This is a genomic window from Pseudomonas triclosanedens, from assembly GCF_026686735.1.
Lineage (GTDB): Bacteria > Pseudomonadota > Gammaproteobacteria > Pseudomonadales > Pseudomonadaceae > Pseudomonas > Pseudomonas triclosanedens.
The window spans coordinates 3,702,980-3,929,324 of record NZ_CP113432.1 but is presented as its reverse complement, the minus strand read 5'-3'; the positions used below and the strand labels follow the sequence as shown (position 1 = coordinate 3,929,324).

The following is a 226,345-nucleotide window of genomic DNA, read 5'->3' as shown; positions in this document are numbered from 1 at the left end:
CGCATTCGGAGAGGCCGTAGCCTTCGAACACCGGCAGCCCGGCTTTGGCGGCGCGTTGCAGGAGCGAAGGAGCGACCCGTGCGCCACCCACGGCGACGTATTTCAACGGTCCGGGCCGCATCGCGCCGCGCTCGATGGCCGTCACCAGGCCGAGCAGCAACTGCGGTACCAGGATCAGGCTCTGCGCGCCGCTCAGGACGATGCTGCCGAGCAGGCGCTGCCAGTCCACGCTGCTCGACCCGTTCAACCCCAGTTGCGCGGACGGCAACAGGGTCAGGGTGGCGCCGGCGAACAGCGCCGCGTACATCCCCAGGTTCTCCAGCAGCACGGCCAGCGGCAGGATCGCCAGGTACTGGTCCGGGCCGCTCGGCCGGCTTGCCGCTTCCAGTTCACGGGCGACGCGGAGCAGGGCAGGGGCGTCCAGGCAGACGCCCCGTGGCGTGCCGGTGCTGCCGGAGGTGTAGGTGATCTTCGCGGTTGCCGGCGGCAGCTCCGGGTCCACTACCGACGGGCGATACCAGAAGGTTTCGCCGCGGCTGAAACCGTTGCCGCGCAACTCGTCATCCATTGCCGGCTCGGCGATGGCCAGGGTCGCCTGGCTCTGCATCAGGCAGTGGGTGCGCTGCGCCGGGCTGAAGAACGGCGGCAGGATGATGCAGGGACGTTCGCTAAATAGCGCGGCCAGATCCCAGATCAGCGCTTGCGGCCCGTTGTCCAGCGCCAGGGCGAAGGCGCCGGAGGGCTGTTCGGCCAGCAGCGCGGCACGCGTCTCCACGGCTTGCAGCAGTTGCGCGTAGTTCAGCCGTTGCGTCGTCCCGCGCAGCGCCAGGCGCTCGCCGTGGCTGCGCGCATGGTGGCGCAGCAGGTGCAGGAAGTCCTCCACTTCAGGCCGCATGATCGCGCCTCGCGTGGTAGAGCAGCACCGGGAAGCCCAGGCGTTCATAGGTACCGCTGAGTTCCAGGCGCTCGTGGCCGTAACGGATGCTGCCGGCGAACACCTGCGGGTGCTGGTCGTAGTAGCTGCCCCAGTCGGCCTTCTCGCCGTTGAGCCGCGCCGGGTCCGCCGGGCCGAGCACCGTCGGCTCCAGTCCCAGGCGGTGGAAACTGTTGATCAGCGTCGCCGCGCCGGTGAAGGCCACCCAGCGCAGCCCACGCGCGGCCAGCAGCCAGGTCGTCGCCGCGATGATCAGGCGGGCGCTGCCGGCGCTCCTGGCCGCAAGGTTGCCAACTTCCACCAGTTCCTGGCGCGCCACCGGGTAGCCGGCGACGCGCGCCACGGGGCTTTCCAGCGGTTCGTCGAGATAGCGTTCGAGGAACAGCGGCTCATGGGCTGCCAGACGGATACCGGCGGCCGCCACCAGCGTGCCGTGGCGGTCGCGCAGGCTGAGCAGCTCGGGCAGGAACTGATGTACGTCGGCGTGGTGGACTCGTTCGAAGCGCTCGTGCACGAAGGCTTCGATCTCCCGCCGTTGCGGATCGCCGTGGCCGACCAGGCGCAGGCTGGCCAGGTGGGTGTCGCGCGGGCCGATGTGGAACGGAAACAGTGACTCCCATTCGGACTGGGTCATACCTTCTCCCCCAACCAGGAATTCATTCGTCGGGGGAGTATTGGCGGCGAGTCTGAACGCAGTCTGAAGATGCTCAGGCCATGTCGCTGTGCGCGAACTCCTGGCCGAGGAAGTCCAGCAGCGCCCGTACCGATGGCAGCAGCCCGCGCCGCGAGGGGAACACCGCCTGGACCATGCCGGTGCGCGGCGCCCAGTCCGGCAGCAGGTTGATCAGGCTGCCGTCGTTCAGATCGCCGCTCACCACCACCGCCGGCATGTGCACCGCGCCGACGCCGGCGAGGGCCGCCTGGCGCAGCGCCACCAGGTCGTCGGTGATCATTCGCGGGCGATGCCGCACTTGCGCGTTGACGCCGTTGGGCCCGTCCAGGTGCCAATGGTACTCGCGTTGCACCGAGCCCCAGTGCAGCGTGGGCAGCGCCGCCACATCGGCGGGGATCGGCCGCGCCGGCAGCCGCTCGCGCAGGGACGGGGCGCCGACGATGCGCTGGCGGCTCTCGCCCAGCACCTTCATTACCAGGTCGCTGCTTTCCAGCGGAGGGAAGCGTACGCGCAGGGCGATATCAATGCCTTCCTGGATCAGGTCCACCTGGCGGTTGGTGCTCTCCACCTGCAAGGCCACCAGCGGGTGGGCAATCATGAAGCGCGCCAGCATCGGCCCGACCCAGAAGTTCAGCAGCGCGGTCGGGCAACTCAGGCGCACCACGCCCTGCGGTTCGGAACGGTGCCGTTCGATCACCTCGGCGGCGCTTTCGGCTTCCACCAGCATCGCCAGGCAATGGCGGTAGTACTCCTGGCCGATCTCGGTCACCGAGAAGTGCCGGGTGGAACGCTGGATCAGGCGCACGCCAAGACGTTCCTCCAGGGTCGCGACGCGCCGGCTTAGCTTCGACTTCGGCTGGTCCAGCGCGCGGCCGGCAGGGGCGAAGCCGCCGTGCTCGACCACCTGGGCGAAGTAATAGAGATCGTTGAGGTCTTCCATCCTGGCGTTCTCCAAATGGAACTCTGAGGTGAATTATTGCCGTCTACCGGGAACATTGTTGCAGTTTTATCGTGTCTCCATGCACTAAGGAGGCACCCCATGAAACAGATTCTCGGTATCTACAGCGCACCCCGGCCGCATTGGGTCGGCGACGGCTTCCCGGTCCGCACGCTGTTCTCCTACGACAATCTCGGCGAGCACCTCAGCCCGTTCCTGCTGCTGGACCACGCCGGCCCGCACGACTTCACTCCCAGCGCCAGCCCACGGGGTGTCGGCCAGCACCCGCACCGCGGTTTCGAGACGGTCACCATCGTCTACCAGGGCGAGCTGGAACACCGCGACTCCAGCGGCGGCGGCGGGCGCATCGGCCCCGGCGACGTGCAGTGGATGACCGCCGGCGACGGCATCCTCCACGAGGAATTCCACTCGCCGCAGTTCAGCCGCCAGGGCGGCACGCTGCACATGGCGCAGCTCTGGGTGAACCTGCCGGCGCGCGACAAGCGCACCGCGCCGGCCTACCAGACGCTGCTCGCCGCCGACATTCCGCAGGTCGAGCTGCCCGACGGCGCCGGCACCCTGCGGGTGATCGCCGGCAGCTACGACGGTCGCGACGGCCCGGCCCATACCTTCAGCCCGCTGGATGTCTGGGACCTGCGCCTGAAGCCGCAGCGTCCGCTGGACCTGCGCGTGGCACCGGGGCGCAACACGGCGCTGGTGGTGCTGCGTGGCAGCGTGCGGCTGGACAGCGGGGAAAGCCTGCGCGAAGGGCAACTGGCGCTGTTCGACCGCCGTGGCGACAGCCTGCTGCTGGAAGCCGACAGCGATGCGCTGCTCCTGCTGCTCGCCGGCGAAGCGCTGAACGAGCCGATTGTCGGCTACGGCCCCTTCGTGATGAACAGCGACAGCGAGATCCAGCAGGCCATCGACGACTTCCGCGAAGGTCGCTTCGGCCAACTCAGCCGATGAGTGTCACACCCCGGACTTGGCAGTCGCCTAGTCTGGTACATCACCCGCGCCGGATGGCGCGGGTCAATCCGGGCTCCATACCTGCCCACCCCAGGAGACATAGACATGAGCAACTTCTCCCAGATTGCCAACTTCAACGGCCAGCGTCCGGTGATCGATCCCGATGACACCGCCATGCTGCTGATCGACCACCAGAGCGGTCTGTTCCAGACGGTCAAGGACATGCCCATGACCGAGCTGCGCAACAACGCCATCGCCCTGGCGAAGATCGCCAGCCTGGCGAAGATCCCGGTCATCACCACCGCGTCGGTGCCGCAAGGCCCCAACGGTCCGCTGATCCCGGAAATCCATGAGGCCGCGCCGCACGCTCAGTACGTGGCGCGCAAGGGCGAAATCAACGCCTGGGACAACCCGGAATTCGTCGCCGCCGTGGAGAAGACCGGCAAGAAAACCCTGGTCATCGCCGGCACCATCACCAGCGTCTGCATGGCGTTCCCAGCCATCTCCGCAGTCAACGCCGGCTACAAGGTATTCGCCGTGATCGACGCCTCCGGCACCTACTCCAAGGCTGCCCAGGAAATCACCCTGGCGCGTGTCGTCCAGGCTGGCGTAGTGCCGATGGATACCGCCGCCGTGGCCTCGGAAATCCAGCGCACCTGGAACCGTCCGGACGCAGCTCAGTGGGCCGAAGCCTATAGTCTGATCTTCCCCCACTACCGTCTGCTGATCGAAAGCTACACCAAGGCCCAGCAGGTGGTGACCGAGCACGAAACACTCGACTCGCAACGCTGAGTCACCCCGCGCCCGGCGTACGCGCCGGGCTTTCAATCTGCAAATGAGGAAACGTCATGAGCAAGCCCTACGTCCGTCTCGACAAGTCCCAGGCCGCCGTACTGCTGGTCGATCACCAGGCTGGTCTGCTCTCGCTGGTTCGCGACATCGATCCGGACAAGTTCAAGAACAATGTCCTGGCACTGGCCGACCTGGCCAAGTACTTCAAGCTGCCGACCATCCTCACCACCAGTTTTGAGAGCGGCCCCAATGGTCCGCTGGTTCCCGAACTCAAAGACCTGTTCCCCGATGCCCCGTACATCGCGCGGCCGGGCAACATCAACGCCTGGGACAACGAGGATTTCGTCAAGGCAGTCAGGGCCACCGGCAAGAAACAACTGATCATCGCCGGCGTGGTGACCGAAGTGTGCGTGGCATTCCCGGCGCTGTCGGCACTGGAGGAGGGCTTCGACGTCTTCGTGGTGGCCGATGCTTCGGGCACCTTCAACGAAGTCACCCGCGACGCGGCGTGGCGCCGCATGGAAGCCGCCGGCGCGCAGATGATGACCTGGTTCGGCGTGGCCTGTGAGCTGCACCGCGACTGGCGCAACGACATCGAGGGCCTGGCAGCGCTGTTCTCCAGCCACATCCCCGATTACCGCAACCTCATCACCAGCTACAGCACACTCACCGCCGGCAAGTAAGGCGGTCCGTCCACGCGCTGCGCGTGCAGGCGCGGCGCCTGGCACCGGTGGCCCGGCCGGCTGTGCAGAGCCGGTCGGGCGCACCGGACCCAGTCTCCCGGCGGTTCAGCCCGCCACCACCCGGTTGCGTCCTGATTGCTTGGCCCGGTAGAGGCACTCGTCGGCGGCCTTCAGGATGGCTTCCGGCTCGCCCACTCCGCTGGCCGCACCGATGGATATGGTCAGGTGCCCGACCCGCGGCACCTCGGCCGCCTCCACGGCACCGCGGATGCGCTCGGCGATGCCCCTTGCGGTCTCCAGGGGGGTATCGGGCAGCAGCAGTACGAACTCCTCGCCACCCGAACGGCAGGCCAGGTCCTCGCCCCGCGAGTACTGCCGCAGAATCGCCGCCACCCGTTTGAGCGCCTCGTCCCCCGCGTCGTGTCCGTAGGTGTCGTTGACGCGCTTGAAATAGTCGATGTCCAGCGCCAGCACCGAGTAGTGCAGGTTCGCCCGCGTGAGCACTTCCAGCGCCGAATCCATCGCCCGGCGGTTGGCCAGCCCGGTCAGCGGATCGCTTTGCGCCTCGTGGCTCAGGCGGCCGAGCTTCTGCTGCAGCAATTGCACCCCGGTGAGCAACGCCTGGCGAATGGCGGCGGCTTCGGCGTACCAGGTCTTCACCTCGCGCAGTTTCGCGGTGGTCTCCGGGGCCGAGAGCTTGTCCGCGCCCTTGGCCAGTTGTTGCAAGGGATGGCTGATCAGCGCAGCGCCGGCCCAGATCAGCACCAGGCCGACGAGGCTCGCCGGAATGATGCCGATGAGCATCGAGGTCATCAGCTCGCGCAGTGTCACCAGCGTGAGCTCCCGAGGCTGCTGCGCCACCACCGCCCAGTTGGCATCGGCGACCGGCGCGTAGCCGGCGAGCATCGGAATGCCCCGGTAGTTGACGATCTCCTGCGCGCCGCTTTCGCCGCGCAGCGCGGCGTCCACCGTGGCGCTGCGGCCCAGCAGTTCGCCGAGCCGGGATTGGTTGGGGTGATACAGCAGGCGCCGGTTGGCGTCTGCGACGAAGGCGAAGGTACCGTCGCGATGGAAGTGGCTGCTGATGATGGTGTGCAGCATGCTCTGCTTGACGATATAGACCGAGCCGCCGACCACCCCGAGGAATTCCCCCGAGGGGCTGACGATGGGTTGCGAGATGAACACCACCAGATTGCCCGCCACCGATTCGTAAGCCTGGCTGACCAGCGGGCGACGTTCCTTCAGCGCCTGCAGGATGCCCTCCGAGCGCAGCGTAGTGCCGACGATCTGCAGCGCGTCGGGGTATGCCTGCAGCACCTTGCCGGTGGCATCGACGATGGCAATGGAGTTGAAGTACGCATCCTGTGCCTGCAGGCGCACGGCTTCGGCGCGGATCACCTGCGGGTCGTTCATGTGCCGGGACAGGATCGCCGTGCTGTAGCTGAGGTGGCGGTGCGCCGAATTGAGGAACTCGCCGATGCTGGACGCGACCTTCGCCGCGTAGGCGCTGTTGGCTTCGCGCGCGGAGTGGATCAGAGCGTCGCGCTGTACCTGATAGGCGACGAACAGGCTGTTGCAGAGGGTGGCCAGGGTGGTCAGCAGGACGAAGACCAGCAGCATGCCACGCAGGGTGACGACGCGTTCCCTGATCATGCGCGCCGCCGAAGGGAAGGTGAGGGGGCTGCCGCCTCGTTGGCGGAAGCGGGATACGTGGGCTTCACAGGTTGGGCCATGAAATGCTCGGGTCCGATCTGGTCAGGTGGGCTCGTCACGCGCGGCCGCCTCAGGCATGGCGCTTTGCAGAGCATAGGCAAGTGTCGGCGGATGGCCATTCGGCGCTGATGTCTGGCGAGCGTATTGCCACTCGCGGCACACGGCGGAGGCGGGGTGGCTGGCCGGGAAGCGGGAGGAAAATCGCTGCAAGAGTATTCAGCCGCGCCATCGCGCAGCCTTTCGTCGCCTTTCGGGCGCTGGCGGCATCGAACGCCGCACCGGACGGCGAAGCAGCGCTTCACTGATGAAGGAGACACGGCGTGTCTTTCTTCCACTGGGCCTGCCGGGCAGGCGAGGAGGGCAGCATGAGCGACGAGCAGGCGTCACACGAGACGAGGGGCGTAACGGTGGAACTGCTGGCGACGGTCGACCTCGGCCCCGAGATCGACGGCATGGCAGGCCGCCACCTGCGGATGCGCAAGGTGACCATCGCTCCCGGCGGCGTGTTCGGGCCGGTCCACGATCACAAGGACAGGCCCGGTACCGTGTTCATCCTGCAAGGCACCATCACCGACCATCGCAACGGCATCGCCACCGACTACGGCCCCGGCGTGGGCTGGCCGGAGGACCGCAACACCACGCACTGGCTGGAAAACCGGGGAGCGATCACGGCAATCGAGATTTCCGTCGATATCGTCCGGCAGATTTGAAGCCCGCCCCCTGCCCCTGGGGCGGGGGCGCTCTGTAACTAGCGCCAGCGCGGAACAGCGGCTAAAACTTGTGTGGCTCTTTCATATGTCCATGATGATCTGAATGGAAGCACCACGGTAAATGCTGGATAGCGTAGTTGCCGTGGCGTTCTGATAAATGGAGAAGTAATGGAAACTGCATATCTGATATTTGATGGGACCGGGCAAAATGCGGCCAGTGGAAATGAACACACGGTAAGGTTGGCAAGGGAACTCGAAGCTGCTGGATTACCGGTCGAGACCATAGCCGGGCCGGGAACATCGGACACCGTGATCAGGAAGGCAAAAAAAACGGACTTCGATCTGGCGCGGGGTGAGCTATATCCCCCCGCTCACGAGATTCCCTTTCACTTCGATATTATCAGGGACACTCTTGCCGGAAATTTTTTCGGGGATGGTGTTTATGAGAATGTCGATGAGGGAGTTGAAAAGTTCAAGGATCTCCAGAAGCTGGGCGTTACCGAAGTTGTCATGGTCGGGTTCAGTCGAGGGGCGGTAACGGCGGTTCTTGTGGCAAGAAAACTGGCAGAACTCGGTGTGGTCGTTCCAGGGGACAATATCCGTATAAAAATGTTTCTGCTGGACCCGGTGCCAGGGCCGAAGCTGGTGGCGGGTAATACGCTGGAAATCCCGAAGATCGTCAGTTACTGCTACAACCAGCGGTCGGTCCATGAGTCCAGACCTTTCTTCGATGCACTGAACCTGACGGTGGAGGACGAGTTCGCCACGACCCTTGATCCGGACTATTCGATTGGCGTGCACGGGGATGTAGGAGGCAGTACGCAGAGCCCGGTTTCCACATTCAACTACCTGGATTTGAAAAGGCGGCTTGGCTTGCCGGTTTCCACTTCCGATTACCATGAGTCCATTCTGGATGCGTTCGATGCCAGCTCTTCGGTCACGAATCCGGGGGTCTTAAAGGAATTATCCAGTGGGCAGGGTTTTTCGAGACGGCCGTTTGGCGAGTTGCATAGCGGGCTGTCATTTCCATCGGATTCTGCGCTTAAAAGTATCTGTGTTGCCAGCGAGGCGATTCGCATTGCGTTGGCCAATAAGCAACTTTTCGATTCCAGGTTCGATGACAAGCTTTATAAGCAGTTCAGTGATACCGTCCATAAACATGCTGTCAACGATAGTGCGAATTATACGACGCGCCAGAAACCGGTCGTCAGAGGACGCCAGGGAATGGTTTTCTCTCCGAAAGTGCATAATCCGATAAAAATTCCCAGAGGAGGTCGGCCGGGAATGCTCACGACCTTGCTTATCGGCGGAGTGATCGGTGCTATTGCCTATATGACAACGCCGTCGAAGCCAGGGCAGGGATGAAAGCCTCCATCCAGGACAATGATTGCTGACTCGCCCTCCGCTAATGTCCAGAGAAATCCATGCAGCCAGTCGGTACGCGGTTGCGACGGTGAACAGGCGGCCCAATGAGCACTCGTACGCTCCGCGGTCGCAATGGCTTCAGGAGCACCAATGCAATGGGATGTCCTCACGTATGCAGCGGCGCCACGCTGCAATGCAGTTTCGGCATGGCGCCGTCGATGCTCAACGTTCTGCCGGTCAACAGGACGCTGACCTCGGGCATGCCGGCCGCCAACCTGCAGGATCACATCCCACTGGTGAACATACTTCCCTTCGGTATGTGCAGCAGCCCGGCGAACCCTGCGGTGGCAGCGGCCACCGCCGCTGCGCTCGGGGTGCTGACACCGATGCCCTGCATACCGGCCACCGCTGCGCCCTGGGTTCCCGGTGGCCCGCCCAGCGTGCTGCTCGGCGGCATGCCCGCCCTGAATGCCAACGGTGTGCTCATGTGCAGTTGGGGCGGGGTGATCAAGGTGCTGGTACCGGGCCAGGTGCAGGAACTGATTCCCTGATGCCGATCGGTCACGGCAGGATCACGTTTTTTCCGGGGGGAAGCCCTTGGGCAGGTTTTTGGGAAAGTCATAGCATTTCAACTTCTCGTACTGGAAGTTGATAGCCGGCCTCTGCTTGAGCAACAGGTCGCTGGCCTCGCTGAGTTTCGCGGCGGAAGCGAATCTGTAGTACTTGAACCAGCCGCTCGGATCTCGATAGGACGGAGTTTCCGTGTCCTCTTTCGCGATGGCTATGCCACTTGCGAGGAATATCCTTTCCGCCTCCTGATGGAACTTCTGGGCATCTGGCTGCTTGCTGTTGTACACCCCGAGGATACATTCCATCCCTCCATCAGTGAGTACCGCTTCCTTGGGGATGGTGGACTTGATCAGGACTTCCCGGGTGCGGACGGCATCCAGTGCGGCCAGCAGTTGTTCTCCGGAAAGCGTCTGGTCGGGGCTCGCTCGTGTTTTTCTGACCTGGATGAGGTCCTGCGAGCTGACGCTGAAATAGAACATGGCGTCGGGTGTGTGGATGTCGAATATCTGGCTTGCGTCGACCTTGGCCAGGTCGATGATCACCTGGCCGAACAGGCTGCGGAATTGCGTGCCGCGGGTAGAGAACACCGGGCGGCGAGTGACGGAGGTGGAAATGAATCTTTTCGACCATCCTCGCGTATGGCTGAGGATCATGTTGCCGAAGCTGAGGTCGGTTTTATTGTTTTTGTATTCGCTGGTCTGCCCAAGGGCGATCTTTTTGTCTTTGATGGTCTTGAGCTCGTAGTCCCTGGGAGTGTTCGACTGCTCGACCGCCTGCAGGTCTTTCTTCTTGGCGATGTTTCGCACATCGCTCTGGTTCAGGCCGCGAGTGGCGAATCGCCTGACGAAGCGCTGGTTCTTGCCAATCTCGTAGCGGATGTAGTGGCAGGTCGGGTCGTTATGCCGGATCCAGACTTCATTCTTGATGTTCGCAGGCTGTGGGTCGAGTTTGGCGAAGCGCTGGTCCTGGAAGAGGATGCGACCTATCTCGGCCTCTCCCATCCGGATGGTGAGGAGGTTCTTGGCGCCGTTTTCCTCATACTTCAGTTGGGTGTTCAGCTTGGTGCGATAGATTTCACCCTTCTGCAGGGCTTCGGCGAATGAACTACTCGACTCGGACTTCTTGTACTCGCCGGCGGACCTTGTCAGCGCGACTTTCATATCGGTCTTTATCTGGTCAATAGTCGAGAATCCCGAGCTCAGGTATCCCCGCTCGTAAGCGTGGAGACGTGCATAAACGTCCGGCGATTGCGACTGCTTGATGAAGTTCTGCACCAGCTCCGAACTACGATCGCGTCGCGCCTGTTTCGTGGTGACGAAGAACGCCTCCAGGGCATCGGCCAGGTGTGCATTGAACGGGTCTTCGATCTGCGCAGGCTTCTGAAACAGATACTTGATTCTCATACGCTCACCTGGATTCCCTTCAGTTCAACTGTCACTCAAACATCGCCAGGCGCGGCGCGTTCGCTCAGCCACCAGCGCAACCACGACATCGGCTTGCCGTTCTCATCCAGCGGGCGCCCGTTCTCGGCGTAGGCGCGGGGTTGCTCCAGGGGCGTGCCCCTGACGTAGCGGGCTTCCTGCGCCAACTGGCCGTTGCCGTGGAAGCGGCGCAGCGGGCCGTCCTGCACGCCGTCGCGGTAGAAGCTCTGCTCGGCCAGGCTGCCGTCGGGGAAGTAGTTGCTGACTTCACCGTGCATGCGCCCGTCGCGGTAGTTGACCTTGCGCTGCAAGCCGCCTTCGGCGGAGTGAAAGCTCGCTTCGCCGTGCAACTGCCCGCGCACGTAGGGCAGCCGCGCGCTGACTTTGCCGTTGGGGTGGTAGAGGACGCTGGTTCCGTGCAGTTCGCCGCCCTGGTAGCCCAGGCTGGCCTGGGGGGTGCCGCGCTCGGCGATGCGCAACGGGCCTTCCAGGGCACCGTCGTGCAGGCGGCCCTGCAGGGTGCTGTCGCCGCGGGTGAGGTCGAGGGTTCCGCTCTTGGCCATGTCGCTGTCCTCAGTTGATCTTCACCAGGCCGCCCTTGAGGGTCAGCATGCCGCCGCCATCCACCGTCTGCGTGGCGCTGGCCTTGTTGGTGAGGCTGACGCCGGCATCGTTGGTCAGGTTGGTGCCGGCCTTGTTGGTGAGCGAGGTGCCCGCCTGGTTGGTCAGCGTGGTGCCGGCCTTGCAGGTGACGGACGTACCGGCCTGGGCGGCGAGGTCGGCGTCGGTCTTCAGGCTCAGGCTGCCACCGCTCTGCAGCGTGAGCGTACCGCTGACCTTGATGGTGAGGTTGCCGTCCACGACCAGTTCGAAGTTGCCGCTGACCTTGTGGCTGTAGTTGCCGCCGGTGCTGTGGGTCTGGTCGGCACCGACCTTCACCGTGCGGCTGTCCTTCACGTCCAGGCTGTCGCTGCCGGTCTGGATGGTCACGCTGCGCTTGCCCTTTTCCAGGGTGACGGTCTCGTCGCCGTCCTTCACCGTGCGGGTGCGGGCGTTCTGCACCGTGAGCGTCTCGTCGTGGCCGATGGTGGCGGTGCTGTCGTTGAGCACGTTGACCTTCATGTCCTTCTGCGCCTGCAGGAAGACTTCCTCGGCATCCTTCTTGTCTTCGAAGCGCAGCTCGTTGAAGCCGCCGCCACCCTTGGACGAGTTGGTCTTGATGCCCGATTGCGTCTGGTTGGCCGGCAGTGCGTAGGGCAGGGCGTTGTCGCCGTTGTAGACGCAGCCGGTGACCAGCGGGCGGTCCGGGTCGCCGTCGATGAAGGTGACGATCACCTCCTGGCCGATGCGCGGGATGAACTGCATGCCGAAGCCCTTGCCACTCCAGGGCAGCACCACGCGCACCCAGCATGACGAGGTTTCATCGTTCTTGCCCTGGAGGTCCCAGGGGAACTGGATCTTGATGCGCCCGTACTGGTCGGTCCAGATTTCCTCGCCGGCCTTGCCCACGACCTTGGCCGTCTGCGTGTGCATGGACGGCTTGGGAGTGGTGCGCGGAGGGCGGTAGGCGGTGGCCTTGGGGATCGCCTCGAAACGGTTGCGGTACTGCTCGTGATCGGCCTCGTGGGTCACCCGGGTCAGCACCCAGTCGATGTTCAGCGAGGCGTCGTCGTGGCCGGTCAGGGTGAACCAGTGCCCCGGCACCAGCCAACGGCAATCGCTTTCGCCGACCAGGCGTTTCTCCTGGCTGCGCAGACCATCCACGCGTTGCTTGGTCAGCGCATCGCCACGGGCCTTGGCGGTGTAGCCGCCGGGATGCTCGTACTGCGCGCGCGGCCCGGTTTGCGCCTGGGCCCGGGAGTAGAGCGAGGTGGAGGGCGTGGTGAACTGGTAGTCGGTGGCGCTGTAGGTCCCGGCCACTGCCTGCAGGCAGTACTGCGCCGAGCGAATGCCATGCAGCTCGCGCACGCCCAGCGCCTGCCCCAGGTAGGGCACCTGGGGCCCGTTGGGAATCGGAGGAAACGCGTCGTTGCTGTCGGCCAGCACCAGAGTGTGCTTGCCCTCTTCGTGGGTGAAGAACCAGAAGATGCCGTCCTCTTCCAGCAGGCGCGAGACGAAGGCGAAATCGGTCTCGCCGTACTGCACGCAATACTCGCGCGGTGTGTAGCTGCCGCTGAGCGACAGCTTGAAGTCGGTGAAGCCGTGGCCCTTGAAGATACTGGTAACGATGTCGCTGGTGGCGAGGTTCTGGAACACCCGGTTGTTGCTGGCGAGCGTCAGCCACCAGATCCAGGGGCGCAGCACCAGCCGGAAGCGTTCGGCGCTGGCGTCGGCGGGGAGCTGGTAGATCTCGGCGGCCTGGGCATCGATTGCGCGGGACTGGGCGTCGTGGTGCAGGACCGCCGTGACGTGGCTGGCGATGGCGTCGGTCAGCACCGGCGTGGCGTCGTCATTGAGTCCGTCGAGGCTGTAGGCGCCCAGCGCATTCAGCGCCTCTTCGCCGGCCAGCGACGCGGGGTAGAGCGTCGACAGCGAGCTGGCGGTGAGTGACAGGCTGGTGTTGCTGTCGGTGGATCGGGGCATCGAACGGCCTCAATGGTTGCGGCGGTGCGGTAGCTGCGGCGGGCATGCGCCTGCTGCCGTGATTGCCTGGGGTCAGAACTTCTTGGTCGCGTGGGTAAGCGACATGATATTCGGCTCGTTGGCGAGTGCCTTGCCGCCGATCTCGACGATGAACTTGTCGACTTCCTTGTTGATCTGGTTCCGGTGTTGCACCCAGTAGTTCTTCGCGTTGGTGATGTTGTCGAAGGCTGCGTCTCCGGGTGCGAAGCCCCGTTGCGTCAGGGCGTTGAGCAACTCGGTGTAGTGGTTCTGCCCGGCCTGGGTGGTCTGCTGGAGTTCGAGCTGGAGGTTCCTGAACTTCTTCAGCGCCCGCTGCTGGTCGTACTGGATCGTGTGGGGGCCGGAGAGATTGTTCACCCGCTTCTGCCAGGTGCCGACCTGGATGTCGATGCTGCTGCTGTACTCGCTCATGCGCCGGCTCTTGCCACTGAGGTTGCCGCCCTTTTCCCGTTGCGCCAGTGCCTGCGCGTCGTCGGGCGACAGTTGCCGGGCGATCTGGTAGTTGTCGCCGCTGCTGACACCGCCCGATTGCAACTGGCCGTACAGGTCGGTGGAAACCGTGTTGTTGTTGACCGTGAGCCAGTGGCTGTCGAGCATGCTCTTGTTATTGCGCAGATTGGTGCTGGACCAGCCGGGAAAGAGATTCATCGGCTCATGGGCGAAGATGCTTTCCAGGTCGTATTTCCTGGTGGGATCCCAATGGGGCGCGACCCGCGCCTTGCCCAGATGTTTCTTCTTGGCAAACACCAGCGGATGGAGCGAGTCATAGGCCGCGCCGCAGAGCAGCACCAGGAGGGTAGCCAGGTAGATACGGGCGAAATCCCCTTCGTCTTCGGCGCTTGCCTTGTCGAACACGTTGGTGATGTCGGTCTCGCGTATCTTGTGGCGCTTCTGCAACGCGCTCGCGAGTCCTCCCTGGGTTTCGTCGGCGTCCTTCAGCGAGAGCGCCGTGCATTCGTTGAGGAACAGGTTCAGGGCGTGCTTGTTCATTGTTCGTACCCCTCGATGCTCGTGTGAAATGAACGGCTGCGCCGCCGGCTCAATCCAGCGCCCACTCCGCCAGTTTTCCGGTCACTTCCGCCATCAGCACATTCTCGATATCCCGCGCCCCCGCCGAACTGCATTTGGCGAGCACCGCCTTGACGATGGCCGGGTCGAAATCGAACTGCTTGCCCGTCGCCACCTTGTAGCGTTCGCGGAGTTTTTCCAGCTTGGTGATGACGATGCCTTCCAGCGTCGCTTCTTCCAGCGGCCGATAGGGCACGACGGTCATGCGCGCCAGGAAGGCTGCGCGGAAGGCCTGTTGCAGCACCTTGCGCAGGCGTTCGTCGAAGGCCGGCGTGGCGATCTGCTCGCCTGGTGTGTCCAGCAGCAGCTCGGCGCCGACGTTGCTGGTGGCGAGGATCACGGTGTTCTTGAAGTCCACAACCAGGCCGGTGCCGTCCTCCATCACGCCCTTGTCGAAGACGTTGTAGAAGGCTTCCAGTACGTCGGGATGAGCTTTTTCGATCTCGTCCAGCAGCACCACCGAGTAGGGCCGGCGGCGTACGGCTTCGGTGAGCACGCCGCCGCTGCCGTAGCCGACGTAGCCGGGCGGGGCGCCCTTGAGCTGGCTGACGGTGTGGGCCTCCTGGTATTCGGAGAGGTTGATGCTGATGAGGTTGCGCTCGCCGCCGTAGAGGGCGTCGGCCAGGGCGTAGGCGGTTTCGGTCTTGCCCACGCCGGTCGGGCCCAGCAGCAGGAAGACGCCGACCGGCTTGGCTGGGTCGGTGAGCCCGGCGCGGTACGCCTGGATGCGCTGGGCGATGGTGCCCAGCGCGACTTCCTGGCCCATTACCCGCAGGCCCATGCGCTGCGCCAGGGTGCGGATGGCATGGGCTTCGTCGGCGAGCATTTTGCCCACCGGGATGCCGGTCCAACCAGCGATCACGGCAGCCACGGTCTTCGAGTCGACCTGCACCGGTACTAGCGGATCGTCCTCGCGGATGGCTTCAAGGCCGGTTTCCAGGCGGGTGAGTTCGGCGGCCAGATGGTCGATGCGGCCGTCCAGTTCCTTGTCGGGCTTGGCCGCGTCGGCGCTCTCGCTCAGGGTCAGCAGCTCGCGGCGCACTTGCAGCAGTTCGCGCACCGCTTCGCGCTCCTCGCCCCAGCGTTTTTCCAGGGCGCGAATGGCGATGACATTGCTGGCCGACTCCTGCTCCAGCACGGTGATGCGAACGCTGTGTTCGAGCCCCGTGGCCTGCTCGCGGCGCAGGCGCTGCAACTCTTCCTCCACCGCCAGCTCGCGGTGCCGCAGGTTCTCCAGGGCCGGCGGCACATCGTGCTGGGCCAGGGCAACGCGGGCGCAGGCGGTATCCAGCACGCTGATCGCCTTGTCCGGCAACTGGCGGCCGGAGATGTAGCGATGGGAAAGTTTCACCGCATCCTGGATGGCCACGTCCAGCACCTGCACGCCGTGGTGCTGTTCCAGCTTGGCGGCCACGCCACGGAGCATTTTCACGGCGGTGGCTTCGTCGGGTTCTTCCACCTGCACCAGTTGGAAACGCCGCGCCAGCGCCGGGTCCTTCTCGAAGTACTTCTTGTATTCGAGCCAGGTGGTGGCCGCGAGGGTGCGCAGTTCGCCCCGGGCCAGCGCCGGCTTGAGCAGGTTGGCGGCGTCGCTGCCGCCTTCCGCGCCACCCGCGCCGATCAGCGTGTGGGCCTCGTCGATGAACAGGATTATCGGGCGCTCGCTGCTGCGCACGGCATCGATCACGCCCTTCAGGCGCTGCTCGAATTCCCCCTTTACCCCGGCGCCGGCCTGCAACAGGCCGAGGTCGAGCACGCGCAGGTCGACGTTCTGCAGCGGCGGGGGCACTTCGCCAGCGGCGATGCGCAGGGCCAGGCCCTCGACCACGGCGGTCTTGCCGACGCCGGGAGCGCCAACCAGGATCGGGTTGTTCTGCCGTCGGCGCAGGAGGATGTCGATGCACTGGCGGATCTCACCGTCGCGCCCGACTATCGGGTCGATGCGTCCGGCGTGGGCCTCGGCGGTGAGGTCCTGAGTGTACTGGTCGAGCACGCCGCCCTGGGCCGCGGCCTTGTCGCTGCTTGCCACTGCGGCTGCGCGCGCGCCGGGAGGCTGTTCCCGCGAGCCTTCGGTCCATTCCAGCAGGTTCGCCCGCAAGGTGTCCTGGGGGATGCGCAGCAGCGAAGAGGCGCTGTTGAGCAACAGGGCGCGGCGCTCTTCACGGTCGAGCAAGGCGAGCAGCAATAGCCCGGAACGGATCGCCGGCAGGCCCAGCACGCTGGCTTGCAGCACTGCATCTTCGAGCAGGCCGATGGTGTGCGCGGAGAGCGCCGGGGTGCGGGTGCTGCCGATGCGGAACAGCTCCAGCGCGGTATTGATCTCGCCGACCACCTGGTCGCGCTCCAGACCGAAACGCGGCAGTAGCCGGGCCAGGTCGCCGCCGTCGATGTCCAGCAGCTCCAGCAGCAGGTGTTCGACCTCCACGTAATGATGGGTTCGTTGCAGGCATCGCTGTGCGGCGCGTTCGAGGGCGCGGCGCGATTCAGGGTTGAGGCGGCCGATCAGGCTGGCGAGGTCCATCAGGTCATCTCCGCGTGGCGCAGGCTCAGGTCGATGTGCTGGAGTGCGTCGCTGTCACGGCGCAGGCCGGTGTTCCAGTTCAGGCGCGGGGCATTGCCGCCGCCCAGCGCCAGGGGGCCGCTGGCGCGTACCAGCAGGCGCAGGTGGCAGTCGAGGTCGGGGCCGAAGTAGAGGGCGCAGAGGCTGGCCAGTTGCGGGTGGGCTTCGCCGTCGGGCAGGAAGCGCCGCGCCGCCTGTTCGTCCAGCGGGCCGAGTTGCAGGCGGAAGCCGGCGTGCTCGTCCCACACGCGGGTGCCGGCGATGGCATCGCGGCCCAGCCCCAGGTTGGCGCCGCCGCGCTTGAGCACGCTGCGGCTGGCCGTCGGTATGGTGCGCCAGGCTCCGGCATAGGCTTCGCACTGGACGGCGACGGCGAACTGCTGGCGGACCAGGGCGGCGAACCCGGCGAGGGAGCGGCGCCCCCCGGCGAAGCGGGCGCCACGGGCGAGAATGGCTCCGTCGGGTAGCGCGCCGCGCTCTTGCAGGCCCTTGGGCAGCAGGCCGACCAGTGCGCGTAGCGGGCGCTGCATGGGGGCCGCTGCCGGTGCCTGGAAACCGAGTGCCAGGCGGTGCTTGCGCAGTACCCGGTAGAGCAGGCTGAGCAGGCGGTGCTGGAACAGGTCGAGGAATTCGCCGGGGGCGTGGTCCTTCAACCGCGCCCGCTGTTGCAGCCACTCCTGGTAGGCATAGGGCAGCGCGCCGTCGGCACCGCCGAGGCCGAAGATTGGCGAGGTCAGTTGCGGGCGGCCATCCACCTCTTCCAGCGCGCTGATCTGGCTTGGCTCGAACACCGGCGTCAGCGGCCCGCGCAGCCGCAACGCCTCGGCGGCCGGCAGGCTGCCCTGGCCGAGGGGCGTGGCGCGGGGCTGTTCGCGTTCGAGCAGGAGCAGAGCCTGCAACCATTCGAAGGTCTGCGGCTCGTCGCGCAAGCGCTGGCTCAGAGGGCGAGAGGCTGGCCGGCCTGGGGTTGCCATCGGCGTATCTCCTGGTCGGATTGCACCAGCACCGTACGCACGAAGCGATTGGGGTTGGCGTAGAGCGAGAAGAACTGCGCGAGCACGGCGCTGAAGAGCACCGCACTGGCGCCGACGAACGCCTGCCGATCGAGGTGCAGGCGAACTTCCAGGCCGTTGCGCCAGCCGCGCCAGGCGTCTTCGCCGACACGGTCGACCACCCGCGCGCAATTCAGCGCCTGCAAGCCCTCCACCTGGCGATAGGCGCCGTTGTCGGCGGTGAAGTTGTGCAGGCCGAGGATTTCCTTCAGCGCTTCCAGGGCTTGCGGGCCCTCCACCAGGGACAGGTGGTTGAGGGTCAGTTGTGACACCAGTTGCCAACGCGACGGCCCGTCCAGGCGCGGCTGCAACTGTCGGCTCGGTGCCCGCAGAAGGCTGGCGCGGGCTACCGGTCCGGGGCGTTCGAAGCCCAGCGTGGTACCCGCCGGCAGGCGCTCGGCGAGGCCGCGATTGGTGCACAGCAGTTCGGCGGTCAGGCTGTATTCGGGGGCGTCCTGCAAGGGCTGCATGCGGGTGTCCACCAGGCTCAGCAGCAGGTCGCTGCCGATCCGGTTGGGCGTCATGCCCTCCACCCGCCGCGCGTGCCAGTACAGGCCCTGCTCGCCGGGCAGGTGCTGCCCGCCGTGGTAGGCCGGCACTTCGGCCACTCCGCGTGGCGAGCTGGCGCGCAGCGAGCGCAGGCTGTGGATCTCCACGCTGTTCTCGCGGTGGGCGTCGGCCACCAGGCGGTACTCGCTCTGGGTGCCGTCCGGCCGCAGCGGTTCTGATGTGCGCGGGAACAGGTTGACCGCCGGCACGCAGCCGAGCGCCAGGTCGCTGGCCTGCAACGGCAGGCGGCCGGGGGCGGCGCGGTCGAAGACGATGTAGAGATAGAGCTGTTCGCCGCTGGCACGCAGGTCGTTCAGGGGGACGTCGACGAAAGCGAACTTGTCGGGGAAGGCGAAGTATTCGGCGAGCAGGCGCAGGCCGGGATGAACCAGGTCGTCCTCCGGGAGCAGCGCCTGTTCGGGGCCGAAGCCGACCAGCCGGGGCAGGCTGCGCAGGCGTTGCGGGGTGGCGCCTTCGGGACCTGCCAGCAGCGCGCTGGAGTGGGCGCCGATCAGGTCGAGAAGACTGGCGTTGGTCACCGCGCCGGCGCACAGGTGCAGGCGCAGGCTGTCGATCTCCAGCGCCTCCCAACCATCCGCATCGAGGCAGCGCAGGTCCAGGCGCAGGGCCGCGCGGGCGGCGGGCTCGCCGGTCAGCGCCTGGGCTTCCTCGGCGCTGAGCAGCACCGCCTCGGCAATGCGCAATGGCCACAGGGTGACTTCGTCGGTGGTGCGCCAGTGCAGGGTCTGGCCATGCAGTTCCTCGGGCAGGTCGATGCGCTCCTGGCCCTGCACGCTGACGAACAGCGGCGTGCCGCGCGGCAGGCGATAGCCGGCGCCGAGATTGCCCTTGGTCGGATCCGGTTCGAACTGCACGATGGTGCAGGATGGCAGCGGGCGCAGGGCCAGGGGGTAGAGCTGCTCCAGCAGGGCGTCGCTGAACTGCGCGTAGTCGTCGTCCAGGCGCCGCTGCAAGCGGGCGGCGAGCAGGGCGAAGCCTTCGAGCAGACGCTCGACGTGCGGGTCGGCGCATTCGCCGGCGCCCAGTTCCAGGCGTCGCGCCACCTTCGGGTAGCGTGCGGCGAAGCCGGCTCCGGCATGGCGCAGCCAGGTCAGTTCGCGCTGGTAGTAGTCCAGCAGTTCTGCATCAATCGAGTCGCTCATGGCGTACTTCCAGGGTTCCGCCGGTGGGGGTCAGTTCGAGCAGGAGCGGGGTGCGTTGCGGGTCCTGGCGCAGGCTGCCGAGCAGGCGTACGCGCAGGCGCTGGGGTTGCTCCGGGTCGGCGTCGACGACGACTTCGGCAAGGTTCAGGCGGGGCTCGAAGCGCTGTACTGCGCGGCGGATCTCCCGCGCCAGCAGGCGCCGGTCGGCGTCCCGCCGGGCTTGCAGGGTGGTCCAGTCGAGGATGCCGTATTCGAGGATGCCAATGCCGCCCAGCACTGGCCCGCGGCTGTTGAGCAGGCGCGACAGTTCCCGTGACACCGAGGCGGCGAGCGCTTCGAGGTCGAACGTGTCGGCGGCCTCGCCACCTTCGGCGAGGCGTTCGAACAGCGGTGGCAGGCCCTGCCAGGACATCGCGCGGCCTCGGGTCAACTGGCCAGTTTGTTGGCGGCCATGTCCCAGGTGGAGGCGGCGGTGCCTTCCTTGGTGCCGTCGTCCTTCTGGGCGGTGAGTTCCCACTTGATCTTGGTGAAGTTCAGCGACAGCGTTTCCACCGGCTTGCCGCCAGTGCCGCCGCTGACGCTGACGTTGGACAGCACCACGTTGCTCAGGGTATAGACGATGAAGGGCATTATCTTGCCGTCACCTTCGGCGGCGTTGCGGCCGACGGTGATGGTGGCCGTGGCGAGCGGCTTGCCCGAGCAGCAGTATTCGTTGAGCGTCGGGGTGGAGGTGTCGACGAATTTCGTCAGGGTGAATTCGCCGACATGGGGCTTGCCGGAGGTGCGCTCGGAGTTGCTGACGTCGTTGGTCACCTGCATGGCCACGTTGTGGCTGTAGGACATGACTTCGATCTTGTTTTCGTAGCCGGTCAGCAGGCAGTCGCCTTTGATGTCGTCGCCGAGGTCGAGAATGATCGCATCCATAGTGTGGAGCTCCACTGCTTATTGGGTGTCATTGGGGAAAGCAAAGGGGCCGGCGCCAGGGCCGGCCCGGTGACTCAGGCGGCAACCGGCGGCGGCAGGTTGGCCACGAGGCGGATCGATGCGGTGAGCTCTTCGAGCTGGAAGTGCGGCCGCAGGAATACCGTGGCGCGATAGACGCCGGGTTTGCCGGCGACCTCGGTGACGTCGACCCGCGCCTCGCGCAGCGGGTACTGCGCCTTGATTTCCTGGGGCGCGTTGTCGTTGATCAGCACGTAGTCGGCGATCCAGTTGTTCAGGTAGCTCTGCACGTTATCGCGGGTCATGAAGCTGCCCACCTTGTCGCGCATGATCACCTTCAGGTAGTGGGCGAAGCGCGACGCGGCCAGCACGTACGGCAGCATCGCCGAGAGGCGCGCGTTGGAGTTGGCTTCGTTGGTGTTGTAGAGGCGCGGCTTGTTGGTGGTCTGGCCGCCGAAGAACACCGCGAGGTCGGTGTTTTTCTTGTGGCACAGAGCGATGAAGCCCAGGTCGTTGAGTTCCTTCTCGCGGCGGTCGGTGATGGCCACCTCGGTGGGGCATTTCAGCGACAGGTCGCCGGCGTGGGTGCGGAAGGTGTGCGCCGGCAGGCCCTCTACCGCACCGCCGCCCTCGGCGCCGCGGATCGCCGCGCACCAGCCGTACTTGGCGAAGGCCTCGGTGATGCGTTGCGCCAGTACCCAGGCGGCGTTGCCCCAGAGGTACTTGGAGTGGTCGGTGCCATCGACCTTCTCGATGAAGTTCATGCCTTCCACCGGCTGGGTGTCGGGCCCGTAGGGCAGGCGCAGGAGGAAGCGCGGCAGTGCCAGGGAGACGTAGCGCGAGTCTTCGCTTTCGCGGAATGAACGCCACTTGATCAGCTCCAGGCTCTCGAACACCTTGCCGAGGTCACGCGGGATCGCCAGTTCGGTGAAGCTGCCCATGTCGAACAGGCGCGGGCTTGCCGCGGCGATGAAGGGCGCATGGGCCGCCGCGGCGACGTTGGAGAGCTTCTCCAGCAGAGCGATGTCCTGCGGGTGGCGGCCGAACTGGTAGTCGCCCACCAGCAGGCTGAACGGGTGCCCGCCGAAGGTGCCGTATTCCTCTTCGTAGATCTTCTTGAACAGAGTGCTCTGGTCGAACTCGACGGCCTTCTCCAGGTCGTTCTGCAGCTCCTGCTGGCCGACGTTGAGCAGCCGCAGCTTCAGACGCGCGCCGGTCTCGGTGTTCTGCACCAACTGGTGCAGGCCGCGCCAGGAGGACTCCAGCTTCTGCATGTCGGGGTGGTGGAGGATTTCGTTGAGCTGCGCGCTGATCAACTCGTCGATGCGGCTGATGCGGTCGTTGATCATCGCCACGGTGTCCTTGCTGACGGCCATGCCTTCGTCGAGGACCTGGGTGGCGAACTCCGCGAGCATGTCACGGGCGTATTCCTGCTGGCTGTCGTCATGGGCCATGCGGCCTTCGGCGATGATGCGGTCCAGCAGGTCGAGGGACTGGGTGCTGCCTTCGGCGCCTTGCGCCGTCGCTGAGCTGGTGGTGGCCATTGCTGTGCTCTCCCTGGCGAGGTCAGGCTTGCGGTTCGGTGGGCGCTTCGCCGTCGGCGGCGTCGTTCGTTTCGTCAGTGGCGGCGCCGGCTTCGGCGGTCACCGGGTGGGTCGAGCGGATTTCCTGCAAGCCCTCGGTGTTGCTCACCACGTCCTGCAGCAACTGGTCCAGCTCGTCGTTGCCGTCGAGCTTGGTGAGCAGGTCGCGCAGGCGCTGGCGCGCCTCGAACAGCCTGCGTAGCGGCACCACCTGGTTGACGATGCTCACCGGGTCGAAGTCGTCGATGTGGCGGAAGTTCAGCTCGACGTTCAGCCGGCTGCCATCGTTGGCAAGGGTGTTGTCCACCTGCAGGGCCACGCGCGGAGCGGTGGAGGCGAGGACTGCGTTGAAATTGTCACGATCGATCTCAGTGAAGCGGCGCTCGCCGAGTTTCGGCAGCGGCGTGGCCGGCTTGCCGGAGAGGTCGGCCAGGATACCGACCACTAGGGGCAGTTCCTTCTTCTCGATGGCGCTGCCGATTTCGACGTCGTAGGTGATCTGGACACGGGGAGGGCGAACCCGGTCGAGCTTGTGCTGTGTGCTCTCTGCCATGCTGGCGAACTCCGCTGCAAATGAGTCGGGCACGCCGCAGCGGTGGGCTGTCGTCGCGCTCCATTGCTGGACCACGCACGACAGGAGGAGGGGGGTGAATCGAGCCTGTCCTTGGCGATCCCACTGATGCTCGTCCACGGACGAACTACCCAAGCACGCTAGATCAGGTTTATAAAAACGCAAATGCAGAACTTTTTTCTGACAGTCATTTCACAGGGATGTTTCATGAAGTCGACGAAAGCCTACCTTTGTGGTGTGCTCCTTGCTGTTCTCACCGGTTGCTCGTGGTTCGGCCCCAAGGTCGATGTCAATCGCCTCACCCTCGACGTGGCGGGCAAGGCCAACGGTGACTCGCCGATTGCCGTGGACTTCGTCGCGGTGCGCGATGCCGATCTGCTCAAGCTGCTCTCGTCGATGACCGCCAAACAGTGGTTCAGCGACCGTGAGCAGTACCGCCGCGACTACCAGAACCAGATCAGCGTATGGAGCCTGGAACTGGTGCCCGGACAGTTCATGGAGGCGAAGGATTTCCCGCTCGCGGGCAAGCCGGCTTCTGGACTTTTGGTCTTTGCTGGCTATAACACTCCCGGCGCGCATCGTATGCGTCTGGAGCAGCAGCCGGATATCTGGCTGCGCTTCGACAGCCGGGAGATGCGCCTGCTCAGCGCCAACGGGCACTGAGCCACCGCCGGCAGGCGGACCCGTGACAATCTAGGACGTCGAAGGGGGAGTAGTGTGAAAGTTCTGCCTGACGCGGTGTGCTGGCACGAAGGGATGCAACTGCTTCCCCAGCATTTTCAACTGCAAGGACTACGCGGAGAGGTTCTTGCCGCTCGCCTGGTCCATGCGGCCAACCCCTGGTTCTGGGGGCTGGAGCATCTGGAGCTGGACCCCTCGGCGCTGAGCAACGGCGTGGTCCGGCTGCTCGCCCTTTCGGCGGTTCTGCCCGATGGCCTGCCGGTCAGTCTCGGCGCTGGCGAAACCCTGGCTTTCGATGCCCAGGCGGCCATCGCCGAATCCGCCGACGCCAGCGTCACCCTCTACCTCGCCGTCAGCCCACTGGCCCGCGCCGGGCAGGTGCTGCCGTTGCGCGGCCGCCTGCAATCGACTGACGGCCCCGCGGTGCCGGACCTCGCCAGCGGCGAAAACCCGGAGCCCATCGTGGTCTGGCGCCCCGCCCCGCGCCTGGTGACCGAGGCGCAGCGCGCCGACTCGGTCTGCCTGCCACTGTTGCGTATCGGCAAGGACGCCGGCGGTTTCGTCTGCCTGCCCTACGTGGCGCCGACGCCACGGATCGCCCCGGCCTCGCCACTGGGGCAGGCGGTGGTCGCGCTGTGTGCTCGGGCGCGGGAGAAGTGCGTATTCCTCTCCGGGCGGTTGCGCCAGGCGCAGCAGGCGGAGAACGCCGAAGACAGCCAGGAGATTCGCCGCCAGTTAGCCGCGCTCTGGGCGCGTCTGCCGGAGCTGGAGGCGGCCCTCTACAGCGGCGCGGCCAGCCCCGCGCAATTGCACGGCCTGCTGTGCGGCATGGCTGGAAGCTGGAGCGCGCTGGACCCGCTGGGTGGTGTGCCGGCGTTTCCGCCGTTCGATTTCAACGACCTGCTGCGGACTTTCAACCCGGTGATCGAGTGGCTGGAAATCACCCTCGGGCGAGTCCGCGCCGGTTACCGCAGCCTTGCCTTCGAGCGGCAGGGCAATGACTTTTCCCTGGTACTGCCGGACCTGCGCTCGCCGAGCCAGCGCCTGGTCATCGGCCTGCGCATGCCACCCGGTTGCGGCGAGGGCCAGGCGCACGAGTGGCTGTCCGGCTGCATCGTGGCATCCCAGGGCAGTCTGGCGACGCTCGGCCGGCAACGCATGTCCGGCCTGGAGCAACAGCCCATGAGCCGTGCGGAGCAGATCGCCTATAGCGTCGGCGAGGACACGCATCTGTTCGTGGTGCAGGCCGAGGGCGACTGGTTCGATCCGACCCAGCGCCTGTGCCTGCGGGCGCCGTTGCAGGCCGGTGTGAGCGGGCCCTGGCAAGTGGTGCTGTTCATCGGGGATGGCGCCAGCGGCGTCTGAGGCAGGGAGGCGAGATGCCCGAAGGGAGTCAGGCGATCTACCCCGCGGCGTTCGGAGAGGCGCCATTGAGCCGCGCCTTCCAGGCCGCCTGGGTGGAGTGGCGGCAACGCTGGGAAGTGCTGAAGGCGCCGGATGGCGACGAGGCGACGGCCAGCGAACGGGTTGCCGACGAGGCCCAGGCGGTGGTGCGCCGGCTCTGGCGCAGCGCCTTCGCCCAGGTTGGCGATTCGGCTGGCGAGCAGGTCAAGGCGATGGTCTATGCCTTCGTCGCGCTGCTCGATGAAAGCCTGCTGTTCGAACCGTGGATCGGCCAGGGCACCTGGCAGGAACGGCCCCTGGAAGCGCGCCTGTACGCGACCCGCAACGCCGGGGAGCGCCTGCCGCAAGCGATCCATCGCCTGCTCGAAACGCGCTCGCCCGGCACCCGCGACCTCGCCAACGTTTACCTGCAATGCCTGCTGCTGGGCTTCCACGGGCGCCTGCGCGGCCCCAAGGGCGAAGCCCTGCACGAGAAGTGGCGGCAGGCGCTGTTCGCCCATGCCTGGCAGCGCGACGCCGACACCCAGGCCCTGTTGCAGACCCTGGCGCGACCGGCGAGCACCGCCGCACTGCGCATGCCGCTGCGACGTGCCTTGCCCGATGGCTTGCGCCTGGTCCTGGCCGTGACGGCCGGCGTGCTGCTGCTGATCGTGATCGGCCAGTGGCTGTGGAGCGACATCCAGGGTGAGCTGGACCCGGTGCTGGAACAGGCGAACGCCAGCCTGATGATGGAGGTGCGCGCGTGAGCGGCTGGATGGTGCTCGCGCTGATCCTGCTGCTGGCAGCACTCGCCGCGTTGGCGTTCTACCTCTGGCTGCGCAGCAAGGGCGGCGAGGCGGTGCGCGCGTTCTACCTGACCGTCCGGCAGATGGAGCAGGATCAGGACGTCGCCGATCGCTACGAAGTGCCCTGGTTCCTGCTGCTCGGCGACCCGTTGCTGGGCGAGCGTTTCGGTGCCGAATGGGGGCTGACCCCGGTGAACCGGGCGGCCTGGTTCGGCCGCTGGTGGGCTGACCAGGACGGTGCTGTGCTGGCGGTGCCGCAGTCGATCTTCCTGCCGGAAGAGGGCGCGGCGGCCTCACCGCGTGCCTGGCGTCGGCTGTTGGCGTTGCTGGTGCGGCTGCGCCCGCGGCGTCCGCTGGACGGCATCATCTGGGTGCTGCCGGCGGAGCGCCTGCTCGACCCGGCGAGCCTGGCCCAGGAAAACCTGCAACTGCGGCGCCGCTTCAACGACCTGCTGCAACGCCTGGGGCTCAGCCTGCCGGTGTATGTGGTGGTCACCGGCCTGGAGGAGCTGGATGGTTTCGCCGAGCTGCGCGCGGGGTTGCCGGAAGACGCCCGCGAGCGCCCGCTGGGCTGGTCGTCCGCCTTGCAGATCGACGCCGCCTGGCAGGACGAAAACCTGGAGCGCGGCTTCGAACAGGTATTGCAGGCGTTGCAGGCGGCGATCCTCGAAGCCGGCGTGCTCAGCGGCCAACTGAGCGATGCGCTGTACCGTTTTCCCCACGCCCTGGGTGAGCTGCGCGAAGGGCTGCGGCAACGCCTGGGGCCGGTGTTCCAGGGCAACGCGCTGGGTGAGGCGCCGAAGCTGCGCGGGGTGTATTTCAGCGGCGCCTGCCGCTTCGCCGACGACGATCCCTGGACGGTTTCCAGCCGCGAAGAGGCGCCCGCCGAGCTGGTCTTCGCCAAGGGCCTGTGGCAGTCGCGCCTGCTCGCGGAGCGCGGGCTCGCCCAGGCGGTGTCGCGCATCCTGCGTCTGCGTCAGCGTTCGCAGCGGGTGATCGCCATTGCAGCCGGCGTGGTCGGCGTGATCTGGCTGGCGACGATGCTGTGGGTCTGGCATGTGGATTCGCGGGATGCCCGCTTGCTCGGCCAGCGCATCCAGGCGATGCAGCGCGAGCAGGGCAGCGGGGGCGCAGGGGGCGAGGCGGGCACCGATGCCGCGCGCCGGCGCCTGCAGGGCTACTGGGCGCTGCTGCAGGGCTCGATGCGCTGGCACTACACCTCGCTGGTGTATCCCAGCTCCTGGCTGTCCGGTTTCGATGGCCGGATGGACGCGCTACTGGTGGACCTGGCGCGCCGCGAGGTTATGGTTCCGCTGCGGCAGTTGCAGAGTGCGGAACTGGCTCGCCTGCGTGGCATCCGCAGTACCGAGCGCCGCGCCAATGTGCAGAGCGACAGCCCCGAGCAGTGGCCCAATTTCGTCGCCGCGCGGGAGCTTGCCAGCGGCGCGCTGGCGTTCGAACAGCGCAACCGCTGGTACACCGAACTGCGCGCCGGCACGACCAAGAACGCGCTGGAAAGCCTCGCGCGTCTGGGCAACGACGCCTACGGGCTGAGCCTGGACCCGGCCAGCCTGCGCGATGCCGGCTACCTACAAGCGGTGCTCGGGGATGGCATCGGCGCCGCGCCGCCAGCGGTGGACCCCGGCCCGAAGGATGGACCGCTCGCGCGCAACTTCCGCGAACTGATGAGCTTGTGGCTGGACCAGTTCTTCCTCTCCGACAACTTCGTCCGCCCCGCGGGCTTCCTGCGCCTGCGCCTGAACGAGCTGAAGGCGCGCCAGGGCAACAGCGCCGAAGAGCTGGAAGAAGTCGACGCGCTCATCGACTCCCTGCGCAACATGGTCGAGCTGACCAACGCTGCCTGGAGCCACGGCAATGCCCAGGAGATAGTCCCCGGCTACCGCGCGATGCTCGACGATGTACGCCAGACCTATCTGCTCGGGCCGGGGGTGGAAGCCTCGGTGGTCAGTCAGGCGAGCAAGTTGCAGCGCGCCTTCCACGACCAGTGGATCGCCGCCGCTGGTTCCCGCGACAACCTGCTGCAACTGCAACCGGGCGGCACCCTCTCGCTGCAGGATCACGTGGTTGCGCTGGGCACCTCGATCCATTCGTTGCTGCGCCAGGACTTCGCCGGCAACGCGCTGCGCCAGCAGGCGCAAGGCAGCGATCCGAGCCGCCTGGGCAATCTCGACGCCCACGCGCTCAATGCCGCGCTGGCTTACTACGAGAGCTATCGCAAGTACCGCGAGCAGGAGCAGGCGCGGATACCCGCCGAGTACCGCGATGCGCTGGCCGACAGCGCTGCCGCAGCCGCCACGAGCGCCATGTGGGCCAGCCTCACCGAGTCCCTGGCACCGAACGCGGCGACTGTCACCACCACTTTCGACGTACCGCTGGAACCGGCGGCGCAGTTGCGCGAGGCGTTCGAAAGCTTGCAACGCAAGGATCTCGCCAGCGCCCTGGATGCCCACCTGACCCGTAGCGCCCTGGCCGATGTCGACTCGGCGCTGGTCTCGATCAACGCACTGCCACTGTTCCGCGTGCGCGCCGACGTTTCCGGCTGGGACGGCTCGCGCAACTTCGGCCTGCAACTCTATCGCTCCACCGACACCCAGGACCTCAAGCGCAACCTGGCCCAGCAGTTCAACACCATGCTCGCCCTGAGCGAAACCCATACCTCCGCGCTGGCCTGGCTCCGGGGGCGCAACAACCTGGGCTTCGCCGACCAGGAGAAGGTGCGACGCTTCGCCGACCTGAGCGACGAGCTGGCCAAGTACAAGGCGCAGAACCCCATCAGCTCGCCGTTGCTGCTGGACCAGTTGCTCAGCCGCGACTTCGTGGAGATGGACGCGGCGTCCTGCGGCGGCATCCTGAAAACTTCGGCGCTGGTGACCGGACAGGGCGATCTCGCGCGCTTCACACGGGGGCTGCACGACCAGGCGCAGCAACGCTGCCTGGAGTTGCAGCAGAAGGATGCGGCGGTGGCCTGGGCGGCGATTGCCGATTACTTCAACCAGTACCTCGCCAACCGCTTCCCGTTCTCCTACAGCTTGCAGGCCGAGGATGCCGACCCGGCGCGGGTGCAGCACTTCGTCGAAGTGCTCGACCAGAACCTGGCGCGTGCCCAGGAGGGCCTGAAGCTCAGCCAGTCCGCCGACCGTGCTGCCGCCAAGGACTTCCTCGACCGCCTGCAACTGGCCAGGGCCTGGCTCGGCCCGCTATTCCAGCGCGACAAGGGTGGCGCGCAGGGTGTGGACCTGGACGTGCGCTGGCGTACCGACCGTGACGCCGAGCGTGGCGCCGACCAGGTCATCGCCTGGAGCCTGTACGCCGCCGACCGCCAGTTGAGCTTCCCCGGCGGTGACGGCCAGCGCCTGCACTGGAGTGTCGGCGAGCCAGTGAAGCTGATGCTGCGCTGGGCCAAGGACAGCCCGCAGAGGCCGGACATCGACCCGCAGCAGGCGAGCATGGCGGTGGCCGATCTCGAAGTCGGCTGGGAGTACAACGGCCCGTGGGCGCTGCCGCGAATGCTGCGCTCCCACATCATCCTGCAGCGCCAGCCGAGCACCGACTACACCGATTTCCCGCTGGCGTTGCAGGTACCGGTACGCGCCCCCAACGGTCGCGAGCCGGACGCTCGGATGTTCATTCGCGTATCGCTGATGACCCCGGATGCCAAGCAGCCGCTTTCGATCCAGCCGCTCCCCGTGCGTGCGCCGCGCACGCCTTTCAGCGGGGTTGGCATCGCCACCTTTGCCGGTGCCCAGGAGTTGCCATGATCACTGACGACGCATTGCGCGCGCTGCTCAGCCCGTTCCCCGGGCAAGACATTTGCGGCGAGTCGCTGCGCCACGATCCGGTGCTGGACCGCCTGCGCGAGCTGCGCCGGGAGGATGACCAGACGCTGCCCACCGGCGTCTGGCAGGCCGAGCCCAAGCGCGCCGACTGGCACGCCGTGGCAGCGCTGGCGGAAGAGCTGCTGGTTACCCGCAGCAAGGACCTGATGGTTGCCGCCTACCTGGGCGAGGCGTGGATCATGCTGCGCGGGATCGCCGGGCTGGCAGATGCCCTGGGCCTGCTAGCCGACCTGTGCGAAGCCTTCCCGGAATGCCTGCATCCCCAGGCGCCGGACGGCGACCTGGCCTGGCGCGCGGCGCCGCTGGTGTGGCTCGCGCGTCGCTACGAGGAACTGGTGAACACGCGGATTCCCCTGTGCCCGAACTGGCCGGAGATGAGTCTGCACGCCTGGCAGGAACTCAAGCGTAACCAGGTGCTGGCCAGCGACAGCAAGGCCGACAAGGCTTCCGCCGAAGCGGCGCGGCTGCAACAGAAGAAACTGGACGAGGCCATCCGCAGCGGCTCAGTGGGCGGCTGGGGCGTCGCGCTGGCGCTGCTGGCGACGGCCAGCGGGCACCTGGATCGCCTCGATGCCTGGAGCGATCAACAACTGATGGATGAGGCGCCCAGCCTGCAAGGGCTGGCGTCGTGCATCCGATCCTTGGCCAATGTCATTCAGGGGTGCAGGAACATGGCGCCGCAAGAGCAGGAAGCGGCGGAGATCGTGCCCGCCGCCAGCGTTTCCGAAGACCTCGCCGCGCCAGCGTTGGCGCCGATACCCGAGCGGGCCGGGGCCGTGCCGGACGGCCTGCCGCGTGATCGTGAGGACGCCTACCGGCAACTCGCCGCCATCGCCGACTACCTGGCGCGCACCGAGCCGCACAGCCCGGTGCCCTACATCGTCCGCCGCGCGGTGGAGTGGGGGCGGATGCCGCTCAGTGCGCTGCTCGACGAACTGGTCAACGCCGATGCCGAGGCGCGCCGGGTCTGGGTGATGCTTGGCGTTTTGCGCTGAATTACCGCGCCGCGCCCTGCCGTTGCGCCGAGGCGACCTATGCTCAAGCTCTGGGTCGTCGGACGGGAGGGGAAGCGGCACATGGCTACGATACTGCTCGTGGACGTTACGCCAATCGTGCGGCATGCACTGCGCGGCATACTGGAGGAACTGCGGCACGAGGTGGTGAGCGAGGCGGAGGACGTGCCCGGCGCGCTGATGCAGCTTCGCTCCGTCGTGCCGGACCTGGTGATCCTGGACCTGGCCCTGCCCGGTGTCGGCGGCATGGACCTGCTGCGCCGCATCAAGAACCGCAACGAGCGGCAACGGGTGCTGGTTTTCACCCGCCAGGGCGTGGAGCAGTTCGCCCCGTTGTGCTTCCAGGCCGGCGCCGACGGCTTCGTCAGCAAGGACGAAGAAGTCGGCGCGCTGCGCAAGGCCATTTCCGACGTGCTGGCCGGGCGCGCCTATTTCACCCGTGAGCAGATGCAGCCTGGCACCGGCAACGAGCTGGCGCGCCTGAGTACCCGCGAGCTGGCGGTGCTGCAGTTGCTGGCCGAGGGCAACTCCAACCTGCACATCGCCGACCAGTTGCTGATCAGCTTCAAGACCGTGAGCACCTACAAGAGGCGCCTGCTGGAGAAGCTGCATGCCGGTTCCACCGTCGAACTGGCGGAAGTCGCCCGGCGCAATGGGCTGATACCCGGCGAGGCGGTGCCCGAGGCTCCCACCGGGGACATGGGCCTGCTGCACAAGCTGATCGATGCCTCACCCAACCCCATGTATGTGCGCGACGAAGAGGGCCGGCTGCTGTTCTGCAACCAGAAATTCCTCGATTACTACCGTATCAGCGCCGAAGAAGCCCTGGGGTCGGGCATTGCCGACACCCGCTGGTTTCCGCCAGACGTGCGCGAGCGTTTGCCGGAGGCGATCCGCAGGCGCGTCTCGGAGGGCGTGCCGACGGCCAACACCATGCACGTTGAGATATTCGGCGAGCGGCGTGTCATCTACTTCTGGATAGTGCCCTACCGTGACGATAGCGGGCACTTCGTCGGGTTGCTGGGCGGCTTGCAGGATGTCACCGAAAACGAGGTGCAACTGACGCACTTGCGTGACCGCCTGCTGGTCGCCGAGTCCCAGGTCGGGCGCCTGCTGGAGCTGTGCGAGGCTTCGCTGCAGGAAATCGGGCAACTGCTGGGGGGGCTCGGCCTGCATCCCTCGACTCCGGGGCTGGCGACCCTGAGCGAGCGCCTGCAACGGCTCCAGCGTATCTGCGACCTGCAGGCCGGGCCGCTGCCAATGCGCCCGGAGCCGTGCGAATTGCCGGAGTTCCTGCGGCGCCAACTGGCCACCCGGCCGGCGGTGCAGCTTTCGGTGCAGCGCCTGGATGCGAGCCGTGCCTGGCTCGACCTGAAGGTGTTCCGCGAATGGCTGGCCAGCGCGCTGGCGCTGTTCGTGCCCGACACCTCGCTGCACGTGCGCCTTACGACCCAGACGCGCGGGCGCGGCTACCTGCTGGTGCGTCTGCAACTGGATGGCGAGGCCGCGTACGGCAGCGTCATCAACCTCACGCTCTGCCAGCGCATGGCAGAGCAACTGGAAGCCGTGTTCCGCCATTCCGGCGCGGATGAGCAACTGGCGCTCGAACTGGATATGGAGCTGCCGTTGTGCCCGGAGCCCTGAGCGACTGCTGAACAACTCCTACAAAGCTCCCTGAAGGACTCCGAATTCTTTCCCTGCGAGACGTTCCTAGCATTGCGGCAACTCGAATTCTTTCCAGGAGTTGCCACCATGTCCCATCTAATGAAGCTCTCGCGCCGGCCTCGTTCCCTGGCCCTCGCCATTACCTTGCTGACCGCCTGCGGCGCTGCCCTGGCCGAACCCGCCGCGCAACCTCCCAGGGGGTTCCAGCCGCTGGTCATGCTCGCTCACCAGCAATTGCTCGAAGGCGACCTCGCCTCGGCCCAGGCCCTGTTGCGTGAAGCCGGCGCGCAAGGGCAGGGCGGTACCCGCGCACTTGCCGAACAGGCATTCATCGAGGATGCCGGCGGCCGCCACGTCCGTGCCCGGCAGTTCTACGACGCCCTCAAGGGCAGCGACCAGGCCGCGGTGATCGCCCTGCCGTCGGCGGTCAATCTGGCCGCGCTGGGTCGCTTCGACCAGGCAGGCAAAGCCTTCGCCGAGCTGCAGAAAACTTCGCCCAACCCCCGCCTGCAAGCCTATGCCGGCTTCTGGAACATGTGGCTGACCGCCCGCCAGGCCAGCGACGCCGGCCTGAAGCCGGCCACCGCCAAGGCTCGGGTCGAAAAGCTCGCCCGCGGCATCAAGCCGGCCACCGAACAGCAACGCGCGATGCTCGCCCTGTACCAGGGCAAGTCCGACATCTCCACGGTGTTCGCCGAGATCGATGCCCTGCAGGCGCCCGACGCGGTCAAGCGTGACCTGCGCACCGAAGCCGGGCTGTTCGCCGGTGCCTACCTCGACTACGTCCGCCAGGACCACCAGGGCGCCCTGCGCGCCTACGAGCGCGCGCTCCAGCAGTCCCGCCCGAGTGCGATGGAGCGCCCGCAACTGATCCAGTCCAGCCGCGCCCTGCAGCTGTCTTCCCGTTGATTTTCCCTTGCTGACTCCAGGGGTTGATCCCCTGGAAGGAGCCCCGTATGAACAGGATTTACCGTCTGGTGTGGAGTACCGCGCGTAACGCGTGGGTCGCCGCTTCCGAATTCGCCACCGCCCACCGCAAGACCGGCCGCAGCGCCCTGGTCGGAGCCGTGGCCACCTCGATGCTGTGCGTGCCGGTCATGCCGGCCTTCGCAGCAACGCCCTACAAGGACGGTTCCAATTTCGAGAAAGGCATCTCCGGCAACCCCGGCCTCTACGTCAATGACGCCAGTAACGACTCGGGCTGTATCTTCGTCCATGATACCGGGGATACCGGCAGCACTGGCTGGAAGTACGACAGCAACAACACCAACTGCCTGACCAACGACAAGGCCAGCCAGACCTCCCGCGTACTTTTCTACGGCTCCGGCAGCCGTACTGACGGCACCGACTCGCTGACCCTGGGCAACGAGTTGTACGTCAACGGTGGGCGTATCGGCCTGAACAACAAGTTCGGCCCCAACCCCACCAACTCGATGGCCATCGGCAACATCGGCACCGACGCCAGTGGCAACCCCACCGGCACCCGCGCCACTGCCCAGAACTCCATCGCCATCGGTAACGACGCCGTAGCCAGCCAGCAGAACGCGATGGCCCTGGGCACCGGTGCCCAGGCCAGCGCCGTGGGTGGCGTGGCGCTGGGCTCAGGTTCGGTCGCCAACACCACTGCCGGCCAGGCCGGCTATGTACCCGGTGGCGTGACCCAGGCCCAGGCCGATGCTATCCGCGCTACCCAGAGCACGCTGGGGGCCATTGCCGTGGGCGATGCCGCCAGCGGCAACTATCGGCAGATCACCGGTCTGGCGGCGGGTAGTCTGGACAGCGATGCGGTGAACGTCGCCCAGCTCAAGGGTGTCACCGGCCAACTGGCCCAGGACGCCTTGCTCTGGGATGCGACCGAGGGCGCGTTCAGCGCCAGGCACGGCGGCACCGGCCCGCACAAGATCACCAACGTGGCCGACGGCGACGTCAACGCCACCTCCACCGACGCGATCAACGGTTCGCAGCTCAACACGACCAACCAGAACGTCACCAACGTCGATAACCGCGTCACCAATGTCTTCGGCGACGACAGCGATACCAACATCCAGGAAAACGGCCGTGGCATCCGCTACGTGCGGACCAACGACAACGGCCTGCCGGTGGACGACGCCTACGCCAAGGGGCAAGGCTCCACGGCGGTCGGCTACAAGGCCGAGGCCACCGGCGACAGCGCCCTGGCCCTGGGCCGCAACGCCAGCGCCAGCGCGGACAACAGCGTTGCCCTCGGCGCGGGCAGCAGCACCAGCGCCGACCTCAGCCATCCCGCCTACGCTCCCACTGCCGCAGCGGTCGCCGGTGTGGCCAGTGGCGAGGTTTCGGTCGGTAGCGCCGGTGCCGAGCGCCGTATCACCAACGTCGCCGCCGGCGCCGACCAGACCGATGCGGTCAACGTCTCGCAGCTCAAGGGCGTTGCCGACCGTACCGACCAACTGGCCCAGGACGCACTGCTGTGGGATGCGACCGCCGACGGTGGCAAAGGCGCGTTCAACGCCAACCACGGTGGCCGTGGCCCGAACAAGATCGTCAACGTCGCCCCCGGCGAAATCAGCGCCGACTCCACCGATGCGGTCAACGGCTCGCAGTTGTACGAGGTGACCACCCAGATCAACAACATCACCCTGGGCAACATCAAGTACTTCCACGCCAACTCGCAGAAACCCGACTCCGTCGCCAGCGGCACCGACTCCATCGCCGTCGGCCCGGCCGCCCAGGCGTCCGGCGCGTCTTCCTTGGCTATGGGTGACGGGGCCAACGCCAGCGCCGCCAACGCCAGCGCCATCGGCAGCAACGCCAGCGCCAGCGGCGAAGCGGCAACGGCGGTGGGCAATGGCGCCAGCGCCAGCGGCAGCTCCGCGGTAGCGATGGGCGACGGCGCTTCCGCCAGCGGCGAACGCAGCTCGGCCATCGGTGCAGGCTCCAGCGCCACCTCCGACAACAGCGTCGCCCTCGGTGCCGACTCGGTGGCCGACCGCGACAACAGCGTCTCGGTGGGCAGCGCCGGCAACGAACGGCAGATCACCAACGTCAAGGCCGGCGAAGCCGACACCGACGCGGTGAACGTCTCGCAACTGCGCGAGCAGGGCGACACCATCAACACCAACATCACCAACGTCGACAACCGCATCAAGCAGGCGTCCACCGACATCACCCACCTGCAGAACGGCACCGACGGCATGTTCCAGGTGAACAACACCAGCAACCTGCCCAAGCCTCGGCCCACCGGTATCGACGCGGTGGCTGGCGGCGCCGGTGCGGTGGCCTCCGGCGACAACAGCGCGGCCATCGGTACCCGTGCCCATGCCAGCGGCCACAACGCCACGGCGCTGGGCAACGGCGCCAACGCCCAGGGAGCCAACTCGGTGGCGCTCGGCGCCAACTCGGTGGCCGACCGGGCGAACAGCGTCTCGGTGGGCAGCGCCGGCAACGAGCGGCAGATCACCAACGTCGCCGCCGGCACCCAGCCGACCGACGCGGTGAACGTCAGCCAGTTGCAGCAGAGCATCGGCGATATCTCCAACCAGTACTACGACTACGCCGACTCCCGCTACAACGCGCTGCGCCACGACCTGAAGAAGCAGGACGACATCCTCAGCGCCGGCATCGCCGGGGCGATGGCGATGGCAACGCTGCCGCAGCCCTACTCGCCGGGGGCCAGCATGGCCACCGTCGGCCTGGGCAACTACCGCGGCCAGGGCGCGCTGGCGATAGGCGTGTCGAAAATCTCCGACAACGGCAAGTGGATCACCAAGCTGCAGGGTACGACCAGCAGCCAGGGTGACACCGGCGTCGCCGTCGGTGTCGGTTACCAGTGGTGAGTCATTCCATCCGGGCCCGGCTGCGGCCGGGCCGGCCCCAGGAGGCCAACATGAACATTCGCAAGTTCCAAACCACCCGCTTCTTCGCCCTGGGTTGCATCAGCCTGATGCTGGCCGCCTGCGGCAGCTACAGCACGGTGGACGGGCAAGGCCACAGTGCCGAGCCCAAGTTTCCGTCGATCAGCGACTCCTACCGCCCGCAGGGCAGCTACGTGAACCTGGAGAACCTCGCCAAGGTCCGTCCCGGCATGGACAAGGCGCAGCTCTACGAAATGCTCGGCACCCCGCACTTCCACGAAGGCATGTTCGGCGTGCACGAGTGGGACTACATCCTGCGCTTCCGCCGCGACGGCCAGGACGACCTGGTCTGCCAGTACAAGGTGCTGTTCGACAAGGACATGCAGGCCCAGAGCTTCCTGTTCTCGCCGGCGGACTGCCTTGAACAGGCCAAGCCTGCCGCCCCGGCGCCGCAGCCGGCACAGGCCACGCGGGTGACGCTCTCCGGCGACGCTACCTTCGCCTTCGACAGTGATCGCCTGAGCGCCGAAGGCCGCGCCAGCCTGGCTCGCCTGGCCACGCAACTGATGCAGCAACAGCCGGCGCACATCGCCATCACCGGGCACACCGACCGCCTCGGTTCGGCGGCCTACAACCTCGACCTCTCGCGTCGCCGTGCCGAAGCGGTGCGCGACTACCTGGCCGAGGCCGGCGTGCCCAAGGGGCTGATGCAGGTGCGTGGCGTTGGTGCCGCCGAACCGGTGGCCGACTGTCCGGACGTACCCCGCGCGCAACTGATCAAATGCCTGGCGGCTGACCGCCGGGTAGTCATCGAATCCAGCGCCGATGTGGCGCAGACCCAACAGTGAGGAACTGGCCATGAACACCCACAGCAAATGGCTGACCGCAATGCTCCTGCCCGTAGCCCTGATCGCCGGTTGCAAGGGCGCCGAACAGCCGCCGGTGGCCAAGGCCCCGGCCGTGAAGCAGGAAACCCTCGGCAACATCGAATACCCGGCGCTGCCGGTGATCCGCAACGCACTGTTCAGCATGTCGCCGCTGGTGGACGGCAAGCGCAACCCCGCCGTGATGAAACAGCTCTGCGGCCTGGCCCGCGGTGAACTGAACCAGGCCAGCGTCGACCGCTTCGTTGCCGCCAGTGGCGAAACCACCGACAGCCTCAAGAAGAAGGGCGGCGTCACGGCGCTGCTGGTCAACGGCAACGTGGCCGCCCAGCAGATCGCCTGCGCGTCGTACCTGGCCACCGCGCCGCTGGTGCAGGTCGATGGCAACGAGTTCATCGCGCCGAAACTGGGTGCCGATGGCAAGCCGCAGGTCGACCAGGCGCGCCTGAGTGAAGTCATGGCGGTGCGCATCGCCCTGGCCCGCACCGACGCGGAGTACTTCTCGCTGATCGCGCAGAAGCTGGAGCAGACCCCCGGGCTGACCGACGCCCAGTACCAGGCCCGCACCCGCGAACTGTTCGCCGAACTGGCGCCGGCCTACCTCAAGCGCGTGAAGGAAATGATGCCGCCGGCCGGCACCCGTTTCGACCTCAAGCGCATGGATGAGCAGCGCTTCGCCTTCACCACCTCCAACGGCGGCGAATACGAGTACAGCTCCGACGGCATGACCCTGCGTCAGGACAACATCACCTGGTACGGCGACGGCCAGTTGATGGGCCAGCGGCACACGCTGAAGATCGCCTACTACCCGGACGTAGTGACCCAGAACATGAAGTGACGGGTACCGGCCCGAACGGCAGGAAGGAGAGGGCAAGGCGCAGGCCTTGCCCTCTTTTTTCGGCTGCATGAAACCGCCAGCACATCATCGCGGCGCCGGCATCGCTGCGGCTCACTCGTCGAACTGGCCGCTGCGCAACGTGTTGGCCAGGGCCTCGAAGCCTTCCAGCAGCAACAGGTCGTCATGGGAGGCATTGCTGACGCTGACCCGGACGAACTGCGGCACTGCCGCCCGGCCCACGGCAAAGGCTTCGGCGGTGGCGATCAGGTAGTTCTTGAGCTTCAACTCGGCCTCCACGTCCGAGGCGCGCCAGGGTTCGGGCACCTCGATCCAGAAGTGCGGGCACTGCGGATGGGTGCGGTAGCTCAGGCCCTCCAGTTGCCCCTGCACCAGTTGCTTGCGCCGACCGATCTCGGCGATCTGCTGGCGCAGCAGATTCTCCGCGATGCCGCCCTCGATCCAGTTGCTGGCCAGCTCCATCGCCAGCGGCGTGGCCATCCAGCAGGACGCGCGCAGCGCCGCCGCGATGCGGCTGATCAGCGTTGTCGGCGCGTGCAGGTAACCCACCCGCAGGCCGGCCGCCACCGCCTTGCTCAGGCTGCTGATCAGCACACTGCGCTCCGGCGCGTAAAGGCTCAACGGCGGCGGGCGGTCCTCCACCAGCACCGCATGGGCCTCGTCCTCGATGATCAGCAGATTGTGCTCGCGGCAGATGGCGACAATGGCTTCCCGCCGCTGCGCGGACAGCACGCCGGTGGTGGGGTTCTGCAGCGTCGGCGTGCAGTAGATGGCGCTGACCCGGTTGTACCGGCACAGCTCGTCGAGCGACTCCGGCACCAGCCCCTCATCGTCCATCGCCGCGCCGAGCAGCTTGATGCCGAGCATGCGCGCGGCGGTGATCAGGCCGGGGTAGGTGAGCTGCTCGGTCACTATCGTGTCGCCGGCGCGCAGCAGCGCCATCAGCGTGCAGAGCAGGCCGTGCTGGCCGCCGTTGACGCACAGCACCTGCTCCGCCTGCGGCTGGAAATCGCCGTGGGCGAGCCAGTCCGCGCCTGCCTGGCGATAGCGCGGCAGGCCGGCGTCCGGGGTGTACAGGGACAGCTCGGCGAGCACGCGGGGGGCATGGGCCAGGTCCAGCAGGCTCTGGGCCAGCAGGCGGGTTTCCAGACCGGGGATGTGCATGTTGCGGCTCATGTCGTACTGCTCGGGCCGCTCCTCGACGAAGTTGCTGAAGCCCGCGTCGCGCTTGCGCTCCAGTTCGCGCTGGCGAACGAAGGTGCCGTCGCCGACCCGCGCCACCACCAGGCCCATGCGCTCCAGCTCGGCGTAGGCGCGGCTCACCGTGCCGATGGTCACGCCGAGCCGGTCCGCGAGGATGCGCCGCGGCGGCAGTTTCATACCGGCTTCGATGCTGCCTTCGAGGATGCGGGTCTGCATGGCGCCGGCGAGCCGCTTGTACTTGGCGCCCTGGCCTGAACCCAGCGCTTCCTTGAGTATTGGTACCGTGTCAATAATTGGTTTGACAGCCATTTTTCGTCCAAATAGCCTGATTAGAAGGAGTCAATATAAGGTTATATCCCAATATTTGGGGTTCAATTTGGCTGTCTAAAAGGATTGTCATCATGCCAATATCGGCTGTAATTGAAAACACCAGCAAACCGAGGAAGCAGTGGCTGGCAGCGCTCGTCACCTCGCTGCTGTTCCTGACGGTGTGCCTGAGCTGGGGCACCACCTGGCTGGGGATCAAGATCGCCGTCGAAACGGTTCCGCCGCTGACCGCCGCCGGTCTGCGCTTCCTGATCGCCTTCCCGCTGTTTCTGAGCTTCGCCGTGATCCGTGGCGACTCCATCTTCTTCCCCCGTAGCCATCTTGGCTTCTTCGTGTTCGTCACGCTGTGCTACTTCAGCCTGCCTTACTACCTGCTCAACTACGGCGAGACGCACGTATCGTCGGGCCTCACCGCCTTGCTGTTCAGCTGCATGCCGGTGTTCATCCTGATCTTCTCCTCGCTGTTCCTGCGCGAACGCATCTACCTGTCCCAGGTGGTCGGCATCGCCATCGGTTTCGGCAGCCTGTTCATGATCCTGCGCAGCCAGGGCCTGAGCCTCGCCCATGACGAATTCTCCGGGGTACTGGCGATCCTCTGCGCGGCGGTGATGCACGCGCTGTGCTACGTGGTGACGAAGCTCAAGGGCGCCGACATCAGCGTCATCACCTACAACACGCTGCCGATGGGCGTTGCCGGGTTGATGCTGTTCCTCGTCAGCCTTGGCGTGGAGCAGCCGGACTTCGCCGCCATCAGCTCGCGCTCCTGGCTGGCGCTGACCTACCTCGGACTGTGCGCATCGGTAGGAGGTTTCATCGTCTACTTCTTCCTGCTCAAGCGCATGAGCCCGGTGATCCTGTCCTTCGTCTTCATCATCTTCCCGGTGTTCGCCGTGATCATCGGCTCCTGGTACGAGGGCCAGCCGATTTCCCGGGACCTGGCGCTGTACTCCGCAGTGCTGCTCGGCGGTTTCGCCATCACCAAGATGCCGATGGAACGATTCCTGGCGAAGAAGGGCTGACGCATGACCGGACACGACCTCATCGACCGCAAGGCGCTCCTGGCCATCTACCGCCACGCCGCCATCACCTATCCCGAAGAGTGCTGCGGATTCGTCTTCGCCGATGCCGGGGTGCATTTCGGCGAGAACATCCAGAACCAGCTCAACCAGCGCTCCCCCGACATCTACAAACGCAGCGCCGCCAACGGCTACACCTTCGCCGTGGCCGACACCCAGATGCTCAACCGCAGCCTGAGCGGCAACAACCCCGTGCGGGTCATCTACCACTCGCACCCGGACGTGGGCGCCTACTTCAGCCGCGAGGACGAGGAGAAGGCGCTGTTCATGGGGCAGCCGATCTTCCCCGTGGCCTACCTGGTGGTGGATGTCGGCGCCGGCGAGGTGCGGGGCGCCAAGCTGTTCGAGTGGAGCGGTGAACGATTCGAATGCAGCCGGGAGTTCCCCGGTACCCCTTGATGGACCACATGGAAAAGGAGTTTGACTATGAACATGGTGATTTTCCCGGAAGTGCTGACCCGCGTGGCCAAGCTGCCGGCCACCCGGCTGGCCGGCACGGGGGAGACGGTGCGCGAATTGGTGGAGGACGTGTGTAGCCGTCATCCCGGGCTGCGCGAGCACCTGTTCTACGCCAACCAGCAGTTCAAGGAACACTTCCTGCTCACCGCCGGCGACGAGCTGGTGGACGCCGAGACCCGGCTGCCTCAGGGGGCCGAGCTGGACATCCTGCTCGCCACCTCCGGCGGGCTGGACTGCGACGAACTGAGCAACGACGAAGTGCGCCGCTACGTTCGCCACATCACCCTGCCCAACGTCGGCCGCCAGGGGCAGATGCGCCTGAAGTCGACGCGGGTGCTGGTGATCGGTACCGGTGGCCTGGGTTCGCCGGTGTGCCTGTACCTGGCGGCGGCTGGCGTCGGTGTCATCGGCCTGGTGGACTTCGACCGGGTGGAGAGCAGCAACCTGCAACGCCAGGTAGTGCACGGCACCAGCACCATCGGCGAAGCCAAGGTGGAATCGGCGCGCCGCCGCCTGCTGGACCTCAACCCCGATATCCGCGTCGTCGCCCACGATTGCGCGCTGATGCCCGACAACGCCCTGCAACTGGTAGGCGAGTACGACCTGGTGGTCGACGGCACCGACAACTTCGCCACCCGCTACCTGCTCAACGACGCCTGCGTGCTGCTCGAACGCCCCCTGGTGTACGGCGCACTGCACCGCTTCGACGGGCAGATGAGCGTATTCAACTACCAGAATGGCCCGTGCTACCGCTGCCTGTACCCCAAGAGCCCGCCAGCCGAACTGTCGCCCAACTGCAATGCCGGCGGGGTGATCGGCGTGCTGCCCGGCGTGGTCGGGCTGATCCAGGCTACCGAGGCGGTCAAGCTGATCCTTGGTATCGGCGAGCCCCTGGTTGGCCGCCTGATGCGCTTCGACGCACTGGCGATGAAATTCTCCGAAGTGCGCTTCAAGCGCCGTCCCGATTGCCCGGCCTGCTCGCCGGCGCGGCGCGACCGCACCCTGCAGGTGGAGGCGCCGGTGGCCTGCGCCGCCACAGCCGCTCCCGAGGAGGCCACCCCGGCGGAAATGCTCATCAGCCCGCTGCAACTGCAACTCGCCCTGGCCCGTGGCGAAGACCTGCAACTGCTGGACGTGCGCGAGCCCAACGAACTGGAAGTCTGCCGCCTGCCCGGTGCCATCAACGTGCCGCTGGGCGAACTGGCCGAGCGCCTGCACGAGCTGGACCGCGAGCGCCCGCTGTGCCTGATCTGCTACGGCGGCCCGCGTGCCGAGCGAGCGGCCCGGCAACTGCTGGGCGCGGGCTTCGAACGCATGCAGGTGCTGCAGGGCGGAATGAAAGCCTGGGCGCGCGATATCGATCGCGACATGCCTCTGTACTGAGGTCACGCAGATGATCCACGAATCCTTGCTGCAGGCCATTGGCGAAACCCCGGTCGTGCGCCTGGCGGCCTTCAGCGCCGAAACCGGGCTGGAGGTCTACGCCAAGCTGGAGTCCCTGAACCCCGGCGGCAGCCACAAGGCGCGCATCGCCCTGGCAATGGTCCGTGACGCCGAAGCCCGGGGCATCCTGCTGCCGGGCAGCGGCCAGACCATCATCGAGCCGAGCGGCGGCAACACCGGCATCGGACTGGCCATCGCCGGCAACATCCTCGGTTATCGGGTGGTGCTGGTGATCCCCGACAACTACAGCCCGGAGAAACAGAAACTGCTGCGCCTGTACGGCGCGGAAGTGGTGCTGTCCGACAGCCGACGCGGCAACAACTCGCACGGCGAGCTGGCTATGGAGCTACAGCTGGAGAACCCCGGCTACGTGATGCTCAACCAGCAGCGCAATCCGGCCAACCCGCAGATACACCGGCGCACCACCGCCCAGGAAATCCTCCGCGACTTCGCCCAGATGCCGCTCGACAGCCTGGTGGCGGGTATCGGCACCGGCGGCCACATCACCGGCCTGGGCGAAGTGCTCAAGGACCGCTGGCCGGCGCTGCGGGTATTCGGCGTGGAGCCGGAGAGCTGCGACCTGTTCGCCGACCGGCATGCCGCGCACGAGATACAGGGCCTGTCCATCGGCCTGGTGCCGGCCATCCTCAACCTCGGCGTGCTCGACGGCATGCTCAAGGTCGCCAAGCACGACTGCCTGGAGCGGGTGCGGCGCACCATGCGCAGCGATGGGGTCAGCCTGGGCCTGTCCTCGGCGGCCAACCTGGTGGCCATCGCCCAGTTGGCCGGCGACCTGCCGCGCGGCTCGCGCGTACTGACACTGATCTACGACGGTGTAGACAGCTACCTGCCTCACTTCGACTGAACACTGTGGAGAACGAAAGGATGAGCGGATATCTCGACAGGGCAGCACTCTACGACGGGATGCTCGAGCACATGGCGCATGCGCTCAAGCCAGTGGACATGGGGCGGCTGATGCCGCATCTGGGCGGCATCATGGATGGTGCCTTGCCGCAGGTGGCCGAAGACCTGCAAGCCTATGCCGAGCGCGATCCGGCCTCCTGCGGGCGTACCGAGCTGATCCTCGGTACCTACGCCTCGTTCAAGGCCGTGCTGTTCCACCGCCTGGCGCACCGGGTGTGGCAGCAGGACGGCCTGGAGAACCGCCAGCTCATCGCCCAGCGCCTGGCCAATGCCGGCAAGCTGCAATCGGGCGTGGAGATACACCCGGCCACGCGCATCGGCAGGCGCTTCGTGCTGGATCACGGCTTCGGCACGGTGATCGGCGAAACCTGCGAAATCGGCGATGACTGCTACCTGCTCAGCGGCGTCACCCTCGGCGCCTCCGGCATCGCCGACAACCCCGGCGGCAAGCGCCATCCCAGGCTGGGTAACGGCGTGGAAGTAGGGGCGGGTGCGCGCATCCTCGGCGCGGTGAATATCGGTGACAACGTATTCATCGCCCCCGCCTGCGTCGTCACCCGCGACGTTCCGGCCAACACCCGGGTGAGCATCGTCAACCAGTTGCAGATGCAGCGCGCCGCGCAGGGCTCGAACCGCGGCTACCTCGGCGCCTTCGCCCTGGGTGACCGCCTGCACCTGGTGGGCGAGCTGCCGGACGTGGGCGAAATCAGCGTGCTCGACGCCGAGCACCGGCGCCTCGCCAGCCTGAGCCTGGAGTGCACGGTGCACGAGCGGCATCACCGCCAGTACCACCTGCGCACCCTCGACGCCTGCGCGCAACCGCCGCTGTATCCCGTGCACCTGCGGGTCGGCGGCCCGGCGCACCACGTGACCCTGCTGGACCCGCCCGGCCTCAGCAGCCTGGTCAGTTCCATCGTCACCACGCCCCACTTGCTCCGCATGGAGGACTGACTCATGCAGCCACTGGACCTGCATACCCATACCCTGTTCGACGACGAACCCTACCAGCACACCTTCACCACGCGCGTGCGGGCGGTCAGCGAGCAGGGCGTCGCCCTGGAGCAGACCCTGTTCTATCCCACCGGCGGCGGCCAGCCCGGCGACCAGGGCACGCTGTTCCTGGCCGATGGCGCCTCGACGGCGGTGCTCGCCACCGAGCGCGACCCACTGCTGCGTTCGCTCATCTGGCATCAGTTGGAGAACCCTGCGGCCTTCAAGGTCGGCCAGCAAGTGCAGGGTTGCCTGGACTGGGACCGGCGCTACCGGCACATGCGCATGCACACCTGCCTGCACCTGCTGTGCAGCATCATCGATGCGCCCGTGACCGGTTGCAGCATCGGCGCCGAGAAGGGCCGGCTGGACTTCGACCTGCCCGAGTCGACGCTGGACAAGGAGCAGATCACGCACAGCCTCAACGAGCTGATCGCCGCCGCGCTGGACGTGCGCACGCACATGCTGCCGGTGAGCGAGTACCAGAACCAGCCGGAGCTGAACCGCACGCGCATCGCGCCGCCGACGACTCAGGATGCGGTCCGTGTGATCGACATACCGGGCATCGACATCCAGCCCTGCGGCGGCACCCACGTGCGCAACACCCGGGAGGTCGGTGCGGTGGTGTGCGACAAGATCGAGAAGAAAAGCCGGCACAACCGCCGGGTGACCGTGCGCTTCGCCTGACCGGCGCCCGTTGCGCGTCCTCACCAGCGGCGGCACCGCTGGCGGGGCCATCCGGGGGCCGTCGTGCATGGAGCAGAAGGGCGCCGCGTTGGCTGGGGGGCTGGCGCGGCGCCCGGCCCCCGGGGTGGTTTCCGTGCCGTCCGGCGCGGATCAGAGCACCGAGAAGCTGTAACTGGCGATCAGCCGCACCTCGTCCACGTCGCGCGCCGATTGCTCGTAGTTGGTGCGGTAGGTGGCGTTGCGCAGGCGCAGGCTCAGGTCCTTGAAGGCGCCGGCCTGGACCACGTACTTGAACTCCACGTCGCGCTCCCATTCCTTGCCTTCGTCGCCATTGGCCAGGCGAATGTGGTCGCCATTGACGTAGCGGGTCATGAAGCTCAGGCCGGGAATGCCGGCGTAGCGCAGGTCATAGTCGTAGCGCAGTTGCCAGGAACGTTCCTCGGCGTTGGCGAAATCGTTCACCTGCACATAGTTGGCCAGGTACGGATTGCTGCCGTCGAGGTAGGGCATCGAGGTGTCGCCGCTCATGCGCTGCCAGCCGGCGCTGACCACGTGGCCGCGCTGGGCATAGGCCAGCAGCAGGCTCAGGGCACGGTTGTCGATGTTGCCGGCGCGGGCGTTGCCGTCGTCGTCGCTGTCGAACCAGCGCAGGTCGGCGCTCGCCGTGCCCTCGCCGATGGCCTGCTTGCCGACCACACCGGCGAAGCGCTGGCGGTAGACGTTCTCCAGCCCGCCCTGGGCGTATTGCAGCAGCCACTGGTCGTTGACCTTGTAGTCGAGCTGGTACGACTCGAAGTGCCCGCCAGTGGTGTCGCAGGTATAACGCTTGTTCTTGCAGTTCAGGCGGAGGTCCTGGGCGTCGCTGGAGTCGCGCGCGGTGTAGCGCGACAGGTGCGTCGCGGTGAACTTCAGGTCGCGGAGTTCCTCGCTGCTCAGCAGCGCGCCGTGGAACATGTTGGGCAGCAGGCGGCCATCGTTGTACTTGAGCAGCGGCATGTCCGGCAGCATGGCGCCGTACTTCAGTTGCGTGCGTGAGACGCGCAGCTTGCCGGTGACGCCGGCCTTGGCGTACTGGCCGGCGGAGCCGCGCGGGTCGTGGCCGGAGGAGGGCAGCAGGCCGCTGTTGCTGTCGGCCGGGCTGGAGTCGAGCTTCACCCCCAGCATGGCCAGCGCATCCACGCCGAAACCGACGGTGCCCTCGGTATAGCCGGACTGCACGTTGAGGATGAAGCCCTGCGCAGTTTCCTCGCGCTTGGACGCGCCCTGCGGATTGGAAGAACTGCCGTCGCGGAAGTCGCGGTTGAAGTAAAGGGTGCGCGCTTCCAGGCGCGCGCTGCTGTCCTCCAGGAAGTCGGCGCTGGCCGGCGGCGCGATACCACCGAGCAGAGCGAGGGCGCCCAGGCCGCAGAGAGGGCGGGGCGAGCGGGAGGAAAGGCGGGACGACATGGTGGGGCTCCGGACAGCGGTGGTAAAAAAAGCGCGGGAAGGTGTCACAGATGGCCGGCCAGGTCTTTGCGACCATCGTATAGCGTGACGGCCGCCGGGCCGCTCTGGCCCGGTACTTGCGGCGCCCGCTAGCGCGCGTCGCCGTTGCGCGGCTTGTAGAAGATGAAGGCGGAGGTTTCCGCTGTGCGGATGTATTGCTTCGCCCAGCCGGGCGAGGCGTGGCGGTCGTGGAAGTACATTGCGCCGCGAGGCATAGGCAGGGGAAGGTGAGGCGCATATGCGGCCCCTCGTGCAACGCGATCCAACCTGCCGCCGGCAGCGGCGGCAACGCCCTTGTGACCGCCTGCAGGCGAGCGGTGGCGTCTGCTGGAACAGACCGGGCAGTGCCGCGTTGATTCACTCTTTCTGTTGGGCGGGCTTGGCTACGCCCCGGCGAAGCGCCGCAGGAAATCGTCCACCGCCGCCAGCACCGTGGCCTGTTGCTGGCGGTGCGGAACGTGGCCGCAGTCGGGCAGCAGCTTGAGCACCGTTGGCACGTCCGGCACCGCGGTCAGGCGCTCCGGGTGCGTGGTGGAGCCGTACTCGTCCTGCTCGCCGTGCAGGCTCAGCAGCGGGCAGCGCACCAGTGCCAGCTCCGCATCCAGGTTCCAGTCGCTGAAGTCGTCCGACAGCCAGGTATCGACCCACGCCCGCAGCACCCAGAACGCCTTGTCGCCGTGGTACTTCTGCAAGCGCTCCAACTGGCCTGCGCCGGCGAACTCCTGCTCGGCCGCGCGGATGCCATCGCGCGTGCGGTGCTCGACGAAAGCCTGGGCCGCCTCGGTGACCAGCGCCGCGCATGCCTGCGGGTGTTGCGCCGCGCAGGCCACCGCCATCGCGCCGCCAACGCTATGGCCGAACACCACGCAGCGCTCGAAGCCGAAGTGCCGTTGCAGCAGCGGGAAGTTCGTCTGCGCCTCGTCGCCGATGAAGTCCAGCCGCAGGGTGCCGGGGTAGCGTGCGGAGCGGCCAAAGCCCAGGCGGTCGTAGGCGATTACCTGGCGGCCGGTGGTGCGCGCCAGATGTTCGGGAAAATCGCGCCACAGCGCCACGCACCCCAGGGAGTCGTGCAGCAGCAGGATGGGTGCGCCGCTGGCGCCGGCGGGTGCCCAGTCCTGGGCGAAGAGCTGGCCTCGGGCGCTGTCGATCCAGCTTTCGCGGCTGACGGATGGCATACGGGAACTCCTCAAGCGGTGGGCCGGCAGGCGGGCGACGCGAACAGCGCGGCGTCGTTGCCGCCATTGTCGGCGATGTGCGCAGGGGAGTGGGCGATCTTTTGCGTGAGTGCGGCGGTATCGGCCAGCGGGAAAGTGATGCTGCCGGTGTCCTCGCGCAGGGGCAGGCGGCAGGTGGCGGCTTCGAAGCTGCTGCTGGCAACCCGGTTGCCGGTGCGGGAAATCGCTGCCGAGGAGAACGTCAGCTCCATCGTGAAGCTGTTCAAGGCGCGAACCGACGCAACGCCAGCATGCTGGCGGGCCGGTTCGTGAGGTGGGGGCGGGGTTATCGGGCTTGCGACAGCGGGGGCTCAGTTGTACTGGAGGACGAAGGTGGCATCCGCCCGTACGCTGCCGGCTCCCACCGGGCTTGCGGTGGCTATGAGGTTGGCCGAGAACTCAAGGGTCGCATCGCCGTTTGCGTCAACCGTGACTACAGGGCTGTAGTCGCCGAGAGCAAGCGGAGCTGCGTTCTTGTCTTTCAACTCGATGCCCACATTGCTGGCGGTACTGGCGCTGTCAAGTGCGAGCAGGCTGGGCTGGCCGGCGACGCTCTGGCCGCTGAAACGAATGGCTACCATGCTGGCTGCCGGGCAGCTTTGCAGTGAGATGTTGAAACTCCTGGCGGTCGTGGTGCTGCCAGCGCTTGGCAAATCCGACGGTTTCCAGCTTCCCAGGTCGACGGTCTTGTTGTTGTCTCCGGTCGCTACTGTACAACCTCCCGAGACTACCGTGCCTTTGAGCTCGATATTGTCGGAGCCCACTTGGAGGGCTTGGGAAGCTGTCGAACACAGCGCCAGCAGCAGGGTTGTGGTAGCTACGTATCTCATTTCCCGGCCCTACTGATAATCGACGCGGAGATAACCGCTTGCCATGAATGGCCCATCGGCCGGGCGTTGCCCTGTCACACTCACCGGCCAGGCAATGATGCGCACGAGAGCGCTGGCGGCGTCGTCCAACTGGAAGGGGATGAAGCTCGCAATGTTGTTCGGCATCAGCGGTACGCTGGAACTGTCCGCCACTTTGAAGCCCACGTCGGGGTTGTCCGAGACCATCATGTCGGCATTCGATCGTTTGGCCTCCAGGCGCAGCGTCAGAAGCGCCTGGGCATCGATATTGGTGCACTTGATGGCGATGTTATGGCTCTGGGGCGAGACCGGGTCTGGCTTGCCACCCGGGCCCGCAGCAGCGAATGCCGCGGCGCTGATGTTGCCAAAGTCGAACTTGACGGTTTGCCCGACATCGAGCTCGCAGGTTTGCGGCACTCTGATGTTTCCCGACACATTGATCGTGTACACCACAGTGGTTAGCGGGTCAGTGTTTTTCGTGGTGACGTAGACATCGAACAGCTTCATTCTGGGAATGGGCACAAAGTCGGTGAAGCGCTTGGTCACCCTTAGCCGGAGGGTCATGTCTGCGTCGTTTACAAATAACGGATAGGTCGTACCAATGGCGAGGGATTCGCCCATATGTACGTAATCTATCGGGGGGTAGTAAGTACCTGCGGCGGTGTCGGTGAGCCTAACCGCGCCCTGGAGGTAATCGTTCAGTTGCAGATACTGCCAGGGGCCATCGTTGAACACCACGCTCTGGGTGGTTCTGTAGCTGCGATAAGTGGTTGTCTCTACACCGACAATTGCACCTAGGCAGAGCGCGGAGGCGCCTTGACTACCAGGGTGCAGTGTGAGGTCAATTGTTTGGCCCACCTGGTTGTTGCTCGCTTGAAAGACGTTGCTCAGGTCGAAATTGAAGGCTACGGGGTCGGGGCCGGGGTTGGGCTTGCATATGGTGGCGTGGCTGCTCTGGGAAAATACCCCGAGTACCAGTGCGGAGAGCGCCAGCAGTGTTTTCAGCTTGGTCATTTGACTATCACTCGCAGGTTGCCGCCGCGATGGTCACGGCCTCTTTCAGGCTGTCATCGGGCAGGGAGTATTTGGCGACACACTGTTCGGAGTCTCCGTCCCCCCAGCGGATCTGCAGTTCTCCTTGCAGGGGCAGGCCGGCGAGGTAGACCTGGCCTTCGTCGCCGACGATGCCGCTGACGCCGCTGCCGGCTTCCTGCACGGAGGAGCCGAACGGCAGTGCCTTGTTGCCCCGCGTCAGGGTGACGATGGCCCGCACGCCCACATGGGCGTCGAAGCTGGCACGCACCAGCGCGCCCTGGGTGGGGACCACGTTGCTGACGTTGTTGATGATGTCGGTGTGGTCGTCCATGGAGTTGGTATCCAGCGCCACGCGGTTGGCGCGGAACGCGGTGGCGTAGGGCAGCACGGTGTAGCCCCGCCAGTCGGTCTTCACGCCGGTCTGGTTTTCCACCTGTACGTTGGAGGCGCCCGGCGCCTTGACCAGCACGTTGGTATCGCCCAGCGGCTGGCCGAAGGTCACGCCATTCTCGTGTACCACTGCGCCGCCGGCGGCCTGCCAGCTGTAGCGGCTTTGCTGCTCGTCGTAGCTGTACGCCAGGCCGAGATTGCCGTAGGCGCCTCGCCAGTCGAGGTTGGCGCTGCCGGAGTGGCCGCCGTAGTCGCTGTTGCCCTGGCTGATGCCGTAGTTCAGGTTGCGCGTTTCCAGCAGCGTGCCGGCCACGCCGGCCTGCACGGCGTTGTTGCCGTTGGAGTTGCGTACGGTACTGAGCGTTGCGTAGGCGTTGTCGAGCAGGCCGCTACGGCTGGAGCTACTGGAGCCGCCAAAGGCGCTGAACGGAATGGACACGTTGAAGGTGATTGCGCGGTCGGCTTCGTTGTAGCCCACCGACTGGCTCCACGACCAGGCGAGGGAATAGCTGATACCACGCCAGTGGTTGGTATAGCCGAACTGGTACCAGACGTCCGACTGGCTCTCGCCCCAGTAAGTTTGCTCGCTGCCGGAGGCATAGAGCGCGCCGTAGTCGTTCAGGGTTTGTGAAATGCTGCCCTGGAAACGCCCCTTCTTGTTGTGGTTCAGGTCGTGGTAGCTCACCAGTTCCGACGGGTCCGATTCGGAGTAGTCGTATCGGGACATGGACTTCCAGGCGGTGTCGCTCAGGGTATAGAAGCCCTCGGTGGAATAGCGGTAGCCCAGTAGCTGGAAGGTGGTGCCGTAGTCGTTGAGCGTCTTGGCGTAGAGGAAGCGCAGCGACTGGCCCGTCTTGTCGGTGGAGTCCGGCAGGTGGCTCCAGGCGCTGGTCAGGTCCAGGGAAATGGCGCCCCAGTCGCCCAGGTTCTTGCCGGCGCCAAAGCTCAGGGCCTTGTAGTCGGTGGACATCTGCGTGCCGCCGTACAGGGTGTAGCCGCCCTGCATGCCGGCGATCAGCGTGCCCTGCACGAAGGTGGGCGCTTGCTGGCCGCTGCTGCCGCTGCGGAAATTGCCGACGGTGAGGTCGTATTTCAGGCGGCCTTCGCGCTGGAGCAAAGGCACGCTGGAGTAGGGGATGGAGTACTTGGTCTTGCTGCCGTCGGTTTCTTCCACCGTGACTTCGAGGTCGCCGCTGGAGGAGGTGGCGTACATGTCCTCGATGTTGAATTCGCCCGGTGTCACGTAGGTCTGGTAGATCACGTAGCCGTTCTGGGCAACGGTGACCTTGGCGTTGCTGCGGGCGATGCCGCGCACGGTGGGTGCGTAGCCGCGCATGCTGTCGGGGTACATCTGGTCGTTGGACCACAGCCGCGCGCCACGGAAACCGATGCTGTCGAACACGTCGCTATTGGTGTTGCCGTCGCCCACCACCAGTTCCGATTTGAGCGGGATGACCGAGCGCTGTGCATAGGTGCTGATGTTCTGCCAGCCCCCTGAGCTTTTGCCGTCATACTCGTTCCGGCTCAGGGAGCCGTTGCTGCGCAGGCGCCACGGGCCGAGGTTGAGGCCGCTTTGCAGGTTTAGGTATTGGCTGCTGTCCCTGTCGCCCTGGCTGCCGCTGAGGTTGTAGTTGAACAGTGCGGCGGAAATGCCTTCGTCCCATTGCTCCGGTGGGATGTAGCCGCGCGCGGTGCCGAGCATGGAGGCCTGGGGCAGGCTGATGTCCAGGCGCAGCTTGGAGAAGTCCAGTTCCGCCGAGGCGCCGAGTATTTCCTGCTCCAGGGGGATGCACTGCCCGTCCTTGTATTTGGCGAGTTCGGGGAACGCCTTGAAGTTGAGGCCCAGCAGTTTCAGCAGGGCGCTGTCCAGGCAGGGCACCAGCCCGCCGGATTTGGCCGGAGGGGCGCTGGCGCTGGAGGGATCGGCCTCGTCGAAGCGAATGTCACGGGTGGTGGCCAGTTCGCCGTTGCGCCAGATGTCGACCTGATAGACGCCCGCGGGCTGCCTGTTGCCCTGGGCGTAGCGAGCAAGGTCGGCGACGCTGCCTGCGTCATCGGAAAGGAATGCCGGGTTGAAGTAACTCTCTGCATGCCCACTCGTGCAGTAGATGACCGCGAATATCGACAGGGCGAGAGACGTCGGGCGCAGCGGGGCGCAGGGCATTCTCGAGTGGCTATTCATGACCTTCGATTCCAGTTGGGCTGGTCGCGGTTAGCGCAGGTTCTGGGTTTGGGCGGGGGTCAGCGAGCCGTAGTCATTCACGGTCTGGAAGGTCAGGCTGCCCTGTGCGTCCGCGGCTACCGAGGCTTTGCTCATCGGAGCGACCATCGTGCTGTCAAGGGCTTTGTCGCCAAGCTTCATCTTGACCAGGGTGATGTAGTACGGCGTGGGGTTTTCGATGGTCAGCATCTTGCCGGCCAGGGAAAACTTGAGCTGCGAAGGCGCTTCTTCCGGCTGCATCGAGAGGGTCTTGGGGCGAACGAACAGCTTGATGCGCGAGAGGATCGCGAGTTGCAGAACGTTCTTGCCCTGGATTTTGTCCTTGTCTACCGAGGGAATGGCTTTTACGTTGACCCAGAACAGGGATTCCCGGTCGGTAGGGAGTGGCGCGCCGATATACATCAGGCGCAAGTTGTTTTCGCTCTTGGGTTCGCTGACGAACAGGGGCGGAGTTACAATGAAGTTCTTTTCCTTTTCATCCGTGGCGCCGTTGCTGATCCATGAATTGACCAGGTAGCGTTCCTTGTCGCCGCTGTTGGCGATATTCAGCGAGACTTGTTTATTGCCCGCGGGGTAAATGACTCGCGTAGCTCCCAGGGATACTCCGCCTGCAATACATGCCAGGGGAGAAATGGCCAGCGCGGCGGCCAGCAGGGCGGCGCAGAAAGATGATTTGGATTTCATTGTCATTTACCACTATGAAAGTGTAAGACCAGGAGGTGCCTGAACGTTGGCGATGGGGTGCCCATGCCGGATACGTGACCAGCGGGATGTTGCGAGGCTAAAACCGGTGTTGAACTGTTCCCTGATTCCCGGCCCGGGCCGCCTCATGACGAGGCGACCCGGTTAATGCACTTACGGGTACTGCACCACGAAGGTGGCGTCGGCATCAGCACGACCAGCGGTAGCCGAAGCTGCGGTTGCAACGTAGGCAGCGCTGAAGTGCAGGGTGTTGAAGCCGTCGATCAGGGTTTGAGGAGTGGAGAAGGCGGTACCGTCCGGAGTCAGGACTTTGCTGTCGGTGTCGAGGATCTCGATGCCTACGCCAGTGGCGGTGGTACCGTTGGTGACGGCGGAATTAACGGCCAGCAGCGTGTCGTTGGCTGCGTCCTGTTGGCCGGTGAAGGCTACGGCAGCGGAGGACGAAACGGTGGTGTCGCAGTCTTTCAGCTGGATGGTGAACGGAACGCTGGCGGAGCGGGCACCTACAGCATTGAAGGTGGCGGTGCGGTACTGGCCGAGGTCAACGGTCTGGTCCTGGGAGTTTACGTCCACGACGCAGGCAGCGTTGATCAGCTGGCCGGTGAAGTGAACAGTGCCGCCATCTACGGTGGTAGCGGCTTGAGCAGTCATAGCGCCAGCCATCAGGGAGGCTACTGCGGCAGCCAGGAGTGCTTTTTTCATCATGATCATGGTCTCTCTGAGTAACGGAACAGTGTTGGTGTTGATGCCAGTCAACCGCTTTGAAAATTAGGGGGAGCGGTTGTTGGCATATGTTTCCGTTGCTTAAGTACTTGCCCGGTTTGCAATCTTGTTTCTTGCTTTTTTGGGGTGATGTACGTCGCAACGCAGTTAAATGATAGGCGGCCAAAAATTCGATTGCTATCCGGAAAATGCGGCTTGTGGGGTATTCTGGCTGGCGTCTGGGAATATTCTTACGGTCGCCTAGGTATATTGGCTGTAACTTTTTTTCGTAGATCAATTCCCAATTTTTTTGCAGTAAGGCGCTTCTCTTTTTGCTGTACGAAACGTCTATTTATCTAATATTTTCGCTGTAGGATTTAGCTATTTATTATGTAGGCGGAGCAGGGGTGTGCATTGCTTGGCGGAAGTTGTGCGAAGTGGCGCTGATATCCCGGCATATGGGATTTCTCCTAGCCGGCGGCGGGGCCAGCCCTCGCAGGGGGCGGCAGGCGCGGCATGGGTGCCCTGGGGGTTGCCGTTGCGCGGGGCGGGCCGCGCAGGGGCCGGCGTCAGTCGAGGCGGGAGAGGATGTCGTAGGCGAGCTTGACCCGCGCTTCGTTGGGGTAGTTGCGGTTGGCGAGCAGCACGATGCCGCGCTGCTGGCTGGGCACGAAGGCGACGTAGGCGCCGAAGCCGGCGGTGGCGCCGGTCTTGTTCAGCCAGACGTTCTGCTGCGGCGGCAGCGGCGGGACGATGGCGGTAACCGCCTGGCTCTGCTGGATCATCCGGCCGCCGTTGTATTCCTGCAGGTCTTGCAGACGCGGCGGGTAGGCGTATTGCTCCCAGATGAGGTCCTGGGTCATCGGGCCGACCTTGTAGTAGCCGGTGCGGGTGGCATCGAGCGCTGCCTGCAGCTTGGCGCCGAGCCTGACCTGGCCGAGCTGCGCCTGGACGAAGCGCAGCAGGTCGCGGCTACTGGTCTTCACGCCGTAGGCTTCGTCGGCCACGACGCCGGGGTTCACCCGCACGGGGGCGTCGTCCTTGTCGTAGCCCTGGGCGTAGTAGCCCTGGCGGGTGACCGGCACGTCGATATGGGTGTTGCTCAGGCCCATCGGTGCGAACACGTTGCGCTGCATGGCGGTCTTGAACGGTATGCCGAGCGCCCGCGCGGTGGCGATGCCGAGCAGGCCGACGCTGGGGTTGGCGTAGCTGCGCTGGCTGCCGGCGGGGTATTGCGGCTGCCAGGCCTTGTAGTAGCCGGTGAGCTGCGCGGGGGTTTCCAGGGTGTCGGGAAGCTGCAGCGGGAAGCCGCCGGCGGTGTGGGTGGCGAGGTTGATCAGGGTGACTTTGTCCAGCGCGCTGCCGCGCAGTTCCGGCATGTAGCGGGCGGGACTCTCGCTCAGGGAGAGTTTGCCCGCTGCCTGGGCGAAGGCGGCGAGGGTGGCGGTGAAGGTCTTGCTGACCGAACCGATCTCGAACAGCGTGTCGCTGGTGACCGGCAGCCTGGTGGCCTTCGAGGCTACGCCGAAATTGTAGAAGCGCTGCTCGCCGTGGTCGGTGACACCAATCGCCAGGCCGGCGATGCCGTGCTCGCGCATCACTGCTTCGGCAGCCTTGCGCACGCGGGCGTCGAAGTCGGGCCCGGCGGCGTTGGCCTGGGGAATGCCGGCGAAGGTGAGCGAAAGGCTTATGGCGAGCAGGCCGGTCAGGCGCATGGGGTGCTTCCTGTTGCTGGGGACGACGGGGCTGACCCTAGCACCGCAATGTGTATCGCTCCAGCACGGCGCGGTGCGCTGGCCATTGCCTGTTGGGCGGTGCCGCGACATGATGCGCTGAGGGACGGTGGCGCCCGACTCAGCCAAGGATGACAGCATGACTTCGAACGACCAGGCTCCAGCGCCGAATCGCGCTCTGGACAGCGACCAGGCTCGCCGCTTCATCGACGCACTGCAGGGGCTTTCCGACCAGCATGGCCTGGGCATGGATCGCGCGGGCCTCGACACCGCCGGGGAGGCGTGCTGCTCCGCTGCGTTCTACGTCGGCGCGCTGTTCCCGCAGTGCAGCATCAACCACACCATTGAGCAGGGCGAGGCACCGGGCAGTCTCTATCCGAACATGCTGAACGCCTACGCATCGCTGACTGCCGGCGAGTTCGTGCCCAGTGCCATCGAGGCGGACACCGAGGATGACTGGGAGAGCCTGACCCTGGCCTTTCGCGTCAACGGCAAGGCGCGCCGCTTCAGCTTCGACGGGGCCGAGGGTTCCGACTATTTCACATCGCGGTTCGTGATGGCCCTGAATGATTTCGCCAAGCGCCAGGGGTTGGCCGGGCGCTGGGTGGATTTCCACGATGGCAACGACGGCTGCACCAGCGTTTACATTCCCGCCGAGGCGCAGGCCGCACTGGAGGCGTTGCGGCGCGAGTGCTTCGCCGAGGAGGATGCCGACGAGCCGGTGAAGGTCAGGCGCCGCCCGCCGGCCAGGCGCCCGGAGCAGGTGGTTGCCGATGTGGCGCCGGTGAAGGCGCCGCTGGCGCAGCGCAAGGCCGATTGGCAGGGTGTGCTGCAGCGGCTGAAGGGTGACGCCGATTTCGACAAGACACAGTTCAAGCTGCTGGAGCGTTACTACGTGAGCGGCGAGGAGCCTGACTGGGCACCGGGGGAGCGCGGCGAGGATCCGATTCCGCTGGTGTACCGCCTCTGGCTGCACCCGGACCAGAGCGAGGCCTCATGGCAGGCGATAGCAGGGCGCGTGTTGTCCTATGGCTTCGCCCGGCCGATCGAGCAGAGCATGTGGCAGTCGGCCCAGGCCTTGTTCCGGGCGGATGGTGGCTGGAATGGCAGGGACCGGCCGCTGGGCAAGTTCGCCGGTGCGGAGGAGCGGTTGTATCGATTCCTGCATGGCCTGACGACGCCGGAGGGCGGCTTTCCGTTCCGGGAGGCGGCGTTGCGGATGTCGGAGCGTGGGCTGGCCCGTTACTGCGATGACCTCAAGTATTGGCTGGAAGCTCCAGCGCAACGGGGGCCGAGCGTGAACCTGCACCGGCTGGCGGAGTGGGTCGATTATCTGGAGAGCGCGGGCTTCAAGGCATCGATGGATGCGGTTGCCCGGCCGGTGCATATCCAGGTATTCCTCAAGCGCATAGGCCGGCATCCGCTGCCCGCGCCGGGAACTGAGCCCGACGAATGCCAGCGCTATTGCGCCAGCGTGCGGGAGGCGCTGGAGGGCCGTGACCTGCACCCGACCTTCGCCAAGTGGTGGACGATGGCCCAGGCCGGCTAGGGCGACCACCAGCGCTACGCCACCGCGTCGCCCGGTGGTAGCATGCGCGCCCCATGCTATTTGCCGACCTCGATCAACGCCTGTCCGACCTGGGCGCGCTGCCCATGCACCGCGCCCGGATGCTGCGCGCCTGGCTCCAGGGCCGGGCGCTGGACGCGGGCACCCGGCGCATGGCCAGTGAGGACTTTCTGCCGCTTGCGGTGCGCAATGGCGTGGCCGAACTGGCCGCCGAGCTGGAGGCGCTGGCCGAGGTGCATTCCCGTCACCCCGGCGCGGATGGTTCGGAGCGCCTGCTGGTGCGCCTGGGCGATGGCCAGATGGTGGAGAGTGTGCTGCTGCCGCGCGGGGGCGTTTGCGTTTCCAGCCAGGTTGGTTGCGCGGTGGGATGTCGCTTCTGCATGACCGGCAAGAGCGGCCTGCTGCGTCAGTTGAGCACTCTGGAGATTGTCGCGCAGACGGTGCTGGCGCGCCGGCTGCGGCCAGTGAAGCGGGTGGTGTTCATGGGCATGGGCGAGCCGGCGCATAACCTCGACAATGTGCTCGAAGCCATCGAACGCCTCGGCACCGAGGGCGGTATCGGCCACAAGAATCTGGTGTTCTCCACGGTTGGCGACCCGCGCGTGTTCGAGCGCCTGCCTCTGCAGGCGGTCAGGCCGGCGCTGGCGCTGTCGCTGCACACCACCAATGTCGAGTTGCGTGAGCAACTGCTGCCGCGCGCACCGAAGATCACCCCGGATGAGCTGGTGGAACTGGGCGAAACCTATGCCCGGCAGGTGGGCTATCCGATCCAGTACCAGTGGACGCTGCTCAAGGGCGTGAACGATGGCCAGGACGAGCTGGATGGCATCCTGCGGCTGCTCAAGGGCAAGTTCGGTGTGCTTAACCTGATTCCGTTCAACAGCCTGGAAGGCGACCAGTACCAGCGCCCGGATGGCGAGCGCATCGCGGAGATCGTCCGCTATCTGCACAGCCGGGGCGTGCTGACCAAGGTGCGCAACAGCGCCGGGCAGGATGTCGATGGCGGTTGCGGCCAGTTGCGTGCCCGTGCCACCGGGTTGATCGCCAGCAGCCGCCGCTCGCGCGACTGACTTCGTTCGCGGTGCGCTTCAATCTGCCGTCGAGCCGCGCAGGCGCCTGGCCATTGCGCCCGGCGTCATGCCCAGACGCCGCTGGAACAGTTCGATGAATGCCGAAGTGGAGTCGTAGCCCAGTTCGCCGGCGACACGGGTAACGGAGTCACCTTGCTCCAGGCGCGGCAGGGCGGCGAGCAGGCGCGCCTGTTCGCGCCATTCGCGGAACGACAGGCCGGTTTCCTCACGGAACAGTCGGGCGAGAGTGCGCCGTGACGCACCCACGCGGTCGGCCCAGTCGTCGATGCCGAGCCGCTGGCCGGGCTGGCGCTGCAGCTCGTCGGTGATGCGTCGCAGCCGCGGGTCGCGTGGCAGCGGCAGGGACAACCCGGATTCCGGCGCGCGCAGCAGTTCGTCCAGCAGCACGTACAGGAGGCGGTCTTCCGGGCCGTGGTCTGGGTAGTCGCGGGGGAATTCGGCGGCGCGTCGGATCAGCCCGTCGAGTAGCGGCGAGATGGCCAGTACGCGGCACTCGCCGAGCTGCGTGGCGATGCCAGGCTCCAGGTAGAGGCTGCGGAATGTCACGCCGGTCCTGGCGTGTGCGCTATGCGCCACGCCAACGGGCAGCCATACCGCACAGCGCGGCGGTATCACGCAGGCGCGCTGTTCGGTGCAGGCCTCCAGCACGCCGGCGGCGGCGTACATCAGTTGGCCCCAGGGGTGGGCATGGGCCGAGACATGGTGCCCGGCGGGCATTTCGAAGGCACGCAGCCAGAACGGCCGGGGCAGGGCGGTGAAGCCGGGTAGCGTGAGTTCATCCTGTCCCGTTGGCGGCATATCTCGTCCCTTTCCCTGAAGTCGGCCACGAAGGGGCGATGGTAGCGTCTTCCGCGTTCGACATCAGCCATGCACGGGAGAGCCCATGAGTAGCCATCGACACGACCGCCGCCTTTCCATTCAGGACATCCGCCAGCGCCGCGAGATCGGCAGCCTGGTGGTGCTGACCGCCTATTCGACGCCGATGGCGCGGCTGCTCGACGAGCATGTCGATGTGCTGCTGGTGGGCGATTCGCTGGGCATGGTGCTGTACGGCATGCCGCATACCCTGGCGGTGAGTCTGGACATGATGATCGCCCACGGCGCCGCCGTGGTACGCGGCTCGCGCCATGCCTGCGTGGTGGTGGACCTGCCGTTCGCCAGCTACCAGGCCTCGCCGCAGCAGGCCTTTCTCGCTGCCGCGCGGGTGCTGGCGGAAAGTGGGGCACAGGCAGTCAAGGTGGAGGGTGGCGCGGAGATGGCCGAGACCATTGCCTTCCTCGTGCAGCGCGGCATTCCGGTGATGGGCCATGTGGGGCTGATGCCGCAGAAGGTCAACGCGATGGGTGGGTTCCGGGTGCAGGGCAAGGAGCAGACGGGGCAGGCTGAGGTGCTGCGCGATGCGCGCGCGGTGGCCGAGGCGGGTGCGTTCAGCCTGGTGCTGGAGGGCACGCTGGAGGCGGTGTCGCGTCTGGTGTGCGAGGCTCTGGAGATTCCGGTAATCGGCATTGGTGCCTCGCCAGCCTGCGCCGGCCAGGTGCTGGTGACCGAGGATATGCTGGGTCTGGGCGGCGAGCATATGCCGCGCTTTGCCGAGCGCTACGTGCGGGTGGACGAGATGATCGCAGACGCTGCGGCGCGCTTCGCCAGCGATGTGCGCGAGCGACGTTTCCCGCAGCCCCGGCACTGCTTCGGAATGCCTGAAGCCTGAGCGCCGGCTGGCATCCGGACGTCGGCCCCAGGCAAGTTCCCCGCTGCGCGTGGGCCTATGGTGAGGGGCCTTTCGTTGCATCGACCTGGAGCCGAGATGTCCGATTTCATTACCGTTCTGCGTGAGACCTGCCCGACCCCGGTGCTGGACGCCACAAGGTGGAAGCGCGTCGGTGGCGATCCGCATACCGTGAACCTGAATGCCTATGTGTCGGCTGACGGCAGCAAGATCATGGGGACGTGGATCTGCACGCCCGGCAAGTTCGAGGTGAACTACGAGAAGTGGGAGTACTGCCACTTCCTCGACGGCTACTGCGTGATCACGCCCGAAGGCGAGCAGCCGATCCACCTGCGGGCTGGCGATGTGTTCGTCATCGAACCGGGCATGAAGGGCACCTGGGAGGTGGTGGAAACAGTGCGCAAGTACTTCGTTTTCGCCTGAAGCCCGGGCATGAAAAAGGGAGCCGGCTGGCTCCCTTTTTCATGGTGCACCGTTTACTGGGGCTCTTCGCTGATCGACCAGCTTGCCGCCGACACGTAGGGCGCAAGCGCGAGTTCGCCGACCAGGGCTTCGAGCAGGCTGTCCTTGCTGCTGGGGGCGAGCACCAGGGCGCTCACTTCCACTTCGCCGCCGGTCTTGCGCGCGTGGCTTTCCAGGCGTTGCAGGGCCAGGCCATTGGCGCTCAGGCGGTGCAGCAGGGTGGAGCGCACCAGCGCCTCCTGGTGCGACTCGGTGACTGCCTCGACCATGTAGTAGCGCTCGCTGCTCGGTTCGATGGGCGCGTGGCGCTGGATCCAGCGCGTCACCGAGGGCAGTGTGAGGTTGCAGAGCACGATCAGCAGGGTGGCGACCAGCGCCGCCAGGAGGAACCCGCTGCCGGCGACGACGCCCACCGCGCCGGTGCACCAGATTGTCGCGGCGGTGCTCAGACCGCGCACGCTGAGACCGTCGCGCATGATCACTCCGGCGCCCAGGAAGCCGATGCCGGTGACCACCTGGGCGGCCATGCGCACTACCTGGTCGTGGGCGTCGAGCAGGAACGGCAGGGTAGCGAAGGTGGCCGCGCCGAGGGCCACCAGCCCGTGGGTGGCGACGCCGGTGAAGCGTTGCCGCCATTGGCGCTCCATGCCGATGATGGCGCCGAAACAGAGCGCGGCGAACAGGTCGAGGACGATGTCGAAGTACATGCGGTTTTGCTCCGCGCCGGCCTTGCGCCGGCGCCAGTAGAAAGGGTGTTGCGCCCCCGGTGATGATGAAAGCCTGGTTAGTCTACCGGGCTATCGGATCAAGCGGGGTGCCTTGGCAGGTCCGTGGGATGGGTGGGCTGGAGCGATACCCATGGTCACACGCCGCCCGATGGGTATCGCTTCGCTCCACACCATCCTACGAAGGCTCATCGTGGGAGCGTCCATTGTGGTCGGTGAATACCCGGTGCGAGCTCCGCAGGTGCCGGTTTTGATGGCGGATCACGGACGACATCCGCTCCTGCGCAAACACCACCTGCCAGACTTGAAGCCAGCCGTAGGATGGGTGGAGCGGAGCGATACCCATCAACACGATCACGCGCCGCCCGATGGGTATCGCTTCACTCCACACCATCCTACGAAGGCCCATCGTGGAGGAGGTCCTCTCTTACGAAATCACCACCTGCCGGAGTGGCGGTCAGCGTTGCGCCACTGCGTCTGCGCTCCAGCCGCCGCCCAGGGCGCGGAACAGGTCGACCAGGGCGATCTGCCGCTGGGTGCTGGTTTCGATGTAGGCGGACTCGTTGACGAAGCTGCTGCGCTGCGCGTCGAGGTAGCGCAGGTGGCTGTCCACGCCTCCTTCGTAGCGGGCCTTGGCCAGTTTCAGGGTTTCGCCGCTGGTGTTGGCCAGTGCCCGGCGGGCGGTTTCCTCGCGGCGCAGGGTGTCGGTGGCGGCCAGGGCGTCGGCCACTTCGCGGAAGGCGGTCTGGATGGTGCCTTCGTAATCGGCCACGGCGGAGTCCTTGCGGACTTCGGCGAGGTCCAGCCCGGCGCGGTTGCGGCCAGCGTCGAAGATGGGCAGCGACAGGGTGGGCACGAAGCTCCACGAGCGCGAGCCGCCGTCGAACAGCCCGGACATTTCCGCGCTGGAGGTGCCGTAGCTGCCGGTCAGGCTGATGCGCGGGAAGAACGCCGCGCGCGCCGCGCCGATGTCGGCGTTGCGCGACTTGAGGCGGTGCTCGGCGGCGAGGATGTCGGGGCGCCGCTCGATCAGTTCCGATGGCGTGCCCGGTGCGATGTCCTGGATCAGCATCGGCTTGTCCTGCGGCATCTGCGGAATGCGGCTGGCGGCGTCCGGGGTGCCGAGCAGCAGCACCAGGGCGTTGAATGCCTGCTGCTTCTGCCGCGCATTGGCTTCCAGTTCGGCGCGGGACTGTTCCACCAGCCCCAGTGCTTCCTGGTAGTCGAGTGCGGTGGCGGCACCGGCTGCGCGGCGCTGGCCGATCAGCGCGAGGGAGTCCTCGCGGCTGGCCAGCGTCTGCTCGGTCAGCAGCAGGCGGCGGCCCGCGCCGTCGTAGCTCAGGTAGGTCTGGGCGACTTCGGCGATCAGGGCGATGCGCGCGCTGCGTGCTGCTTCCTCGGTGGCCAGGTATTGCTCCAGCGCGGCGTCGGTCAGGCTCTTGACCCGGCCGAACAGGTCAAGCTCGTACTCGGGCAGCGACAGGCCGACCTGGTAGCTGCTGCTGACGGCGGAGTTGCCGCGGCTGGACAGGTCCGCCGGCAGCCGCTGGCGATTGCCGCTGGCGGTGGCGCCCAGGCCCGGTACGCGGTCGGCGCGCTGGATGCGGTACTGCGCGCGGGCCTGCTCGATGTCCAGCAGGGTCTGGCGCAGCGAGCGGTTGTCGTTCAGGGCGATGTTCACCAGGTCGCGCAGTTCGCTGTCGACGATGAAGGTCTGCCAGTCGAGGTTGCTGGCGGCCCGGCCCGCTTGCGCGGCAGGGCTGTTCCAGCTCGCGGCGACTGGCGCTGCGGGACGTTCATAGGTTGGCGCCAGGGAGCAGCCGCCCAGGGCCACGGCGAGCAGGAGCGCCGATGCGGTGAAGGCTGGTTTGCGCATGGCGGTCACTTGGTTGCCTCGATGGGTTGGTGGGTGGTTTTCGGTTTGCGCCGCAGCAGCGACAGCAGCCAGACGAAGCAGATAGGCACGAAGATCACCCCCAGCAGCGTGGCGCTGAGCATGCCGCCGATGACGCCGGTGCCGAGGGCACGCTGGCTTGCCGCGCCCGCGCCGGTGGCCAGTGTCAGCGGCACCACGCCGAGGATGAAGGCCATCGAGGTCATGATGATCGGACGGAAGCGCAGGCGGGCGGCCTCGATGGCGGCTTCGCGCAGGCTGTGGCCCTGTTCCCAGAGCTCCTTGGCGAATTCGACGATGAGGATGGCGTTCTTCGCCGCAAGGCCGATGATGGTGATCAGGCCGACCTTGAAGTACACGTCATTGGGCATGCCGGCCACGGTGACGGCCAGCACTGCGCCGAGGGCGCCGATGGGCACGATCAGCATCACCGAGAGCGGGATGGCCCAGCTTTCGTAGAGTGCCACCAGCAGCAGGAACACCACGAGGATGGCAAGGGCGAAGAGTTGCGAGGCCTGGCCGCTGGCGACCTTTTCCTGGTAGGAGAGGCCGGTCCACTCGTAGCTGATGCCGGCGGGCAGTTCGGCGATCAGGCGCTGCATCTCGGTCATCGCCTCGCCGGTACTGACGCCCGGAGCGGCGTCGCCGGAAATGCGGATCGACGGGTAGCCGTTGTAGCGCACCAGTTGCACGGGGCCTTCTTCCCAGCGGGTGCTGACGAAGGCGGAGAGCGGCACCAGTTCGCCGCTGGCGTTGGGCACGTAGAGCTTGAGGACGGCTTCGGGGGTCATCCGTTCGCCCTGTTCGGCCTGTACCACCACGCGCTGCTGGCGGCCGGCGTTGGCGAAGTCGTTGATCACCGAGGAGCCGAAGGCGGTGGACAGCGCGCTGCTGATCGACTCGAAGCTGACGCCCAGGGTACGGGCCTTGTCGCGGTCGATTTCGACGCGAAGCTGCGGCGACTCGGCGAGACCTTCCATCATCGCGTAGAGGATTTTCGGGTTGCCGTTGGCCTGGCCGAGCAGTTGGTCGCGGGCCGCCAGCAGGGCCTCGCGGCCGAGTCCGGCGCGGTCCTGCAGGCGCAGGGAGAAGCCGCCGGAGTTGCCCAGGCCGTCGATCGGTGGCGGGGTGACGGCCATGATCGCGCCGTCGCTGACGCCGGCGAAGCGTTCGTTGGTGAGCGCGGCTTCCACGTCGGCGGCCTGCCCGGCGCTGCGTACGGACCAGTCCTTCAGGGTCGGGAAGGACAGCGCGGCGTTCTCGCCCATGCCGGAGAAGCTGAAGCCCATCACCAGGAATACCGATTCGACCGCCTCGCGGGATTGCAGGTAGCGCTCCAGCTCCTGCCCGGTGACGTCGGTGCGCGCGCGGGTGGCGCCCGGCGGCAACTGGATGTCGACGATCATGTAGCCCTGGTCTTCCACTGGCACGAAGGATTCCGGCAGGCGCAGGTAGCTGTAGCCGAGCAGGGCAATGATGCCGGCGTAGATCAGCATGTAGCGCCCGGCGCGCTTGACCAGTGCGCCGTTGAGCAGGCTGTAGCGCCGGGTCAGGCGTGCGAAGCCGCGGTTGAAGGCGCCGAAGAAGCCACGCTTCTCATGGTGCCCCTGCGGGATCGGCTTGAGCAGGGTGGCGCACAGTGCGGGTGTGAAGGTCAGCGCGAGGAAGCCGGAGAACAGGATGGATACTGCCAGCGACAGGGAGAACTGCTGGTAGATCACGCCTACGGAGCCGGCCATGAATGCCAGCGGCAGGAACACCGCCGAGAGCACCAGGGTGATGCCGACGATGGCGCCGGAGACCTGGCCCATCGCCTTGGCCGTGGCAGCGGCGGGGGAGAGCCCTTCCTCGGCCATGATCCGCTCGACGTTCTCGACCACGACGATGGCGTCGTCCACCAGGATGCCGATGGCCAGCACCATGCCGAACATGGTCATCATGTTCACCGAGAAGCCCAGCAGGTACATCATGGTCAGCGTGCCGAGCAGGCACACCGGCACGACGATGGCGGGGATCAGGGTGTAGCGGACGTTCTGCAGGAACAGGAACATCACCAGGAACACCAGCACCATCGCTTCGATCAGGGTATGGATGACCTTTTCGATGGCGACGTCGACGAACCGCGAGGTGTCGTAGGGGACGGAGTACTCGACGTCGTCGGGGAAGTTCACCGACAGCTCGGCCAGGCGCGCCTTGACCGCTTCGGCGGTCTGGATGGCGTTGGCGCCGGGCGAGAGCTGGATGGCGCCGGCGACCGCCGGCTTGCCGTTCAGGCGCGAGGAGAAATTGTAGCTTTCGCTGCCCACTTCCAGGCGCGCGACATCGGCCAGCTTCACGGTGGAGCCGTCAGGGTTGGCGCGCAGGACGATGTGGCCGAACTGCTCCGGGTCGTCCAGGGTGCCCTTTACCGCCAGGGTCGCGGTCAGTTCCTGGGCGGTGCTGCCCGGCGAACTGCCGAAGGCGCCGGCGGGCACCTGTACGTTCTGGCCGCGGATGGCATTGCTCACGTCATCGATGGACAGGCCGTAGCCGACCAGCTTCTGCGGGTCGATCCAGACACGCATGGCCGCTTCGGAGGAGAAGAACTGCAGCTTGCCGACGCCCTGCACGCGGCGCAGCTCGTTGTTGATGTTGCGCGCGGCATAGTCGCCCAGGGCGGTGGTATCGCTGCGCTGGGCGCCTTCCTTGTAGTTGAGGGCGTAGATCAGCAGGAAGCCGGCGCTGGTCTGCTCGACTTCCAGGCCCTGGGTCAGCACTGGCTGCGGCATGCGCGCTTCGGCTTTCTTCAGGCGGTTCTGCACGTCGACCTGGGCCAGCTCGGGGTTGGTGCCGGGCTGGAAGGTGACCACCACTTCGGCCATGCCGTTGGAGTTGCTGGTGGATTCGAAGTAGAGCAGGCCCTTGGCGCCGTTGAGCTCCTCTTCGATGACGCTGGTGACCGAGTCCACCAGCACCTTCGCCGAGGCGCCGGGGTAGGTGGCGGTAACGGTGATCTGCGGCGGCGCCACGTTGGGATACTGCGCCACCGGCAGCAGCGGAATGACCAGCAGGCCGGCCAGCGAGATGAACAGCGCCACCACCCACGCGAAGTTGGGGCGCTCGATGAAGAACTTGGACATGTGAGATTCCTCGCGACGCGCCGTGCCTTACTGGCGCGCCGCCTGTTGCTCCTGCGTCTGGCGTGGCTCGACCTTGGCTCCCGGCTGCAGGCCGGTAAGACCGCCGACGATGACCCGGTCGCCGCTCGTCAGGCCCTGGCTGATCTGCCAGCGCGAACCCTGCATGGCGCCGGTCTGGACCTGGCGGGTTTCGACGCGATTGTCGGCACCGATCACCAGTACGCGGGCGCTGCCGTCGGTGGCGCGCTGCACCGCGCGCTGCGGCACCAGGATGGCCTTGGCGTCGCTGCCCTGGGGCGCGGTGACGCGCACGTACATGCCCGGCAGCAGCACGCCGTCGGCGTTGGCGAACTTGCCGCGCAGCGAGACCTGGCCGGTGCCACGGTCTACCGAGATGTCGGTGAACAGCAGCTCGCCCTGGCGCTCGTAGTGGGTGCCGTCGACACGGATGCTCAGCGTCTGGCTCTCGCCGCTGGAAAGATCGCCGCCCTTGAGCGCCTCACGCAGGCGCAGGGCATCGGCCACCGGCTGGGTGAAGTCGGCGTAGATCGGATCGAGTTGCTGGATGCGCGCCATCAGCGTGGCTTCGCCCTGGCCGACCAGCGCGCCTTCGGTGACCAGCGCGCGGCCTATGCGCCCGGAGATCGGTGCCCTGACCGAGGCATAGCCCAGGTTGAGCCGTGCGGTTTCCACGTCGGCCTGCGCCGAGCGTACCGCCGCCTGGGCGCTGCGCATGTCGGCGGTGGCGGTGTCGAAGTCCTGCTGGCTGACCGCTTCGATCTTCACCAGCGGCTCGTAGCGCTTGACCCGTGCCTGCGCCTCGTAGAGCGACGCCTGGGCGCGCGCCAGTTCGCCCTCGGCGCGGGAAACGGCGGCCTTGAGCGGGGCGGGGTCGATCTGGAAGAGCAGGTCGCCGGCCTTCACATCGGCGCCTTCCTCGAAGCGCTTCTGCAGCACGATCCCGGCTACTCGCGCCCGCACTTCGGCCACGCGCATCGGCTCGATGCGTCCCGGCAACTCCGAGGTCAGCACCAGAGGCTCGGTGACTACGGCAACCACGTCCACCGGGCGTGCGATTTCGGCCGCTGCATCCTGTTCGCCCGAAGGCCCGCAACCGGCCAGCGTGATTGCCGCTACTACCGCACCGATCGTCCCTACTGCACGCAACCTGCCCATGATTCACCCGGGTTCTGTCTAACTGGAAAGGTGCGCATGATCCTTTTAAATTCAAAATGAGTCAATAAAGTCTCATTTGCTTCTTGGTTGTATAAAATGTGTCATATCCTTTCAAAAGGAAGGTCTTTTTCTGCACAATGAGACAACCCGACACTCCTTCCGAGGCTACGAATGACACTCTCCGCCCACGATGAACGTCTTCTCAAGGCGCTGGCCATCGCCATCGTCGACCGCCCCAGGGCGACGCTGAAGGAGTTGGCGGAAGCGGCGGGAGTGAGCAAGGCCACGCTGCACCGTTTCTGCGGCACCCGCGACGGCCTGGTGCAGATGCTGGATAACTACGGCCACGCGGTGATCCGGCAGATACTCGAAGCCTCCGAGCTGCAGCAGGCGCAGCCGCTGGATGCGCTGCGGCGGTTGATCGCCGAGCATCTCAAGCACCGCGACATGCTGACCTTCCTGCTCTTCCAGTGCAGGCCGCGACCGAGCGCTGGAGCTACTACACCGAAGCGGTGGATGCCTTCTTCCTGCGTGGCCAGCAGAACGGCGTTTTCCGCATCGACATCACGGCCGCGGTGTTCACCGAGCTCTTCCTTTCGATGCTCTATGGCATGGTTGACGCCGAGCGCTACGGGCGGGCGGCCAGCTCCAGTTCCGCCACCGTGCTGGAGCAGCTTTTCCTGCAGGGCGCGCTGACGCAGACGCCTGCCGGCTGAGTGCCGCAGGGCCGGCGTGGCTGGCCGGGCAGGGCGCATTTCCGTACCATGCGCGGCCTCCCCGCATTGCCCTGTCCGAGTAGAAAAATGAAAGCTGTCCGCCTGCGTGCCGATGTCCTGGCGGGACTCACCACGTCCTTCGCCCTGGTGCCCGAGTGCATCGCCTTCGCCCTGGTCGCCCATCTCAACCCGCTGATGGGGCTGTACGGCGCCTTCATCCTCTGCACCCTCACCGCGCTGTTCGGCGGCCGGCCCGGCATGGTTTCCGGCGCGGCCGGCTCGATGGCCGTGGTGATCGTCGCCCTGGTGGTGCAACACGGTGTGCAGTATCTGCTGGCCACGGTGCTGCTGGGCGGGCTGATCATGGCTGCCTTCGGCCTGCTGCGGCTGGGCAAGCTGGTGCGCATGGTGCCGCACCCGGTGATGCTGGGCTTCGTCAACGGCCTGGCGATCGTCATCGCGCTGGCCCAACTGGAACACTTCAAGGATGGCGGCCACTGGCTCGGCGGGATGCCGCTGTATGTGATGCTGGGGCTGGTGGCGCTGACAATGGCCATCGTCTACCTACTGCCGCGCCTGACCCGGGCAGTGCCTCCGGCACTGGTGGCGATCCTCGGTGTGGGCCTGCTGGTCTATCTGCTCGGCCTGCCGACCCGCACGCTCGGCGACATGGCGCACATCGCCGGCGGCCTGCCGCAGTTCGCCCTGCCGGACATCCCGTGGAGCCTGGAAACCCTGGGCATCATCGCGCCCTACGCGTTCCTGATGGCGATGGTCGGCCTGCTGGAAACCCTGCTGACGCTGAACCTTACCGACGAAATCACCGAGAGCCGTGGCTACCCGGACCGCGAGTGCGTGGCCCTGGGCGGAGCCAACATCGTCTCCGGCCTGTTCGGCGGCATGGGCGGCTGCGCGATGATCGGGCAGACGGTGATCAACCTCAGCTCCGGTGGCCGCGGCCGTTTATCCGGCGTGGTCGCGGGGGGGATGATCCTGCTCTTCGTGCTGTTCCTCTCGCCGCTGATCGAGCGCATTCCGCTGGCGGCGCTGGTAGGGGTGATGTTCGTGGTGTCGCAGCAGACCTTCGCCTGGGCGTCGCTGCGGGTGCTGAACAAGGTGCCGGTGAACGATGTGCTGGTGATCGTCGCGGTGACTGCCATCACGGTCGCCACCGACCTGGCCACGGCTGTGTTCTGCGGCATCGTCATCGCTGCCCTGGACTTCGCCTGGAAACACGCCCGCGAGCTTTACGCCGATATCCACCTGGAGGACGACGGCAGCAAGCTGTATCGCGTGCACGGTACGCTGTTCTTCGCTTCCACCACGCCGTTCCTCAATCAGTTCGACCCGGCGAACGATCCGCCACAGGTCACTCTGGATTGCGCGCACCTGAGTTTCGTCGACTATTCCGCCATTGCCGCGCTGAAAACCCTGCGCGAGCGCTATGCCAGGGCTGGCAAGCATCTGCGGGTTGTGCATCTGTCCGAGCGGTGCCGCCAGTTGCTCAAGCGCGCGGGTATCCAGCACGGCTGAGGCGCGGCGGGGGCGTCGATTGCGGGAGGAGCGGCGGGGGAGTGGCTGGCTCCACCCGTCTTGCGGCGTTCGCGCGGGTGGAGTCGGCTTCGGTATGGCGGGGATCAGCGCTGGCGTTGTGAGTTGGCGTCGCTGCGGTTGTAGGCCAGTTCCAGCCATACGTCTTCCAGCGAGTCGGCGTCGCGCTTGAGTTGGCGAACGGCGCAGCGCAGGCGGCGGCTGAGGTCGAGGTTCTCGATCAGCGGGGTGATTTCCTGCAGCAGTTCGATGACGATGTCGTTGTTGAACGAGGCGGAGCGCACGGTGCGCAGCGTGCGGGTGTCGGTGATGAACATTGCGGACTCCTGTGGACGGGCCTCCTGGGAGGTCCGCCCGATAGGTGATGGTTCAGAACAGCTTGAGGAAGTTCAGGTAGAAGCGCGGGGCCTTGCCGTTGTCGTTGTCCAGTTCTTCGGCAGACACCGAGCGGGTCAGCGGGAAGGCCACTTCAGGCGAGACGTAGGTGTCCTTGTAGACATTCACGTGGGCGCCGAAGCCTGCGGATGAGAGGCTCTCGCTGCTGACCCAGGTGGGGTCCTGGCTCCAGACTTTGCCGAAATCCCAGTAGGTGTAGTACTGGGTCGGCAGGGCATAGTCCCTGAAGGTGTGGATGCGGTTGTACTGCAGCTCGGTTTTCATGGCGAAGCCTTTGTCACCGGTAATTTCCGACGGGTCGTAGCCGCGGCCGTACTCGCTGCCGCCGACGCCGAACTGCTCGGGTGACAGCAGGCGCTGGCCGAAGGAGGTCTGCGCGGTACCGGCAATGTACAGGTTCATGCCGTCGATGATGTTGGAGAGATCCTGCAGGCGCTGGGCTTCGACCTGGAGCTTGGTGAAGTCGGTCTCGCCGCCTTCGCGGGACGGGTTCAGCCGGCTTTCGCTACTGGAACCCATGATCGCCAGCCCCTTGCTCAGCTCGGCCTTGACCAGGTTCTTGCCGCCGAAGGAGTCGAACCAGTCGTAGCTGGCCCCCAGGCGGATGGCGCGGATGCGGTCTTCGCTGGATGGCGGCAGGCTCTTGTCGTGCAGGTACTCGGAGGTGCCGTTGTAGTAGGTGAATGCGGCGGAGGTCTTCAGGGTTTCGTCGCGCTGGCGGATCCACGGGCGGGTAATGCGCACCGCGAAGGTATCGCCATAGCTGTTGGCATTGAGGAAGGAGTAGGTGTCGGCGTGGCCGTCGTTGTGCTGGGCGAGGAAGCTGACCACGTCGCCCTTGCTGCCCACCGGCAGTTCGTACTGGCCTTCGAAGAAGGTCATCTTGTCGCCTTCCACCGACTGGCCGGCGCGGACGCCCAGGTGGTCGCCGTGGCCGGTCAGGTCGTTCACGCCAACCCCGCCGTATACCTGCCACGGGCCGAAGTAGCGGCTGTCGCGGTTGTCGAAGCCGAAGAAGCCTTCGTATTTGCGTACCTGGTTCTCGACGATCATGTCGGTGCCCTGTTCCACCGGCGAGGCGGCGAGGGTGGCGCGGCTCTGCTGGCCGGATACGTCGTTCATCAGCAGCAGGTTGCGCTCGATGGTGGTGCTGCGCGGCGGCACTTCCTTGCGGATGTTGTCGGCGTAGCGCTCCACGGCTTTGTTGCTGTCACCCTGCATCTTCACTTCGTTGACCCGGCCTTCGAACACCTGGATCAGCAGTTCGCCGTTGTTCAGGCGCTGTTCCGGCAGGTAGGCGCGGGCCAGCAGGAAGCCGGCCTTGCGGTAGCGCTGGGTGATCTGCATGACCACTGCGTTGACTTCGCCCAGGGTGACGCGGCGGCCTTCGAGTTGCGAGGTGAGCGCCGAGAAGGCTTGCGGCGAGTAGAGGGTGGTGCCACGGATGATCACCTTGTCCACCTGGAAGCGGGTGGTGTCGTTCGGGTCCGCGATCAGCTCCGCCGGGACGCCTTCGGTATCAGGCAATACCACGCTGTCGGGTAGTTGCAGGGTCGAGGGCATCTGCGTCGGGCTCTCCCGCGTGCCGTCGGGGCGAGGGACTTCGACGCGGCCCGGGTCGAGCTGGGCCTTGGGCCCGGCGAACGCCGGACCCTGGACCAGGAGGAACGCGGAGCACACGGCTGCCGCCAGTATGTGCAGTTTCGAAGGAAAGGCTCTCATGGCTATTTCCCTCCTTTGGAAGTGGGCTTGAGATCGTGGGGAATGACGCTCCGGTTCCCTTCCGGAACAACGAAGTAGCCGTTCTTGATCAGGCTGTTGGCGTAGGTCAGGACGTCGTTGATGTCCGGCGTGGTGCTGGTCTTGCCTTCGTAGGAGCGCGGTTTGCACACCAGTTGGACGGCGTAGCTGCGCACTACGGCGGGGGAGACCGAGTAGTTGGCGGAGGCTGCCGACGGTGATTCCAGTGCGGTGCAGCGAGTGTTGCCGGGAGACTGCGCGGTCATGGGCAGCGTCAGCGGTACGTCCGGGGCCACGGGGGCGAGCGGGCCGGTGATGGTCAGGGTGCCGTCGCGGAAGGTGACGGTGTAGTTGCCGCCGGCGCTGAACGCCTGGCCCTGGGTGATGCTGTAGGTACCCTCTTCTTCGCCGGGCGCGCGTACCAGCGAGCCCTTGGCGACGGCCGCGGTATCGCCGTTCTTCAGGCCGCTGGCGCTCCAGGTGAGGCGCGGGTCCTTCTTGCCTTGTGCCTTGCTCTTGTTGTCGGCGCTGATTTCCAGCGGTGCCGGTGTGACGTCGAGCTGGCCGTTCTTGAACACCAGGGTGTAGTTGCCGCTGAGCAGCCGCAGGTCGCCCTGGTTGATGGCGTAGCCTCCGGCCCTGACGTTCTCGCCAGCCTCGCGCGACAGGCTGCCGCCGTTCAGGACGCCCGCCGCGCTATCGCCGTTCTTCAACCCGTGGTAGCTGTAGGTCAGCTCCGGATCGGCGTCGCCGTACACCTTGGTCTTGTGGTCGGCGGTCACCACCAGTTCAGCGGGGGTGATCGCCATCTTGCCGGCGTTGAAGGTCAGGATGTAGTTCTGGCCCATCTCGCCGTTCAGCCCCAGGTCGCCCTGGCCGATCCGGTAGTTGCCGACGTTTTCGCCGGGAGCGCGTTCGAGGCTGCCGCCATTGAGGACCGACTCGGGAGTTTCACCGTTCTTCAGGCCGCTGAGGCGGTAGGTCAGTTTCGGGTCGACCTCGCCGTAGATCTTGGTGTGGTCGTTGGCATCCAGCGTCAGGGTGGCCGGTGTGATGGTGAAGGTGCCGTCCTCGAACTGCAGCAGGTAGTTCTGCGAGTTCAGCCCCAGGCTGCCCTGGCCGATGGCGTAGCCGCCGGGTTTGACGTTCTCGCCGGCTTCACGGGTGAGTGAGCCACCGTTGAGCACGCTCGCTTCGGTGTCGTTGCCCTTGAGGCCGGAGACGCGGTAGGTGAGCTCAGGGTCGATCTCGCCGTATACCTTGCTCTTGTCTTCCGCGCTCACCACCAGGGTGGCGGGGGTGATGGTGAAGGTGCCTGCCTGGTAGGTGAGGATGTAGTTCGCACCCTTGCCGCTGTTCAAACCCAGGTCGCCCTGGTAGATGGCATAGCCACCCTGCCTCACGTCTTCGCCGGCTTCACGGGTAAGGGAGCCGCCGTTGATGACGTCGGCGATGCTGTCGCCGTTCTTCAGCCCGCTGATGTCGAAGGTCAGTTTCGGGTCGACGTCGCCATAGACCTTGCCGGTGTCGTCGGGGATCAGGGTGAGGCTGGCGGGGGTGATGCTGAGCTGGCCTTTGACGAAGGTCAGGACGTAGTTGCGGCCCTGGTCGTTGGTCAGGCCGAGACCGCCCTGGAGGATGTCGTACAGGCCGACGTTCTCGCCGGGGTCGCGGGTCAGGGCGCCGTTATTGAGCACCTTGTCCTGGGTGTCGTCGTTCTTCAGGCCGTCGACCTTGTAGGTGAATTTCGGGTCCGCATCGCCGTAGGTCTTTTCCTGGGGATCGGCGGTGACCGTGAGCTGGGCAGGGTTCACCGTGAGGGTCCCCGACTGCAGGGAGACCTGGTAGCGCCGGTTGACGAAGTCATTGGCTTCGAGCTTGCCGTCGACCCGGTAGTCGCCGACGTTCGACCTGGTGTCGGCCTCGGTGCTGGGGGTGACCTTGGCGGCGAAGCGGTCCTGGTTGAGCTGGCGGTCGACGAAGTCGTCCACGCCTTTCACTGCCTGGCTGTTTTCCGAACCGCCAGCGGTCAGCCTGCCTTCGGTGTGCATTTCCGGGTTTTCGGCGCCGTAATCACGCTCGGCGTCGGCGATCTTGCCGTTAAGCTGCGCGGTCTGCGATTTCAGGGTGACGCCGCCGCTCTGGCTGGTGTCCTTGCCGCTGAGGAAACTGATCACGCCGCTTTCGTAGTGGTTGCCGTTGTGCGAGAGGCCTTCGAGGTCGGCATCGACGGCGGTGGTGGACGAACCCAGGTCGACCACCAGTTGGTCGGACGCACCGGTGCTGCCGTTGCGGTTGATCGCATCGGGGTTCACGTTACCGCTCCGGTCGCCGGTGCCGCCCTGAACGCCGAAACCTTTGGACGAGGTAGTGACCTGCCCCTGGTTGGTGCTGAAGCTGAAGCCGGCCGGAAGTTCGTTGGTGGGTGTGCCGTTGCGGGTGACGCTGATCTGCCCGGCGGCGTTGGTGCTGATGACCCAGACTTCGTTGGTGCTGGGGTTGGTGAAGGTCAGCGACTTCACCCAGTAGTCCGAGTCGGAGTTGTCGTCGGGGAAGGGGGCGCCGGTCTTGTGGTTGACGTACTCCAGGCTTTCGAAGACCAGGTACTGGAATTCGGTCTTCTCGTCGATGGTGAGGTGGTGGGTGAGGGTGCCGTTACGTTCCCAGACCCATTGCTCGCCGACCTTGGAGAGGTTCTCCGATTTCACCCCGTCCATGCTCTGGGTCAGGCCGTCCTGGGTGATCTTCACCTGCCCGGTATTCACACCGTCGGCGGAGGTCTGGTTGTAGATGAACTTGCCGTTGCTGGCCTTGCCGGCCAGGGTGCCGGCGAAGTTCAGCGGGCTGTCCAGCAGTACGCTGGAGCCTTCCACCGCGACGTTCTCGCCGATCAGCGCGGTGCCGCTCTGCTGGATCACCGAGGCGCTGTTGGAGGTCTTGATCCAGATGGTGCCGGTGCCCACGTCGATGATGGCGCGGCCCAGGTAGCCCTGGTCGCCGGCCTGGGTGCCGGTGGTGTTGTTGAGCATCACGTCGCCGGTGGCGACGATGTACAGGTGGCCGTCCTTGAGCAGGATCGGTGCATTGATGTAGACCGAGCCGCTGTCGTTGCGCTTGGCGTCGGCGAAGGGGTCGCCGGTGTCGTTGTAGGCACTCACCGGGGCCGCCGTGCCGTTGGCCATCAGCTTGAGGGTATGGAAGCCGGCATCCTGGGCGACGATGGCCGAGTCGACGTTGATGCGTTTGCTGGCGTTGATCTCCACGTCGCCGCTCTTCAGGCTGTCGGCGATTACGCTGGCCGAAACGGTGCCGGCGCCGGAGCCGTCGGCGGTTACGGTCACGGTTTCCGGGTCGAGCAGCCATTTGCCCGATTGCTGGCCACCTCCGGCGTTGACCTGGGCTTCGGGAGCCACGGTCAGTTGCTTGCCGGAGGTTTCGATCACGCCACCTTTCTGCCCGCCCTGGGCGCTGGCGCTGCCGGCGAAGTGGGTGGAACCGTCGCTCCAGACCACCACCTGGCCGCCATCGGTCTTGCCGTCGGCCTTGAGCTGCGCGCCCTGGGCGACGTTGGTGGATTTGGCCGCCTGTTCCGGCCCCTGGCCCTGGAAGCTGCCGCCGACCAGCACCTGGCCGCCGGCACCCTGGGTGCCGCTGGCGTCGATCCTGGCGCTGCCGGCGACATTCACCTCATCGCCAAGGACTTTCACGCTGCCGCCGCTGGTACCGGTGGCGCTGAGCGAGCCGGTGACGTTGGTTTTCGCCGAGTTGCCGAGGACGATGCTGCCGCCCTGTTCGCTGACCGAGTCTGCTACGACGTTGCCGCCGACGTTGATCACCGAATCCAGGTGTTTGGCCGCGCGATCCGCACTCATCGCCACCACGCCGTTGCCGACGTCGATCTCGCCGGTGTGATGCACGCCGCCGGTGACGTCGGCGTTGACACTGTCCTGTTCGCCCGGTGTGCCGCCGACTGCGATGTTCAGCAGGCCGTCACCGTGGAAGTCCAGGGTCGCCTGCGGGCCGGTGGCCAGTTGCACCATGCCCTTGCGGGCCTGGATGACGCCGGCGTTGTTCACCTGGGCGCCGAGCAGGGCGACCATGCCGTTGTCATGCACAGTGATGCGGCCCAGGTTGGTGACGTTGCCGGTGAGCTGGATGTCCAGCTTGCCGGTCTCGGCGAACTGGCGCGCCTGCTCCTCGGTGAGGAAGCCGGCGCTGGCGACCAGGGCGCTGGAACTGATGTGCGCCTTCGGACCGATCCACACGCCGTTGGGGTTGACCAGGATGAGTTGGCCGTTGGAGGTAACCGCGCCGTAGATTTTCGACGGGTCGCCGCCGATCACGCGGTTGAGAGTGACGGATTTGCCGTCGGGCTGGTTGAAGGTGATACGGTTGTCCGGCCCGACGTTGAAGCGCTGCCAGTTGATCGCGGTTCGAGCGGTGTTGGTGTTCACCGTCATGTCCGAGCCGCTCTGGCTGATGCTGCCGCTACCGGAGATGACGTTGCCGCCCTGGGGCAGGGCGTCGGCGGCCAGGGCGCCCAGCGAGAGCCCGGCGCTGGCCAGCGCGATGGCGACGCACAATAGATGCAGGCGGCCGGGGGTGACCGCCGCGCGCCTGCCGTTGGGTTGTTCCGAGAGGGGTGATTTCATGATGCTTCTCCGTAGCGGGTGGGCTATGGGGAAAGCATCGGATCAGCGGTTGGGGGCTCCCATCATGGGCGCCTGAAAGCCATGTAGTGCTCGCACTAGTGCGAGGAACTACTGCGCACCAGCTTGAGCTGGATCAATCCGGCGCAGTCGGGGTCGTTCTCGTCGCCGAGCCGGAGTTCGCCACCTAGCAGCTCGCAAATCATTCTCGCGATCTGCAGGCCGGGACGCTGTTCCAGGTCGGCCAGGTGGGCCGGAAGGTCCTGGCCCGGCTCCGCCAGCAGCGCCAGGCGCCAGGACATTTCGCCGTGGTGCAGGGCCTCGGCACTGGCGATGATCTGCCGCAGGCTCAGCCCGGAACGGGCGACGGCGAACATCAGGGCCCTGATCAGGTGCAGGTAGCGGGTAGTATCGATCCAGCCGTACTGGGGATGGGCTGCCGGCTGGAAGGCGAGGCCGGGGTGTATTTCAACGAGGATCGATTCGGTCAGCCGGTTCAATTCGAGCGGCTGCGGGATCCTGGGCTCATTGCCGCCTTCCAGAAGCAGCAGGTCGAGAAGGATTTCGAACTTTTCCTCGATGCGCGCGAGATTGCCGGCCATGTCTTCCAGGGGCCGATCGCCCGGATGGGTATCGCGGGCAATCTTCAGCGACCGCTGGGCGGCGCGGGTTTCCTCCAGCATGTCGGCGAAGCTGTAGTGCAGATAACGGGTGCGGGAGGCGCGCATGCCGTCGAGGTATGCCTTGGCTTCCTGCAGGCGTTCGACGTCGCGCTCGTGCTCGGTGATATCGACGAACGAGCAGACCACGCCGATGGACTCGCCGTCGTCCTCGCGCAGCGGTACGCCGATCAGGCGGATGATGCGATGCTCGCCGTGCAGGGTGCCGCTCACCACCATCGTGAAGAGTTTGTCGCCTGCCGCGCCGTCGAGGAACTCACGGCGCAGCCTGGCCGAATCCTCGGCGGCCACCACGCCCAGATCGAAGACGCGCGAGCCCAGCATCTGCGCCTCGCTCTTGCCGTAGGCGTCCAGGTAGTGCCGGTTGCAGGCCAGCAATTCGCCCTGGCGACTCCAGAGGCTGATCGGGCTGGGCAGGATTTCCAGCAGGCGCGCCAGGTCCTGGGCCTTGCTCGATGGCAGGGGCTGCTGCAATGCCAGGTTCTCGACCACGCTGTTGTTCATCAGGCCGCGAACCTTGGCCGCTTCCACCAGGTCGACCAGCGAGTCGGTCTGGGTCTTTTCCAGCAGGCGTGCCTTGTAGGTGCTCACGGTACGGTCGCTGATCGCCAGCTCCTCGGCTATATCCTTGATCCGGTAACCCTGGGACAGATAGCGCAGGACGGTCAGTTCGCGCGGGGTGATGTGTTCGCCGGAGCCGGGTGCCTCGGTTCCGGCATGCGTGGTTCGCGCGGAGAAGACCCGGCGTCCGCCGAGTACCAGGCGCACGGCATCGTCCAGTTCCTCGGGGTGTTCGTCCTTGTGCACGAAGCCACGGGCGCCGGCCTCCAGGCACAGGCCCTGGTAGTGCGCCGCGGGAAGGTGGGTGAAGACCAGCGCCTTCTGCTGCGGCGCGTCGTGGTGCAGGCGCCGCAGCAGTTCCATGCCGCCCAGGCGTGGCAGGTCCAGTTCGAGGATCAGCAGGTCGGGATGCTGGTGCCGCACGAGCTCCAGGGCCTGGCGCCCGTCACCGGCTTCGCCGATCACCTCGTGCCCGGCATCCGCCAGGCGCTGGCGCAGGGCTGCGAGCATGAAGGGTTGTGGGTCGGCGATGACGATGCGGCTCATCCTGGAAGCTTCCTGCGTGTGGGTAGAGTTGGAAGTAGGTTAGCGCAGACCGCGGCGAACCAGTCGGTTCAGGTCAATGCCACCAGCGCCTGTGCACCGAGGTAGAGGCCGAGGCCGAACACGGCGTGGGTCAGCAGGCTGTGCAGGCGGGCCCTGGCGGGAGCGGCGGTCTTCGCCGCGGCGATGCCCAGGCCGAATGCCGGCTGCATCAGCAGGAACGGCATCGCCACGGTGACGAGCCCGAACAGCAGGGCCGGCGCCAGTGTCGGCCGGTTCAGCCAGCTTTCGCCGGCCAGCATGACGAAGGCCAGCGCGAAGACGATGCCGGTTAGGTAGTGCACCAGCCAGCCCAGGGCACGTTCGCCAGTGACCGCGGCGGCCTTGCCGATGGCCGCATGGCGGAAGCGGCCACGGGGCATGTGGCCGACCCAGCGGCCAACCATCGCGTAGTCCAGGGAGGGCATGCCGAGCAGGCGTCGGCGCAGCATGGCCCAGCCATCCATCAGCAGCGTGGCGGCGATGCCGATGGCCAGGGTGGGGAGGATGAGAGTGTCGGTCGGCGTCATGGCAGTGTCCTTTAGGGTATGGTGGAGGTCCGATCAACACAGCTTTCCAGCTCAAGTCGACTTGAGGTCAAGCATGAAAGAGATGGATATCGGCCAGGTCGCGCGCTGGTCGGGGTTACCGGTTTCCACCTTGCGCTTCTACGAGGAGAAGGGGCTGATCCGCTCCATCGGCCGCAACGGCATGCGCCGGGTGTTCAGCGACGAGGTGCTGTCGCGCCTGTCGTTGATCGCGCTGGGCAGGGAGGCGGGTTTTTCGCTGGAGGACATCGCCGCCATCTTCGTCGGCAATGCGACGCCGACCATCGACCGTGCGCGCCTGCGGGAGAAAGCCGACGAGCTGGATCGCAGCATTCGCCGCCTTGGTGCGATCCGCGACGGGCTGCGGCATGCCGCCGACTGCCCGGCGCCGGATCATCTGGCCTGCCCGAAGTTCCGCCGGCTGATGGACCTGGCGATCCGCACCGCATCACGTGGGCGGGCCCGCGCGCCGCGCAGGGTGGTGCGTCAGTCGCGCGGTGCGGACGCCGGCAGCGAGGCGCCGGCGACATAGAAGAACCCGCTGGCGATAATGAAGCCGCCGAGCATCACGAACACCCAGTGCGGAGCCAGCAGTGTCAGGAAAACACCGACCAGCACCGGCCCCAGCGCGCCGCCGAGGTTCGCCAGGTTCTGCGTGCCGTAGTACACGCCGCGCAGGTGCGCCGGCGCGATACGGTCGATGAACATGTACTCGGCGGGGATCACGATGATCTCGCCGAGAGTGAACACCGCCATCGCCAACCCCCAGTGCACGAGATTGCGGGACAGCCCGAAACCGACGATACCCAGTAGGAACAGCCCCAGGCCGATGATCAGCCAGCGTTGCAGGTGTTCGTTGTCGATGCGCTTGCCCAGCAGGTACTGCAGGGCTATCACCGTGACTGCGTTGACTCCCAGGAGGGTCTGGATCACCTGGTAGGCATATTCCGCCGTGCTGGTCGACACCAGGTATTGCGACAGGTAGGCGGAGAACTGGCCGAACACCACGGCAGTGAGCACGCCGCCGATGGTGAAGTACATCAGCCGGTGGTCCTTCGACAGCACACCCATGACCGCCAGGAACGACGGCGGCGCCACACCCTCGGCCGGGCGCATGCCACGGTCGCCATAGCGCAGGAAGGCCAACAGGAAAAGCGTACCGAGCGTTGCCGAAACCATGAACGGCAGTTCTTGGCTCAAGTGCGCAAGCCCCGCGCCGACGAAGGGGCCGATGGCGTAGGCAAGGTTGATCAGGGTATAGCGGATGGAGAAGGCGCGGCTCTGCTCGCCCGCCGCCAACAGACGGCCGAAGGCGGTCTTCACTACCACGTCGGTGACCGAATAGGCGAAGTTGAAGCCAAGCAGGAACAGGAAGAACAGCCACAGTTGCGAACTTGCCAGCATGCCGATGAAGGCGGCGACGAAGCAGGCGCTGAAGCCCAGGATCAGCCCGAAGCCGGGCATGCGGTCGATCAGGTAGCCGCCGTAGAGACTGAGCAGCGAGCCGCCGAACAGGGCGCCGCCGAGCATCAGGCCGATATGGTTGACCGACAGGCCGAACGCCGTCGACAGGTAGATGACCAGGAACGGCAGCGTGATGGCCCGGCCCAGGGTGAGCAGGAAGGTGCCGCAGAGCAGCAGGTTGACCTGTAGCGGATAACGCTTGAGCGCGGCGAGCATTCCATGCCTCGACTTTCGGCGGCGGACGGTCCCCGATCCTAGCAGCACCGCGATGGTGCATGGCAGTCGCCACGGGCCCTTGCGAACCCCAGCGTGCCCGCAGGCTCAGCCACCGCCGCGCTTTGCCTGCGCCTTTGGTTCTACAACGGTGTTGCCGTCCTGTCGGAGGATCGCCGAGCGCCCGGGCTGGCCGCATGCGTCTGGATATCCGCTTCGGCAGTACGGCGTGCGGGTACAGGCAGCAGCGGACACGATTGCGGTGCGCTACGGAATCCAGCCGGGCTCCGTTCCCGGCGCGCAGATGATCCAGCACAGCGAGCGGGATTCAGGTCAGCGCTGGTGCGCGTCGAGTTGCTCTTTGTGCTGGAGCACTGAGCGACTGGCCTAATCCTGCTCTGGCTTGGTTGCGTAGAGAATATGCAGGTCCTTCACCCGGCCCAGGAACATGATCTGGCGGAACATCATGGCCAGGAACAACAGCACGCCGGTCCCCCAGTAGAGAAACGCATTGTCGGCAGGGGGCAGGGACCACTGGTGCCCTGGCAACAGCCCTACGATGGCAAGAATGATCAGCGCCGAGAGCAGGTTCTGGCACAGGGTTACTTCGGCCATCGCCTTCACCAGAACCCGCCCAGCGTCGGCATCCTCCTTTTCCACCTCGTCGATGTGGACGGACACGGCTTTCCAGATGTCCATGAAGCCACCCTTCGAAGGCCGGGTGAGGCCGAGGTGGTCCCGTAGCCGGGGAATGGAGCTGAGAATGAAGAACGAGAGCAGGTCCCAGATCAGGCTGGTACAGGTCAGTACGATGCCTGATACGTAACTCAGTACGATCAGGATGAAGAGCATTGCGCCGGAGAGCGTGTTCATCCATTGCCAGAGCGTCTGGTCGCTGGCGCCCACTGCGATCTTTCCGGCATAGGCGATTGCCAGCCAGAACGCCATGCCGGGACAGACCCTGGCAATCAGGTCGTAGTACGCGCTGGGAATGAAATTCAGCAGGGATGAAAAATCACCGCCGCCCTTGCTTGTGCCACTGTCACTCTTGGTGGTCTGCGTCATCCTTGTGATCCCGCCTGAACTGAAGTGCCTTATATGGCAACTAGCTGCGTGGTAGCGTTCTGACTTCCTGCTGGATGGGCTCCAGGTCGCCTGACCAGCAGGCGGATTTGTCGTTGAGGCGCATTGCCGGATAGCACGATTTCACCGCTGAGTTTCTGTCCGCGGCGTCCATGTCCTTGCTCCGTCGGCGAGCCACCCTGCAGATTAGCCAAGAAAACCGCCAATGGCGGCTGTCGAGAACGGCCTACGCGGCCTGGACCGACTCCAGCAGCCAGTCATGGAACAACTGGGCCGGCGGCGACAATTGGCGGTGGCGCAGGGACACCAGGTATTCGCCGCGCTCGGTGACCAGCGCAAGGTCGGTCACCCGCTGCATCTCGCCCCTGGCCACCGCTTCGTCGGCCATGAAGCTCCACGCCAGGCCGATGCCCATGCCTTGCTGCACGGCGCGGTAGGCGAGGGTGAGCTGGTTGAATACCGGGTCGCTTTCGGCGGGCTGGTAGTCCTTGCCGAAGTGGGCGAACCAGTCGTGCCAGTCCAGGCAGCTCCAGGCCGAGGTGTCGATCTGCACCAGCGGCGCGGTGGCCAGTTGGTCGAGGGTGCGGATGGACGAGGCGTCGAAGTCGGGGCGGGCCACCGGGTAGACGATCTCCGGCAGCACGAAGCGGCTGTTGAGCGTCGTCCACTCGCCGTCGCCGTAGAGGATGCCCAGGTCGAAGTCCACCAGGCTGGCTTCGTCGATCTCGTTGATTGCGTGGACGTGCACGGCGATGCCCGGGTGCGCCTTGTTGAACTCGATGAGCTTGGGGAACAGCCAGAACTGCGCCAGCGCGTGGGTCGCCAGCACTGACACGGCGTTGCTCTGGTGCACCGAGCGGATGCGCCGCACGCTGTGTTGCAGACGGTCAAGCAGCATGTCCACGGTAGCCAGCAGTTCCGTGCCGGCCGCCGTCAGGGCCACGCCACGGGGTTTGCGTTCGAACAGCGGCACCTTGAGGCTGTCTTCCAGCGCGCGCATCTGCTTGCTCACTGCGCTCTGGGTAAGGAACAGCTCGGTGGCGGCCTGGGTGAAGCTGCCGTAGCGGCCGACCGCCTCGAAGGTAATCAGGGTTTCCAGCGGCGGCAGGGTACGTAGATAACGGCTGATGACGGTTCTCCGGTAAATGGCTTGAGCCATTCCTCATGGGAATGCCTCGGTGCGGATTTATCCTTGGTCAGACGCTAGCACAACCGCTACCGTGGCGGCATTTCCTGAAGTCGAGGTGGTTGGAGATGAAACGCGGGGTGGTCTATGCAGGCATGGCGGGTGCGATCTGGGGCGGGGTGATTCTTGCGCCGTCGCTGGTGCCTGAGTTCAACCCGCTGCTGATCAGCTCTGTGCGTTTCGCCCTGTACGGCGCCATCTCGCTGCTGATTGCCTTGCCGGTGGCTTTCGGCCTGTTGCGCAGGATCGGCCGCGAGGACCTGTCGATGCTGGTGCGCCTGGCGCTTACCGGCAACCTGCTGTACTTCGCGCTGTTGTCGGCTGCGGTGCAGTTCGCCGGAGTGGCGGCGGCATCGCTGATCAACGGTGTCATGCCGCTGGCGATCAGCTATTGCAGCCGTTCGGAACACGATTCGCTGCCGCTGTCGCGGATGAAGATACCGCTGCTGCTGGTGACGCTGGGCATCCTCTGCATCAACCTCGACCCCACTGCGCTGATGGCTGTGGGCAGTACGCCTGGAGAGCGCATCCTCGGTATCGTCTGCGGCTTCTGTGCGGTGGCCTGCTGGTCCTGGTACGCCACAGCGAATGCGCGCTACCTCAAGGCCAGCCACTTCAACAGCCACGAGTGGTCGACGCTGATCGGCATGGTCACCGGCGGCATGGCCATCGTGCTGGCTGGTGTGGGCGCGCTGGTGGCTCCGCAGGCGATTCCGTCGGGCGTTTCTTCCGAGCGCTGGATGGTGTTCCTCTGGGTTTCGCTGTTCCTGGCGATCTTCGGCTCGTGGCTGGCCAACGGCTTGTGGAACGCCGCGACCCGGCGCCTGCCGATGAGCCTGGGCGGGCAGTTGATCGTCTTCGAGACGCTGTTCGCCTGCGCCTACGCCTATCTGCATCAGCAGCGCCTGCCGAGCCCGGTGGAGGCGCTGGCCATCGTGCTGCTGACCGTGGGCGTGCTCTGGGCCATCAGCCTGCACCGCGCGCCGGCGCCAGCCCCGGCACGGGCCGTGGAATCCTGAGTCAACCAGCCGGCTTGCCTTCCAGGCGCGGGCCCCAGTCTTCGACCTGGCCCTGTTCGAGGCGCCGTTCCAGGGTGCGGCGCCAGTTGGGCGGTAGCGGCAGGGCCAGGCATTCGCGCAGCGTGTGCGGGTCCACGCGCTTGTCGAAGAGCACGGCGGACAGCCGTTGCAGCGGCCAGTCCGGATGGTTGCGCTGCACGAGCTGCAGCGTCGCGCCGGCAGCCACCACGCCTTCCTCCAGCACGCGGTAGTACCAGCCAGTGCGTCCGGATTCCTGCACCCGCAACGCCATCTGTGCCACCGCGAAGCGATCGTTGAGCTTCCAGCACGGCATGCGCCCCTGGGACACTTCCAGCAACGCGGTGCCCGCGCGGATGCGGTCACCCAGGCAGACGTCGGCCTCGGTCCAGCCGTGGGTGCTGAAGTTTTCGCCGAACGCACCCGGCTGGGTCAGGAGGGGATGCTCGCCCAGTTCGGCTATCCAGCTCGCGTAGTGCTCGCGAGGGTAGTGATGGATAGCCTTTTCCACGCCGCCGTGCACCCGCAGGTCGCCTTGCTCGTCGCTCTCAAGCCCCTGCGTGGTCACGGCCAGGGGCTGTTGCCGAGGGATCTTGGCGATGGCGCTGCGCGAGCCTGGGCGGCTGAAGGGCACGGCGTGCCCGGTGAGGAGGGCATCGAGATGAAGGTTGGGGAGGCTCATGGCGCGGCTCTCGCGAAACGATAAAGTGGTATCGATCAAAAACTATCTGGACAAAGTCTGCCAGATGGGTAGTCTCTGTCAAGGTTTCGAATCGATACAAAATGCCGCGCCCGGCGGCACATCGTCATACCGCAGCGAGGGGCTCCATGCAGAAGTACCGCCTGATCATCCAGCGCCACGGCCAGTTGCTCGGCCATTTCGACTCCGACGTGCCCTGGGCACGGGAGGCTGTCCGCACCATTGTCGAATGCCTCGGCGCGCAGGGTTACGACCTTGAGTTGCGGGTCGCGGAAGGCGAGCGCCGGCTGTTGGAAAGTACGCCCGAGGGCATTCGCCTGCTGGGCAGCGAGCCGCTGTTCCGCCCGGCATCGCTGGAAGCGCTCTGAGCGCGGCTGCCGGGCTGGGACGCAGCGGGTGCCGGCCTTCGGGGTTCTCGCCGCCGCTCCGTGATCTCTCGCTGCCGCAGGTGTGACGGGTAGCGCACGCCGCCGATCTGCCGCAACGCGGCGCCGAGGTTTTTCTTCCAGGCAGTGCAGCCTGCCGGGAGCCGGCCCGATTCCAGGCTTTTGTGCCAGCAGCCAGGCGATGGCGATCTGCGCGCCCTTGACCTCGGCGATGCGTGCCAGCCGGGCCGAGTTGCCCGGCGAATTGTCTGGAATGGACTTTACTCAATGGCTCACGTGGGTGATCGGGCGGATGAAGCTGCATTCGTCCATGAGTCTGGTTCATGAATATGGAGTGTTGATTCATGAGCTAGCTTCATAGGTCCAAGTGCGTTGCCCGCCTTAATCGCCGGCCTGACGCTGCGTAGCATGGCAGGCCAGTCAACCAGCGAAACGGAGAACACCATGAGCGAACGATCTTCCACCGCGCACAAGGCTTTTGGCGACATCGCCCCGGCGCTGGCCGATTACACCGATGGCGTGCTGTTCGGCGATGTCTGGGAACGCCCGGGCCTGTCGCCCCGCGACCGCAGCCTGATCACCGTCGCCAGCCTGGTGGCGCAGTACCGGCAGAACGAACTGCCGTTCCATCTCGGCAAGGCGCTGGACAACGGTGTCAGCCGCGACGAACTGATCGAACTGATCACCCACCTGGCTTTCTATTCCGGCTGGCCTACGGCTTCCACCGCGCTGGGCATCGCCCGCCGGGTGTTCGCCGAACGCGGCGCCGCCGACTGAGGACTCTTCTATGGAATACCGTTACCTGGGCCGTAGTGCCCTCAAAGTCCCGCCGTTGCGCCTCGGCGCGATGATGTTCGGCGGCGAGACCGACGAAGCCACCGCTCGGCGCATCATCGACAAGGCCTTCGAGCAGGGCGTCAATTTCATCGATACTGCCGACGTCTATCACAAGGGCCGTTCCGAGGAAGTGGTCGGCCGCGCCGTGGCTGCGCGCCGCGACGACTGGGTGATCGCCAGCAAGTTCGGCTTTGCCTTCGGCGACGGCCCCAATGCCCAGGGCGTGTCGCGCAAGTGGATCTACCAGTCCGTGGAATCCAGCCTGCGGCGGCTGGGCACCGATTACCTGGACATCGTCTACTTCCATCGCAGCATCAACGATGCGCCGCTGGAAGAGGGCTTGCGCGCGGTCGGCGAACTGATCCGCCAGGGTAAGGTGCGGTACTACGGCCTGTCGAACTTCCGTGGCTGGCGTATCGCCGAGGTAGTGCGCCTGGCCGACCAGTTGGGCATCGACCGGCCGGTGGTCAGCGAGCCGTTGTACAACCTGGTGGACCGCAGCGCCGAGGTCGAGCAGTTGCCCGTCGCCGGCCACTACGGCATCGGAGTGGTCTCCTACAGCCCGCTGGCGCGCGGTGTTCTCACCGGCAAGTACCGCCCCGATGCGGCACCTCCGGCGGACTCCCGAGCCGGGCGCGGCGACCGGCGTATCCAGCAGACCGAGTGGCGCCCCGAGTCGCTGCAGGTCGCCCAGCGCATTGCCGAACATGCTGCCGCGCGCGGTACCACGCCGATCGCTTTCGCGCTGGCCTGGGTGCTGAACAACGCGCTGGTCAGTTCGGCCATCGCCGGACCGCGCACCGAAGCCCACTGGGACAGCTACCTGCAGGCGCTCGACCTGCGCCTGGACGCCGAAGACGAGAGGCTGGTGGACAGCCTGGTCGTGCCAGGCCACACCTCTACGCCGGGCTACAGTGACCCTGCCTACCCGATCGAAGGGCGCCTGGCTCGCCACAAGGACTGATGCCGATGAAAACCTATGGATACGCCGCGCAGAGCGCGCAGACGCCGCTTGCCCCCTTCGCCTTCGAGCGCCGCGCCCTGCGCGACAATGATGTGGCGATGGAAGTCCTGTACTGCGGAGTGTGCCACTCCGACCTGCACCAGGCGCGCAACGACTGGGGCTTCAGCCGCTACCCGATGGTGCCTGGCCACGAAATCATCGGCAGGGTCACCGCGATCGGTTCCAAAGTGAGCCGTTACAAGGTCGGTGACGCCGTGGCGGTGGGCTGCATGGTGGATTCCTGCCAGCACTGCGACCAGTGCCGCAAGGGTGAGGAGCAGTTGTGCCGCGAGGGCAATACCCAGACCTACAACGGTGTCGACCGGATCACCCGCGAAGCGACCCAGGGCGGCTATTCCAAGCATCTGGTGGTGCGCGAGGAGTTCGTCCTGCGTGTGCCCGACAACCTCGACCCGAGCCGCGCCGCGCCATTGCTTTGCGCCGGCATCACCACTTACTCGCCGCTGCGCACCTGGAACGTTGGGCCGGGCAGTCGGGTCGGTGTGATCGGCCTCGGCGGTCTGGGGCATATGGCCGTGAAGCTGGCGGTGGGCCTCGGTGCCACCGTCACCGTGCTCAGCCGCAGCCCCGACAAGCGCGCCGATGCCCTGGCGCTGGGCGCCGATGCGCTGCTGGTGTCGTCCGACGCCCAGGCGATGAAGGCCGCCGCGTCGAGCTTCGACCTGATCGTCGATACCGTGCCGGTGAAGCATGATCTCAAGCCTTACCTGCCGTTGCTGGACATCGACGGCACCCTGGTGATCGTCGGCCAGGTCGGCCCGCTGGAGGACATCACCAGCGTGCCGCTGCTGCTCGGGCGCCGGCGCGTTGCCGGGTCGCCCATCGGCGGCATCGCCGAGACCCAGGAACTGCTGGACTTCTGCGGGAAGAAAAACATCCTGCCGGAGTGCGAGACGATCCGCATGGACGAGATCAACCATGCCTTCGAACGCATGGAGCGCTCCGATGTGCGCTACCGCTTCGTCATCGACATGGCCACGCTTCAACCGGCCTGACGCATTGCGCCGGGCATGCCGATGCCCGGCGCTCAGACACGGTGGCGCAACGCCTCGACCAGCACCACAAAGGCGCGGGACGACTGGCGCCGACTCGGGTAGTAGAGGTGGTAGCCGGGGAAGGTCGGGCACCAGTCTTCCAGCACCCGCTCCAGCCGGCCGCCGGCAATGTCGTCGAGGGCCATGTCCTCGGGCAGGTAGGCCAGGCCGAATCCGGCGATCGCGGCGCGCAGGATATGCGGGCTGCTGTTGAACACCAGTTGGCCGTCCACCCGCGCCTTCACTTCATGGCCGTCCTTGACGAACTCCCAGGCCATCAGCCCGCCGTAGGTGGGCAGGCGCAGGTTCAGGCAGTCGTGTTCGGCCAGGGCCTGGACGCTATCCGGGCGACCCTTGCGCGCCAGGTAGGCGGGGCTGGCTACTACCGCCATGCGCAGGTCGGGGGCGATGCGCACCGCGATCATGTCCTTGGCGACCTGGTCGCCGAGGCGTACGCCGGCGTCGAAACGCTGGGCAGCGATGTCGGTCAGGCCATAGTCGATATTCACTTCCACGCGGATGTCCGGGTATTGGGGCAGGACTTTCTCCAGCTTTGGCCAGAGCACCGTGCTGGCGGCATGTTCGGCGGCGGTGATGCGGATAGTGCCGACCGGCTTGTCGCGGTAGTCGCTCAGAGCCGCCAGCTCCGCCTCGATTTCCTCGAAGCGCGGCGCCAGGGTCTGCAGCAGCCGCTCGCCGGCTTCGGTGGGGGACACGCTGCGCGTGGTGCGGCTGAGCAGACGCAGCCCGAGCCGGCTTTCCAGGGCGCGGATGGTATGGCTCAGCGCCGACTGGGAAACCCCCAGTTGCGCTGCTGCCTTGGTGAAGCTGCCTTCGCGCGCCACGGTGATGAAGGCGAGCAGATCGTTGAAGTTTTCCCTTGGCATCCCGGCTCCGCTGCATCGGCGCGGCGAGGGCCGCAGAGTGAGTGTATCCGAGTCGGCGCATCGGCATCTTCGCCGCGGAGATCGTCCCCGGCGTGCCTGGCGCACGACTGATGGCGGGTGGCGGGAGGGTGGCGTCAAAATGCCATCAAAAGCACTTTAATATCATACAGAATGTGATAGATTCCTCGCCCGAAAAGTGAGCCAGATCGCAGCGCCATGACGGCTGCTCGCAACTCGATCAAGGAGGATACCGGTGCAATACCTTCACGCCAGTCGTTCGCTGTCGGCGTTCATCAGGCCATCGATGCCTTCCGGCAGCGTGGCCGACTCGCGCTTTCCCTCCCTGATGCAGTTGCGCCTGACCCGTCCGGCGCCTTGCCCGCCAGTTTTCCGACAGAGCCGCTCTGCCTTGCTCATGGCCTGACGGCCAGCCCTCCGCACTCTCACTCATCCGCCGACCCACGACGTAAGGGGAAGTCATGTTCAGCAATGCCATCCTGCGGCCGACCGCGCTCGCCGTGGCCATTTCGCTCGGCCTGAGCGGCTGTGCCAGCATCGACAAGGGCCTGGGCTCCACCAATGGCGCCACGGCCTGTGCCATCGGCGGGCTTGCCGGGGCGCTGATCGGTGGTGGCCTAGCGGCGGCGGCCGGCAAGGATGTCGGGGCGGGGGTTGCGGTTGGCGCGGCGGTGGGTTGCGGTGCGACCTATCTGTACCAGCAGCGGGTCAAGCGCCTGCAGGCCATCGCCAAGGAAGAGGGGATGGATATCCAGGTCACCGAACTGACGGCCGCCGCGCCGGCAGGGCAGGCGGCACAGCCCGGCACCGCACCGGCGGTGGTCGGTATCGAGGCGCAGGTGCAGGACAGCTCGATGTTCGACGTCGGCTCGGCGCAGGTCACCGTGGATGGCCAGCGCCAGTTGCGCAAGATCGCCCAGGCCCTGGCCGAAGGTCGCAGCGACCCGAAGAGCGCCGGCAAGAAAATCCTCGTGGTTGGCCACACCGATGCCACCGGTTCCGCCGAGTACAACCAGCACCTGTCCGAACAGCGTGCCCGTGCGGTGGGCAGCATTCTTGCCGAGGTCGGCATTCCGGCCGGCGATATCTATTACCAGGGCGCCGGCGCGTCCCGGCCGCTGGCGGACAATGCCAGCGAAGCTGGCCGGGCAAAGAACCGGCGCGTCGAGATGACCGAGGTGGAGAGCCAGCAACTGCTGGTCGAGCGTGTGCGCGCCGAGCGCAACAGCGCCAAGTACCTCGCCCATGGCACGGCTGCGGCGCCGGCTGCCAGGTCGACGGCGAACAAGCCTTCCAGCAAGCCGGCCAGGCCCGCTCCGGTGGCCAAGGTTAAGCCGCAGGCGCCTGTCGAAGCGCCGGTTGCCCAGTCGGCGGGCATCAGCCTGCCGGGCAAGGGCAGTATCGATTTCGGTGGCAGCCAGGTACTCAGCACCACGTCGCCCCTGGCCCAGGGCATCAAGCCGAAGTCCTCGACGTTCAGCCTGATTTCCCCGGCCTACGCCGCGGCACCGGCCAGCTCCTGCATCGGCGACCTGCCGCGCAACGAGGGCGAGGTGAAGAACCTCGCGACCGGCGCACCGCTGAGCGAGCCGAAGACCACCGACTACCTGCCGGGCATGAACGGCAAACCCTGGGGCAAGGTGGTCAACGGTCACGTGGTGTTGATCGGCCCGGTGTCGATCCTGCGCGAGAACGCCCTGGTGGCGGCGCAACCGGAAATGCAGTTCATCGCCAACTACAAGGCCGGCAGCACGAAGCAGTCGGTGAAATTCCCCGGCGTGGCCAACACCTACGAGGGCGAGGACAAGGTGCTCTACCGGGTCTTCGCGGCAGACCCGGCGAAGTCGCCGGTCACCTGCATGGACATCGTCTTCGACAAGCGCTCGGGAGCTGCGACCGGCGGGGAGATCTACTACCCGAAGCAGGGCCGGGCCTACGTCGCCAACTTCCAACCCATCCGCAAATAACGAGAGCTGACCATGTTCGATACGATTCGAGCGTTCTTCCTCGCCTACTGGTACGTCGTGGTGCCGGTGGTGACCCTGTGCTTCCTGGCCATCCCGGTGATCGTGTACTGGAGCGAGGTGCGCTACTGGCTGATGAACGTGCGCATGCGTCTGCCACTGGTGGGGCGCATCCGCGGCTGGGTTCGTCATCCGGGGGACCGCGACAAGTCCGGCTTCCTCTCTTCGGAGAAGGAGCTGTGCTCCTTCTATGCCAACTATTACCAGAAGCACAAGGTCGACAAGAGCTTCTTCAAGAAGTGCGAGAACTACCTGGCCAAGGCCAACGAGGATGGGCGCCGCGAAAAGAGCCTGGGCATCTGGGTGCTGATCATCGCGCTGATGCTGATCGAGGCCACTGCCTTCGGCTACGCCCTGGCCCCGTTCGCGCTGACCCTGGCCACGCCGAAGACCGCCATGGTCGGCGCCTTCGCCATCGGCCTGGTGATCTCCATCATCGGCCTGCTGCTCTCCGAGTTCTCCGGCCGCGAGCTGTACAAGAACTCCGTGGTCGGCCACATCATGTCCTTCGAGGACCTGCGCGGCGGCGGCGACATGGGTGACATGGTGCGCAAGAACATCATCACCATCGACAACACCAACGACGACGATGCCCGCCCCGAGTTCCAGCAGATGCTCAACCGCGTACGTGCGCCGAAGGACGGTGCCATGCCGGCCAAGCGCTACCGCCTGGTCTCGGGTTATACCGTGTTCATCGTGGTGCTGGCCTGCGCCGCCTTCTGGGTGCGTACCGAAACCCTGAACGCCCAGGAAGCCGAGCTGATCGCCAACCCGCCGGCGGTGAGCCAGTCCGCCGACGATTTCCCCAGCGGCAGTGACGACGATTTCCCGCTGACCGGCGACATGGCCGAGCTGAGCCAGCAGTCCGCCGGCAAGAGCGCCCAGGACCAGATCGACGCCCTGCACCGCGCTTCGCTGGTGACTTTCGCCGTGCTGAGCGTGCTGTTCGTGTTCATCCAGGCCACCTCGACCTTCCTCTCCTACATCTTCTGCTTCGCCGGCACTCATTCGCGCAAGGCCTGGGAACTGACCCACGGCTTCGCCAACGCCGACGAATTCCAGCGCTACCACGACAACAAGGCGCGCTCCATCGCGGTGGATGCCCAGGCGGCCCTGGGCGCCCTGCAGGCCATGCAGATGCGCACTTTCCGCGTCAGCGCCGACGACAAGGAGAAGACCAGCCAGAACCTCCTGCAGCGTACGTTCGAGAACTACCTGAAGGTCGAGGACATCAGCGCTACCGAATCGATGGCCAGCCAGATGGCCCAGAAATTCCTCAAGGCTGCCATCGGCAAGGTTCAGGCGCAGATCGACGATGGCGATCTGAGCGGCGCGGCGCGGACGTTCAACGAGTTCGCTCCGGGTGTTTCCAACATCAGCGACGACAATCCGGAAATGGGCAGCCTGAAGCAGAGCTTCGAGGCATTCCGCCTGGTGTTCCAGCCGGCTGCTGCCCCGGCACCGGTCGTGGCTCCGGTGGCAGCGCCCGCTCCGGTGGTGGAGGTGGCTCCCGTTCCGCTGGCGGAGGCGGCTCCGGCCGTGGCAGCCGCTCCCGTCGCGCCGGTTGCCGAGGTGGCCGCCGCCGCGCCCGCGTTCGACAAGAACGCCTGGGGCGATCTGACTGATCTCGAGGACGAAGACCTGCCCTTTGTGGCTGCCAAGTTCGGTGTGGAAGTCGCCGTGCTGCGCCGTGCACGCAAGCTGCAAGAAATGGAGAAGGCCTGATGAAGCTGCGAGGTCTGCTCCTGGCACTGGCCTTCGCGCCCGCCGCCCTGGTGGCGGCGGAACGCAATGACGTATCCAGTTGCTATGCCGCCGCCAAGATCGAGGAATTCCGTACTCCGCCATCGGGCCGCATGCTGACGGTGGTGGTGGACCAGACCACTCCCTTGACCCAGGACTTGCAGCGCAAGGCCTGGGGCCACATCAAGCGCTTCGTCCAGCCCGGCGACAAGCTGCGGTTGTACAGCTTCAGCGCGTACCTCGACGGCCACTACACCCAGTTGCGCTTCGCCGGAGAGCTGGAGCGCCCGCTGGACCCCGCGGTCATCGGGGATGTGCCGATGATGTCCACGCGCAAGCTGGACAATTGCCTGAAGGGGCAGCCGCAGCAGATGTTCAAGCGCTTCGGCCAGGCCTTCTCCCAGGCGATGGGCACTTCCAGCAGCGATATCCCGCGCAGCGAGATTCTCTTCTCGCTGAAGGAGATCGCCCAGGACATGCACAAGGCCGGCGGGGTCGACGACAATGTCGTCTTCATCCTTTCCGACATGCTGGAATACAGCGACTTCGGCAGCTTCTACGTGGCCAATGGCATCCGTACCATCGATCCCAAGGTAGAGCTGGCGAAGGTGGAAAAGCAGAACCTGATGGCGGATTTCGGCGGTGCGCGGGTGTTCGTGCATGGCGCCGCGTTTGTCCCGACCACTGCCAAGAACGGCTACCGCAGCGGCAAGATGATCCAGAACCTGCAAGGCTTCTGGAGCCAGTATTTCGAGAAGTCCAATGCCGAGCTGCGCGCCTTCGGCAATCCGGAACTGACCGCTACGCTGGAGTGATCCGCGCAGTATTGCCAATGACAAGCCCCGGCATGGTCAGGCATGCCGGGGCTTGTCGTTTCCGGGGGCTCACTTCTGCGCAGGCGTCAGGCGCAGCAGCCGGTTGCGTCCGCCTTCGGCCAGCAGGTAGCTGCCCTTGCCGTCGGCGACGATGGCCTGCGGCGCCTTGAGGAACGACAGCACGGTGTTCGGCTCGCCCTTGCCGTCCCACAGCAGCAGGCGGGCGCGGTGCGTGGAGTCTTCGCTGATCCAGATGCCCCGCGCATCGCACATGATGAAGGTCGGCTGGTTGAGACCGCCGAGAACCTCGGGGTCGCGGCCGTCATCGGTGAGCTGGCGGATCGTACCGTGGGTCTTCTGGGTGTAGAGCAGGCGTCCGTCGGTGCAGCGGGTGATCGACTCGGACTCTTCCAGGCGGTCGCGCAGCACCGTGAGGTTGCCGTCGCTCCAGCGGTAGCGCAGCAGGCGGCCGTCGTCATGGCGGTCCTCGATGGCATACAGGTAGTCGCCGTCGTCCCACAGGCCCTGCACCGAGTTGCCTTCGAACAGCGTAGTCAGCTTGCCGTCCTTGAGCATCTGCACCGGCTTGCCGTCGGCCTCCTGGCTGAACACCCAGCCGCCACGGGTGGCGATCATGCCGTCGGGCTTGGACAGGCCATCGATGACCACCTTGCGCTCGCCGTCCGGGGTGATGCGCAGGATGTTGCCCTGGTCGTTCTTCAGCTCCTGTGTCACCAGCATTCCGCCATCGGGCAGCGGCACGATGGAAGCGGCCTTTTTCACGTCGCGCTCGATTACCTGGACGGTCCAGCCATTGGCGGCCTGGACGGGATAGAAATCCTGCCAGAGGAAGAAGGCGACGGCTGCCGTGACCAGGGTGGCGACGGCGAGGAGGGCGATACGCAGCGCAGAGCGGCGGGAAGATTCGGTCATGGATGAGGCGCCGGAATAATTATTGTCGGAAAGGCTGGTGCGGCTTTCCCTGCCAGCCTGCACGCGGCTGTGCATGGTAGCGGTTGCCGGTGCTTGTGCGATAGCACAGCGCACATGGAGAAACAGTCCGGCGCGCCGGCGGACGGCGGCCTTGCGTAGAATCGGTTCCCCCGATGGAGATGGAGCCTGTCATGGACACCACGACTGCGGTGGTCGAAACGCTGCGGCGTTACCTCGGCGATGACCTGCTGGCGCTGTACCTGTACGGCTCGGCGGTCAACGGCGGCTTGCGGCCGGACAGTGACCTGGACTTCCTGGCCATCAGCCGTACGCCGCTGGACGAGGCTGTGCGGGCCGGGCTGACGGGCGAACTGCTGCGGCTTTCCGGCCAGCCACGGGCGCTTGAAGTGAGCGTTCTGGTCCTGGGCGATGTGCTGCCCTGGCGCTACCCGCCACGCCTGGAGTTGCAGTTCGGCGAGTGGCTGCGCGAGCGGCTCGAAGCCGGCCGGATCGCTCCGCCGGCAGCAGACCCGGATGTCGCCGTGCTGCTGGCCAGCGCCTGGCAGGAGAGCCGGACGCTGCACGGGCCGCCCTTGCGTGAGCTGTTACAGGCGGTACCCACGCAGGACCTGCGCCGGGCGATCCGCGATGACCTGCCGCGCCTGATGGTGGGCGTGCGTGGAGACGAGCGCAATGTGCTGCTCACCTTGGCGCGCATGTGGTTGACCCTGACCACCGACACTATCCAGCCGAAAGACCAGGCGGCCCTGTGGGCGCTGCCGCGACTTCCGCCCGAACATCGCGCGGCATTGGAGCTGGCATTGCGCGGCTATCGCGGCGAGTGCCGGGACGACTGGCGGGGCAGAGAAGCCCAGGTTGACGCACTGGTCATACAACTTCGCCGGGAGATCGGCGCCTGTTGAAAGATGTTCGTGCAGAAATCATGTGCGGGAGCAGCGGGAAACCAGATTGATGGCCATTGGCCTACAATTCGTGTGTCCTTTGCTGAGGACATCCGAAGTGGCCGTTGCGGACAGGACGTCCGTAACGGCCACTGTCTTTCCCGCTTCAGGCGCGCGGATCGCCGCGCCGGGCGCCGTAGCCCTGTGTCACGCGGTCAATGACCACCGCCAGGGCGACGATCGCAAGACCCGCCTCCACCCCGCGTCCCACGTCCAGCGTCTGGATGCCGACCAGTACATCCTCGCCCAGTCCGCGTGCGCCGATCATCGACGCTACTACCACCATCGACAGCGACATCATCACCGTCTGGTTGAGCCCGGCCATGATGCTCGGCAGCGCCAGCGGCACCTCGATGCGCCGTAGCCGTTGCCAGCGTGTGGCGCCCAGGCAGCGCGCGGCCTCGCGCACCGATGGGTCGACCTGGCGCAGGCCGAGATCGGTGAGACGCGCCAGTGGCGGCAGCGCATAGATCAGCGTGGCGAAGATTGCCGGCACCTTGCCCAGGCCGAACAGCATCAGCACCGGGATCAGGTAGACGAAGCTGGGCAGGGTCTGCATGACGTCCAGCAGTGGCATCAGCAGCCGCCGGGCGAGCGGACGATAGGCCAGCAGCACGCCGAACGGTATTCCGATCAGCACGCACAGGCCGGTGGCGACCAGCACCAGCGCGCAGGTCTGCAGCAGCTTGTCCCACAGACCGACCACGCCGATCAGGAACAGCAGTGCCACCAGCGCCAGCGCACGCTTCCAGTTGCGCCCGGCGTGCCAGGCGAGCACTCCGAGCAGCCCCAGCAGCAGCCACCAGGGCAGGGCGCGCAATGCACTCTCCAATCCGGCTACCAATTGCAGCAGGCTGTCGGAGACCTGGCGCAGGCCGTCGCCGTAATTGAGCACCAGATCGTCCACCAGGCGGTTCACCGGCGCGGCGATGGAGTGGTGCAGGCCCTGGGGGAATCCCGAACTCACAGCGACGCCTCGACCTTCTCGCGTTGTGCCGGTGGCAGCCAGTCGCGCCATACTTGCGGGTTGTTCCTGAGGAACTCACGGGCCGCTTCGCGCGGGGGCTGTCGGGTCGTGCTCATCTTCTCCAGGGCGGTGTTGAGCAGTTCGATCGGCAGGTCGACTTTCTCGAATACTGCCACCAGCTCCGGGTAGTCACGGTGGAATGCCGCCGAGACGCCTACCGACAGGCGCGCCGGCATCGAGCGGCTGCCGCGCGGGCTGGGGTTCTTCGCATCGCTCAGGGTCTTCCACGCTTCGGCATCGAAGGGCGGCTCCTCCAGGCGCACCAGCTTGTAGCGGCCCATCAGCGGCGTCGGCGACCAGTAGTAGAACAGCACCGGCTTGCCTCGGCGGATCGACGAGGCGATTTCAGCATCCAGTGCTGCGCCGGAGCCGGTGCGGAAGTTCACGTAGCTGTCGTCCAGGCCGTAGGCCTTGAGCTTCTGCGTATTGACGATCTCCGAGGTCCAACCGCTGGGGCTGTTGAGGAAGCGTCCCTTGTCCGGCGATTCGGCGTCGCGGAATACCTCGCGGTAGCGCGGCAGGTCGGCCACCGAACGCAGGTCCGGCGCCAGCGGCGCGATGCCACGCGCCGGGTCGCCGTGAATCACATAGTCGGGCACCCACCAGCCTTCGTCGGCGTGCTTCACGGTGTCACCCAGGCCGAACACCTTGCCTTCGGATTCGGCCTTGACCCAGGCGGGACTGCGTCCAGCCCATTCTTCGCCTATCACCTGGATGTCGTTGCGCGCCAGCGCCGCTTCCAGGCTCACGGTGCTGCCGGGGAGGGTGTCGGTGGGATAGCCGTAGCCCTGTTCCACCAGCAGACGCAGGACTTCGGTGATCAGGCTGCCGCTCTCCCAGGTGAGTTCGCCGAAGTGGATCGGCCTGGGCTCCGGCGCGGCCTGTACGCCCTGGACCAGAAGGCCCAGGGCGAGTGCCGCGTGGCCTAGCCAGCGTTTGATCGGATACATCGGTCGGTCCTCTTTCATGCCCATGCGCAAAGGCGCACCCGCAGGTGCGCCGTGTTCAGAAGTCGTAGGTCAGCCTGGTGTAGTAGAAGGTCCCCTCCGGCGCAGCCGGGGAGAGGTAGCTGTACTGCTGTGCCGGGGTCTGGCGCAGTTGTTCGTTGTACTTGTCCGGGTGGCTGTCGAAGAGGTTGTTGGCGCCTACCGAGACTTTCAGGCTGCGATTGAAGGCGTAGTTGATGTCCAGGTCGGTGATCCACTGGGCGGAGAAGGTCTGGTCGTACTGCGCCGCGCTGGCATCGGAAGCGTACTTGCGATAGCGGCCGAAGCGCGTCTCGTAGAGGCTGAACGTCCAGGGACCGTAGCTGTGCACTGCGCCGAGCACGAGCTTGTCTTCCGGGTAGCCGTGCTCCAGGTAGCCTTCGGATTCGCGGGTAACGGTGACGAAGCCGTTGGGGTTCTCGTGGATTTTCTCCACGCGGGTGCGGGTCCTGGTATAGCCGGCGGACAGTCCGAGATTGCCGTAGGCGCCCAGTTCGAAGTTGTACTTGCCCACCACGTCCACGCCACGGGTGCGGGTGTCGGCGGCGTTGGTCATGAACTGCGCCCAGCTGTACTGGCCATAGCCCGCCGCGGTGAGGATGCGCTCGGCTTCGGGGCCATAGATGCCGCCGCTGTAGAGGATGCGGTCGCGGATGTCGATCTGGTAGGCGTCCACGGTTAGCGAGGCCTGTTCGCTCGGGCGCCACACCAGGCCCAGGGAGTAGTTGTCGGACTTCTCCGGCTTGAGCTTTTCGGCGCCCAGTGCGCGGGCGGCCGGGTTGTCGACCGGGAGCATGCGGGTCAGCACCGGGTTGCCGTCGGCGCCGACGTTGGTGGTGGTGGTCCACGATGTGCCGATCTGCCCGAGGCTGGGTGCGCGGTAGGCATTGTTGATGGTCGCCCGCAGGCCCAGTTGCGGGGTCAGCTCGTAGCGTGCGGAGAGCTTGCCGGTGGTGGTGTCGCCGAAGTCCGAGTAGTGCTCGGTGCGGGCGGCGAGGCCGAACTGGAAGCGCTCGGTGAGCTGGTTCTCCAGCCCCAGGTAGAGGCCGCGCACCTGCCGGGTGTATGTATCGGCGTCGTCCGGGGTCAGGCCGGAAGCCTGCACCGCGCCGACCTGCACGCCGTCGATGCCGCCGTAGGAGTAAGAGTCGAAATCGCCGGCCTGCAGGCGGTAGCGCTCGTCGCGCCAGGCGAGGCCGGCCGACAGTGTCAGGGGTTTGAAGGCCCAGTCCACCGGCACGTCGCGGCTATAGTCGAGATTGAGATTGGTCTGCTCGTTGATCAGCGTGGCGACGTCGAAGCTGGTGGGGCTGGCTACGCCGTAGCTGGGGTTGACGGTATCCGAGGCGCGCTCGGTGTGCTTGTCGCGGCCATAGGTGGCGGAAAGGTCAAAGCGCCCCAGTGCCTCGTCTTCGTAGCGCGAACCGAAGGTAAGCGAGGCATCCTCGTAGTGGTAGCGGTACTGTGGGATGGTGCCGTTGGGGTAGATCTCGGGCACGTTGTTCGGGCTGCCGGCGAGCAGTGGCGGGGTGTTGTTGTATGACGTGTCGCGACCGAAGGTGCCGAAGCTGTACAGGCGCCAGGCGTCGCTCAGGCCGATCTCGGCGTTGGCCGCCAGGTTGAACTTCTCACGGCTCGCGCCGCCCCAGCGCGGATCCTGCCACTGGCCGTCGGCGTAATACTTCTCGCCGATGTCGTCGGGTTTGTTGTTCAGTCCGTTGAAGCTGAGGGTGAGGAAGCCGTCTCCGGGCAGCGACAGGCCGTACCAGCCATCGGCGGACTTGCCGAAGCCGTCGCCCTGGCTGTACTTGCCCAGTTGCGCGTTGGCCTGCCCGCCGCTGTCGCGCTCCTTCAGCACGATGTTGATCACCCCGGCGATGGCGTCGGAGCCGTACTGCGCCGAAGCGCCGTCGCGCAGCACCTCGACGTGGTCGATGGCGCTGATCGGGATCATGTCCAGGTCAACCGACTGAGCGCCGATGAAGGGCACGCCGCCGGAGATATTGACCACCGCCGAGGCGTGGCGGCGCTTGCCGTTCACCAGCACCAGCGTCTGGTCAGGAGAAAGTCCGCGCAGGGAGGCCCCCTTGGGATCCTGGCCGCGGGTGGCGCTCTGGTTCTGTGGGAAGTTGAACGAGGGCAGCAGTTGGAACAGCGCCTGGTTCAGGCTGGTGGCGCCGGTCTGTACCAGCTCGCTGGCGTCGATCACGTCCACCGGCGCCATGCTGGTGAGCGTGGTGGCGTCCTGGCGGCGCGTGCCGACGGCTACCACCCGGTCGAGGGTCGGCGTGGAGCCGCTGGCGGCGGCTTCCGAGGCGCGCTGCGGCGCGCTGCGCTGAGCGCCCTGGCGCACCACGAAGGCGCCGTCGTCGCTGACCTGCAGTTGCAGGCCGGTGCCGCGCAGCGCGGCGTCCACAGCCTGTTGCGTGGAATAGGTGCCGTCCACCGGGGCGGAAGAGTAGCCCGCCACATCCGGGGTAAAGGAAATCACCTGGCCGCTCTGCCGGCTGATCGACAGCAGTACTTCATCCAGCGGTCCCGGCGCCAGGTGATAGGTTTGCGCCGGGCCCGCGGCGAGCGCCGAGCCGAGGAACAGGGTGGCGAGCGAGCCCAGGGCGAAGGCCCCGGCCTTGCGGGTGAAAACGGAATGACGCGACATGACTCCCCCGGAAATAGTGCGCTGCAAAGGGCGGCGCTTACGTCATGTCTGTGCAGCGACGCGCTGGAAACTTGCAGATCGATTGGCTATGTCCTTAGAACCGCATGCCGGAATCAGCGATCTGTGCGACGAATCTCAGGCCGGCCCGACGCTGACCCACAGGTCGGTGCGCCGCGCGATGCGGATCGGCAGGGTACGGGCGAGGACATCCAGGGCCTGGTCGCTGTCGTCCAGGCGGAACAGGCCGCTGACGCGCAGCCCGGCGACTGCCGGATCGATTCGCAGCACGCCGCTGCGATATGGGCGCAGGGCGTCGATGACGTCTCCCAGGCGTTGCCCGCGCACTTCCAGCAGGCCGTCGACCCAGGCGCCTTCGCCGCCCTGCAGTGGCGTCGGCGCGGAAAACGCATAGCGATCGAAACGTACCTGCTGGCGGCGTGGCAGTTGCAGACGTTCGCCGGCCAGGGTGGCCAATTCCAGCGGCGCATCCAGCGCGATGGCGGTGGCGCGCTCGGCACCCAGGCGCAATTGCAGCCGGCCGCTGCGGCTGGATATCTGCCCCAGCGGGCTGGCGATCAGCAGTGGCCTGCGGTCATTGGCTACGCGCAACTGGATTTCTCCACTGCGCAGGCGAAGCAGCCGGCGCTGGCTATTGAAGTCGATGTCCACCGCGCTGCGGGCGTTGAGCACCAGTTCGCTGCCGTCGTCCAGGGTGATGCGCTGGCGCTGGCCGGTGGCGGTGTAGAGGTCCGCGCCCAGCTCTTCCAGCGGCACGCGACGGTTGGCCAGCAGCCCGGCGCCGAGCATCACGCCGGCACCGGCCAGTGCCCCTTGCAGCAGGCGGCGGCGCCCGCTTCCCGTGGCGCTCAGCGTGCGTTGCAGTTGTTCGCCGCGCACTCCCTGAGCCAGCGGGACGCGGAACACTTCCAGGGTGGTTTCCAGGCGCTCGCACAATTGCTGGTGGCGCAGGTCCCTTGCACGCCAGGCGGCGAACGCTCGCCAGTCTTCGCTGCTGGCCTGGCCGGAGCGCAACAGCACCAGCCACTGGGTGGCCTGTTCGATGAGCAGCGCCTGTTCCTGTTCGCTGTTCATGACAGGCTCACCTTCAGGCAGCGTTGCAGCGCGCGGGCCATGTAGTCACTCACCGAGCGCTGGGAAATCCCCAGCGCGCGGGCTATCTCGGGGTAGGTCAGGCCGTCCACCTGCGACAGCAGGAACGTCGCCTTGACCTTCAGCGGCAGGCCGTCGAGCAACTGGTCGATGCGTTGCAGCGCTTCCAGCAGTTCGGCGATCTGCTCGGGGGAGCGTTCGTCGGCGGCGTCCGGGTCGAGGGTGTCGAGATAGGCGCGCTCCAGGTCGCGACGTCGCCAGAGCTGGAACAGCAGGCGGCGGGCGATGGTGGTGAGCAGGGCGCGGGGTTCGCGGATCGGGTCCGGCGCGGGACGCACGAGCAGTTGCAGGAATGTCTCGGCGGCCAGGTCTTCCGCGCTCGCGGTGGAGTCGGTATGGCGCCGCAGCCGGCCTTGCAGCCAGTCATAGTGCTGGCGGAACAGCAGGCCAACGTAGTGGCCGTGAGATTTGTCGACACCGGACATGACGGCTCCAGAAACTGAGTGATGCAGGGGAGTCCGGTGTTCCGGTGAACGCATCCTAGCAAGGCTGCTTATGCTTTAAAAATAGCTTTGTTGCAGATTTATATATTCAAAGTTGTTAGTTTGGCGCGAGGCGCGTCCATCCCTTGCGGGCAGTGCGGAGCGAAGCGCGGGGAATGGGGCCAGGCCGCCGCCGTAGACCCCTGGGCTCGCTGGCGCTTTCGATGGTTGCGTCGGGTCACCTCAGCGCTCGCGCCGGTCGCTGCGCCGGGTGCAGCAGCGGCAACCCCTGCGCCGCCGCATGCCGCTCGTAGTCGAGCAGCACCTGATAGTCGCTCCGGGCCGCCGGCAGCACCTGGCGGATGCGCAGCACCCGGGCGGCGTCCGGGGCCGCGGCCAGCGCCAGGTTCAAGGCCGCACGGATTCGTTCGGCCTGCGTTTCGTCAGCGGCGGTGATGTAGGGCAGGGCGGGGCTGCGAGCGCTGCGCTGGAGGATGCGCACGCCGCAGGTTTCCTCCGGCGCGTAGAGCGCCAGGTAGGCGAAGGTGACGCTGTCGACCGCCACCAGGTCGACCTTGCCGGCGCGCAGCCAGGCCAGGCTCCGGCGGTGGCTGCCGCTCCAGTGGAGTTCGCCGAAGAAGCGCCCGTCGCGTTGCCAGGGGGCCAGGGCGTGACGCAGCAGGTTCATGCCGGTGTTGGAGTCCGGGTTGTTGGCCGCGCCCCGGCAGCCGCGCAGGTCAGCCAGGCTGGCGCGCGGTTCGTCCTCGCGCACCAGCAGAAGGCTGCAGTGTTCGCCTGCGCCGCTGTACGGCAGGTCGTAGTCGGGCCGGCCAATCAGCCGGACCCGGCCGCGCAGGGCGGTCATCAGTGGGTAACCGCAGGTCTGGGTGAGCAGCAGGCGAGGGTCGAGGAACAGCGCCTGGAGGTCATCGCCGCGCCAGGGGCGGCGCTGTACGCCGAGCGCGGACAGGGTATGGGCGAGCCATTGTTCGCCGGCTGCACGCAGGCTGTCCGGCGCGGTGTACATCGGCAGTTCGGCCAGATGTTCGCTCATGCTGCGGGTTCCTGTCCGGCGAAGGGATGGCGAGGGCTGTCCACGGGCGACATGGCGTGGCGGCGCAGCAGTTCGCCATAGCCATGCACGAGGAAGCCACCGCTGCGCGCCAGCCAGTGTTCGCGGCGTTGCCGGTAGACCTCGGGCAGGCGGTACCACGGCAGCCACGGCAGGTCGTGGTGTACCAGGTGCAGGTTGAGGTTGAGGAACAGCCAGCGCCACGGCCAGCCCGCTTCGTTGAGCACGCTGCGCTGTTCCGGCGCGGCGGCGGGGCGGTGTTCGTAGAAGGAGCGCAGCATGCCCAGCGCCAGTGCCGGCACGCTGACCCAGATCACGTAGTGCAGCGCAGTGAGCACGCTGAAGCGCTGCACGAACGCCAGCAGCGCGATGCTCAGCGCGCCGTGGGTGATCCACATCAGCCACGCCTGGCGGTCTCCCTGGCGCAGCCGCTGGCCTTCCTCGGCGGCCAGCCCCGCCAGTGCCAGCGGCGCGCCGATCAGCAGGCGGCCGAGCAGGGTCTTGTCCGCCCAGCGCAGGGCCTTTGCCGGCAGCGCAAGGCCGTGCCAGCGGCGGTCGCCGATGTAGCGGCTCTCCGGGTCGATGCCGGGCAGGGTCAGTTCTTCGTCGCGGTGGTGGGCCAGGTGACTGTCGCGGTACAGGGTGTAGGGATACCACAGGGCGTAGGGTGCGTAGCCGAGCAGCTTGTTCAGCCACGGCAGGCGGGTGGGGTGGCCGTGCATGATTTCGTGCTGCACGGACATCCACAGCGTCACCAGCGGCACCAGCAGCACGGTGGTCGGCCACAGCCCCAGCCAGGGACTGGACAGCAGCAGGGCGAACCAGGCGAGCTGCACGCCAGCCAGCAGCAGCCAGGTCGGCCATTCGCCACGGCCCAGGCGGTCGTGTTCCAGGGCGTCGCGCAGCGCCTGCCAACTGTGTGCGGCGCCAGGGGGATGCGCATCGGTGCGCGAAGGCAGGGGCATTGGAGTCTCCCAGACAGGTCAATGAACCAGGACCGGTTCGCGGTCCGCTGACTGGTCTGTGGAGCGAGGCGGGAAAATCTTGCAGATCGATTGGGCATAGCCTTATGCCCTGGCCTTGCACCGGGTCTTTCCGAGCGAGTCAATACCGTCTGTGCCGGCTCGCAAATGTTCGAGGGTGAGTCGTCTGCCAATCTGCCTCAGATCAGCTTTACTCACCACGCCGGGTATTAGAACGGAATCACCGACCCGATAGGGCCTGCTTCGGAAGGAGTCGAATCATGAAACATCTCGCACACGTGGAGGGCGGTGCAGGCGACGGCAAAGTCGGCCTGTTCGGCCTCACCTCACTCATCGTAGGCAGCGCCATCGGCTCGGGTATCTTCGCACTGCCAGCCACGCTAACGGGTGGAGCCGGCGCTCTCGGCATTCTCTGCGGCTGGGCCATCGTGGCCTTCGGGATGCTGTCGCTGGTCTCGGTCTACCGCAACCTCACGTTGCGCCAGCCGAACATCGATGACGGCATCTACGGCTGGTCCAAGGCGGGCTTCGGGCATATCGCCGGTTTCATCGGTGCCTACGGCCACGGCGCCGGCGACGCCATCGGCAACGCCTCCTACCTGGTGGTGATCTTCAGCGCGCTGGGTGCCTTTGGCGTGTTCTCCTACTTCGGCGACGGCACCACCTGGCCGGCGATCTTCGCCGCCTCTGCGCTGCTGTGGATCGTCAATGCGCTGGTCCTGCGCGGGGTGAAAACCAGTACCACGATGAACAACATCGCCACCGTCGCCAAGGTGGTGCCGATCGTGCTGTTCCTGGGCCTGGCGATCTATCATTTCGACAGCAGGGTGTTCATGACTGACTTCCGCGGGCAAGCCCACGGCACCTCGATCTTCGAGCAGAGCAAGACTGTCCTGCTGGCCGCCATGTGGACGCTGATCGGGCTGGAGTCGGGGACCATCTACGCTACCCGGGCGCGTAATCTTTCCGACGTGGCCAAGGCATCGACCCTGGGGGCGATCATTGTCTCGCTGCTGCTGGTGGGCACCTCGGTGCTGGCGCTGGGCATCCTGCCAGCCGCGCAGATCACGCAACTGCACCAGCCGTCGATGGCCGGGCTGATGGCTGCGATGGTCGGGCCGTGGGGTGGCACGCTGATCAATATCTGCCTGATCGTCTCGGTAGTCGGCGCGCTGATCGCCTGGGTCGCCCTGAGCGCCGAGGAAGTGATGCTGTCCGGCCGTGGCAAGAGCGCTACCCAGTGGCTTGGCCGGCTCAACGCCAACGGCGCGCCGCGTAATGCCATGTGGCTCACCACCGGTATCGCCCAGGCCATGATGCTGGTCGCAGGCTTCAGCCATGCCGGCTATCTCGCGCTGCTGTCGTTCTCCACGTCGCTGGCGCTGATTCCGTACCTGCTGTCGTCCATGTACTCGTTCAAATGCGCCTGCACCGGTCGCGGCTACGAGGCCGGCAAGGCCCACGGCCGCTACTGGGAAATGGCGTTGTCGGCGTTCGCCGTGTGCTTCGTGCTGTTCATGCTCTACGGCGCCGGCCTGAAGTATGTGCTGCTGGCCGCTGTGGTCTGGGCCGTCGGCCTGCCGCTGTTCATTCTCGGCAAACGCGAACAACGGGCCAGACTCAGCATGGTGGAATGGATCGTCTGCCTGGCCGTGATCCTCATGGCGCTTGCCGGGCTGCTCGGTCTCTGGAGCGGCCACCTGGTGCTCTGACCTTCCGCTCGACCCCCGGCCCCAAGGGCCGGGGCTCCGCTTGCCGCCTCCGGGGCGGCGCTCTGCCATGCGCCGTCCGGACCTTTGCCGGTCGACCCCGGCGGGCTCGCATGTTACGGTCCCCTTTCTCCCTCAACCGTCCGATGTGGCTTCGCAGGCGCATCGGCACGAGCTGCATACGGAGAAATGGCTTATGTCACGTCCCCCGCAACGAGGACCTGTCGACACGGCCATGAGGCCCCCGCAAAGCGAGGTCTCAGCCACTGCGTTGCTGCAACTCTGGCTTGGCCAGCACCGGCAGACAGCAGTGTTCCTGGATGTCGACGGAACCCTCCTGGACATCGCCGAGACTCCTGGCGCGGTGCACGTCCCGCCCGGACTGGTCGATGCGCTCGCGCAGTTGCATCGGCGTCTCGACGGTGCCCTGGCCCTGATCAGCGGTCGCCCGGTCGAAGAGCTGGACCGGCTGTTCCATCCCTTGCGCCTGCCTGCCAGCGGCGCCCACGGTGCCTACTGGCGCGAAACCGGCGACAGCCCGCTGCGCCGCACCGGCAAGGATCTGCCCGCTTGCGTGCGGGTGCGCCTCAACGCATTGGCCTGCGCCAACCCTGGCGTGCTGGCCGAAGACAAGGGCAGCAGCTTCGCTCTGCATTACCGCGCCGTGCCCGAGCGCGCGCCGCTGCTGCGCGAGGCCTTGCTGGCGCTGCTCGATGCACCGGAAGGCGCCGGCCTGCGCCTGCTTGGCGGCAAGCGGGTTTACGAAATCGTCGTCGACGGCGTGGACAAGGCCGTCGCCGTGCGGCGCCTGATGGCCACCGCGGCCTTCGCCGGGCGCTGCCCGCTGTTCATCGGCGACGACCTGACCGATCACCCCGCCCTGGTCCTGATGTCCGGCCTGCAAGGGCTGGGTCTCTCAGTCGGGCGCACGTTGCCGGGGGCGAGTGCGGTCTTTGCCGACGCCGCGGCGGTCCGCACTGCATTGATAACGGCGGCAGGAGGAAACCACCGATGACTGAACTGCACGATGGTGCGCTGGAACTGGGCCTGATCGGCAACTGCCGGGTGGCCGCGCTGGTCAATCCGCTGGGACGGCTGGTGTGGTGGTGCTATCCGAACTTCGATGGCGATCCCGCGTTCTCCCGGCTGCTGGCCGGCGACGAGGAGAAGGGTTTTGCCGACGTGCTGCTTGACGGCCTGGCCAGCCATACCTCCGAGTACCAGCGCAACACCGCGATCATCACCACCATCCTGCGCAACGGCGACGGTGCCGCCGTGCGCATCACCGACTTCGCGCCGCGTTTCCTGCAATACGGCCGGATGTTTCGTCCGGCGCAGCTCTGCCGGCTGATCGAGCCGCTGGAAGGGCTGCCGAAGGTCACCCTGCGCGTACGCCCGACCCACGGTTACGGCAAGCCGCGCCGCGCGGTGGCCGGCTCCAGCCACATCCGCTACCTGGACGGCGACGAGCCGATCCGCCTGACCACCGACGCGCCGTTGTCCTATGTGCTCAACGAGACCCGCTTCGCCCTGCGCCACCCGGTGAGCATGATGATCGGCATGGACGAGCCGCTGGATAATGCGCCGGGCGAAGTCGTGCGCGAGTTTCTGAAGCGCACCCAGGGGCACTGGCACGACTGGGTGCGAGGGTTGGCGATCTCCTTCGAGTGGCAGCAGGTGGTGATTCGCTCTGCGATCACCCTCAAGCTGTGCAATTTCGAGGAAACCGGCGCGATCATCGCCGCTGCCACCACCTCCATTCCCGAGGCGCCGGGTTCCCAGCGCAACTGGGACTACCGCTACTGCTGGCTGCGCGACGCCTATTTCGTCATCCTCGCGCTCAACCGGCTGGGCGCCACCCGCACGATGGAGGGCTACATCGACTTCATCACCACCGTCGCCAGCGGTGACGCCGCACTCAAGCCGTTGTACGGCATCATTCCCGACATCGATCTTGGCGAGCGCGTCGAGCCTGACCTGGCTGGTTTCCTCCATCACGCTCCGGTGCGTGTCGGCAACCAGGCGGTGGAGCAGAATCAGCACGATGTGTTTGGCTCCGTGGTGCTCGCGGTGCTGCAGAGCTTCGTGGATGACCGCCTGCCCACCCCAAGCAGCGACGGCATGCTGCAACTGCTCGAATCGCTGGCCGCCAAGGCCGCGCACGCCGCCTTCGAGCCGGATGCCGGTATCTGGGAATACCGTGGCCGGCAACGCATCCACACCCATTCCGCGCTGCTCTGCTGGGTCGCCTGCGACCGCGTCGGGAGGCTTTGCGGCAGGCTCGGCCGCACGAGCGCTGCGCGCGACTGGATGACCCGGGCTGCCGGCTTGCGCGAGCGCATCCTGCGCGAGGCCTGGAGTGAGCGCAAACAATGCTTCACCGGCAGCTTCGGCATCGACGATCTCGACGCCAGCGTGCTGCTGATGAACGAGCTGGGGATCATCGACGCCGACGACCCGCGTTTCATCGCCACCGTCGAGTGCATCGGCCGTGAGTTGAACGTCAACGGCCACCTGTTGCGCTACGCCGCGCCGGACGATTTCGGCGTGCCGGAGACGGCCTTCCTGGTGGTCAAGTTCTGGTACCTCGATGCACTTGCTGCCATCGGCCGCCGCGACGAGGCCCGTACGCTGTTCGAGGACCTGATCGCCGCGCGCAACCGCTACGGGCTGCTTTCCGAGGACCTGCATCCGCACACGGGCGAGCTGTGGGGCAATATCCCGCAGACCTATTCGATGGCCGGGCTGATCAACTCCGCCATGCGCCTGTCCATCGGCTGGGAGGAAGGTCTATGCCGCGCCTCGTGGTGATCTCCAACCGGGTCGTGGTGCCGGACGATACCCACCCGGCGGCGCCTGGCGGACTTGCCGTGGCGGTGGAGGCCGCGATGCGCCAGCGCGATGGCATCTGGTTCGGCTGGAGCGGCGAGAAGGCCGAGGAGCCGGGGCCGCTGACCATCGCCCAGCGCGGTAATCTCACCTACATCCTCACCGACCTGCACCCGCAGGACTTCGACGAGTACTACAACGGCTTCGCCAACCGCGTGCTCTGGCCGATCCTGCACTACCGGGTCGACCTCGCCGAGTTCAGCGAGGCCGATTTCGACGGCTATCGGCGCGTCAACGAATTCTTCGCCGAGCGCCTCAGCCCGTTGCTGGAGCCTGACGACGTGCTCTGGGTGCACGACTACCATCTGATCCCGCTCGCCCTCGCGTTGCGCGCCCGCGGGCACGCCAACCGCATCGGCTTCTTCCTCCACATTCCCATGCCGCCGGCGGACCTGCTGACCGCGATGCCGCACCACGCCGAGCTGATCCGCGCGCTCACCGAATACAATCTGATCGGCTTCCAGACCGAGAACGACGCCAGCAACTTCTCCCGCTACCTGACCCGCGTGGTCGGCGCCGCCACGCCCGATGGTCGACGCTATCACCTGGAGGGCCAGCACTTTCGCGTCGGGGTTTTCCCCGTGGGAGTGGATGCAGAGGGCTTTCGCCAACTGGCCGAGCGCGCCGAACGCAGCCAGGCCGCCGAAGACCTGCGCGAGAGCCTTGGCGGCCGCGCGCTGATGGTCGGGGTTGACCGCCTCGATTATTCCAAGGGAATCGTCAATCGGCTGGATGGCTACGAGCGCTTCCTGGAGCGCTTCCCCGAGTGGCACAACCGCGTGACCTGCCTGCAGATATCTCCGGGCAGCCGTCAGGATATTCCCGAGTACGCCGACATCGAGGCCGCCGTCAGCGCCAGGGTAGGGCATATCAATGGCCGCTTCGGCGCGGTGTCGTGGGTGCCGCTGCGTTATGTGGGGCGCAATCACAGCCGGGAGGACATCGCGATGGTCATGCGCCAGGCGCGCATCGGCCTGGTGACGCCGCTACGCGACGGCATGAACCTGGTCGCCAAGGAGTTCGTGGCGGCGCAGGATCTGGACGATCCCGGCGTGCTGATCCTTTCCCAGTTCGCTGGCGCCGCTGCCGAACTGGACGGCGCGCTGATCATCAACCCCCACGACCGCGACGCACTGGCCAGCGCCATCGACACCGCCCTGCGCATGCCTCTGGGTGAGCGCAAGGCGCGCCATCGCGACATGTTCGCGGTGCTGCAGGCCAACGACATCCGCTTCTGGGGGCCGAGTTTCATCGAGGCACTGACACGGCCGGGAAGAACCCTGAATTGGCTGTCCAGCCATGCTCTGAGCCACTGAATCCGCGGTGAGGCGGCCTCTGAAACAGCGTGTCGCCACGTCGACCGCCCGTCAAATACCCCCGCCTATGATAAAAAAAACTACCAATTCTCTGTGTCCGCTGTATTCTGCTCGCGCTGCCTGCCCGGTAAAGCGCCGCGACTTGATGTTCTGTCTATTCGATGTTCCATCTCCCCGGCACCTCTTCACTACGCATTCAGCTCATGGCCGGTCGGCATTCGGCCAGCCTTTAGCAATCAATATCTGGAGACAACATCATGTCCGAACGTCAAAATGGCACCGTCAAGTGGTTCAACTCCGAGAAGGGCTTCGGCTTCATCACCCCGGAGAGCGGCCCGGACGTATTCGTTCACTTCCGTCAGATCGAAGGTAACGGCTACAAGTCCCTGGACGAAGGCCAGAAAGTCACCTTCATCGTGACCGCTGGCCAGAAAGGCCCGCAGGCTGAGCAAGTTCGCGCCGTCTGATCGACGCCACTTGCAGAAAGAGCCCCGCATTCGCGGGGCTTTTTTGTGGGCGCGGAAAATGCTGGTCGGGCTTGCACTTCGGGGGCCTGGCTGCGCTGCAACGCTACCTGCAACCCCGCGGCAACTGATCGGCAGGCAGGTGCTACAGCCTGCTCGCATCCACCACTGCCCGCGCGAACTCGCCGGGCGCTTCCTGCGGCAGGTTGTGGCCGATCCCGCCGGTCAGCGTCCGATGCTCGTACTTTCCTGTGAACTTCGCGGCGTATGCCTTGGGTGGAGGATGGAAGGCGCCGTTGGCGTCACCTTCCAGGGTGATGGTGGGTACGCCGATGCTCGGTGCCTTGGCCAGTTTCTGTTCCAGTTCGTCGTACTGCGGCTCGCCTTCAGCCAGGGCCTGGCGCCATCGGTAGTTGTGAATGGTGATGGCGACGTGATCGGGGTTATCGAACGCCTTGGCGCTGCGTTCGAAGGTGGCTTCGTCGAAGTCCCACTTCGGTGACGCCTGTTTCCAGATGAGCCTGGCGAAGTCGCGGGTGTTCTTCGCATAGCCGGCTTCGCCGCGCTCGGTGGCGAAGTAGAACTGGTACCACCAGAGGTGTTCGGCTTCCGGCGGCAGCGGCTGCTTGCCGGCCTGCTGGTTGCCGATCAGGTAGCCGCTGACCGCCACCAGCGCCTTGCAGCGCTCCGGCCACAGGGCGGCGATGATGTCGGCGGTGCGTGCGCCCCAATCGAAGCCCGCGAGTACGGCCTGGTCGATCTTCAGCGCGTCCATCAGCGCGATGATGTCGCTTGCCACGGCGGCGGGCTGGCCGTTGCGCCGGGTCGTGTCGGCAAGGAAGCGCGTAGCACCGTAGCCGCGCAGCCACGGCACGATCACCCGGAAGCCCTGCGCAGCGAGCGCCGGCGCTACATCGACGAAGCTGTAGATGTCGTAGGGCCAGCCGTGCAGCAGGATCACTACCGGCCCATCCGCCGGGCCATCCTCGGCGTAGCCGACGCTGAGTGCGCCGGCATCGATCTGCTTGAGCGCCTGGAATTGCGTATGCCCGCCGGCCTTGGGCGCAGCCTTGGCCGGTTCGTTCGCGGCGTACGTGACACCGGGCAGTTGCGTGACGGCCAGTGTCACGGCGGCCATGCGCATCAGGTTCCGGCGACTGGTGTCCAGATTCTTCGTCATGTTTCCCCCTGGGCTGGATCGGACCAGAGAGAAGCGTAGGCGAGCGGGCGAGGGCGGCTGGAAAAATTGCAGGATGAATGGCGATGGCCCCGATTTTGAGCGGGCAGAGGACAGCCGGTGCAGTGCGCCCGGTCTCATCGAGTGAGAAAAACTCTGGTCAGGGAGCCCGTCTTGGGCTAATTAAGTCCCTTCGCCGCCTCCGAGGATGCGGTTCTTTCAATGCGGGATCAGGGATGAACGATGCAGAAAATCATGACGCTGCTGCTTGGCGTGGCTGTACTGTCGGGCTGTGCCACGCAGAAGACCGGCAAGGAATGCGCCGATAATTTCACCGTCAGTGGCTCACTGCTGACTGGCAAGACTTTCACTTCCAGCGTATCGCTGCCCAACACACCCTTCGCCACAGCCTACGACCGTGCGCACAAGAGCCTGGTGCGCGAGGGTTTCTATATCCAGAACGCCGACGCCAAGAGAGGCGCCATCTCGGCCTACCAGGACGTCATCCTCAGCGAACGCACTGCTCCATTGAACGTGCAGGTGGAGCAGGCGGGTTCCGGCTCCAGGGTCAACCTGGTGTTCGTCGTCGCCGGCGGCATGTACGCACCGGAGTCCGGCGTGCGCGACGGGTTTTGCCGGATTACCGATGGAGTGACGCAGCAGGTGCCAGTCCGGCCCCAATGACCCTTCCAGCCATTCGCGGAGTTGCCCGCGCCTGCGTCGTCCGTTTGCCCTGCGCCTAACCGGCGAAAGCCGCGTCCAGCAGCGCCGGCAGGGCCACGCCCGCGGCGCTGGCGAGGGCGAATTCGCGTTCGCCATGCAGTGGGCCGGGCTGCGGGTTTACGTGCAGCACGGTTGCGCGCATGCGCCAGGCCACCTGCGGAATCTCGGCCGCCGGGTAGACCACCCCGGAGGTGCCGACGGAGATCAGCAGATCGCATTGCTCGGCGGCGTGGAAGGCTTGGCTGAGGGCATCCGCTGGCAGGCTCTCGCCGAACCAGACGACGCCCGGGCGCAGCGGGCCGCCGCAATGCTCGCATGCGGGCGGTATCACGTGGCGGCCGGCCTGTGGCTCGTCGGGGGCCGGCAGCGGGCTGCCGGGTTCCCGGCCGCAGGTGAAGCAGCGCGGGCGTTCCAGTTGGCCGTGGAGGTGGATGACATCCTGGCTGCCGGCACGCTCGTGGAGATCGTCGACGTTCTGGGTGATCAACGTCAGTTGCGGAACCATCCCGGCCAGTTCGGCGATGGCGCGGTGGGCTGGATTGGGCTGTGCGCGATGCACCAGGGTGCGCCGCCACTGGTACCAGCCCCAGACCAGCGATGGATCGGCGCGAAAGGCCGCGGTGGTGGCCAGAGTGGCCGGTGGCAAGCGTGACCACAGGCCGTCCAGGCGGTCGCGGAAGGTGGGAATGCCGCTCTCGGCGGAAACCCCGGCTCCGGTGAAAACCACCACATGCCGCGCCTGACGCAGGGTGTCGAGCAGTTCCTCGGCGAACATCATGGATGCGTCCCTTGCAGGCTGGTGGAGCTTTCCAGGCGATTGCGTCCTGCCGCCTTGGCGCGGTACAGAGCCCGGTCGGCGGCTTCGATCAGCGCGGCGCTGGTGCCGGCCTTGCCGGCGGGCAGGGCGGCGGCGCCGATGCTGGCGGTCACCCGGTCGAACGGGCTGCCGACATGGGGCAGGTTGCTGTCCTCGAGGCGCTCCATGAACTGCTCGGCGACAGCCAGCGCGCCGGCGAGATCGGTATTGGGCAGGATCACCGCCAATTCCTCGCCGCCATAGCGCGCGGCCAGGTCGCCGGGGCGCCGCACGCTTTCGGCGAGCAACTGGCCGATCTGCCGCAGGCACTCGTCGCCTGCCGGGTGGCCGTAGGTATCGTTGAAGCGCTTGAAGTAGTCGATGTCGATCAGCAGCAACGCCAGCGGTGCGCCCTCGCGTTGCGCACGACGCAGTTCGGCGGCGAGGTTGTCATCGAAGCGGCGACGGTTTTCCAGGCCGGTGAGCGGGTCGCGCGAGGCCAGAACTTCCAGTTGGCTGTTGGCCTTGAGCAGGTCTTCGCGGGCGCTGACCAGCAACTGTTCGGTGCCGATGCGGCGCTTGATCGCCAGGATCAGCAGGCTGCCTATGACGATGATCACTATCAGCAGGCCGAAGGCGATGCTCAGCGCGCGCAGCGCTTCGGCGCGCCAGGCGGCGAGCGCTTCGTCCTTGCCCAGGGCGACCGAAGTGACCAGCGGGTAGCGTTCGTTGCGGCGGAAGGCATAGATGCGCTCCATGCCGTCCAGCGATGAGCTGAACGATGCGGTGCCGACCGGTGCCTCGCCCAGGTAGCGAGTGAAGATCGGCGAGCGCGAAAGCACGCGGCCCATGTCGCCTTCGCGGAAGGGGTAGCGCACCAGCACCTGGCCGTCGTTGAGGGCGACGCCGATGGCGCCGTACTTGCCGATGTCGATCTTGCCGAACAACTGGAGGAAGTTTTCCACGCCCAGGGTGGCGGAGATGACCCCGGCGAAGCTGCCATCCAGGTGGTTGTAGCGCCGGCTGACGGTAATCACCCAGTTGCCGCTGGTGCGGCTGCGGATCGGTTCGCCGATGTAGGCATCCAGCGAGGGATCGTTGCGGTGGTGGATGAAGAAGGTGCGGTCGGCGCCGTTGGCTCCGGCTGGCACGGTACCGGTGGAGGACATCAGCCAGTTGCCCTGGGCGTCGTAGATGACGATATCGTCGAGCTGGTTGAGCAGGCGCTGCTGGCGCAGTACCAATTGGCGCATGCGGTCGAGCTGCGGCGGTGTGTTGCCGTCGTGCTCCAGGCGCTCGGCGAGACCGAGCAGGAGCATGGAACTCTGGGTGACGATACCTTCGACGTAGGTATCCAGTGCCTGGGTCAGGTTGAGGTTATGGATATTGGCTTCCGCCAGCGTGCGCTCGCGCGCGGACCACAGCTCCCAGACGGTGGCAGCCGTCACGGTAAGGCTGATGATCGACAGGAGAAGTACGGCAAGGCGGATATCGCGTTTCACTCGGGTTCGCTCGCTCTGTTCCCTTGGCGCAGGCCCAAGGGTGCTCGGCGCTATGGTCGCGCAGTATGACGTCAGGTCCCTGCGTTAAGTCAGTGATAGCTGATCAGATTGTCGCGCAGCCGCCGAGTTGCACTCGATTGCGACCTTCCTGCTTGGCCTGGTAGAGGCGCTGGTCGCAGCGTGCGAGCAGGTCGTGTGGTTCGTGCAGGCCGGTTTCGTCGGCCATCGCCGCGCCCAGGCTGATGGTCAGGTAGCGCAGCTCGTCCGGACGATGGAGGTGCTCGATGCCCAGTTGCACCACGCGCTCGCGCAGGCGTTCGGCCACGCAGCGCAGGTCGTCGGCATGGCCGGCCTGCAACAGCACCACGAATTCTTCGCCACCGTAGCGGAACACGCTGCTCTGCCCATCGCGCAGGGTGCCGGCCAGCGACGTCGCTACCTGCTGCAGGCACTGGTCGCCTTTCTGGTGCCCGTAGTGGTCGTTGTAGGGCTTGAAGTAGTCGATGTCGGCCAGAAGCAGGGCGAACGGACGGCCATTGGTGCGCATCCCGCCCCAGCTTTCGCCGAGCTGGCGGTCGAGGGCGCGACGGTTGCCCACGCCGGTGAGGGCGTCGGTGGTAGCCATCTCCTGCAGACGAAGGTTGAGGGCGGCCAGTTCGGTGCGCTGCTGGCGGCCTTCGAGGTCGGCGAGGAAGGCACGCCGCACGCCGCTGATGTTGGTCCAGCTGATGAACAGGCTGAAGGCCAGCACCGGCAGATAGACCAGGGTGAAGGTCAGTACGGGCCGGGCCTGACCGTCGTGGATGGTCCAGACGTTATAGAGGATGATCGCCGAGATCAGCCCCGAGATCAGTGCGATGCCCCGGAACGAGTAGCGCACGCCAAGGTTGCCGAGGACGATGAAGACCACCGAGGCGTACAGGAAGAACGGCACGTCCGGTGAGGCACTGCGCTTGAGCAGCTCGAACCAGGCGATGGTGGAGATGATGTCGTGGATCGGCATCAGCAGGTCCATCAGCAGCACGCTGCGGCTGAAGCGGAAGACCAGGAAAATATTGAGCAGGCCGATCAGGCTCAGGCCGCTGCGCAGGAACAGCGACTCTCTGGCCATGTCGGGAATCAGCAGGGCGTCGGCCAGTGCGTAGGCATCGTAGGCCGCCATTGCAATGAAGTTGATCGCCAGCAGGAAACGCCGGTAATTCTGAATGACGTACGCGGCGAACGCAGGCTCCAGGCTCGGCGGAATTCGCCCCTGGCGCTGCCGGGGCGGTATGGCGGGGAACTCGGGTGCGGTCATTGGGAAGGAGCCTTTGTCTGCCATCCTGGGCGAATGCTGGCCGAGGCTAGAGTAGGGGGCGGTTGGCATGGCGTCCAGCACGACTTTGCAGGCGCTGTGCCAGTATCCGTGGCCTTGCGGATTGGTTCTTTGAACAAGCCGGGCAATGGATCTTTATAGGGCTCCAATACGTGGTCATGATGAACGCCTTACGCTGAATTCGAGGTCTCCATGTACGTACCCCCGCACTTCCAGGAAAACCGCCCGGACGAACTGCACCGGCTGATCCGCGAGCACTCGCTGGGCATCCTGGTGACCGGCCATGCCGGTGTGCTGGATGCCAATCACCTGCCGTTCGAACTGGAACTCTCCGGCGAGAAGCCACTGCTGCGCGCTCACGTTGCGCGTAGCAACCCGGTGTGGCGGGAGTCCGACGGTGAGGAAGTGCTGGTGATCTTCCGCGGCGAGCATGCCTATGTCTCGCCCAACTGGTATCCGAGCAAGCACGAAGCGCATCGCCAGGTGCCGACCTGGAACTACCAGGTGGTGCATGTGCGCGGCCGCCTGAAGGTGATGGACGAGGAGCGCTTCGTGCGTGGCGTGGTCGGCCGCCTGACCCGTACCCATGAAGCCAGCGAGGACAAACCGTGGAAGATGAGTGACTCCACCCCGGAGTTCATCAGCGGCATGCTGGAAAACATCGTCGGCATCGAGGTGGAGATCAGCGAGATCGTCGGCAAGTCCAAGCTCAGCCAGAACAAGGAAGACCGCGACCGGCTGGGCGCCGCCGAGCGCCTGGAACAGCTCGGCAGTGCCGAGCTGGCCGGGGCGATGAAGGCAGCCGGGGAGTAGGGGCGAGGTGTAGCTAGAGCCCGCCCAGCAGGTCGTGGGAATCCAGCAGGCGCCAGGCTATTTCCGGGTTCCTCTCCATGCCGCGGCGGATCGCGGCGGGAATCGCCTGGCGGGTCTTGCGGCAGAGGCCGGGCTGCTCATCGAAGCCGAACTCGATGCCACGCATGGTCCGCACTTCGTTGAGGCCGGGAGCGATATGCAGGCGGATACCGAGTTGCTCGAAGAGCTTCTGCTGCATGCGCCGCAGGTCGTCCAGGTCCTTGAGGTTTTCCAGGCGTTCGAGCAGGCGCTGCTCTTCCATCCGCGTCAGCAGGAGGATGCGCAGATCGGCGCCGGGGTTTTCCAGCAGCCGCTCGCGGTCGCAGTCGCAGACACCGGGCGGACATTGCTGGCGGAGCGGGGGAGTGGGAGTCATGTCCCGATCATAGCCGGGGATCGGGGAGTTGCGCAGGGGGCGGCGGGGCAGATCGCAGCGCGGCGAACCCCGTCATCGGACGGGATTCGTCGCGCCTGGCAGCTTACTGCGCTGGTTTGCGGATGGTCTTGAGCAGGTCTTCCGGGCTGATCTGGCCGACGATGTTGCTGACGCCGTCGCTGCCTGGCTGCGGCAGGCCGAGAATGTGGCTCTTGATCTTGCCGATCACGTGCATTTCGCACGGCTTGCAGTCGAACTTCAGGGTCAGCACTTCGTCGCCGTGGATCAGTTGCATCGGCTGTACCTTGGTGCGCACGCCGGTCACGCCCTTGGCCTGTTTGGGGCAAAGGTTGAAGGAGAAGCGCAGGCAGTGCTTGGTGATCATCACCGGTACTTCGCCCGTTTCCTCGTGGGCCTCGTAGGCGGCATCGATCAGTTGCACGCCGTGGCGATGGTAGAAGTCGCGGGCCTTCTGGTTGTACACGTTGTACAGGAAGGACAGGTGCGATTCCGGGTACACCGGCGGGGGGCTGGTCTCGGCCTTGCGGCCACCGCGCGGATGCGCCTTCACACGTGCCTCGGTCAGCGCCTCGATGGCTTCGCGGCGCAGTGCCTTGAGCTGCGAGTTGGGAATGAAGAACGCCTGCGGGGCGTCCAGCTCGATGCTGTCGGCGTGGTACTGGGTGGTGCCGAGCTGGCCGAGCAGGTCGTGCAACTGCTCCAGCGCCTGCTCCGGCTTGTTGGCGGCGCCGAACGGGCCATCCTGGGCGACGCTGACAGTCACGCCTTCCTCGCTGGTGGCGGTCAGCTCAAGGCGCTCTTCACGCAGCCTGGCAACCCAGGACAGGCCGATGCGGCGCTCGGCGGAGGTCTTGAGCAGTGCCTGCTGCCAGTTGTGGTCGAGGTTGCGCGACAGCGGGTGGTTCGGGCGCAGGCGGTAGAGGCCCTCGGGCATCTCGTTGGGCTCGACGCGGTAGCGGTAGCGCTTCTCGCCGTCTTCCTCGAACTCACCCTTGGGCTCTGCGATGTTGGCGCGGAAGCCGACCACTTCGCGCTTCACCAGCACGTTCAGGCCGTCGCCGTTGGACAGCGGATCCTTGGTGACGACCATCAGGTCGCGCTTGCCGACTTTCTCCACGGTGCCCACCGGCAGGCCGGTGAAGGTCGGCGAGTCGAAGGCGCCGATGTCGATCTTGCGTTCGCTGACGAAATAGTCGGTGCTGCCGCGGTGGAAGGTCTTGTCCGGGTCCGGCACGAAGAAGTGGTCGGTGCGGCCGCTGGAGGCGCGTGCGAGGTCCGGGCGTTCGGCGAGGATGCCGTCCAGGCGCTGGCGGTAATAGGCGGTGATGTTCTTCACGTAGCCCATGTCCTTGTAGCGCCCTTCGATCTTGAAGGAGCGCACGCCGGCGTCCACCAGGGCGCTGAGGTTGGCGCTCTGGTTGTTGTCCTTCATCGACAGCAGGTGCTTCTCGAAGGCCACCACGCGGCCCTGGTCATCCTTCAGGGTGTAGGGCAGGCGGCAGGCCTGGGAGCAGTCGCCACGGTTGGCGCTGCGGCCGGTCTGGGCGTGGGAGATGTTGCACTGGCCGGAGAAGGCCACGCACAGCGCGCCGTGGATGAAGAACTCGATGGCGGCGTCGGTCTCGTCGGCGATGGCGCGGATTTCCGCAAGGTTCAGCTCACGGGCCAGCACCAGTTGGGAGAAACCGGCCTGGTCGAGGAACTTGGCGCGCTCCAGGGTGCGGATGTCGGTCTGGGTGCTGGCGTGCAGCTCGATCGGCGGGATGTCCAGCTCCATGATGCCCATGTCCTGCACGATCAGTGCGTCGACACCGGCGTCGTAGAGCTGGTGGATCAGCGCGCGGGCCGGCTCCAGCTCATTGTCATGGAGGATGGTATTGATCGTGGTGAAGACGCGCGCGTGGTAGCGGTGGGCGAATTCCACCAACTGGGCGATATCGCTCACCTCGTTGCAGGCATTGTGCCGCGCGCCGAAGCTCGGGCCGCCGATGTACACGGCATCGGCCCCATGCAGGATGGCCTCGCGGGCGATGGACACATCGCGGGCAGGGCTGAGCAGTTCCAGATGGTGTTTGGGCAGGGACATGGTTTCTTCTTTATCAGGCGTGGCACGGGCAATCGCGCATTGTACCGGCCAAACGCCGCGCCGGCATCCGTAGCGTGCCGGGCGGTGTGGCTGTTGGTCGCCTGACTGGGTTGCTGGACGCCGCCGCGGTTGAGATCGAGGCCGCGATTGATTGTCGATCCGCACGAAGACATCGGCTTGCTCATCGCAACCTGACAAGCCGGGCATTTCACCTCGTAAAGCTGATGAGCCCGCAATGACCGTGCAGCGCTGAGCGTAACGGCGCGGCCATGTGCCTTCCCGTCACCTCATGAAGTGCCCGCCGCCGTGCACCAGCCACGCCCTTGCAAAACTGCAAAGTACCCCTGCAACCCTGTCTGTTCCGCGCCTCCGGGTGATCGGCAAAGATGGCTCCAAGGTTCGCCGCCGCCCTCGGGCACGCCGAACCGGTCGAACCCCATTCATGCACAGCAGAAGGAAACTCATCATGACCGCCATCGCCAAAGCCGCTCCGGGCAAGACCCTGCTCAACCCCGCCGATCACACCCTGATCATGATCGACCACCAGTCGCAGATGTCCTTCGCCACCAAGTCCATCGATGCCGTGACCCTGCGCAACAACGCCGCGCTGGTGGCCAAGGCGGCGAAAGAGTTCGACGTTTCCACCATCCTCACCACCGTTGCCGAGAAAAGCTTCTCCGGCCCGATCTTCGATGAGATCAAGTCGGTGTTCCCCGGTCACAACGTCATCGACCGCACCAGCATGAACACCTGGGAAGACCCGCGCATCGCGGTGGAAGTGAACAGGTTCGGCAAGCAGAAGATCGTCCTGGCCGGCCTGTGGACCTCGGTGTGCATCGTCGGTCCGGCGCTGTCGGCCATCGACCAGGGTTTCGAGGTCTACGTGATCGCCGACGCCTGTGGCGATGTATCCACCGAAGCCCATGAAATGGCCCTGCAACGGATGATCCAGCTCGGCGCGCGGCCCATGACCTCCCTGCAGTACCTGCTAGAACTGCAACGCGACTGGGCGCGTGGCGAGACCTACGACGCGACCGTGAAGACCTCCATCGAACACGGCGGCGCCTACGGCCTGGGCCTGATCTACGCCAAGACCATGTTCAACGCCAGCGAAGGCCACTGAGCCCCGGCGCCTCCCTCGCTCCGTCGGGGGAGGCCAATCCTGGAGGGATGCCCATGAACCGCCTTGCCGATCAAGAGTCCGTGACGCTGATCATTCGCCACCGTGCCAAGCCGGGCAGCGTGGCGGCGTACGAGACCATCCTGCGCGAGCTGACCCGCGCCGCCAGCGAGTTCCCCGGCCACCTGGGCGTGGATGTGATGCGCCAGGGCGAGCACTTCACTTCGGTGCTGCGCTTTGCCAGCGCCGCCGAGTTGCAGGACTGGCTCGACTCGCCGCAGCGCCGCACGCTGATCGAGCGGGCCGCGCCATTGCTGGTGGATGGTGACCGGCATGAGCTGCACCGTGACCACGAATTCTGGTTCGCCCCCCAGGACAACCCCCGGCAGCCGCCGCGCTGGAAACAGGCCGCGGTTTCCTACCTGGTGATCCTGCCGCTGGTGATGCTGGTGCCGCTGTTGTGGCATCCGCTGTTCGTTCAAGTGCCGTGGCTGGGCAGCTATCTGCCGGCCAACATGCTGATCACCGTCACCATCGTTGTGCTGGTGGTCTACGTTTTCATGCCACGGGCTACGCGCCTGTTCTCCGCCTGGCTCAACGCTCGCTGACCCACGAGGACCTTCCCATGTATGCCGATCTGATCCTGACCAACGGCCGCTTCCACACGGTCGACCGCGAGAGGCCCAACGCCACCGCCGTGGCTATCGCCGACGGCAAGTTCATTGCAGTGGGGACCGAGGCGCAAGCGCTGGCCTTCCGTGCTGGCGCCACCCGTGTCATCGACCTGAAGGGGCACACGGCGATTCCCGGCCTCAACGATTCGCACCTGCACCTGATCCGCGGCGGCCTGAACTACAATCTGGAACTGCGCTGGGAGGGCGTGCCGTCGCTGGCCGACGCCCTGCGCATGCTCAAGGAGCAGGCGCTGCGCACGCCCACGCCGCAATGGGTGCGGGTGGTGGGCGGGTGGAGCGAATTCCAGTTCGCCGAGCGCCGCATGCCGACCATTGACGAACTCAACCAGGCCGCGCCGGACACGCCCGTGTTCGTCCTGCACCTTTATGATCGCGCCCTGCTTAACCGCGCCGCGCTGCGTGTGGTCGGCTATACCAGGGACACGCCGAACCCGCCCGGCGGCGAGATCGTCCGCGACAGCAACGGTGAGCCCACCGGCATGCTGGTGGCGCGGCCCAACGCGATGATCCTCTACGCCACCCTGGCCAAGGGACCGAAGCTGCCCATCGAGTACCAGCTCAACTCCACCCGCCAGTTCATGCGCGAGCTGAACCGCCTGGGCGTCACCAGCGCCATCGACGCCGGTGGCGGTTTCCAGAACTATCCGGACGACTACCAGGTGATCGAACAACTGGAGAAGGACGGCCAACTCACCGTACGCATCGCCTACAACCTGTTCACCCAGAAGCCCAGGGAAGAGCTGGCCGACTTCAGGAACTGGACTTCCAGCGTGAAGTACGGCCAGGGCAGCGACTTCCTGCGGCACAACGGTGCCGGCGAGATGCTGGTGTTTTCCGCCGCTGACTTCGAAGACTTCCTCGAACCGCGCCCGGACCTGCCGACGAACATGGAGGCCGACCTGGAGCCGGTGGTGCGTCACCTGGTGGAACAGCGCTGGCCGTTCCGCCTGCACGCCACCTACGACGAATCCATCTCGCGCATGCTCGATGTATTCGAGAAGGTCGATCGCGACATTCCGTTCAACGGCCTGCACTGGTTCTTCGACCATTGCGAGACCATTTCGCCCAGGAACATCGAGCGCGTGCGCGCCCTCGGCGGCGGCATCGCCATCCAGGACCGCATGGCCTTCCAGGGCGAATACTTCGTCGACCGCTATGGCAAGCAGGCCGCCGAGGCGACCCCGCCGATCAAGCGCATGCTGGCCGAGGGCGTGCCGGTGGGCGCAGGCACCGACGCTACCCGGGTATCCAGCTACAACCCCTGGACCTCGCTGTACTGGATGGTCAGCGGCAGGACCGTCGGCGGCCTCGAGCTGTACCCCGAAGGGCTGTCCCGCTCCACCGCGCTGGAGCTGTACACGCACGGCAGCGCCTGGTTCTCCAGCGAGCAGGGCAAGAAGGGCATGATCAAGGTCGGACAACTGGCTGACCTGGCGGTGCTCTCCGCCGACTACTTCAGCGTGCCGGAGGAAGAGATCAAGGCCATCGAGTCGGTACTCACCATCGTCGACGGCCGGGTGGTGTTCGGCAGCGGCGATTTCGAGCGCCAGGCGCCGGCCGCGCTGCCGGTGCTGCCGGACTGGTCGCCGGTGGCCAAGGTGCCGGGACACTGGCGCCCGCAGGCGCCGCTGCAACGCGCCGTGCACCAGTGCGCCGGCTCCTGCGGCGTGCATGGCCACAGCCACGAGCGGGCGCGTCAGTCGAGCGTGCCGGTGAGTGACTTCCAGGGCTTCTGGGGCGCCTTCGGCTGCTCCTGCTTCGCCTTCTGACGGCCACCGCGCGGGCCATGCGGCCCGCGCGGTGGCGCCTGATCATGAGCCTGTGTCCGGGGGAGGCGCTACAGGTGAGTCGGCTGGAACGAAACGCAGCCGATGTCGCGACAGGCCAGGTTCGCGCCGCTGAACTGCGCAGCGTCCTGGTCGAAGATGTCGCGCAGCCAGCCACTCACCGCCTGGAAGCGCCCGATGCGCCCGGCGTCGCGGTGGCTGAGCAGCCAGATTTCCCGCGCCACTACCGGGCCGGTCAGGCGCACCAGGCCATTGCGTTCGCCGAGGATGCACGGCAGCAGCGCCATGCCCAGGCCGGTTTCGCAGGCGTGGGTGAGGGTGGTTACGCTGCTGGCGCGCAAGGCGTAGCTGGCGTTGGGAGCGAAGTTGCGCAGCCACTGCATTTCCGGCGTGTCGTCGAGTTCCTCGCCGTAGGCCAGCCAGGGCTGTTGCGGCCAGTCCTGGGGCGGCAGGCCGGCGAAGGCGGTGGCGGCGTATACCGCGAAACCGATGTCGGCGACCTTGCGCATGACCAGCGCGGCGTCCTCCTGCGGACGTGCCAGGCGCAAGGCGAAATCGGCCTCGCGGCGGGTGAAGGACAGCGCACGGTTGGCCGGGATCAGTTGCAGTTGCAGGTTCGGGTAGGTGCGCGACAACTGCGGCATGTGCTGCACCAGCCAGTGACTGAACAGGAAATCGATCGCCGTCAGGCGTACCGAGCCGGTGATGGCGCTGGCTTCGTTGCGGGTCTCCAGCAGCATGCTCTGCACGTCGCCGAGGATGCGCTCGCCGCAGGCGAGGAATGCCTGGCCGGCATCCGTGGGCTTGTAGCCGGAGTTGTCGCGGATGAACAGGCGGGTCTGCAACGCCGTCTCGGCGGCCACCAGGCGCCGGCTCATGGTCGAGGGATCGACGCCAATGGCGCGGCCGGCGGCGCTCATGCTGCCGTGGTGGGCCAGGGCTAGAAGGATCGGGATGTCGTTCCAGTCGAAGTTCATGGTGTTCTCCTTGCGCCCCGGCTGGCCATCAGAAGCGCACGTCGGCGGCAGGGATGACCTTCGCGCGCGGACCGAAGCTGCTGATGCTGCCCAGCACCGCGTTGTGGTGGGCGGTGATCTGCGCGGCCCCGAGCACGGCGTTGTCCACCGTGGAGTGGGCATCGCTCGCCAGCGTCACCGCGTAGCCCAGGGCAAGGGCGCGGCGGGTGGTGGTGTCGACGCAGTAGTCGCTCTGCAGGCCGCAGATCACCAGGTGTTCGATGCCGCGTGCCTGCAGCAGGCCGGCCAACTCGGTGCGCAGGAATGAATCCGGCGTGGTCTTTCGCACGATCAGATCGCCAGCGTCGGTCAGCAGGCGCGGCTCCAGTTGCCAGGCTTCGCTCTGGTAGGGCAGGTCGTTGTCTTCGTGCTGGACCAGCACCACCGGCACAGCGGCCGCGCGCGCGGCGCGGCTGAGGCCGTTGATGCGTTGCAGCACGTTGTCGATATCGAAGCAGGGCGTGCTGCCGGAGCAGAGGTCGAACTGGACGTCGATGATCAGGAGAGCGGTGTGCATGGGGGCCTCTGCGGCATCAGGGAAAGCGGATCCACAGATGGTAGAGGCCAGGCCCTCGATGGGCCAGCTTCGTCACTGGCCCTGGCCGAGGTGCTGCTTGCGGTAGGCCAGCGGTGTCACGCCGCGCCAGCGGCGGAAGGCTCGCACCAGGCTGCTGGTGCTGCTGAAGCCTGCGCGTTCGGCGATCTGCTCGATGGAAAGCTGCGGGTCGCGCAGCAATTGCAGCGTCTTGGCCTCGCGGGTCTGGTCGAGCAGTTGGGCGAACTTCAGGTCGTGCTGATGCAGCGTGCGCAGCAGGTGCTCGCGCGGGATGTCCAGCGAGTCCGAGAGGTCGTCGATGTCGGGGTTTGCCAGTGGACACTCCGCCAGCCGTGCGCGCAGTGCGCTCAGGGGGAGCGGCAGGCCGTGCTGCGCGAGGTACTGGAGGATCGGACGCTCTACCTGCGCCAGCAGGCGCGGGTTGCAGCCCGGCAAGGGTGACTGCCAGCGGTCGGCGCGGAACAGCAGGGCGCTGGCGGATTGCTCGAACAGTACCGGAATGCCCAGTGCGTCCCAGGCGGTGCGGTCGCCGGGCGTTTCGCGGACCAGTTCGATGCGGCGCAGGAAGTGGCTCGCGGGTTGCCCGGTGAGCCGTTCGAACATGCGCACGTGGAAGTGCCAGTAGAAGTCCTTCGCCACCGTGGTCGGGGTGCGCTCGCCGGACAGGCGGAACTCCATGCGCCAGTCGCCGGCGGCGTCCTGGGTGAGGCTGGGGTGAGCTACCGTGCTCATTACTCCGACCAGTTGCACGTGGCGGTTGACGGCTTCGCTCAGGGTCGCGCAGGCATACAGCGCGAGGTCCACGCCGTACAGGTTGGCCGGATGGTGGTAGCGCACCGCGCGGATGCCGAAGTCCGGGTCGCCGGTGACTTCGACGCAGCGCAGCCACAGCGGGCTGAGCGTACTTACCGGCAGGCGAGTGCCGGCGTCGTCCATGATGCCGGGATCGATCCCGGCGCTGCGCAGTACCGGCAGCGGGTCGAGTCCGTAGGCCTGCTCCAGCGCCGTGGCGATGGTACGGACGACGGTGGCCAGCGTGGTCTGGGCCGGGGATGGGTGCGCAGGAAATTGAGCCATGACTGATGATAGCGGCACCCGCAGGTCATGCGGCATGTCTGGCGTCATCTTGTCATCCGGGGGCGAGAGGCTGGAGAGGTGGCAATGGCTTCCGTTCACTGGCTGGGTGGTGGCGAAGCGGGCAGCGTGGCCGCGAGTTGGCATGGTTAAAACGGGCCGGCACCGTTGCTCGGTGGCCGGCCCGACGGATCATTTACCCAGGCGCTTGAGCTGGGCCGGGGTGAACTCCGCTTCCGACAGGGGCTTGCCGACTTCCATCCTGCGCGGTTCCTCGTTGGTCAGGTAGTTGACCGAGTAACGACCGGAGATCAGGTCGTAGGTGGATTCCAACGCGGTCAGCGGCAGTTGCAGGTCGTGGTACTGAGTCAGGAACGACTCGTAGTAGCGCCAGAGTTCGCCACGATTGTCGTAGATGTCGCTGGCCATGATCTGCCAGCTGTCCTCGTCGATGTAGAACCGACGCTTGCCGTAGACGTGCCGCGCGCCGGGCTTGAGGGTGGCTTCGACAACCCACACGCGGTGCTTTTCATAGCGCGCCAGGTCCGGGTTGACGAAGCCCGGTTTGAGCATGTCCTGGTACTTGACCTGCTTGCTTGCCAGCCCGAATGCGTTGTAGCCCACCAGCAGCTCGCGCTTGCCGAGCAGTTTCCAGTCGTAGCGATCCGGTGCACCGTTGAAGCCGTCGACGCTGTCGGCCACGACCTGGCCGAAGCTGTAGCGCGCGCTGCTGTCATAGGCGACCGTCGGTGCGCGGCGCACGCGGCGCTGGCCGGGGATGTACTGCCAGGCGGCGCGCGGCGTGCTGACCTGGTTCAGCGGCTCCTGTACCAGGGTCACTTCTCCGGCATAGCGCGACGGGCTGGTGGTGAGCACCCGGGTGAAATACAGCAGGTTCTCGTCCTGCTTGAGGTCCGAGAGCTTTTCGCGGAAGGCGTAGAGCTGGTCGTAGTTCACCAGGGTGTAGTCGCCTTTCTCCTGCACGGTGGCGGAGGCGAACGAACGGCGCATCGAGCCGCCGCGATAACGGCTCATGTGGTTCCACATGACTTCCAGACCCTCGGTGGGCTCGGCGAACGGCACCCCGAAGTTGTAGCCCTGCAGGCCATTGCCGGCGTCGGCGAGGCTGACCTTGGCGAGGTTCTGCCGGGTTTCGTCGAGGTAGGCGCTGGGCAGCGCCGCGCTGCGGTGGGTGGGGAACACGCGCACGCGGTAGTCCGGATAGCGGGCGAACATGGCTTGCTGTCCGGCGCTGAGCAGGTTCTTGTATTGGTCGAGGTTGGCCTTGCTGATCACGTACAGCGGCTGTTCGCCGGCGAACGGGTCGGCGTAGTCGCCATTGGCGCCGACGGCGGCGGCGCCGGGTTTCATGCCGCCGGTCCAGGCCGGGATGCTGCCATCGGCGTTGCCGGCGCGTTCGGCACCCAGCGGTGTCAGGTGGTTGTCGAGGGCCGAGGCGTCGGTCTGCTTGGCGTGGCTGAGGCCGCAGGCCAGCAGCAGGGCCAGGGCGAGGGGGAGTCGGTTGATTGGTGAAGGCATGGTCAGAAGCTCGCTTTCACGGTGACCGAGGCGAAGTCGCGGTCATCGATGGTTGAGTAGTCGTTGGAGCCGAAGAAGCTGTTGTAGGCCAGCTCCAGCGAGTAGTTGTTGCGATAGTCGAACGTCAGGGCGAGGCTGGCGGCCTGCTGGCCTTCCTGGAAGTTCGGGCCGACGCCCTGGACGTCATGGCGCCAGTTGACCGACGGGGTGACGACGGTGGCGGGGATCAGGTCTTCGTAGTTCAGCGCCAGGCGTGCGCGGTAGCCCCAGGAAAAGTGGCTCATCACGCCGTCGTCGTTGCAGTTGTCGGCGTTGTAGTCGGCAAGCTGGGCGGTGCTGACGCCGCCTGGATTGCCGGCGGCGCTCGCCGCCGAGCACACTGCGCCGTTGGTTGGCGTGGTGCGGCCGAAGGAGCCGGCACGGCCGAAGCGGTCATCGCCGATTCCCTGCACCCAGTTGGCGCCGGCCTCGGTAGCCCAGGCGAAGCGGTTGGCACCGAGTACGTTGGAAATGGTGTCGGTGGCGCCCAGGCTGAACTGCCACACCGGCATCCGCGCGTAGCCCTGCACTTCCTGGCCGCGTGCCGCTCTGAGTTCGGCGGCGGTCATGGGCTGGATAGGCGTGTTCGCCTGGCCGGAGAGCAGTGCCACCAGGTCGGCGGGGTTGTAGCCCACCGGCATGTTCGGCCGGTAGCTCAGTTCGCCGAACACCGCGGTGCTGCCGATCACGCCGCTCATGCTGGCGCCGAACATGCGGATGTCTTCGGGATAGACGGTGTAGTAGTCGCCGGTGTTGATGTTGGTGCGGGTGGCGCTGACCGGTCCCTTGCGGGCGATCACGCCGTCGATCTGCGGTGTGCGGCTGTGGTAGTTGGCGTAGTACAGGCCGAGGTCAGCATCGTTCAGCGCCTCGATCACGTAGTGCACGGCCAGGCCGTACTGCCCGGTGTCGTTCGGGTAGTCGGTGGCGGTGCGTTGCAGATAGCGGCCCTGGGCGATGGCCTGCGCGGTGGTCGCGGTGCCGCCCGAGACCATGTAGTCGATCTGGCAACCTTCCTGGATGTTGTCGTTGCTGCTGAAGAAGGTGCCGCAGCCGTCCAGCACCGAGGGACGGAAGTTGTACTGCCAGAAGCCTTCGAGGCTCACGCTGTCGGCCAGGTCGTAGTTGAAGCTGACCATCTCCACCGGCAACTGGCCTTCCTTGAGCTCGACGCCGGGGCGGTTGAAGGCCGAGACATCCAGTGGGTTGATGGCGTTGATGCCGTTCTGCAGGAACAGCGCCTCGCCCCAACTGAGCACCTGCTTGCCGACCTTGACCCCGAGCTTGCGGTCGGCGACCTGGAAGTCCTTCCAGGCGTAGGCGTCGAGGTTGCGGAAACCCTGGAAGCGCGCCAGCGGCTGCCAGCCCGAATCGTCGAACTTGCGGAAGTCGCCGTCGTTGTTCTCCATCGCCTGGTCGTACCAGTACTTGAAGCGCAGGAACACGCCCTGGGTACCGTCCTGCACGTCCAGGTCGGTGATGCCCTTGTAGAGCGTGGAGATGACATCGTGCTTGCGGTAGTTGAGCTTGCCGTCGTCGCCGTTGTAGTTGATGCCGCTGCCGTCGCGGCCGATGCTGCGGGCGTCGGCGGCGGTCAGCAGATGCTTGTCGGGGTTCTCCATCGCCCAACTGGTGCCGAAGCTCAGGGTGGTATTGGTGGTGGCGCTCCAGTCATCGTTCAGTTGCCAGGTGCTGGCGTGAGCCCCCTGGCTGATGCTGGCGGCGATGCACAGGGCCAGCAGCGTCGGATGCGCAAATGCACGCGGAAGAGCATTGTCTTTCATGCTAGGACGTACCTGTTTTCTTGTTGTTGGCAGAGGCGTTGCGGAATTCGAAGTGCGGTGACTACGATTCCGGTCCCCGGCCGTGATCGAACACGGCCTGTGTCGCACGATGGGAGCAAGGGCGTGCTAGTCGATAGGCGCGACGAGACAAAAAGTTTTCCGGGACACCGCTATCGGGCGTCGCTGTGTGGGTCGATCGCTCTGGGCTGGCTGCTGGGGCTGGAGCTGCGCGGGCTGGATATTGCGCGCGTGCTGTCCGACTGGGGGGTGTCGATGTCCATGCTGCGCACCGCTAACCTGCGGCTGCCGCTGTTCCTGGCCAGGCGTTTCTGGGAAGTGGCGGTGCGGCAGAGTGGCGACGAAGGCATTGGCCTGGAGTTGGCCCGGATGGATGATCCGGTCCAGTTGCAAGGGCTGGGCTACCTCATGCAGCTGATGCCCACCCGGCTGGCCGCGCTCGAACAGATGCAGCGCTACTGGCCGTTGCTGGCCGGCCACGCGCCGCAGGAAGTGGTGCACTCGGGCAACGAGGTACGGCTCAGGTTGCAGCCCTACGAGGACTACTATCCGGCCCATGCGGAAGTGGACTTCTGGGTGATGCGCCAGTTGAGCCATCTGCGCAGCCTGCCTGGCGCGGCATCCGCCGCGCGCGAACTGCACCTGCGGCGGCCGGAGCCGGCCGACCCGCAGCCGTGGCTGCGGCAGACACGCGTACCGATAGTCTTCGGTGCCGCCCAGGACCAGTTGATCCTGGACCTGGAAGCGTTGCAGGTACCGCGCAATGCTGGCAGCGAGGCCATCCGCGAGGCGCTCACGACCTCCCTGGACGAGTATGCCGAGCAGACCGGGGACGCTTCGGAAATGGAGCGGGTGTGTGCCGAGGTGTTGCACTGCCTGGCCGACAACCCCGGTATGGAGCAGGTCGCCGAGCGCCTGCACATGACGCCGCGCACACTGCACCGTGCGTTGCAGCGCGAAGGCTGGAGCTTCACCGCGCTCGTCGACGAACACCGGCGTCTGCTGGCGGCTGACCTGCTCGATGCCAGCGATGCGAGCATCGGGCAGATTTCCGACAGGCTCGGCTTCGACGAGCAATCGAGCTTCATCCGCGCCTTTCGGCGCTGGTACGAGATGACGCCGGGCGGCTATCGCTCGCGCCGCGGCTGAGCGCGGCGCGGGCGTTGCGGCGTCAGGCCAGCTTGCGCAGGCGTGGGCCTTGCCAGCTCAGATCCTTGATCGTGCCCAGGGGCTCGTAGGCGCGGACGATCAGCCAGAACGGCTCGCCGCGTTTGACGGGGAGCCAGTTGCCGCGCTTGTCCGCGCCCGGATCGTCAGCCTGCAGGTAGACCACCAGGCCGCCGTCCTCGGTGTATTGCAGGCCCGTGCTGCGGTCGCTGATGGCGTAGCGGTTGAGCGGGTTGTCGATCACCGTGTAGCGGTTGGTGTAGGCGTGCAGCGACCAGAACGCCTGCGCCTGGGGAATCTCGTCGCGGGTGAAATGCAGCTCATAGCGAGCGTCGCCGCTCAGTGCCATGCCGCTGCCGTCCTTCTGCAGCAGGTAGTAGGGGTTCTCCGAGGCGGGCAGGGCAATGGTGCCGAGCAGTGTGATGCTTGCCCGGTACAGGTAGTCGTTGTCGTCGTAGTAGCCGATGCGTGGCCGGGGAATGGTCCAGCCATTGGCCGAGTGCGTGCCGGCCAGTGCGCGGGTGCCGGCGATGACCTGCTGGCGCGCGTCTTTCTCGGCGCGGTGCAGCGCTTCCTGGACATCGGCCGGCAGATGCTCGAAGCCCTGGGCGCCAGTGCCCAGCGCGAGTGCGGCGAAGGTGGCGGTGAGAGCCTCGTCCCGGGCCGGCGGCGGGCATTCGAGCCACATCGCCTGCAAGGTCTTGAGGTCGGCCAGCGGGTCCTGTTCGGGTTGCGGCAGCTCGCTCAGCTCGGCGGCGATTCCAGGTACAGATGTCTGCCCGGTGAGATAGGCGGACAACGGCGCGACGTGGAAGCCCTGCTGGTAGCCGATGACCTTGAGCCGATCCGCGTCGTCGGCGAAGAACATGCGCAGCACGTTGAAGGTTTCCGCCATCGGCGAGCGCACCACCAGGTCCAGGTTGTCCGGCAGCTTGCCGTCCCAGTCCGGGCCGACCACCGCGATGCGTCCGCCCGCTGGCAGGCTGCGGTGGGTGGGCAGGCCGCAGGTGACGCCGAGGAGATCGCACAACTGCAGGCTCCAGTAGCGCTTGTCCATCGCCGGCACGGTCAGGACGTAGGGCTCCTTGCGCAAGTCCAGCCACAGCACCGAGTACAGCGTGTCGGTCTGCGGCGCGCCGGGTACCGCCGGGGTGACGATGGCGTTCTTGTGCGTCCACTCGCCCCAGCGATAGCGCTGCCCGGTGACTGGTGCGGCCTGCATCATCAGGCGGTAGCGATAGCGGGCGAAATAGACCATCGGGTAGCCGTAGACGTATGCCTGCATGGCCAACTGATAGATGCGGTCCTGGGACGTGGCGAACGACGGCAGGCTCGACAGCGAGAAGGTCGCTCCTGCCGCGCCGATGGCAGCGAGCGCCTTGAGGATGTCGCGGCGGGCGAAATGGATGGGGGCTACGGGGTCGTTCGCGTCTGGATGGCTCATGCAAGGCTCCTGTCAGGGTCGGGCTGCGCTGCGTTGCGCATTGTTCTCCGGCCCCTCTCACGGATCATCCGGCCTCGGAAGACCCTGAGCGTGGAGAGGGTGGCGGTCACCCGGCACGATGGAGCAACCCGAAAGGACCCCGTAGTCTGGGAATGACAAATTCTTTTCCTGCGCCCTGCCGGGCATGGGATGCGGCGGCAGGGCGCGTGTCTCAGAGGAACATGCCGCCCGAGGCCTCGACGCGCTGGCCGTTGATCCAGCGGCTGCCGTCGGAGAACAGCGCGGCGATGGCGCCGCCGATGTCGTCAGGCAGGCCGACGCGGCCCAGGGCGGTGTTGCTGGCGATCTGCCGGTTGACCTCCGCGTTGTCGCGTACCAGGCCGTCGCCGAAGTCAGTCTCGATGGCGCCGGGGGCGATGATGTTGACACCGATGCCGCGCGCGCCGAGCTCCTTGGCCTGGTACCGGGTGAGTACTTCCATCGCGCCCTTCATGGCCGCGTAGGCGGCGTAACCGGGCAGGGTGAAGCGGGTCAGGCCGCTGGACACGTTGAGGATGCGCCCGCCCTCGGCGATCAGCGGCAGCAACTTCTGGGTGAGGAAGAACGGGCCCTTGAGCTGGATGTTCAGCAACTGGTCGAACTGCGCTTCGCTGGTTTCGGCGAAAGAGGTATGGATGCCGATGCCGGCGTTGTTCAGCAGGAAGTCGAAGCGCTCGCAGCCGAAGCGGGTGCGCAGCGCTTCGCCGACCGTGCCGACGAAGGCATCGAAGCTGGCGCTGTCGGCCACCTCCAGCGGCAGCATCAGTGCATGGCCGCCGTGCTTCTCGATCTCGGCGGCCACCGCCTGGGCTTCGGCGGCCTTGCTGCGATAGGTGCCGATGATGTCCACGCCAGCGGCGGCGAGGTGCAGGGCGGCGTTGCGGCCCAGGCCGCGGCTGGCACCGGTGATGAGGGCGATCTTGCGGGTCATGGTGTAGCTCCTGGTGGGTGGGGTTGGATGAGAGCTTATTGTTCGATTGATCTGTGATAAATCTGCAAAATTCGGAAATACTGGTCGGGACAGCCGAACAATTGGCTCCCACGATTTCGCCCAGTAAAGACCCATGACCATGATCAGGCCCGACCTTCTGCGCACCTTCGTCCGCGTCACCGAGCTGGCCAGCTTCACCCAGGCCGGCGAACAGCTCGGGCTGCCGCGCTCCACCGTTTCCGAGCACATCCAGAGCCTTGAGGAGCTGCTTGGCACCCGCCTGTTGCAGCGCACCACGCGCAAGGTCACGACGACCCAGGACGGCCTGGTGCTGTACGAGCGCGGCAAGGAACTGCTCGCGCAAATGGATGAGTTGCAGGGGCTGTTCCGCCGGCACGACGAGGCGCTGGGCGGTCGGCTGCGGGTGGACATGCCGACAGTGATGGCGCGCAAGCTGGTGATGCCGCGCCTGGGCGATTTCCTGGCGCGACACCCGGCGCTGGAGCTGGAGGTGAGCTGCACCGACCGGCGCGTCGACCTGGTGCGCGAGGGCTTCGATTGTGTGGTGCGGGTCGGTGCGGTCAACGATGCCTCGGTAGTCGCGCGCAGCCTGGGGCAGTTTCCCCAGGTGACGTGCGCGAGCCCCGGCTATCTCGCTGAGCATGGCGTGCCGGAGACCCTGGACGACCTGGCCGGGCACCGGCTGATCCACTACGTCAGCGTGCTTGGCGCGCGTCCGTCCGGCTTCGAGTATCTGCTGCAGGGTGAAACCCGTTACCAGCCGATGAGCGGAGCGCTGTCGGTGAACAATGCCGAGGCCTACGAAAGTGCGGCAATGGGCGGGCTTGGGCTGATCCAGGTGCCGGTGCACGGCGTGCTCGACGACCTGCAGGCGGGGCGGCTGGTTCAGGTGCTGGCGGATGTGCCGCTGCCGCCGATGGAGATCTCGCTGCTATATGCCCATCGCCGCCTGCCGCGTCGGGTTCGGGTGTTCATGCAGTGGCTGGGGCAGTTGCTGGGCGAACCCGGTGTACTGGGCACGCCCATCGTGCCGAAGGATTAGCTTGCCCAGTCGGAAGCGAGGATCACCTCGCAGAAGTTGCCGCGCACGAAGTTCGGGTCCTTCATGGCCAGCACGTCGGCCTTGACGTTGCCGAAGGTGGTTTCCGGCTTGCCTTTGATGCCGTCGTAGAAGGCTTGCAGGATGTCCTGCTTGAACTGCCCGCCACGGGGATGGGCATTCACCACGGCGCTGCGCTGTGCGTCGGTGAACTGCTCGTAGGCGATGCCCAGCACGTCCATCTCCACTCCGGCGGTGACCAGCGCGATCTCCGCTTTCATATGCTGCGGGATACCGGGCGTGGTGTGCAGGGCGATGGCCGTCCACACCGTCTCGATGTCGTTTTCGGCGATACCGTGGCTGCGCAGGAACTCGGCGGCGCAGTCCGCACCGTCCACTTCGAAACGTTCGCACTGGCTGCAATAACGCGGCATCAGGCCCATGTCGTGGAACATGGCGCCGGCATAGAGCAGCTCGGCGTCGTACTCCAGCCCCTTGCGCGCGCCGGTCAGCGCGCCCCAGTAGTAGACCCGCGATGAGTGGTGGAAGAGCAGCGGGGTGGCGTTATCGCGGACCATCTCGGTGATGGCGCGGGCGAGGGTGCTGTCGGGAACTTTCACGCCGTTCAGGTCGAGGCTCATGGTTATCTCCAGGTGTGTGCCTTGTGATACGGCGGGGCCCTCGCCGCGTACCCCTGTATTGGAAATCCGCGCTCCGGTGGCAGCAATCGGCGGCAGGGAGCGAAAACGGACAGTTGGCGTCGGTTTGCTGCCAGGGCACCGTTCGACCGGTCGTCCGGATGGCGCCGGGCGGGCGCCTAGACTTGTCGATTGCGCCGGCGCCGGAACGACCAGTCCGTACGTCGGCCCTGTCGGCCGCGCGAGGAACAGGAGAATCGCCATGCCCAGCCTGCAACGCATCAGTCCCTGCCTGTGGTTCGATCACCAGGCCGAAGAGGCCGCGACGTTCTACACCGGCATCTTTCCCAATTCGCGCATCGGCAGCGTCGCCCACTACAGCGAGATGGGCCGCGAGCATCACGGCAAGGAGCCTGGTTCGGTGCTGACCGTGGCCTTCGAGCTGGATGGCCAGAACTTCCTGGCGCTCAACGGCGGGCCGGCGTTCGTGTTCAGTGAGGCCATCTCGCTGATAGTCAGTTGCGATAGTCAGGCGGAGATCGACCACTACTGGGACCGGCTATCCGCCGGCGGCCCGGAGGAAGCGCAGATGTGCGGCTGGCTGAAGGACCGCTTCGGGGTGTCCTGGCAGATCGTGCCGCGTCATCTGGGCGACCTGGTGGCCGGCCCGGATGCGCAGAAATCCGCGCGCGCCATGCAGGCGCTGTTCACCATGAAAAAGCTCGACATGGCCGCCCTGGAGCGTGCGCACGCCGGCGGCTGACACGTCCGTCCGGGTGTCGGCGGTAGTGGCGGCGGCCGGACTATAGTTCAACTCAAGACCGCGTGGCGCCGGGCAGCCAGGGAGGCGCACGTGGTTACAGGAACGGGGCGGGTGCCCCGGAGCATGCTGCTCTCGTGGAACGGTGTGGCCGTGTGTCTGGGTTGTCGGTCGATGGGCTTTCTGTGGGCAACGTGCCGTGTTGCATCGCAAATCATCGGCGGACAGCGGGAGACGGCATCATGGACACACTCTTGTTCAAGGGTCATGAGGGAACGGCGGTCGGCAAACTGCGCAAGCGGCTGGCCGAGGTACTGGGCGCGGACGCCGCGCAGTTTGAGGGGCTTGCCAACGGCGATGTGTTCGATGCGCAGACCGAGTCGGCGGTGCGGCACTGGCAGTCCGGTGTCGGGGTGATCGCCGACGGCGTGGTCGGCGCGTACTGCCTGAGCCTGCTCGACCTGCTGCCGCTGCAGGGCATCGGCTTCAGCCTGCCGGAAGTGCAGACGCTGTTTCCGACGGCCAAGCCTTCCAGTGTCCGCCGCTATCTGCCGTATGTAGCGGCCGCGCTCGAAGTGGCCGGTCTGACCAGCCGGGCGATGGTGCTGGCGGCGCTGGGCACCATTCGCGCGGAGACCGAAGGCTTCGTGCCGATCTCTGAATTCCCCTCGCAATTCAATACGCTGGCCGGGCAGCCATCGTTCAGCGCCTACGAGGGGCGTAGGGACCTGGGTAACATCCAGCAGGGCGATGGCGCGAGCTTCCGTGGCCGTGGCTTCGTGCAACTGACCGGGCGGGCGAACTACACGCAATATGCCGCGGTCATCGACGTGGACATCGTCAGCCAGCCGGACCTCGCCAATGCGCCTGAAGTGGCGGCCACGCTGCTGGCGCAGTTCCTGGCCGACTGCGCGAAGCAAATGCGTGCCGTGCTGCCCAAGGGACTGGTCGGCAAGGCGAGGGATTTTCTCGCCGCCCGCAAGCTGGTGAATGGCGGCAGCCACGGGCTGGATCGTTTCTTCAGCGTGTTCGAGATCGCCAGCCAGGCCCTCCCACCCCCGCCCGCGGTGGGCGCGGGTGCCGGCGCCGCGAGCCCGGCGTCCGGGATGCCAAGGCTCAATGCCAGCAAGGACCCTGTGGACCTGCGCGACCGTCCCTACCTGCCGCCGCCGGTCAGCCTGATGGAGGAGTACCCCAGCAGCGCCGAACTGTCCAACTACCTGGTGCGCTACACCAAGGCCGGGCTGATTCTCGACCAGGGGCAGGAGGGCGCCTGCACCGGCTTCGGCCTTGCCTGCGTGATCAACTACCTGCTCTGGCGCAAGCAGGGCCGCGAACCGGAGTTCAACTTCCAGCCGGTCAGCCCGCGCATGCTGTATGACTTCGCGCGGCGCTACGACGAGTATTCCGGCGAAGACTACGAAGGCTCCAGTTGCCGGGGCGCGCTCAAAGGCTGGTTCCACCACGGCGTATGCCCGGAAACGGACTGGCCCTACAAGGCGCAAGGCATCACCCAGCCACGTTTCGGCTACGTCGCCAGCGCGATCCGCACTACCCTGGGCGTGTACTACCGCATCGACGTCAAGTCGATCACCGACCTGCAGGCGGCCATCCAGGAAGTGGGCGCCATCTACGTATCGGCGTTCACCCATGACGGTTGGGAACTGAAGACCGGCAAGGGGAAAAAGACGCCGGCATCGATCAATCACACCACGGTGCCGCGCATCGCCTTCAACGGGCGGGCTTCTCAGGAAAACGGCCATGCCTTCGCCCTGGTCGGTTTCAACGGCGACGGCTTCATCGTGCAGAACTCCTGGGGCAAGAGCTGGGGCAGCGGCGGGTTCGCCGTGCTCACCTATGCCGACTGGCTGGCCAACGCGATGGATGCCTGGGTGGCAGCCCTCGGGGTGCCGGGCGTGGTACTTGGCCGGCTGGCCTCCAGCAGCCAGCAGAGCACGGCAAGGGCGGGCGCGAACAAGAGTCAGTGGTGGGACGAAGCGACTGCCTACGAACACAGCGTAGTGCTGGGCAACGATGGCCGGGTGAGCCGCTACCTGACCCAGGACGAGCTGACCCGAACGCTGCTGTTCCAGGCGTGCACCCTGCCTGACCAGTGGCTGCGTAGCCAGGACTCGGCCACCAAGCGACTGGTGATCTACTGTCACGGCGGCCTCAACAGCGAGGACGCGGCGATCACCCGCGCCCGTGCGATGGGGCGCTTCTTCATCGGCAATGGCTGCTACCCGCTGTTCGTGGTGTGGAAGACCGGCGTGCTGGAGTCCATCGGCGACATCATCGCCGACCGCTTCCGCAGCGAGCCGGCGCGCGCTGGCGGCGTACGCGAGGCCCTGACCGACGCCACCGACAGCTTGCTGGAGGCGACCGTCGGGCGGCCGCTGGCGCGGCCGATCTGGAGTGAGATGAAGGAAAACGCCGAGTTCGCCACCCTCACCACGCGCGGCGGCGACCTGCTGGTCAGCGCCTTGCAGAACCTGCAACGAACCTGGGGCAAGAACCTGGAAATCCACCTGGTCGGCCATTCCGCCGGCTCGATCTTCCTCGGCTGGCTGATCGACGCGATGGCGGCGCGCGGGGTCGACGAGTGCGTGGCCTCGATCCATCTCTACGCGCCGGCCTGCACCGTGCAGTTCGCCAACCGCCACTACGCGCCCCACGACAGGCTGATGAAGAAACTGTACCTGGACATTCTCTCCGACCAGGTCGAGCGTGACGACAACACCGCGGCGATCTACCGCAAGTCGCTGCTGTACCTGGTATCCAACGCCCTGGAGGGCGACCTGCGCACGCCGATCCTCGGCCTGGAGAATGTGCTGGACACCGGCTATCGCGGCTGGGATGGCTCGTCGGCCACCGGCGAGGCGCTGGGCAACTGGCGGCAGGCGCTGGCGAAGGCGGGGCTCAGGAAAGGTGGGAGGATCCAGGTGCTGAGCGCGCCCCGGGTGCTCACCTGCAAGAGCCCGGAAACCTGGATCGATTCGTCCCACGGCTGCTTCGACAATGCCCTGGGAATCGTCAGCCGTACGCTGGAACACATCACCGGCATGCCGCCGGCGATGCCGGTGGATGATCTGCGCGGTTACTGATGGCCTGCCCGACGACATCGCCTGTGCCATGACCCCATCGATGGACGGCCCGGATGGGCCGCCCGCTGCGGTGGGCCGCAAGCACCTGGTCAGTAGCAGCGGGCCCAAGCGGCTGAGGTGTGCAACACCGGGCTTCCGGCGCCTGGTCCGCAATGCCGGCGCAGAACGTGCCGCCACGGCCAGGCGCAGCCACTGGGAAACGTGCCCCAGCGGCCTGCCCCGTGGGCGCCGATCAGGCCTATGCCTGACGCTTGCCGGAACGGCGGATGGTCAGACCCACTGGTCGTTACGTTTGCGCCGCACGCGCAGCAGCGTCGGCAGGATCAGGCCAGCCAGCAGGCCGGCGCCGGCGATGCTGCCGCCGTAGGTCATGTAGCGCATCAGCACCTGCTTGTTCTCATCGCCGAGCTGCGCCTGCGCCGCGCGCAGCTCCGAACGCGCCTGGCTGAGTTCACTATCGAGGGAGGTGCGTGCCGCCTGAAGCTCGTCGATGAGTTTCCTGCGCGCGTCGAGGGTTTCCTGCATGCCCTGCACGCGGGCCTTCCAGGCGTCGTCGATGCCGGCCAGCTGGCTGGTCAGCTCGGTGACCTTCTGCTCCAGTTGCGGCAGGCGTTCGGCCTGGCCGGGCTTGTCCTGCAGGTCGCGGCTGGGCAGCCAGACGGTGCTGCCGTTCTCGCTGCGCACCTGGCTGTAATCGTCCTGGGTCTTCAGCAGTTCGACCTTCTGCCCGGAGACGAGGGTGCCGACGATGCGGTAGCCGTCGGTCGGGCCGCTGCGCACGTAGGTGGTCAGGCTGTCGTTCACCCAGCGGGTGTTGCCGGGCGTCTCTTCGGCCACGGCGGGCATCGTGGCCGCCAGCAGACCGCCGAACAGGCAGGCACTGGCGGCGTGGGTCCGGAGGGAGGTAACACGGGGGGCGAACGGGCGGGATAGGGACATGGGCAATCTTCACATGGCGATAGAAACAGACCCGTCGAACGGGAGCGGAATCGCCGGCCCGGCGAATTGTTGTGGACGCGAACGTCAACGGACGGTGCGGGGCGCGTTCCTGCGCCAACTGGCCAAGGGCCATGCGAACCGCCCGGAGGGCCGACAGCTGACAGACAGCCGGCAGATGGCCGGAGTTCACTGGGTGGCGGGGCAGGGGATGGGCGGCTGTCCTCGAACGGGACGGGCGGAGGGACTCAGGGCCTCTTCAAGGCCCCGTCGGGCAAGGCGAAGGGCGTGCGCCAGCGAATCAATCGGGCAGGAAGGCGCAGCGCCAGGTGAGCATCCGGAGCCAGCGTTCCAGACGTCGCGAACAAGCACGGGCTGATTCCGTGCGGGCTTTCAGGCGCGGCCTTCGGCGGCTTCGAGGATGTCGAGCAGATCGGTCAGGGTGCTTTCCAGGTAGAGCCCGGCGCGGTAGTCCGGCTTCAGCGCGTCGCCGCCGGCGACCACCACCTGCGGCCGTTCGATGAAGCGGCCGACCAGTTGGAAGCGCTCGTCCAGTACGGCCACCACCGGTATCGGGATGCGTTCGAGTTCCAGCCGTTCGCGCAGGTCGTCCTCGGCGCGGCCCTTGGTGATGATCGCCATGTCGATACGTGGCTGGGTGCGTTGCAGGTAATCCAGCACGGTGACGTTGATCTGGCAGTCCGGGCACCACATCTCGCCGGCCACCAGCAGGTGGTAGCGTCGCTCTATCCTGCCGATGCGCTGGCGGGTGGTGTCGCCGATGACGCCCGGCTCGGCGAGCCTGGCCTGTATCGTGCGGGCGCCGGCGATTTCGTCCGGCAGGCCGTGGGCGATGAAGGCTTCGAAGCGTTCACCGATGGCGAAGAGTTCCTCGTAGGAGGCCATGATGGTGTCTCGTGCCGCGGGGATACCGGCATCCCAGCAGAATTGCCCGGCGCCGGCAACCCGGGAGGTCAGTGGGTCGAGGTCGTCACCAGGTAGCTCAGCAGTTGCGAGTCGTCCCCCGGTTCTACCCTGAGCACAGGCCGCGGCAGGTCATCCAGTACCGCGCGCCAGAATGCCTGGGCCACGCTGTCCTGGCGATAGAAACGCACCAGCCAGGGGGTGTCGCCGCCAAGCAGCACCTGGGTCGCCAGCGCACGGCCGATGCCCAGCCGGCGATACTTCCTGAGCACGAAGAGGTCGGCCAGCTCCAGCGCTTCGACGCCTTCCAGTTCGCTGCGCTCGATCAGCAGGAAGCCGGCGATGAAACCGTCCGCGAGGATCAGGTTGGCGCTCCATTGCGGCTCGCTCCAATAGCGCGCCAGGTGCTGTTGGTGAACGTAGAAGCGCCCGTCGACCTCCACGTCTTCCTGTTCCCAGTCCGACGAGTCGTAGGCGTAGTACTGGTAGAGGTTGCGGATCAGCTCGGCGTGTTCGGGGCCGGTCTGGACCAGTTCGATGGGGATGTCGGTCATGGATGGCGTCGCTGCGTGAAGGGTGCGCATTCTGGCAAAGCGTGGGCGAGGACGCAAAGCACGATGGCCCTGGCGCAGCGCGACAGAGACCTTCCCGACGCCCGCAGGCCGCACCGTCGCGGTCAGTCCCGTTCCGGTGCTCCCAGCGGGAACAGCGGGCGATAGGGCCGGGCCTCTTCCACCGCACGGGCGAACGACGGGCGGGCCAGCAGGCGCGAGCGGTACGCGCGAACGCCGGGGTAGGCGTCGCCGACGGGGTGGGTCCAGTCGGCGTAGAACAGTGCTGGCGCGGCCGCGCAGTCGGCGAGGGTGAAGTGCTCGCCGGCGGCCCAGGTCCTGCCGGCGATATGGCTCTCCAGCCAGGCGTAGGCGAGCTGCAGTTTCGTCACCGCTTCCGCCAGGCCGTCGCGCCGGCGGATCGCATCGCCGCTCAGCGCGCCGCTGACCGCATGCTGCACCGGGCTCATCACATGCAGGTCGAAGAAGCGGTCGAGGAAGCGCACGTCCAGCGCCGCCATCGGATCGTCCGGCAGCAGGCGCTGCGGGCCGCCGTAGGCCAGTTGCAGGTACTCGATGATGATGCTGGTCTCGACCACGCTGCGCTGGCCGTCCCGCAGCAGCGGGAACTTGGCCAGCGGCCACAGGCGCAGCCAGTCGTCGGTGTGCTCCGGCTTGTCCGGCCCGAGGCAGCGGAACTCGAAGGCAATGCCATTCTCGTAGAGCGCGACAAGGGCCTTCTGCGTGTACGAGGAGAACGGATGACCGTAGAGCACGAGGGACATGATGGGGCTCCGGCAGTTCGGCTTGCGTGCGTCGGGAGTGGTTTCACCCTAGTCAGCCCCGCCAGTGCGCGCAAGGTAAGCCGGACGGAGCGATCGCTCGTCGGAAATCCTGCCCGCGGCAGCGTCCGGCCCCGCTGCCCATCTATGCTCAGCCCCTGCCGTAGAGCGGTTCGCCGACGCTGTAGTCGCGGCGTTTCTTTTCAACCAATCCATGAAGGAAACGACCCAAATGAGCATCGTGAAAGCGAAAGATGGCACCGAAATCTTCTACAAGGACTGGGGCAGTGGCCAACCGGTGGTGTTCTCCCACGGCTGGCCGCTGAACGCCGATGCGTGGGATGCGCAGATGCTGTTCCTGGTGCAGAAGGGCTACCGGGTCATAGCCCATGACCGCCGCGGACATGGTCGTTCCGGCCAGCCGTCCGCCGGCAACGACATGGATACCTATGCCGATGACCTGGCGACACTGATCGACGCGCTGGACCTCAAGGGCGCAACGCTGGTCGGGCACTCCACCGGCGGTGGCGAAGTAGCGCACTGCATTGGCCGCCACGGCACCCGGAGGCTGGCCGGGGCGGTGCTGATCGGCGCTGTGCCGCCGATCATGCTCAAGTCCGCAGCCAACCCCGGCGGCTTGCCGATCGAGGTGTTCGACGGTATCCGCAAGGGCGTGAGGGAGGACCGCTCGCAGTTCTACAAGGACCTCGCGCTGCCGTTCTACGGCTACAACCGGCCGGGCGCCAAGGTTTCCCAGGGGGTGATCGACAATTTCTGGCTGCAGGGCATGACTGGCGGCATCCACGGCCAGTACCTGTGTATCCGCGAGTTTTCCGAGGTCGACTACACCGAAGACTTGAAGAAGATCGACGTACCGGCGTTGATCCTGCACGGCGACGATGACCAGATCGTCCCCATCGACGCCGCTGGCCGACGTTCCGTGGAGTTCGTCCGGCAGGGCGAGCTGAAGGTCTACAAGGGCGGCTCCCACGGCATGTGCACTACCCAGGCGGATCAGGTCAACGAGGACCTGCTGGCGTTCCTCAACCGCTGAGCGGCAACGGCGCAAGACTACTCGCGGGATGGCGCGCAGCCTTCCCGTGGTGGTCTCAGTGGCTGTGTTCCAGCACGTTGATCACGGTGCCCAGTGGGTCGCGCAGGAAAAACCGGCGCACACCCCAGGGTTCGTCGGTCAGCGGGTAGACCACCTGCTGGGCGGCAGCGAGGGCGCGTTCGTGCACCTCGTCGAGGTTGTCCACCTCGATGGACAGGTCCGGTACCGGCGCGCCGGAGCCACCTTCGCTGGCCAGGCTCAGTTGCACCAGTGCGCTGCCAGCGCTGGCAAGCGTGATCAGCCAGCCGTGGTCCATCACGATATCCAGGTCGAACAGCTCGCGATAGAAGCGCGCGACTTCGCCGGGCTTGCCGGCGGCGAGGTTGGCGACGATACGGCGGACGGTCATGGCAGTGCTCCCGGACGATGGACCCGCCAGCATAGACCGTCGCCGGTTAGTGCGCGGGCCGCGCGGGTGGCACGCGGCGGCGATGGATGCGGTAGAACTGGTAGAGCACGCCAGCCACGAAAAGAACCAGCGCGACCAGAATGGCCGTCTGCACCGGTGGCGAGTCCGGGCCGTTGCCGATGGGATTGCCCGGTGGCAGGCGCGACAGCGATTCGTTGAGCGTAGGGATCATCATCAGGAAGAAGCTGAAGCTCATCGCCCCGGTTTCCAGGTAGTCGCGCAGGTTGCCGAGCGCGCCGAAGCGGTGCGCGTAGCAGCTCACCACGATAGTCAGCAGGGTGAGGATGCCGATGGCGTGCCCGGCATTGAAGCCGCCCGTGCTGGACAGGCCGAAGGCGGTCAGCACCGAGGCGCTCATGCCATACACATACCAGCGGCCGAGCACGGTGCGTGGGTCGATGCGTCCGGCGCGGCGGAAGGCCCAGAGGCCCGCGGCCAGTGGCACCAGGCTGATAGCGGTATGCACGATACCGAGGCTGGAGAGGGGGTGAGCCATGACGAGCGCCTCCGCGGCGGACAAGGGCGCCTGGCTTCCATGAGCCGTGCTGGGCACGGAGGGCGGCGCGATGCTCGAAGCGTAGCCGTCCCGCGCCGGGTGGGCCGGCACAGGCGACGAGCGCGACCCCGCGAACGGGGCCGCGCGGAGGGGTCAGGCGTCGAGGTCGATGCCGGACTTGCCGGGGGCGAAGATGTTGTTCGGGTCCAGCGCACGCTTGATGGCATGATCCACGCGGCGCTTCACCGGGCCGTAGCTGTCCGCCACGCGGTCCATGAACGCGGTATTCACCCGGTACACGGCGTAGCCGAGCTTCTCGAACTCATCCAGCAGCTCGCTGAAGCAGGCATGGGCGGCCTGGGTCTGCGCCGGGTCGGTGCGGTCGTAGAGCACGTCGATCACATGGTGCATGTCGCGCCAGCCGACGATGAACTCGCCGACATAGTCCAGGCCATGTTTGTTGAGGATCCGCTTGGCCAGTTGCATCTGCTTGTCGGTCTCGCTGCCGCGCGCCTGGCTGACCGGCGCGAACCACATCGAGCCGCCGCCGCCACGCCAGTTGTACAGGCCGAACTCCTGCAGGTTGGGCACGCCCTTCATCAGCTTGGCGCGGTAGTCGAACGGCTGGGTGCCGCCGGCTTCCTCCTCGGTGATCAGCGTACCCTTGCCCAGTGCGGCGATGGCCTGCTGGACGATCTTCCAGTTCACCTCCACCTGCTCTTCGGTACCGTACAGCGCGGCATACACGTTCCAGGCACCCAGGCCCTTGTCCTTCATGATCTGCTTGACCACCGAATCCGGGGTTGCGCCCGGCTCGCGGATGTAGTCGCTGCGCCGCACGTTGGCGCTGCCGGCTTCCCACAGCACGTTGGCGATCACCAGCGCGTTGGGGATGATCTGGGCGATGCGCAGCGGCCGCAGGACCTCGACGATCTCGGCGATGTCACTCTCGTTCTCGAAACGGATGGCGAACGGCTTGTACTTCGGCGGCTTGGGCATCAGCCAGAAGCCCATCTTGGTGCAGATGCCGAAGTTGGACTGGGTGAAGATGCCGTCCAGGCTCGGGCCGTAGCCCCACTTGAACACCTGCCAGCTATTCTCGCCCTTGACCCCGCCCATGCCGGTGCGCAGCACGTCGCCATTGGCCAGTACCACTTCCATGCCGCACTGCATGAGGAAGTGCTCGCCATAGGGGGTGTAGCCCACGCCACGGTCGAGGGTGTTGCCCACCGGGCCGGCGATGGCCGACGGCGCCGACATCGACAGCATCAGCGGCAGGTTGTTTTCCTCGATGTAGTCGTACAACTGCTGGTAGGTGACGCCCGGCTCCACCAGCGCGGTGCACAGCTCCGGGTCGACATGCAGGATCCTGTTCATCTTCTTCAGGTCGAGGATCACCTGGCCGCGCTGGCCGGGTGCCGCCGAGCCGTAGCCGAAGTTGCGGCCGGTGGAGATGGTCCAGATCGGGATGCGGTGCTCGTTGCAGATCTTCACCACGCCCTGCACCTGCTCCACGGTGGTGGCGGTGAGCGCAGCGGACGGCGCGTGCTCGGCGTCCGGCACCGGCATCATGATCTTCATGTACGGCACCAGCTGGTCATCCTTGAGCAGCACGTTGTCCTCGCCCAGCAGGGCGCGGAACTTGGTCACCGCCTTGGCGAATTCGGTGTTTGCCACGCCACGGGGGAGCACGGCGTTCTGATTGGTTTCGGTCATGGGACGGGCTCCTTCAGGCCTGGATCGAGAAAGACACGAAATGGCCGCTCAGCCCGCTGGCGGCGATGTTGGGGGCGATGCGGCCGGGCGCGGCACCGGCGAGGGCGAAGCCGAGGGCGGCGGCCCATTGCTCCTGCTGGCCGGCGCGACGCGGCGCGGCTTGCAGTCGCGACGGGGTGTGCAGGCCGTCCAGGCGCGACTCGCTGATGGCGAAGCCGGCGCCGCAGAGAGCCAGTGCGTGCCCCAGTCGGCTGGCGCAGCCGTGGCTGGCGTCGGCGCTGAGCAGACGGTGGCGCGAACGGCTGCCGTCCACGCTGTGCTGCCCGAGCCAACGCACGCGGGCACCGGCGCTGCGTGCTTGCTCGACTGCCAGCAGGGCACTGGCGTCGTCGAGCAGGCCGAGTACTTCGCCACCGCTGCGCAACTGGGCGGCGAGTGCGGCGAGGAACTCACCGTCGGCGCTGGCCTGCAGCACGCGCGGCGCGGTGTCGGTTGCCGCGAGGATGCCCTGGTAGAAGGCCGAGTCGCGGGCCGGACGCTCCAGCAGTACCAGCGCCGGAGCGCCGCTGCGCTGCCCCAGGGCGCCGGCGAAGGCGCTGCCCGGCAGGTTCAGCGCGACGCCGGAAGCGGCGCCCAGGGCCATGCCCTTGAGCAGGGTTCGACGTTCGATATTCATCGCGATGCCCTCACCTGGCCGCTTGCGCGGGCGCTGCGGACTGCTGGATGTACTGCGCCACGCTCTTGAGCGCGTCGTCGTCGATGTAGGCGGCGGGAAACGCCGGCATGGCGCGGAAGCCGTGGCGGACTATGGCGCTGATGTACTCAACCGGCAGTTGGCGACCCTTGATCACCGGGCCGACGCCTGCCTCGTGGCAGTGTCCGCAGACCTTGGCGTAGACATTGGCGCCGCCGTGCCACTGGCCGTCACCGTCGGCCAGGGCCGGCAGGCCGATGCCGGTGAGCACCAGCGCCAGGCTGGCGGGCAGGATGCGGCGAACGCCGCGGGAAGGGATGCAAGGCATGGGCTTCTCCGTTGTTGTGGTTGTTCGAAGGAACGCTCAGAAGGGGTACGGGCGCGGGCCGTGCTGCACGCTGAGCCAGTGGTCGGTGGTGAATTCGTCGATGGCCCAGTCGCCGTTGAAACGGCCGATGCCGGAGTTCTTCTCGCCGCCGAAGGGCGCGTTGGGCGCATCGTTCACCGGGATGTCGTTCACGTGAGTCATGCCGGCGTGAATCCGCCGGGCGAAGCGCACGGTGCGTTCCAGGTCGCCGCCGAAGACCGCGCTGGACAGGCCGAACTCGCTGGCATTGGCCAGCTCCAGCGCATGCTCGGCATCGCGCGCCGGCTGGATGCCCACCAGTGGGCCGAAGATTTCCTCGCGGGCGATTTCCATCTCCGGGTGTACGTCGGCGAACACATGGGGTGGCAGCACGCGGCCTTCCACGGCGCCTTCCACCAGCACGCGGGCGCCTTCCGCGCGAGCCTTGTCGATCTTGCCCAGCAGGCCGTCGAGCTGGCGCTGGTTGATTACCGGGCCGATCACCGTGGCCGGGTCGCTCGGGTCACCGCAGCGCAGCGCCTTCACGCGCTCGGCGTAGCGCTCGCAGAACGCCTGGTAGAGAGGCTGCTCGACGATGATGCGGTTGATCGCCATGCAGATCTGCCCCTGATGCAGGAACTTGCCCACCACGGCGGCATGGACCGCGCGTTCCAGGTCGGCGTCGGCCAGCACCACGAACGGGCTGTTGCCGCCCAGCTCCAGGGCTACGTGCTTGAGATGCGCGCCACCGCTGGCGATGCGGCCGATGGAACGGCCCACCGGGGTCGAGCCGGTGAAGGAAATCAGCGCCGGGACCGGGTGTTCGACGAAAGCGTCGCCGATCTCGCTGCCGGAGCCGACCACTACGCTGAGCACGCCAGCGGGCAGGCCGGCCTCCTCGAACAGACGCGCCAGCAGCAGGCCGCCGCTGACCGGAGTGTCGCTGGCTGGCTTGACCACCGCCGCGTTGCCCAGCGCAAGCGCTGGCGCCACGGAGCGTTGAGTCAGGTGCAGCGGGAAGTTCCACGGGCTGATGACTCCCACCACGCCCAGCGGGCGGCGGTACACACGGCTTTCCTTGCCGGGGATGTCAGACTCCATGATGCGTCCGTGTACCCGGCTCGGGAACGAGGCCGCCTCCAGGGTGATGGCGCGCGCGGCGCCCCATTCGATCTCGGCTTTGATCCGTGTGCTGCCGGATTCGCGGATGATCCAGCCGATGATTTCTTCGCGGCGCTGGTCGAACAGCTCGACTGCGCGCAGCAGTACCGCGGCGCGGGCCGATGGCGGCTGCGCGGCCCACGCGGCCTGGGCGATGCTGGCTGCCTGGTAGGCCTGGTCGAGGTCTTCGCGGGTGGCCAGCGGCAGGCTCAGCAGGCACTGGTCGGTGTAGGGATCGCGGACTTCCAGCTGGCGCGGCGAAGCGCCGTGACGCCAGTGGCCGGCCAGCGGTTGCAGGTCCAGATCGGCATAGGGGGGCAGGGGGAAGCTCATGGAGTCCTCTCTCTTGTTGTTCAGTGGGAAAGCGCGAAGCGGATCAGGCCGTGGGTTTCAGCTGGCTGATCGGGTGCGATGGCGGGTGGAGCGGGGAAGGGCAGTAGGTCATGGCACGGGCACCGTCTTGTTGTATGCGCTGGGCGCTGTACAAGGGCCTTAACAAGGGCCGTGCCAGAAGTTGTGATTCCCTTTAATTTCCTTATTTATCAACTGGATACACTTATTTTTCGATGAGCGGGCGGCTTCGGTGAAATCCCGTCGCGCAGAATTTTGTGAAGACTTTTCGCCGCCTCGTCGAATTGCCTTGGTTGCCTGGTGCGTTGATCGAACGTGCGCTGGTCGAGGATCGACCGTGGCGATTGACCGCGTGGGCCGGGTGGGCATACTGGAGCCGATTCCCTGCCTGTGCCTGCCTGAAATGACTGCCTCAAGACATAACGATAATGACCGCGCGACACTCGAAGAGCGGTTCCTGGAGCACCTCCTGAAGAGCCGCAAGCGGCTGATCGTGGAGAGCACCACCGGCCTCGAGAACCGTGGCTGCCCGTCCGCCGGCGAGTTGGCCGAGACGGTGGCCTTTTCGCCACAGGATGGTTCCATCTGGCTGTGCGGCCAGCGCATGGTGCTGCTGCAGACCTCCACGCTCGGCACCTTGCGCCGTGAACTGGTGGAGAACCTCGGCACCCTCAAGGCCCGCGAGGTGTTCACCCGCACGGGCTGGCAGGCAGGGGCGGCCGACGCTTCCCAGGTCAGCGAGCAGTGGCCGCAGGGCGACCCCAGCGCGCTGTTCTCCGCCGGACCTCGCCTGCATATGCTCGAAGGCATGCTCAATGTCGAGGCGCTGCGCTTCGAGATGGACAACAGCCTGGGGCACTTCGACGCCGAGTTCCTCTGGCACAATTCGGTGGAAGCCGATGTGCACATTGCCCAGTACGGCATTGGCAACGACAGCGCCTGCTGGATGGCCATCGGCTACGCCAGCGGCTATGCGTCGTCGCTGCTGGGCCGCCTGGTGGTGTTCCGCGAGGTGGAGTGCCGTGCCTGCGGCCAGTCGGTGTGCCGCATCGTCGGCAAGCCCGCCGAGCAATGGGACGATGTGCAGCGTGACCTCGCCCACCTGGATGCCCGCGATTTCATCAGCCGCGCACCCCATGCCTTCGCCAGCGAGATGGAGGTCGCGCGGCTGGACGATGTGCCCGCGCCGGACGAGCCCGATGCGCGGCGGATGGTGGGAATTTCCTCGGCCTTCGTCGCCGCCAGCCATCTGCTGCGTTGCGTGGCGCCGACCCAGGCCACGGTGCTGCTTACCGGCGAGTCCGGCGTGGGCAAGGAACTCTTTGCCGAGAATCTGCACCGCGCCAGCAGCCGCCAGCACATGCCGCTGATTTCGCTGAACTGCGCGACGCTGCCGGAGAACCTGGTGGAGGCCGAGCTGTTCGGCGTCGAGCGGGGCGCCTTCACCGGCGCCGAGCGTACCCGCGCCGGGCGTTTCGAGCGCGCCGACGGCGGCACCCTGTTCCTCGACGAAATCGGCACCCTGAGCCTGGCGGCGCAGAGCAAGATTCTGCGGGCGTTGCAGGAAGGCGAGATCGAACGGGTTGGCGGCAATGCGCCGATCCGCGTGGACGTGCGGGTAGTGGCGGCGACCAACCTGGACCTGCGTGCCGAGGTGGCTGCCGGGCGATTCCGCGAGGACCTGTTCTATCGCCTGAACGTCTTCCCGATCCACCTGCCGCCGCTGCGCGAACGCCGCGAAGATATTCCGCTGCTGATGAACCACTTCCTCAGGCGTTTCAGCGAGCGCCACGGTCGTCGGCTCGCCGGCTTCACCACGCGGCTGCTCAACGCGCTGCTGACCCACGCCTTCCCCGGCAACATCCGTGAACTGCAGAATCTCATCGAGCGGGGTGTGATCGCCTGCCCGGACGGTGCCGCGATGGACATCAGCCACCTGACCCTGGGTGGCGATCGCAGCATTGCCGCACCGGTCGGCCTGACGCCGTCGGGCCGCCTCGGCAGCCTGCCGCTGCCCGGCGAGCTGCACGCCACCGCGCTGGCCGATGCGCAGTTGTTGCAGGCTGCGTTCGAGAGCGAGCAGAACCGTGGCGCCTCCGGCGAGCCGGTGCTGGCCAGCCTGCAGGCGTTCATCGCTGGTCGCCAGGACGCCCTGGGCACCAGCCTGGATGCCATCGAGAGCCTGCTGGTGAAGCTGGCACTGGAGCGTAGCCAGGGCAACATCACCGCTGCCGCGCAGATGCTCGGCATGAGCCGCGCCCAGGTCAGCTACCGGCTCAAGCGCTGAAGGCTGCGGCGACGGCAGCGCCGGGGCGCCGTCGCCGCGCGGTTCAGAGCGGGAAGGTCCACTTCAGCCAGTAGGCCGCGCCTTCCGGGCGGTTGCGCACGTCGCTTTCCTGTTGCCACTTGGCGCTCAGGTGCCAGCCGGAGGCCGCGCTGTACTGCACCGATGGGCCGATGGCGAAGGCCCGCCCACGGTTGTCGTCGATACGATGGCCGTCCTGTTCGTCGTCGCTCACCTGGCGGTAGATGTAACCTCCCACGCCCACTACCCAGCCGTTGCCCAGGCCCCAGCCGACGGCGTAGTCGGCATGCAGTTCCTGCCCCGACAGGTAATCGGTGGACTGGTTCTCGAAGTTGTAGTCGTACATCAGGCGTACGTCGGCATTGAGCCCCTGCGGGTCGATGTAGCTCAGCGCGTAGATGGCCTGCAGGGTGGTGTAGTTGCGGCCGAGGTTGACCAGGTCGTGCTTGTCGTAGGAGCCGGTGGGCAGCACCACGTCGATACCGGTGGCGGCATGCAGCTTGTCGCTGTAGTGGTAGCCGAGGAACGGCCCCACGTGGATGTCGCCCAGGCCACTCTTGCTCTCGCGCTGGCCCTCCATCTTCAGGCGCATGCGGTTGAGCGGCACCACCGCATGGAAGCCCAGGTTGCCGCCGAGCATCTGCTGTTCGGTGACCCAGATGAAGCGCGGCACGATGGAACTCACGTGCAGGTCGAAGTCCACCGGCAGTTCCCGGCCGTCGTTTCCGCGCAGGCTGTCGGCGCGGTAGTCGGCGGCGAAGACCTGGCCGTAGATGCCCGGTGGCGGTACTACGCCCATCAGGTAGTTCTCGATGCCCATCGGCCAGGAAGAGCCGCCCCCTTCGGTGGCCTGGGCGAAGGGCAGGGCTCCGCCCAGCAGGAGGGCGCAGGACAGTCGGAGGGCAGGGTTGAATCGGTTCATTGAAGGCACGCCTTTTTTGTTGTTGTCGATGCGCCTTACTCAAGCTTTGTGCCACCTTTTTGGCTTCTTGATAAATCCTTATATATCAATGGGATACTGGATATCCGCGGCTCGCGGATGGCCTGTGGGCGCTGGCGGCCGGGGGATTTCGTTAAGAATTTCCAGCGCGTGCGGAAAGTTCGCCGTCGGCGCGTTCGATCAGCGCCCGGAGTTCGTCGCGGGGCGGCATCGGCGTCGTCGGAATCCCGTTAACCTTCGGCCAACCGATCAACCGAGGATTGCGTCATGGGACTGTTCGACTGGAAACACTGGCTGGTGCTGCTGGCGGTGGTGGTGCTGGTATTCGGCACCCGCCGGCTGAAGGGGGTGGGGGCCGACCTGGGCGAGGCGATCAAGGGCTTCCGCCGCTCGATCGCCGAGGAAGAGAAGTCAGAGGCGCCGGTTCAGCCAGCGTGCCAGGCGGTCGCCGCCGAACTGGATCAGAGTCACCAGCGCCACTAACAGGATGATCACGGTGAGCATCACCTGGGTGTCGAAGCGCTGGTAGCCGTAGCGGTAGGCGAGGTCGCCGAGGCCGCCGGCGCCAATCGCTCCGGCCATCGCCGATGAATTGATCATGGTCACCAGGGTGATGGTGAAACCGGCGACGATACCTGGCCGCGCCTCCGGCAGCAGCACGTTCCAGATGATGTGACGTGGCTGGCAGCCCATCGCCTGGGCGGCTTCGATCAGGCCGTGGTCCACTTCGCGCAGGCTGACTTCGGCGATCCGCGCGAAGAACGGCGTGGCGGCGATGGTCAGTGGTACCACGGCTGCCCACACGCCGTAGCTGGTGCCGACGATCAGGCGGGTGAAGGGGATCAGCGCGACCATCAGTATCAGAAACGGTATCGAGCGCAGCACATTGACCACGCTGCCGAGGCTCCGATTGACCAGGCGCGCCTGGAAGATCCCGCCGGGGCCTGTTGTCACCAGCACCAGCGCCAGCGGAATGCCGGCCAGGAGGACGATGGCCGACGACATGCCGATCATCAGCAGGGTATCGAGCAGGCCCTGCAGCAGGCGTTCAGGCATGGCTGAGTACCTCCAGGCGGTCGGCGACGCCCTGGGCGCGTTCGAGCAGTTGCGGCGCACTGGCTGCGGGGGCGGCGACGCTCAGCAGCAGACGGCCGAGGGCGCGGCCCTGGATGCGCTCGATGCCGCCGTGCAGCAGGCTGACGCGGCTGTTCAGCGCCTGGGCGATGGCCAGCAGATCCGGCTCCTGCTCGCGCACGCCGGTGTAGTGCAGGTCGAGGATGACTTCGTTGTCCGACGGCTGTTGCAGCCGCGCCAGCAGGTCCGGCGGCAGATGCTGCTGCAGCGAGCCGAGCAGAGTGCGGGTGACCTCGTGGCGAGGGCTGCCGAACACTTCCCAGACGTCGCCCTGTTCGACGATGCGGCCGCGTTCGAGTACCACCACGCGGTCGCAGATTTCGCGGATCACCGCCATCTCGTGGGTGATCAGCACGATGGTCAGGCCCAGGCGACGGTTAATGTCGCGCAGCAGCGCGAGGATGGCCTGGGTGCTTTCCGGGTCGAGCGCCGAGGTGGCTTCGTCGCAGAGCAGGATTTCCGGTTGATGCACCAGCGCGCGGGCGATGCCAACGCGCTGTTTCTGTCCGCCGGAGAGTTGCGCCGGATAGGCGTGGCGCTTGTCGAGGAGGCCGACCAGTTGCAGCAGTTCATCCACCCGCTCGGCGATGCGCGCCTTCGGCACGCCGGCCACGCGCAGGGGCAGGGCGATGTTCTGTGCGACAGTCTTGGCCGACATCAGGTTGAAGTGCTGGAAAATCATGCCGACGCGGCGGCGCAGGCCGACCAGTTGACGCGCGTCGAAGGCGCCGATGTCTTCGCCGTCGATCAGCACCTGGCCGACGCTGGGGTTCTCCAGTCGATTGAGGGTGCGGATCAGCGAGCTCTTCCCGGCGCCGCTGCGGCCGATGATGCCGAACACTTCGCCACGGCGGACGGAGAGTTCGATGTCGCTCAATGCCTCCACCGGGCCGTGGTGGCCGGCGTAGGTCTTGCCCAGCCCGCGCAGGGCGATGTGCTGGGTGGCAAGTTCGAGATTGCGGTTGAAGATGACCATGGTGGGGGCCTGTTCTGAGTTTGGGAGCGACAGCTGGCGTAGGAGCGGACTTCGTCCGCGATGGCATCCGGCGCCAGGCGAACCTATCGCGGACGGAGTCCGCTCCTACAGAAACGCTTGCGCTTTTATTGCCAGGAACGTAGGGCGCATAACCTGGAACAGGTTATCCGCCGGCGGCTGCGCGGCGTATAACGCTGGCGCGTTATACGCCCTACAACCGCAGGTGTACGGTGACGTCAATTCCAGCCCGGCTGGTAGAGCGAGCCGTGGGCCTTGTCCAGGGCGGCGCGCACCTGCGGCGAATGCTGGTAGAGCTCGACGAAGCGCTTGAGCCTGCCATCGGGGTCCTTGAAGTCGTCGCGGGTCACGAACTGGATGACGTATTCCTTGTTCTCGATGCCATCGAACAGCAGTGCGCTGTTCGGGTCGATGGTCCCGGCCAGGCGGATGTAGTGCGGGTAGCCCTGTGCCAGGTCGACGTCGTCCAGGGCGCGCACCAGTTGCACGGCTTCCAGCTCGATGATCTGGATGTGCCTGGGGTTGGCCACAATGTCGTCCAGGGTCGCCTTGTAGCCCACGCCGTCCTTGAGCTTGAGCAGGCCGGCCTTCTGCAGCAGCTGCAGGCCGCGGCCGCCATTGATCGGGTCGTTGGCGATGGCGACCTTGGCCCCGTCGGGCAGGTCGGCGATGGCCTTGTACCTGGTGGAATACAGGCCGACGTTGTTGATGATCCCCGGCGCGAATGCCTTCAGGTGCAGGCCGCCTTCGCGGTTGGCGTTTTCCAGGAAGGGGGTGTGCTGGAAGTAGTTGGCGTCTATGTCGCCGTGGTCGAGGGTGATGTTCGGCGCGTTCCAGTCGGTGAACTCCACCAGCTCGACCTTCAGCCCCTGCCGGGCGGCTTCCTTCACCGCCACTTCCAGCGGCGGCGCGAAGGCGGCGGTGGTGCCCAGGCGCAGGCTGTCGGCGGCCTGGGCGAGGCCGGCGGCGAGAAGACTAAGGGAGAGGCTCAGCGTCAGCTTGAGATGTGCAGGCATGGCAACGAATCCTTTTTTGATTTTTACAGGGAGAGGGCCGGAGTCGCTCCAGTGGCGGTTGCCTGGCGGAAGCTCGCGCCGACGTGCCGCGTGGGCAGTCGGGCGCGGCCGGTGCCGAAGAGTTTTTCCCGCAGGGTGCCGTCCGCGTAGACGGTCTTGAAGGCGCCGCGGTTCTGCAGTTCGGGAACCACCAGCTCGATGAAGTCGGCATAGCTTTCCGGCTCCACGGTGCGGGTGAGGTTGAAACCATCGAGACCGGCCTCGTTGACCCAGCCCAGCAGCTCATCGGCCACCCGCACCGGGTCACCCACCAGCGTGGTGTAGCGACCGCCGAGGGCGAGCTGTTCGAGCAACTGGCGCACGGTGGCGTCGGTGCGGGCTACGGTCAGGGCCCTGGTGGCGGACTCGATGGCGTTGGTCTTCTGATAGCGGATCGGTTCGTCCAGGGCGTAACGCGAGAAGTCGATGCCGGTGGTGCTGGCGAAGTGCGCAAGGCCGGCTTCGGCGCTGGCAAAGCGACGGTACTCGGCGAGCTTGTCGCGGGCCTCGGCGTCGGTCGGCGCGACGATGACGTTGATGCCCATGAACACCTTGATGTCATCCGCGTGGCGGCCGGCGTCCACCGCTGCCTGGCGGATGCGTTCGACCAGCCCGCGAGTGGCTTCGCGGGTCTGCGCCGAGACGAACACGCATTCGGCGTGACGCGCGGCGAAAGCCAGCCCGCGGTCGGACGCGCCGGCCTGGAACAGCAGTGGCGTGCGCTGCGGCGATGGCTGGCTGAGGTGGTAGCCCTCGACATCGAAGAATTCGCCGTGGTGGCGGACCTTGTGCACCTTGCCCGGCTGCGCGTAGACCCGCCGCTGGCGGTCGGCGAGCACGGCGTCGTCTTCCCAACTGCCTTCCCAGAGCTTGTAGAGCACTTCCAGGTATTCGTCGGCACGGTCGTAGCGGCGGTCGTGGTCGATCTGCCTGTGTTCGCCCATCGCCCGGGCGGTGCTTTCCAGATAGCCGGTGACGATATTCCAGCCCACCCGTCCGTCGCTCAGGTGGTCGAGTGTGGAGAGCCTCCGGGCGAACGGGTAGGGTGCCTCATAGGTGAGGTTGGCGGTTACGCCGAAGCCCAGGTGCCGTGTTGCGCCGGCCATCGCCGAGACCAGCATCAGCGGGTCGTTGACCGGCAACTGGATAGCCTCCCGCGCGGTGAGGTCGATACCGTTCTGGTAGACGTCGTAGACGCCGAGGATATCGGCCAGGAACAGTCCGTCGAACAACCCCTTCTCCAACAGGCGGGCAAGATCGGTCCAGTGGCTGAGCCTGTTGAAGTCGCTGGAGCGGTCGCGCGGGTGCGTCCACAGGCCGTGGTTGATGTGGCCGACGCAATTCATGCTGAAGGCGTTGAGGAGGATCTGCTTCTGGCTCATAGGGTCCCCCGGCGCGGCGGCAGTTTGCCGTTGAGGTAGTAGTTGCCCACCGCGAAGTATTTCCAGCGCGCCGGGTCGTGCAGAGTGTGTACGCGGGCGTTGCGCCAGTGGCGGTCCAGGCCGAGCTCCGCGAGGCTGGCGCGGCTGCCACCCAGTTCGATCAGCTTGGAGCCTGCCAGCAGCGAGACTTCGGTGGTGATCGCCCGCGCCTCGGCCACGGCGATGGAGGCGGCGGCGACGCTCTCGGCGTCCGGCCCGGCGGTGGCGGCGTCGAGTACCCGGCCCGCGCGGTCGAGCAGCGCTTCGGCGGCGTGCAGGCGGATCGCCAGGCGGCCGACTTCATTGATCGCCAGCGGGTCTTCGCTGGCCTTGTCCACGCCCGAGTCGATCCACGGCCGCGCCTTCTCGCGCAGGAACACCAGCGCATCCTCGTAGGCGCCACGGGCGATCCCGACGTCGATGGCGGCATGCAGGATCTGCGCGAAGGGGCCGACCGTGGTCGGGCGTTCGAACGCGCTCTGGAAGGGCACGACGTCGTCCTCGTCGATGGGCGCGCCATCGAACACCACGCTGCCGCTGCCGGTGGTGCGCTGGCCGAAGCCGGACCAGTCGTCGATCACCGTAACGCCGTCGGCGTCGCGCGGGATGAAGGCCAGTTGCTGGATGCCTTCGTCGTCGATCACCAGCGTTGGAATACGCTGCGCGTAGAGCGCACCGGTGCAGTAGAACTTGCGACCGTGAATGCGCAGCTCGCCGCCTTCGCGCGTGAGGCGCGTGGTGCGGTCATGGGCGGTGCGCGTGCCGATTTCCGCCAGCGCGTTGCCCAGGCGCACGCCAGCGAGCACCTCGGCGAACAGGCGGGCCCGCTGCTCTTCGCTGCCGTTCACCCGCAGCAGTTCGACGGCGTAGAAATGGTTCTGCGGAATCTGCCCCAGCGAGCCGTCGGCAGCGGAGATGATGGCAATCACGCGCGCCACCGTGACGCGGGAAACGCCGGCGCCGCCGTATTCGCGGGGCACGGTGATGCCCCACAGGCCGGAGCGGCTGAAGCGTTCCAGTTCGTCCCACGGCAGGCGGCGTTCGCGGTCGCGGGCGATGGCGCCTTCGCGGAAGTCGGCGGCCAGGGCGCGGGCGACGTCCAGGGCTTCGTCGTCGCTGCGGATGATGTGGATGGGGCTGCTCTGCTGCAGGGGAGATTGTACGAGGCTGTTCATCGGCGCTCCTCAGATCCAGGAATGACGCGCCGGGCGGGCGCCGTTGAGGTGGTAGGCGCCGACTGCCTGGACTTTCCAGCGCACCGGGTCGTGCAGGGTGTGCACGCGGGCGTTGCGCCAGTGGCGGTCGAGGTTGAATTCGGCGAGGGTGGCGCGGCTGCCAGCCAGCTCGAAGAGCTTCTCGCTGGCGGCCAGGCTGATCTCGGTGGTCAGCACCTTGGCTTCGGCCACGGCGATCGACGCGCGGGCGGCGGACTCGTCGTCGATGGGCCGCGCGCTGACCTCGTCGAGCACATGGCCGGCGCGTTCGAGCAGTGCTTCGGCAGCGTGCAGTTCGACCTGCAGGCGGCCGATCTCTGCGACGGTGAAGGGCTCTTCGCTGGCCTGCTCGACGTTCGCGTCGATGAAGGGGCGGGTGCGGGTGCGGATGAAGTCGATGGCGTCTTCCAGGGCGTTCGCCGCGATGCCGGCATCGATGGCGGCCTGTATCAGTTGCGAGACGGCACCCTGGATGTTCGGCACATCGGCGAGGCGGCCGTTGTGGATCACCAGCGAACCGGAAACCGGGGCGTTGTCCAGCAACACGGTGCCGCTGGCGGTGGTGCGCTGGCCGAAGCCGGACCAGTCGTCGACGATGCGCAGGCCTTCCACGCCGCGTTCGACGAAGCCCATCACCGCGCGGCCTTCCTCGTCGATGGCTTTCACCGCGACCCAGTGGGCGAACAGCGCGCCGGTGGAATAGAACTTCTCCCCGCTGACGCGGAAGTTTTCGCCGTCGCGAAGCAGCCGCGCCTTGAGTTCCAGTGTGTTGCGGGTGTTGCGTTCGGGGCCGGCATTGCCGATGCGCCGACCGTTCAGCACGCCGCCGAACAGCACGCGCTTCTGCGCGTCGCTGGCGACGTTGTCGATGACGTTGAGCAGGCCGAACTGGTTCTGCGGAATCTGCCCCAGCGCCGGGTCGGCGGCGCAGATCACGCGGAAAACTTCGGCCACGGTGGCGTAGGACACCTGCGCGCCGCCGTAGGCGCGGGGAATGCTGATGCCGCCCAGGCCGAGGGCGGTGAAGTGCTCCAGCTCGCGCCAGGGCAGGGCGCGCTCGCGGTCGCGGGCGGTGGCGCCGGGTTTCGCCAGGCGGGCCACTTCGTGGGCGGCGGAGAGGGCCTGGGCGTCGTTGTCGATGCGGCGCGCCGGGAGTAGCCGGGGCGCCTGGTCACGAAGGTCCTTGGGTGCGGATTCGTAGGTCATGCGTTGCCTTCTGTTTTGGCTTTTGTTGTCACCTGTGAGATCAAGGTCTTGCGAGCTAGAGCCAGGCAAGGCGGGCAGGGACTCGGAAGCGCAGTTCACTCCGCGCATTACGAGTCCCTGCCCAACGCGGCATGGCCGACGCGCAGCAGACCGATTCCGGAGCTCGATCAGAACGCCGGCGCGATCTCGCCCTTGTAGCGGGTCAGGATGAACTGGCGGACTTCCGGCGAATTCAGCGCCTTGGCCAGCTTCTGGATGCCCGGGTCCTGGATGTTGTCCGGACGGGCAACGAGGAACTCGGCATAGAGGTCCTTGCCTTTCTCCACGATCAGCGCGCTCTTGGTGTCGATGCCAGCTTCCAGCGCGTAGTTGGCGAAGACGAACGCCAGGTCCACCTGCTTCACCGCGCGCGCCAGCAGGGCGCCTTCCAGTTCACGGATCTTCAGGTGCTTGGGGTTGTCGGTGATGTCGCGCTCGGTGGACTGCGGGTTGGTCGGGTCCTTGAGCTTGATCAGGCCGTTCTCGGCCAGCAGCACCAGCGCGCGGCCGGTGTTCACCGGGTCGTTGGGGATGGCCACGCTGGCGCCGTCGGGCAGCTCGGCGAGCGACTTGTACTTGGTGGAGTAGGCGCCGAAGGGCTCGATGTGGATGCCCACCACCGGCACCAGGTCGGTGTGACGGGTCTTGTTGAAGTCATCGAGGAAGGGGCGGTACTGGTAGTAGTTGGCGTCGAGGTTCTTCTGCGCGAGCTGCAGGTTGGGCTGGATGAAGTCGGTGAAGACCTTGATGTCCAGGTCGACGCCTTCCTTGGCCAGTTCCGGTTTGACGAACTCGAGGATCTCGGCGTGGGGCACCGGGGTGGCGCCGACCACGAGTTTTTCCCCCGCATGGGCGGAGAAGGCGACGACGGCTGCCAGGATGGCGATGGCCTTTTTCATGGGTGTTGCTCCTTGAACAGTAGTGGGTGGGCCGTCGTGGGGTGGACGTGGGGCCTTGTTGGCAGCGGGGCCGGCTGCCGGCGGCTGGATCGCAAGTGCCGCTCCCGGGCGGGGAGTGGGCGGGGAATTCAGCGCCGCGTGTAGCGCGCGACGAGGCGGTCGCCGCTCATCTGCAACGCCTGCACCAGCAGGATCAGCAGGGCGACGGTGATGATCATCACGTCGGTCTGGAAGCGCTGGTAGCCGAAGCGGATGGCCAGGTCGCCCAGGCCGCCGCCGCCGATCACGCCGGACATGGCGGTGTAGTCCACCAGCACGATGGCGGTGACGGTCACGGCGGCGATGAGCCCGGTGCGCGCTTCGGGCAGCAGGGTGTGCCAGATGATCTGCCAGGTGCTGGCGCCCATCGCCTGGGTGGCTTCCACCAGCCCGCGGTCGACTTCGCGCAGGGCGGTTTCCACCAGGCGCGCGAAGAATGGGGTGCAACCCACCACCAGCGGCGGGATGGCCCCGGCGACGCCCAGCGAGGTGCCGGTGATCAGCGTGGTGACCGGGATCAGCACGATCAGCAGGATGATGAACGGCAGCGAGCGCAGCATGTTCACCACCACCGATAGCGCGCGGTACAGGCCGGGGCGGGCATGCAGCTGGCGCTTGCCGGTGAGGTACAGCAGCACGCCCAGCGGCAGGCCCAGCAGCACGGTGAAGGCCAGTGCGCCGCTGAGCATGGCGAGGGTGTCCAGGCAGGCCTGGGCGAGGTCGTGCCAGTCGAGGTTGCGGAACCAGCCGTCCATCACTGTTCGCCTCGCCGCAGCTTCGCAGCACGGTGCGGCGCGCGCAGGCGGTCGCCCTGGCCGAACAGCTTGTGGCGCAGGGTGCCTTGCTCGTACTCGCGCTTGAACAGCCCGCGTGCCTGCAACTCGGGCACCAGCAGGTCGACGATGTCGACGAAGGTTTCCGGCGCCACCAGGCTGGAGAGGTTGAAGCCGTCGACGTCGGTTTCCTCGACCCAGGCCTGCAACTGGTCCGCCACGGTCTGCGGCGAACCCACCAGCAGCGGGCCGTCGCCTCCCAGGGCGCAGTAGTCGGCGATCTCGGCAGCGGTCCACTGGCGCTCCGGGTCGGCGGCGCTGAAGGCGTCCACCGCGGACTGGATCGCGTCGCTCTGTACGTGGCGCAACACCTGGTCCGGCGCGTACTGGCCGAAGTCGATGCCGGTCCAGCCGGAGACCAGCGCCAGGGCACCTTCGCGGTCGCTGTACTGGCGATAGTCTTCCAGCTTGGCCAGGGCCTCGGCGTCGGTCGGGGCGACGATCACGGTGAGCTGGTTCAGCACCAGCACGTCGGTCGGCTGGCGGCCTGCTTCCACGGCCAGGCGGCGCAGGTCGGCGACCTGGTCGCGGAGGATGCACCTGGTCGGCGCGGCAACGAACACGCACTCGGCATTGCCGGCAGCGAACGCCTTGCCGCGGCTCGACGCGCCGGCCTGGTAAAGCACCGGGGTGCGCTGCGGCGAGGGCTGGCTGAGGTGGAAGCCGGGCACTTCGAAGTGCTCGCCCTTGTGCTCGATGGGGTGCACCTTTCGCGGGTCGGCGTAGACGCCGCTGGCGCGGTCGGCGACCACCCCGTCGTCATCCCAGCTGGCTTCCCAGAGCTTGTAGCAGACCTCCAGGTATTCCTCGGCCAGGGCATAGCGCTGCTGGTGGTTGAGCTGCTGCTTCAGGCCCAGGTTGCGCGCGCCGCTGTTGAGGTAGGAGGTGACGATGTTCCAGCCGGCGCGCCCACGGGTCAGGTGGTCCAGCGTGGAGATGCGCCGGGCGAAGGGGAACGGGTGCTCGAAGGACACCGAGGCGGTGATGCCGAAACCCAGGTGTTCCGTGGCCGCGGCCATCGCCGGGACGATCTGCAGCGGGTCGTTGGCCGGCACCTGGGCGGCGGCGCGCAGCGCGGCGTCGGCGTTGCCGTGGTAGACGTCATAGACGCCCAGTACGTCGGCGAGGAACAGCCCGTCGATCTTGCCGCGTTCGAGGGTCTTCGCCAGCTCGATCCAGTAGTGGATGTCGGTGTAGCGCGCGGCCTGCTGGTCGCGCGGGTGGCGCCACAGGCCGGGCGACAGGTGGCCGACGCAGTTCATGGCGAAGGCGTTGAGGCGGATCTCTTTCATAGCGGGTACCAAAACGGTGAATAGGCCGTCGCGAGCGATCCGAGAGCTAGGCGGACGGAGCGCAGCGACGAGACATATCGAGTTTGATAGGCGAGGAGCGAGCACCGCCCAACGCAGCTATCGGTTCGCGCAGCAGGCGTATTCACCGTTTTCAGTTCCAGTCGTGGCGCGGCGGACGCTTTTCGTTCAACAGCCAGTTGCCGACCAGGTGGTACTTCCAGCGCACCGGGTCGTGCAGGGTGTGCACGCGGGCGTTGCGCCAGTGGCGGTCGAACGCATGGCGGGCGAGGGTGGAGCGGGTGCCGCCGAGTTCGAACAGCTTGTTGGTGGCGTCGATGGCGACTTCGGTGGTCAGCACCTTGGCCTTGGCCACGGCGACCGAGGCGCGGGCGACGCTGTCTTCGTCCGGCGCCGGGCGGGCGGCGTCCATCACCTTGCCGGCGCGCTCCAGCAGGGCGTCGGCGGCCTCGATGCGGATGCCCAGTTCACCGACCTGGATGATGGTCAGCGGGTCTTCGCTGGCTTTCTCCACACCGGCGTCGATCCACGGGCGCGCCTGTTCGCGGACGAAGGCGATGGTGTCGCGCAGCGCCGCGCGGGCGATACCGGCGTCGATGGCGGCGGTGGTGATCTGCGCGAACGGGCCCGCCAGGGTCGGCACGTCGTAGGAACGGTGGGTGGGGAAGACATTGAACGCCGGCACGCGCAGCCCTTCCACCAGCACGGTGCCGCTGGAGGTGGTGCGCTGGCCGATACTGGCCCAGTCGTCGACGATGGCGAGCCCCGGCGTGCCGCGCGGGACGAAGGCGAGCTGGGCGTTGTTCTGCTCGTCGAGGCCCAGCACGCCGATCCAGTGGGCGTACAGCGAGCCGGTGCAGTAGCCCTTGCGGCCGTCGATGACCACGCTGTCGCCGTCGTGGCGCAGGCGGGTCTGGATGTCCTGGACGTTCTTGCCGCCGGTTTCCGACAGCGCGTTGGCGAAACGGTTGCCCTTGAGAGCCAGGTCGAAGAAGAAACGCTTCTGTTCGTCGCTGCCTTGCAGGCGGATGTCTTCCAGCAGGCAGTAGTGGTTCTGCGGAATCTGCCCCAGGGATGGATCGGCGGCGGAGACGATGGCGATCACTTCGGCCAGCGTGGCGTAGGACACCTCGGCGCCACCGAACGCGCGCGGCACGGTGATGCCCCACAGGCCGCTGTTGGAGTAGACCTCGACCACTTCTGGCGGGACTTCGCGGTTGCGGTCGCGTTCGGCGGCGCCCTCCAGGAGGAAGGCGGCGACCTTGTGGGCGACATCGATGGCTTCGGCGTCGGAGCCGATCACATGGGCGTGCGGTTCGCGGATGTCGTAATGGGCGGATTCGGGGAGTTGGGGCATGGCAGTACAGCGACCTCGGCAGATGAGTCGGCCCGGTGTTCGGACCTGTCTGATCTGGTCATTGCACAAGCTGTGCCGGAATTGAAAATCCTTTTAAATCAATATCTTGAGGATATGTAGAAACAGTTGAGGCGCTGTGCGGACAGCAAAGTGTTGAGCGGGTGTTGCTGGGGCAACAGTGATGGAGCAAGGATTGCCGGCGATCCGCCGGCAGGACCTGCGCCCGCACAGGCATCGTGCGATCAGGCCAGTTCCTGGCAAACGTCGATCCAATCCGCCGCCACCAACTGCGCCATACGCTGTGGCTCGATCCGTACAGCGCTATGCACCGCCCCCGCCGCCGGCAGTACCTCGTCGAATGCCTGCAACGACACATCGCAATACACCGGCAGCGGCGTGGCCAGGCCGAATGGGCAGACCCCGCCCACCGGATGGCCGGTCAGCTCCACTACTTCTTCGGCGCCGAGCATCTTGGCCTTGCCGCCGAAGGCTTCCTTGAGCTTGCGGTTGTCCAGCCGCGCGTCGCCACGGGCGACCACCAGCACGGTGCGCTCGCCAACCCGCAGGGACAGGGTCTTGGCGATACGACCCGGTTCCACGCCGTGGGCCTCCGCGGCCAGCGCAACGGTGGCGGTGCTGGTTTCCAGTTCGATGATGGCGATGTCGGGGGCCTTTTCGGCAAAGAAGGCGCGGACCGATTCCAGGCTCATTGAGTAACACTCCATTCAGCGCGAAAAGGTCTGAATCTAGGGACAGTGGACGAGGCTGTCCAGTTGGCCGTTGGTGGCGAGCGAGTTGCCCGGCGCGAACTATCCTCAATGGCCGCACCATGCCTTGCGGAATTTTTTTCGTGGCGACTGTCGATTTCGCCTTTCCCTTTTCGACTAGATGCCAGGAACCGGGATTTTCCGGTCGCCACGATGACCCATTACAAAAAAGGAGAGATGCCATGCGTTTCATGGTGATTGTCAAAGCCACTGCCGACTCCGAAGCCGGTGTGATGCCCAGGGAAGAACTGCTCGCCGCGATGGGAGCGTTCAACGAGGAATTGGCCAAGGCAGGTGTGATGCTGGCTGGCGAGGGGCTGCAACCCAGCTCCAAGGGGGCGCGGATTCGCTTCGATGGTGCGTCGCGTACGGTCATCGATGGACCTTTCGCCGAGACCAAGGAACTGATCGCCGGTTTCTGGATCATGCAGACAGCCTCGCTGCAGGAGTGCATCGACTGGGTGAAGCGCGCTCCCAACCCGTTCGATGGCGAGTCCGAGATCGAGATCCGGCAGATTTTCGAGGCCGAGGATTTCGGCGCCGAATTCACCCCCGAACTGCGCGAGCAGGAAGACCGCATCCGCGCGCAGATTTCCAGCAAGTCCTGAACCGGAGGAACCCGCCATGTTGATGAATGCCTATCTGAACTTTGACGGCAATTGCGAAGAGGCCTTCCGTTACTACGCCGAGGTATTGCACGGAGAGTTGCCGCATCTGATGCGCTTCGCCGATGCGCCGGGCTGCGAGGATATGCCGGCGGAGATGAAGAACCGCGTCATCCACGTTCGCCTGGAGGTGGATGGCCATGTGCTGATGGGCTCGGATGTCGCGCCGCAGTGTGGCGGCCCGTACGAGGGGGTGAAGGGCGCGTCGATCACGCTCAACGTCGATACCAAGGCGGAGGCGCGGCGCATCTTCGAGGCGTTGAGCAAGGGGGGCAAGGTCACCATGCCGCTGGACCGGACGTTCTGGGCGGAGCTGTTCGGCGCACTGGAGGATCGTTTCGGGGTGCCGTGGTTGATCAACTGCGAGAAGGATGCTTGAGCACGCCACCAGGCCTGTCACCGGCTTAGTGCGCTGCCGCAGCCGGTGGTGTGTGCCTGAGCCGGGCCGCGGCAGACGCGGCGCGGTGCCCGTCAACCATGCGGTCGCGCGAGCTTCTCAGCGTCTTGCGAACCTGCCAGCGCGGGGCTCCTGCGAGGGGTTTTTCCCTTCGTGGGAGGTGGCTCCATCGGCGATGCTTCGTTCGTTTGCCCACCCGCCAAGCGAAAGCGCTCCGGTGTCGTCCCGGTGTAGCGCTGGAATGCGCGGTGAAAACTGGTGACGTGTTCGTAGCCAAGCAGGAAGGCGATTTCCTGCAACGCCATGCGGCTGGCCAGCAGATAGCGCTGGGCCAGGGCCATGCGCACCTCCAGCACGATGCCCTTGAAGGTCAGCCCGTATTCACGCAGCCGCCGTTGCAGCGTGTGAGGGGGCATGCGCAGCGATTCGGCGGTCTGTTCCAGGTCTGGCAGCGGGATGCGGGCGTTCTGCAGCAGGTAGAAGCGCACGTCGTCGGGTAACGTCTGGCTTCGTTCGAAGCTGGCAAGGGTGGCCGCGCCCTGTGCCTGGCAGAGGCGCGTCACCGTCGGGTTGGCGGTGGAAAAGGGGCGGTCGTGGAATTCCCGGGGAATCCACAGTTGTGCCTGCCCGGCATCGAAGTGACACAGGCCCGGGAACAGTTCGGTGTACACCGCCGCATGGGCGGGCGGCGGGTAGGGCAGGTGAACCTGCATGCCCTGGCACACTTCCAGCTCTGGCAGCCGCTGGCACAGCCAGCGCCAGGTGCTGCTCAACCATTCTTCGCACAATGCGTTGCGTTCCACCTCGCTGAATGGCGGTAGCTGCAAGGTCAGGCGGATGTGGTCGGCGTCCTCTTCGCGCTGGGTGTGGATCGGGTGCGGCATCAGGCTCGACGGCTGGCCCAGGGATATGTCCCAGGAGCGCCTCAGGTTGGCCGCGCTGATCAGCGCGTAACCGATCACCCCGAGATCGTAGAGGTTGTAGCGCTGGCCCAGGCGCAGGAAGAAATCGCTCGGCCCGAGCAGTCCGGCGGAATGCTGCAGCAGGCGGTAGTAGCGGGCGAAATTCATGCGTTCAGCCGCATCGCTCCCGCTCGGCAACCCGAGGCCGCTCAGCAATGGCGCCAAGGGCGGCAATGCCGGGCGTGCGCGCCATTCTTCGAGGAAATGGCGGAACAGTTGGCGTGCGGCGTAATCGATGTCGAACGAGGCGGCAGAAGGCATGGACTCTGTCGTTTTATGCTAGTGAGTTGTCATCTTATGCTAGCCGGGTGGGGGAAATCGAACCCTATACTGCGTTCACGGACAAGAACAAGAAGGGCACTCCATGACCGCGCCGGACCGCTTCCGCTCCTCCCATTCCCCCAGCGACCGCTTCGCCGAGCTCGTGCTGAGGAATGGCCGCTTCTATACGCTCGACCCATCGCGCCCCTGGGCCGACGCGGTGGCGATCCGTGACGGCCGCTTCCTCGCCGTCGGCCGGCTGGAGGAAATGGAGCACCTGATCGGCCCGGATACCCTGGTGCGCGATCTGCAAGGGGCATTCTGCATGCCCGGCCTGCACGATATGCATACCCACCCGGACCTGGCGCTGGCGCCGCGCTACGCCGATGACCTCGATGTGGGAATCGAGGACCCGACGCCGGAGCAGGTGGCCAAGGCCGTTCGCGATTACGCCGCCAGTCATCCGGGCGACGGCTGGATCTACGGGCAGTACTGGGTTCGCTACACCTTCCGCGAGGCGGGCATCAAGCCGGGCCGCGAGTGGCTCGACCAGGTAATGCCGGACCGCCCCGTGGCGCTGCTGGATCGCATGTGGGGCACGATGATGGTCAACTCCCGCGCGCTGGAACTCGCGGGTATCGATGCTTCCACGCCCGATCCGCGCAATGGCTATCTGGAGCGCGACGAACTGACCGGCGAGCCCAATGGCCTGATGATCGACGGTGCCTACGCGCTGATCCACGCGGCCATGCCGCCGGCTCCGGCCAGCGTGCTGCAGCGTGCCTATCGCGATGGCGTGCATTTCCAGAGTTCGCGTGGCGTCACCGCGAGCAAGTACGTGCATGTCTGCGAAAATCGCCTGGCGGCGCTCAAGCATCTGGATGACGCTGGGCAACTGACCCTGCGGGTGGAGGCGGCGATCAGTTGGCAGGACGACATCTTCCCGGTGCGTCGTCGCTGGGAACTGCTCAGCGGCGAGCGCCACTACTATCGCAGCGCGCGGCTGTCGGCGAATGCGGTGAAGTTCCACTTCGATGGCACCGTGGAGCCGCGCTCATCCTTCCTTATCACGCCCTGGCCGGGCGAGAACGCCTGGCGCGGCAAGTTGAACCTGACGCCCGAGCACATCACCGACATGGTGGTGGATATGGATCGCCGGGGTATCCGGGTGATCGCCCACTGTACCGGTGACGCCGCCTCCGACGTATTCCTCGATGCGGTGGCCGAGGCGCGCCGGCGCAATGGCTTCAGCGGCGTGCGTCACCAGTGCGCGCACAGCACCATTCTTCATCCGGGCAACCTGAAGCGCTTCCGCGAACTGGATGTCATCGCCGAGTTCTCCCCGGCGGCCTGGTATCCGACACCCTTCGCCAGCGGCGCGCGCTCCGGTTACGGCCCCGATCGCCTGAAGCGTATCTATGACTTCAAGGGCGTGCTGGCCGCTGGCGGCATCGCGGTGTTCGGCACTGACTGGCCGGTGGCTTCGATCGATCCGTGGCTGGCGCTGGAAACCCTGGTGACCCGGCAGAACCCGTGGAACGACGACCCGGGCTGCTTTGGCGAGCCGATCAGCCTGGAGCAGGCGCTGGCGGTGGCGACGCTCAATGGCGCCTGTGCGATGGGACTGGAACATCTCACCGGCAGCCTGGAGGCTGGCAAGTCGGCGGATTTCATCGTCCTCGATCGCGATCTGTTCGCGGCGCCGGCGCGCAACTATATCCATCGCACCGAGGTGCAACTGACCTTCATGGAGGGCCAGCCGGTGTATGACCGTCTCGGCCACTTCAACGACACGCCGATGGCTGCCGTATGGCAGGGCGAGCCGCCGCGCATAGAAGGTGTCAACGCATGAGCATGGCGAGCATTCCGGTAACGGTGGTGGCCGGTTTTCTCGGCGCCGGCAAGACAACGCTGCTGCGTAACCTGCTGGAACGCTGTGAAGGGCGGCGCCTGGCGGTGATCGTCAACGATTTCGGCGAGCTGAATATCGATGCGGGAATGATCGCCGAGCAAACCGAGGCGGTGTACAGCCTGGAGAACGGCTGCATCTGCTGCAGTGTGCAGGACGATCTGCTGGCGCAACTGGAGCGCCTGGCGAGCATGAGCCCGCCGCTGGAGCAGGTGGTGATCGAATGCAGCGGCGTTTCCGATCCGCAACGGATCGTCCAGACCCTGGGCTACCCGAAGCTGCGCAAGCGCCTGCATCTGGACGCGGTGCTGACGGTGGTGGATGCGGCTCGCCGTGAGCCGCTGGCGGGCGAGTATGCGCGCCTGGAGCGGATGCAGGCGGCGGCGGCCGATCTGTTGCTGCTTAACAAGTGCGACCTGCTGGATGCCGGCGAACTGAGCGCGCAGCGCGAACGCTTCGGCCGTGGCGCGCGAGTGCTGGAGACGATCCAGGCGCAGATTCCCGATGAACTACTGCTGGGCGAGCCGTCGCGCTGGCTGCGCCCTCATCGGCAGGGCGGTATCGATCACGGCGAGCTGTTCGAAAGCTGGAGCTGGCAAGGGGGCCTGGTCTTCGATGGAGCGCGCTTGCAGAAGTGGCTGGGCGATCTGCCGAAGGAGCTCCTGCGGCTCAAGGGCCTGCTTCGGTTGGCCGGGCAGGAAGGCGCGTTGTGGCTGCAATACGTGGGCGGGCGCTACCAGTTCCGCCCGGCGACGGAGGCCGAGGCAGCGCAGGGCGCGCGGCTGGTATTCATCGCGGAGAAGGGCGGGACGTTGCGAGCGCGGCTCGAAGCCGGGTTGCGCGAGTGCTCCGTGCCGGACGAGCAGGTTTGCGAGCAATAAAAAACCGGCCATCAGGGCCGGTTTTCATGACTCGCGTAACTCAGCGGTATTCGCAGAGGTAGGCGGTGTCCTGGGCGACCTTCAACTGGAACTTGCTGTTGGCCGGCACAGTGAAGTTGCTGCCGGCTTCGAAGGTTTCCCAGGTGTCGCTGCCCGGCAGCTTGACGGTCAGCGCGCCGGCGACGACATGCATCACCTCCAGCTGGCTGGTGCCGAACTCATACTCGCCGGCAGCCATCACGCCGATGGTGGCCGGACCCGCGGTCATGTCGAAGGCGATGGATTTGACGGTGCCGTCGAAGTACTCGTTGACCTTGAACATGGGCTTCTCCTGCTAGAGGGGTGAAAAAGGGCTGGCCAGTATGCCCAAGGGCGCAGGCGTCGTCACTAGATGCGAGAAGGGACCGCGCGGTCAACGCCGAACCGCAGGTTCAGCTGGTGACCGACAGGGCGAGAGGTAACAGGCGCGCGGTATTGCGGGCGTCCTCCAGGGCTCGATGCTGCTGTCCCTGGAAGTGCAGGCCGGCGAGGTGCAGTGCGGTAATCAGGCCCACTGGGCGCTTGAGTTGGCGGGCATCGGCGAAACGTTGCTTGAGATTGACGTGGGGAACACGGGCGAGGTGACTTTCCAGGTGCTGGCGACGCCATTCCAGTTCCAGTTGCCGGCGGTCGTAGTCACCCCAACTGGTCCAGCCGACCAGGCGTGGCGCGTGTTGCGCCAGCCAACGCTCGAACTGTGGCCACACTACGCTCAAGGGAGCGGCCGCATCGACGCTGGCCTGGCTGATGTGGGTAAGGTCGCGGCAGAAGCTGGTCAGCAGCGGCCGTCGCTGTGGCCGGACGAAACGCTGGAAGTGGTCCAGCTCGCGGCCGTTGGCTTCGGCCACCAGGGTGGCGCCGATCTCGATGATTTCCATTTCTTCGACTGGCCAGCCACCTTCCTCGGTAGTGGCTTCCAGGTCGATCACCAACCAGTGGGGCATGACGGGACGCTCGCGGTTGAGGTTCTCCGGAGTATGGAAGGGGTTTTCGGGACCGGCAAACCGCTGTGCTAGGCTCTGCGGCTTTCGATGGCGAGGGAATGGGCATGGCGAAGATCGCATTCATCGGTCTGGGCGTGATGGGGTATCCGATGGCGGGCCATCTGCAGCGCGAGGGGCACGAGGTGTGCGTGTTCAACCGTACTGCGGCGCGCGCCGAACGCTGGGTCGGGCAGTTCGGTGGGCGCTCGGCGGCGACGCCCCGCGAGGCTGCGCAGTGGGCGGAGTTCGTGATGTGCTGCGTGGGCAACGACGACGACCTGCGCAGCGTGGTGCTGGGCGAGGATGGCGCGCTGGCGGGCATGCAGCCCGGATCTGTGCTGGTCGACCACACCACGGCGTCGGCCCAGGTGGCGCGTGAGCTGGCGGTGTGTGCATCGGAGCGCGAGCTGGGCTTCCTCGATGCGCCGGTTTCCGGCGGACAGGCCGGTGCGGAGAGCGGCTCGCTGACCGTGATGGTTGGCGGCGATCCGCTGATTTTCGAGCGCGCCGAGTCGATTCTTGCGACCTATGCGCGGATGGTGCGGCTGATGGGGCCGGTGGGTAGCGGCCAGTTGACCAAGATGGTCAATCAGATCTGCGTAGGCGGCCTGCTGCAGGGGCTTGCCGAGGCGCTGCACTTCGCCAGGAGCGCGGGGCTGGACGGGATGGCGGCGATGGAGGTGATCTGCAAGGGCGCGGCGCAGTCCTGGCAACTGGAAAACCGCCATCAGAGCATGCTGGAAGGTCGTTTCGACTTCGGATTTGCTGTGGACTGGATGCGCAAGGACCTGGGCATCGTGCTGGACGAGGCGCGGCGTAATGGCGCGCAATTGCCGGTAACGGCGCTGGTCGACCAGTTCTACGCCGAGGTTCAGGCCGCCGGCGGTGGGCGCTGGGATACGTCGAGCCTGATCACCCGGCTCAAGGACGGTGCGTTGTCCTGATGTTGGCGGCTCAGGCGCGGAAGATGAAGTACACGGCGCCGAGCAGGCACAGGCCGGCCCAGAGGTAGTCGAGTTTTAGCGGTTGCTGCATGAAGTAGACGCTGAACGGCACGAAAACCGCCAGCGTGATCACTTCCTGCATGATCTTCAGTTGCCCCACCGACATGACCGTGTAGCCGATACGGTTGGCTGGAACCTGCAGAAGGTACTCGAAGAGCGCGATCCCCCAACTGACCAACGCCGCGATGATCCACGGCTTGCTGTTCAGCGTCTTAAGGTGGCCATACCAGGCGAAGGTCATGAACAGGTTGGAAAGCACCAGGAGGAAGGCGGTTTGCAGCCAGACCGGCATGAGGAAGGCTCCATTCGATGGGTTTGCGAAGCCTAGTTGAAGCGCTTCGGGACAGAAAGGGGGCTGGTACCTGGTGCTCCGCTGATCCGGCCGGCTTGGCGGGTGGCGCGCTGCGCTATATTCTCCCGGCCTGTTTCCGCCGGCCCGGGTGCAATGCCTGGCGCCGGCCTCCCGTGTGGACGATAGACGTCCCGAATCGTCATCGAGATTCCTGAGATGCAGTGCCGTATCGGCTGTGGCGCCTGTTGCATCGCGCCTTCGATTTCCTCGCCCATTCCCGGCATGCCTGATGGCAAGCCGGCTGGCGTCCGCTGCATTCAACTGGATGAGCGGAATCTCTGCCAATTGTTCGGTGACCCGCGGCGGCCCGCCGTATGCGCTGCGTTCGATGCCGATCCCGAGGCCTGTGGCCAGAGCAATGAGCAGGCTCTGCTGATACTCACCGAATGGGAGCGGATCACCGCTGCCTGAGTGACTTGGAAGTCACGTTTTCAGGGGCCATACTGACGCCCATCCCGCTCAAGACCGCGGATTACAACGGGTTAACGGTACGTCCGTACCCGAAAACCAAGAATAAAGAGAGGTAAGACGATGCGTGGTGTATTGCGTATGAGCCTGCTGGCGACTGCCGTGGTGAGCTTTGCTGGCGTTGCGATGGCGGAAGACTGGAAGCTGGAAAAGGAAGATGACGGTGTGAAGGTCTTCCTGAGCAGCGTGCCGGGTTCCAAATACAAGGCTTACCGTGGTGTCGTCGACATCAAGGCAGACGTTGCCACTATCAATGCGCTGCAGGAAGACGTGAACGGCTCCTGCAAGTGGATCCACGCTTGTGGCGAAATGCGCCTGCTCAAGCATGAGGGCGATGACACCTGGACCTACTCGAAGATCGACATGCCCTGGCCGGTGACTGGCCGCGACGTGGTGATTCATGTCACCACCGAGAAGACTGCCGATGGCGGCCTGATCCGTCACCTGAAGGCCGAGCCGACCTTTATTCCGGAAGAGAAGGGCGAAATCCGTGTGCCGAAGCTGGTCGGCGAGTGGAAGCTGGTGCCCAAGGGCGCCGGCGTGACCGAAGTGATCTACCAGGTGCAGACCGAGCCGGGTGGCAGCATCCCGTCCTGGCTGGCCAATAGCTTCGTGGTCGACGCGCCGATGAATACCCTGAAGGGTCTGCGTAGCGCCGCCGAAAAGAAATAAGCGCCATACCTCTGCCCGCGCATGGAAAAGGCCGCCTTCGGGCGGCCTTTTCGTTGTGATGCATCAGGCGTCGGGCAATAAAAAAGGCTGCCGAAGCAGCCTCTTCTATCATGCCGTAGCGCTTACTTGCGATCCTTGAGGGATACGAAGTTGCGCTCTGCGCTGCCGGTGTACAGCTGGCGCGGGCGGCCGATCTTGTACGGACCGGAGAGCATTTCCTGCCAGTGCGAGATCCAGCCGACGGTACGCGCCAGGGCAAAGATCACTGTGAACATGCTGGTCGGAATGCCGATTGCCTTCAGGATGATGCCGGAGTAGAAGTCCACGTTCGGGTAGAGGTTGCGCTCCACGAAGTACGGGTCGTGGCGAGCGATCTCTTCCAGCTTCATGGCCAGTTCCAGTTGCGGGTCATTGATACCCAGCTCCTGAAGAACCTCGTCGCAGGTCTGCTTCATGACCTTGGCGCGCGGGTCGAAGTTCTTGTACACGCGGTGGCCGAAGCCCATGAGCTTGAACGGATCGTTCTTGTCCTTGGCCTTGGCCACGAACTTCTCGATGTTCGAAACGTCACCGATTTCGTCCAGCATGCGCAGAACAGCTTCGTTCGCACCGCCGTGAGCCGGTCCCCACAGGGCGGCGATGCCCGAGGCGATACAGGCGAACGGGTTGGCGCCGGAGGAGCCCGCCAGGCGCACGGTGGAGGTGGATGCGTTCTGCTCGTGATCGGCGTGCAGAATGAAGATGCGATCCATCGCCTTGGCCAGCACGGGGCTGATCGGCTTGGTCTCGCAAGGAGTGTTGAACATCATGTGCAGGAAGTTTTCCGCGTAGTTCAGGTCGTTACGCGGATACATCATCGGCTCGCCCTTGGAGTACTTGTACACCATTGCGGCGATGGTCGGCATCTTGGCTATCAGGCGATGCGCGGAGACTTCCCGGTGCTTCGGATTATTGATGTCCAGGGAGTCGTGGTAGAAGGCGGAGAGGGCACCGATCACGCCGCACATCACGGCCATCGGGTGCGCATCGCGGCGGAAGCCGTTGAAGAATGTCTTCAGTTGTTCGTGAACCATCGTGTGGTTCTTGATGGTGCCGACGAACTTTTCCTTCTGCTCGGCGGTAGGCAGCTCGCCGTTGAGCAGCAGGTAGCAGGTTTCCAGGTAGTCGGACTTCTCGGCCAGCTGTTCGATCGGGTAGCCGCGGTGCAGCAGAACGCCCTTGTCACCATCGATGTAGGTGATCTTCGACTCGCAGGAGGCGGTGGACATGAAGCCGGGGTCGAAGGTGAAGTGGCCGGTGGAGGTCAGGCCGCGAACATCGACAACGTCGGGACCCAGCGTGCCGGAGAGGACAGGCAGTTCGACGGGGGCTGCGCCCTCGATGATCAACTGCGCTTTTTTGTCAGCCATGATGGCCTCCTATTTATGCTTGAAATCATCTGTACGACCCCCCACGCAGGGCCCGCACCACTATAGAGAGATAAATCCGAATGTCAATTTGCTGCATTCGGCATTATCGGCACCTCCAAGCCGCTGTTTTGACGAAAAAAATTGCCTGTTTACGCCTTTTATGTGGGTGCGGCAATTAGTCCTTAGGTGGAGGTCTTTCCGTTGTCATTAGGAGCCTAACTGTCTATACTCGGCGACCAGCCGCCAAGGGCCGTCCGGCCTCGCTTCATCGGTGGTTGTCACTCCCGAAGGTGATGGGTACCTGACAAGTGCACCTCCCGACAACTAGCCCTGTTTCATATAAGGGCTCTCAGTGTGAAAAAAGCCGTGAATAGCAAACGACCCGTAAACCTAGACCTAAGGACCATTCAACTCCCTATCACTGCTTACACGTCGATTCTCCACCGTATCTCTGGCGTCATTCTGTTCGTGGGCATCGCAGTGCTGCTGTTCGCACTGGACCGTTCCCTCGCTTCGGAAGAGAGCTTCGAGCAGGTGAAGGCGTGTCTGGCCAATCCGTTGGTCAAGCTTGTGATCTGGGGCCTGCTGTCTGCGCTGCTGTACCACCTGGTAGCCGGTATTCGTCACCTCATCATGGATGCAGGTATCGGCGAAACACTGGAAGGCGGTAAGCGTGGTTCGAAAATCGTCATCGCTGTCGCAGTGGTGCTGATCGTTCTGGCGGGGGTATGGGTATGGTAACTAACGTCACTAACTTGTCGCGTTCGGGCCTCTATGACTGGATGGTTCAGCGCGTCTCCGCGGTCGTTCTCGCGGCTTATGTTCTCTTCCTGCTGGGTTTCCTGATCGCTCATCCGGGTATTACCTACGCGGAGTGGCATGGTCTGTTCTCCCACAGCCTGATGAAGATCTTCAGCCTGTTGACGCTGGTTTCCCTGAGCGTGCACGCCTGGGTCGGTATGTGGACCATCACGACCGACTACCTGACTCCGATGGCGCTGGGCAAGTCCGCGACCGTCGTGCGTTTCCTCGTCCAGGCAGTATGCGGCATGGCCATGTTCGCATTCTTCGTCTGGGGTGTGCAGATTCTCTGGGGTAACTGATCCATGGCTAGCATTCGCTCTCTTTCTTTCGACGCCATCATCGTTGGTGGCGGCGGCGCCGGCATGCGTGCTGCGCTGCAACTGGCCCAGGGTGGTCACAAGACCGCCGTGGTAACCAAGGTCTTCCCGACCCGTTCGCACACTGTTTCCGCTCAGGGCGGCATCACCTGCGCCATCGCCTCGGCCGACCCGAACGACGATTGGCGCTGGCATATGTACGATACCGTCAAGGGTTCCGACTATATCGGCGACCAGGACGCTATCGAATACATGTGCTCCGTTGGTCCGGAAGCCGTGTTCGAGCTGGAACACATGGGTCTGCCGTTCTCCCGTACCGAGCAGGGCCGCATCTACCAGCGCCCGTTCGGCGGCCAGTCCAAGGACTTCGGCAAGGGCGGCCAGGCTGCCCGTACCTGTGCCGCGGCTGACCGTACCGGTCACGCGCTGCTGCACACTCTCTATCAGGCCAACCTGAAGAACGGTACTTCCTTCCTTAATGAGTGGTACGCGGTTGACCTGGTGAAGAACCAGGACGGTCATGTCGTCGGCGTCATCGCCATCGACATCGAAACCGGCGACACCGTTTACATCCGCTCCAAGGCCGTGGTCCTCGCCACTGGCGGCGCCGGCCGTATCTACGCCTCCACCACCAACGCCCTGATCAACACCGGCGATGGCATTGGCATGGCCCTGCGCGCTGGCGTTCCGGTGCAGGACATCGAAATGTGGCAGTTCCACCCGACCGGCATCGCCGGCGCTGGTGTACTGGTCACCGAGGGTTGCCGCGGTGAAGGCGGTTACCTGATCAACGCTCATGGCGAGCGCTTCATGGAGCGTTACGCTCCGAACGCCAAAGACCTGGCCGGCCGTGACGTGGTGGCCCGCTCGATGGTCAAGGAAGTGATCGCTGGCAACGGCGTGGGCCCGAACAAGGACCACGTGCTGCTGAAGCTCGACCACCTCGGCGAAGAAGTACTGCACAGCCGCCTGCCTGGCATCTGCGAGCTGTCCAAGACCTTCGCTCACGTGGACCCGGTCGTTGCTCCGATCCCGGTAATCCCGACCTGCCACTACATGATGGGCGGCGTTGCCACCAATATCCATGGCCAGGCCCTGACTATGGATGCCAACGGCAACGAGCAGATCGTCGAAGGCCTGTTCGCGGTCGGCGAAGTGGCTTGCGTATCGGTACACGGTGCCAACCGCCTGGGCGGCAACTCGCTGCTCGACCTGGTGGTCTTCGGCCGCGCGACCGGTCTGCACCTGGAGAAGGCGCTCAAGGACGGTATCGAGCACCGCCAGGCTTCCGAGTCCGATCTGGAATCCGCTTTCAAGCGCCTGAACGGCGTGAACGAGCGTACCAGCGGCGAAGAAGTCGCTCCGCTCAAGCGCGAACTGCAATCCTGCATGCAGAACTACTTCGGTGTGTTCCGTACCGGCGAGTACATGCAGAAGGGCATCGCTCAGTTGGCTGACCTGCGCGAGCGTATCGCCACCGTCAAGATCAACGACAAGAGCCAGGCATTCAACACGGCGCGTATCGAAGCGCTGGAACTGCAGAATCTCCTCGAAGTGGCCGAAGCCACTGCGATTGCGGCAGAAGCCCGCAAAGAGTCCCGCGGTGCGCATGCCCGTGAAGACTTCGAGGAGCGCGATGACGAGAACTGGCTGTGCCACACCCTGTACTTCCCGGGTGAGAAACGCGTTGCCAAGCGTGCCGTCAATTTCGCGCCGAAGACTGTTCCGGCATTCGAACCCAAGGTTCGTACTTACTAAGGGTGCCCGCCATGTTGCAAGTAAGTGTTTACCGCTACAACCCTGAGAAGGACGCTGCACCCTACATGCAGGACTTCCAGGTCGATACCGACGGCAAGGACGTAATGGTCCTCGACGTACTGGCGCTGATCAAGGAGCAGGACGAGGGCTTCTCCTACCGTCGCTCCTGCCGTGAAGGCGTGTGCGGCTCCGACGGCATGAACATCAACGGCAAGAACGGCCTGGCCTGCATCACCCCCCTGTCGGCCGCTGGCCTGAAGGGTGGCAAGCTGGTTCTGCGTCCGCTGCCGGGCCTGCCGGTCATTCGTGACCTGGTCGTCGATATGCGCATCTTCTACAGACAGTACGAGAGCGTTAAGCCGTTCCTGCAGAACAAGTACGCGGCCCCGGCCATCGAACGTCTGCAAAGCCCGGAAGAGCGCGAGAAGCTGGATGGTCTGTACGAGTGCATCCTGTGCGCCTGCTGCTCGACCTCCTGTCCGTCGTTCTGGTGGAACCCGGACAAGTTCCTGGGCCCCGCCGCGCTGCTGCAGGCCTACCGCTTCCTGGCCGATAGTCGCGATACCGAAACTCAGGCACGCCTGGCGAGCCTGGATGACCCGTTCAGCGTCTTCCGCTGCCGCGGGATCATGAACTGCGTGAACGTCTGCCCGAAGGGGCTGAACCCCACCAAGGCAATCGGTCACATCCGTAACATGCTGCTGCAGAGCGGCACTTGATCCAAGGGCCTCGCGCCTGAAGATCATTGCAAGAGCGACACCTGTACCGCCGGAACATTGACCGGCGGTGCAGTCCCTAGGACTCAAGCCCACAAAGCGGGGGTCCTGTTTTGAAAACGTATATATGACCAGCAGGGGCATCCGGGCTGGTACCCGGACTATCTGCGGGGATCGGTGGCTTGAAGTCGCTGTGTATGACTTCGCGCCAGAGATTCCACAGGTGGAGTCCCCTTACCGAGGGTGACCAAGCATGCACGAAAGCGTAATGCAGCGGATGTGGAACAGTGCCCATCTATCCGGTGGAAACGCTGCCTACGTCGAAGAGCTCTACGAGCTCTACCTGCACGACCCGAACGCTGTGCCAGAAGAGTGGCGCACGTACTTCCAGAAGCTCCCCGCCGACGGCAATCCTGCCCCCGACGTCTCGCATTCCTCTATCCGTGATCATTTCGTTCTCCTGGCCAAGAACCAGCGCCGTGCCGCGCCGGTTTCCGCCAGCAGCGTAAGCACCGAGCACGAGAAGAAGCAGGTTGAAGTCCTGCGTCTGATCCTGGCATACCGTCTGCGTGGACATCAGGCAGCATCGCTCGATCCGCTGGGTCTCTGGGTGCGTACCGCTCCCTCCGATCTGTCGCTCGAACACTACGGGCTTACTGCTGCAGACCTCGACACCACCTTCCGTACCGGTGAACTCTACATCGGCAAGGAAGAAGCGACCCTGCGTGAAATCCTCGATGCGCTGAAGCAGACCTACTGCAGCACCATCGGCGCCGAGTTCATGCACATCGTCGATTCCGAGCAGCGCCACTGGTTCGCCCAGCGCCTGGAAAGCGTTCGCGGCCGTCCGGCGTACTCCGCCGATGCCCGTTCCCACCTGCTGGAGCGTCTGACCGCTGCCGAAGGCCTGGAAAAGTATCTGGGCACCAAGTACCCGGGCACCAAGCGTTTCGGCCTTGAGGGCGGCGAGAGCCTGATCCCGATGGTCGACGAGATCATCCAGCGCTCCGGCTCCTACGGCGTCAAGGAAATCGTCATCGGTATGGCCCACCGCGGCCGCCTGAACGTCCTGGTCAACACGCTCGGCAAGAACCCGCGCGACCTCTTCGACGAGTTCGAAGGCAAGAAACTGGTCGAGCTGGGCTCTGGGGACGTGAAATACCACCAGGGCTTCTCCTCCAACGTCATGACCACCGGTGGCGAAGTCCACCTGGCCCTGGCGTTCAACCCTTCACACCTGGAGATCGTTTCCCCGGTCGTCGAGGGCTCGGTGCGCGCCCGCCAGGACCGTCGCAAGGACGGTAGCGGCGACAAGGTCGTGCCGATCTCCATCCACGGCGATGCCGCGTTCGCGGGGCAGGGCGTGGTCATGGAAACCTTCCAGATGTCGCAGACCCGTGCTTACAAGACGGGCGGCACCATCCACATCGTGATCAACAACCAGGTGGGCTTCACCACCAGCCGCCAGGACGACGCTCGTTCCACCGAGTACGCGACCGACGTGGCGAAGATGATCCAGGCGCCGATCTTCCATGTGAACGGCGACGATCCGGAAGCGGTCCTGTTCGTGACCCAGCTGGCCGTCGACTATCGCATGCAGTTCAAGCGCGACGTGGTCATCGACCTGGTCTGCTACCGCCGCCGCGGCCACAACGAGGCCGACGAGCCGAGCGGCACCCAGCCGCTGATGTATCAGCAGATCGCCAAGCAGCGCACTACCCGTGAGCTGTACGCCGATGCGCTGATCGCCGCCGGCGTGCAAACCACGGAGCAGGCCCAGGAGAAGGTCGACGAATACCGCGACGCTCTCGACAACGGTCTGCATGTGGTGAAAAGCCTGGTCAAGGAGCCGAACAAGGAGCTCTTCGTCGATTGGCGTCCGTACGTCGGCCATGCCTGGACCGCGCGTCACGACACTCGCTTCGACCTGAAGACCCTGCAGGAACTGTCCAGCAAGCTGCTGGAAACCCCGGACGGCTTCGTCATGCAGCGTCAGGTTCAGAAGATCTACGAAGATCGCGCCAAGATGGCTGCCGGTGGTATGCCGATCAACTGGGGCTTCGCTGAGAATCTGGCCTACGCTACTCTGCTGTTCGAAGGCCACCCGGTGCGTATGACCGGCCAGGATGTCGGCCGCGGCACCTTCTCGCACCGCCACGCTGCGCTGCACAATCAGAAGGACGACTCGGTCTACATTCCGCTCGCTCACCTGTTCGACGGCCAGCCGCGTGTCAGCCTGTACGATTCCTATCTGTCGGAAGAAGCCGTACTGGCCTTCGAATATGGCTACGCGACCACCACGCCGAATGCGCTGGTGATCTGGGAAGCCCAGTTCGGTGACTTCGCCAACGGCGCGCAGGTCGTGATCGACCAGTTCATCACCAGCGGCGAGACGAAATGGCAGCGTCTGTGCGGCCTGACCATGCTGCTGCCGCACGGTTACGAGGGCCAGGGGCCGGAGCACTCCTCCGCGCGTCTTGAGCGTTACCTGCAACTGTGTGCCGAGCAGAACATTCAGGTCTGTGTGCCGACCACCCCGGCTCAGGTCTACCACATGTTGCGCCGTCAGGTGATTCGCCCGCTGCGCAAGCCTCTGATCGTGATGACTCCGAAGTCGTTGCTGCGTCACAAGCTGGCCATCTCGACCCTGGAAGATCTAGCCAACGGTTCGTTCCAGACCGTGATTGGCGAGATCGACAGCCTGGATCCGAAGAAGGTCGACCGCATCGTGCTGTGCAGCGGCAAGGTGTACTACGACCTGCTGGAGAAGCGCCGTGCCGAGGGCCGCGAAGACATCGCGATTGTCCGTCTCGAGCAGCTCTATCCGTTCCCGGAAGACGATCTGGCCGAAGTTCTGTCTCAGTACAAGAACCTCAAGCACATCGTCTGGTGCCAGGAAGAGCCGATGAACCAGGGCGCCTGGTACTGCTCGCAGCACCACATGCGTCGTGTCATCGCAGCCCACAAGAAGGGCCTCAACCTGGAGTACGCGGGCCGCGAAGGCTCGGCAGCTCCGGCTTGTGGCTACGCTTCGATGCACGCCGAGCAGCAGGAAAAACTGCTGCAGGACGCCTTCACCGTTTAACGCCAACGCGCAGTTGATACCGAATTTAAGGAAACACACATAATGGCTATCGAAATCAAAGCCCCAACCTTCCCGGAATCGGTTGCCGACGGCACCGTGGCAACCTGGCACAAGAAGGTCGGCGAAGCCGTCAAGCGTGACGAACTGATCGTCGACATCGAGACCGACAAGGTCGTGATCGAAGTGCTCGCCGAGGCCGATGGTGTCCTGGCTGAGATCGTCAAGAACGAAGGTGACACCGTTCTCTCCAACGAACTGCTGGGCAAGCTGAGCGAAGGCGGTGCTGCCGCTGCCGCTCCGGCTGCTGCCTCCGCTCCTGCTGCCGCTCCGGCCGCTGCTGCCCCGGCTGCTGCCGCTGGCGACGACAACATCCTCTCGCCGGCAGCCCGCAAGCTGGCCGAAGAGAACGGCATCGACCCGAACAGCCTGGCCGGCACCGGCAAGGGCGGTCGCGTGACCAAGGAAGACGTCGTAGCCGCTGTCGAAGCCAAGAAGAACGCCCCGGCTGCCGCTCCGGCCGTCAAGGCCGCCGCTCCTGCTGCCGAGGCTCCGGTCTTCGCTGCTGGCGACCGCGTCGAGAAGCGCGTTCCGATGACCCGCCTGCGCGCCAAGGTCGCCGAGCGTCTGGTCGAAGCCCAGTCCTCCATGGCCATGCTGACTACCTTCAACGAAGTCAACATGAAGCCGATCATGGACCTGCGCAACAAGTACAAGGACCTGTTCGAGAAGAAGCACAATGGCGTTCGCCTGGGCTTCATGTCCTTCTTCGTCAAGGCCGCTACCGAAGCCCTGAAGCGCTTCCCGGGCGTCAACGCCTCGATCGACGGCAACGACATTGTCTACCACGGCTACCAGGACATCGGCGTGGCAGTGTCCAGCGACCGCGGTCTGGTCGTGCCGGTGTTGCGTAACGCCGAGTTCATGAGCCTGGCCGAGATCGAGAACGGCATCGCCACCTTCGGCAAGAAAGCCAAAGACGGCAAGCTGTCCATCGAAGACATGACCGGTGGTACTTTCACCATTTCCAACGGTGGCGTATTCGGTTCCCTGCTGTCGACTCCGATCGTCAACCCGCCGCAGACTGCCATCCTCGGCATGCACAAGATCCAGGAGCGCCCGATGGCCGTTAACGGCCAGGTGGTGATCCTGCCGATGATGTACCTGGCGCTGTCCTACGATCACCGCATGATCGATGGCAAGGAGGCCGTGAGCTTCCTGGTCACCATGAAGGACCTGCTGGAAGATCCGGCTCGCCTGCTGCTGGACGTCTGATTAGTCCATTCACACGACGGCCCCGTACTACATGACGGCCCCGCGAGGGGCCGTCCGCTTCACCGGAATAAGGATTGAGACATGAGCCAGAAATTCGACGTGGTTGTGATTGGTGCCGGCCCCGGCGGTTACGTAGCCGCCATTCGTGCCGCCCAGCTCGGCCTGAAGACTGCTTGCATCGAGAAATACATCGGTAAAGAGGGCAAGGTCGCTCTCGGCGGTACCTGCCTGAACGTAGGCTGCATTCCGTCCAAGGCGCTTCTGGACAGCTCCTGGAAGTACAAGGAAGCCAAAGAAAGCTTTGACGTTCACGGTATCTCCACTGGCGAAGTGAAGATGGACGTTCCGGCGATGGTTGCCCGCAAAGCCAACATCGTGAAGAACCTGACTGGCGGCATCGCCACCCTGTTCAAGGCCAATGGCGTGACTTCCTTCGAAGGCCACGGCAAGGTACTGGCCAACAAGCAGGTCGAAGTGACCGGCCTGGACGGCAAGACTCAGGTTCTGGAAGCCGACAACATCATCATCGCGTCCGGCTCCAAGCCGGTTGAGATTCCGCCGGCTCCGCTGACCGACGACGTCATCGTCGACTCCACCGGCGCCCTGGAATTCCAGAGCGTGCCCAAGAAGCTGGGCGTGATCGGCGCCGGCGTCATCGGCCTGGAGCTCGGTTCGGTCTGGGCTCGCCTGGGTGCTGAAGTTACCGTCCTGGAAGCTCTCGACAAGTTCCTTCCGGCTGCCGACGAGCAGGTTGCCAAAGAGGCCCTGAAAGTCCTGACCAAGCAAGGTCTTAACATCCGCCTGGGCGCCCGCGTCACCGGCTCGGAAGTGAAGAAGAAGCAGGTCACCGTGACCTTCACCGATGCCAATGGCGAGCAGAAGGAAACCTTCGACAAGCTGATCGTGGCCGTGGGCCGTCGCCCGGTGACCACCGATCTGCTGGCTGCCGACAGCGGCGTGACCCTGGACGAGCGCGGCTTCATCTACGTCGACGACCACTGCAAGACCAGCGTTCCGGGCGTCTACGCCATCGGCGACGTGGTTCGTGGCGCCATGCTGGCCCACAAAGCCTCGGAAGAGGGCGTGATGGTTGCTGAGCGCATCGCCGGCCACAAGGCCCAGATGAACTACGACCTGATTCCGTCGGTGATCTACACCCACCCGGAAATCGCATGGGTCGGCAAGACCGAGCAGCAGCTCAAGGGTGAAGGCGTCGAAGTCAACGTCGGTACCTTCCCGTTCGCCGCCAGTGGCCGCGCCATGGCTGCCAACGACACCACTGGCCTGGTCAAGGTCATCGCCGATGCCAAGACCGATCGCGTACTGGGCGTCCACGTGATCGGCCCGAGCGCCGCCGAGCTGGTTCAGCAGGGCGCGATCGGCATGGAATTCGGCACCAGTGCCGAAGACCTGGGCATGATGGTCTTCTCCCACCCGACTCTGTCCGAAGCGCTGCATGAAGCGGCCCTGGCGGTGAATGGCCATGCCATCCACATCGCCAACCGCAAGAAGCGCTAAGGAACGGGACCACGGCGGGGAGGGTGGCAGTCTTTTGCGAGGGGCTGCTTCCCGACCCGCCGGATCGTTTCTCCCCTGAGGGGGACTCGGTCACAGGTGGTGTGGCGCCACGAGCGTCACGCCTTATGCGCAATACCCAAGACGAAAACGGTAGACAAGCATGAATCTCCACGAATATCAGGGTAAGCAGCTGTTCGCTGAGTACGGCCTGCCCGTATCCAAGGGCTTCGCCGTCGACACACCCGAAGAGGCCGCAGAAGCCTGTGAAAAGATCGGTGGTACCGAGTGGGTCGTTAAGGCCCAGGTGCACGCTGGTGGCCGCGGTAAAGCGGGCGGTGTGAAGCTGGTCAAGAGCAAAGAGGACGCCAAGGCGTTCGCCGCCAACTGGCTGGGCAAGCGTCTGGTGACCTACCAGACTGACGCCAATGGCCAGCCGGTCAGCAAGATCCTGGTGGAATCCTGCACCGACATCGACAAGGAGCTGTACCTCGGCGCCGTTGTCGACCGTTCCAGCCGTCGCATCGTCTTCATGGCCTCCACTGAAGGTGGCGTGGATATCGAGAAGGTCGCTCACGACACTCCCGAGAAGATTCTGAAGGCTACCATCGACCCGCTGGTCGGCGCCCAGCCGTTCCAGGGCCGCGAGCTGGCATTCCAGCTGGGCCTCAAGGGCGACCAGATCAAGCAGTTCGTTCACATCTTCGTCGGCCTCGCCAAGCTGTTCCAGGACTACGACCTGGCACTGCTGGAAGTGAACCCGCTGGTGATCAAGAAAGACGGCAACCTGCACTGCCTGGACGCCAAGATCAACATCGACTCCAACGCCATGTACCGTCAGCCCAAGCTGCGCGCCATGCACGACCCGTCCCAGGACGACGCTCGTGAAGCCCATGCGCAGAAGTGGGAACTGAACTACGTCGCACTGGAAGGCAACATCGGCTGCATGGTGAACGGCGCTGGCCTGGCCATGGGCACGATGGACATCGTCAACCTGCACGGCGGCAAGCCGGCCAACTTCCTCGACGTTGGCGGTGGCGCGACCAAAGAGCGCGTGACCGAAGCGTTCAAGATCATCCTCTCCGACAGCAACGTCGCTGCCGTACTGGTGAACATCTTCGGCGGCATCGTTCGTTGCGACATGATTGCTGAAGGCATCATCGGCGCCGTGAAGGAAGTCGGTGTGAAGGTTCCGGTTGTCGTCCGCCTGGAAGGCAACAACGCCGAACTCGGCGCCAAGGTACTGGCCGAAAGCGGTCTGAACATCATCGCGGCGACCAGCCTGACCGACGCTGCCCAGCAAGTCGTCAAGGCCGCGGAGGGTAAGTAATGAGCATCCTGATCAACAAAGACACCAAGGTCATCTGCCAGGGCTTCACCGGCTCGCAGGGCACCTTCCACAGCGAACAGGCCATCGCCTACGGCACCAAGATGGTCGGCGGCGTGACCCCCGGCAAGGGCGGCACCACCCACCTGGGCCTGCCGGTGTTCGACACCGTCAAGGAAGCCGTAGCTGCAACCGGCGCTGAAGCCTCGGTCATCTACGTTCCGGCGCCGTTCTGCAAGGACTCGATCCTGGAAGCGGCCTTCGGCGGCATCAAGCTGATCGTGTGCATCACCGAAGGCATCCCGACCCTCGACATGCTGGACGCGAAGGTCAAGTGCGACGAGCTGGGCGTGCGCCTGATCGGCCCGAACTGCCCGGGTGTGATCACTCCCGGCGAGTGCAAGATCGGCATCATGCCGGGTCACATTCACCTGCCGGGCAAGGTAGGCATCGTGTCGCGTTCCGGCACCCTGACCTACGAAGCCGTGAAGCAGACCACCGACGCCGGCTTTGGCCAGTCCACCTGCGTGGGCATCGGCGGTGACCCGATCCCGGGCTCCAACTTCATCGACATCCTGAAGCTGTTCCAGGAAGACCCGAAAACCGAAGCCATCGTCATGATCGGCGAAATCGGTGGTTCGGCCGAAGAAGAAGCGGCTGCCTACATCAAGGCCAACGTAACCAAGCCGGTGGTGTCCTACATCGCCGGTGTAACCGCACCGCCCGGCAAGCGCATGGGCCACGCGGGCGCCATCATCTCCGGTGGCAAGGGCACTGCGGACGAGAAGTTCGCTGCCCTGCAGGACGCTGGCGTGAAAACCGTGCGTTCCCTCGCCGATATTGGCAAGGCCCTGGCCGAGCTGACCGGCTGGGCGGTCAAGTAAGCTCCTCGCTTACCGGCCGTTCGTCGACAGAGGCCACCTTCGGGTGGCCTTTGTCGTTGCAGCCCCGTCGTATAAGTGTCGTTCAGGCGACACTCCCGGTCATTCCACGGACGATCTGATGTATGTCAGTGCAGTTCATCGGAATAGATCGTTAGGCTAGCAAGTATCTGAAGCGTGCGTTCCCCACAAGGGAAGGCTCGCTCACCGTCATCTCCTACCCGGAAATGGCGGCGATTCCTGACCGTCAAGGATGGCGGGATAACCAGAATGCAGGAGCAACCGGGCCACGAGCTCATGGAAAACCTCTGCTATCGGACTTCCAAGAACAAACACCGTACCGATGACAGCAGCATCACAGGATGCGCAGGCTCACCCCCAGTGAGTCGGCCGATCCCGTTCGATGCGGCTTTGTCACGTCTGTACGGTCGTTGTGCCTTGGGAGACCACGAAACCGTTTCAGCACTGTGGTATTTCCCTTCATGAACGTCTTGAAAGGCCAGGACATCCTGGCGCTTGGTTTTATGACCTTCGCCCTGTTCGTCGGGGCAGGCAACATCATCTTCCCGCCCATCGTCGGCCTGCAGTCCGGGCCGCAGGTATGGATGGCTGCATTGGGCTTCCTGATCACCGCGGTGGGCCTGCCGGTGATCACCGTGGTAGCTCTGGCCAAGGTCGGCGGAGCGATGGATACCCTCAGTCATCCCATCGGGCGCATCGCCGGGGGGCTGCTGGCGGCCGTCTGCTACCTGTCGGTCGGGCCGCTGTTCGCCACCCCGCGTACCGCCACCGTTTCCTTCGAAGTCGGTCTGGCGCCGTTGACCGGGGAGGGTGCGCTGCCGCTGTTCCTTTACAGCCTGGTGTACTTCCTCATCGTGCTGGCGATCTCGCTGTATCCCGGCAAGCTGCTGGATACCGTCGGCCGCTTCCTCGCGCCGCTGAAGATCATCGCCCTGGCGGCTCTTGGCATCGCAGCTTTCGTCCTGCCCGCCGGCCCGATCGGCATCGCCGAGCCCGCCTACCAGAACGCGGCCTTCTCTCAGGGCTTCGTCAACGGCTACCTGACGATGGATACCCTGGGTGCGCTGGTCTTCGGTATCGTCATCGTCAATGCGATCCGCTCCCGTGGCGTACAGTCGCCACGCCTGATCACGCGCTACGCGATCATCGCCGGGCTGATCGCCGGCGTTGGTCTGGCGCTGGTGTACATCAGCCTGTTCCGCCTGGGGGCCGGCAGCCATGACATCGCCGCTGGCGCGAGCAACGGTGCTGCCGTCCTGCACGCCTACGTGCAGCACACCTTCGGTTCGTTGGGCAGCACCTTCCTCGCCGTGCTCATCGCGCTGGCCTGCCTGGTCACCGCCGTGGGCCTGACCTGTGCCTGTGCCGAGTACTTCTGCCGAGTCCTGCCGCTGTCCTACCGCAGCCTGGTGGTCATCCTCGCGGCGTTCTCGCTGCTGGTATCGAACCTCGGCCTGACCAAGCTCATCCAGTTCTCCATCCCGGTGCTGACGGCCATTTATCCGCCGTGCATCGTGCTGGTGGCACTGAGTTTCTGTGCCAGCCTGTGGCGCTCGCAGACCCGCATCGTCGCTCCGGTCATGGTGATGTCCTTCGTCTTCGGCATCATCGATGCGCTCAAGGGCGCCAAACTGGACAGCTGGATGCCGGCCTGGATGGAGCACCTGCCGTTGGCCGAGCAGGGTCTTGCCTGGCTGATTCCCTCGGTTGCCACGCTCGCCGTGATGGTGGTGATCGACCGTCTGCTGGGCAAACCCCAGGAAGCGTTGGCGTAAGATCGGACACGCAGACGAGAAGGCCGCCCACAAGGCGGCCTTTTTCATTGGGAGTTTATTTCGAAAATGGGCCTGTCTGTATCTTCCTTCGGAAATCTGGCGTCTATCTGCCGCGTATTCCTTCAAAACTTCGCGCAAGGACAAGCATGACCGACGTTGTCGATCTGTTCGATATACAGTACCTGTGGAACCTGTTCGCCATCCTCTGGTTCCTCGTTTGCTGGCTAGGCTATACCCGCTACGCCAAGACCAAGGCCCGCGATACCGCCTGTCTGGCCAGTGTGCTGCACCTCTATCGCCAGGACTGGATGCGTCGCCTGCTGCTACGCGACAACCGCGTTGCCGATGCCAGCGTGATCGGCAATCTGGAGCGCAACGCCTCCTTCTTCGCGTCCAGCACGCTGATCATCCTGGCCGGCATCCTGACCTTGCTCGGCTCTGCCGAGCGCACCGTCTCGGTGCTGGCCGATCTGCCATTCGTCACGCCGCCGACCCGGGGCCTCTCCGAGCTCAAGCTGCTTTGCCTGGCGGTGGTTTTCGTCTACGCGTTCTTCACCTTCAGTTGGTGCATGCGCCAGTACAATTTCGCCGCAGTGCTGATCGGCTCGGCACCGATGGTGGGAGAGCGCAATGTGGGCGACCAGGAGCGCAAGCTGTTCGCCGATCGTACCGCGCGGGTGGTGTCGCTGGCGGCACATCAGTTCAACCAGGGGCTGCGAACCTATTACTTCGGATTGGCGATGCTGGCGTGGTTCATCAATCCGTGGCTGTTCATGGCGGTGACCGCTGGAGTGGTGGGGGTGCTGTATCAGCGCGAATTCCATTCCTCCGTGCTGCATGTGATGGTCTATACGCCCACGGCGCAGGCGGATGCGCCGCGTGAGAGCGATATCCCTGCCTGAGCCGGAAACGACTAGGCCCGCAAATGCGGGCCTAGTACTGTGCAGCGGAGGAGAGCAGCGGATTACTGCTGTTTCTCCTGATCGCCTGCAGGCTCCTGGGGCGCGGTGGCCGGTGCTGCCGGAGTGGCCGGAGCGGCTTCCGGGGCCGGTGGAGTCGTCGGGGCCGGAGTGCTCGGCTGCTCGGTAGCGGCCGGCGCTTTCGGCTCTTCTTTCTTGTCGCAGGCGGCCAAGCCCAGACCGGCGACCAGCAGCAGAGCGAGGGGAAGGGTTTTTTTCATGTGGAGCCTCCATGTGGGCTTTCCTGGTGTTAGCCCTTTGAACCGATGTCTCTCGAAGAAGTTCAATGATTATTCCTACAGCGTAGGATTTCGTCACTGCAGGTGAGGCATGGGCCGGGGTATGATGCGGGCCCGTGCAGTCATTCGGTCGACCCACTCCCATGAGTGAAAAACCCCTCCTTGAGCGCGCCCAGCGCTTTCTCTCGGCACTTCGCCATTGCCAGTTGCTGGGCATCAGCGCCCATGCGGCGGACGCCTCGGGCCTGACGCTGCGTCTGCCTTACAGCCAGGCCATCGTCGGAAACCCTGAATCCGGAGTGATCCACGGCGGCGCGATCACCACGCTGATGGATACCACCTGCGGTATCTCCACGATCTGCGTGCTGCCGCAGTTCGAGATCTGCCCGACCCTGGACCTGCGCATCGACTACATGCACCCGGCCGAGCCGAACAAGGATGTCTTCGGGTTCGCCGAATGCTACCGGGTCACCCCGAACATCATCTTCACCCGCGGTATCGCCTACCAGGACGACCCTTCCGAGCCGATCGCCCACGTCGTCGGGACATTCATGCGCATGGGCAAGACGCTATCCGCCGGTGGCATCAAGCGCGACGTCGACGGAGGCAAGGGATGAGCACCGTGAATATCGAACAGATGGTTCGCCAGGCGCACGAAAGCAAGAACTACGACCCGCTGATAGACATGATCCCCTATGCCCGGCTGCTGGGGATTCGCTGTCTGCGCCTGGGCGACGACGCGATCTTCCACCTGCCGGCCAACCCCGACAATATCGGCAACCCGACGCTGCCAGCGCTGCACGGCGGTGTCATCGCCGGCTTCATGGAACACTCGGCGCTGCTGCATCTGTTGATGTTCATGGGCATTCCGCACATGCCGAAGATCATCGACTTCTCCATCGACTACCTGCGCGCGGGGCATTTCCGCGACACCTACGCACAGTGCCAGGTCTGGCGACAGGGCAGGCGGGTCGCCAACGTGGCGATCACCGCATGGCAGAGCACAAGGGCCGAACCCATCGCCACCGCGCGGGCTCATTTCAAGGTCGATGGCGCCTGAATGGATACCTTGCTGATCCTGCTCGGCCTGCTGCTGATCCTTGCCGGCTATGTCTGGCTGATCGTCCAGGCGTTCGGTCGCAGTCTGTTCTGGGGGATTGGCAGCCTGCTGCCGCCTTTGGCGCTGGTATTCATGCTGCGCCACTGGGCGCGCGCTCGCCACGCCATAGGGCTGGGAGCGCTGGGCTGCATTCCTCTGGTGGTCGGGCTGACGCTCCTGGCGGCCCAGGACGCTGCGCGCCTGGAGGCGATTCTCCGCCTCGAATGGCTGCATCCCGAACAGCCGGCCAGGCCGGATCTGGCGATCCGCTTGAACGGCGAGCTGAACGGCAAGCCTTTCGTGCCCGAGCAGGCCGAACTGATCGACGGCGTGCTCAGCCTGCGCGAAGGTGAGGACTTCTACGCCCACCGCGAAGTGCAGGTGCGGCTCCTCGCGCCTGTCGATGGTCCGTTGCGCCTTGACGTGCTGCCCGATGATCCGGGCAAGCTGCCGGAAGTCGAGGTCAGTTGGCTCGCTCCCGGCCAGGACCTGCCCGAGGCCATTCGCCTGACCCGCGGTTATAGCCTGCATCTGGACCTCACGCCCGAGGCGCCCAACCGCATGAAGGGCATCTTCCATCTCGTGCTGCCGGCGCAGATGCAGACCACCTTGAGCGGGCAGGTCGAGCTGTACACCAATCATTTGCGTTATCGCGATGGAGAGGTCGATACCCGCCACGACTCCCAGGACACTCTGGCGTATGTCGTGCGTGATTACCTGCAACGGCGTTTTTCTCGCCGCGATATCGAGCTGGGGCAATTGCCTCGCCTGGAAATCCGCCATTCGAAGCTGGATGTGCCGGTGAGCTTCAGGGTCGGCGACGAGCCACAGGAATTGCAGCTCGAACTGGTCAAGTCCGAAACGCGCGGCTGGGGCGTTCAGGATGATCGATACCCGAAACTGCCCGATCTCCCGCCAGCGCCTTCACGCCCGTCGGAGAGTGCTCTCAGCGTTGCGCCGAGCCGCCCGGCCAATGTGCCGGAGACCGGCCTGATTACCCTGCAGCGCCTGCAGGCCGCGCCGCAGCGCTTCACCAACCGTGCGATGCGCGTGCAGACCGAGCGCGGACGCCTGGCTGAGGGGGTGTTCGTCGGGCTCGATCACGATGGGCGCCTGGTCATCCGCCACGTCATGAGCGGTGCCGGCGAGGCCAGCTATATTCTGCGTCCCAGCGAAGTTGTGAGCATCGAGCTGCTCGCCCATTGATCATCTTCGGGGCAACCCCTTGAATTCGTTCAGGAAGCCCCCATCTCGCTGGCATCGGCCGCACAACGCGGCATTTGTCATCCTCGGAGCGAGAAACAATGAGCGTGGAGACTCAAAAAGAAACGCTGGGCTTCCAGACCGAAGTGAAGCAACTGCTTCACCTGATGATCCATTCCCTCTATTCGAACAAGGAAATCTTCCTCCGTGAACTGATTTCCAACGCCTCGGACGCCGCCGACAAGCTGCGTTTCGAAGCCCTGGCCAAGCCTGAACTGCTCGAAGGCGGCGCCGAGCTGAAAATCCGTGTGAGCTTCGACAAGGACGCCAAGACCGTCACCCTCGAAGACAACGGCATTGGCATGAGCCGTGAGGAAGTGATCGCGCACCTGGGCACCATCGCCAAGTCCGGCACCGCGGACTTCCTGAAGAACCTTTCCGGCGACCAGAAGAAGGATTCCCACCTGATCGGCCAGTTCGGCGTGGGCTTCTACAGCGCCTTCATCGTCGCCGACAAGGTTGACGTCTTCACCCGCCGCGCCGGTGCTCCGGCCAGCGAGGGCGTGCACTGGTCGTCGAAAGGCGAGGGCGAATTCGAAGTCGCCACCATCGAGAAAGCCGAGCGCGGCACCCGTATCGTCCTGCATCTGAAGGACGGCGAGGATGAGTTCGCCGACGGTTGGCGCCTGCGCAACATCGTCAAGAAGTACTCCGACCACATCGCACTGCCCATCGAGTTGCCCAAGGAGCACTACGGCGAAGAGAAGGACAAGCCGGCTGAGCCCGAGTGGGAAGTGGTCAACCGTGCCAGCGCCCTGTGGACCCGTCCGCGCGCCGAAGTGAAGGACGAGGAATACCAGGAGTTCTACAAGCACATCGCCCATGACTTCGAGAACCCGCTGACCTGGAGCCACAACAAGGTCGAGGGCAAGCTCGAGTACACCTCGCTGCTCTACGTCCCGGCCCGCGCGCCGTTCGACCTGTACCATCGCGAGGCCCCGCGCGGCCTGAAGCTCTATGTGCAGCGCGTGTTCATCATGGACCAGGCCGACCAGTTCCTGCCGCTGTACCTGCGCTTCATCAAAGGCGTGGTGGACTCCAACGACCTGTCGCTGAACGTTTCCCGCGAGATCCTGCAGTCCGGCCCCATCGTCGATTCGATGAAGTCGGCGCTGACCAAGCGCTCCCTGGACATGCTGGAGAAGCTGGCGAGCAGCGACGCCGAAGCCTACAAGGGTTTCTGGAAGAACTTCGGCCAGGTGCTGAAGGAAGGTCCGGCCGAGGATTTTGCCAACAAGGACAAGATCGCCGGCCTGCTGCGCTTCTCCTCCACCAGCGACGAGAGCGGCGAGCAGAGCGTTTCCCTGGCCGACTATATCGGTCGCCTGAAAGAGGGCCAGGACAAGATCTACTACCTCACTGGCGAAAGCTTCGCCCAGGTGAAGAACAGCCCGCACCTGGAAGTCTTCCGCAAGAAGGGCATCGAAGTGCTGCTGCTCACCGACCGCATCGACGAGTGGCTGATGAGCTACCTGCCGGAGTTCGACGGCAAGCAGTTCGTCGACGTCGCTCGCGGCGACCTGGACCTGGGCGCGCTGGACTCCGAAGAGGACAAGAAGGCCCAGGAAGAAGTCGCCAAGTCCAAAGAGGGCCTGGTCGAGCGCCTGAAAGCCGCTCTCGGTGACGAAGTCGCGGAGGTCCGCGTATCCCATCGCCTGACCGACTCGCCGGCGATCCTCGCCATCGGCGAGCAGGACCTTGGCCTGCAGATGCGCCAGATTCTGGAAGCCAGCGGCCAGAAGGTGCCGGATTCCAAGCCGATCTTCGAGTTCAACCCGAACCACCCGCTGATCGAGAAACTGGATGCCGAGTCCGACGAAGACCGCTTCGGCGAACTCTCGCACATTCTCTTCGACCAGGCCGCGCTCGCGGCAGGCGACAGCCTGAAGGACCCGGCGGCCTATGTTCGCCGGCTCAACAAGCTGCTGGTGGAACTCTCCGCCTGATTGAAAACAAAGCCCGCCGAAGCGGGCTTTGTGCTTTTCTGTATCCGCCACTCATATCCATACAAAGGGGAAAACCCGAATGAGTCAGATCAGCGTGCAACCCGTCGTCTACAGCGTCGACGGCCAGTCTTTCGAAGGCCAGTTGGTGTTCGATGCCGCCGGCGGCGAGCCGCGTCCCGGGCTGCTGATGGCGCCGAACTGGATGGGTGTCAGCCAGGGCGCGGTGGACATCGCCCGCAAGGTCGCCGAGCGCGGCTACGTGGTGCTGGTGGCCGACCTCTATGGCGTTGGCGTTCGCCCCAATGGCACGGAGCAGGCCGCCGCCGCGATGATGCCGCTGAAGAACGACCGCCCGCTGCTGCGCAAGCGCATGCAGGCGTCGCTCAAGACATTGCAGGAGCAGGCCGGCAAGGCGCCCCTGGATACCTCGAAGCTGGCCACCTTCGGCTTCTGCTTCGGCGGTTGCTGTGCGCTGGAGCTGGCTCGCGACGGCGCACCGCTGGCAGCGGCGGTGTCTTTCCACGGCACTCTGGATACGCCAGATCCGGCCGATGCAAAGAACATCAAGGGCGCGGTACTGGTGCTCGACGGCGCTGTCGATCCCTTCGTGCCCCGCGAGCAACTGGCCGATTTCGCCCGGGAAATGATCGACGCCGGTGTCGACTGGACGCTGACCAGCTATGGCGGCGCGGCGCATTCCTTCACCGACCCGCATGCGCAGATCCCCGGCAAGATGCAGTACGACGCGAAGGTTGCGCGTCGGGCCTTCGCTGCCATGTTCGATCTGCTGGACGAGCGCTTCGGCGCCTGACTCCGATGCAGGAATGAAAACGCCCGGCCAGTGCCGGGCGTTTTTATTGGTGCGGGCTGCTATCCCGCGTTGGCCGCATGGCGGGTGGCGGGCTCGTCGGCGCGGTAGCCCTTGGCGCCGAACCAGGCGATGTACAGGTAGCACAGCAGCGGAATGGCGAACGAGTGCAGCAGGCCGATGCGGTCGGCGAAGAACGCCTGCACCAGCGGCATCACCGCGCCACCGACGATGGCCATGCACAGCAGCCCCGAGCCTTTGCTGGTCAGGTTGCCCAGGCCTTCCAGAGCGAGGGAGAAGATGGTCGGGAACATGATCGAATTGAACAGGCCGATAAGAATCAGCGACCACATCGCGACGTGCTCGCCGATGCTCAGCGCCACCGCAATCAACAGCGTATTCACCAGCGCGTTGAAGGCCAGCATGCGGTTGGCGGGGATGGCGTGCATCAGGGCGCTGCCGATGAAGCGCCCGAGCATCGCGCCGCCCCAGTACAACGACAGGTACTTGCCGGCTTGCCCGGCGGGCAGCCCGGCGATTTCCGGCTGCCCCATCAGGCTGACCAGGTAGCTGCCGATGGACACCTCGGCGCCGACGTAGGCGAAAATGCCGATCACACCGTAGATCAGGTGGCGGTGGGCGAACAGCGAGCGGCGGCCAGCGGCAGCGCCGTCGCTGGGGGCGCCGTGTTCGATCTTCGGCAGACGGAACAGCGCGATCAGCGCCGCGATGGCGAACAGCAGGCCGGCCAGCACCAGGTACGGCAACTGGACTGAATCCGCCTCGTTGGTGGCGGAACTGCCAATCTGCGAAGCGGCGCCGGCACCGATGGCGAGAATGGTGACAGAGCCGATCAGAGGGCCGACCGTAGTGCCCAGGGAATTGAAAGCCTGGGTAAGGTTGAGCCGGCTGGCGGCGGTTTCCGGGCGGCCCAGCACATTCACGTAGGGGTTCGCCGCGACCTGCAACAGGGTGATCCCCGAGGCGAGGATGAACAGCGCGCCGAGGAAGAACGGGTAGGATCTTGCGCCGGCGGCCGGATAGAACAGCAGGCAACCGAAGCCGGCGGTGGCCAGCCCGACGATGATTCCGCTCTTGTAGCCGACCTTCTCCACCAGCCGCCCGGCGGGGAACGACATGATGAAGTAGGCGGTAAAGAAGCAGAACTGTATCAGCGACGCCTCCACGTACGAGAGTGTGAAGACTGCCTTCAGGTGCGGCACCAGGATGTCGTTCAGCGAGGTGATCAGCCCCCACATGAAGAACAGCAGGGTCAGTACCGTCAGGGCGCTGGTGTGGCGGTTCGCGTTCGGCTGATCCATCGCGGGCTCCTTGGGCCGGAGAGGGGCCGCGCTCAGCGCGGCAGTTCGATGCGTTCCTGCTCGCCCGGCACACTTGGCCAATCGCCCGCGGCCCAGCGTTGGCGGGCGCTGTCGATCAGCGTGGGATCGCTGGCGACGAAGTTCCAGTTCATCCGCCGTGGGCCATCCAGCGGCGCACCGCCGACAATCACCGCATGGCAGTCGGTACAGGCGGAGAGGGTGAAGGTCTCGCCCTCGGGCAGCACCAGGAGTTCGTGCGGAGACACCGGGACATCGTCCAGCAGCGCCTCGCCTTCTATCAGGTACAGGGCGCGCTCGGGATGTTCGTCGGGAATGGCCAGGGTCGCGCCGGCAGTGAGCCTCAGTTCGGCGTACAGCGTCGGGGAGAGCACCGGCACCGGCGATTCCAGGCAGAAGCCCTGGCCCGCGATCATGCGGATGCGTACGCCCAGCGCCTCACTCTCGGGCAGGCTGGCGGCGGGATGGTGGCTGTAGCTCGGCTCGCAGGACTCCAGAGCCTGCGGCAACGCCAGCCAGACTTGCAGGCCATGCAGGCGCGAGCCGCTAAGGCGCAGCGCCTCCGGGGTGCGCTCGACGTGTGCGACACCTCGCCCGGCGGTCATCCAGCTGACGTCGCCAGCCAGCACGAGCTGGTCGGAGCCCAGGCTGTCCTTGTGCTGCACCTGCCCCTGGAACAGGTAGGTGAGGGTGGACAGGCCGATGTGCGGATGCTGGCGGATATCCATGCCGTGTTCGGGTTCGAAGGCGCTTTCGAGCATGTGATCGAAGAACACGAAGGGGCCGACGCTGCGGCGTTGCGCCGATGGCAACGGACGGAGAATGGGCACGCCCTCGACATCTTCGGCGCGTGGGCGGATGGAAAGCAGGGAGTCGCTCATGACGGTTTCCAGCAGGTCTGATCTGGGCATGATAGACGCTCGCCGGAGCGCCGACCCGATTCGCCGCAGTCCCGCGCCTGTCATCAGCCTGTCACGCCGATGTCATAGCCTCGCGCGATCCCCAACAAGGAGCGCGACATGTCCATTCCCCGCCTGCCAGCAGTTCTGGCCCTCACCCTGGCCTCCGCCTTCGCATCCTCGGCCTTCGCCGAAGTGCGCGTCACCGGACCAGTCGAGTACGGCGTCTTCGTCAGCAACTACAAGGACTACCAGCCGGGCGAGCGCGTGCTTACCCGCAGCGAGCAAGAGATCGAATCCACCACGCGCGTGCCAGCCAAGCTGGGCACCAAGTTCGGTCTGCGCTACCAGTTGAGTGGCAAGCAGGAAGGCGACACGCCCCTGACGCTGCTTTATTTCACCCCCGGTGTGGTGACGCCGGATGGCCAGCGCCACGACAAGCTGGAGGTGGTGCAGAAGCTGGTGGTCGGCGCGCCGACCGATGTGATGGCGTACCAGTTCACCGAGAATCACGAAGTGGTGCAGGGCCAGTGGCGCTTCATGGTCTTCCAGGGCGATCGCCTGCTCGCGGAGAAAACCTTCACGGTCGAGTGAGTCATGTTGTAGGAAACAGCCCGGCTAGATGCCGGGCTTTTCTTTGACTGCAAAAAGTACGGAATTCATCCTTCGGATTGGCAGGGGAGAAACAGTTTGTTACTTTGCATGCACGATAGTGCCAACTCTGAGCGTGCAGCCAGAACCGACAGAGGAATTCCGAGCGCCCGCAAGCGTTCCTGCAGGTGAGTTACTGCGTGGTGGTCCGGCAGGAGCCGGACGATCAGCAGCCGAGAGACGAATAAAAACAGCACCGGTTGCAACGACCGGGCAATAAATCTTGGCCGTCAAGGAGGTAATGCTGTCTATGAACAGTCAGATGGGGGGCAACTCGTCCATTTTCTGGGCGCCCCGGCGCGCGGGCGCGGTGATGGGGCTCTTGCCGTTGCTGATCGCGGGCTCGGCGCAGGCCCTGGAATTCAAGCTGGCCGACAACGAAATCACCGGCTCTCTGGACAGCACGCTGTCCTACGGTGCCATGTGGCGCGTGCAAGGGCGCGACAAGGACAACATCAGCGACATCAACGCCGACGATGGCAACCGCAACTTCGATACCGGGCTGGTTTCCCAGGTGTTCAAGCTCACCTCCGACCTCTCGGCGAAGTACCAGAACTACGGCCTGTTCCTGCGTGGCACCGCGTATTACGACACGCAGATCATGGACAAGCGCAATGACTACTACGACACCACCGATGGCGTGGTGCGGCCGAGCCAGTCGTATCCGCAGGACGATCACTTCACCGAAGACACCCGCCACATCGCAGGGCGCAAGGCCGAGCTGCTCGATGCCTACCTGTCCGGTAGCTGGGACGTCGCGGAGCATCCGCTCACCGGCCGCGTCGGCCGTCAGGTGCTGAACTGGGGCGAGGGCGTGTTCTACCGGGGCGGGGTCAACACGATCAACCCGGTGGACGCCGCGCGCTTCCACCTGCCGGGCTCCGAACTCAAGGAAGTGCTGGTGCCGGTGGAAGCCCTGAGCTTCAACTTCGGCATGACCGACGACCTGTCGATGGAAGCCTTCTACCAGTGGAAGTGGAAGGAAACGCGCCTGGACTCGGTCGGCACCTACTTCTCCGACACCGACCTGTTCAGTGACGGCGGCAACACTGCCTACACCACCGAAGACAACCCGCTGATCAAGGAACTGCTGGCCGGCTACCCGACCGTGGCTTCGCTCGGCCTGCTGGGCAACGGCCCGCATGGTCCGAACGCATTCCTCGACCCGAACACCGGAACCTTCAAGGTTGCCAACGTCGGCAAGGACCTCGATGCCCGTGACAACGGCCAGTTCGGCGTAGCGTTCCGCTACATCGCCGAGCAGCTCAATTCCACCGAGTTCGGCTTCTACTTCGTCAACTACCACGCCAAGGAACCTCAGATCGCGGTCGACCTGCGCCGCTACCAGGGCGTCGATGTGGCCGGCCTGGATGCGCTGCTCGGCCCGCTCGGCCTGGGAGAGGCCGTGCCTGGCCTGGCCACCCTGGACATGGCCAGCAACGCCGAAGCCCGCCGCGACTATGTGGAAGACATCCGCATGTACGGCTTCAGCTTCAACACTACCCTGGGCGATGCCTCGGTGTCCGGTGAAATCGCCTACCGGCCGAACATGCCGATCAGCATCTCCGCTACCGACGACATCCTCGGCGACCTGCTGACCCAGGGCGTGCTGGGCCAGACCAACCTGTTCGACGGCAACGTTGCCGCTGGCCAGGCCTGCGCTCCGGTGGCCGGCAAGCAACTGTGCCGCGGCAGCCTGTTCGAGAACTACGAACGCGCCGAGACCTACAACATCTCGCTGTCGACCATCTACAACTTCGGCCCGCATCTCACCTTCGACTCCATGACCGGCGTGGCGGAACTCGCGTCCGAACATATCCGCGGCAGCAGCCTGGAGTACACCGCCTGGGATGGCAGCACGCGCAAGTTCGTTGGCGCCCAGGACAAGGCCTATGTCGGCGGCAATGGCGACGATGTGCAGATCGACCGCGACAGCTATGGCTACACGCTATTGCTCACCGGCAGTTGGAACGACGTCTACGCTGGGGTGAAGCTGTCGCCCTATGTGGTCTATCAGGATGACTTCAGTGGCAACTCCGACCGCACCGGCAACTTCATCGAGGGACGCAAGGCCTACACCCTCGGTATCGACGCCAGCTACCTGAATACCTTCGAGGTCGGCACCCAGTACACCAACTACTACGGTGCCGGCTCCAGCAACTCGATGCGTGACCGCGACAACGTCTCGATCACCGCGAAATACTCGTTCTGATCCGGAGAGAACCATGTACAAAAAGAGTTCCCTGATCGTCCTTGCCACGCTGACGGCCCTGGCCGTTACCGATGCGCGTGCAGCGGTTTCGGCTGACCAGGCGGCGAAACTCAAGAGCAGCCTTACCCCGATGGGGGCGGAAAAGGCCGGCAACGCCGCCGGTTCCATCCCCGCCTGGACCGGCGGCCTGACCTCGGCGCCGGCCGGCTACAAGGGGCCGGGTTCGCACCACGTCGATCCATTTGCCGGCGAGAAGCCGCAATTCGTCATCAGCAAGGCCAACCTCGACCAGTACAAGGCCAATCTGACGCCGGGGCAGATCGCGCTGTTCAATGCCTACCCGGACAGCTACCAGATGCCGGTGTACGCAACCCACCGTACCGGCTCCGCCCCGCAGTGGATCTATGACAACATCTACAAGAACGCCACCAGCGCCAAGCTGGTGGAAGGCGGCAACGGCTTCTCCGATGCCTATGGCGGCGTGCCGTTCCCCATCCCGCAGAGCGGCGTGGAAGCGGTGTGGAACCACATCGCCCGCTATCGCGGCACCTACATTGTGCGGCGCTCGTCCCAGGCCGGCGTGCAGCGCAACGGCGCCTACGCGCTGGTGACCTCCCAGGACGAGGCGCTGTTCCGCTTCTACGATCCCAAGGGCAGCTACGACAAGCTCGGCAACACGCTGTTCTACTATATGACCTTCACCACCGCCCCGGCGCGCCTGGCCGGTAATGGCGCCCTGGTGCAGGAGACCCTCGACCAGGTGAAGGAGCCGCGCCAGGCATGGGGTTACAACCCCGGGCAGCGTCGTGTGCGGCGGGCACCCACGCTCGCCTATGACACCCCGATCGAAGACTCCGACGGCCTTCGCACCGCCGATGACACCGACATGTACAACGGCGCGCCGGACCGCTACGACTGGACCCTGGTGGGCAAGAAGGAAATCTATATCCCCTATAACAACTACCAGGTGACCAGCCCCGAGGTTAAGTACAAGGACCTGCTCACCCCCGGCCATATCAATCCCAAGTACACCCGCTACGAACTGCACCGCGTGTGGGTGGTGGACGGCAAGCTCAAGCCCGGCGCGCGACACATCTATTCGCGTCGCACCCTGTACCTCGACGAGGACAGTTGGGGCGCCGCCGTGGTGGACCAGTACGATGGTCGCGGCGAGCTGTGGCGCGTGTCGCTGGCGTACCTGAAGAGCTTCTACGAGCAGCCGATGGTGTGGACCGCGCTGGACACCTTCCACGATCTCCAGGCCCACCGCTACAGCATCCAGTGGCTGGATAACGAGGAGCCCGGCACCGCCGATTTCAGCCAGCCGGCGCCGGACGAATCGAACTTCAGCCCTTCGGCACTGCGGCGCAAGGCCTCGCGCTGACCTGCGAAAACGACAAAGGCCCCGAAAGGGGCCTTTGTCTTGGCAGCGATAGCGAATTCAGTCGCCGCGATACTCGCAACCACTGGTGCAGGTCTCGTGCACACGCACCTTGGACAGCTCCGGCAGCAGTGGCTTGAGCTGTTGCCAGATCCAGCGGCAAAGGTTTTCGCTGGTGGGATTTTCCAGGCCGGGAATATCGTTCAGGTAGTTGTGGTCGAGCTGATCGTAGATCGGCTTGAATATCCGCTTGATCTCGGCGAAGTCGCGAATCCAGCCGGTATGCGGGTCGACCTCACCCTCGATGTAGATGGCGGCCCGGAACGAGTGGCCATGCAGACGACCGCACTGGTGCCCGGCGGGGACGTGGGGCAGGCGGTGAGCTGATTCGAAGGTGAACTCTTTGAACAATTCCACGGTGGTGCGCTCTACGACGATCGCCGGCCCGGGAGCGGGCTGGCCGGAAAATGGGCGCACAGTCTACCACCATCGACAGCGCCGGGCCGGGCGTTCCGGCCAGCGGCTCACTTGATCGCCAGGCGTCGCGCCAGGCGATTGAGGTTGGCGCGATCCAGGCCCAGCTCGCGTGCGACGGCGGCCCAGTTGCCGGCGTGGCGTTCGAGGCTGCGGTTGATCATCTGACGCTGGAATGTTTCGACCGCCGGGCGCAGCTCACCGATATCGTCGCCATCGATCTGCTCGCCATCGCCGACAGCGGCCGTGGAGGCCTGCGGTCTGCGCTGTTCGAGGGCCAGGTCGTCGAGGCCGAGGCTGAGGATGCGCGAGCGTTGCGGATGGTTTGCCAGCGCCTTGAGCGAAGCGCGGCCGATCAGATGCTCCAGCTCGCGCACGTTTCCCGGCCAGGCGTAGTCGAGCAGGGCGGCCTGGGCCTCGCGGGTCAGCCGCAGGCTGCGCAGGCCCAGGCGTGGGCGGTTCTGTTCGAGGAAGTAGCCGGCCAGCAGCAACACGTCGTTGCCGCGTTCGCGCAGCGGCGGTACGCGCAGCGGATAGACACTCAGGCGATGGTAGAGGTCGGCGCGGAAACGGCCCGTGCGCACTTCTTCGGCGAGATCGCGGTTGGTCGCGGTGATCAGGCGTACATCGACATGATGTTCCCGGTCCGAACCTACCCGCTGCAACTGGCCGCTCTGCAGTACCCGCAGCAGCTTGGCCTGGATCGCCAGTGGCAGCTCACCAACCTCGTCGAGGAACAGCGTGCCGCCGTCGGCCAGTTCGAACTTGCCACGACGCTCGCCTACCGCTCCGGAGAACGCTCCGCGCACATGGCCGAACAGCTCGCTCTCCACCAGGGTTTCCGGCAGCGCCGCGCAGTTCAGGCTGACCAGCGGCTGTCCGCGGCGCAGGGAGTTGGCGTGGATCGACTGCGCCACCAGCTCCTTGCCGACGCCGGTTTCACCGGTGATCAATACGCTCAGATCGCTGCCGGCCACCAACTGGATTTCCCTCAACAGCGCCTGGTGCGCCTTGCTCTGCCCGATCAGTTCGCGGGGCTGGTCGCCGGAGGCGCGCTGGTAGGCGTCGGCGCGCTGCTGTTCGTGCTCGGCGCGCAGTGCCAGGTCGAGCATGCGCTGGCTGGCCTTCACCGTGGCGGCGGCAAGGCTGGCAAAGGCTTCCAGGTTGTCCAGGTCGCTGGAGGAGAAGCGTTCCGGGTCGAGCGCGTCGAGGGTCAGCAGACCCCAGGGCTGTTCGTCGAGGAACAGCGGGCAGCCCAGGCAGTCATGGACCTCCAGGTGGCCGTGCAGGCCTTCCACCAGGCCGTCGTACGGGTCCGGCAGGCCGCAGTCGGCGGCGAAGCGAGTGGGGCCGGGATGTTCGAGCAGCGCCCGCAGGCGCGGATGCTCGCTGATCTTGAAGCGGCGGCCGAGGGTATCGGGGCTGAGGCCGTCGACTGCCAATGGCACCAGGTGGTCGCCTTCCAGGCGCAATAGGGCTGTGGCATCGCAGGGCAGGAGCTGGCGAAGCGCTTCCAGCAGGCGCCGGTAGCGTTCGCTCTCGGGAAGCTCGCGGGACAGGTCGGCAACCAGCGGGAGGAGGGTAGCAAGCAGGGGGTTTCGAGTCATTTTGACCTCGCGAGAGTCGTTTTGACTCTGGAATGGCCGGGTCATTATGACTCATTGGGGCGCCAGCGTCCCGTAATTGCCGGGCTGCAGGGTTGGCACGCTTCCTGAAACATCCCTGGCTGAGAGCCAGGCGCCCCACTCATCGTCTGGCCAACCCGAGGAGATACCGATGCTGTCCAACGAACACCGTAGCCTGGTCAAGGCCACCGTCCCACTGCTGGAAACCGGCGGTGAAGCGCTGACCCGGCACTTCTACAAGATGATGCTGAGCGAGTACCCGCAGGTCCGCCCGCTGTTCAACCAGGCCCACCAGGCGTCGGGTGACCAGCCACGTGCGCTGGCCAACGGTGTCCTGATGTATGCCCGCCACATCGACGAGCTGGAGCAGCTCGGCCCGCTGGTGGCGAAGATCGTCAACAAGCATGCCGCCCTGCAGATCCTGCCGGAACACTACCCGATCGTCGGCACCTGTCTGCTGCGGGCGATCCGCGAGGTGCTCGGCGAGGAAATCGCTACCCAGGCGGTGATCGATGCCTGGGCTGCCGCCTACGGGCAACTGGCGGAAATCCTGATTGGCGCCGAAGAGTCGGTGTATCAGCAGAATGCCGCGCAGCACGGCGGCTGGCGCGGTGCGCGGCGCTTCCGTGTCGCCCGCAAGCAGGTGGAAAGCGAGGAGATCACTTCGTTCTACTTCCAGCCGGTGGATGGTGGCGCGCTGCTGGACTACCAGCCGGGCCAGTATATTGGTCTGCGTCTGGAGCTGGACGGCGAGGAACTGCGCCGCACCTATTCGCTGTCCGACGCGCCCAATGGCCGCGAATACCGCATCAGCGTGAAGCGCGAGCCGGAAGGCAAGGTCTCCAACTACCTGCATGATGCACTGCAGGTCGGTGACGAGATCGATCTGTTCCCGCCGGCGGGCGACTTCGTGCTGCGCGAGGGCGATAAGCCGCTGGCGCTGATCACCGCGGGCGTCGGCATCACGCCGGCCCTGGCGATGCTCAAGCCGGCGCTGGCCTCGGGCCGCGAGGTGCATTTCATTCACTGCGCTCGCCACGGTGGCGTGCATGCGTTCCGCGAATGGGTCGAGGCACAGGCCGAGGCGCACCCGCAACTCAAGCACTACGTCTGCTACAGCGAGCCGCGCGACCAGGACGATGCCCATGCGCAAGGCTTCCTAAGCCGCGAGCAATTGGCCGACTGGCTGCCGGAGGACCGTGACCTGGAGGCGTATTTCCTCGGGCCCAAACCGTTCATGGCACAGGTGAAACGCCACCTGTGCGAGCTCGGCGTACCCGAGCAGCAGTCCCACTATGAGTTCTTCGGCCCGGCCAGCGCGCTGGAGGCCTGAACCTGAAGCGCCGGCCCGGCAGCGGGTCGGCGCGACCGAGGAGGTGTGTGATGGAAAGTCTGTTCGCTTGCCCCAGGCGCAACCTGGCGATGTCGTCCACGCTGCTGGGCAGCGGTCTCGGCCTGCTGGCGGTGGGAATCGTCGGCGCCTATTTCGTCGATGCCCGTCTGACGCTGCCAGCCATCGTGGCGGCCCACGCGTTCACCATCCTCGGTCCTATCCTGTTGAAACTGGGATATGTGCTGCGGCTCATCGCCCAGCACCAGATGCGTAAGGAAGGCTGGGAGGCGTGCTGTGTTGCTGGTTGATCGCAAGGCTCTGTTGACCATCGCGCCGTTGTGGCGCCTGGGGTTTCGTCCTTTCTTCCTCGGCGGAGCGGTATTCGCGCTGATCGGCATCGCCGCCTGGGCGGCGGTGCTGCTCGGCATGTTGCCGGCCTGGCAGCCGCTGGGTGGCTGGCTGGCCTGGCATCGCCACGAAATGCTGTTCGGTTTTGCCGCGGCCATCGTCGCCGGATTCCTGCTGACGGCGGTGCAGACCTGGACCGGCAGGCCCGGCCTCAGCGGCAACCCGCTGATGGTACTGGCGCTGCTCTGGCTCGCCGCGCGGCTGGGCTGGCTGCTCGGCGTGCCGCTGTGGCTGGTGGCGCCGCTGGAGCTCGCTTTCATGCCGGCGCTGGCTTTCTTCATCGGCCGCAGCCTGTGGCAGGTGCGCCAGGTGCGCAACTACCCAGTGATCGCCGTGCTGGGCTTGCTGACGCTGGCCGATGCACTGGTGATGGCGGGCCTCTGGGCGGGCAACGAACAGTGGCAGCGTGGCGGCGTACTGGCCGCGTTGTGGCTGGTGGCAGCGCTGATGGGGCTGATCGGCGGCCGTGTGATTCCCTTCTTTACCCAGCGTGGCCTGGGCCGTACCGCGCAGGTAGCGGCCTGGAACTGGCTGGACAATTCGCTGCTGGGCGGCACCATGCTGGTGGCGGTGCTGAGCGCATTCGGTGTCGGCCTGACCCCGCATCCGCTGCTGGGCTTGCTGTTCGCCGCGCTGGCGGCAGGGCACCTGATCCGCCTGTGGCGCTGGTATGACAAGGACTACTGGGGCGTGCCGCTGCTATGGTCGCTGCACCTGGCCTATTTGTGGATGATGCTGGCGCCGGCTGGCATGGCACTGTGGAACTTCGCACCGAGCTTCTCGATGAGCCTGCCGATCCATGCGTTGACCGTTGGCGGCGTGGGTGGCCTGATCCTGGCAATGGTCGCTCGCGTCAGCCTTGGCCACACCGGGCGGCCGCTGCAGCCGCCGAAGGTGATGCCCTGGGCCTTTGCGTTGCTCAATCTGGGCGTCGTCGCACGGGTAGTGCTGGTTATGTGGCGGCCGCTGGAAGGGCTGAGCATTGCCGCCGCGTGCTGGGTGCTGGCGTTCCTGTTGTTCGCCTGGAACTACGGGCCGATGTTCTGGCAGCCACGGGTGGATGGCCAGCCGGGTTGAGCCGGCGCTCAGGCAAGGGCCGTCTCTCGGCGGCCCGTCAGGAACGGCTCAGAGCGGCTGCAGGCGTTCGCCCAGCTTGCCGTTGTCGGCCAGTTCGAGAAACTCGTCGCCCATCCGCCGGCTTTCGTCCATCGCCTTGCGCCAGTAGCGTTCGCGGCCGGCGTCGTCGCCCATGTAGCGATGAAAGTCTTTGCGGTCCGGCAGCTTACCGTGCGGCAGACGCTCCAGGTATTGCTTCGACGGTGCCAGCAACAGCACATCCTGCAGGCGCCCGGCATCGCCGCGACGCCAGGGCAGGCCCTTGTCGAACCAGCCGGGGATGACCTTGTCGGTAAAGTGCGGGTAGAGCACCACACCTTCGGGCAGGTACGGCAGGTCCAGGTGATAGTCGAGCAGTCCGCCGTCGCGGTAAGTACCGGGGCCGGCACCGGGGATGTCGCGCACGCCTTCCATGACCATCGGGATCGAGCCCGAGGCGAGCAGGGCGTGGCGCAGGTTGGCCAGGTCGAGGTGGAGGTAGCGCGACGGGAAGTCCTGCAGTTGCGCCAGCGGCGGCGCGCGGCGGGCATCGTGGATGATCAGGCGTTCGAAATGGCGGTGCAGGTGGCGGCGGCCGATCAGGTTGTCGCGGATCACCGCGCCCAGGCCCAGCCCGAGACCGGCCTTGCCGTCCTGGGCGAGGCGACCGTGGCTCTTCACCACCACCACGTTCAGGCGATACCAGGGGTTGTCGAGCACGCTGGCGTCACGGCCTTCGAGCAGTTCGTCGAGCATCTTCGCGCAGCTTCTGGAAACATCGGCGATGCTGGCGTTGCGGGCAAAGCGTTGTTGCGTATAGAGCTCGCCGAGGCGATGGATGCCTTGTGCCGGGTCCGGCAGGCAGGCGCTGGCGAAGCGCCAGGAGCCGATGGAGGCGCCGATCAGCGAGCGCTCCCGGCGGGCGCGGGGTAGCCACTCGCCGAACAGCGCCAGGTCCAGGCCCTGGATGCCGAGGGCCTTCGGGCCGCCCGCAGCACCGGGCAGGATGCCCACGTCGGCGGGCGCCAGGCCTTGTTCACGGATGCGCTGGAGCGCGCGCGCGCCGGCCTTGAGCGTCAGGGCCGGAGTCTTGATCTGGATGGCGGTCATGCGGGTCTCGCTGTTGCAGGCCAGCGATTATAGAGCCTGTGCACAGGAAGCAAGGATACTTCACCAGGTGAATGACCGTTGCCGATTCAGCTTGAATTAAGTCCCTCGCCCTAGTCTGGCGCCATCAGATTCAGTTGAGGGACCCACCCATGAAACCGCTGATCATGCTGACTGCCGCCACTGCTCTGTTGCTCGGCGCCACCACCGTGCTAGCCCATGATATCGGCCCGGACGAGGCGTTGCGCCTGCGCGATGCCGGGACCATCCGCAACTTCGAGGAGCTCAATCGCTCCGCGCTGGCCAAGCATCCGGGCGGAACGGTGTACGATAGCGAGCTTGAACTGGAACATGGCCGTTACCTCTACAAGGTCGATGTCAAGGACGCCCAGGGCGTGAAATGGGATGTCGAGCTCGATGCGGTGAGCGGTGCAATCATCAAGGATCGCCAGGACCACTGATGAAGATCGATCTGCCGCGCTCGGTGCTGTTCGCCGTGGCGTTCGCCATGACGGCCGGCGCCGCCCAGGCCCACGACCTGAGCCAGGACGAGGCGCTGCGCCTGAGCCGGGAGGGCGTGATCCGTCCGTTCGAAGAGATCCTGCCCATCGCACTGGGGCTCTATCCCGGTTCCAAGCTGCTGGAGGCCGAACTGGAGAAGGAGCACGACACCTATATTTACGAGGTGGAGCTGCTCACCGTCGACGGTGTGGTACGCGAGTTGGAACTGGATGCCCGCGATGGCCGCATCCTCAAGGATAAGGAAGACGACTGATGCGTCTGTTGCTGGTGGAAGACCACGTCCCCCTTGCCGATGAACTGCTGGCTACGCTGACCCGCCAGGGCTACGCGGTGGACTGGCTGGCCGACGGCCGCGACGCCGCCGTGCAGGGCGCGAGCGAGCCTTATGACCTGATCATCCTCGACCTCGGCCTGCCGGGGCGGCCGGGGCTGGAAGTACTGCGCGAGTGGCGCGGCATGGGGTTGGCGACACCGGTGCTGATCCTCACCGCCCGGGGTTCCTGGGCCGAGCGCATCGATGGCCTGAAGGCCGGAGCCGACGACTACCTCACCAAGCCGTTCCATCCCGAGGAGCTGCTGCTGCGTATCCAGGCGCTGCTGCGTCGGGCGCGTGGGCTGGCCAACCAGAGCCAACTGGAAGTCGCGGGCCTGAGCCTCGACGAGTCGCGGCAGTGCGTGCAGCAGGGTGGCAAGGACGTCGACCTGACCTCCGCCGAATTCCGCCTGCTGCGCTATTTCATGTTGCACCCCGGACAATTGCTATCGAAGTCCCATCTTGCCGAGCACCTCTATGACGGCGAGACCGAGCGGGACTCCAACGTCATCGAGGTGCACATCAACCACCTGCGCCGCAAACTCGGCCGCGAAATCATCGAGACCCGCCGCGGCCAGGGCTATCGCTTCACCGGCAACGCCGCCGGAGCCGTCAGTTGATGTCGATCCAGCGCCGGCTCGGCCTCGGGCTTGGCGTGGTGCTGGTGGTCATAGGCCTGGTGCTGGCGCAGACCGGCCTGTGGCTGTTCGATCAGGGGTTGCGGCGCTATCTGGCCAACGGGCTGCAGGACGAAGCGGAGAGCCTGCTGGTGGGCATCATGCGCGGTCCGGCCGGGCTGCAACTGGATGCGCAGCGGGTCGATGCCGCCTATGAACGATTGTTCTCCGGGCGTTATTTTGTCATCCGGTTCGACGATGTCACCTGGCGTTCCCGTTCGCTCTGGGACCGCGAGCTTCGCCTGCCCGACGGCAAGGGGCTGGCCAGGGGGCTGGAGAAAGGTCCTGAAGGCCAGCGCCTGCTGGTCTATCGCGCCGACTACAAGCGCTATGGAAGAAAGCTGAGCATCGTCGTCGCACAGGACTATACCCCGGTGCTGAAGAGCTTCAATCGCCTGCGCAACATCGGCCTGGGCGCTGGCGCGCTCGCGCTGCTGCTGATCCTGGTCTTCCAGAGCCTTACTGTGCGCCGTGCGCTGCGCCCGCTGGAGCGGGTGCGCCAGCAGATCGCGCAGTTGCAGGAAGGCCAGCGCAGCCAGTTGGACAGTCAGGCGCCGCGGGAGCTGGAGCCGCTGGTGGAGCAGGTGAACCACCTGTTGCAGCACACCGAGGAGACCCTGCGTCGCTCGCGCAACGCGCTGGGCAACCTGGGGCATGCGCTGAAGACGCCGCTTGCGGTGCTGATCAGCCTCGCCGACCGCGACGAACTGCGCGAGCGCCCGGAGTTGCGCCGCGTGCTGCAGGAGCAACTGGAACAGATCGAACAGCGCCTGGCCCGCGAACTGGGCCGCGCGCGGCTGGTGGGCGAGGCGCTACCGGGCGCGCATTTCGACTGCGATGCGGAGTTGCCGAGCCTGTGCGAGATGCTGCGGCTCATTCATGGCGATCACCTGGACATCACCTGGAGCGCCGAACCCGGCCTGCGCCTGCCGTTCGACCGCGAGGACTTGCTGGAGATGCTCGGCAACCTGCTCGACAACGCCTGCAAGTGGGCGGATAGCGAAGTGCGGCTGGCAGTGGAGAAGGGCGGAGACGGCTATCGTCTGTGCGTCGACGATGATGGCCCGGGAATCGCGGTGGACCAGCGCGATGCAGTGTTGGAACGTGGTACCCGCCTGGATGAACAGGTGGCCGGTCACGGCCTCGGCCTGGGCATCGCCCGGGATATCGCGGCGGCCTGTGGGGGCAGCCTGGGCCTGGACGGCAGCGAGTTGGGCGGATTGCGGGTACGGGTGGAGCTGCCTCGCCGCACGGCTTGACTCCCGTGTGCGATCGGCTTTCGCTCCACCCATCCTGCGGCAGCGTTGCGGGCCGGGTCAGACGCGGAACTGATCCATCAGGCCCTGCTGGTGGTTCGCCAACTGATTCAGCGAATGGCTGACCTGCGCCGACTCCTGGGCCTGGCTGGACAACGATTCGGTGACGTCGCGGATGCCGGCCACGTTGCGGTTGATCTCCTCGGCCACCGCGCTCTGTTCCTCGGCGGCGCTGGCGATCTGCAGGTTCATGTCGGTGATCACGCTCACCGCGTCACCGATGCGTTTCAGCGCGGCCACCGCCTGTTCGACCTGGGACACGCTGTCCTGCGCCTGGCGATGGCTGTTGCTCATCGCACCGACCACTTCGCGGGTGCCGTTCTGCAAGCCTTCGATGACCTGGCGGATTTCCTCCACCGAGTCCTGGGTGCGCCTGGCCAGGTTGCGCACTTCGTCGGCAACCACGGCGAAACCGCGCCCGGCTTCCCCGGCGCGGGCGGCTTCGATGGCGGCGTTGAGGGCCAGCAGGTTGGTCTGCTCGGCGATGCCGCGGATGACTTCCAGGACCGAGCCGATCTGCTCGCTGCTGGCGGCCAGCCCTTCGACCTGGCTCATGGCGCTGCTCATGTCGCTGGCCAGCTCGTCGATCATCCGCGTGGTGTTGTCGATCACGCTCAGGCCATCGCGGGTCGCGCCGTCGGCGCCGCGGGCGGCATCGGCGGCCATCGCGGCGCTGTTGGCCACGTCGTGGGCGGTGGCGCTCATTTCCTGCGAGGCGGTGGCGACCTGGTCGACTTCGCGGAACTGCTGCTGCATGCCGGCGCTGGTCTGGCTGGCGATTTCCGAGGACTGGTCGGCGGTGGCGCGGGCATCCTGCACCGAGGATTTCACGTCGCGGATGATCGGCTGGAGCTTGTCGAGGAAGCGGTTGAACCAGCCGGCCAGCTCGCCGAGTTCGTCCTTGCCGGTGTAGTCCAGGCGCTTGGTGAGGTCGCCTTCGCCGCTGGCGATGTTGCGCAGCATGGCGGCGACGTTGAGGATCGGCCGGGTCACGCCGCGGGCGGTGAGCCACATGGCGAACAGGCCGAGGAGTGCAGCCAACAGGCCGACACCGAGCTGGGAAAGCGTGCCCTGTACGCGCTGGTCGTCGAGTTGCTCCTGCAGTTCGATGGCCGGGCCGAGGAGTACGTCCTGCGGCACTTCCAGCAGCACTCCCCAGGGCTTGGAGCCGGGAATCGGCAGCAGCGGTTCGACGACGCGCAACTGGTCGTCGAGGCTCATCACTTTTTCCTGTCCGGAGCTGATGGCTTGCAGCAGTTCGGCGCCCTGGCTGGGGTAGACGTCCTGCAGCCTCTTGCTGAGTTTGCTGGCGTCGGCGCTATGCCCGGCGAGCAGGCCGGCGGCGCTGACGATGCTGACCTTGCCCTGGCCGTCGTACAGCTCGCGGCTGCCCTGAACGCTGATGTCCTGCAGCTTGTCGAGGCTGATGTCGAGGCCCATGACGCCAACGATCTTGCCGTCCAGCTCCAGCGGGAAGGCGATGCTGGTCATCAGCATCTTCCTGGTTCCGACGTCGTCGAAGTACGGGTCCAATACGCACGGCTGGCCGGTAGTCTTGGGGCAAGTGAACCAGGCGTTGTAGGCGCTGCCGCTGGGACCGGGGCTGGTGTCCTGCAACAGCGATTCGGCCATCGCCTCGGACTCCAGGTGGCCAGGCGTGGCCTGCGACCAGTAGATGGAGAAGCGCCCCGTGTCGTTGCTGCCCAGCTCTGCCTGGCCCGCGAACAGTTTGTCCTTGCCGTCCAGCGCGTCTGGCTCGAAGGCGACGTAGAGGCCGAGCAACTCTGGGTTGCCTTCCAGCGCGGTTCTTACCTGGCGAGTCAGGTCTTCGCGCAGGTCGTAGGCGTCGAGGAAGCGCTTCTGTGCCTGATCGCGGAGGAACAGGACCTGTCGCGAGAAGCCCTTGCCGTACTGGTAGGCATCCATGATGTAGCGCTGGATGCGCATCGCCTGGACTTCACCGCGCGATTGCAGGCGCGCGCGTGCGGCCGCGTCGAGCATGCGGGTGCTGGATTCCTTGACCAGCGCGGTGCTGTGCTGGGTACGGAACACGGAAAGGCCGGACAACAGCGACACCACGCCAAGCAGGCACAGGCCGGCTAGCAGCGTGATCTTCCATTGAATGGAAAGGCGGCGAAGAAGCATGTTCATGTCCTTGCGTCAGGAGACCTTGGGGCTGCCGGGTTATCGGCAGTTTCAGCCGGCTCTTGATCGAAAACAGGACGCTCCGCCAGAAAACAGGCGATTCTGGCGTACCGGGTCGGCATGGAGTGTTTTTTCAACGAAAAGCCTGCTGGCCAAGGCGAAAACCCCGCCGTGGATATGCCGGCCTGCGGACGAAAAATCTTGATTCGATGGGCTTTTGACAGGCCCTGCGTGGTCCGGCAGAGTACGCGCCTTTTGCCCGCTCCGAGGCGGTGCGGGCGTGCGATGCAAGGAGTGACGAGATGAATGCGGTGCTGATCGCCGTTGGCCTGATGCTGGTGCTGAGTCTGTGCCGCGTGCATGTGGTGGTGGCTCTGATCGCCGGGGCGATGGCGGGCGGCCTGCTTGGCGGCCTCGGCATGGAGGGCACGCTCAAGGCGTTCAACGCCGGCCTGGGCGGTGGTGCGACGGTGGCATTGTCTTACGCCATGCTCGGTGCCTTCGCGGTAGCCATCGCGCGCTCCGGCATGGCCCACGCGCTGGCCGACCGCGCCCTGGCGATGCTCGGCCGTCACGAAGACAGCGCGCCCGCCGGCTTCAAGTGGCTGCTGATCGGGCTCCTGCTGCTGGTGGCGGTCTCCTCGCAGAACATCCTGCCGATCCATATCGCTTTCATCCCGCTGCTGGTGCCGCCGCTGCTCTATGTGCTGACACGCCTGCAGATCGATCGCCGGTTGATCGCCTGCGTGCTTACCTTCGGCCTGATCACGCCGTACATGTTCCTGCCGGTCGGCTTCGGCAATATCTTCCTCAATGAGATTCTGCTGGCCAACGTCGCCCGTAGCGGTGTGGATGTCAGTGGGCTGGATGTCAGCCGGGCGATGCTGATTCCGGCGCTGGGGATGGTCTGCGGTCTGCTGATCGCGGTGCTGTTCAGCTATCGAGGCAAGCGCCGCTATGACCTCGCGCGTATTGAACAGGCGGAGCGGGTGAGCACTCCCTACAGCCCGATGAGCCTGGCAGTGGCCGGCGTCGCGGTGCTGGCGGCCTTCGTCATTCAGTTGTGGCTCGATTCGATGATCCTTGGCGCGCTGGTGGGCTTCCTGGTGTTCTCGCTGTCCGGCGTGGTGCGCTGGAAAGAAGCGGACGATCTGTTCACCGAAGGCATGAAGATGATGGCGATGATCGGCTTCATCATGATCGCCGCCGCCGGCTTCGCGGAGGTGATGAAGGCGACGGGGCAAGTTGCGACGCTGGTGGAGTCGGCCGCCGGTGTGATCGGCCACAGCAAGGCCTGGGGGGCGTTCCTCATGTTGCTGGTGGGGCTGCTGGTGACGATGGGTATCGGCTCGTCATTCTCCACGGTGCCGATCATTGCCGCCATCTTCGTGCCGCTGGCGGTGCAGCTCGGCTTCGGACCGCTGGCCATCGTCAGTATCGTCGGTACCGCCGGCGCGTTGGGCGACGCGGGCTCGCCGGCATCGGACTCCACCCTCGGCCCGACCTCCGGACTGAACGTCGATGGCCAGCACAACCACATCTGGGACACCGTGGTGCCCACCTTCCTGCACTACAACCTGCCGCTGCTGATCTTTGGTTGGGCGGCTGCGATGGTTCTGTGATGCACTGAAAGTTGCACTTGGCGGGCGAAGTGCTGACTAATGAGCAGGTTTCTCATCCTCGGACCCGCTCATGCTCGAATCGAAACTGGAATACAGGACGTTCCTGGCCCTTCTGGGGGTCGTCACGATCGCCTTCGCCTGGATACTGCTGCCGTTCTACGGCGCGGTATTCTGGGGCACCATCCTGGCGATCATCTTCGCGCCCTTGCAGCGCCGCTTGCGAGTGCGGCTCAATGGCCGCAACAACCTGGCGGCGTTGATTACCCTGGCGATCTGCTTCCTGATCGTGATCCTGCCCGTGACCTTCATCGCGGGCGCGCTGGTGCAGGAAGGCGCGACCGTCTACCAGCGCCTGAAATCCGGCGAACTGAATTTCATCACCTACTTCCAGCAGGCGATTGCGGCACTGCCGGCCTGGGCACACCAGTGGTTGGAGCGCTTCGACCTGACCGATCTGTCGAGCCTGCAGGAGAAGTTGTCGGCTGGCGCGATGCAGGCTAGCCAACTGGTCGCGACCAAGGCGTTCAGCATCGGCCAGAACACCTTCGAGTTTGTCATCAGCTTCGGCATCATGCTCTACCTGCTGTTTTTCCTGTTGCGCGACGGGCCGGCAGTAGGGCGGCGCATCAAGCGCGCGGTGCCGCTGAGCATCGAGCACAAGCAACACCTGTTCACCAAGTTCACCACGGTGATCCGCGCCACGGTGAAGGGCAACATAGCCGTGGCGGCAACCCAGGGCGCACTGGGCGGGCTGATCTTCTGGTTCCTGGGGATCCAGGGTTCGCTGCTGTGGGGGACGCTGATGGCGTTTCTTTCGTTGTTGCCTGCCATTGGCGCGGGGCTGATCTGGGTGCCCGTGGCGGCGTACTTCCTGCTCACCGGGGCGATCTGGCAGGGCGTCGTGCTGACCCTGTTCTGTGTAGTGGTGATCGGTCTGGTGGACAATATCCTGCGTCCGATCCTGGTCGGCAAGGACACCAAGATGCCGGACTACGTTGTGCTGATTTCCACGCTTGGCGGGATGTCGTTGTTCGGTTTGAACGGCTTCGTCATCGGCCCCTTGATAGCCGCACTGTTCATCGCATCGTGGGATCTGTTCACCGGGCGGGAGGGGGATGAGCCAAAGGCGGCGGAGTAGGGCAATGGCTTTGCAGGATAGCGCGAAGCGAATCCTGAATCATCGGCATGGGTATCGCTGCACTCGACCTATCCTGCGCAAGCCTGAACCGCGCCCAATGAAAAACCCCGCCGAAGCGGGGTTTTTCATGCCTGTCGATCTTAGCCGCCGATGGCTGCCAGGCCGCTGTGCTGGAGGAGATCCAGCAGCGGTTGCGGGTAGACACCGAGGAAGAAGGCGAGCAGGGCGATGGCCACCAGCATGATGCCGCCGGCGCGCTGGGCCCAGTCCAGGGGCGCGTCGTGACGCTTCATGTTCGGTTCGACCAGGAACATGGTCACCATGACGCGCAGGTAGTAGTACAGGCCGATGGCGCTACCCAGCACCAGGGAACCGACCAGCCACCAGTGCTGCGACTCGACGCCGGTGGCGATGATGTAGAACTTGCCGATGAAGCCTGCGGTCAGCGGAATACCGGCCAGGGACAGCATCATCACGGTCATCACGGCGGTCAGCACCGGACGGCGCCAGAACAGACCACGGTACTCGAACAGTGCGTCGGCATCGCGGCCGCTGTAAGGAGTGGACATCAGGGTGACCACGCCAAAGGCGCCAAGCGTCGTTACCACGTAGGTGGTCAGGTAGACACCCACTGCCTCCACTGCCAGGCCCTTGCTCGCCACCAGGGCAATCAGCAGATAGCCGAAGTGGGCGATGGACGAGTAGCCGAGCAGGCGCTTGATGTTGCTCTGGGTCAGCGCCAGCAGGTTACCGATCAGGATGGAGGCGATCGCGATGACCGCGATGGCGTCATGCAGCAGGCCATTGTTCAGGGCCGCCGGAGCGATCTGGAACAGGCGCAGCAGCACGGCGAACACAGCTACCTTGGCAGCAGTGGCGAGGAAGGTGGCCACCGGCGCCGGGGCGCCTTCGTAGACGTCCGGAGTCCACAGGTGGAACGGTGCCAGCGACAGCTTGAAGCCCAGGCCAACAACCATCATGCCGACGCCGATGGACAGCAGCGGGCCATTGCTGGTGCTTTCGGCCAGTTGCGCGCCAATCGCGGCGAAGCCGAGGCTACCGGACTCTGCATAGAGCAGGGCCATGCCGAACAACAGGAATGCCGAGCCGGCGGCGGACAGTACGGTGTACTTGATGCCCGCTTCCAGGGTGCGCTTGTTGAAGAAGGCGTAGGCCACCATGCCGTAGATCGGCACCGACAGCAGCTCGAGGCCGATGAACAGGCCAGCCAGATTCTGCGCGCTGACCAGCACCAGGCCGCCCGCGGTGGACAGCAGCAGGAGCAGGTAGAGCTCTTCGCGGTTGCCCGGGTAGCTCTCCATGTAGGCATGGGCGAGCGTGGTGCAGGCGAGGGCGGCGACCAGGATCAGCGCCATGTAGAAGCAGGCGAAATTGTCCACCAGCATCAGTGGCGTGACTTCGATCGGGGTGACTTTCAGCACCGGGAAGATCGACAGCAGCGCCAGGTTCAGACCGATAACGGAGAGGGTCGCGGTCATCGAGTGGTTGCGCTTCCAGGCCACGGCGAGCATCACCACCACCAGGGTGGCGCTGGTGATGAGCAGCGGCAGGAGCGCGATGAAGTGTTGAATCGTGAAGGTCATGTCGCGCTTACCGTGCTGCCAGGGTGGAAAGGGCGGCACCCAGCCACTGCTGGACGCCGTGCATGGTGGCGGCGGAGGTGTCGAGGACCGGCTGCGGGTAGATGCCCAGCAGGACCAGCAGCACCGCCAGACCGAGGACCATGCTCAGTTCGCGGAAATTCAGACCGGCAATCGCCTCTTCGGATCGGGACGGACCGAAGTAGGCGCGGTGGATCATGATCAGCGAGTAGACGGAACCGAACACCAGGCCGAAGGTGGCGATCACGGTGATCACCGGAACGACCTTGAAGCTGCCCAGCAGGATCAGGAACTCGCCGACGAAGTTGCCGGTACCCGGCAGGCCCAGCGACGCAGTGGCGAAGAACAGCGCCACGGCCGGCAGGTACGGGATGCGCGACCACAGACCACCCATCTTGCGCATGTCACGGGTATGCAGGCGCTCGTAAAGCTGGCCGCAGAGAATGAACAGCGCGGCGGCGGAGAGGCCGTGAGCGATCATCTGCACGACCACGCCTTGCAGCGCCTGGGGGCTGCCGGAGTAGATGCCGATGATGACAAAGCCCATGTGCGACACGGAGGAGTAGGCAACCAGGCGCTTGATGTCGGTCTGCGCGAACGACAGGAAGGCACCGTAGAAGATGCCGATGATGCCCAGCCACATGGCCACCGGGGCGAACTCGGCGGAGGCGTTGGGGAACAGCGGCAGAGCGAAGCGGATCAGGCCGTAGGCAGCGGTTTTCAGCAGGATGCCAGCGAGGTCGACGGAGCCTGCGGTCGGTGCCTGGGCGTGAGCGTCCGGCAGCCAGGAGTGCACCGGTACCACCGGCATCTTCACCGCGAAGGCGACGAAGAAGCCAAGCATCAGCAGCCATTCGGTGTGCGGCGGCAACTGGGTTTTCAGCAGGTCGGCGTAGTTGAAGGTCAGCACGCCAGTACTGTTGTAGTGCACGAACACCAGACCCAGGATCGCCACCAGCATCACCAGGCCGCTGGCCTGGGTGAAAATGAAGAATTTGGTGGCGGCGTAGATGCGGGTCTTCTTGCCGTCGTCCGAGCTATGACCCCAGAGCGCGATGAGGAAGTACATCGGCACCAGCATCATTTCCCAGAAGAAGAAGAACAGGAACAGGTCGACGGCGAGGAATACGCCGATCACACCGCCCAGGATCCACAGCAGGTTCAGGTGGAAGAAGCCGATGCGGCGCTGGATCTCGTTCCAGGAGCAGAGTACGGACAGCACGCCGAGCAGGCCGGTCAGCGCGACCATCAGCAGGGACAGGCCGTCCATTGCCAGGTGTACGCTGATACCGAGGCGCTCGATCCAGGACACCTTGAATTCCAGGGTCCATTGCGGGTCTCCGCCCGGCGCGGGCGCCAGATGGAAGTCACCGGTGTGCCATACCCACAGGCTGAGGGCGAGGGTCAGAACCATCGATCCCAGGGCAACCCAGCGTGGCAGGGTCTTGCTGGTGGACTCGGCGATCCAGCAAAGGAAGCCGCCGATGAAGGGGATCAGGATTAGCCAGGGCAGAATCATGTCGGGCTCAATCTCTTTCGTGAATTCATTAAGCCAGCAGCAGCGCGCCGAGAAGCAGCGCGGCGCCGCCCACCAGGGAAGCGGCATACCAACGCAGGCGGCCGTTCTCGGTGAGGCTGAGGAGTTTGTGACCACCACGGGCAGTGAGCGGAACCACGATCAGGGTCTTGTCGATCGGGTCGGCGCCCAGCAGACGGCAGATCAGCAGATAGGGTTTCACGAACAGCTTGTCGTACAGCCAGTCGAAGCCCCAGGCGTGGTACCACCAGGTGCCGAAGAAGCGGCCAGGTGCGCTCTGGGCGACGGCGCTGACGAAGCGACGCTTGCCGAGGAACAACAGGCCCGCCAGCAGGATGCCGGCGATGGCGATGGCACCCGAGGCGATCTCCAGGCTGTGCTTGGCTTCGCCGCCGGCGTGACCGACGCTTTCCGGCAGGACGCCTGCCAGAGGCGGAGTGATCAGCGCGCCGATGAAGGTGGACAGCACGATCAGCACACCCAGCGGCAGCCAGTGGCTGATGCCATGACCGGCATGCGCCTCGGTCTTCGCTTCGCCGTGGAAGGCGATGAAGATCAGGCGGAAGGTATACAGCGAGGTCATGAAGGCACCCACGAGACCGGCGATCAGCAGGTTCTGGTGACCGCTGGCGAACGCTTCCCAGAGGATCTCGTCCTTGGAGTAGAAGCCGGCGGTCAGGAAGGGCAGGGCGGCCAGCGCCGCGCCACCGACCACGAAGCTCGCGTAGGCCAGCGGCAGCTTCTTCCACAGACCGCCCATCTTGAAGATGTTCTGCTCGTGGTGGCAGGCGACGATCACCGCACCGGAAGCGAGGAACAGCAGCGCCTTGAAGAAGGCATGGGTCATCAGGTGGAAGATCGCGCCACCCCAGGCGCCGACGCCCAGGGCCAGGAACATGTAGCCGATCTGGCTCATCGTCGAGTAGGCGAGGATACGCTTGATGTCGGTCTGTACCAGGGCGGCGAAACCGGCCAGCACCAGGGTCACGGCACCGATGATGCCGACCAGTTCCAGGACATTCGGAGCCAGCTCGAACAGGCCGTGGCAGCGGGCGATCAGATAGACGCCTGCGGTCACCATGGTGGCGGCGTGGATCAGCGCGGAAACCGGAGTGGGGCCTGCCATCGCGTCGGCCAGCCAGGTCTGCAACGGCAGTTGAGCGGATTTACCGACGGCGCCGCCGAGCAGCATCAGGGTTGCCAGGTTGATCCACAGGTCGCCCTTGGCGAAGTGCTGCGGAGCCAGTACCAGCAGCTCCTGGATGTTCAGCGTGCCCAGGTGCTGGAACAGGATGAACATGCCGATGGCAAAGAATACGTCGCCTACGCGGGTGACGATGAAGGCTTTCAGCGCCGCGTTGCCGTTCGGTACATGGTTGTAATAGAAACCGATCAGCAGGTAGGAGCAGAGGCCCACGCCTTCCCAGCCGAAGTACATGAACAGCAGGTTATCGCCCAGCACCAGGAACAGCATGCTGGCGATGAACAGGTTGGTATACGCGAAGAAGCGCGAGTAGCCGGTTTCGCCGCGCATGTACCAGGAGGCGAACAGGTGGATCAGGAAGCCGACCCCAGTGACCACGCCGAGCATGGTGACCGAGAGACCGTCCAGGTAGAGGGTGAAGTTGGTCTTGAAGTCACCAACGCTCATCCATTGCCACAGCACCAGGCTGTAGGCGCCACCTTCAGGCGGGTTGCTGTGGAAGCTCCAGATCGCCCAGAAGGCGGAGAGGGCGGCGAGGCCCACGGAGCCGACACCCACCAGTGCCGAGAGATTTTCCGACCATCTGCCGCGGGAGAACGAAAGCAGCAGGAAGCCGACCAGAGGGAACAGGAATGTAAGGGGCAGCAGGTTCATCCGCGCATCTCGCTTGCAGCGTCGATATCGAGGGTATGGAAGCGGCGATACAGCTGAAGGAGGATCGCCAGACCGATGCTCGCCTCGGCCGCGGCCAGGCTCAGCACCAGGATGAACATCACCTGACCGTCGGGCTGGGCCCAGCGGCTACCGGCGACCACGAAGGCCAGTGCGGCGGCGTTCATCATCACTTCCAGGCTCATCAGTACGAACAGGATGTTGCGTCGTACCATCAGGCCCACCAGGCCGAAGCAGAACAGCACACCGGCGAGCGCCAGTCCGTGTTCGAGAGGGATTGCGTTCATGGTGTTAGTCCTTCGCTTCGTGGCGGCCGAGGTGGTAGGCGGCGACCAGTGCCGCCAGCAGCAGCATCGAGGCCAGTTCGACGACCAGCAGGTAGGGGCCGTACAGGGCTATGCCCACGGCCTTGGCGTCCACGGTGGTGTGACCGATGCCGATGCCGCTGGGAGTGCGCGAGAGCATCCACAGCAGTTCGACCAGCAGCACCAGCGACAGCGCGCCAGGGCCGATCCAGATGCCGGGCTTGAGCCACTTGCGCTCCTGCTCGGCAATTGCCGGCCCCAGGTTGAGCATCATTACCACGAAGACGAACAGCACCATGATCGCACCGGCATAGACGATGATTTCCAGCGCAGCGGCGAACGGAGCGCCAAGGCTGAAGAACGTCGCCGAGATGGCCAGCAGCGAAACGATGAGGTAGAGCAAGGCATGCACCGGGTTGCTGTTGGTGATGACCCGGAGGGTTGCCAGCACGGCGACGCCGGCGGCGAAATAGAAAGCGAATTCCACGCGACGTCTCCTTACGGCAGCAGGCTCTTGACGTTGATCGGTTCGGCCTCGTTCTGCGCGGCGCCCTTGGGCTTGCCGGCGATGGCCATGCCGGCAACGCGGTAGAAGTTGTAGTCCGGGTTCTTGCCGGGGCCGGAGATCAGCAGATCTTCCTTCTCGTAGACCAGGTCCTGGCGCTTGAACTCACCCATTTCGAAATCCGGGGTCAACTGGATCGCGGTGGTCGGGCAGGCTTCTTCGCACAGACCGCAGAAGATGCAGCGGGAGAAGTTGATACGGAAGAACTCGGGGTACCAGCGGCCATCGTCGGTCTCGGCCTTCTGCAGGGAGATGCAGCCGACCGGGCAGGCTACGGCGCAGAGGTTGCACGCAACGCAACGCTCTTCGCCATCGGGGTCGCGGGTGAGCACGATGCGACCACGGTAGCGCGGCGGCAGGTACACGGGCTCTTCCGGGTATTGCAGGGTGTCACGCTTGCGGAAGGCGTGACCGAAGATCATCACCAGGCTGCGCAACTGGGTGTAGGTGCCGTGCACCACTTCGAGAATGTACTTGATCATGGTCCTACTCCTTACTGGCTGGCCAGCACGACAGCGCCGGTCACCAGCAGGTTGATCAGGGTCAGCGGGAGGCAGAACTTCCAGCTGAAGGCCATCACCTGGTCATAGCGCGGGCGTGGGATCGAAGCCCGCAGCAAAATGAACATCATGATGAAGAAGCCGGTTTTCAGGGCGAACCAGATGAACGGAATCTGCGGCAGGATGCCGAAGGGACCGTGCCAGCCGCCGAAGAACAGGGTCGCCAGCAGCGCGGACACCAGGACGATGCCGATGTACTCGCCGACGAAGAACATGCCCCATTTCATGCCGGCGTACTCGATGTGGTAACCATCGGCCAGTTCCTGCTCGGCCTCGGGCTGGTCGAACGGGTGACGGTGAGTCACGGCGACGCCGGCGACGAAGAAGGTCATGAAGCCGAAGAACTGCGGGATGATGAACCACATGTGTTCGGCCTGGTAATCGACGATGTCGCGCAGGCTGAACGAGCCGACCTGGGCGACGATGCCCATCAGCGACAGGGCCAGGAACACCTCGTAGGAGATGGTCTGGGCCGAGGCGCGCAGGCTGCCGAGGAGGGCGAACTTGTTGTTGCTCGACCAGCCAGCGAACAGCACCGCGTAAACGGTCAGGCCGGCCATTGCGAAGAAGAACAGGATGCCGATGTTCAGGTCCGCCACGCCCCAGGTCGGGGTGATCGGGATGACGACGAAGGCGACCAGCAGTGCACCCATTGCGATCATGGGGGCGAGAGTGAAGATCATCTTGTCGGCAAACGGCGGAGTCCAGTCTTCCTTGAAGAACATCTTGATCATGTCGGCGCCGAGCTGGAAGGCACCGAACGGGCCGACCCGGTTGGGGCCGTAGCGGTCCTGCCAGAGGCCGAGCAGACGACGCTCGACCCAGCTCAGCAGCGCACCGCAGACGACCACGGCGAGCAGGATGACGATGGCCTTGATGACCTCGATGAGGATGTCGACGATGGCGGGTGTCAGCCAGCTCATTGGGCAGCCTCCTGCAGACCTTCAGCGACAGAGCCGATGACACCGGCGGGAATGCCCGGCAGACCGATCGGCAGGGCAACCAGACCTGCGCCCAGCCCTTCGCTTACGCGCAGCGGCAGGTGCAGTTCCTGGCCTTTGACGGTCAGGCGGATGATCGCGCCTTCGTTGACGCCCAGACGGTCAGCCTCGGACTTGGCCAGGGTTACGTAGGTCTGCGGGATGCGCTCCTGTACTGGGGCGGCCTTGGCGGAGTTCTCCTCGCTGCCGAACAGGTGGTAGAACGGCACGACCTTGAACTGGCTGGCGGCGGTGTGGAACGGCGCGGGGATCTGGCTGAACCACAGGATTTTGCCCTTGGCTTCGATCAGACGCACACCCGGATCGCCGGCGCGCAGGTGGCCACCGACTTCGTCCTGGAACTTGTTCCAGGCCTGCGGGGAGTTCCAGCCTGGCGACCAGGCGAACGGAATCTGCTGACGCGGTTCGGCACTACCGGCGTAGCCTTCCATCGAGAAGGCGAATGCGGAGTCGATGTCCTGCGGCTGACGAGGCTCGCTGACACTGATGTTGGCGCGCATGGCGGTACGGCCGGAGTAGCGGTGCGGCTCGCGCGCCAGTTTCAGGCCCTTGATGCGGAACGCAGCGTTCGGCGCGGCATCGCGGATGCCGGCCAGTTGCGGCTTGGCGGCAACGACTGCATCGATCACGTGGTCCAGTTGGGTCCAGTCGACGCGCTTGCCTTCGAGGGTGCTGTGCAGGGCATGCAGCCAGCGCCAGCCTTCGCGAACCAGGTTGTCGGCGTTGTAGTAGGCCGGGTCAAAGACCTGGAAGAAGCGCTGGGCGCGGCCTTCCTGGCTGACCAGGGTGCCATCGCCCTCGGCGAAGCTGGCGGCTGGCAGCAGGACGGTGGCCTTGGCGCTGGTGGCGGTCTGCTGATGATCGGCGACGACGACGATCTTCGCGGCGGCCAGGGCTGCGTCGACTGCGGAGGCGTCGGCGCGGCGGTACAGGTCGTTCTCCAGGATCACCACTGCATCGGCAGCACCGGAAGTGAGCTGTTCCAGAGCGCTTTCGACGGACTCGCCGCCGAACAGCGCGAGCCCCAGGCTGTTGGCTTCCGGAACCATCAGGCTCAGGGAGCCGTTCTTCTCGCGGTTCTTCAGCGCGCTGGCGATGTTGGTGGCGGCTTCGATCAGGGCGTTGCTGCCCAGCGAGGTGCCGGAGATGACCAGCGGGCGCTTGGCGGCGACCAGGGCATCGGCGATGCGCTGGGCCAGGGCGGCGGCGTCGGCATCGAGGCCGGCCACGGCTGGGGCGCTCGCGTCGATGGCGTGGGCCACGGCAAAGCCCAGGCGAGCCAGGTCTTCGGTGGCGGCGTGCACGCACTCGGCGGCGACGTCGTCCAGGCGGGTTTCATCGAGGCTGGCGATGAACAGGGGGTTCATCTCGTGCTGGGCGATGGTCTTCACCGCGGCGTCGAGCCAGGGCTGAATCTTCATCGCGGCAGCCATGTCCTCGCCCTTGCCTTTCACCGACTGGCGCAGGGCCAGGGCGATACGGGCAGCGGTCTGGGTCAGGTCTTCGCCAAGCACGAAGACCGCATCATGGTCTTCGATGTCGCGAATGGTCGGAACCGGCAGCGGGCCGTCCTGCATGACCTTCAGCACCAGGCGCAGGCGCTGCAGTTCGTCGGCGGAGATGCCGCTGTAGAAGTTCTGCGCGCCGACCAGTTCGGACAGGGCGTAGTTGCTTTCCAGGCTGGCGCGCGGCGAACCGATGCCGATGACCTTGCGACCCTTGAGCAGGGCGGCAGTCTGGTCCAGCGCGCCGTCCAGCGAGAGCTTCTGCTTGCTCAGCATCAATTGCGGCTGGCGCGGGCGGTCTTCGCGGTTGACGTAGCCGTAGCCGAAACGGCCGCGGTCACACAGGAAGTAGTGGTTCACCGAGCCGTTGTAGCGGTTCTCGATGCGGCGGATTTCACCGTAACGCTCGCCGGGGCTGATGTTGCAGCCGCTGGAGCAGCCGTGGCAGATGCTCGGGGCGAACTGCATGTCCCACTTGCGGTTGTAGCGCTCGGAGTGGGTTTTGTCGGTGAACACGCCGGTCGGGCACACCTCGGTCAGGTTGCCGGAGAATTCGCTCTCCAGCACACCATCCTCGATGCGGCCGAAATAGACGTTGTCGTGCGCGCCGTAGACGCCCAGGTCGGTGCCGCCGGCGTAGTCCTTGTAGTAACGGACGCAACGGTAGCAGGCGATGCAGCGGTTCATCTCATGGGCGATGAACGGGCCGAGCTCCTGATTCTGGTGGGTGCGCTTGGTGAAGCGGTACCGGCGCTGGTTGTGGCCGGTCATCACCGTCATGTCCTGCAGGTGGCAGTGACCGCCTTCCTCGCAGACCGGGCAGTCGTGCGGGTGGTTGGTCATCAGCCATTCGACGACGCTGGCGCGGAACTGCTTGGCCTCTTCGTCTTCGATGGAAATCCAGGTGTTGTCAGTGGCGGGCGTCATGCAGGACATGACGAGGCGACCGCGTTTGTCGTTCTCGTCGGTGTACTGCTTGACTGCGCACTGACGGCAGGCGCCGACGCTACCGAGCGCCGGGTGCCAGCAGAAGTAGGGGATGTCGAGACCGAGGGAGAGACAGGCCTGCAACAGGTTGTCCGCTCCATCGACTTCTAACGTCTTGCCGTCTACGTGGATCGTGGCCATGGTTCAAGTTCTTCGTTGGCCCGTTGTCAGCGGGCGTGGCTAATAGAAATCATGGTTTCGTCGGGCCAGCGGCACACCGCGGCACTGCAACGAAACAAAGCCGGACGCGCGCGCCCGGCGATCAAAGCATCAAGCGCCGACGGTCTGCGGTGCTTGTACGGCCTGAGCCTGGCGGGAAATGCCCGCTTCGAACTCGGGACGGAAATACTTCAGTGCGCTGCCCAGCGGCTCGACGGCACCCGGTGCGTGGGCACAGAAGGTCTTGCCTGGGCCGAGGAAGTTGACGAGTTGCTCGAGGGTTTCCAGGTCGCCTTGCTGGCCTTCGCCTTTCTCCAGCGCGCGGAGGACTTTCACGCTCCACGGCAGGCCATCACGGCACGGAGTGCACCAGCCACACGATTCGCGGGCGAAGAACTCTTCCATGTTGCGCAGCAGTGAAACCATGTTGACGCTGTCGTCCACCGCCATTGCCAGGCCGGTGCCCATACGGGTACCAACTTTGGCGATACCGGCCGCGAACAGCGGCGCGTCCAGGTGCTCCGGGAGGAGGAAGCCGGTACCGGCGCCGCCTGGCTGCCAGGCCTTGAGCTTGTAGCCGTCGCGCATGCCGCCAGCGTAGTCCTCGAAGACTTCACGAGCCGGGATGCCGAAGGGCAGTTCCCAGATGCCGGGGTTCTTCACCTTGCCGGAGAAGCCGATGAGTTTGGTGCCCATGTCCTCGCTGCCCGGGCGGGCGAGGGTCTTGTACCACTCGACGCCGTTTTCGACGATGGCCGGCACGTTGCACAGGGTCTCTACGTTGTTCACGCAAGTCGGCTTGCCCCAGACGCCGACGGCGGCAGGGAAGGGCGGCTTGGAACGCGGGTTGGCGCGGCGGCCTTCCAGCGAGTTGATCAGCGCGGTCTCTTCGCCGCAGATGTAGCGCCCGGCGCCGGTGTGCACGAACAGCTCGAAATCGAAACCGCTGCCGAGGATGTTCTTGCCCAACAGGCCCGCGGCCTTGGCTTCATCGATGGCGCGGTTCAGGTTGCGCGCGGCGTCGACGTACTCGCCGCGCAGGAAGATATAGCCGCGGTAGGCCTTCAGGGCGCGCGCGGAGATCAGCATGCCTTCCACCAGCAGGTGCGGCAACTGCTCCATGAGCATGCGGTCCTTCCAGGTGTTGGGTTCCATCTCGTCCGCATTGCACAGCAGGTAGCGGATGTTGAGGGATTCGTCCTTGGGCATCAGACCCCATTTCACGCCAGTGGGGAAGCCCGCACCGCCGCGGCCCTTGAGGCCTGCGTCCTTGACGGTCTGGACGATGTCATCGGTGGCCATTTCAGCCAGCGCCTTGCGCGCCGCCGCGTAGCCATTCTTCGACTGGTATTCTTCCAGCCAGACCGGAGCGCCATCATCGCGCAGGCGCCAGGTCAGCGGGTGGGTTTCGGCGGCACGCGCTGTGCGGTTGGGCGTGCCGTAGGAGGTGAGACGACTCATGCGTAAGCCTCCAGCAGTTTGGCGACGCCATCGGGACGCAGATCGCCGAAGGTGTCGTCATCGATCATCAGTGCCGGTGCCTTGTCGCAGTTGCCCAGGCAGCACACCGGCAGCAGGGTGAAGCGGCCGTCGGCGGTGGTCTGGCCGAGGCCGATGCCCAGCTGCTTCTGGATCTCGCCAACCACGGACTCGTGGCCGCCGATGTAGCAGACCATGCTATCGCAGACGCGAATGATGTGGCGGCCGACCGGCTGGCGGAAGATCTGGCTATAGAAGGTAGCCACGCCTTCGACGTCGCTGTCCGGGATGCCGAGGATATCGGCGATGGCCGGAATGGCGCCGTCCGGCACCCAGCCGCGCTGTTTCTGGACGATCTTCAGGGCTTCGATGGACGCCGCACGGGAGTCCTCGTAGTGATGCATTTCATGCTCGATGGCCGAGCGCTCGGTTTCGCTGAGTTCGAAACGATCAGTCTGGATAAGGGTACTCATGATCAGCGGTCCACGTCGGCCATAACGAAGTCGATGCTGCCCAGATAGGCGATCAGGTCAGCGATCATGCTGCCGTTGATCACCGAAGGAATCTGCTGCAGGTGCGCGAAGCTGGGCGTCCGGATTCGGGTCCGGTAGCTCATGGTGCTGCCATCGCTCGTCAGGTAGTAGCTGTTGATGCCCTTGGTCGCTTCCACCATCTGGAAGGCTTCGTTGGCCGGCATCACCGGGCCCCAGGAAACCTGCAGGAAGTGGGTGATCAGGGTTTCGATGTGCTGCAGCGTGCGCTCTTTGGGCGGCGGCGTGGTCAGCGGGTGGTCGGCCTTGTACGGGCCTTCGGGCATGTTTTTCAGGCACTGCTCGATGATGCGCAGGCTCTGGCGCATTTCACCCATCTTGACCATGCAGCGGTCGTAGGCGTCGCCGTTAGCTGCCAGCGGCACTTCGAACTCGAAGTTTTCGTAGCCGGAGTACGGGCGTGCCTTACGCAGGTCGAAGTCGCAACCGGTGGCGCGCAGGCCAGCACCGGTGGTGCCCCATTCCAGAGCTTCCTTGGTGTTGTACTGGGCAACGCCAATGGTACGGCCGCGCAGGATGCTGTTTTTCAGGGCGGCGGTTTCGTACTCGTCCAGGCGCTTGGGCATCCAGTCGAGGAATTCGCGGACCAGCTTGTCCCAGCCGCGCGGCAGGTCGTGGGCGACGCCGCCGATGCGGTACCAGGCCGGGTGCAGGCGGAAGCCGGTGATGGCTTCGACGACCTTGTAGGCGCGCTGGCGGTCGGTGAAGGTGAAGAACACCGGGGTCATCGCGCCCACGTCCTGGATATAGGTACCCAGGTAGAGCAGGTGGTTCAGGATGCGGAAGAACTCCGACATCATGATGCGGATGACGTCGACGCGCTGCGGCACCTTGATGCCGGCGAGCTTCTCGACCGAGAGCACGTACGGCAGGTTGTTCATTACACCGCCGAGGTAGTCGATACGGTCGGTGTAGGGGATGAAGCTGTGCCAGGACTGGCGCTCGGCCATCTTCTCGGCGCCACGGTGGTGGTAGCCGATCTCCGGAACGCAATCGAGGATCTCTTCGCCGTCCAGTTGCAGGATGATGCGGAACGCACCGTGGGCGGACGGGTGGTTGGGGCCGAGGTTGAGGAACATGAAGTCCTCGTTCTCGCCATGACGCTTCATGCCCCAGTCTTCAGGCTTGAAGCGCAGCGCTTCCTGTTCCAGCTCCTGCTTGGCGACGGAGAGGGAGTAGGGGTCGAACTCGGTGGCACGTGCCGGGTAGTCCTTGCGCAGCGGGTGGCCTTCCCAGGTCGGCGGCATCAGCATGCGGGTCAGGTGCGGGTGGCCGTTGAAGGTGATCCCGTACATGTCCCATACCTCACGCTCGTACCAGTTGGCGTTTGGCCAGATACGGGTGGCGGTGGGCAGGTTGAGGTCGCCTTCGGACAAGGCCACTTTGATCATCACGTCACTATTCCGCTCGAGCGACATCAGGTGATAGAACACGCTGAAGTCGGCGTTCGGCAGACCGCGACGGTGGGTACGCAGGCGCTCGTCGACCCCGTGCAGGTCGTAGAGCATGACGTACGGCTTGGGTACGTTGCGCAGGAAGGTGAGGACGTCGATCAGGCGCTCACGGGCAACCCAGAGCACCGGCATGCCGGTGCGGGTGGCCTGGGCGGTGAAGGTCTCGGCGCCAAAGCGGGAGTTCAGTTCGACGACGATATCTTGGTCGTCTGCCTTGTAAGGCGGGATGTACAGAGCGGAGTCTGCAGTCATGGTCTCGGTCACTATCGGTCAACGGTGGAGTGAATACGGGCCTCTGGTAGTAGAGGGCCGCATCACACTTCGTCGGGGCTGCGCAGGTTGGTGACCGCAATGCGCTGTTCGCGCTTGAGGTCCTTCTGGGCAGGCATTTCGGCACGGTAGATGCCTTGATCGCCGACAACCCAGGACAACGGGCGACGCTCCTGGCCGATGGATTCCTGCAGCAGCATCAGGCCTTGCAGGAATGCCTCCGGGCGGGGCGGGCAGCCGGGGATGTACACGTCCACGGGGAGGAACTTGTCGACCCCCTGAACGACCGAGTAGATG

At 65.5% G+C, this 226,345-nt stretch carries 198 protein-coding genes and 3 pseudogenes (2 of these 201 cut by a window edge); 91 read left to right on the top strand and 110 right to left on the bottom strand.

All coding sequences use genetic code 11. From position 1 onward, the window contains the following. The 3 genes from OU419_RS18170 to OU419_RS18160 all read right to left on the bottom strand — a co-directional run. On the bottom strand, positions 1 to 895 hold the 5' portion of the coding sequence (locus tag OU419_RS18170) for an AMP-binding protein (RefSeq protein ID WP_254475587.1). It extends 572 nt beyond the left edge of the window; 895 of the gene's 1,467 nt are visible here — the first part of the coding sequence; it begins with the start codon at positions 893 to 895; its stop codon lies beyond the left edge, outside the window. Beyond that, positions 885 to 1,568, bottom strand: coding sequence for a thermostable hemolysin (locus tag OU419_RS18165; protein WP_254475588.1), 684 nt, complete (start codon positions 1,566 to 1,568; stop codon positions 885 to 887). The genes OU419_RS18170 and OU419_RS18165 overlap by 11 nt, the downstream gene beginning before the upstream one ends. 73 nt (positions 1,569 to 1,641) lie before the next feature. Beyond that, positions 1,642 to 2,547 carry a LysR family transcriptional regulator gene (locus OU419_RS18160; protein ID WP_254475589.1) on the bottom strand — a complete coding sequence of 302 codons (906 nt, stop codon included), beginning with the start codon at positions 2,545 to 2,547 and terminating at the stop codon, positions 1,642 to 1,644. Between the two features lie 99 nt (positions 2,548 to 2,646). Between OU419_RS18160 and OU419_RS18155 the strand changes: the two genes are divergently transcribed. From OU419_RS18155 to ycaC, 3 genes are all read left to right on the top strand, one after another. After that, positions 2,647 to 3,513, top strand: a complete 867-nt coding sequence (locus OU419_RS18155; protein WP_254475590.1) for a pirin family protein — start codon at positions 2,647 to 2,649, stop codon at positions 3,511 to 3,513. Between the two features lie 105 nt (positions 3,514 to 3,618). After that, entirely contained in the window at positions 3,619 to 4,305 is a 687-nt protein-coding gene (locus OU419_RS18150) for a hydrolase (protein WP_254475591.1), read from the top strand. 56 nt (positions 4,306 to 4,361) lie between these two features. Then, positions 4,362 to 4,988 carry an isochorismate family cysteine hydrolase YcaC gene (gene ycaC, locus OU419_RS18145; protein WP_254475592.1) on the top strand — a complete coding sequence of 209 codons (627 nt, stop codon included), beginning with the start codon at positions 4,362 to 4,364 and terminating at the stop codon, positions 4,986 to 4,988. Positions 4,989 to 5,093: 105 nt separating this feature from the next. Here the strand turns inward: ycaC and OU419_RS18140 are convergent, their stop codons facing one another. Continuing rightward, positions 5,094 to 6,641 (bottom strand): GGDEF domain-containing protein, encoded by a 1,548-nt coding sequence (locus OU419_RS18140; RefSeq protein ID WP_254475593.1) that lies wholly within the window; start codon positions 6,639 to 6,641, stop codon positions 5,094 to 5,096. A gap of 425 nt (positions 6,642 to 7,066) precedes the next feature. On the opposite strand from OU419_RS18140, the gene OU419_RS18135 reads away from it, so the two are divergent. From OU419_RS18135 to OU419_RS18125, 3 genes are all read left to right on the top strand, one after another. After that, entirely contained in the window at positions 7,067 to 7,411 is a 345-nt protein-coding gene (locus OU419_RS18135; protein ID WP_254475758.1) for a cupin domain-containing protein, read from the top strand. 168 nt (positions 7,412 to 7,579) lie between these two features. Continuing rightward, positions 7,580 to 8,776 (top strand): DUF2235 domain-containing protein, encoded by a 1,197-nt coding sequence (locus OU419_RS18130; RefSeq protein ID WP_254475594.1) that lies wholly within the window; start codon positions 7,580 to 7,582, stop codon positions 8,774 to 8,776. Positions 8,777 to 8,931: 155 nt separating this feature from the next. After that, positions 8,932 to 9,327, top strand: a complete 396-nt coding sequence (locus OU419_RS18125) for a DUF4280 domain-containing protein (RefSeq protein ID WP_254475595.1) — start codon at positions 8,932 to 8,934, stop codon at positions 9,325 to 9,327. Between the two features lie 21 nt (positions 9,328 to 9,348). On the opposite strand, the gene OU419_RS18120 is transcribed toward OU419_RS18125, so the two are convergent. From OU419_RS18120 to tssB, 11 genes are all read right to left on the bottom strand, one after another. Further along, positions 9,349 to 10,749, bottom strand: coding sequence for a hypothetical protein (locus tag OU419_RS18120; RefSeq protein WP_254475596.1), 1,401 nt, complete (start codon positions 10,747 to 10,749; stop codon positions 9,349 to 9,351). A 35-nt stretch (positions 10,750 to 10,784) separates the two neighbouring features. Then, positions 10,785 to 11,330, bottom strand: coding sequence for a toxin-antitoxin system YwqK family antitoxin (locus OU419_RS18115; RefSeq protein WP_254475597.1), 546 nt, complete (start codon positions 11,328 to 11,330; stop codon positions 10,785 to 10,787). A 10-nt stretch (positions 11,331 to 11,340) separates the two neighbouring features. After that, positions 11,341 to 13,350 carry a type VI secretion system Vgr family protein gene (tssI, locus tag OU419_RS18110; RefSeq protein WP_254475598.1) on the bottom strand — a complete coding sequence of 670 codons (2,010 nt, stop codon included), beginning with the start codon at positions 13,348 to 13,350 and terminating at the stop codon, positions 11,341 to 11,343. 72 nt (positions 13,351 to 13,422) lie between these two features. After that, positions 13,423 to 14,379: a hypothetical protein gene (locus OU419_RS18105; protein ID WP_254475599.1), complete on the bottom strand. Its 957-nt coding sequence runs from the start codon at positions 14,377 to 14,379 to the stop codon at positions 13,423 to 13,425. Positions 14,380 to 14,428: 49 nt separating this feature from the next. Further along, a complete protein-coding gene (tssH, locus tag OU419_RS18100) occupies positions 14,429 to 16,978 on the bottom strand; it encodes a type VI secretion system ATPase TssH (protein ID WP_254475600.1) in 2,550 nt (849 codons plus the stop codon). Next, positions 16,978 to 17,991 (bottom strand): type VI secretion system baseplate subunit TssG, encoded by a 1,014-nt coding sequence (tssG, locus tag OU419_RS18095; RefSeq protein ID WP_254475601.1) that lies wholly within the window; start codon positions 17,989 to 17,991, stop codon positions 16,978 to 16,980. Before tssG ends, tssH begins: the two co-directional genes overlap by 1 nt. Further along, positions 17,955 to 19,781: a type VI secretion system baseplate subunit TssF gene (gene tssF, locus OU419_RS18090; RefSeq protein ID WP_254475602.1), complete on the bottom strand. Its 1,827-nt coding sequence runs from the start codon at positions 19,779 to 19,781 to the stop codon at positions 17,955 to 17,957. The genes tssG and tssF overlap by 37 nt, the downstream gene beginning before the upstream one ends. Further along, the gene (gene tssE / locus OU419_RS18085) at positions 19,765 to 20,193 is read right to left on the bottom strand and encodes a type VI secretion system baseplate subunit TssE (RefSeq protein WP_254475603.1); all 429 of its coding nucleotides are present in this window, start codon (positions 20,191 to 20,193) and stop codon (positions 19,765 to 19,767) included. Before tssE ends, tssF begins: the two co-directional genes overlap by 17 nt. A gap of 14 nt (positions 20,194 to 20,207) precedes the next feature. Beyond that, entirely contained in the window at positions 20,208 to 20,705 is a 498-nt protein-coding gene (locus OU419_RS18080; protein ID WP_254475604.1) for an Hcp family type VI secretion system effector, read from the bottom strand. A 74-nt stretch (positions 20,706 to 20,779) separates the two neighbouring features. Beyond that, the gene (gene tssC, locus OU419_RS18075; protein WP_254475605.1) at positions 20,780 to 22,267 is read right to left on the bottom strand and encodes a type VI secretion system contractile sheath large subunit; all 1,488 of its coding nucleotides are present in this window, start codon (positions 22,265 to 22,267) and stop codon (positions 20,780 to 20,782) included. 22 nt (positions 22,268 to 22,289) lie between these two features. Continuing rightward, entirely contained in the window at positions 22,290 to 22,859 is a 570-nt protein-coding gene (gene tssB, locus OU419_RS18070; RefSeq protein ID WP_254475606.1) for a type VI secretion system contractile sheath small subunit, read from the bottom strand. A gap of 225 nt (positions 22,860 to 23,084) precedes the next feature. On the opposite strand from tssB, the gene OU419_RS18065 reads away from it, so the two are divergent. The 10 genes from OU419_RS18065 (at position 23,085) to OU419_RS18020 (ending at position 37,837) form a co-directional block, all read left to right on the top strand. Beyond that, positions 23,085 to 23,540: a type VI secretion protein gene (locus tag OU419_RS18065; protein ID WP_254475607.1), complete on the top strand. Its 456-nt coding sequence runs from the start codon at positions 23,085 to 23,087 to the stop codon at positions 23,538 to 23,540. A 54-nt stretch (positions 23,541 to 23,594) separates the two neighbouring features. Continuing rightward, positions 23,595 to 24,923 carry a type VI secretion system baseplate subunit TssK gene (tssK, locus tag OU419_RS18060; protein ID WP_254500567.1) on the top strand — a complete coding sequence of 443 codons (1,329 nt, stop codon included), beginning with the start codon at positions 23,595 to 23,597 and terminating at the stop codon, positions 24,921 to 24,923. 14 nt (positions 24,924 to 24,937) lie between these two features. Continuing rightward, complete coding sequence (locus OU419_RS18055) at positions 24,938 to 25,708, top strand: DotU family type IV/VI secretion system protein (protein WP_254475609.1); 771 nt, start codon at positions 24,938 to 24,940, stop codon at positions 25,706 to 25,708. Further along, positions 25,705 to 29,526 (top strand): type VI secretion protein IcmF/TssM N-terminal domain-containing protein, encoded by a 3,822-nt coding sequence (locus tag OU419_RS18050; protein WP_254475610.1) that lies wholly within the window; start codon positions 25,705 to 25,707, stop codon positions 29,524 to 29,526. The genes OU419_RS18055 and OU419_RS18050 overlap by 4 nt, the downstream gene beginning before the upstream one ends. Further along, positions 29,523 to 30,599, top strand: a complete 1,077-nt coding sequence (tssA, locus tag OU419_RS18045) for a type VI secretion system protein TssA (RefSeq protein WP_254475611.1) — start codon at positions 29,523 to 29,525, stop codon at positions 30,597 to 30,599. The genes OU419_RS18050 and tssA overlap by 4 nt, the downstream gene beginning before the upstream one ends. 81 nt (positions 30,600 to 30,680) lie before the next feature. Further along, entirely contained in the window at positions 30,681 to 32,261 is a 1,581-nt protein-coding gene (locus OU419_RS18040; protein WP_254475612.1) for a response regulator, read from the top strand. A gap of 108 nt (positions 32,262 to 32,369) precedes the next feature. Continuing rightward, entirely contained in the window at positions 32,370 to 33,191 is an 822-nt protein-coding gene (locus OU419_RS18035; protein WP_254475613.1) for a hypothetical protein, read from the top strand. A 47-nt stretch (positions 33,192 to 33,238) separates the two neighbouring features. Beyond that, positions 33,239 to 36,097, top strand: coding sequence for a YadA-like family protein (locus OU419_RS18030; protein ID WP_268171881.1), 2,859 nt, complete (start codon positions 33,239 to 33,241; stop codon positions 36,095 to 36,097). 50 nt (positions 36,098 to 36,147) lie between these two features. Continuing rightward, complete coding sequence (locus OU419_RS18025; RefSeq protein WP_254475614.1) at positions 36,148 to 36,963, top strand: OmpA family protein; 816 nt, start codon at positions 36,148 to 36,150, stop codon at positions 36,961 to 36,963. 10 nt (positions 36,964 to 36,973) lie between these two features. Next, the gene (locus OU419_RS18020; RefSeq protein ID WP_254475615.1) at positions 36,974 to 37,837 is read left to right on the top strand and encodes a hypothetical protein; all 864 of its coding nucleotides are present in this window, start codon (positions 36,974 to 36,976) and stop codon (positions 37,835 to 37,837) included. A 111-nt stretch (positions 37,838 to 37,948) separates the two neighbouring features. On the opposite strand, the gene OU419_RS18015 is transcribed toward OU419_RS18020, so the two are convergent. Continuing rightward, complete coding sequence (locus tag OU419_RS18015; RefSeq protein WP_254475616.1) at positions 37,949 to 39,367, bottom strand: aminotransferase-like domain-containing protein; 1,419 nt, start codon at positions 39,365 to 39,367, stop codon at positions 37,949 to 37,951. A gap of 98 nt (positions 39,368 to 39,465) precedes the next feature. Between OU419_RS18015 and OU419_RS18010 the strand changes: the two genes are divergently transcribed. The 6 genes from OU419_RS18010 to OU419_RS17990 are packed head-to-tail and all read left to right on the top strand — an operon-like array spanning position 39,466 to position 44,964. Further along, on the top strand, positions 39,466 to 40,404 hold the full coding sequence (locus OU419_RS18010) for a DMT family transporter (RefSeq protein WP_456239215.1): 939 nt from the start codon (positions 39,466 to 39,468) through the stop codon (positions 40,402 to 40,404). A gap of 3 nt (positions 40,405 to 40,407) precedes the next feature. Beyond that, positions 40,408 to 40,860 (top strand): Mov34/MPN/PAD-1 family protein, encoded by a 453-nt coding sequence (locus tag OU419_RS29050; protein WP_408004902.1) that lies wholly within the window; start codon positions 40,408 to 40,410, stop codon positions 40,858 to 40,860. A gap of 27 nt (positions 40,861 to 40,887) precedes the next feature. Beyond that, complete coding sequence (gene moeB, locus OU419_RS18005; RefSeq protein ID WP_408004901.1) at positions 40,888 to 42,303, top strand: molybdopterin-synthase adenylyltransferase MoeB; 1,416 nt, start codon at positions 40,888 to 40,890, stop codon at positions 42,301 to 42,303. A gap of 10 nt (positions 42,304 to 42,313) precedes the next feature. Further along, entirely contained in the window at positions 42,314 to 43,228 is a 915-nt protein-coding gene (locus tag OU419_RS18000) for a PLP-dependent cysteine synthase family protein (protein ID WP_254475618.1), read from the top strand. Between the two features lie 20 nt (positions 43,229 to 43,248). Beyond that, positions 43,249 to 44,238 carry a serine O-acetyltransferase gene (locus OU419_RS17995; RefSeq protein ID WP_254475619.1) on the top strand — a complete coding sequence of 330 codons (990 nt, stop codon included), beginning with the start codon at positions 43,249 to 43,251 and terminating at the stop codon, positions 44,236 to 44,238. 3 nt (positions 44,239 to 44,241) lie between these two features. Then, entirely contained in the window at positions 44,242 to 44,964 is a 723-nt protein-coding gene (locus OU419_RS17990) for an alanyl-tRNA editing protein (RefSeq protein ID WP_254475620.1), read from the top strand. 150 nt (positions 44,965 to 45,114) lie between these two features. On the opposite strand, the gene OU419_RS17985 is transcribed toward OU419_RS17990, so the two are convergent. From OU419_RS17985 to ampC, 9 genes are all read right to left on the bottom strand, one after another. Next, complete coding sequence (locus OU419_RS17985; RefSeq protein WP_254475621.1) at positions 45,115 to 46,410, bottom strand: OprD family porin; 1,296 nt, start codon at positions 46,408 to 46,410, stop codon at positions 45,115 to 45,117. 422 nt (positions 46,411 to 46,832) lie between these two features. Beyond that, positions 46,833 to 47,624 carry an alpha/beta fold hydrolase gene (locus tag OU419_RS17975; RefSeq protein WP_254475622.1) on the bottom strand — a complete coding sequence of 264 codons (792 nt, stop codon included), beginning with the start codon at positions 47,622 to 47,624 and terminating at the stop codon, positions 46,833 to 46,835. An 11-nt stretch (positions 47,625 to 47,635) separates the two neighbouring features. Continuing rightward, entirely contained in the window at positions 47,636 to 47,890 is a 255-nt protein-coding gene (locus OU419_RS17970) for a hypothetical protein (RefSeq protein WP_254475623.1), read from the bottom strand. A gap of 84 nt (positions 47,891 to 47,974) precedes the next feature. Beyond that, positions 47,975 to 48,493, bottom strand: coding sequence for a fimbrial protein (locus OU419_RS17965; protein WP_254475624.1), 519 nt, complete (start codon positions 48,491 to 48,493; stop codon positions 47,975 to 47,977). 9 nt (positions 48,494 to 48,502) lie between these two features. Then, positions 48,503 to 49,525, bottom strand: coding sequence for a fimbrial protein (locus OU419_RS17960; RefSeq protein WP_254475625.1), 1,023 nt, complete (start codon positions 49,523 to 49,525; stop codon positions 48,503 to 48,505). Between the two features lie 7 nt (positions 49,526 to 49,532). Continuing rightward, positions 49,533 to 52,118 (bottom strand): fimbrial biogenesis usher protein, encoded by a 2,586-nt coding sequence (locus OU419_RS17955; protein ID WP_254475626.1) that lies wholly within the window; start codon positions 52,116 to 52,118, stop codon positions 49,533 to 49,535. A gap of 30 nt (positions 52,119 to 52,148) precedes the next feature. After that, positions 52,149 to 52,841 carry a fimbria/pilus periplasmic chaperone gene (locus OU419_RS17950; protein WP_254475627.1) on the bottom strand — a complete coding sequence of 231 codons (693 nt, stop codon included), beginning with the start codon at positions 52,839 to 52,841 and terminating at the stop codon, positions 52,149 to 52,151. A 171-nt stretch (positions 52,842 to 53,012) separates the two neighbouring features. Then, the gene (fimA, locus tag OU419_RS17945; protein WP_302329163.1) at positions 53,013 to 53,564 is read right to left on the bottom strand and encodes a type 1 fimbrial major subunit FimA; all 552 of its coding nucleotides are present in this window, start codon (positions 53,562 to 53,564) and stop codon (positions 53,013 to 53,015) included. 566 nt (positions 53,565 to 54,130) lie between these two features. Beyond that, a complete protein-coding gene (gene ampC, locus OU419_RS17940) occupies positions 54,131 to 55,276 on the bottom strand; it encodes a class C beta-lactamase (RefSeq protein ID WP_254475628.1) in 1,146 nt (381 codons plus the stop codon). Between the two features lie 157 nt (positions 55,277 to 55,433). On the opposite strand from ampC, the gene OU419_RS17935 reads away from it, so the two are divergent. After that, positions 55,434 to 56,843 (top strand): hypothetical protein, encoded by a 1,410-nt coding sequence (locus OU419_RS17935; protein ID WP_254475629.1) that lies wholly within the window; start codon positions 55,434 to 55,436, stop codon positions 56,841 to 56,843. A gap of 53 nt (positions 56,844 to 56,896) precedes the next feature. Further along, complete coding sequence (locus tag OU419_RS17930; RefSeq protein ID WP_254475630.1) at positions 56,897 to 57,931, top strand: RNA methyltransferase; 1,035 nt, start codon at positions 56,897 to 56,899, stop codon at positions 57,929 to 57,931. 18 nt (positions 57,932 to 57,949) lie between these two features. Here the strand turns inward: OU419_RS17930 and OU419_RS17925 are convergent, their stop codons facing one another. Further along, a complete protein-coding gene (locus OU419_RS17925; RefSeq protein ID WP_254475631.1) occupies positions 57,950 to 58,750 on the bottom strand; it encodes an AraC family transcriptional regulator in 801 nt (266 codons plus the stop codon). Positions 58,751 to 58,835: 85 nt separating this feature from the next. On the opposite strand from OU419_RS17925, the gene panB reads away from it, so the two are divergent. Together panB and OU419_RS17915 are read left to right on the top strand one after the other, a co-directional pair. Then, positions 58,836 to 59,660, top strand: a complete 825-nt coding sequence (gene panB, locus OU419_RS17920) for a 3-methyl-2-oxobutanoate hydroxymethyltransferase (RefSeq protein ID WP_254475632.1) — start codon at positions 58,836 to 58,838, stop codon at positions 59,658 to 59,660. 96 nt (positions 59,661 to 59,756) lie between these two features. After that, positions 59,757 to 60,101 (top strand): cupin domain-containing protein, encoded by a 345-nt coding sequence (locus tag OU419_RS17915; RefSeq protein ID WP_254475633.1) that lies wholly within the window; start codon positions 59,757 to 59,759, stop codon positions 60,099 to 60,101. 53 nt (positions 60,102 to 60,154) lie between these two features. On the opposite strand, the gene OU419_RS17910 is transcribed toward OU419_RS17915, so the two are convergent. The 4 genes from OU419_RS17910 to OU419_RS17895 form a co-directional block, all read right to left on the bottom strand. After that, the gene (locus OU419_RS17910; RefSeq protein ID WP_254475634.1) at positions 60,155 to 60,847 is read right to left on the bottom strand and encodes an MgtC/SapB family protein; all 693 of its coding nucleotides are present in this window, start codon (positions 60,845 to 60,847) and stop codon (positions 60,155 to 60,157) included. A gap of 475 nt (positions 60,848 to 61,322) precedes the next feature. Next, positions 61,323 to 62,741, bottom strand: a complete 1,419-nt coding sequence (locus tag OU419_RS17905; RefSeq protein ID WP_254475635.1) for an efflux transporter outer membrane subunit — start codon at positions 62,739 to 62,741, stop codon at positions 61,323 to 61,325. A 5-nt stretch (positions 62,742 to 62,746) separates the two neighbouring features. Further along, on the bottom strand, positions 62,747 to 65,878 hold the full coding sequence (locus tag OU419_RS17900; RefSeq protein WP_254475636.1) for an efflux RND transporter permease subunit: 3,132 nt from the start codon (positions 65,876 to 65,878) through the stop codon (positions 62,747 to 62,749). 27 nt (positions 65,879 to 65,905) lie between these two features. Next, the gene (locus tag OU419_RS17895) at positions 65,906 to 67,054 is read right to left on the bottom strand and encodes a MexC family multidrug efflux RND transporter periplasmic adaptor subunit (RefSeq protein WP_254475637.1); all 1,149 of its coding nucleotides are present in this window, start codon (positions 67,052 to 67,054) and stop codon (positions 65,906 to 65,908) included. A 171-nt stretch (positions 67,055 to 67,225) separates the two neighbouring features. Between OU419_RS17895 and OU419_RS17890 the strand changes: the two are divergent. Beyond that, positions 67,226 to 67,770 (top strand): annotated as a pseudogene (locus OU419_RS17890) (TetR/AcrR family transcriptional regulator). Between the two features lie 87 nt (positions 67,771 to 67,857). Further along, a complete protein-coding gene (locus OU419_RS17885; protein ID WP_254475638.1) occupies positions 67,858 to 69,303 on the top strand; it encodes a SulP family inorganic anion transporter in 1,446 nt (481 codons plus the stop codon). A gap of 104 nt (positions 69,304 to 69,407) precedes the next feature. Here OU419_RS17885 and OU419_RS17880 read toward each other — a convergent pair whose 3' ends face one another. From OU419_RS17880 to OU419_RS17860, 5 genes are all read right to left on the bottom strand, one after another. Next, positions 69,408 to 69,638 carry a hypothetical protein gene (locus tag OU419_RS17880; RefSeq protein ID WP_254475639.1) on the bottom strand — a complete coding sequence of 77 codons (231 nt, stop codon included), beginning with the start codon at positions 69,636 to 69,638 and terminating at the stop codon, positions 69,408 to 69,410. Positions 69,639 to 69,690: 52 nt separating this feature from the next. Further along, entirely contained in the window at positions 69,691 to 71,439 is a 1,749-nt protein-coding gene (locus OU419_RS17875) for a ShlB/FhaC/HecB family hemolysin secretion/activation protein (protein ID WP_254475640.1), read from the bottom strand. A 2-nt stretch (positions 71,440 to 71,441) separates the two neighbouring features. Further along, positions 71,442 to 76,109, bottom strand: coding sequence for an MBG domain-containing protein (locus OU419_RS17870; RefSeq protein ID WP_254475641.1), 4,668 nt, complete (start codon positions 76,107 to 76,109; stop codon positions 71,442 to 71,444). Between the two features lie 95 nt (positions 76,110 to 76,204). Continuing rightward, entirely contained in the window at positions 76,205 to 77,893 is a 1,689-nt protein-coding gene (locus tag OU419_RS17865; RefSeq protein WP_254475642.1) for a response regulator, read from the bottom strand. 68 nt (positions 77,894 to 77,961) lie between these two features. After that, positions 77,962 to 78,459: a DUF2938 domain-containing protein gene (locus OU419_RS17860; protein ID WP_254475643.1), complete on the bottom strand. Its 498-nt coding sequence runs from the start codon at positions 78,457 to 78,459 to the stop codon at positions 77,962 to 77,964. 73 nt (positions 78,460 to 78,532) lie between these two features. Between OU419_RS17860 and OU419_RS17855 the strand changes: the two genes are divergently transcribed. Continuing rightward, positions 78,533 to 79,009 (top strand): helix-turn-helix domain-containing protein, encoded by a 477-nt coding sequence (locus OU419_RS17855; RefSeq protein ID WP_254475644.1) that lies wholly within the window; start codon positions 78,533 to 78,535, stop codon positions 79,007 to 79,009. Here the strand turns inward: OU419_RS17855 and OU419_RS17850 are convergent. The 3 genes from OU419_RS17850 to OU419_RS17840 all read right to left on the bottom strand — a co-directional run bounded on the left by OU419_RS17850 (position 78,964) and on the right by OU419_RS17840 (position 82,396). Further along, positions 78,964 to 80,157, bottom strand: a complete 1,194-nt coding sequence (locus OU419_RS17850; RefSeq protein ID WP_254475645.1) for an MFS transporter — start codon at positions 80,155 to 80,157, stop codon at positions 78,964 to 78,966. The two genes, OU419_RS17855 and OU419_RS17850, sit on opposite strands and share 46 nt — an antisense overlap. Positions 80,158 to 80,541: 384 nt before the next feature. After that, on the bottom strand, positions 80,542 to 81,219 hold the full coding sequence (locus OU419_RS17845; protein WP_254475646.1) for a hypothetical protein: 678 nt from the start codon (positions 81,217 to 81,219) through the stop codon (positions 80,542 to 80,544). Between the two features lie 244 nt (positions 81,220 to 81,463). Beyond that, complete coding sequence (locus tag OU419_RS17840) at positions 81,464 to 82,396, bottom strand: LysR substrate-binding domain-containing protein (RefSeq protein ID WP_254475647.1); 933 nt, start codon at positions 82,394 to 82,396, stop codon at positions 81,464 to 81,466. 95 nt (positions 82,397 to 82,491) lie between these two features. On the opposite strand from OU419_RS17840, the gene OU419_RS17835 reads away from it, so the two are divergent. Then, on the top strand, positions 82,492 to 83,442 hold the full coding sequence (locus tag OU419_RS17835) for a DMT family transporter (protein WP_254475648.1): 951 nt from the start codon (positions 82,492 to 82,494) through the stop codon (positions 83,440 to 83,442). A gap of 1 nt (position 83,443) precedes the next feature. Here OU419_RS17835 and OU419_RS17830 read toward each other — a convergent pair whose 3' ends face one another. Then, positions 83,444 to 84,142, bottom strand: a complete 699-nt coding sequence (locus OU419_RS17830) for an MOSC domain-containing protein (RefSeq protein WP_254475649.1) — start codon at positions 84,140 to 84,142, stop codon at positions 83,444 to 83,446. Between the two features lie 146 nt (positions 84,143 to 84,288). On the opposite strand from OU419_RS17830, the gene OU419_RS17825 reads away from it, so the two are divergent. From OU419_RS17825 to OU419_RS17810, 4 genes are all read left to right on the top strand, one after another. Continuing rightward, positions 84,289 to 84,528: a cytoplasmic protein gene (locus OU419_RS17825; RefSeq protein WP_254475650.1), complete on the top strand. Its 240-nt coding sequence runs from the start codon at positions 84,289 to 84,291 to the stop codon at positions 84,526 to 84,528. 462 nt (positions 84,529 to 84,990) lie between these two features. Next, complete coding sequence (locus OU419_RS17820; RefSeq protein ID WP_254475651.1) at positions 84,991 to 85,323, top strand: carboxymuconolactone decarboxylase family protein; 333 nt, start codon at positions 84,991 to 84,993, stop codon at positions 85,321 to 85,323. A 10-nt stretch (positions 85,324 to 85,333) separates the two neighbouring features. Further along, the gene (locus tag OU419_RS17815; RefSeq protein ID WP_254475652.1) at positions 85,334 to 86,347 is read left to right on the top strand and encodes an aldo/keto reductase; all 1,014 of its coding nucleotides are present in this window, start codon (positions 85,334 to 85,336) and stop codon (positions 86,345 to 86,347) included. A 5-nt stretch (positions 86,348 to 86,352) separates the two neighbouring features. Beyond that, complete coding sequence (locus tag OU419_RS17810; protein WP_254475653.1) at positions 86,353 to 87,402, top strand: NAD(P)-dependent alcohol dehydrogenase; 1,050 nt, start codon at positions 86,353 to 86,355, stop codon at positions 87,400 to 87,402. A 32-nt stretch (positions 87,403 to 87,434) separates the two neighbouring features. On the opposite strand, the gene OU419_RS17805 is transcribed toward OU419_RS17810, so the two are convergent. Together OU419_RS17805 and OU419_RS17800 are read right to left on the bottom strand one after the other, a co-directional pair. After that, a complete protein-coding gene (locus tag OU419_RS17805) occupies positions 87,435 to 88,328 on the bottom strand; it encodes a LysR family transcriptional regulator (protein ID WP_254475654.1) in 894 nt (297 codons plus the stop codon). Between the two features lie 264 nt (positions 88,329 to 88,592). Then, the gene (locus OU419_RS17800; RefSeq protein ID WP_268171863.1) at positions 88,593 to 88,745 is read right to left on the bottom strand and encodes a hypothetical protein; all 153 of its coding nucleotides are present in this window, start codon (positions 88,743 to 88,745) and stop codon (positions 88,593 to 88,595) included. A gap of 62 nt (positions 88,746 to 88,807) precedes the next feature. On the opposite strand from OU419_RS17800, the gene OU419_RS17795 reads away from it, so the two are divergent. From OU419_RS17795 to OU419_RS17785, 3 genes are read left to right on the top strand one after another with little or no spacing between them, the layout of a single operon-like run. Further along, positions 88,808 to 90,313 carry an OmpA family protein gene (locus tag OU419_RS17795; RefSeq protein ID WP_254475655.1) on the top strand — a complete coding sequence of 502 codons (1,506 nt, stop codon included), beginning with the start codon at positions 88,808 to 88,810 and terminating at the stop codon, positions 90,311 to 90,313. A 12-nt stretch (positions 90,314 to 90,325) separates the two neighbouring features. Further along, positions 90,326 to 92,095, top strand: coding sequence for a hypothetical protein (locus OU419_RS17790; protein WP_254475656.1), 1,770 nt, complete (start codon positions 90,326 to 90,328; stop codon positions 92,093 to 92,095). Beyond that, on the top strand, positions 92,095 to 92,928 hold the full coding sequence (locus tag OU419_RS17785; protein ID WP_254475657.1) for a hypothetical protein: 834 nt from the start codon (positions 92,095 to 92,097) through the stop codon (positions 92,926 to 92,928). Before OU419_RS17790 ends, OU419_RS17785 begins: the two co-directional genes overlap by 1 nt. A 69-nt stretch (positions 92,929 to 92,997) precedes the next feature. Here the strand turns inward: OU419_RS17785 and OU419_RS17780 are convergent, their stop codons facing one another. Then, positions 92,998 to 93,861, bottom strand: coding sequence for an NHL repeat-containing protein (locus tag OU419_RS17780; RefSeq protein ID WP_254475658.1), 864 nt, complete (start codon positions 93,859 to 93,861; stop codon positions 92,998 to 93,000). Between the two features lie 191 nt (positions 93,862 to 94,052). Between OU419_RS17780 and OU419_RS17775 the strand changes: the two genes are divergently transcribed. After that, positions 94,053 to 94,784, top strand: coding sequence for an aminoglycoside adenylyltransferase family protein (locus OU419_RS17775; RefSeq protein WP_254475659.1), 732 nt, complete (start codon positions 94,053 to 94,055; stop codon positions 94,782 to 94,784). 145 nt (positions 94,785 to 94,929) lie between these two features. Here OU419_RS17775 and OU419_RS17770 read toward each other — a convergent pair whose 3' ends face one another. The 7 genes from OU419_RS17770 to OU419_RS17740 all read right to left on the bottom strand — a co-directional run bounded on the left by OU419_RS17770 (position 94,930) and on the right by OU419_RS17740 (position 103,124). Beyond that, a complete protein-coding gene (locus OU419_RS17770; protein ID WP_254475660.1) occupies positions 94,930 to 95,790 on the bottom strand; it encodes an ABC transporter permease in 861 nt (286 codons plus the stop codon). Continuing rightward, complete coding sequence (locus OU419_RS17765; protein ID WP_254475661.1) at positions 95,787 to 96,800, bottom strand: ABC transporter substrate-binding protein; 1,014 nt, start codon at positions 96,798 to 96,800, stop codon at positions 95,787 to 95,789. Before OU419_RS17765 ends, OU419_RS17770 begins: the two co-directional genes overlap by 4 nt. A 55-nt stretch (positions 96,801 to 96,855) precedes the next feature. Continuing rightward, the gene (locus OU419_RS17760) at positions 96,856 to 99,495 is read right to left on the bottom strand and encodes a TonB-dependent receptor (protein ID WP_254475662.1); all 2,640 of its coding nucleotides are present in this window, start codon (positions 99,493 to 99,495) and stop codon (positions 96,856 to 96,858) included. A 135-nt stretch (positions 99,496 to 99,630) separates the two neighbouring features. Continuing rightward, complete coding sequence (locus OU419_RS17755; protein ID WP_254475663.1) at positions 99,631 to 100,587, bottom strand: FecR domain-containing protein; 957 nt, start codon at positions 100,585 to 100,587, stop codon at positions 99,631 to 99,633. Next, positions 100,584 to 101,090, bottom strand: a complete 507-nt coding sequence (locus OU419_RS17750) for a sigma-70 family RNA polymerase sigma factor (protein ID WP_254475664.1) — start codon at positions 101,088 to 101,090, stop codon at positions 100,584 to 100,586. The genes OU419_RS17755 and OU419_RS17750 overlap by 4 nt, the downstream gene beginning before the upstream one ends. 235 nt (positions 101,091 to 101,325) lie before the next feature. Next, positions 101,326 to 102,141 (bottom strand): phosphate/phosphite/phosphonate ABC transporter substrate-binding protein, encoded by an 816-nt coding sequence (locus tag OU419_RS17745; RefSeq protein ID WP_254475665.1) that lies wholly within the window; start codon positions 102,139 to 102,141, stop codon positions 101,326 to 101,328. Then, positions 102,138 to 103,124: a fatty acid desaturase gene (locus OU419_RS17740; protein ID WP_254475666.1), complete on the bottom strand. Its 987-nt coding sequence runs from the start codon at positions 103,122 to 103,124 to the stop codon at positions 102,138 to 102,140. Before OU419_RS17740 ends, OU419_RS17745 begins: the two co-directional genes overlap by 4 nt. A gap of 278 nt (positions 103,125 to 103,402) precedes the next feature. Here OU419_RS17740 and OU419_RS17735 point away from each other — a divergent pair, with 278 nt between their 5' ends. The 5 genes from OU419_RS17735 to OU419_RS17715 all read left to right on the top strand — a co-directional run bounded on the left by OU419_RS17735 (position 103,403) and on the right by OU419_RS17715 (position 109,523). Continuing rightward, positions 103,403 to 104,854: an amino acid permease gene (locus OU419_RS17735; RefSeq protein WP_254475667.1), complete on the top strand. Its 1,452-nt coding sequence runs from the start codon at positions 103,403 to 103,405 to the stop codon at positions 104,852 to 104,854. 232 nt (positions 104,855 to 105,086) lie between these two features. Then, positions 105,087 to 105,866: a trehalose-phosphatase gene (gene otsB / locus OU419_RS17730; protein WP_254475668.1), complete on the top strand. Its 780-nt coding sequence runs from the start codon at positions 105,087 to 105,089 to the stop codon at positions 105,864 to 105,866. After that, on the top strand, positions 105,863 to 107,662 hold the full coding sequence (locus OU419_RS17725; protein ID WP_254475669.1) for a glycoside hydrolase family 15 protein: 1,800 nt from the start codon (positions 105,863 to 105,865) through the stop codon (positions 107,660 to 107,662). The genes otsB and OU419_RS17725 overlap by 4 nt, the downstream gene beginning before the upstream one ends. After that, entirely contained in the window at positions 107,644 to 109,056 is a 1,413-nt protein-coding gene (gene otsA, locus OU419_RS17720; RefSeq protein ID WP_254475670.1) for an alpha,alpha-trehalose-phosphate synthase (UDP-forming), read from the top strand. Before OU419_RS17725 ends, otsA begins: the two co-directional genes overlap by 19 nt. A 257-nt stretch (positions 109,057 to 109,313) precedes the next feature. After that, positions 109,314 to 109,523 (top strand): cold-shock protein, encoded by a 210-nt coding sequence (locus OU419_RS17715; protein ID WP_254475671.1) that lies wholly within the window; start codon positions 109,314 to 109,316, stop codon positions 109,521 to 109,523. 142 nt (positions 109,524 to 109,665) lie between these two features. Here OU419_RS17715 and OU419_RS17710 read toward each other — a convergent pair whose 3' ends face one another. Beyond that, positions 109,666 to 110,700, bottom strand: a complete 1,035-nt coding sequence (locus tag OU419_RS17710) for an alpha/beta fold hydrolase (RefSeq protein ID WP_254475672.1) — start codon at positions 110,698 to 110,700, stop codon at positions 109,666 to 109,668. A 240-nt stretch (positions 110,701 to 110,940) separates the two neighbouring features. Between OU419_RS17710 and OU419_RS17705 the strand changes: the two genes are divergently transcribed. Next, positions 110,941 to 111,381 carry a hypothetical protein gene (locus OU419_RS17705; protein WP_254500565.1) on the top strand — a complete coding sequence of 147 codons (441 nt, stop codon included), beginning with the start codon at positions 110,941 to 110,943 and terminating at the stop codon, positions 111,379 to 111,381. Positions 111,382 to 111,436: 55 nt separating this feature from the next. Here OU419_RS17705 and OU419_RS17700 read toward each other — a convergent pair whose 3' ends face one another. The 3 genes from OU419_RS17700 to OU419_RS17690 form a co-directional block, all read right to left on the bottom strand. Further along, positions 111,437 to 112,198: an SIR2 family NAD-dependent protein deacylase gene (locus tag OU419_RS17700; protein ID WP_254475674.1), complete on the bottom strand. Its 762-nt coding sequence runs from the start codon at positions 112,196 to 112,198 to the stop codon at positions 111,437 to 111,439. Next, a complete protein-coding gene (locus OU419_RS17695) occupies positions 112,195 to 113,718 on the bottom strand; it encodes a sensor domain-containing diguanylate cyclase (RefSeq protein WP_254475675.1) in 1,524 nt (507 codons plus the stop codon). Before OU419_RS17695 ends, OU419_RS17700 begins: the two co-directional genes overlap by 4 nt. Positions 113,719 to 113,821: 103 nt before the next feature. Further along, entirely contained in the window at positions 113,822 to 115,015 is a 1,194-nt protein-coding gene (locus OU419_RS17690) for a GGDEF domain-containing protein (protein ID WP_254475676.1), read from the bottom strand. A 210-nt stretch (positions 115,016 to 115,225) separates the two neighbouring features. Here OU419_RS17690 and OU419_RS17685 point away from each other — a divergent pair, with 210 nt between their 5' ends. Continuing rightward, the gene (locus OU419_RS17685) at positions 115,226 to 115,846 is read left to right on the top strand and encodes an FMN-binding negative transcriptional regulator (RefSeq protein ID WP_254475677.1); all 621 of its coding nucleotides are present in this window, start codon (positions 115,226 to 115,228) and stop codon (positions 115,844 to 115,846) included. A gap of 13 nt (positions 115,847 to 115,859) precedes the next feature. On the opposite strand, the gene OU419_RS17680 is transcribed toward OU419_RS17685, so the two are convergent. Together OU419_RS17680 and OU419_RS17675 are read right to left on the bottom strand one after the other, a co-directional pair. Beyond that, positions 115,860 to 116,261 carry a hypothetical protein gene (locus OU419_RS17680; protein WP_254475678.1) on the bottom strand — a complete coding sequence of 134 codons (402 nt, stop codon included), beginning with the start codon at positions 116,259 to 116,261 and terminating at the stop codon, positions 115,860 to 115,862. Between the two features lie 103 nt (positions 116,262 to 116,364). After that, positions 116,365 to 118,368, bottom strand: coding sequence for a peptidase U32 family protein (locus tag OU419_RS17675; protein WP_254475679.1), 2,004 nt, complete (start codon positions 118,366 to 118,368; stop codon positions 116,365 to 116,367). Positions 118,369 to 118,834: 466 nt separating this feature from the next. Here OU419_RS17675 and OU419_RS17670 point away from each other — a divergent pair, with 466 nt between their 5' ends. Genes OU419_RS17670 through OU419_RS17660 form a run of 3 tightly spaced genes read left to right on the top strand, consistent with a single transcriptional unit; the run spans position 118,835 to position 121,952 of the window. Then, complete coding sequence (locus OU419_RS17670) at positions 118,835 to 119,491, top strand: hydrolase (RefSeq protein ID WP_254475680.1); 657 nt, start codon at positions 118,835 to 118,837, stop codon at positions 119,489 to 119,491. 53 nt (positions 119,492 to 119,544) lie between these two features. After that, positions 119,545 to 120,096 carry an antibiotic biosynthesis monooxygenase gene (locus OU419_RS17665; protein WP_254475681.1) on the top strand — a complete coding sequence of 184 codons (552 nt, stop codon included), beginning with the start codon at positions 119,545 to 119,547 and terminating at the stop codon, positions 120,094 to 120,096. Between the two features lie 17 nt (positions 120,097 to 120,113). Next, positions 120,114 to 121,952: an amidohydrolase gene (locus tag OU419_RS17660; RefSeq protein ID WP_254475682.1), complete on the top strand. Its 1,839-nt coding sequence runs from the start codon at positions 120,114 to 120,116 to the stop codon at positions 121,950 to 121,952. A 68-nt stretch (positions 121,953 to 122,020) separates the two neighbouring features. Here the strand turns inward: OU419_RS17660 and OU419_RS17655 are convergent, their stop codons facing one another. From OU419_RS17655 to OU419_RS17635, 5 genes are all read right to left on the bottom strand, one after another. Further along, a complete protein-coding gene (locus OU419_RS17655; protein ID WP_254475683.1) occupies positions 122,021 to 122,947 on the bottom strand; it encodes a LysR family transcriptional regulator in 927 nt (308 codons plus the stop codon). A gap of 28 nt (positions 122,948 to 122,975) precedes the next feature. Beyond that, on the bottom strand, positions 122,976 to 123,503 hold the full coding sequence (locus OU419_RS17650; RefSeq protein ID WP_254475684.1) for a cysteine hydrolase family protein: 528 nt from the start codon (positions 123,501 to 123,503) through the stop codon (positions 122,976 to 122,978). A gap of 72 nt (positions 123,504 to 123,575) precedes the next feature. After that, positions 123,576 to 124,763 (bottom strand): AraC family transcriptional regulator, encoded by a 1,188-nt coding sequence (locus tag OU419_RS17645; RefSeq protein WP_254475685.1) that lies wholly within the window; start codon positions 124,761 to 124,763, stop codon positions 123,576 to 123,578. 45 nt (positions 124,764 to 124,808) lie between these two features. Further along, positions 124,809 to 126,155, bottom strand: coding sequence for a DUF1329 domain-containing protein (locus tag OU419_RS17640; RefSeq protein WP_254475686.1), 1,347 nt, complete (start codon positions 126,153 to 126,155; stop codon positions 124,809 to 124,811). Positions 126,156 to 126,157: 2 nt separating this feature from the next. Then, positions 126,158 to 127,978, bottom strand: coding sequence for a DUF1302 domain-containing protein (locus tag OU419_RS17635; protein ID WP_254475687.1), 1,821 nt, complete (start codon positions 127,976 to 127,978; stop codon positions 126,158 to 126,160). A gap of 123 nt (positions 127,979 to 128,101) precedes the next feature. Between OU419_RS17635 and OU419_RS17630 the strand changes: the two genes are divergently transcribed. Beyond that, complete coding sequence (locus OU419_RS17630) at positions 128,102 to 129,145, top strand: helix-turn-helix transcriptional regulator (protein WP_254475688.1); 1,044 nt, start codon at positions 128,102 to 128,104, stop codon at positions 129,143 to 129,145. Positions 129,146 to 129,167: 22 nt separating this feature from the next. Here the strand turns inward: OU419_RS17630 and OU419_RS17625 are convergent, their stop codons facing one another. Both OU419_RS17625 and OU419_RS17620 read right to left on the bottom strand, forming a co-directional pair. Continuing rightward, on the bottom strand, positions 129,168 to 130,607 hold the full coding sequence (locus OU419_RS17625) for a DUF1214 domain-containing protein (protein WP_254475689.1): 1,440 nt from the start codon (positions 130,605 to 130,607) through the stop codon (positions 129,168 to 129,170). Between the two features lie 211 nt (positions 130,608 to 130,818). After that, entirely contained in the window at positions 130,819 to 131,577 is a 759-nt protein-coding gene (locus tag OU419_RS17620) for an SDR family NAD(P)-dependent oxidoreductase (protein WP_254475690.1), read from the bottom strand. Between the two features lie 139 nt (positions 131,578 to 131,716). On the opposite strand from OU419_RS17620, the gene OU419_RS17615 reads away from it, so the two are divergent. Then, positions 131,717 to 132,640, top strand: a complete 924-nt coding sequence (locus OU419_RS17615) for a LysR family transcriptional regulator (RefSeq protein ID WP_254475761.1) — start codon at positions 131,717 to 131,719, stop codon at positions 132,638 to 132,640. On the opposite strand, the gene OU419_RS17610 is transcribed toward OU419_RS17615, so the two are convergent. Beyond that, positions 132,637 to 133,278: an HD domain-containing protein gene (locus tag OU419_RS17610; RefSeq protein ID WP_254475691.1), complete on the bottom strand. Its 642-nt coding sequence runs from the start codon at positions 133,276 to 133,278 to the stop codon at positions 132,637 to 132,639. The two genes, OU419_RS17615 and OU419_RS17610, sit on opposite strands and share 4 nt — an antisense overlap. Before the next feature lie 259 nt (positions 133,279 to 133,537). On the opposite strand from OU419_RS17610, the gene OU419_RS17605 reads away from it, so the two are divergent. Both OU419_RS17605 and OU419_RS17600 read left to right on the top strand, forming a co-directional pair. Beyond that, entirely contained in the window at positions 133,538 to 134,038 is a 501-nt protein-coding gene (locus tag OU419_RS17605) for a VOC family protein (protein WP_254475692.1), read from the top strand. 239 nt (positions 134,039 to 134,277) lie between these two features. After that, positions 134,278 to 137,139 (top strand): C1 family peptidase, encoded by a 2,862-nt coding sequence (locus tag OU419_RS17600; RefSeq protein WP_254475693.1) that lies wholly within the window; start codon positions 134,278 to 134,280, stop codon positions 137,137 to 137,139. 270 nt (positions 137,140 to 137,409) lie between these two features. On the opposite strand, the gene OU419_RS17595 is transcribed toward OU419_RS17600, so the two are convergent. From OU419_RS17595 to OU419_RS17580, 4 genes are all read right to left on the bottom strand, one after another. Beyond that, the gene (locus OU419_RS17595) at positions 137,410 to 138,078 is read right to left on the bottom strand and encodes a TIGR04211 family SH3 domain-containing protein (RefSeq protein WP_254475694.1); all 669 of its coding nucleotides are present in this window, start codon (positions 138,076 to 138,078) and stop codon (positions 137,410 to 137,412) included. A 390-nt stretch (positions 138,079 to 138,468) separates the two neighbouring features. After that, positions 138,469 to 138,981, bottom strand: coding sequence for a thioredoxin family protein (locus tag OU419_RS17590; RefSeq protein WP_254475695.1), 513 nt, complete (start codon positions 138,979 to 138,981; stop codon positions 138,469 to 138,471). A gap of 68 nt (positions 138,982 to 139,049) precedes the next feature. After that, on the bottom strand, positions 139,050 to 139,553 hold the full coding sequence (locus OU419_RS17585; protein ID WP_254475696.1) for a GNAT family N-acetyltransferase: 504 nt from the start codon (positions 139,551 to 139,553) through the stop codon (positions 139,050 to 139,052). A gap of 122 nt (positions 139,554 to 139,675) precedes the next feature. Beyond that, complete coding sequence (locus tag OU419_RS17580) at positions 139,676 to 140,335, bottom strand: glutathione S-transferase family protein (RefSeq protein WP_254475697.1); 660 nt, start codon at positions 140,333 to 140,335, stop codon at positions 139,676 to 139,678. Positions 140,336 to 140,564: 229 nt separating this feature from the next. Here OU419_RS17580 and OU419_RS17575 point away from each other — a divergent pair, with 229 nt between their 5' ends. Beyond that, positions 140,565 to 141,386, top strand: a complete 822-nt coding sequence (locus OU419_RS17575) for an alpha/beta fold hydrolase (protein ID WP_254475698.1) — start codon at positions 140,565 to 140,567, stop codon at positions 141,384 to 141,386. A 55-nt stretch (positions 141,387 to 141,441) separates the two neighbouring features. On the opposite strand, the gene OU419_RS17570 is transcribed toward OU419_RS17575, so the two are convergent. The 6 genes from OU419_RS17570 to OU419_RS17545 form a co-directional block, all read right to left on the bottom strand. Then, entirely contained in the window at positions 141,442 to 141,795 is a 354-nt protein-coding gene (locus tag OU419_RS17570) for a VOC family protein (protein WP_254475699.1), read from the bottom strand. Positions 141,796 to 141,841: 46 nt separating this feature from the next. Continuing rightward, a complete protein-coding gene (locus tag OU419_RS17565) occupies positions 141,842 to 142,351 on the bottom strand; it encodes a hypothetical protein (RefSeq protein WP_254475700.1) in 510 nt (169 codons plus the stop codon). Between the two features lie 153 nt (positions 142,352 to 142,504). After that, positions 142,505 to 144,067, bottom strand: a complete 1,563-nt coding sequence (locus tag OU419_RS17560; RefSeq protein WP_254475701.1) for an FAD-binding oxidoreductase — start codon at positions 144,065 to 144,067, stop codon at positions 142,505 to 142,507. A 13-nt stretch (positions 144,068 to 144,080) separates the two neighbouring features. Next, positions 144,081 to 144,743, bottom strand: a complete 663-nt coding sequence (locus tag OU419_RS17555) for a hypothetical protein (RefSeq protein WP_254475702.1) — start codon at positions 144,741 to 144,743, stop codon at positions 144,081 to 144,083. 10 nt (positions 144,744 to 144,753) lie between these two features. Beyond that, entirely contained in the window at positions 144,754 to 145,089 is a 336-nt protein-coding gene (locus OU419_RS17550) for a c-type cytochrome (RefSeq protein WP_254475703.1), read from the bottom strand. 36 nt (positions 145,090 to 145,125) lie between these two features. After that, entirely contained in the window at positions 145,126 to 146,601 is a 1,476-nt protein-coding gene (locus tag OU419_RS17545) for an aldehyde dehydrogenase family protein (protein WP_254475704.1), read from the bottom strand. Positions 146,602 to 147,022: 421 nt separating this feature from the next. Between OU419_RS17545 and OU419_RS17540 the strand changes: the two genes are divergently transcribed. Beyond that, the gene (locus tag OU419_RS17540) at positions 147,023 to 148,906 is read left to right on the top strand and encodes a sigma-54-dependent Fis family transcriptional regulator (RefSeq protein WP_254475762.1); all 1,884 of its coding nucleotides are present in this window, start codon (positions 147,023 to 147,025) and stop codon (positions 148,904 to 148,906) included. Positions 148,907 to 148,949: 43 nt separating this feature from the next. On the opposite strand, the gene OU419_RS17535 is transcribed toward OU419_RS17540, so the two are convergent. After that, positions 148,950 to 149,846, bottom strand: a complete 897-nt coding sequence (locus OU419_RS17535; protein ID WP_254475705.1) for a SphA family protein — start codon at positions 149,844 to 149,846, stop codon at positions 148,950 to 148,952. Positions 149,847 to 150,131: 285 nt separating this feature from the next. Between OU419_RS17535 and tatA the strand changes: the two genes are divergently transcribed. Further along, complete coding sequence (gene tatA / locus OU419_RS17530; protein WP_254475706.1) at positions 150,132 to 150,347, top strand: twin-arginine translocase TatA/TatE family subunit; 216 nt, start codon at positions 150,132 to 150,134, stop codon at positions 150,345 to 150,347. Here the strand turns inward: tatA and OU419_RS17525 are convergent. The 11 genes from OU419_RS17525 to OU419_RS17475 form a co-directional block, all read right to left on the bottom strand. Further along, positions 150,276 to 150,920 (bottom strand): methionine ABC transporter permease, encoded by a 645-nt coding sequence (locus tag OU419_RS17525; RefSeq protein WP_254475707.1) that lies wholly within the window; start codon positions 150,918 to 150,920, stop codon positions 150,276 to 150,278. The two genes, tatA and OU419_RS17525, sit on opposite strands and share 72 nt — an antisense overlap. Next, positions 150,913 to 151,974: a methionine ABC transporter ATP-binding protein gene (locus tag OU419_RS17520; RefSeq protein WP_254475708.1), complete on the bottom strand. Its 1,062-nt coding sequence runs from the start codon at positions 151,972 to 151,974 to the stop codon at positions 150,913 to 150,915. Before OU419_RS17520 ends, OU419_RS17525 begins: the two co-directional genes overlap by 8 nt. Positions 151,975 to 152,210: 236 nt before the next feature. Continuing rightward, a complete protein-coding gene (locus OU419_RS17515) occupies positions 152,211 to 153,008 on the bottom strand; it encodes a MetQ/NlpA family ABC transporter substrate-binding protein (protein ID WP_254475709.1) in 798 nt (265 codons plus the stop codon). 23 nt (positions 153,009 to 153,031) lie between these two features. Continuing rightward, on the bottom strand, positions 153,032 to 154,429 hold the full coding sequence (locus tag OU419_RS17510) for an LLM class flavin-dependent oxidoreductase (protein WP_254475710.1): 1,398 nt from the start codon (positions 154,427 to 154,429) through the stop codon (positions 153,032 to 153,034). Next, on the bottom strand, positions 154,426 to 155,643 hold the full coding sequence (locus OU419_RS17505; RefSeq protein ID WP_254475711.1) for an SfnB family sulfur acquisition oxidoreductase: 1,218 nt from the start codon (positions 155,641 to 155,643) through the stop codon (positions 154,426 to 154,428). Before OU419_RS17505 ends, OU419_RS17510 begins: the two co-directional genes overlap by 4 nt. Positions 155,644 to 155,652: 9 nt before the next feature. Beyond that, positions 155,653 to 156,888 carry an SfnB family sulfur acquisition oxidoreductase gene (locus OU419_RS17500; protein WP_254475712.1) on the bottom strand — a complete coding sequence of 412 codons (1,236 nt, stop codon included), beginning with the start codon at positions 156,886 to 156,888 and terminating at the stop codon, positions 155,653 to 155,655. Between the two features lie 167 nt (positions 156,889 to 157,055). Further along, positions 157,056 to 157,826 (bottom strand): MetQ/NlpA family ABC transporter substrate-binding protein, encoded by a 771-nt coding sequence (locus OU419_RS17495; RefSeq protein ID WP_254475713.1) that lies wholly within the window; start codon positions 157,824 to 157,826, stop codon positions 157,056 to 157,058. Positions 157,827 to 157,954: 128 nt separating this feature from the next. Beyond that, positions 157,955 to 158,620 (bottom strand): methionine ABC transporter permease, encoded by a 666-nt coding sequence (locus OU419_RS17490; protein ID WP_254475714.1) that lies wholly within the window; start codon positions 158,618 to 158,620, stop codon positions 157,955 to 157,957. After that, the gene (locus tag OU419_RS17485) at positions 158,620 to 159,990 is read right to left on the bottom strand and encodes an LLM class flavin-dependent oxidoreductase (protein ID WP_254475715.1); all 1,371 of its coding nucleotides are present in this window, start codon (positions 159,988 to 159,990) and stop codon (positions 158,620 to 158,622) included. Before OU419_RS17485 ends, OU419_RS17490 begins: the two co-directional genes overlap by 1 nt. 151 nt (positions 159,991 to 160,141) lie before the next feature. Then, complete coding sequence (locus tag OU419_RS17480; RefSeq protein ID WP_254475716.1) at positions 160,142 to 161,365, bottom strand: SfnB family sulfur acquisition oxidoreductase; 1,224 nt, start codon at positions 161,363 to 161,365, stop codon at positions 160,142 to 160,144. 242 nt (positions 161,366 to 161,607) lie between these two features. Next, entirely contained in the window at positions 161,608 to 162,075 is a 468-nt protein-coding gene (locus OU419_RS17475; RefSeq protein ID WP_254475717.1) for a YbaK/EbsC family protein, read from the bottom strand. 239 nt (positions 162,076 to 162,314) lie between these two features. Between OU419_RS17475 and OU419_RS17470 the strand changes: the two genes are divergently transcribed. Together OU419_RS17470 and OU419_RS17465 are read left to right on the top strand one after the other, a co-directional pair. Further along, positions 162,315 to 162,740: a YciI family protein gene (locus OU419_RS17470; RefSeq protein ID WP_254475718.1), complete on the top strand. Its 426-nt coding sequence runs from the start codon at positions 162,315 to 162,317 to the stop codon at positions 162,738 to 162,740. A gap of 16 nt (positions 162,741 to 162,756) precedes the next feature. Next, positions 162,757 to 163,176: a VOC family protein gene (locus OU419_RS17465; protein ID WP_254475719.1), complete on the top strand. Its 420-nt coding sequence runs from the start codon at positions 162,757 to 162,759 to the stop codon at positions 163,174 to 163,176. A gap of 92 nt (positions 163,177 to 163,268) precedes the next feature. Here OU419_RS17465 and OU419_RS17460 read toward each other — a convergent pair whose 3' ends face one another. Continuing rightward, entirely contained in the window at positions 163,269 to 164,417 is a 1,149-nt protein-coding gene (locus OU419_RS17460; protein ID WP_254475720.1) for an AraC family transcriptional regulator, read from the bottom strand. A 103-nt stretch (positions 164,418 to 164,520) separates the two neighbouring features. Here OU419_RS17460 and OU419_RS17455 point away from each other — a divergent pair, with 103 nt between their 5' ends. Both OU419_RS17455 and OU419_RS17450 read left to right on the top strand, forming a co-directional pair. Further along, positions 164,521 to 166,269: an amidohydrolase gene (locus OU419_RS17455; RefSeq protein ID WP_254475721.1), complete on the top strand. Its 1,749-nt coding sequence runs from the start codon at positions 164,521 to 164,523 to the stop codon at positions 166,267 to 166,269. Further along, positions 166,266 to 167,207: a CobW family GTP-binding protein gene (locus OU419_RS17450; RefSeq protein ID WP_254475722.1), complete on the top strand. Its 942-nt coding sequence runs from the start codon at positions 166,266 to 166,268 to the stop codon at positions 167,205 to 167,207. Before OU419_RS17455 ends, OU419_RS17450 begins: the two co-directional genes overlap by 4 nt. 40 nt (positions 167,208 to 167,247) lie before the next feature. Here the strand turns inward: OU419_RS17450 and ppnP are convergent, their stop codons facing one another. Continuing rightward, the gene (gene ppnP / locus OU419_RS17445) at positions 167,248 to 167,529 is read right to left on the bottom strand and encodes a pyrimidine/purine nucleoside phosphorylase (RefSeq protein WP_254475723.1); all 282 of its coding nucleotides are present in this window, start codon (positions 167,527 to 167,529) and stop codon (positions 167,248 to 167,250) included. Positions 167,530 to 167,638: 109 nt separating this feature from the next. Continuing rightward, on the bottom strand, positions 167,639 to 168,190 hold the full coding sequence (locus tag OU419_RS17440) for an exonuclease domain-containing protein (RefSeq protein ID WP_254475724.1): 552 nt from the start codon (positions 168,188 to 168,190) through the stop codon (positions 167,639 to 167,641). A gap of 104 nt (positions 168,191 to 168,294) precedes the next feature. Here OU419_RS17440 and OU419_RS17435 point away from each other — a divergent pair, with 104 nt between their 5' ends. Then, positions 168,295 to 169,173 (top strand): NAD(P)-dependent oxidoreductase, encoded by an 879-nt coding sequence (locus OU419_RS17435; protein ID WP_254475725.1) that lies wholly within the window; start codon positions 168,295 to 168,297, stop codon positions 169,171 to 169,173. Positions 169,174 to 169,183: 10 nt separating this feature from the next. Here OU419_RS17435 and OU419_RS17430 read toward each other — a convergent pair whose 3' ends face one another. Beyond that, the gene (locus tag OU419_RS17430; RefSeq protein ID WP_254475726.1) at positions 169,184 to 169,525 is read right to left on the bottom strand and encodes a DMT family protein; all 342 of its coding nucleotides are present in this window, start codon (positions 169,523 to 169,525) and stop codon (positions 169,184 to 169,186) included. 216 nt (positions 169,526 to 169,741) lie between these two features. On the opposite strand from OU419_RS17430, the gene OU419_RS17425 reads away from it, so the two are divergent. Next, positions 169,742 to 169,996 (top strand): YkgJ family cysteine cluster protein, encoded by a 255-nt coding sequence (locus tag OU419_RS17425; RefSeq protein WP_254475727.1) that lies wholly within the window; start codon positions 169,742 to 169,744, stop codon positions 169,994 to 169,996. 120 nt (positions 169,997 to 170,116) lie between these two features. Further along, complete coding sequence (locus OU419_RS17420; RefSeq protein ID WP_254475728.1) at positions 170,117 to 170,725, top strand: START domain-containing protein; 609 nt, start codon at positions 170,117 to 170,119, stop codon at positions 170,723 to 170,725. A 122-nt stretch (positions 170,726 to 170,847) separates the two neighbouring features. Here OU419_RS17420 and gltA read toward each other — a convergent pair whose 3' ends face one another. Further along, entirely contained in the window at positions 170,848 to 172,134 is a 1,287-nt protein-coding gene (gene gltA / locus OU419_RS17415) for a citrate synthase (protein ID WP_254475729.1), read from the bottom strand. 354 nt (positions 172,135 to 172,488) lie between these two features. Here gltA and sdhC point away from each other — a divergent pair, with 354 nt between their 5' ends. The 11 genes from sdhC to OU419_RS17360 all read left to right on the top strand — a co-directional run bounded on the left by sdhC (position 172,489) and on the right by OU419_RS17360 (position 186,507). Next, a complete protein-coding gene (gene sdhC, locus OU419_RS17410) occupies positions 172,489 to 172,875 on the top strand; it encodes a succinate dehydrogenase, cytochrome b556 subunit (RefSeq protein WP_162140831.1) in 387 nt (128 codons plus the stop codon). Further along, a complete protein-coding gene (sdhD, locus tag OU419_RS17405; protein WP_024765472.1) occupies positions 172,869 to 173,237 on the top strand; it encodes a succinate dehydrogenase, hydrophobic membrane anchor protein in 369 nt (122 codons plus the stop codon). The genes sdhC and sdhD overlap by 7 nt, the downstream gene beginning before the upstream one ends. Positions 173,238 to 173,240: 3 nt before the next feature. After that, positions 173,241 to 175,013 (top strand): succinate dehydrogenase flavoprotein subunit, encoded by a 1,773-nt coding sequence (gene sdhA / locus OU419_RS17400; protein ID WP_254475730.1) that lies wholly within the window; start codon positions 173,241 to 173,243, stop codon positions 175,011 to 175,013. 11 nt (positions 175,014 to 175,024) lie between these two features. Next, positions 175,025 to 175,732, top strand: coding sequence for a succinate dehydrogenase iron-sulfur subunit (locus tag OU419_RS17395; protein WP_254475731.1), 708 nt, complete (start codon positions 175,025 to 175,027; stop codon positions 175,730 to 175,732). A 250-nt stretch (positions 175,733 to 175,982) separates the two neighbouring features. After that, the gene (locus OU419_RS17390; RefSeq protein WP_254475732.1) at positions 175,983 to 178,814 is read left to right on the top strand and encodes a 2-oxoglutarate dehydrogenase E1 component; all 2,832 of its coding nucleotides are present in this window, start codon (positions 175,983 to 175,985) and stop codon (positions 178,812 to 178,814) included. 42 nt (positions 178,815 to 178,856) lie between these two features. After that, a complete protein-coding gene (gene odhB, locus OU419_RS17385) occupies positions 178,857 to 180,086 on the top strand; it encodes a 2-oxoglutarate dehydrogenase complex dihydrolipoyllysine-residue succinyltransferase (RefSeq protein ID WP_254475733.1) in 1,230 nt (409 codons plus the stop codon). Positions 180,087 to 180,167: 81 nt separating this feature from the next. Next, positions 180,168 to 181,604 carry a dihydrolipoyl dehydrogenase gene (gene lpdA, locus OU419_RS17380; RefSeq protein WP_254475734.1) on the top strand — a complete coding sequence of 479 codons (1,437 nt, stop codon included), beginning with the start codon at positions 180,168 to 180,170 and terminating at the stop codon, positions 181,602 to 181,604. A gap of 160 nt (positions 181,605 to 181,764) precedes the next feature. Then, the gene (sucC, locus tag OU419_RS17375) at positions 181,765 to 182,931 is read left to right on the top strand and encodes an ADP-forming succinate--CoA ligase subunit beta (RefSeq protein ID WP_043251340.1); all 1,167 of its coding nucleotides are present in this window, start codon (positions 181,765 to 181,767) and stop codon (positions 182,929 to 182,931) included. After that, positions 182,931 to 183,812, top strand: coding sequence for a succinate--CoA ligase subunit alpha (sucD, locus tag OU419_RS17370; protein ID WP_254475735.1), 882 nt, complete (start codon positions 182,931 to 182,933; stop codon positions 183,810 to 183,812). Before sucC ends, sucD begins: the two co-directional genes overlap by 1 nt. Positions 183,813 to 184,291: 479 nt before the next feature. Continuing rightward, entirely contained in the window at positions 184,292 to 185,605 is a 1,314-nt protein-coding gene (gene brnQ, locus OU419_RS17365; RefSeq protein WP_254475736.1) for a branched-chain amino acid transport system II carrier protein, read from the top strand. Positions 185,606 to 185,751: 146 nt separating this feature from the next. Continuing rightward, positions 185,752 to 186,507, top strand: coding sequence for a DUF599 domain-containing protein (locus OU419_RS17360; RefSeq protein WP_254475737.1), 756 nt, complete (start codon positions 185,752 to 185,754; stop codon positions 186,505 to 186,507). 62 nt (positions 186,508 to 186,569) lie between these two features. On the opposite strand, the gene OU419_RS17355 is transcribed toward OU419_RS17360, so the two are convergent. After that, positions 186,570 to 186,785: a hypothetical protein gene (locus tag OU419_RS17355; protein ID WP_254475738.1), complete on the bottom strand. Its 216-nt coding sequence runs from the start codon at positions 186,783 to 186,785 to the stop codon at positions 186,570 to 186,572. Positions 186,786 to 186,946: 161 nt separating this feature from the next. Here OU419_RS17355 and OU419_RS17350 point away from each other — a divergent pair, with 161 nt between their 5' ends. From OU419_RS17350 to OU419_RS17330, 5 genes are all read left to right on the top strand, one after another. Beyond that, entirely contained in the window at positions 186,947 to 187,420 is a 474-nt protein-coding gene (locus tag OU419_RS17350; RefSeq protein WP_254475739.1) for a PaaI family thioesterase, read from the top strand. Then, entirely contained in the window at positions 187,417 to 187,863 is a 447-nt protein-coding gene (locus tag OU419_RS17345; RefSeq protein WP_254475740.1) for a PaaI family thioesterase, read from the top strand. Before OU419_RS17350 ends, OU419_RS17345 begins: the two co-directional genes overlap by 4 nt. Beyond that, a complete protein-coding gene (locus OU419_RS17340; RefSeq protein WP_254475741.1) occupies positions 187,864 to 189,108 on the top strand; it encodes an MFS transporter in 1,245 nt (414 codons plus the stop codon). 98 nt (positions 189,109 to 189,206) lie between these two features. Beyond that, the gene (htpG, locus tag OU419_RS17335) at positions 189,207 to 191,111 is read left to right on the top strand and encodes a molecular chaperone HtpG (RefSeq protein ID WP_254475742.1); all 1,905 of its coding nucleotides are present in this window, start codon (positions 189,207 to 189,209) and stop codon (positions 191,109 to 191,111) included. A gap of 79 nt (positions 191,112 to 191,190) precedes the next feature. Then, on the top strand, positions 191,191 to 191,922 hold the full coding sequence (locus OU419_RS17330) for a dienelactone hydrolase family protein (RefSeq protein ID WP_254475743.1): 732 nt from the start codon (positions 191,191 to 191,193) through the stop codon (positions 191,920 to 191,922). A 59-nt stretch (positions 191,923 to 191,981) separates the two neighbouring features. On the opposite strand, the gene OU419_RS17325 is transcribed toward OU419_RS17330, so the two are convergent. Then, positions 191,982 to 193,241, bottom strand: a complete 1,260-nt coding sequence (locus OU419_RS17325) for a sugar MFS transporter (RefSeq protein ID WP_254475744.1) — start codon at positions 193,239 to 193,241, stop codon at positions 191,982 to 191,984. A 32-nt stretch (positions 193,242 to 193,273) separates the two neighbouring features. After that, positions 193,274 to 194,140 carry a pirin family protein gene (locus OU419_RS17320; RefSeq protein ID WP_254475763.1) on the bottom strand — a complete coding sequence of 289 codons (867 nt, stop codon included), beginning with the start codon at positions 194,138 to 194,140 and terminating at the stop codon, positions 193,274 to 193,276. A 138-nt stretch (positions 194,141 to 194,278) separates the two neighbouring features. Between OU419_RS17320 and OU419_RS17315 the strand changes: the two genes are divergently transcribed. The 3 genes from OU419_RS17315 (at position 194,279) to OU419_RS17305 (ending at position 198,405) form a co-directional block, all read left to right on the top strand. Next, complete coding sequence (locus OU419_RS17315; RefSeq protein ID WP_254475745.1) at positions 194,279 to 194,752, top strand: DUF3859 domain-containing protein; 474 nt, start codon at positions 194,279 to 194,281, stop codon at positions 194,750 to 194,752. Positions 194,753 to 195,059: 307 nt separating this feature from the next. Further along, complete coding sequence (locus OU419_RS17310) at positions 195,060 to 197,021, top strand: DUF1302 domain-containing protein (protein WP_254475746.1); 1,962 nt, start codon at positions 195,060 to 195,062, stop codon at positions 197,019 to 197,021. A 13-nt stretch (positions 197,022 to 197,034) separates the two neighbouring features. Beyond that, positions 197,035 to 198,405 carry a DUF1329 domain-containing protein gene (locus OU419_RS17305; RefSeq protein ID WP_254475747.1) on the top strand — a complete coding sequence of 457 codons (1,371 nt, stop codon included), beginning with the start codon at positions 197,035 to 197,037 and terminating at the stop codon, positions 198,403 to 198,405. 57 nt (positions 198,406 to 198,462) lie between these two features. On the opposite strand, the gene queD is transcribed toward OU419_RS17305, so the two are convergent. Next, positions 198,463 to 198,819, bottom strand: coding sequence for a 6-carboxytetrahydropterin synthase QueD (gene queD, locus OU419_RS17300; protein ID WP_254475748.1), 357 nt, complete (start codon positions 198,817 to 198,819; stop codon positions 198,463 to 198,465). Between the two features lie 107 nt (positions 198,820 to 198,926). After that, positions 198,927 to 200,483: a nitric oxide reductase transcriptional regulator NorR gene (gene norR / locus OU419_RS17295; protein ID WP_254475749.1), complete on the bottom strand. Its 1,557-nt coding sequence runs from the start codon at positions 200,481 to 200,483 to the stop codon at positions 198,927 to 198,929. Between the two features lie 169 nt (positions 200,484 to 200,652). Between norR and hmpA the strand changes: the two genes are divergently transcribed. From hmpA to OU419_RS17280, 3 genes are read left to right on the top strand one after another with little or no spacing between them, the layout of a single operon-like run. After that, a complete protein-coding gene (gene hmpA, locus OU419_RS17290; protein WP_254475750.1) occupies positions 200,653 to 201,834 on the top strand; it encodes an NO-inducible flavohemoprotein in 1,182 nt (393 codons plus the stop codon). A 50-nt stretch (positions 201,835 to 201,884) separates the two neighbouring features. Then, entirely contained in the window at positions 201,885 to 202,142 is a 258-nt protein-coding gene (locus OU419_RS17285; RefSeq protein ID WP_254475751.1) for a transmembrane sensor/regulator PpyR, read from the top strand. Further along, positions 202,129 to 203,319: an NnrS family protein gene (locus OU419_RS17280; protein WP_254475752.1), complete on the top strand. Its 1,191-nt coding sequence runs from the start codon at positions 202,129 to 202,131 to the stop codon at positions 203,317 to 203,319. Before OU419_RS17285 ends, OU419_RS17280 begins: the two co-directional genes overlap by 14 nt. Positions 203,320 to 203,367: 48 nt before the next feature. Here the strand turns inward: OU419_RS17280 and OU419_RS17275 are convergent, their stop codons facing one another. Beyond that, entirely contained in the window at positions 203,368 to 204,447 is a 1,080-nt protein-coding gene (locus OU419_RS17275; RefSeq protein ID WP_254475753.1) for a patatin-like phospholipase family protein, read from the bottom strand. Positions 204,448 to 204,596: 149 nt separating this feature from the next. Between OU419_RS17275 and OU419_RS17270 the strand changes: the two genes are divergently transcribed. From OU419_RS17270 to OU419_RS17255, 4 genes are read left to right on the top strand one after another with little or no spacing between them, the layout of a single operon-like run. Next, a complete protein-coding gene (locus OU419_RS17270; protein WP_254475754.1) occupies positions 204,597 to 204,905 on the top strand; it encodes a PepSY domain-containing protein in 309 nt (102 codons plus the stop codon). A 47-nt stretch (positions 204,906 to 204,952) separates the two neighbouring features. Continuing rightward, a complete protein-coding gene (locus OU419_RS17265) occupies positions 204,953 to 205,219 on the top strand; it encodes a PepSY domain-containing protein (RefSeq protein WP_408004958.1) in 267 nt (88 codons plus the stop codon). After that, complete coding sequence (locus OU419_RS17260; RefSeq protein ID WP_254475756.1) at positions 205,219 to 205,899, top strand: response regulator transcription factor; 681 nt, start codon at positions 205,219 to 205,221, stop codon at positions 205,897 to 205,899. Before OU419_RS17265 ends, OU419_RS17260 begins: the two co-directional genes overlap by 1 nt. Further along, positions 205,896 to 207,215, top strand: coding sequence for an ATP-binding protein (locus OU419_RS17255; protein WP_254475757.1), 1,320 nt, complete (start codon positions 205,896 to 205,898; stop codon positions 207,213 to 207,215). Before OU419_RS17260 ends, OU419_RS17255 begins: the two co-directional genes overlap by 4 nt. Positions 207,216 to 207,272: 57 nt before the next feature. Here OU419_RS17255 and OU419_RS29045 read toward each other — a convergent pair. Beyond that, positions 207,273 to 207,785: pseudogene (locus OU419_RS29045) on the bottom strand (methyl-accepting chemotaxis protein); the annotation flags it as partial. Positions 207,786 to 208,178: 393 nt separating this feature from the next. Continuing rightward, a pseudogene (locus OU419_RS29040) lies at positions 208,179 to 209,198 on the bottom strand (PDC sensor domain-containing protein); the annotation flags it as partial. A gap of 223 nt (positions 209,199 to 209,421) precedes the next feature. On the opposite strand from OU419_RS29040, the gene OU419_RS17245 reads away from it, so the two are divergent. From OU419_RS17245 to OU419_RS17235, 3 genes are all read left to right on the top strand, one after another. Next, complete coding sequence (locus tag OU419_RS17245; RefSeq protein WP_254500554.1) at positions 209,422 to 209,622, top strand: hypothetical protein; 201 nt, start codon at positions 209,422 to 209,424, stop codon at positions 209,620 to 209,622. Between the two features lie 97 nt (positions 209,623 to 209,719). Beyond that, entirely contained in the window at positions 209,720 to 211,039 is a 1,320-nt protein-coding gene (locus OU419_RS17240; RefSeq protein WP_254473520.1) for a Na+/H+ antiporter family protein, read from the top strand. 70 nt (positions 211,040 to 211,109) lie between these two features. Continuing rightward, positions 211,110 to 212,177: an AI-2E family transporter gene (locus OU419_RS17235; RefSeq protein ID WP_254473522.1), complete on the top strand. Its 1,068-nt coding sequence runs from the start codon at positions 211,110 to 211,112 to the stop codon at positions 212,175 to 212,177. A gap of 140 nt (positions 212,178 to 212,317) precedes the next feature. Here OU419_RS17235 and nuoN read toward each other — a convergent pair whose 3' ends face one another. From nuoN to OU419_RS17175, 12 genes are all read right to left on the bottom strand, one after another. Then, positions 212,318 to 213,781 carry an NADH-quinone oxidoreductase subunit NuoN gene (gene nuoN / locus OU419_RS17230; RefSeq protein WP_254473524.1) on the bottom strand — a complete coding sequence of 488 codons (1,464 nt, stop codon included), beginning with the start codon at positions 213,779 to 213,781 and terminating at the stop codon, positions 212,318 to 212,320. 7 nt (positions 213,782 to 213,788) lie between these two features. Then, positions 213,789 to 215,318 carry an NADH-quinone oxidoreductase subunit M gene (gene nuoM, locus OU419_RS17225; RefSeq protein WP_254473526.1) on the bottom strand — a complete coding sequence of 510 codons (1,530 nt, stop codon included), beginning with the start codon at positions 215,316 to 215,318 and terminating at the stop codon, positions 213,789 to 213,791. Positions 215,319 to 215,346: 28 nt separating this feature from the next. After that, positions 215,347 to 217,194, bottom strand: coding sequence for an NADH-quinone oxidoreductase subunit L (gene nuoL, locus OU419_RS17220; protein WP_254473534.1), 1,848 nt, complete (start codon positions 217,192 to 217,194; stop codon positions 215,347 to 215,349). Then, positions 217,191 to 217,499, bottom strand: coding sequence for an NADH-quinone oxidoreductase subunit NuoK (gene nuoK, locus OU419_RS17215; protein WP_207883115.1), 309 nt, complete (start codon positions 217,497 to 217,499; stop codon positions 217,191 to 217,193). The genes nuoL and nuoK overlap by 4 nt, the downstream gene beginning before the upstream one ends. Before the next feature lie 4 nt (positions 217,500 to 217,503). After that, positions 217,504 to 218,004, bottom strand: a complete 501-nt coding sequence (gene nuoJ / locus OU419_RS17210; RefSeq protein WP_254473536.1) for an NADH-quinone oxidoreductase subunit J — start codon at positions 218,002 to 218,004, stop codon at positions 217,504 to 217,506. An 11-nt stretch (positions 218,005 to 218,015) separates the two neighbouring features. Next, positions 218,016 to 218,564, bottom strand: a complete 549-nt coding sequence (gene nuoI / locus OU419_RS17205; RefSeq protein WP_254473538.1) for an NADH-quinone oxidoreductase subunit NuoI — start codon at positions 218,562 to 218,564, stop codon at positions 218,016 to 218,018. Between the two features lie 11 nt (positions 218,565 to 218,575). Next, positions 218,576 to 219,565: an NADH-quinone oxidoreductase subunit NuoH gene (gene nuoH / locus OU419_RS17200; RefSeq protein WP_254473539.1), complete on the bottom strand. Its 990-nt coding sequence runs from the start codon at positions 219,563 to 219,565 to the stop codon at positions 218,576 to 218,578. After that, complete coding sequence (gene nuoG / locus OU419_RS17195; RefSeq protein ID WP_254473548.1) at positions 219,562 to 222,276, bottom strand: NADH-quinone oxidoreductase subunit NuoG; 2,715 nt, start codon at positions 222,274 to 222,276, stop codon at positions 219,562 to 219,564. The genes nuoH and nuoG overlap by 4 nt, the downstream gene beginning before the upstream one ends. Before the next feature lie 129 nt (positions 222,277 to 222,405). Beyond that, positions 222,406 to 223,755, bottom strand: a complete 1,350-nt coding sequence (gene nuoF, locus OU419_RS17190) for an NADH-quinone oxidoreductase subunit NuoF (protein ID WP_254473550.1) — start codon at positions 223,753 to 223,755, stop codon at positions 222,406 to 222,408. Continuing rightward, entirely contained in the window at positions 223,752 to 224,252 is a 501-nt protein-coding gene (nuoE, locus tag OU419_RS17185; protein WP_254474105.1) for an NADH-quinone oxidoreductase subunit NuoE, read from the bottom strand. The genes nuoF and nuoE overlap by 4 nt, the downstream gene beginning before the upstream one ends. Continuing rightward, positions 224,249 to 226,030: an NADH-quinone oxidoreductase subunit C/D gene (gene nuoC / locus OU419_RS17180; protein ID WP_254473558.1), complete on the bottom strand. Its 1,782-nt coding sequence runs from the start codon at positions 226,028 to 226,030 to the stop codon at positions 224,249 to 224,251. Before nuoC ends, nuoE begins: the two co-directional genes overlap by 4 nt. Positions 226,031 to 226,092: 62 nt before the next feature. Next, positions 226,093 to 226,345, bottom strand: the 3' portion of a protein-coding gene (locus OU419_RS17175) for a NuoB/complex I 20 kDa subunit family protein (RefSeq protein ID WP_254473560.1). It continues 425 nt past the right edge of the window; the window shows 253 of its 678 coding nt (coding positions 426–678); its start codon lies off the right edge, out of view; its stop codon occupies positions 226,093 to 226,095.

What these genes read in the sequence shown, in the direction of transcription:
- OU419_RS17625 (WP_254475689.1), bottom strand. Translation starts at nt 130,607, where the DNA reads ATGAGCCATCCAGACGCGAACGACCCCGTAGCCCCCATCCATTTCGCC.
- OU419_RS17725 (WP_254475669.1), top strand. Translation starts at nt 105,863, where the DNA reads ATGACTGAACTGCACGATGGTGCGCTGGAACTGGGCCTGATCGGCAAC.
- OU419_RS17520 (WP_254475708.1), bottom strand. Translation starts at nt 151,974, where the DNA reads ATGGTCATCTTCAACCGCAATCTCGAACTTGCCACCCAGCACATCGCC.
- OU419_RS17765 (WP_254475661.1), bottom strand. Translation starts at nt 96,800, where the DNA reads ATGTATCCGATCAAACGCTGGCTAGGCCACGCGGCACTCGCCCTGGGC.
- OU419_RS17510 (WP_254475710.1), bottom strand. Translation starts at nt 154,429, where the DNA reads ATGAGCCAGAAGCAGATCCTCCTCAACGCCTTCAGCATGAATTGCGTC.
- OU419_RS17870 (WP_254475641.1), bottom strand. Translation starts at nt 76,109, where the DNA reads ATGAAATCACCCCTCTCGGAACAACCCAACGGCAGGCGCGCGGCGGTC.
- OU419_RS17750 (WP_254475664.1), bottom strand. Translation starts at nt 101,090, where the DNA reads ATGTCCGGTGTCGACAAATCTCACGGCCACTACGTTGGCCTGCTGTTC.
- panB (WP_254475632.1), top strand. Translation starts at nt 58,836, where the DNA reads ATGAGTAGCCATCGACACGACCGCCGCCTTTCCATTCAGGACATCCGC.
- OU419_RS17840 (WP_254475647.1), bottom strand. Translation starts at nt 82,396, where the DNA reads ATGGCTCAAGCCATTTACCGGAGAACCGTCATCAGCCGTTATCTACGT.
- OU419_RS17670 (WP_254475680.1), top strand. Translation starts at nt 118,835, where the DNA reads ATGACCGCCATCGCCAAAGCCGCTCCGGGCAAGACCCTGCTCAACCCC.
- OU419_RS18025 (WP_254475614.1), top strand. Translation starts at nt 36,148, where the DNA reads ATGAACATTCGCAAGTTCCAAACCACCCGCTTCTTCGCCCTGGGTTGC.
- OU419_RS17360 (WP_254475737.1), top strand. Translation starts at nt 185,752, where the DNA reads ATGACCGACGTTGTCGATCTGTTCGATATACAGTACCTGTGGAACCTG.
- OU419_RS18040 (WP_254475612.1), top strand. Translation starts at nt 30,681, where the DNA reads ATGGCTACGATACTGCTCGTGGACGTTACGCCAATCGTGCGGCATGCA.
- OU419_RS17865 (WP_254475642.1), bottom strand. Translation starts at nt 77,893, where the DNA reads ATGAGCCGCATCGTCATCGCCGACCCACAACCCTTCATGCTCGCAGCC.
- OU419_RS17485 (WP_254475715.1), bottom strand. Translation starts at nt 159,990, where the DNA reads ATGAAAGAGATCCGCCTCAACGCCTTCGCCATGAACTGCGTCGGCCAC.
- OU419_RS17470 (WP_254475718.1), top strand. Translation starts at nt 162,315, where the DNA reads ATGCGTTTCATGGTGATTGTCAAAGCCACTGCCGACTCCGAAGCCGGT.
- OU419_RS17900 (WP_254475636.1), bottom strand. Translation starts at nt 65,878, where the DNA reads ATGTCCAAGTTCTTCATCGAGCGCCCCAACTTCGCGTGGGTGGTGGCG.
- OU419_RS17315 (WP_254475745.1), top strand. Translation starts at nt 194,279, where the DNA reads ATGTCCATTCCCCGCCTGCCAGCAGTTCTGGCCCTCACCCTGGCCTCC.
- OU419_RS17610 (WP_254475691.1), bottom strand. Translation starts at nt 133,278, where the DNA reads ATGAGCCTCGACCTGAACGGCGTGAAAGTTCCCGACAGCACCCTCGCC.
- OU419_RS17265 (WP_408004958.1), top strand. Translation starts at nt 204,953, where the DNA reads ATGACGGCCGGCGCCGCCCAGGCCCACGACCTGAGCCAGGACGAGGCG.
- lpdA (WP_254475734.1), top strand. Translation starts at nt 180,168, where the DNA reads ATGAGCCAGAAATTCGACGTGGTTGTGATTGGTGCCGGCCCCGGCGGT.
- nuoM (WP_254473526.1), bottom strand. Translation starts at nt 215,318, where the DNA reads ATGATTCTGCCCTGGCTAATCCTGATCCCCTTCATCGGCGGCTTCCTT.
- tssB (WP_254475606.1), bottom strand. Translation starts at nt 22,859, where the DNA reads ATGGCAGAGAGCACACAGCACAAGCTCGACCGGGTTCGCCCTCCCCGT.
- htpG (WP_254475742.1), top strand. Translation starts at nt 189,207, where the DNA reads ATGAGCGTGGAGACTCAAAAAGAAACGCTGGGCTTCCAGACCGAAGTG.
- OU419_RS17480 (WP_254475716.1), bottom strand. Translation starts at nt 161,365, where the DNA reads ATGCCCCAACTCCCCGAATCCGCCCATTACGACATCCGCGAACCGCAC.
- OU419_RS18055 (WP_254475609.1), top strand. Translation starts at nt 24,938, where the DNA reads ATGCCCGAAGGGAGTCAGGCGATCTACCCCGCGGCGTTCGGAGAGGCG.
- moeB (WP_408004901.1), top strand. Translation starts at nt 40,888, where the DNA reads ATGAACATGGTGATTTTCCCGGAAGTGCTGACCCGCGTGGCCAAGCTG.
- OU419_RS17675 (WP_254475679.1), bottom strand. Translation starts at nt 118,368, where the DNA reads ATGTCCCTGCCCAAACACCATCTGGAACTGCTCAGCCCTGCCCGCGAT.
- OU419_RS17345 (WP_254475740.1), top strand. Translation starts at nt 187,417, where the DNA reads ATGAGCACCGTGAATATCGAACAGATGGTTCGCCAGGCGCACGAAAGC.
- OU419_RS17845 (WP_254475646.1), bottom strand. Translation starts at nt 81,219, where the DNA reads ATGACGCAGACCACCAAGAGTGACAGTGGCACAAGCAAGGGCGGCGGT.
- OU419_RS17585 (WP_254475696.1), bottom strand. Translation starts at nt 139,553, where the DNA reads ATGACCGACATCCCCATCGAACTGGTCCAGACCGGCCCCGAACACGCC.
- OU419_RS17905 (WP_254475635.1), bottom strand. Translation starts at nt 62,741, where the DNA reads ATGCGCAAACCAGCCTTCACCGCATCGGCGCTCCTGCTCGCCGTGGCC.
- nuoL (WP_254473534.1), bottom strand. Translation starts at nt 217,194, where the DNA reads ATGAACCTGCTGCCCCTTACATTCCTGTTCCCTCTGGTCGGCTTCCTG.
- OU419_RS17330 (WP_254475743.1), top strand. Translation starts at nt 191,191, where the DNA reads ATGAGTCAGATCAGCGTGCAACCCGTCGTCTACAGCGTCGACGGCCAG.
- OU419_RS17690 (WP_254475676.1), bottom strand. Translation starts at nt 115,015, where the DNA reads ATGACCGCACCCGAGTTCCCCGCCATACCGCCCCGGCAGCGCCAGGGG.
- OU419_RS18105 (WP_254475599.1), bottom strand. Translation starts at nt 14,379, where the DNA reads ATGAACAAGCACGCCCTGAACCTGTTCCTCAACGAATGCACGGCGCTC.
- ppnP (WP_254475723.1), bottom strand. Translation starts at nt 167,529, where the DNA reads ATGTTCAAGGTCAACGAGTACTTCGACGGCACCGTCAAATCCATCGCC.
- OU419_RS17640 (WP_254475686.1), bottom strand. Translation starts at nt 126,155, where the DNA reads ATGCCTTCACCAATCAACCGACTCCCCCTCGCCCTGGCCCTGCTGCTG.
- OU419_RS17915 (WP_254475633.1), top strand. Translation starts at nt 59,757, where the DNA reads ATGTCCGATTTCATTACCGTTCTGCGTGAGACCTGCCCGACCCCGGTG.
- OU419_RS17460 (WP_254475720.1), bottom strand. Translation starts at nt 164,417, where the DNA reads ATGCCTTCTGCCGCCTCGTTCGACATCGATTACGCCGCACGCCAACTG.
- OU419_RS17505 (WP_254475711.1), bottom strand. Translation starts at nt 155,643, where the DNA reads ATGAACAGCCTCGTACAATCTCCCCTGCAGCAGAGCAGCCCCATCCAC.
- OU419_RS17895 (WP_254475637.1), bottom strand. Translation starts at nt 67,054, where the DNA reads ATGGGCAGGTTGCGTGCAGTAGGGACGATCGGTGCGGTAGTAGCGGCA.
- OU419_RS17705 (WP_254500565.1), top strand. Translation starts at nt 110,941, where the DNA reads ATGCAGAAAATCATGACGCTGCTGCTTGGCGTGGCTGTACTGTCGGGC.
- sucC (WP_043251340.1), top strand. Translation starts at nt 181,765, where the DNA reads ATGAATCTCCACGAATATCAGGGTAAGCAGCTGTTCGCTGAGTACGGC.
- tssH (WP_254475600.1), bottom strand. Translation starts at nt 16,978, where the DNA reads ATGGACCTCGCCAGCCTGATCGGCCGCCTCAACCCTGAATCGCGCCGC.
- OU419_RS17830 (WP_254475649.1), bottom strand. Translation starts at nt 84,142, where the DNA reads ATGAGCCTCCCCAACCTTCATCTCGATGCCCTCCTCACCGGGCACGCC.
- OU419_RS17450 (WP_254475722.1), top strand. Translation starts at nt 166,266, where the DNA reads ATGAGCATGGCGAGCATTCCGGTAACGGTGGTGGCCGGTTTTCTCGGC.
- OU419_RS17645 (WP_254475685.1), bottom strand. Translation starts at nt 124,763, where the DNA reads ATGCCAACTCGCGGCCACGCTGCCCGCTTCGCCACCACCCAGCCAGTG.
- OU419_RS18020 (WP_254475615.1), top strand. Translation starts at nt 36,974, where the DNA reads ATGAACACCCACAGCAAATGGCTGACCGCAATGCTCCTGCCCGTAGCC.
- OU419_RS17285 (WP_254475751.1), top strand. Translation starts at nt 201,885, where the DNA reads ATGGAAAGTCTGTTCGCTTGCCCCAGGCGCAACCTGGCGATGTCGTCC.
- brnQ (WP_254475736.1), top strand. Translation starts at nt 184,292, where the DNA reads ATGAACGTCTTGAAAGGCCAGGACATCCTGGCGCTTGGTTTTATGACC.
- tatA (WP_254475706.1), top strand. Translation starts at nt 150,132, where the DNA reads ATGGGACTGTTCGACTGGAAACACTGGCTGGTGCTGCTGGCGGTGGTG.
- OU419_RS17420 (WP_254475728.1), top strand. Translation starts at nt 170,117, where the DNA reads ATGCGTGGTGTATTGCGTATGAGCCTGCTGGCGACTGCCGTGGTGAGC.
- OU419_RS17910 (WP_254475634.1), bottom strand. Translation starts at nt 60,847, where the DNA reads ATGTACTTCGACATCGTCCTCGACCTGTTCGCCGCGCTCTGTTTCGGC.
- OU419_RS17935 (WP_254475629.1), top strand. Translation starts at nt 55,434, where the DNA reads ATGACTTCGAACGACCAGGCTCCAGCGCCGAATCGCGCTCTGGACAGC.
- OU419_RS17760 (WP_254475662.1), bottom strand. Translation starts at nt 99,495, where the DNA reads ATGTCGCGTCATTCCGTTTTCACCCGCAAGGCCGGGGCCTTCGCCCTG.
- OU419_RS17780 (WP_254475658.1), bottom strand. Translation starts at nt 93,861, where the DNA reads ATGACCGAATCTTCCCGCCGCTCTGCGCTGCGTATCGCCCTCCTCGCC.
- OU419_RS17715 (WP_254475671.1), top strand. Translation starts at nt 109,314, where the DNA reads ATGTCCGAACGTCAAAATGGCACCGTCAAGTGGTTCAACTCCGAGAAG.
- OU419_RS17390 (WP_254475732.1), top strand. Translation starts at nt 175,983, where the DNA reads ATGCACGAAAGCGTAATGCAGCGGATGTGGAACAGTGCCCATCTATCC.
- OU419_RS17735 (WP_254475667.1), top strand. Translation starts at nt 103,403, where the DNA reads ATGAAACATCTCGCACACGTGGAGGGCGGTGCAGGCGACGGCAAAGTC.
- OU419_RS17500 (WP_254475712.1), bottom strand. Translation starts at nt 156,888, where the DNA reads ATGACCTACGAATCCGCACCCAAGGACCTTCGTGACCAGGCGCCCCGG.
- OU419_RS17440 (WP_254475724.1), bottom strand. Translation starts at nt 168,190, where the DNA reads ATGCCCCACTGGTTGGTGATCGACCTGGAAGCCACTACCGAGGAAGGT.
- hmpA (WP_254475750.1), top strand. Translation starts at nt 200,653, where the DNA reads ATGCTGTCCAACGAACACCGTAGCCTGGTCAAGGCCACCGTCCCACTG.
- OU419_RS17880 (WP_254475639.1), bottom strand. Translation starts at nt 69,638, where the DNA reads ATGTTCATCACCGACACCCGCACGCTGCGCACCGTGCGCTCCGCCTCG.
- OU419_RS17855 (WP_254475644.1), top strand. Translation starts at nt 78,533, where the DNA reads ATGAAAGAGATGGATATCGGCCAGGTCGCGCGCTGGTCGGGGTTACCG.
- OU419_RS17550 (WP_254475703.1), bottom strand. Translation starts at nt 145,089, where the DNA reads ATGCCTTGCATCCCTTCCCGCGGCGTTCGCCGCATCCTGCCCGCCAGC.
- OU419_RS17325 (WP_254475744.1), bottom strand. Translation starts at nt 193,241, where the DNA reads ATGGATCAGCCGAACGCGAACCGCCACACCAGCGCCCTGACGGTACTG.
- OU419_RS17790 (WP_254475656.1), top strand. Translation starts at nt 90,326, where the DNA reads ATGTTCGATACGATTCGAGCGTTCTTCCTCGCCTACTGGTACGTCGTG.
- OU419_RS17990 (WP_254475620.1), top strand. Translation starts at nt 44,242, where the DNA reads ATGCAGCCACTGGACCTGCATACCCATACCCTGTTCGACGACGAACCC.
- OU419_RS17455 (WP_254475721.1), top strand. Translation starts at nt 164,521, where the DNA reads ATGACCGCGCCGGACCGCTTCCGCTCCTCCCATTCCCCCAGCGACCGC.
- OU419_RS17545 (WP_254475704.1), bottom strand. Translation starts at nt 146,601, where the DNA reads ATGAGCTTCCCCCTGCCCCCCTATGCCGATCTGGACCTGCAACCGCTG.
- OU419_RS17590 (WP_254475695.1), bottom strand. Translation starts at nt 138,981, where the DNA reads ATGGCCTCCTACGAGGAACTCTTCGCCATCGGTGAACGCTTCGAAGCC.
- OU419_RS17240 (WP_254473520.1), top strand. Translation starts at nt 209,720, where the DNA reads ATGAATGCGGTGCTGATCGCCGTTGGCCTGATGCTGGTGCTGAGTCTG.
- ycaC (WP_254475592.1), top strand. Translation starts at nt 4,362, where the DNA reads ATGAGCAAGCCCTACGTCCGTCTCGACAAGTCCCAGGCCGCCGTACTG.
- OU419_RS17995 (WP_254475619.1), top strand. Translation starts at nt 43,249, where the DNA reads ATGAGCGGATATCTCGACAGGGCAGCACTCTACGACGGGATGCTCGAG.
- nuoI (WP_254473538.1), bottom strand. Translation starts at nt 218,564, where the DNA reads ATGATCAAGTACATTCTCGAAGTGGTGCACGGCACCTACACCCAGTTG.
- OU419_RS17795 (WP_254475655.1), top strand. Translation starts at nt 88,808, where the DNA reads ATGTTCAGCAATGCCATCCTGCGGCCGACCGCGCTCGCCGTGGCCATT.
- OU419_RS17495 (WP_254475713.1), bottom strand. Translation starts at nt 157,826, where the DNA reads ATGAAAAAGGCCATCGCCATCCTGGCAGCCGTCGTCGCCTTCTCCGCC.
- tssA (WP_254475611.1), top strand. Translation starts at nt 29,523, where the DNA reads ATGATCACTGACGACGCATTGCGCGCGCTGCTCAGCCCGTTCCCCGGG.
- OU419_RS18030 (WP_268171881.1), top strand. Translation starts at nt 33,239, where the DNA reads ATGAACAGGATTTACCGTCTGGTGTGGAGTACCGCGCGTAACGCGTGG.
- OU419_RS17835 (WP_254475648.1), top strand. Translation starts at nt 82,492, where the DNA reads ATGAAACGCGGGGTGGTCTATGCAGGCATGGCGGGTGCGATCTGGGGC.
- OU419_RS17955 (WP_254475626.1), bottom strand. Translation starts at nt 52,118, where the DNA reads ATGAATAGCCACTCGAGAATGCCCTGCGCCCCGCTGCGCCCGACGTCT.
- OU419_RS17275 (WP_254475753.1), bottom strand. Translation starts at nt 204,447, where the DNA reads ATGACCGCCATCCAGATCAAGACTCCGGCCCTGACGCTCAAGGCCGGC.
- OU419_RS17555 (WP_254475702.1), bottom strand. Translation starts at nt 144,743, where the DNA reads ATGAATATCGAACGTCGAACCCTGCTCAAGGGCATGGCCCTGGGCGCC.
- OU419_RS18140 (WP_254475593.1), bottom strand. Translation starts at nt 6,641, where the DNA reads ATGATCAGGGAACGCGTCGTCACCCTGCGTGGCATGCTGCTGGTCTTC.
- OU419_RS17660 (WP_254475682.1), top strand. Translation starts at nt 120,114, where the DNA reads ATGTATGCCGATCTGATCCTGACCAACGGCCGCTTCCACACGGTCGAC.
- OU419_RS17595 (WP_254475694.1), bottom strand. Translation starts at nt 138,078, where the DNA reads ATGTCCCTATCCCGCCCGTTCGCCCCCCGTGTTACCTCCCTCCGGACC.
- norR (WP_254475749.1), bottom strand. Translation starts at nt 200,483, where the DNA reads ATGACTCGAAACCCCCTGCTTGCTACCCTCCTCCCGCTGGTTGCCGAC.
- OU419_RS17875 (WP_254475640.1), bottom strand. Translation starts at nt 71,439, where the DNA reads ATGAGAGCCTTTCCTTCGAAACTGCACATACTGGCGGCAGCCGTGTGC.
- ampC (WP_254475628.1), bottom strand. Translation starts at nt 55,276, where the DNA reads ATGCGCCTGACCGGCCTGCTCGCCATAAGCCTTTCGCTCACCTTCGCC.
- nuoN (WP_254473524.1), bottom strand. Translation starts at nt 213,781, where the DNA reads ATGACCTTCACGATTCAACACTTCATCGCGCTCCTGCCGCTGCTCATC.
- OU419_RS17475 (WP_254475717.1), bottom strand. Translation starts at nt 162,075, where the DNA reads ATGAGCCTGGAATCGGTCCGCGCCTTCTTTGCCGAAAAGGCCCCCGAC.
- nuoF (WP_254473550.1), bottom strand. Translation starts at nt 223,755, where the DNA reads ATGAGTCGTCTCACCTCCTACGGCACGCCCAACCGCACAGCGCGTGCC.
- OU419_RS29050 (WP_408004902.1), top strand. Translation starts at nt 40,408, where the DNA reads ATGACCGGACACGACCTCATCGACCGCAAGGCGCTCCTGGCCATCTAC.
- OU419_RS17925 (WP_254475631.1), bottom strand. Translation starts at nt 58,750, where the DNA reads ATGCCGCCAACGGGACAGGATGAACTCACGCTACCCGGCTTCACCGCC.
- OU419_RS18125 (WP_254475595.1), top strand. Translation starts at nt 8,932, where the DNA reads ATGGGATGTCCTCACGTATGCAGCGGCGCCACGCTGCAATGCAGTTTC.
- OU419_RS17775 (WP_254475659.1), top strand. Translation starts at nt 94,053, where the DNA reads ATGGACACCACGACTGCGGTGGTCGAAACGCTGCGGCGTTACCTCGGC.
- OU419_RS17680 (WP_254475678.1), bottom strand. Translation starts at nt 116,261, where the DNA reads ATGACTCCCACTCCCCCGCTCCGCCAGCAATGTCCGCCCGGTGTCTGC.
- nuoG (WP_254473548.1), bottom strand. Translation starts at nt 222,276, where the DNA reads ATGGCCACGATCCACGTAGACGGCAAGACGTTAGAAGTCGATGGAGCG.
- OU419_RS17815 (WP_254475652.1), top strand. Translation starts at nt 85,334, where the DNA reads ATGGAATACCGTTACCTGGGCCGTAGTGCCCTCAAAGTCCCGCCGTTG.
- OU419_RS17755 (WP_254475663.1), bottom strand. Translation starts at nt 100,587, where the DNA reads ATGAACAGCGAACAGGAACAGGCGCTGCTCATCGAACAGGCCACCCAG.
- nuoC (WP_254473558.1), bottom strand. Translation starts at nt 226,030, where the DNA reads ATGACTGCAGACTCCGCTCTGTACATCCCGCCTTACAAGGCAGACGAC.
- nuoK (WP_207883115.1), bottom strand. Translation starts at nt 217,499, where the DNA reads ATGAACGCAATCCCTCTCGAACACGGACTGGCGCTCGCCGGTGTGCTG.
- OU419_RS17960 (WP_254475625.1), bottom strand. Translation starts at nt 49,525, where the DNA reads ATGACCAAGCTGAAAACACTGCTGGCGCTCTCCGCACTGGTACTCGGG.
- OU419_RS17685 (WP_254475677.1), top strand. Translation starts at nt 115,226, where the DNA reads ATGTACGTACCCCCGCACTTCCAGGAAAACCGCCCGGACGAACTGCAC.
- OU419_RS18015 (WP_254475616.1), bottom strand. Translation starts at nt 39,367, where the DNA reads ATGGCTGTCAAACCAATTATTGACACGGTACCAATACTCAAGGAAGCG.
- OU419_RS17490 (WP_254475714.1), bottom strand. Translation starts at nt 158,620, where the DNA reads ATGGACGGCTGGTTCCGCAACCTCGACTGGCACGACCTCGCCCAGGCC.
- OU419_RS17985 (WP_254475621.1), bottom strand. Translation starts at nt 46,410, where the DNA reads ATGTCGTCCCGCCTTTCCTCCCGCTCGCCCCGCCCTCTCTGCGGCCTG.
- OU419_RS17655 (WP_254475683.1), bottom strand. Translation starts at nt 122,947, where the DNA reads ATGAACTTCGACTGGAACGACATCCCGATCCTTCTAGCCCTGGCCCAC.
- OU419_RS17235 (WP_254473522.1), top strand. Translation starts at nt 211,110, where the DNA reads ATGCTCGAATCGAAACTGGAATACAGGACGTTCCTGGCCCTTCTGGGG.
- tssE (WP_254475603.1), bottom strand. Translation starts at nt 20,193, where the DNA reads ATGTCCTGGCAGGGCCTGCCACCGCTGTTCGAACGCCTCGCCGAAGGT.
- OU419_RS17810 (WP_254475653.1), top strand. Translation starts at nt 86,353, where the DNA reads ATGAAAACCTATGGATACGCCGCGCAGAGCGCGCAGACGCCGCTTGCC.
- OU419_RS17565 (WP_254475700.1), bottom strand. Translation starts at nt 142,351, where the DNA reads ATGGCTCACCCCCTCTCCAGCCTCGGTATCGTGCATACCGCTATCAGC.
- OU419_RS17710 (WP_254475672.1), bottom strand. Translation starts at nt 110,700, where the DNA reads ATGACGAAGAATCTGGACACCAGTCGCCGGAACCTGATGCGCATGGCC.
- OU419_RS17600 (WP_254475693.1), top strand. Translation starts at nt 134,278, where the DNA reads ATGGACACACTCTTGTTCAAGGGTCATGAGGGAACGGCGGTCGGCAAA.
- OU419_RS17615 (WP_254475761.1), top strand. Translation starts at nt 131,717, where the DNA reads ATGATCAGGCCCGACCTTCTGCGCACCTTCGTCCGCGTCACCGAGCTG.
- OU419_RS17740 (WP_254475666.1), bottom strand. Translation starts at nt 103,124, where the DNA reads ATGCCCCTGCCTTCGCGCACCGATGCGCATCCCCCTGGCGCCGCACAC.
- OU419_RS17305 (WP_254475747.1), top strand. Translation starts at nt 197,035, where the DNA reads ATGTACAAAAAGAGTTCCCTGATCGTCCTTGCCACGCTGACGGCCCTG.
- OU419_RS17650 (WP_254475684.1), bottom strand. Translation starts at nt 123,503, where the DNA reads ATGCACACCGCTCTCCTGATCATCGACGTCCAGTTCGACCTCTGCTCC.
- otsB (WP_254475668.1), top strand. Translation starts at nt 105,087, where the DNA reads ATGAGGCCCCCGCAAAGCGAGGTCTCAGCCACTGCGTTGCTGCAACTC.
- OU419_RS17340 (WP_254475741.1), top strand. Translation starts at nt 187,864, where the DNA reads ATGGATACCTTGCTGATCCTGCTCGGCCTGCTGCTGATCCTTGCCGGC.
- OU419_RS18130 (WP_254475594.1), top strand. Translation starts at nt 7,580, where the DNA reads ATGGAAACTGCATATCTGATATTTGATGGGACCGGGCAAAATGCGGCC.
- tssG (WP_254475601.1), bottom strand. Translation starts at nt 17,991, where the DNA reads ATGGCAACCCCAGGCCGGCCAGCCTCTCGCCCTCTGAGCCAGCGCTTG.
- OU419_RS17860 (WP_254475643.1), bottom strand. Translation starts at nt 78,459, where the DNA reads ATGACGCCGACCGACACTCTCATCCTCCCCACCCTGGCCATCGGCATC.
- OU419_RS17825 (WP_254475650.1), top strand. Translation starts at nt 84,289, where the DNA reads ATGCAGAAGTACCGCCTGATCATCCAGCGCCACGGCCAGTTGCTCGGC.
- otsA (WP_254475670.1), top strand. Translation starts at nt 107,644, where the DNA reads ATGCCGCGCCTCGTGGTGATCTCCAACCGGGTCGTGGTGCCGGACGAT.
- OU419_RS17395 (WP_254475731.1), top strand. Translation starts at nt 175,025, where the DNA reads ATGTTGCAAGTAAGTGTTTACCGCTACAACCCTGAGAAGGACGCTGCA.
- OU419_RS17850 (WP_254475645.1), bottom strand. Translation starts at nt 80,157, where the DNA reads ATGCTCGCCGCGCTCAAGCGTTATCCGCTACAGGTCAACCTGCTGCTC.
- OU419_RS18165 (WP_254475588.1), bottom strand. Translation starts at nt 1,568, where the DNA reads ATGACCCAGTCCGAATGGGAGTCACTGTTTCCGTTCCACATCGGCCCG.
- OU419_RS17535 (WP_254475705.1), bottom strand. Translation starts at nt 149,846, where the DNA reads ATGAACCGATTCAACCCTGCCCTCCGACTGTCCTGCGCCCTCCTGCTG.
- OU419_RS17465 (WP_254475719.1), top strand. Translation starts at nt 162,757, where the DNA reads ATGTTGATGAATGCCTATCTGAACTTTGACGGCAATTGCGAAGAGGCC.
- odhB (WP_254475733.1), top strand. Translation starts at nt 178,857, where the DNA reads ATGGCTATCGAAATCAAAGCCCCAACCTTCCCGGAATCGGTTGCCGAC.
- OU419_RS17270 (WP_254475754.1), top strand. Translation starts at nt 204,597, where the DNA reads ATGAAACCGCTGATCATGCTGACTGCCGCCACTGCTCTGTTGCTCGGC.
- OU419_RS17745 (WP_254475665.1), bottom strand. Translation starts at nt 102,141, where the DNA reads ATGAGCGAACATCTGGCCGAACTGCCGATGTACACCGCGCCGGACAGC.
- OU419_RS17580 (WP_254475697.1), bottom strand. Translation starts at nt 140,335, where the DNA reads ATGTCCCTCGTGCTCTACGGTCATCCGTTCTCCTCGTACACGCAGAAG.
- OU419_RS17525 (WP_254475707.1), bottom strand. Translation starts at nt 150,920, where the DNA reads ATGCCTGAACGCCTGCTGCAGGGCCTGCTCGATACCCTGCTGATGATC.
- OU419_RS18160 (WP_254475589.1), bottom strand. Translation starts at nt 2,547, where the DNA reads ATGGAAGACCTCAACGATCTCTATTACTTCGCCCAGGTGGTCGAGCAC.
- OU419_RS18035 (WP_254475613.1), top strand. Translation starts at nt 32,370, where the DNA reads ATGTCCCATCTAATGAAGCTCTCGCGCCGGCCTCGTTCCCTGGCCCTC.
- OU419_RS17560 (WP_254475701.1), bottom strand. Translation starts at nt 144,067, where the DNA reads ATGACCGAAACCAATCAGAACGCCGTGCTCCCCCGTGGCGTGGCAAAC.
- OU419_RS17575 (WP_254475698.1), top strand. Translation starts at nt 140,565, where the DNA reads ATGAGCATCGTGAAAGCGAAAGATGGCACCGAAATCTTCTACAAGGAC.
- OU419_RS17785 (WP_254475657.1), top strand. Translation starts at nt 92,095, where the DNA reads ATGAAGCTGCGAGGTCTGCTCCTGGCACTGGCCTTCGCGCCCGCCGCC.
- OU419_RS17320 (WP_254475763.1), bottom strand. Translation starts at nt 194,140, where the DNA reads ATGAGCGACTCCCTGCTTTCCATCCGCCCACGCGCCGAAGATGTCGAG.
- OU419_RS18115 (WP_254475597.1), bottom strand. Translation starts at nt 11,330, where the DNA reads ATGGCCAAGAGCGGAACCCTCGACCTCACCCGCGGCGACAGCACCCTG.
- fimA (WP_302329163.1), bottom strand. Translation starts at nt 53,564, where the DNA reads ATGATGAAAAAAGCACTCCTGGCTGCCGCAGTAGCCTCCCTGATGGCT.
- OU419_RS17350 (WP_254475739.1), top strand. Translation starts at nt 186,947, where the DNA reads ATGAGTGAAAAACCCCTCCTTGAGCGCGCCCAGCGCTTTCTCTCGGCA.
- OU419_RS18150 (WP_254475591.1), top strand. Translation starts at nt 3,619, where the DNA reads ATGAGCAACTTCTCCCAGATTGCCAACTTCAACGGCCAGCGTCCGGTG.
- OU419_RS17665 (WP_254475681.1), top strand. Translation starts at nt 119,545, where the DNA reads ATGAACCGCCTTGCCGATCAAGAGTCCGTGACGCTGATCATTCGCCAC.
- OU419_RS17620 (WP_254475690.1), bottom strand. Translation starts at nt 131,577, where the DNA reads ATGACCCGCAAGATCGCCCTCATCACCGGTGCCAGCCGCGGCCTGGGC.
- OU419_RS18135 (WP_254475758.1), top strand. Translation starts at nt 7,067, where the DNA reads ATGAGCGACGAGCAGGCGTCACACGAGACGAGGGGCGTAACGGTGGAA.
- OU419_RS17700 (WP_254475674.1), bottom strand. Translation starts at nt 112,198, where the DNA reads ATGATGTTCGCCGAGGAACTGCTCGACACCCTGCGTCAGGCGCGGCAT.
- gltA (WP_254475729.1), bottom strand. Translation starts at nt 172,134, where the DNA reads ATGGCTGACAAAAAAGCGCAGTTGATCATCGAGGGCGCAGCCCCCGTC.
- OU419_RS17430 (WP_254475726.1), bottom strand. Translation starts at nt 169,525, where the DNA reads ATGCCGGTCTGGCTGCAAACCGCCTTCCTCCTGGTGCTTTCCAACCTG.
- nuoH (WP_254473539.1), bottom strand. Translation starts at nt 219,565, where the DNA reads ATGAGCTGGCTGACACCCGCCATCGTCGACATCCTCATCGAGGTCATC.
- OU419_RS18155 (WP_254475590.1), top strand. Translation starts at nt 2,647, where the DNA reads ATGAAACAGATTCTCGGTATCTACAGCGCACCCCGGCCGCATTGGGTC.
- OU419_RS17260 (WP_254475756.1), top strand. Translation starts at nt 205,219, where the DNA reads ATGCGTCTGTTGCTGGTGGAAGACCACGTCCCCCTTGCCGATGAACTG.
- OU419_RS17570 (WP_254475699.1), bottom strand. Translation starts at nt 141,795, where the DNA reads ATGACCGTCCGCCGTATCGTCGCCAACCTCGCCGCCGGCAAGCCCGGC.
- OU419_RS17930 (WP_254475630.1), top strand. Translation starts at nt 56,897, where the DNA reads ATGCTATTTGCCGACCTCGATCAACGCCTGTCCGACCTGGGCGCGCTG.
- OU419_RS17885 (WP_254475638.1), top strand. Translation starts at nt 67,858, where the DNA reads ATGAAAGCTGTCCGCCTGCGTGCCGATGTCCTGGCGGGACTCACCACG.
- OU419_RS17540 (WP_254475762.1), top strand. Translation starts at nt 147,023, where the DNA reads ATGACTGCCTCAAGACATAACGATAATGACCGCGCGACACTCGAAGAG.
- tssC (WP_254475605.1), bottom strand. Translation starts at nt 22,267, where the DNA reads ATGGCCACCACCAGCTCAGCGACGGCGCAAGGCGCCGAAGGCAGCACC.
- OU419_RS18000 (WP_254475618.1), top strand. Translation starts at nt 42,314, where the DNA reads ATGATCCACGAATCCTTGCTGCAGGCCATTGGCGAAACCCCGGTCGTG.
- OU419_RS17950 (WP_254475627.1), bottom strand. Translation starts at nt 52,841, where the DNA reads ATGAAATCCAAATCATCTTTCTGCGCCGCCCTGCTGGCCGCCGCGCTG.
- OU419_RS17515 (WP_254475709.1), bottom strand. Translation starts at nt 153,008, where the DNA reads ATGCCTGCACATCTCAAGCTGACGCTGAGCCTCTCCCTTAGTCTTCTC.
- OU419_RS18080 (WP_254475604.1), bottom strand. Translation starts at nt 20,705, where the DNA reads ATGGATGCGATCATTCTCGACCTCGGCGACGACATCAAAGGCGACTGC.
- OU419_RS17800 (WP_268171863.1), bottom strand. Translation starts at nt 88,745, where the DNA reads ATGAGCAAGGCAGAGCGGCTCTGTCGGAAAACTGGCGGGCAAGGCGCC.
- OU419_RS17975 (WP_254475622.1), bottom strand. Translation starts at nt 47,624, where the DNA reads ATGCCATCCGTCAGCCGCGAAAGCTGGATCGACAGCGCCCGAGGCCAG.
- OU419_RS17635 (WP_254475687.1), bottom strand. Translation starts at nt 127,978, where the DNA reads ATGAAAGACAATGCTCTTCCGCGTGCATTTGCGCATCCGACGCTGCTG.
- tssF (WP_254475602.1), bottom strand. Translation starts at nt 19,781, where the DNA reads ATGAGCGACTCGATTGATGCAGAACTGCTGGACTACTACCAGCGCGAA.
- OU419_RS17245 (WP_254500554.1), top strand. Translation starts at nt 209,422, where the DNA reads ATGTCCTTGCGTCAGGAGACCTTGGGGCTGCCGGGTTATCGGCAGTTT.
- sdhD (WP_024765472.1), top strand. Translation starts at nt 172,869, where the DNA reads ATGGTAACTAACGTCACTAACTTGTCGCGTTCGGGCCTCTATGACTGG.
- OU419_RS18065 (WP_254475607.1), top strand. Translation starts at nt 23,085, where the DNA reads ATGAAGTCGACGAAAGCCTACCTTTGTGGTGTGCTCCTTGCTGTTCTC.
- OU419_RS17355 (WP_254475738.1), bottom strand. Translation starts at nt 186,785, where the DNA reads ATGAAAAAAACCCTTCCCCTCGCTCTGCTGCTGGTCGCCGGTCTGGGC.
- OU419_RS17965 (WP_254475624.1), bottom strand. Translation starts at nt 48,493, where the DNA reads ATGAGATACGTAGCTACCACAACCCTGCTGCTGGCGCTGTGTTCGACA.
- sucD (WP_254475735.1), top strand. Translation starts at nt 182,931, where the DNA reads ATGAGCATCCTGATCAACAAAGACACCAAGGTCATCTGCCAGGGCTTC.
- OU419_RS17310 (WP_254475746.1), top strand. Translation starts at nt 195,060, where the DNA reads ATGAACAGTCAGATGGGGGGCAACTCGTCCATTTTCTGGGCGCCCCGG.
- OU419_RS17605 (WP_254475692.1), top strand. Translation starts at nt 133,538, where the DNA reads ATGCCCAGCCTGCAACGCATCAGTCCCTGCCTGTGGTTCGATCACCAG.
- sdhA (WP_254475730.1), top strand. Translation starts at nt 173,241, where the DNA reads ATGGCTAGCATTCGCTCTCTTTCTTTCGACGCCATCATCGTTGGTGGC.
- OU419_RS17805 (WP_254475654.1), bottom strand. Translation starts at nt 88,328, where the DNA reads ATGCCAAGGGAAAACTTCAACGATCTGCTCGCCTTCATCACCGTGGCG.
- OU419_RS17425 (WP_254475727.1), top strand. Translation starts at nt 169,742, where the DNA reads ATGCAGTGCCGTATCGGCTGTGGCGCCTGTTGCATCGCGCCTTCGATT.
- OU419_RS18120 (WP_254475596.1), bottom strand. Translation starts at nt 10,749, where the DNA reads ATGAGAATCAAGTATCTGTTTCAGAAGCCTGCGCAGATCGAAGACCCG.
- OU419_RS17435 (WP_254475725.1), top strand. Translation starts at nt 168,295, where the DNA reads ATGGCGAAGATCGCATTCATCGGTCTGGGCGTGATGGGGTATCCGATG.
- OU419_RS17820 (WP_254475651.1), top strand. Translation starts at nt 84,991, where the DNA reads ATGAGCGAACGATCTTCCACCGCGCACAAGGCTTTTGGCGACATCGCC.
- tssI (WP_254475598.1), bottom strand. Translation starts at nt 13,350, where the DNA reads ATGCCCCGATCCACCGACAGCAACACCAGCCTGTCACTCACCGCCAGC.